The sequence below is a fragment of the Pseudomonas sp. Au-Pse12 genome (assembly GCF_021341665.1).
Classification (GTDB): domain Bacteria; phylum Pseudomonadota; class Gammaproteobacteria; order Pseudomonadales; family Pseudomonadaceae; genus Aquipseudomonas.
This window is the reverse complement of record NZ_JAJTTH010000003.1, coordinates 504,138-709,625: the sequence shown is the minus strand read 5'-3', so window position 1 is coordinate 709,625 and position 205,488 is coordinate 504,138. Positions and strand designations below refer to the sequence as shown.

195 protein-coding genes, 1 tRNA gene and 1 pseudogene (1 of these 197 cut by a window edge) are annotated in these 205,488 nt (G+C 62.4%); 94 read left to right on the top strand and 103 right to left on the bottom strand.

The annotated features are described in order from the left end of the window. Positions 1 to 111: 111 nt before the first annotated feature. The 3 genes from LXM55_RS11695 to LXM55_RS11685 form a co-directional block, all read right to left on the bottom strand. Positions 112 to 2,532, bottom strand: coding sequence for a glucose/quinate/shikimate family membrane-bound PQQ-dependent dehydrogenase (locus LXM55_RS11695; RefSeq protein ID WP_233320499.1), 2,421 nt, complete (start codon positions 2,530 to 2,532; stop codon positions 112 to 114). A gap of 117 nt (positions 2,533 to 2,649) precedes the next feature. Then, positions 2,650 to 4,023: a carbohydrate porin gene (locus LXM55_RS11690; protein WP_233320523.1), complete on the bottom strand. Its 1,374-nt coding sequence runs from the start codon at positions 4,021 to 4,023 to the stop codon at positions 2,650 to 2,652. A 228-nt stretch (positions 4,024 to 4,251) separates the two neighbouring features. After that, entirely contained in the window at positions 4,252 to 5,454 is a 1,203-nt protein-coding gene (locus LXM55_RS11685) for a benzoate/H(+) symporter BenE family transporter (protein ID WP_233320498.1), read from the bottom strand. Positions 5,455 to 5,763: 309 nt separating this feature from the next. Between LXM55_RS11685 and LXM55_RS11680 the strand changes: the two genes are divergently transcribed. Next, positions 5,764 to 7,152, top strand: a complete 1,389-nt coding sequence (locus LXM55_RS11680) for an aminotransferase-like domain-containing protein (protein WP_233320497.1) — start codon at positions 5,764 to 5,766, stop codon at positions 7,150 to 7,152. Between the two features lie 60 nt (positions 7,153 to 7,212). Here LXM55_RS11680 and LXM55_RS11675 read toward each other — a convergent pair whose 3' ends face one another. Then, on the bottom strand, positions 7,213 to 9,252 hold the full coding sequence (locus tag LXM55_RS11675) for a TonB-dependent receptor (RefSeq protein ID WP_233320496.1): 2,040 nt from the start codon (positions 9,250 to 9,252) through the stop codon (positions 7,213 to 7,215). Positions 9,253 to 9,517: 265 nt separating this feature from the next. Between LXM55_RS11675 and LXM55_RS11670 the strand changes: the two genes are divergently transcribed. Next, entirely contained in the window at positions 9,518 to 9,748 is a 231-nt protein-coding gene (locus tag LXM55_RS11670) for a VF530 family DNA-binding protein (protein WP_019093117.1), read from the top strand. A gap of 8 nt (positions 9,749 to 9,756) precedes the next feature. Next, positions 9,757 to 10,425 (top strand): Pr6Pr family membrane protein, encoded by a 669-nt coding sequence (locus tag LXM55_RS11665; protein WP_233320495.1) that lies wholly within the window; start codon positions 9,757 to 9,759, stop codon positions 10,423 to 10,425. Positions 10,426 to 10,431: 6 nt separating this feature from the next. Here LXM55_RS11665 and LXM55_RS11660 read toward each other — a convergent pair whose 3' ends face one another. From LXM55_RS11660 to LXM55_RS11645, 4 genes are all read right to left on the bottom strand, one after another. Beyond that, a complete protein-coding gene (locus LXM55_RS11660; RefSeq protein ID WP_233320494.1) occupies positions 10,432 to 11,217 on the bottom strand; it encodes a siderophore-interacting protein in 786 nt (261 codons plus the stop codon). Further along, positions 11,214 to 11,792 carry a PadR family transcriptional regulator gene (locus LXM55_RS11655; protein ID WP_233320493.1) on the bottom strand — a complete coding sequence of 193 codons (579 nt, stop codon included), beginning with the start codon at positions 11,790 to 11,792 and terminating at the stop codon, positions 11,214 to 11,216. The genes LXM55_RS11660 and LXM55_RS11655 overlap by 4 nt, the downstream gene beginning before the upstream one ends. A gap of 129 nt (positions 11,793 to 11,921) precedes the next feature. Beyond that, positions 11,922 to 15,029: a transglycosylase domain-containing protein gene (locus LXM55_RS11650; protein WP_233320492.1), complete on the bottom strand. Its 3,108-nt coding sequence runs from the start codon at positions 15,027 to 15,029 to the stop codon at positions 11,922 to 11,924. Positions 15,030 to 15,293: 264 nt separating this feature from the next. Next, positions 15,294 to 15,755 (bottom strand): REP-associated tyrosine transposase, encoded by a 462-nt coding sequence (locus LXM55_RS11645; protein WP_233320491.1) that lies wholly within the window; start codon positions 15,753 to 15,755, stop codon positions 15,294 to 15,296. A gap of 601 nt (positions 15,756 to 16,356) precedes the next feature. Between LXM55_RS11645 and LXM55_RS11640 the strand changes: the two genes are divergently transcribed. Continuing rightward, positions 16,357 to 17,778, top strand: coding sequence for an amino acid permease (locus LXM55_RS11640; protein ID WP_233320490.1), 1,422 nt, complete (start codon positions 16,357 to 16,359; stop codon positions 17,776 to 17,778). Between the two features lie 101 nt (positions 17,779 to 17,879). On the opposite strand, the gene LXM55_RS11635 is transcribed toward LXM55_RS11640, so the two are convergent. The 6 genes from LXM55_RS11635 to LXM55_RS11610 all read right to left on the bottom strand — a co-directional run bounded on the left by LXM55_RS11635 (position 17,880) and on the right by LXM55_RS11610 (position 22,595). Continuing rightward, the gene (locus LXM55_RS11635; RefSeq protein WP_233320489.1) at positions 17,880 to 18,479 is read right to left on the bottom strand and encodes a hypothetical protein; all 600 of its coding nucleotides are present in this window, start codon (positions 18,477 to 18,479) and stop codon (positions 17,880 to 17,882) included. 8 nt (positions 18,480 to 18,487) lie between these two features. Further along, positions 18,488 to 19,078 (bottom strand): papain-like cysteine protease family protein, encoded by a 591-nt coding sequence (locus LXM55_RS11630; protein WP_233320488.1) that lies wholly within the window; start codon positions 19,076 to 19,078, stop codon positions 18,488 to 18,490. Positions 19,079 to 19,331: 253 nt separating this feature from the next. Beyond that, entirely contained in the window at positions 19,332 to 20,174 is an 843-nt protein-coding gene (locus LXM55_RS11625) for an alpha/beta fold hydrolase (protein WP_233320487.1), read from the bottom strand. Positions 20,175 to 20,254: 80 nt separating this feature from the next. Next, on the bottom strand, positions 20,255 to 20,551 hold the full coding sequence (locus LXM55_RS11620; protein WP_233320486.1) for a cupin domain-containing protein: 297 nt from the start codon (positions 20,549 to 20,551) through the stop codon (positions 20,255 to 20,257). Between the two features lie 76 nt (positions 20,552 to 20,627). After that, complete coding sequence (locus tag LXM55_RS11615; RefSeq protein WP_233320485.1) at positions 20,628 to 20,912, bottom strand: putative quinol monooxygenase; 285 nt, start codon at positions 20,910 to 20,912, stop codon at positions 20,628 to 20,630. A 63-nt stretch (positions 20,913 to 20,975) separates the two neighbouring features. After that, positions 20,976 to 22,595: an FMN-binding glutamate synthase family protein gene (locus LXM55_RS11610; protein WP_233320484.1), complete on the bottom strand. Its 1,620-nt coding sequence runs from the start codon at positions 22,593 to 22,595 to the stop codon at positions 20,976 to 20,978. A gap of 308 nt (positions 22,596 to 22,903) precedes the next feature. Here LXM55_RS11610 and LXM55_RS11605 point away from each other — a divergent pair, with 308 nt between their 5' ends. The 5 genes from LXM55_RS11605 to LXM55_RS11585 all read left to right on the top strand — a co-directional run bounded on the left by LXM55_RS11605 (position 22,904) and on the right by LXM55_RS11585 (position 26,534). Further along, a complete protein-coding gene (locus LXM55_RS11605) occupies positions 22,904 to 23,173 on the top strand; it encodes a type B 50S ribosomal protein L31 (protein ID WP_233320483.1) in 270 nt (89 codons plus the stop codon). A 195-nt stretch (positions 23,174 to 23,368) separates the two neighbouring features. After that, positions 23,369 to 24,715, top strand: coding sequence for an HD domain-containing phosphohydrolase (locus LXM55_RS11600; RefSeq protein ID WP_233320482.1), 1,347 nt, complete (start codon positions 23,369 to 23,371; stop codon positions 24,713 to 24,715). Positions 24,716 to 24,815: 100 nt separating this feature from the next. Further along, positions 24,816 to 25,250, top strand: coding sequence for an NUDIX hydrolase (locus LXM55_RS11595; RefSeq protein ID WP_233320481.1), 435 nt, complete (start codon positions 24,816 to 24,818; stop codon positions 25,248 to 25,250). 25 nt (positions 25,251 to 25,275) lie between these two features. Continuing rightward, positions 25,276 to 25,914 (top strand): LysE family translocator, encoded by a 639-nt coding sequence (locus LXM55_RS11590; protein ID WP_233320480.1) that lies wholly within the window; start codon positions 25,276 to 25,278, stop codon positions 25,912 to 25,914. 110 nt (positions 25,915 to 26,024) lie between these two features. Next, positions 26,025 to 26,534 carry a GNAT family N-acetyltransferase gene (locus tag LXM55_RS11585; RefSeq protein ID WP_233320522.1) on the top strand — a complete coding sequence of 170 codons (510 nt, stop codon included), beginning with the start codon at positions 26,025 to 26,027 and terminating at the stop codon, positions 26,532 to 26,534. Positions 26,535 to 26,572: 38 nt separating this feature from the next. Here LXM55_RS11585 and metR read toward each other — a convergent pair whose 3' ends face one another. Beyond that, positions 26,573 to 27,490: a transcriptional regulator MetR gene (metR, locus tag LXM55_RS11580; RefSeq protein WP_233320479.1), complete on the bottom strand. Its 918-nt coding sequence runs from the start codon at positions 27,488 to 27,490 to the stop codon at positions 26,573 to 26,575. A 259-nt stretch (positions 27,491 to 27,749) separates the two neighbouring features. Here metR and LXM55_RS11575 point away from each other — a divergent pair, with 259 nt between their 5' ends. Further along, the gene (locus LXM55_RS11575; RefSeq protein ID WP_233320478.1) at positions 27,750 to 28,784 is read left to right on the top strand and encodes an alpha/beta fold hydrolase; all 1,035 of its coding nucleotides are present in this window, start codon (positions 27,750 to 27,752) and stop codon (positions 28,782 to 28,784) included. Positions 28,785 to 28,815: 31 nt separating this feature from the next. Here the strand turns inward: LXM55_RS11575 and LXM55_RS11570 are convergent, their stop codons facing one another. From LXM55_RS11570 to LXM55_RS11545, 6 genes are read right to left on the bottom strand one after another with little or no spacing between them, the layout of a single operon-like run. Beyond that, on the bottom strand, positions 28,816 to 30,213 hold the full coding sequence (locus LXM55_RS11570; RefSeq protein WP_233320477.1) for a sigma-54-dependent transcriptional regulator: 1,398 nt from the start codon (positions 30,211 to 30,213) through the stop codon (positions 28,816 to 28,818). After that, positions 30,203 to 31,984, bottom strand: a complete 1,782-nt coding sequence (locus LXM55_RS11565; RefSeq protein ID WP_233320476.1) for a sensor histidine kinase — start codon at positions 31,982 to 31,984, stop codon at positions 30,203 to 30,205. Before LXM55_RS11565 ends, LXM55_RS11570 begins: the two co-directional genes overlap by 11 nt. Further along, the gene (locus LXM55_RS11560) at positions 31,981 to 33,108 is read right to left on the bottom strand and encodes a GNAT family N-acetyltransferase (RefSeq protein WP_233320475.1); all 1,128 of its coding nucleotides are present in this window, start codon (positions 33,106 to 33,108) and stop codon (positions 31,981 to 31,983) included. Before LXM55_RS11560 ends, LXM55_RS11565 begins: the two co-directional genes overlap by 4 nt. Before the next feature lie 14 nt (positions 33,109 to 33,122). Beyond that, a complete protein-coding gene (locus LXM55_RS11555; RefSeq protein WP_233320474.1) occupies positions 33,123 to 33,989 on the bottom strand; it encodes an alpha/beta hydrolase in 867 nt (288 codons plus the stop codon). Next, entirely contained in the window at positions 33,986 to 35,380 is a 1,395-nt protein-coding gene (locus LXM55_RS11550) for an aspartate aminotransferase family protein (RefSeq protein WP_011063138.1), read from the bottom strand. The genes LXM55_RS11555 and LXM55_RS11550 overlap by 4 nt, the downstream gene beginning before the upstream one ends. Continuing rightward, a complete protein-coding gene (locus LXM55_RS11545; protein ID WP_011063137.1) occupies positions 35,373 to 36,068 on the bottom strand; it encodes an HAD-IB family phosphatase in 696 nt (231 codons plus the stop codon). Before LXM55_RS11545 ends, LXM55_RS11550 begins: the two co-directional genes overlap by 8 nt. Before the next feature lie 229 nt (positions 36,069 to 36,297). Here LXM55_RS11545 and LXM55_RS11540 point away from each other — a divergent pair, with 229 nt between their 5' ends. Together LXM55_RS11540 and LXM55_RS11535 are read left to right on the top strand one after the other, a co-directional pair. Further along, entirely contained in the window at positions 36,298 to 37,068 is a 771-nt protein-coding gene (locus tag LXM55_RS11540) for a MipA/OmpV family protein (protein ID WP_233320473.1), read from the top strand. A gap of 136 nt (positions 37,069 to 37,204) precedes the next feature. Next, positions 37,205 to 38,071, top strand: a complete 867-nt coding sequence (locus tag LXM55_RS11535; protein WP_233320472.1) for a fatty acid desaturase family protein — start codon at positions 37,205 to 37,207, stop codon at positions 38,069 to 38,071. Between the two features lie 89 nt (positions 38,072 to 38,160). On the opposite strand, the gene LXM55_RS11530 is transcribed toward LXM55_RS11535, so the two are convergent. The 14 genes from LXM55_RS11530 to LXM55_RS11465 all read right to left on the bottom strand — a co-directional run bounded on the left by LXM55_RS11530 (position 38,161) and on the right by LXM55_RS11465 (position 52,484). Continuing rightward, a complete protein-coding gene (locus tag LXM55_RS11530; protein WP_233320471.1) occupies positions 38,161 to 38,562 on the bottom strand; it encodes an EamA family transporter in 402 nt (133 codons plus the stop codon). 31 nt (positions 38,563 to 38,593) lie between these two features. Next, positions 38,594 to 38,968, bottom strand: a complete 375-nt coding sequence (locus LXM55_RS11525; RefSeq protein ID WP_060840813.1) for an EamA family transporter — start codon at positions 38,966 to 38,968, stop codon at positions 38,594 to 38,596. Further along, positions 38,965 to 39,885 (bottom strand): arginase, encoded by a 921-nt coding sequence (locus tag LXM55_RS11520; protein ID WP_233320470.1) that lies wholly within the window; start codon positions 39,883 to 39,885, stop codon positions 38,965 to 38,967. The genes LXM55_RS11525 and LXM55_RS11520 overlap by 4 nt, the downstream gene beginning before the upstream one ends. Positions 39,886 to 40,051: 166 nt before the next feature. Then, positions 40,052 to 40,390 carry a GlpM family protein gene (locus tag LXM55_RS11515; RefSeq protein ID WP_233320469.1) on the bottom strand — a complete coding sequence of 113 codons (339 nt, stop codon included), beginning with the start codon at positions 40,388 to 40,390 and terminating at the stop codon, positions 40,052 to 40,054. A gap of 18 nt (positions 40,391 to 40,408) precedes the next feature. Then, positions 40,409 to 41,734 carry a sigma-54-dependent transcriptional regulator gene (locus tag LXM55_RS11510; RefSeq protein WP_267924268.1) on the bottom strand — a complete coding sequence of 442 codons (1,326 nt, stop codon included), beginning with the start codon at positions 41,732 to 41,734 and terminating at the stop codon, positions 40,409 to 40,411. Beyond that, complete coding sequence (locus LXM55_RS11505; RefSeq protein ID WP_233320468.1) at positions 41,731 to 43,632, bottom strand: sensor histidine kinase; 1,902 nt, start codon at positions 43,630 to 43,632, stop codon at positions 41,731 to 41,733. Before LXM55_RS11505 ends, LXM55_RS11510 begins: the two co-directional genes overlap by 4 nt. A 132-nt stretch (positions 43,633 to 43,764) precedes the next feature. Further along, on the bottom strand, positions 43,765 to 44,499 hold the full coding sequence (locus tag LXM55_RS11500) for an amino acid ABC transporter ATP-binding protein (protein ID WP_016964662.1): 735 nt from the start codon (positions 44,497 to 44,499) through the stop codon (positions 43,765 to 43,767). Next, entirely contained in the window at positions 44,496 to 45,167 is a 672-nt protein-coding gene (locus LXM55_RS11495; protein ID WP_011063127.1) for an amino acid ABC transporter permease, read from the bottom strand. Before LXM55_RS11495 ends, LXM55_RS11500 begins: the two co-directional genes overlap by 4 nt. Continuing rightward, entirely contained in the window at positions 45,167 to 45,913 is a 747-nt protein-coding gene (locus LXM55_RS11490) for an amino acid ABC transporter permease (RefSeq protein WP_233320467.1), read from the bottom strand. The genes LXM55_RS11495 and LXM55_RS11490 overlap by 1 nt, the downstream gene beginning before the upstream one ends. Positions 45,914 to 46,104: 191 nt before the next feature. Continuing rightward, complete coding sequence (locus LXM55_RS11485) at positions 46,105 to 47,019, bottom strand: glutamate/aspartate ABC transporter substrate-binding protein (protein ID WP_060840809.1); 915 nt, start codon at positions 47,017 to 47,019, stop codon at positions 46,105 to 46,107. Between the two features lie 362 nt (positions 47,020 to 47,381). Continuing rightward, entirely contained in the window at positions 47,382 to 48,920 is a 1,539-nt protein-coding gene (gene glpD / locus LXM55_RS11480; protein ID WP_233320466.1) for a glycerol-3-phosphate dehydrogenase, read from the bottom strand. 282 nt (positions 48,921 to 49,202) lie between these two features. Then, entirely contained in the window at positions 49,203 to 49,958 is a 756-nt protein-coding gene (locus LXM55_RS11475) for a DeoR/GlpR family transcriptional regulator (RefSeq protein ID WP_233320465.1), read from the bottom strand. Positions 49,959 to 50,053: 95 nt separating this feature from the next. Further along, positions 50,054 to 51,559 (bottom strand): glycerol kinase GlpK, encoded by a 1,506-nt coding sequence (glpK, locus tag LXM55_RS11470; RefSeq protein ID WP_233320464.1) that lies wholly within the window; start codon positions 51,557 to 51,559, stop codon positions 50,054 to 50,056. 76 nt (positions 51,560 to 51,635) lie between these two features. Continuing rightward, the gene (locus LXM55_RS11465) at positions 51,636 to 52,484 is read right to left on the bottom strand and encodes an MIP/aquaporin family protein (protein WP_233320463.1); all 849 of its coding nucleotides are present in this window, start codon (positions 52,482 to 52,484) and stop codon (positions 51,636 to 51,638) included. 371 nt (positions 52,485 to 52,855) lie between these two features. On the opposite strand from LXM55_RS11465, the gene ybaK reads away from it, so the two are divergent. After that, complete coding sequence (ybaK, locus tag LXM55_RS11460) at positions 52,856 to 53,326, top strand: Cys-tRNA(Pro) deacylase (RefSeq protein ID WP_233320462.1); 471 nt, start codon at positions 52,856 to 52,858, stop codon at positions 53,324 to 53,326. Positions 53,327 to 53,443: 117 nt separating this feature from the next. After that, on the top strand, positions 53,444 to 54,223 hold the full coding sequence (locus tag LXM55_RS11455; RefSeq protein ID WP_233320461.1) for a PhzF family phenazine biosynthesis protein: 780 nt from the start codon (positions 53,444 to 53,446) through the stop codon (positions 54,221 to 54,223). Positions 54,224 to 54,287: 64 nt separating this feature from the next. Here LXM55_RS11455 and LXM55_RS11450 read toward each other — a convergent pair whose 3' ends face one another. Both LXM55_RS11450 and argF read right to left on the bottom strand, forming a co-directional pair. Beyond that, on the bottom strand, positions 54,288 to 55,397 hold the full coding sequence (locus LXM55_RS11450; RefSeq protein WP_233320460.1) for an ABC transporter ATP-binding protein: 1,110 nt from the start codon (positions 55,395 to 55,397) through the stop codon (positions 54,288 to 54,290). Then, positions 55,394 to 56,314: an ornithine carbamoyltransferase gene (argF, locus tag LXM55_RS11445; RefSeq protein ID WP_233320459.1), complete on the bottom strand. Its 921-nt coding sequence runs from the start codon at positions 56,312 to 56,314 to the stop codon at positions 55,394 to 55,396. Before argF ends, LXM55_RS11450 begins: the two co-directional genes overlap by 4 nt. A 544-nt stretch (positions 56,315 to 56,858) precedes the next feature. Here argF and LXM55_RS11440 point away from each other — a divergent pair. Together LXM55_RS11440 and grxD are read left to right on the top strand one after the other, a co-directional pair. After that, positions 56,859 to 58,967 (top strand): molybdopterin oxidoreductase family protein, encoded by a 2,109-nt coding sequence (locus LXM55_RS11440; RefSeq protein WP_233320458.1) that lies wholly within the window; start codon positions 56,859 to 56,861, stop codon positions 58,965 to 58,967. 96 nt (positions 58,968 to 59,063) lie between these two features. Further along, a complete protein-coding gene (gene grxD, locus LXM55_RS11435) occupies positions 59,064 to 59,402 on the top strand; it encodes a Grx4 family monothiol glutaredoxin (RefSeq protein WP_007922425.1) in 339 nt (112 codons plus the stop codon). Positions 59,403 to 59,570: 168 nt separating this feature from the next. Here the strand turns inward: grxD and bfr are convergent, their stop codons facing one another. Together bfr and LXM55_RS11425 are read right to left on the bottom strand one after the other, a co-directional pair. After that, positions 59,571 to 60,044 (bottom strand): bacterioferritin, encoded by a 474-nt coding sequence (gene bfr / locus LXM55_RS11430; protein ID WP_025129649.1) that lies wholly within the window; start codon positions 60,042 to 60,044, stop codon positions 59,571 to 59,573. Between the two features lie 212 nt (positions 60,045 to 60,256). Then, positions 60,257 to 60,475: a bacterioferritin-associated ferredoxin gene (locus LXM55_RS11425; protein WP_011063112.1), complete on the bottom strand. Its 219-nt coding sequence runs from the start codon at positions 60,473 to 60,475 to the stop codon at positions 60,257 to 60,259. 323 nt (positions 60,476 to 60,798) lie between these two features. Here LXM55_RS11425 and LXM55_RS11420 point away from each other — a divergent pair, with 323 nt between their 5' ends. After that, positions 60,799 to 61,401 carry a peroxiredoxin gene (locus LXM55_RS11420; RefSeq protein WP_007922432.1) on the top strand — a complete coding sequence of 201 codons (603 nt, stop codon included), beginning with the start codon at positions 60,799 to 60,801 and terminating at the stop codon, positions 61,399 to 61,401. Positions 61,402 to 61,469: 68 nt separating this feature from the next. Here LXM55_RS11420 and rnt read toward each other — a convergent pair whose 3' ends face one another. Together rnt and pyrC are read right to left on the bottom strand one after the other, a co-directional pair. Next, positions 61,470 to 62,141, bottom strand: coding sequence for a ribonuclease T (gene rnt / locus LXM55_RS11415; RefSeq protein WP_011063110.1), 672 nt, complete (start codon positions 62,139 to 62,141; stop codon positions 61,470 to 61,472). Beyond that, positions 62,138 to 63,184 carry a dihydroorotase gene (gene pyrC, locus LXM55_RS11410; protein ID WP_233320457.1) on the bottom strand — a complete coding sequence of 349 codons (1,047 nt, stop codon included), beginning with the start codon at positions 63,182 to 63,184 and terminating at the stop codon, positions 62,138 to 62,140. Before pyrC ends, rnt begins: the two co-directional genes overlap by 4 nt. A 156-nt stretch (positions 63,185 to 63,340) precedes the next feature. Here pyrC and LXM55_RS11405 point away from each other — a divergent pair, with 156 nt between their 5' ends. The 3 genes from LXM55_RS11405 (at position 63,341) to LXM55_RS11395 (ending at position 66,610) form a co-directional block, all read left to right on the top strand. Then, positions 63,341 to 64,255, top strand: a complete 915-nt coding sequence (locus LXM55_RS11405) for a flagellar protein MotY (RefSeq protein WP_233320456.1) — start codon at positions 63,341 to 63,343, stop codon at positions 64,253 to 64,255. Between the two features lie 129 nt (positions 64,256 to 64,384). Then, entirely contained in the window at positions 64,385 to 65,602 is a 1,218-nt protein-coding gene (locus LXM55_RS11400) for an argininosuccinate synthase (RefSeq protein WP_102880745.1), read from the top strand. Positions 65,603 to 65,983: 381 nt separating this feature from the next. Next, a complete protein-coding gene (locus LXM55_RS11395) occupies positions 65,984 to 66,610 on the top strand; it encodes a response regulator transcription factor (protein ID WP_233320455.1) in 627 nt (208 codons plus the stop codon). A gap of 146 nt (positions 66,611 to 66,756) precedes the next feature. Here LXM55_RS11395 and LXM55_RS11390 read toward each other — a convergent pair whose 3' ends face one another. From LXM55_RS11390 to metG, 8 genes are all read right to left on the bottom strand, one after another. Then, positions 66,757 to 66,936 (bottom strand): PA3496 family putative envelope integrity protein, encoded by a 180-nt coding sequence (locus tag LXM55_RS11390; RefSeq protein ID WP_233320454.1) that lies wholly within the window; start codon positions 66,934 to 66,936, stop codon positions 66,757 to 66,759. A 107-nt stretch (positions 66,937 to 67,043) separates the two neighbouring features. After that, positions 67,044 to 67,682 carry an endonuclease III gene (gene nth / locus LXM55_RS11385; RefSeq protein WP_233320453.1) on the bottom strand — a complete coding sequence of 213 codons (639 nt, stop codon included), beginning with the start codon at positions 67,680 to 67,682 and terminating at the stop codon, positions 67,044 to 67,046. 7 nt (positions 67,683 to 67,689) lie between these two features. Then, positions 67,690 to 68,286, bottom strand: coding sequence for an Rnf-Nqr domain containing protein (locus LXM55_RS11380; protein ID WP_233320452.1), 597 nt, complete (start codon positions 68,284 to 68,286; stop codon positions 67,690 to 67,692). Further along, entirely contained in the window at positions 68,279 to 68,890 is a 612-nt protein-coding gene (locus LXM55_RS11375) for an RnfABCDGE type electron transport complex subunit G (RefSeq protein ID WP_233320451.1), read from the bottom strand. The genes LXM55_RS11380 and LXM55_RS11375 overlap by 8 nt, the downstream gene beginning before the upstream one ends. Beyond that, entirely contained in the window at positions 68,887 to 69,879 is a 993-nt protein-coding gene (locus LXM55_RS11370; protein ID WP_233320450.1) for an RnfABCDGE type electron transport complex subunit D, read from the bottom strand. Before LXM55_RS11370 ends, LXM55_RS11375 begins: the two co-directional genes overlap by 4 nt. Beyond that, complete coding sequence (gene rsxB / locus LXM55_RS11365; RefSeq protein WP_233320449.1) at positions 69,866 to 71,071, bottom strand: electron transport complex subunit RsxB; 1,206 nt, start codon at positions 71,069 to 71,071, stop codon at positions 69,866 to 69,868. The genes LXM55_RS11370 and rsxB overlap by 14 nt, the downstream gene beginning before the upstream one ends. Next, positions 71,068 to 71,649 carry an Rnf-Nqr domain containing protein gene (locus LXM55_RS11360; protein ID WP_233320520.1) on the bottom strand — a complete coding sequence of 194 codons (582 nt, stop codon included), beginning with the start codon at positions 71,647 to 71,649 and terminating at the stop codon, positions 71,068 to 71,070. The genes rsxB and LXM55_RS11360 overlap by 4 nt, the downstream gene beginning before the upstream one ends. Before the next feature lie 129 nt (positions 71,650 to 71,778). Continuing rightward, the gene (gene metG / locus LXM55_RS11355) at positions 71,779 to 73,830 is read right to left on the bottom strand and encodes a methionine--tRNA ligase (protein ID WP_233320448.1); all 2,052 of its coding nucleotides are present in this window, start codon (positions 73,828 to 73,830) and stop codon (positions 71,779 to 71,781) included. A gap of 162 nt (positions 73,831 to 73,992) precedes the next feature. Between metG and apbC the strand changes: the two genes are divergently transcribed. After that, positions 73,993 to 75,087 (top strand): iron-sulfur cluster carrier protein ApbC, encoded by a 1,095-nt coding sequence (apbC, locus tag LXM55_RS11350; RefSeq protein WP_233320447.1) that lies wholly within the window; start codon positions 73,993 to 73,995, stop codon positions 75,085 to 75,087. Positions 75,088 to 75,150: 63 nt separating this feature from the next. Here the strand turns inward: apbC and LXM55_RS11345 are convergent, their stop codons facing one another. Beyond that, a complete protein-coding gene (locus tag LXM55_RS11345; RefSeq protein WP_233320446.1) occupies positions 75,151 to 75,909 on the bottom strand; it encodes an SDR family oxidoreductase in 759 nt (252 codons plus the stop codon). A 166-nt stretch (positions 75,910 to 76,075) separates the two neighbouring features. Between LXM55_RS11345 and LXM55_RS11340 the strand changes: the two genes are divergently transcribed. From LXM55_RS11340 to groL, 4 genes are all read left to right on the top strand, one after another. Next, the gene (locus LXM55_RS11340; protein WP_233320445.1) at positions 76,076 to 76,807 is read left to right on the top strand and encodes a HugZ family pyridoxamine 5'-phosphate oxidase; all 732 of its coding nucleotides are present in this window, start codon (positions 76,076 to 76,078) and stop codon (positions 76,805 to 76,807) included. A gap of 66 nt (positions 76,808 to 76,873) precedes the next feature. Continuing rightward, positions 76,874 to 77,350: an FxsA family protein gene (locus LXM55_RS11335; protein WP_233320444.1), complete on the top strand. Its 477-nt coding sequence runs from the start codon at positions 76,874 to 76,876 to the stop codon at positions 77,348 to 77,350. A gap of 251 nt (positions 77,351 to 77,601) precedes the next feature. Further along, positions 77,602 to 77,895, top strand: a complete 294-nt coding sequence (locus tag LXM55_RS11330) for a co-chaperone GroES (protein WP_011063093.1) — start codon at positions 77,602 to 77,604, stop codon at positions 77,893 to 77,895. A 49-nt stretch (positions 77,896 to 77,944) separates the two neighbouring features. Beyond that, complete coding sequence (gene groL, locus LXM55_RS11325; RefSeq protein ID WP_011063092.1) at positions 77,945 to 79,588, top strand: chaperonin GroEL; 1,644 nt, start codon at positions 77,945 to 77,947, stop codon at positions 79,586 to 79,588. A gap of 148 nt (positions 79,589 to 79,736) precedes the next feature. Here the strand turns inward: groL and LXM55_RS11320 are convergent, their stop codons facing one another. Next, positions 79,737 to 81,686: an LTA synthase family protein gene (locus tag LXM55_RS11320; protein ID WP_233320443.1), complete on the bottom strand. Its 1,950-nt coding sequence runs from the start codon at positions 81,684 to 81,686 to the stop codon at positions 79,737 to 79,739. Positions 81,687 to 81,890: 204 nt separating this feature from the next. Between LXM55_RS11320 and colR the strand changes: the two genes are divergently transcribed. The 5 genes from colR (at position 81,891) to LXM55_RS11295 (ending at position 85,668) form a co-directional block, all read left to right on the top strand. Beyond that, positions 81,891 to 82,574, top strand: a complete 684-nt coding sequence (gene colR / locus LXM55_RS11315) for a two-component system response regulator ColR (protein WP_060840784.1) — start codon at positions 81,891 to 81,893, stop codon at positions 82,572 to 82,574. Then, a complete protein-coding gene (locus LXM55_RS11310; protein WP_233320442.1) occupies positions 82,564 to 83,844 on the top strand; it encodes a sensor histidine kinase in 1,281 nt (426 codons plus the stop codon). The genes colR and LXM55_RS11310 overlap by 11 nt, the downstream gene beginning before the upstream one ends. A 198-nt stretch (positions 83,845 to 84,042) precedes the next feature. After that, positions 84,043 to 84,723, top strand: coding sequence for a class I SAM-dependent methyltransferase (locus LXM55_RS11305; protein ID WP_233320441.1), 681 nt, complete (start codon positions 84,043 to 84,045; stop codon positions 84,721 to 84,723). A gap of 4 nt (positions 84,724 to 84,727) precedes the next feature. After that, the gene (locus LXM55_RS11300; protein WP_233320440.1) at positions 84,728 to 85,441 is read left to right on the top strand and encodes a lipopolysaccharide kinase InaA family protein; all 714 of its coding nucleotides are present in this window, start codon (positions 84,728 to 84,730) and stop codon (positions 85,439 to 85,441) included. A 2-nt stretch (positions 85,442 to 85,443) separates the two neighbouring features. Then, a complete protein-coding gene (locus tag LXM55_RS11295) occupies positions 85,444 to 85,668 on the top strand; it encodes a hypothetical protein (protein WP_233320439.1) in 225 nt (74 codons plus the stop codon). A 70-nt stretch (positions 85,669 to 85,738) separates the two neighbouring features. On the opposite strand, the gene LXM55_RS11290 is transcribed toward LXM55_RS11295, so the two are convergent. The 8 genes from LXM55_RS11290 to LXM55_RS11255 form a co-directional block, all read right to left on the bottom strand. Next, the gene (locus LXM55_RS11290; protein WP_233320519.1) at positions 85,739 to 86,836 is read right to left on the bottom strand and encodes a DUF1513 domain-containing protein; all 1,098 of its coding nucleotides are present in this window, start codon (positions 86,834 to 86,836) and stop codon (positions 85,739 to 85,741) included. 2 nt (positions 86,837 to 86,838) lie between these two features. Next, positions 86,839 to 87,903 carry an imelysin family protein gene (locus tag LXM55_RS11285; RefSeq protein WP_233320438.1) on the bottom strand — a complete coding sequence of 355 codons (1,065 nt, stop codon included), beginning with the start codon at positions 87,901 to 87,903 and terminating at the stop codon, positions 86,839 to 86,841. A gap of 43 nt (positions 87,904 to 87,946) precedes the next feature. Then, entirely contained in the window at positions 87,947 to 89,368 is a 1,422-nt protein-coding gene (locus tag LXM55_RS11280; protein WP_233320437.1) for a di-heme oxidoreductase family protein, read from the bottom strand. 200 nt (positions 89,369 to 89,568) lie between these two features. Next, positions 89,569 to 90,909 carry an imelysin family protein gene (locus tag LXM55_RS11275; protein ID WP_233320436.1) on the bottom strand — a complete coding sequence of 447 codons (1,341 nt, stop codon included), beginning with the start codon at positions 90,907 to 90,909 and terminating at the stop codon, positions 89,569 to 89,571. A gap of 162 nt (positions 90,910 to 91,071) precedes the next feature. Beyond that, positions 91,072 to 93,123: a putative bifunctional diguanylate cyclase/phosphodiesterase gene (locus LXM55_RS11270; RefSeq protein ID WP_233320435.1), complete on the bottom strand. Its 2,052-nt coding sequence runs from the start codon at positions 93,121 to 93,123 to the stop codon at positions 91,072 to 91,074. Between the two features lie 303 nt (positions 93,124 to 93,426). Further along, positions 93,427 to 94,023, bottom strand: coding sequence for a superoxide dismutase (locus tag LXM55_RS11265; protein ID WP_011063080.1), 597 nt, complete (start codon positions 94,021 to 94,023; stop codon positions 93,427 to 93,429). 176 nt (positions 94,024 to 94,199) lie between these two features. Beyond that, positions 94,200 to 94,802 (bottom strand): LysE/ArgO family amino acid transporter, encoded by a 603-nt coding sequence (locus LXM55_RS11260; RefSeq protein WP_233320434.1) that lies wholly within the window; start codon positions 94,800 to 94,802, stop codon positions 94,200 to 94,202. 2 nt (positions 94,803 to 94,804) lie between these two features. Next, on the bottom strand, positions 94,805 to 95,209 hold the full coding sequence (locus tag LXM55_RS11255; RefSeq protein WP_233320433.1) for an ACT domain-containing protein: 405 nt from the start codon (positions 95,207 to 95,209) through the stop codon (positions 94,805 to 94,807). Positions 95,210 to 95,319: 110 nt separating this feature from the next. Between LXM55_RS11255 and LXM55_RS11250 the strand changes: the two genes are divergently transcribed. The 4 genes from LXM55_RS11250 to LXM55_RS11235 all read left to right on the top strand — a co-directional run bounded on the left by LXM55_RS11250 (position 95,320) and on the right by LXM55_RS11235 (position 99,223). Continuing rightward, on the top strand, positions 95,320 to 96,219 hold the full coding sequence (locus LXM55_RS11250) for a LysR family transcriptional regulator ArgP (RefSeq protein ID WP_233320432.1): 900 nt from the start codon (positions 95,320 to 95,322) through the stop codon (positions 96,217 to 96,219). A 97-nt stretch (positions 96,220 to 96,316) separates the two neighbouring features. Continuing rightward, positions 96,317 to 97,309: an NAD-dependent epimerase/dehydratase family protein gene (locus LXM55_RS11245; RefSeq protein ID WP_233320431.1), complete on the top strand. Its 993-nt coding sequence runs from the start codon at positions 96,317 to 96,319 to the stop codon at positions 97,307 to 97,309. 106 nt (positions 97,310 to 97,415) lie between these two features. Next, entirely contained in the window at positions 97,416 to 98,255 is an 840-nt protein-coding gene (locus LXM55_RS11240) for an ATPase (protein ID WP_233320430.1), read from the top strand. Positions 98,256 to 98,377: 122 nt separating this feature from the next. Further along, positions 98,378 to 99,223, top strand: a complete 846-nt coding sequence (locus LXM55_RS11235) for a cache domain-containing protein (protein WP_233320429.1) — start codon at positions 98,378 to 98,380, stop codon at positions 99,221 to 99,223. A gap of 99 nt (positions 99,224 to 99,322) precedes the next feature. Here the strand turns inward: LXM55_RS11235 and LXM55_RS11230 are convergent, their stop codons facing one another. After that, positions 99,323 to 100,840 carry an MDR family MFS transporter gene (locus tag LXM55_RS11230; RefSeq protein ID WP_233320428.1) on the bottom strand — a complete coding sequence of 506 codons (1,518 nt, stop codon included), beginning with the start codon at positions 100,838 to 100,840 and terminating at the stop codon, positions 99,323 to 99,325. Positions 100,841 to 101,235: 395 nt separating this feature from the next. Between LXM55_RS11230 and LXM55_RS11225 the strand changes: the two genes are divergently transcribed. Further along, entirely contained in the window at positions 101,236 to 102,150 is a 915-nt protein-coding gene (locus LXM55_RS11225; RefSeq protein WP_233320427.1) for a helix-turn-helix domain-containing protein, read from the top strand. On the opposite strand, the gene LXM55_RS11220 is transcribed toward LXM55_RS11225, so the two are convergent. Both LXM55_RS11220 and LXM55_RS11215 read right to left on the bottom strand, forming a co-directional pair. After that, on the bottom strand, positions 102,143 to 102,319 hold the full coding sequence (locus LXM55_RS11220) for a hypothetical protein (protein WP_233320426.1): 177 nt from the start codon (positions 102,317 to 102,319) through the stop codon (positions 102,143 to 102,145). The two genes, LXM55_RS11225 and LXM55_RS11220, sit on opposite strands and share 8 nt — an antisense overlap. A gap of 151 nt (positions 102,320 to 102,470) precedes the next feature. Continuing rightward, positions 102,471 to 103,376, bottom strand: coding sequence for a LysR family transcriptional regulator (locus LXM55_RS11215; protein WP_233320425.1), 906 nt, complete (start codon positions 103,374 to 103,376; stop codon positions 102,471 to 102,473). Between the two features lie 114 nt (positions 103,377 to 103,490). Between LXM55_RS11215 and LXM55_RS11210 the strand changes: the two genes are divergently transcribed. Together LXM55_RS11210 and LXM55_RS11205 are read left to right on the top strand one after the other, a co-directional pair. Continuing rightward, positions 103,491 to 104,375, top strand: a complete 885-nt coding sequence (locus tag LXM55_RS11210; RefSeq protein WP_233320424.1) for an MBL fold metallo-hydrolase — start codon at positions 103,491 to 103,493, stop codon at positions 104,373 to 104,375. Between the two features lie 69 nt (positions 104,376 to 104,444). Further along, positions 104,445 to 105,059 (top strand): NAD(P)-dependent oxidoreductase, encoded by a 615-nt coding sequence (locus tag LXM55_RS11205; RefSeq protein WP_233320423.1) that lies wholly within the window; start codon positions 104,445 to 104,447, stop codon positions 105,057 to 105,059. A 118-nt stretch (positions 105,060 to 105,177) separates the two neighbouring features. Here the strand turns inward: LXM55_RS11205 and LXM55_RS11200 are convergent, their stop codons facing one another. Continuing rightward, positions 105,178 to 106,059 carry a LysR substrate-binding domain-containing protein gene (locus LXM55_RS11200; protein WP_233320422.1) on the bottom strand — a complete coding sequence of 294 codons (882 nt, stop codon included), beginning with the start codon at positions 106,057 to 106,059 and terminating at the stop codon, positions 105,178 to 105,180. A 144-nt stretch (positions 106,060 to 106,203) separates the two neighbouring features. Between LXM55_RS11200 and LXM55_RS11195 the strand changes: the two genes are divergently transcribed. Beyond that, positions 106,204 to 107,841, top strand: coding sequence for a 5-guanidino-2-oxopentanoate decarboxylase (locus LXM55_RS11195; protein ID WP_233320421.1), 1,638 nt, complete (start codon positions 106,204 to 106,206; stop codon positions 107,839 to 107,841). Next, a complete protein-coding gene (locus LXM55_RS11190) occupies positions 107,838 to 109,286 on the top strand; it encodes an aldehyde dehydrogenase family protein (RefSeq protein WP_233320420.1) in 1,449 nt (482 codons plus the stop codon). Before LXM55_RS11195 ends, LXM55_RS11190 begins: the two co-directional genes overlap by 4 nt. A 27-nt stretch (positions 109,287 to 109,313) precedes the next feature. Here the strand turns inward: LXM55_RS11190 and LXM55_RS11185 are convergent, their stop codons facing one another. Then, positions 109,314 to 110,243 carry an AraC family transcriptional regulator gene (locus tag LXM55_RS11185; protein WP_233320419.1) on the bottom strand — a complete coding sequence of 310 codons (930 nt, stop codon included), beginning with the start codon at positions 110,241 to 110,243 and terminating at the stop codon, positions 109,314 to 109,316. 328 nt (positions 110,244 to 110,571) lie between these two features. Between LXM55_RS11185 and LXM55_RS11180 the strand changes: the two genes are divergently transcribed. Together LXM55_RS11180 and LXM55_RS11175 are read left to right on the top strand one after the other, a co-directional pair. Continuing rightward, complete coding sequence (locus tag LXM55_RS11180; RefSeq protein WP_233320418.1) at positions 110,572 to 110,937, top strand: putative quinol monooxygenase; 366 nt, start codon at positions 110,572 to 110,574, stop codon at positions 110,935 to 110,937. A 9-nt stretch (positions 110,938 to 110,946) separates the two neighbouring features. Continuing rightward, positions 110,947 to 111,219 carry a hypothetical protein gene (locus LXM55_RS11175; protein WP_199010218.1) on the top strand — a complete coding sequence of 91 codons (273 nt, stop codon included), beginning with the start codon at positions 110,947 to 110,949 and terminating at the stop codon, positions 111,217 to 111,219. Positions 111,220 to 111,228: 9 nt separating this feature from the next. On the opposite strand, the gene LXM55_RS11170 is transcribed toward LXM55_RS11175, so the two are convergent. Together LXM55_RS11170 and LXM55_RS11165 are read right to left on the bottom strand one after the other, a co-directional pair. Then, positions 111,229 to 111,858, bottom strand: coding sequence for a flavin reductase family protein (locus tag LXM55_RS11170; RefSeq protein ID WP_233320417.1), 630 nt, complete (start codon positions 111,856 to 111,858; stop codon positions 111,229 to 111,231). Positions 111,859 to 112,022: 164 nt separating this feature from the next. After that, the gene (locus LXM55_RS11165) at positions 112,023 to 112,436 is read right to left on the bottom strand and encodes a heme utilization protein (RefSeq protein WP_233320416.1); all 414 of its coding nucleotides are present in this window, start codon (positions 112,434 to 112,436) and stop codon (positions 112,023 to 112,025) included. A gap of 385 nt (positions 112,437 to 112,821) precedes the next feature. Here LXM55_RS11165 and LXM55_RS11160 point away from each other — a divergent pair, with 385 nt between their 5' ends. Beyond that, positions 112,822 to 113,577, top strand: a complete 756-nt coding sequence (locus LXM55_RS11160) for a COG4705 family protein (RefSeq protein ID WP_233320415.1) — start codon at positions 112,822 to 112,824, stop codon at positions 113,575 to 113,577. Positions 113,578 to 113,671: 94 nt separating this feature from the next. On the opposite strand, the gene LXM55_RS11155 is transcribed toward LXM55_RS11160, so the two are convergent. The 4 genes from LXM55_RS11155 to LXM55_RS11140 form a co-directional block, all read right to left on the bottom strand. Further along, positions 113,672 to 114,994, bottom strand: a complete 1,323-nt coding sequence (locus LXM55_RS11155; protein WP_233320414.1) for an MFS transporter — start codon at positions 114,992 to 114,994, stop codon at positions 113,672 to 113,674. A 268-nt stretch (positions 114,995 to 115,262) separates the two neighbouring features. After that, positions 115,263 to 116,597: a sigma-54-dependent transcriptional regulator gene (locus tag LXM55_RS11150; RefSeq protein ID WP_233320413.1), complete on the bottom strand. Its 1,335-nt coding sequence runs from the start codon at positions 116,595 to 116,597 to the stop codon at positions 115,263 to 115,265. Further along, a complete protein-coding gene (locus tag LXM55_RS11145; protein WP_233320412.1) occupies positions 116,591 to 118,357 on the bottom strand; it encodes an ATP-binding protein in 1,767 nt (588 codons plus the stop codon). The genes LXM55_RS11150 and LXM55_RS11145 overlap by 7 nt, the downstream gene beginning before the upstream one ends. A 153-nt stretch (positions 118,358 to 118,510) precedes the next feature. Continuing rightward, positions 118,511 to 120,034: a fumarate hydratase gene (locus tag LXM55_RS11140; protein ID WP_233320411.1), complete on the bottom strand. Its 1,524-nt coding sequence runs from the start codon at positions 120,032 to 120,034 to the stop codon at positions 118,511 to 118,513. A 337-nt stretch (positions 120,035 to 120,371) separates the two neighbouring features. Here LXM55_RS11140 and LXM55_RS11135 point away from each other — a divergent pair, with 337 nt between their 5' ends. From LXM55_RS11135 to LXM55_RS11125, 3 genes are read left to right on the top strand one after another with little or no spacing between them, the layout of a single operon-like run. Beyond that, positions 120,372 to 121,478 (top strand): GGDEF domain-containing protein, encoded by a 1,107-nt coding sequence (locus LXM55_RS11135; RefSeq protein WP_233320410.1) that lies wholly within the window; start codon positions 120,372 to 120,374, stop codon positions 121,476 to 121,478. Continuing rightward, positions 121,471 to 122,406 carry an iron-sulfur-binding ferredoxin reductase gene (locus LXM55_RS11130; protein ID WP_233320409.1) on the top strand — a complete coding sequence of 312 codons (936 nt, stop codon included), beginning with the start codon at positions 121,471 to 121,473 and terminating at the stop codon, positions 122,404 to 122,406. The genes LXM55_RS11135 and LXM55_RS11130 overlap by 8 nt, the downstream gene beginning before the upstream one ends. Positions 122,407 to 122,434: 28 nt before the next feature. Next, positions 122,435 to 123,184: an enoyl-CoA hydratase-related protein gene (locus LXM55_RS11125; protein ID WP_233320408.1), complete on the top strand. Its 750-nt coding sequence runs from the start codon at positions 122,435 to 122,437 to the stop codon at positions 123,182 to 123,184. An 82-nt stretch (positions 123,185 to 123,266) separates the two neighbouring features. Here the strand turns inward: LXM55_RS11125 and pyk are convergent, their stop codons facing one another. Further along, the gene (pyk, locus tag LXM55_RS11120; protein ID WP_233320407.1) at positions 123,267 to 124,718 is read right to left on the bottom strand and encodes a pyruvate kinase; all 1,452 of its coding nucleotides are present in this window, start codon (positions 124,716 to 124,718) and stop codon (positions 123,267 to 123,269) included. Between the two features lie 157 nt (positions 124,719 to 124,875). Here pyk and LXM55_RS11115 point away from each other — a divergent pair, with 157 nt between their 5' ends. Both LXM55_RS11115 and LXM55_RS11110 read left to right on the top strand, forming a co-directional pair. Next, on the top strand, positions 124,876 to 125,250 hold the full coding sequence (locus LXM55_RS11115) for a tetratricopeptide repeat protein (protein ID WP_233320406.1): 375 nt from the start codon (positions 124,876 to 124,878) through the stop codon (positions 125,248 to 125,250). Between the two features lie 218 nt (positions 125,251 to 125,468). Further along, positions 125,469 to 125,828, top strand: a complete 360-nt coding sequence (locus LXM55_RS11110) for a PilZ domain-containing protein (protein WP_233320405.1) — start codon at positions 125,469 to 125,471, stop codon at positions 125,826 to 125,828. Between the two features lie 15 nt (positions 125,829 to 125,843). Here LXM55_RS11110 and LXM55_RS11105 read toward each other — a convergent pair whose 3' ends face one another. From LXM55_RS11105 to LXM55_RS11080, 6 genes are read right to left on the bottom strand one after another with little or no spacing between them, the layout of a single operon-like run. Next, on the bottom strand, positions 125,844 to 127,175 hold the full coding sequence (locus LXM55_RS11105; protein WP_233320404.1) for a DUF58 domain-containing protein: 1,332 nt from the start codon (positions 127,173 to 127,175) through the stop codon (positions 125,844 to 125,846). Positions 127,176 to 127,188: 13 nt separating this feature from the next. After that, complete coding sequence (locus tag LXM55_RS11100; RefSeq protein WP_233320403.1) at positions 127,189 to 128,214, bottom strand: AAA family ATPase; 1,026 nt, start codon at positions 128,212 to 128,214, stop codon at positions 127,189 to 127,191. Continuing rightward, positions 128,211 to 129,374 carry a DUF4350 domain-containing protein gene (locus LXM55_RS11095; RefSeq protein ID WP_233320402.1) on the bottom strand — a complete coding sequence of 388 codons (1,164 nt, stop codon included), beginning with the start codon at positions 129,372 to 129,374 and terminating at the stop codon, positions 128,211 to 128,213. The genes LXM55_RS11100 and LXM55_RS11095 overlap by 4 nt, the downstream gene beginning before the upstream one ends. Further along, positions 129,371 to 130,921: a DUF4129 domain-containing protein gene (locus LXM55_RS11090; protein ID WP_233320401.1), complete on the bottom strand. Its 1,551-nt coding sequence runs from the start codon at positions 130,919 to 130,921 to the stop codon at positions 129,371 to 129,373. Before LXM55_RS11090 ends, LXM55_RS11095 begins: the two co-directional genes overlap by 4 nt. After that, on the bottom strand, positions 130,908 to 131,888 hold the full coding sequence (locus LXM55_RS11085) for a stage II sporulation protein M (protein WP_233320400.1): 981 nt from the start codon (positions 131,886 to 131,888) through the stop codon (positions 130,908 to 130,910). Before LXM55_RS11085 ends, LXM55_RS11090 begins: the two co-directional genes overlap by 14 nt. Further along, positions 131,885 to 132,610, bottom strand: coding sequence for an RDD family protein (locus LXM55_RS11080; RefSeq protein ID WP_233320399.1), 726 nt, complete (start codon positions 132,608 to 132,610; stop codon positions 131,885 to 131,887). Before LXM55_RS11080 ends, LXM55_RS11085 begins: the two co-directional genes overlap by 4 nt. Before the next feature lie 182 nt (positions 132,611 to 132,792). On the opposite strand from LXM55_RS11080, the gene sbcB reads away from it, so the two are divergent. After that, complete coding sequence (gene sbcB, locus LXM55_RS11075; protein ID WP_233320398.1) at positions 132,793 to 134,220, top strand: exodeoxyribonuclease I; 1,428 nt, start codon at positions 132,793 to 132,795, stop codon at positions 134,218 to 134,220. A gap of 103 nt (positions 134,221 to 134,323) precedes the next feature. Here sbcB and mvaT read toward each other — a convergent pair whose 3' ends face one another. After that, on the bottom strand, positions 134,324 to 134,698 hold the full coding sequence (gene mvaT, locus LXM55_RS11070) for a histone-like nucleoid-structuring protein MvaT (protein ID WP_011063041.1): 375 nt from the start codon (positions 134,696 to 134,698) through the stop codon (positions 134,324 to 134,326). A 346-nt stretch (positions 134,699 to 135,044) separates the two neighbouring features. Between mvaT and purU the strand changes: the two genes are divergently transcribed. Together purU and LXM55_RS11060 are read left to right on the top strand one after the other, a co-directional pair. Further along, the gene (gene purU, locus LXM55_RS11065) at positions 135,045 to 135,893 is read left to right on the top strand and encodes a formyltetrahydrofolate deformylase (RefSeq protein ID WP_011063040.1); all 849 of its coding nucleotides are present in this window, start codon (positions 135,045 to 135,047) and stop codon (positions 135,891 to 135,893) included. 68 nt (positions 135,894 to 135,961) lie between these two features. Beyond that, complete coding sequence (locus LXM55_RS11060) at positions 135,962 to 136,129, top strand: hypothetical protein (RefSeq protein WP_233320397.1); 168 nt, start codon at positions 135,962 to 135,964, stop codon at positions 136,127 to 136,129. A gap of 80 nt (positions 136,130 to 136,209) precedes the next feature. On the opposite strand, the gene LXM55_RS32665 is transcribed toward LXM55_RS11060, so the two are convergent. Beyond that, positions 136,210 to 136,974, bottom strand: coding sequence for a methyl-accepting chemotaxis protein (locus tag LXM55_RS32665; protein WP_442799754.1), 765 nt, complete (start codon positions 136,972 to 136,974; stop codon positions 136,210 to 136,212). A 93-nt stretch (positions 136,975 to 137,067) separates the two neighbouring features. After that, positions 137,068 to 138,099 (bottom strand): annotated as a pseudogene (locus LXM55_RS32660) (HAMP domain-containing protein); the annotation flags it as partial. A gap of 195 nt (positions 138,100 to 138,294) precedes the next feature. On the opposite strand from LXM55_RS32660, the gene LXM55_RS11050 reads away from it, so the two are divergent. Next, positions 138,295 to 139,782, top strand: coding sequence for a helicase HerA-like domain-containing protein (locus LXM55_RS11050; protein ID WP_233320395.1), 1,488 nt, complete (start codon positions 138,295 to 138,297; stop codon positions 139,780 to 139,782). A 14-nt stretch (positions 139,783 to 139,796) separates the two neighbouring features. Here the strand turns inward: LXM55_RS11050 and LXM55_RS11045 are convergent, their stop codons facing one another. Then, the gene (locus tag LXM55_RS11045; protein WP_233320394.1) at positions 139,797 to 140,252 is read right to left on the bottom strand and encodes a DUF721 domain-containing protein; all 456 of its coding nucleotides are present in this window, start codon (positions 140,250 to 140,252) and stop codon (positions 139,797 to 139,799) included. Positions 140,253 to 140,574: 322 nt separating this feature from the next. Between LXM55_RS11045 and secA the strand changes: the two genes are divergently transcribed. The 3 genes from secA (at position 140,575) to LXM55_RS11030 (ending at position 145,715) form a co-directional block, all read left to right on the top strand. Beyond that, positions 140,575 to 143,316 carry a preprotein translocase subunit SecA gene (secA, locus tag LXM55_RS11040; protein ID WP_233320393.1) on the top strand — a complete coding sequence of 914 codons (2,742 nt, stop codon included), beginning with the start codon at positions 140,575 to 140,577 and terminating at the stop codon, positions 143,314 to 143,316. Positions 143,317 to 143,436: 120 nt separating this feature from the next. Then, the gene (gene argJ, locus LXM55_RS11035) at positions 143,437 to 144,654 is read left to right on the top strand and encodes a bifunctional glutamate N-acetyltransferase/amino-acid acetyltransferase ArgJ (protein WP_233320392.1); all 1,218 of its coding nucleotides are present in this window, start codon (positions 143,437 to 143,439) and stop codon (positions 144,652 to 144,654) included. A gap of 116 nt (positions 144,655 to 144,770) precedes the next feature. After that, positions 144,771 to 145,715, top strand: a complete 945-nt coding sequence (locus LXM55_RS11030) for a Nudix family hydrolase (protein WP_233320391.1) — start codon at positions 144,771 to 144,773, stop codon at positions 145,713 to 145,715. Between the two features lie 89 nt (positions 145,716 to 145,804). Here the strand turns inward: LXM55_RS11030 and LXM55_RS11025 are convergent, their stop codons facing one another. The 3 genes from LXM55_RS11025 to LXM55_RS11015 are packed head-to-tail and all read right to left on the bottom strand — an operon-like array spanning position 145,805 to position 149,382. After that, positions 145,805 to 146,380 carry a cob(I)yrinic acid a,c-diamide adenosyltransferase gene (locus tag LXM55_RS11025; protein ID WP_233320390.1) on the bottom strand — a complete coding sequence of 192 codons (576 nt, stop codon included), beginning with the start codon at positions 146,378 to 146,380 and terminating at the stop codon, positions 145,805 to 145,807. Positions 146,381 to 146,382: 2 nt separating this feature from the next. Beyond that, on the bottom strand, positions 146,383 to 148,419 hold the full coding sequence (locus LXM55_RS11020) for a sensor histidine kinase (RefSeq protein WP_233320389.1): 2,037 nt from the start codon (positions 148,417 to 148,419) through the stop codon (positions 146,383 to 146,385). Between the two features lie 45 nt (positions 148,420 to 148,464). Then, a complete protein-coding gene (locus tag LXM55_RS11015) occupies positions 148,465 to 149,382 on the bottom strand; it encodes a putative 2-dehydropantoate 2-reductase (RefSeq protein WP_233320388.1) in 918 nt (305 codons plus the stop codon). A gap of 143 nt (positions 149,383 to 149,525) precedes the next feature. Between LXM55_RS11015 and LXM55_RS11010 the strand changes: the two genes are divergently transcribed. Both LXM55_RS11010 and LXM55_RS11005 read left to right on the top strand, forming a co-directional pair. Continuing rightward, complete coding sequence (locus tag LXM55_RS11010) at positions 149,526 to 150,011, top strand: YajQ family cyclic di-GMP-binding protein (protein WP_023966912.1); 486 nt, start codon at positions 149,526 to 149,528, stop codon at positions 150,009 to 150,011. A gap of 136 nt (positions 150,012 to 150,147) precedes the next feature. Further along, a complete protein-coding gene (locus LXM55_RS11005; protein WP_233320387.1) occupies positions 150,148 to 150,990 on the top strand; it encodes a mechanosensitive ion channel family protein in 843 nt (280 codons plus the stop codon). Between the two features lie 258 nt (positions 150,991 to 151,248). On the opposite strand, the gene LXM55_RS11000 is transcribed toward LXM55_RS11005, so the two are convergent. After that, positions 151,249 to 152,568, bottom strand: coding sequence for an OprD family porin (locus LXM55_RS11000; RefSeq protein WP_233320386.1), 1,320 nt, complete (start codon positions 152,566 to 152,568; stop codon positions 151,249 to 151,251). Positions 152,569 to 153,499: 931 nt separating this feature from the next. On the opposite strand from LXM55_RS11000, the gene LXM55_RS10995 reads away from it, so the two are divergent. Together LXM55_RS10995 and LXM55_RS10990 are read left to right on the top strand one after the other, a co-directional pair. Beyond that, positions 153,500 to 153,925, top strand: a complete 426-nt coding sequence (locus tag LXM55_RS10995) for an HIT domain-containing protein (RefSeq protein WP_233320385.1) — start codon at positions 153,500 to 153,502, stop codon at positions 153,923 to 153,925. 3 nt (positions 153,926 to 153,928) lie between these two features. After that, positions 153,929 to 154,135 (top strand): SlyX family protein, encoded by a 207-nt coding sequence (locus LXM55_RS10990; RefSeq protein ID WP_233320384.1) that lies wholly within the window; start codon positions 153,929 to 153,931, stop codon positions 154,133 to 154,135. Between the two features lie 61 nt (positions 154,136 to 154,196). On the opposite strand, the gene LXM55_RS32515 is transcribed toward LXM55_RS10990, so the two are convergent. After that, positions 154,197 to 154,802, bottom strand: a complete 606-nt coding sequence (locus LXM55_RS32515; protein WP_325169895.1) for a cold-shock protein — start codon at positions 154,800 to 154,802, stop codon at positions 154,197 to 154,199. Positions 154,803 to 155,267: 465 nt separating this feature from the next. Here LXM55_RS32515 and LXM55_RS10980 point away from each other — a divergent pair, with 465 nt between their 5' ends. The 17 genes from LXM55_RS10980 (at position 155,268) to LXM55_RS10900 (ending at position 168,529) form a co-directional block, all read left to right on the top strand. After that, on the top strand, positions 155,268 to 155,741 hold the full coding sequence (locus tag LXM55_RS10980) for a Dps family protein (RefSeq protein WP_233320383.1): 474 nt from the start codon (positions 155,268 to 155,270) through the stop codon (positions 155,739 to 155,741). 250 nt (positions 155,742 to 155,991) lie between these two features. Further along, entirely contained in the window at positions 155,992 to 156,213 is a 222-nt protein-coding gene (locus LXM55_RS10975) for an FmdB family zinc ribbon protein (protein ID WP_010457489.1), read from the top strand. A 95-nt stretch (positions 156,214 to 156,308) separates the two neighbouring features. Next, entirely contained in the window at positions 156,309 to 158,084 is a 1,776-nt protein-coding gene (aspS, locus tag LXM55_RS10970; protein WP_221811101.1) for an aspartate--tRNA ligase, read from the top strand. Between the two features lie 110 nt (positions 158,085 to 158,194). Next, positions 158,195 to 158,941: a YebC/PmpR family DNA-binding transcriptional regulator gene (locus LXM55_RS10965; protein ID WP_233320382.1), complete on the top strand. Its 747-nt coding sequence runs from the start codon at positions 158,195 to 158,197 to the stop codon at positions 158,939 to 158,941. Positions 158,942 to 159,070: 129 nt separating this feature from the next. Then, a complete protein-coding gene (gene ruvC / locus LXM55_RS10960; RefSeq protein WP_016963215.1) occupies positions 159,071 to 159,595 on the top strand; it encodes a crossover junction endodeoxyribonuclease RuvC in 525 nt (174 codons plus the stop codon). A gap of 114 nt (positions 159,596 to 159,709) precedes the next feature. Continuing rightward, a complete protein-coding gene (gene ruvA / locus LXM55_RS10955; RefSeq protein ID WP_123726120.1) occupies positions 159,710 to 160,318 on the top strand; it encodes a Holliday junction branch migration protein RuvA in 609 nt (202 codons plus the stop codon). Beyond that, the gene (ruvB, locus tag LXM55_RS10950) at positions 160,319 to 161,377 is read left to right on the top strand and encodes a Holliday junction branch migration DNA helicase RuvB (RefSeq protein ID WP_011063018.1); all 1,059 of its coding nucleotides are present in this window, start codon (positions 160,319 to 160,321) and stop codon (positions 161,375 to 161,377) included. A gap of 138 nt (positions 161,378 to 161,515) precedes the next feature. Beyond that, a complete protein-coding gene (ybgC, locus tag LXM55_RS10945) occupies positions 161,516 to 161,983 on the top strand; it encodes a tol-pal system-associated acyl-CoA thioesterase (protein WP_233320381.1) in 468 nt (155 codons plus the stop codon). Further along, the gene (gene tolQ / locus LXM55_RS10940) at positions 161,973 to 162,668 is read left to right on the top strand and encodes a protein TolQ (RefSeq protein WP_011063016.1); all 696 of its coding nucleotides are present in this window, start codon (positions 161,973 to 161,975) and stop codon (positions 162,666 to 162,668) included. Before ybgC ends, tolQ begins: the two co-directional genes overlap by 11 nt. A 13-nt stretch (positions 162,669 to 162,681) precedes the next feature. Beyond that, the gene (tolR, locus tag LXM55_RS10935; protein WP_011063015.1) at positions 162,682 to 163,134 is read left to right on the top strand and encodes a protein TolR; all 453 of its coding nucleotides are present in this window, start codon (positions 162,682 to 162,684) and stop codon (positions 163,132 to 163,134) included. Continuing rightward, positions 163,134 to 164,195, top strand: coding sequence for a cell envelope integrity protein TolA (gene tolA, locus LXM55_RS10930; RefSeq protein WP_233320380.1), 1,062 nt, complete (start codon positions 163,134 to 163,136; stop codon positions 164,193 to 164,195). The genes tolR and tolA overlap by 1 nt, the downstream gene beginning before the upstream one ends. Positions 164,196 to 164,212: 17 nt before the next feature. Further along, a complete protein-coding gene (gene tolB, locus LXM55_RS10925; protein ID WP_015636767.1) occupies positions 164,213 to 165,493 on the top strand; it encodes a Tol-Pal system beta propeller repeat protein TolB in 1,281 nt (426 codons plus the stop codon). 53 nt (positions 165,494 to 165,546) lie between these two features. Further along, the gene (gene pal / locus LXM55_RS10920) at positions 165,547 to 166,044 is read left to right on the top strand and encodes a peptidoglycan-associated lipoprotein Pal (protein ID WP_022640504.1); all 498 of its coding nucleotides are present in this window, start codon (positions 165,547 to 165,549) and stop codon (positions 166,042 to 166,044) included. Positions 166,045 to 166,050: 6 nt separating this feature from the next. Then, positions 166,051 to 166,875: a tol-pal system protein YbgF gene (gene ybgF, locus LXM55_RS10915; protein ID WP_233320379.1), complete on the top strand. Its 825-nt coding sequence runs from the start codon at positions 166,051 to 166,053 to the stop codon at positions 166,873 to 166,875. Between the two features lie 165 nt (positions 166,876 to 167,040). Beyond that, positions 167,041 to 167,688 carry a 7-carboxy-7-deazaguanine synthase QueE gene (gene queE, locus LXM55_RS10910; RefSeq protein WP_233320378.1) on the top strand — a complete coding sequence of 216 codons (648 nt, stop codon included), beginning with the start codon at positions 167,041 to 167,043 and terminating at the stop codon, positions 167,686 to 167,688. A gap of 1 nt (position 167,689) precedes the next feature. Further along, entirely contained in the window at positions 167,690 to 168,391 is a 702-nt protein-coding gene (gene queC / locus LXM55_RS10905; RefSeq protein ID WP_233320377.1) for a 7-cyano-7-deazaguanine synthase QueC, read from the top strand. Positions 168,392 to 168,453: 62 nt separating this feature from the next. Further along, positions 168,454 to 168,529, top strand: a tRNA-Lys gene (locus LXM55_RS10900). Positions 168,530 to 168,619: 90 nt separating this feature from the next. Here the strand turns inward: LXM55_RS10900 and LXM55_RS10895 are convergent. After that, positions 168,620 to 169,495 (bottom strand): response regulator transcription factor, encoded by an 876-nt coding sequence (locus LXM55_RS10895; RefSeq protein WP_233320518.1) that lies wholly within the window; start codon positions 169,493 to 169,495, stop codon positions 168,620 to 168,622. A 332-nt stretch (positions 169,496 to 169,827) separates the two neighbouring features. Here LXM55_RS10895 and LXM55_RS10890 point away from each other — a divergent pair, with 332 nt between their 5' ends. From LXM55_RS10890 to LXM55_RS10835, 12 genes are all read left to right on the top strand, one after another. Then, positions 169,828 to 170,019: a Flp family type IVb pilin gene (locus tag LXM55_RS10890; protein ID WP_233320376.1), complete on the top strand. Its 192-nt coding sequence runs from the start codon at positions 169,828 to 169,830 to the stop codon at positions 170,017 to 170,019. A 625-nt stretch (positions 170,020 to 170,644) separates the two neighbouring features. Beyond that, complete coding sequence (locus LXM55_RS10885; protein WP_016967360.1) at positions 170,645 to 170,836, top strand: Flp family type IVb pilin; 192 nt, start codon at positions 170,645 to 170,647, stop codon at positions 170,834 to 170,836. 29 nt (positions 170,837 to 170,865) lie between these two features. Continuing rightward, positions 170,866 to 171,384: an A24 family peptidase gene (locus LXM55_RS10880; RefSeq protein ID WP_233320375.1), complete on the top strand. Its 519-nt coding sequence runs from the start codon at positions 170,866 to 170,868 to the stop codon at positions 171,382 to 171,384. Between the two features lie 14 nt (positions 171,385 to 171,398). Then, positions 171,399 to 172,721, top strand: a complete 1,323-nt coding sequence (locus tag LXM55_RS10875) for an AAA family ATPase (RefSeq protein WP_233320374.1) — start codon at positions 171,399 to 171,401, stop codon at positions 172,719 to 172,721. Positions 172,722 to 172,733: 12 nt separating this feature from the next. After that, positions 172,734 to 173,540 (top strand): Flp pilus assembly protein CpaB, encoded by an 807-nt coding sequence (gene cpaB, locus LXM55_RS10870; RefSeq protein WP_233320373.1) that lies wholly within the window; start codon positions 172,734 to 172,736, stop codon positions 173,538 to 173,540. 47 nt (positions 173,541 to 173,587) lie between these two features. Beyond that, the gene (locus LXM55_RS10865) at positions 173,588 to 174,919 is read left to right on the top strand and encodes a TadE/TadG family type IV pilus assembly protein (RefSeq protein WP_233320372.1); all 1,332 of its coding nucleotides are present in this window, start codon (positions 173,588 to 173,590) and stop codon (positions 174,917 to 174,919) included. Positions 174,920 to 174,928: 9 nt separating this feature from the next. Continuing rightward, positions 174,929 to 175,399, top strand: coding sequence for a TadE/TadG family type IV pilus assembly protein (locus LXM55_RS10860; protein WP_233320371.1), 471 nt, complete (start codon positions 174,929 to 174,931; stop codon positions 175,397 to 175,399). Further along, the gene (locus LXM55_RS10855; protein ID WP_060844439.1) at positions 175,399 to 175,902 is read left to right on the top strand and encodes a TadE/TadG family type IV pilus assembly protein; all 504 of its coding nucleotides are present in this window, start codon (positions 175,399 to 175,401) and stop codon (positions 175,900 to 175,902) included. Before LXM55_RS10860 ends, LXM55_RS10855 begins: the two co-directional genes overlap by 1 nt. Then, positions 175,896 to 177,113, top strand: coding sequence for an AAA family ATPase (locus LXM55_RS10850; RefSeq protein WP_233320370.1), 1,218 nt, complete (start codon positions 175,896 to 175,898; stop codon positions 177,111 to 177,113). Before LXM55_RS10855 ends, LXM55_RS10850 begins: the two co-directional genes overlap by 7 nt. 3 nt (positions 177,114 to 177,116) lie before the next feature. Next, the gene (locus tag LXM55_RS10845) at positions 177,117 to 178,556 is read left to right on the top strand and encodes a CpaF family protein (RefSeq protein ID WP_233320369.1); all 1,440 of its coding nucleotides are present in this window, start codon (positions 177,117 to 177,119) and stop codon (positions 178,554 to 178,556) included. Then, positions 178,553 to 179,539: a type II secretion system F family protein gene (locus tag LXM55_RS10840; RefSeq protein WP_233320368.1), complete on the top strand. Its 987-nt coding sequence runs from the start codon at positions 178,553 to 178,555 to the stop codon at positions 179,537 to 179,539. Before LXM55_RS10845 ends, LXM55_RS10840 begins: the two co-directional genes overlap by 4 nt. A gap of 27 nt (positions 179,540 to 179,566) precedes the next feature. Continuing rightward, complete coding sequence (locus LXM55_RS10835) at positions 179,567 to 180,529, top strand: type II secretion system F family protein (protein WP_233320367.1); 963 nt, start codon at positions 179,567 to 179,569, stop codon at positions 180,527 to 180,529. A gap of 117 nt (positions 180,530 to 180,646) precedes the next feature. Here the strand turns inward: LXM55_RS10835 and LXM55_RS10830 are convergent, their stop codons facing one another. The 3 genes from LXM55_RS10830 to LXM55_RS10820 form a co-directional block, all read right to left on the bottom strand. Continuing rightward, positions 180,647 to 180,904: a DUF3613 domain-containing protein gene (locus LXM55_RS10830; protein WP_233320366.1), complete on the bottom strand. Its 258-nt coding sequence runs from the start codon at positions 180,902 to 180,904 to the stop codon at positions 180,647 to 180,649. A gap of 2 nt (positions 180,905 to 180,906) precedes the next feature. Then, positions 180,907 to 181,632 (bottom strand): tetratricopeptide repeat protein, encoded by a 726-nt coding sequence (locus LXM55_RS10825; RefSeq protein ID WP_233320365.1) that lies wholly within the window; start codon positions 181,630 to 181,632, stop codon positions 180,907 to 180,909. Positions 181,633 to 181,739: 107 nt separating this feature from the next. After that, positions 181,740 to 182,981, bottom strand: a complete 1,242-nt coding sequence (locus tag LXM55_RS10820) for a type II and III secretion system protein family protein (protein ID WP_233320364.1) — start codon at positions 182,979 to 182,981, stop codon at positions 181,740 to 181,742. Between the two features lie 361 nt (positions 182,982 to 183,342). On the opposite strand from LXM55_RS10820, the gene LXM55_RS10815 reads away from it, so the two are divergent. From LXM55_RS10815 to nadA, 5 genes are all read left to right on the top strand, one after another. Beyond that, the gene (locus LXM55_RS10815; protein ID WP_233320363.1) at positions 183,343 to 184,110 is read left to right on the top strand and encodes a COG4705 family protein; all 768 of its coding nucleotides are present in this window, start codon (positions 183,343 to 183,345) and stop codon (positions 184,108 to 184,110) included. Positions 184,111 to 184,139: 29 nt separating this feature from the next. Further along, positions 184,140 to 184,574, top strand: coding sequence for a hypothetical protein (locus LXM55_RS10810; protein WP_233320362.1), 435 nt, complete (start codon positions 184,140 to 184,142; stop codon positions 184,572 to 184,574). Positions 184,575 to 184,699: 125 nt separating this feature from the next. After that, a complete protein-coding gene (locus LXM55_RS10805; protein ID WP_233320361.1) occupies positions 184,700 to 185,365 on the top strand; it encodes a response regulator in 666 nt (221 codons plus the stop codon). Beyond that, on the top strand, positions 185,341 to 186,711 hold the full coding sequence (locus tag LXM55_RS10800) for an ATP-binding protein (RefSeq protein WP_233320360.1): 1,371 nt from the start codon (positions 185,341 to 185,343) through the stop codon (positions 186,709 to 186,711). The genes LXM55_RS10805 and LXM55_RS10800 overlap by 25 nt, the downstream gene beginning before the upstream one ends. 165 nt (positions 186,712 to 186,876) lie before the next feature. Next, positions 186,877 to 187,935, top strand: coding sequence for a quinolinate synthase NadA (gene nadA, locus LXM55_RS10795; protein ID WP_233320359.1), 1,059 nt, complete (start codon positions 186,877 to 186,879; stop codon positions 187,933 to 187,935). Between the two features lie 63 nt (positions 187,936 to 187,998). Here the strand turns inward: nadA and LXM55_RS10790 are convergent, their stop codons facing one another. From LXM55_RS10790 to arcD (LXM55_RS10735), 12 genes are all read right to left on the bottom strand, one after another. Next, on the bottom strand, positions 187,999 to 188,490 hold the full coding sequence (locus LXM55_RS10790; protein WP_233320358.1) for an RDD family protein: 492 nt from the start codon (positions 188,488 to 188,490) through the stop codon (positions 187,999 to 188,001). 96 nt (positions 188,491 to 188,586) lie between these two features. Next, positions 188,587 to 188,799, bottom strand: coding sequence for a cold-shock protein (locus LXM55_RS10785; protein WP_007977299.1), 213 nt, complete (start codon positions 188,797 to 188,799; stop codon positions 188,587 to 188,589). Between the two features lie 392 nt (positions 188,800 to 189,191). Then, a complete protein-coding gene (gcvT, locus tag LXM55_RS10780; RefSeq protein WP_233320357.1) occupies positions 189,192 to 190,316 on the bottom strand; it encodes a glycine cleavage system aminomethyltransferase GcvT in 1,125 nt (374 codons plus the stop codon). Positions 190,317 to 190,355: 39 nt separating this feature from the next. Beyond that, positions 190,356 to 191,732 (bottom strand): L-serine ammonia-lyase, encoded by a 1,377-nt coding sequence (locus LXM55_RS10775; RefSeq protein WP_233320356.1) that lies wholly within the window; start codon positions 191,730 to 191,732, stop codon positions 190,356 to 190,358. Positions 191,733 to 191,874: 142 nt separating this feature from the next. Then, positions 191,875 to 194,724: an aminomethyl-transferring glycine dehydrogenase gene (gcvP, locus tag LXM55_RS10770; protein ID WP_233320355.1), complete on the bottom strand. Its 2,850-nt coding sequence runs from the start codon at positions 194,722 to 194,724 to the stop codon at positions 191,875 to 191,877. A gap of 9 nt (positions 194,725 to 194,733) precedes the next feature. Next, on the bottom strand, positions 194,734 to 195,117 hold the full coding sequence (gene gcvH, locus LXM55_RS10765) for a glycine cleavage system protein GcvH (protein ID WP_233320354.1): 384 nt from the start codon (positions 195,115 to 195,117) through the stop codon (positions 194,734 to 194,736). 427 nt (positions 195,118 to 195,544) lie between these two features. Further along, complete coding sequence (locus LXM55_RS10760; RefSeq protein ID WP_233320353.1) at positions 195,545 to 197,053, bottom strand: sigma-54-dependent transcriptional regulator; 1,509 nt, start codon at positions 197,051 to 197,053, stop codon at positions 195,545 to 195,547. Positions 197,054 to 197,226: 173 nt separating this feature from the next. Continuing rightward, a complete protein-coding gene (locus tag LXM55_RS10755) occupies positions 197,227 to 197,586 on the bottom strand; it encodes a DUF5064 family protein (protein ID WP_233320352.1) in 360 nt (119 codons plus the stop codon). Positions 197,587 to 197,658: 72 nt separating this feature from the next. After that, the gene (gene arcC, locus LXM55_RS10750; RefSeq protein ID WP_233320351.1) at positions 197,659 to 198,588 is read right to left on the bottom strand and encodes a carbamate kinase; all 930 of its coding nucleotides are present in this window, start codon (positions 198,586 to 198,588) and stop codon (positions 197,659 to 197,661) included. A gap of 88 nt (positions 198,589 to 198,676) precedes the next feature. Next, positions 198,677 to 199,687 carry an ornithine carbamoyltransferase gene (locus LXM55_RS10745; protein ID WP_015636749.1) on the bottom strand — a complete coding sequence of 337 codons (1,011 nt, stop codon included), beginning with the start codon at positions 199,685 to 199,687 and terminating at the stop codon, positions 198,677 to 198,679. A 184-nt stretch (positions 199,688 to 199,871) separates the two neighbouring features. Then, on the bottom strand, positions 199,872 to 201,128 hold the full coding sequence (arcA, locus tag LXM55_RS10740; RefSeq protein WP_233320350.1) for an arginine deiminase: 1,257 nt from the start codon (positions 201,126 to 201,128) through the stop codon (positions 199,872 to 199,874). Between the two features lie 52 nt (positions 201,129 to 201,180). Continuing rightward, a complete protein-coding gene (gene arcD / locus LXM55_RS10735) occupies positions 201,181 to 202,608 on the bottom strand; it encodes an arginine-ornithine antiporter (RefSeq protein ID WP_179600150.1) in 1,428 nt (475 codons plus the stop codon). Between the two features lie 457 nt (positions 202,609 to 203,065). Here arcD (LXM55_RS10735) and arcD (LXM55_RS10730) point away from each other — a divergent pair, with 457 nt between their 5' ends. Together arcD (LXM55_RS10730) and LXM55_RS10725 are read left to right on the top strand one after the other, a co-directional pair. Further along, positions 203,066 to 204,493, top strand: a complete 1,428-nt coding sequence (gene arcD / locus LXM55_RS10730) for an arginine-ornithine antiporter (RefSeq protein ID WP_233320349.1) — start codon at positions 203,066 to 203,068, stop codon at positions 204,491 to 204,493. Beyond that, positions 204,490 to 205,359: a DNA-3-methyladenine glycosylase family protein gene (locus LXM55_RS10725; protein WP_233320348.1), complete on the top strand. Its 870-nt coding sequence runs from the start codon at positions 204,490 to 204,492 to the stop codon at positions 205,357 to 205,359. The genes arcD (LXM55_RS10730) and LXM55_RS10725 overlap by 4 nt, the downstream gene beginning before the upstream one ends. A 60-nt stretch (positions 205,360 to 205,419) precedes the next feature. On the opposite strand, the gene LXM55_RS10720 is transcribed toward LXM55_RS10725, so the two are convergent. Next, positions 205,420 to 205,488 carry the final stretch of a CoA transferase gene (locus LXM55_RS10720; RefSeq protein ID WP_233320347.1) on the bottom strand. The gene runs 1,287 nt beyond the window's last position, so the window shows 69 of its 1,356 coding nt (coding positions 1,288-1,356); the start codon falls outside the window, past its right edge — the gene reads right to left on this strand; it ends in the stop codon at positions 205,420 to 205,422.

The following is a 205,488-nucleotide window of genomic DNA, read 5'->3' as shown; positions in this document are numbered from 1 at the left end:
GAGGCTTGAGGCTTGAGGCTTGAGGCTTGAGGCTTGAGGCTTGAGGCTTGCCGATAAAAAAGGGGCGGCTACCCCCAGGTAGCCGCCCCTTTCTAACACTGGCAGTGGTGCTTATTCCGCCAGTTTGTAGGCAATGATGTAGTCGCCCATCTTGGTGCCCAGGGAGCCGTGGCCACCTACGACCACCAGGACATACTGCTTGCCGTCCTTGCCGGTGTAGCTCATCGGCGTGGCCTGGCCGCCCGCTGGCAGGCGGGATTTCCACAGTTCCTTGCCGTTTTTCACGTCATAGGCGCGGATGTACTGGTCCAGGGTGCCGCTGAGGAAGCCCACGCCACCGCCGGTGACCATGGAGCCGCCCATGCTCGGTACGCCCATCGGCAGGCCGATCGGGATTGGCGAGCTGTCGCGGCTGGTGCCGTTCTTGTGCTTCCACACCACTTTGTTGGTGGTCAGGTCGATACCGGCCACGTAGCCCCAGGCCGGTGCCTGGCAGGGTACGCCCAGAGGCGACATGAACGGGTGCATGATCACCGCGTAAGGTGCGCCGGTGTTGGGTTGCACGCCCGAGGTTTCGCTTTCGCGCTTGCTGCCGGCGGCCACTTCGGCACGCGGCACCAGCTTGGAAACGAAGGCCATGTAGTTCGGGCTGGTGAACAGCAGTTGACGGACTGGGTCCAGCGAGACGCTGCCCCAGTTGAACACGCCGACGTTACCCGGGTAGATCAGGCTGCCCTGCACCGATGGCGGGGTGTACTGACCTTCATAGCGCAGTTCCTTGAACTGGATGCGGCACAGCATCTGGTCGAACGGCGTGGCGCCCCACATGGCTTTTTCATCCAGTGGCGGTGGCAGCAGGTTCAGGTCCGAGCGGGCCTGGGTCGGGGCGGTGTGGTCGCCTTCGACCGCGCCGGTCGGGGCCGGGATTTCCTGGATCGGTACGATCGGGGTGCCGTCGCGACGGTCCAGCACGTACAGGCTGCCTTGCTTGGTCGGCTGGATCAGCGCTGGCTTGACGCCGTTCGCGGTCTTCATGTCGAGCAGGGTCGGCTGGCTGCCCACGTCCATGTCCCACAGGTCGTGGTGGGTGAACTGGTAGTTCCAGCGCAGCTTGCCGGTGTCGATGTCCAGGGCCACGGTGCCGGCGCTGAATTTCTCGGCGCCCGCGGTGCGGTTGCCGCCCCACTGGTCAGGCATCTGGTTGCCCAGTGGCAGGTAGACCATGCCCAGCTTCTCGTCGACGCTGGCCAGGGACCACATGTTCGGCGAGTTGCGGGTGTAGGTCTTGCCTTCCGGCAGGGGAGCGGTTTCGTCGGGGTTGCCCGAATCCCAGTTCCACACCAGGTGACCGTCGTGCACGTCGAAGGCGCGGATCACGCCAGAAGGCTCGTTGGTCGATTCGTTGTCGGTGACGTGGCCGCCGATGATCACCAGGTTGCGGGTGATGGCGGCCGGCGAGGTGGAGTAGTAGCCGCCCGGGGTGAACGGGCCGATACCGGCCTTGAGGTCCACGGCGCCCTTGTTGCCGAAGTCTTCACAGACCTTGCCGGTGTCGGCGTTGATGGCGATCAGGCGCGCATCGGCGGTGGGCAGGAACAGGCGACGCGGGCAGCTGGCGGCGATGGCCTGGCCCGCTGGGGACAGGGTCGCCGGCTGGCTGATGGCGTCGGAGTTCTTGTAGTTGGCTTCGTCGTAGTACGACACGCCACGGCAGGTCATGTGCGCCCAGCCACGGAAGTCGTCGCCGTTGGGGCCTTGGATCTGCGGGTCGAAGCGCCAGATTTCCTTGCCGGTGTCCGGGTCCAGTGCCAGCACCTTGCTGTGGGCGGTGCAGGCATAGAGCATGCCGTTGACCTTCAGCGGGGTGTTCTGGTTGGTGATTTCCACCGGGTCCTTGGCGGTCGGCATGTCGCCGGTGCGGATGCGCCAGGCTTCCTGCAGCTTGCCGATATTGCCCGGGGTAATCTGCTTCAGCGGCGAGTAGCGGTCACCGAATTCGGTACGGCCATAAGCCTGCCATTCACCGTCGGGCATGGCCGGGGCGGTGCTGGTCATGTTGGCGCTGTCGCGACCCAGGTCGCCGGAGATTTCACCAGGGTGGGTGAACTGGCTGCCAATGGCGGCGCCACCGGCCAGGACCACGGCCACGCTGAGGGCGGCGGTGCCCACTGGAGCCGGGCCATTGCGCAGCAGCGGACGGCGGAACCAGGGCAGCAGCAGGACCACGCCGAGGGCGAACCACAGCGACAGGCGTGGCACCAGTTGCCACCAGTCCAGGCCGATTTCCCACAGCGACCAGACGGTACTGGCGAACAGCACCAGGGCGTACAGACCCAGCGCCGCGCGTTTGCCGGCCAGCAACAGCAGGCCGGTCAGCGTCAGGCCGATACCGGCCAGGACGTAGTACAGCGAGCCGCCGAGCATGCTCAGCTTGATCCCCCCGGCCAGCAAGGCCAGGCCCATTAGCAGCAGCAAGATCCCGAGCAGGCCTGGCAGCAGGCGGCTCGGACTTGAAGCACCCTCAGTGCTCATAGTGTGGTTCTCCGTGACGTTAAGAGTGGACCCGCGCTTGTTCACTGTAGATGACGATCAGGCGCGGGCTTGGTTCAGCTGAAAACTGTAAATCGACTGTTCTGCTGCCTTGGGGCTTCAGAACGAACTCTGGATCTTGATCCCGCCAATCAGCGCGTCGTCCACCTGGCTCACGCCACCGGGATGACGGATGTACTGCAGGTTGGGGCGCACGGTCAGCCAGTTGGCCAGGTGCACGCCGTAGTACAGCTCGGCGCTGTATTCGGTGTCCTGGGGCGGCAGGTAGCCCGGGTTGTCGTAGTCGTAGACAGCATGGGCCTGGTTGCTGGCCTGGGCGTTCTTGCGGTACGCCGGGTTGACGTGGATCCGCGCCAGGGCAAAGCCGATGTCGTCCTTGGCGCGGGCATCGAACAGGCCCTTGTAGACCAGGCCGGCCTGGACGTAGTTGTCGATGGCGTTGGTCTTCTTGTCGTGGGCGGTGATGTTGGCGAACAGGCTCAGGCCGCGGGAGTGGTCGCTGGCGACGCTGGTGACTTGCTGTTGCGCGCCGAACCACAGGCCGTGCTTGCTTGAGCTGCTGCGATAGGCTTCGCCGCTCAGGGCCGCGCTCTGGCCATTGCTGTCCTTGTACACGTCGCTGGCCTTGGCGCTGCTGTAGTAGTAGCCGGCGCGGTATTCACCGGCCAGTCCGTTGAGCTTGGGCGTCCACACCAGTTCCACCGGCAACAGGGTGCCCTGGGTGCCGCTGCCGCTGAGCTTGAAGCCGTTGTCGCGGTCCAGGTTCGACGGGTTCTGCTCATAGGCGCCGATCTGCGCGTAGACCTCGGGCGTGAGGTGGTATTTGACCCGCAGTGCCCACTGGCTGACCGGCCAGTTGTACCAGACGCTGCCGGCCCAGTTGCCCACCTGGGAACCGCAGAACGCCAGGTTCTGGAAGTCGCAGGGGAAACTGTTGAAGTCTTCGCCCTGGCCGAAGCGGCCGGCCTTGATGTCGAGCTTCTGGTCGAAGAATTTCTGCTGGTACCACATCTGCGTCAGGCGCCAGGTCTGGCCGCGACCCCAGACTTCCTGGGCCGAGGTGAAGCCGCCGACCCGCGGGTCGTTGATCCGGTCGTTGCTGATGTTGTCGCCGTCGCGCTTGGTCACGGTCAGTTGGAATTCGGCGTCGTCCCAGCCGAGGATCTTCTGCAGGTCCAGGTGGCTGCCGAAGGCAAACTGGTCGCTGTAGCGTGCGGTGCGGTCGTGGTCATAGCCGCCGTGCAGGTTCGAACCCATTTCGCCGACGTAGTCGACCTTGAAGTCGTAGCCCTTGTTCGCCAGTTCCGTGCGTGTGCCGTTCCAGTCGCCCAGCATCCAGGGCGAGTCGCTGTCGAAGGCCGGGGCGGCCTGGGCGCAGGCGGCAAACCCCAGGGCGCCGAGCAGGCTCAGGGTCTTGGGCAGGGCAACGGGAGTCAGGACAGCGCTGTCTTTTGAGCGCTGAAAAACGGGCATAGGCATTCGAGTCAGGTCTTTTTTCTAGGAATAGGCAGAAGCAAGGGCGCGGCACGTGGCATCGATACCGGTTGATCGAGGACGGCAGGCCACTGATTTCAAAGGGAAAGATGAAACGGTTCAGCTTTATTAGGGGGCTAAGGATAAAGCGCCCTCTCATCAAGAGAAAGCGCTTTTATCGACATGAACCGTTTCGGATTTGGTAACAGTCGCCAGGCCGGGGCGGGTTCAGCGTGGGGCGGTGGCCCCGGCGAGTTCGGGCTTGTGCCGGGTATAGCTGAGGGCGAAGTGCGCCACCAGGCCGAAGATCAACCCCCAGAACGCCGCGGCCAGGCCGAGGAAGCTCATGCCCGAGGCGGTGACCAGGAAGGTGATCAGCGCGGCTTCACGCTGTTTTTCGTCGGCCATGGCGCCGCTGAGCCCGGCGCTGATGGCGCCGAACAGGGCCAGGCCGGCCAGGGCCGCGATCAGTTCCTTGGGCAGGGCGGCGAACACCGAGGCCAGGGTCGCGCCGAAAATCCCCATGAGGATGTAGAACAGGCCGCAGGCGATCCCGGCGATGTAGCGCTTGTTCGGGTCTTCGTGGGCTTCGCGACCGGTGCAGATGGCGGCGGTGATGGCGGCGAGGTTGATGCCGTGGGAGCCGAAGGGCGCCAGCAGCGCCGACGTGATGGCGGTCCAGGACACGATCGAGCGCGCCGGGGTGGTGTAGCCGGCGCTGCGCATCACGGCCATGCCCGGCACGTATTGCCCGGTCAGGGTCACCAGGGCCAGGGGCAGGCCGATGTTGACGATGGCGTGCCAGTTCCACTCGGGGGCGATGAAGATCGGTTCGGCCAGCGCCAGGGTGATGGAGCCGCCGTTGAACTCGCCAAGGCCCGCGGCCATGGCGCAGCCCACCAGCAGTACCGCGAGAATCGCGTAGCGTGGCGAGCAGCGTTTGCCCAGCAGATAGGCGGCGATCATTGCCAGCACCAAGGCCGGTTGCAGGGTGACCGAAGTGAACAGCCCGGCGCCGAAGCGGAACAGGATGCCCGCCAGCATGGCCGCGGCAATGGCCTTGGGCAGACGGCTCATGAGCTTGTCGAAGGCCCCGGACAGCCCGACCACGGCGATGATCAGCGAGGCCACGACATAGGCGCCGATGGCCTGGGGCAGCGACACCGTGGGCAGCATCGACACCAGCAGCGCCGCGCCCGGAGTGGACCAGGCGGTGATCACCGGCACCTTCAGGCGCCAGCTCAGCAGCAGGCCGGTGAGGCCGCTGCCGATGGAGATGGCCCAGATCCAGGACGACACCTGGTCGCTGGGCAGATGGGCTTCGCGGGCGGCCTGGAACACGATGATCAAGGGGCCGGCGTAGGAAATGATCACGGCGATCAGGCCGGCGATCACGGCGGAGAGGGACAGGTCCTTGCTGAGACTGTGCATGGCATCTCGACTGGGCATGGGGTGGAGGAAGTTGAGTCGATTGAGTTGGCGCGGCTTGAGTGTATTTCAATGAATTGAATCGATTCAATTGTTTCTCAAGAAGGCCTTGCCGTTGTTGGGTTGATTTTATGAATAACATACTGATTTATAAGTATTTATTGTGATTATAAAAAATGCGATGAGCGTCTTTTAGCTGCCTGATTGGCCGGTTAATCGAATCAATACGTCGAATGAGTCGATGTTAAGGGGCGAGGCGTGCCTGTGATATGCTCCGGTCCACCTCAACGCAGCCGATGGTCATCAGCCTCCATGTGGGTTCCCCAGTTAAGCGAGTTCAATCAGCCGGTCTACCTGTCCATTGCCGATGCCCTGGCGCGGGATATCGGCAGCGGTTTGTTGAACGACGGTGATCGCCTGCCGACCTTGCGCGAGCTGGCGGTGACCCTGAACGTTACCCCCGGCACCATCAGCCGCGCCTACAGTGAAGCCCAGCGACGCGGGTTGGTGCAGGGCGAAGTCGGGCGCGGCACTTACGTGCTGGCGCAACCGCCGCTGGCGTTGCCGGAAGGCTCCAGCGCGCCGTCGCTGTCCCTGGGGCAATCCGAAGCCCTGGACCTGTCGATCATCAAGCCTTACAGCGAAACCCTGGAGTACTGGTTGCGCGGCGCGCTGGTGGGCATGGCCCGCAGCAGCGACTTCGGCCGCGCCCTGGACTACGCCCCTGATGGTGGCCACCCGGCCCATCGCGAAGCCGGTGCCCAGTGGTTGCGCCACTCCCTGCCCGAAGCCCATTGGCAACAGGTGGTGCTGACGGCCGGTGCCCAGCACGGCCTGATGGTGGCCATCAGCGCCTTGAGCAACGCCGGTGACCTGCTGCTCTGCGAGTCGTTGACCTACCCCGGCATCATTTCCGTGGCCCATGGCCTGGAACGGCGCCTGCGGGGCGTGGCGATGGATGAGGAGGGGATGCTGCCCGAAGCCCTGCGCGAACAGTGCCTGCGGGAAAAACCGGCGCTGCTGGTGTGTGTCGCCAGTTGCCAGAACCCCACCACGGCGATCATGTCGCCCCAGCGCCGGGCGCAGATTGCGGCGATTGCCGAGGAGTTCGACTTTCTGATCATCGACGACGATATCTACGGCTTTCTTGCCACCGACCCGTCGATCAAGCCGCTTTCCAGCTATGCGCCGCAGCGTTCGGTGTACCTCACCAGCCTGTCCAAGGCGATCATGCCGGCGTTGCGCGTGGGTTACCTCTACAGCCCGCCGAAGCTGCTGTCGCGCCTGAGCTCGATGGTCCGCAGCAGTGTGTGGATGCCGTCGCCCCTGACGGCGCAGTTGGCCAGCAATGTGATTGTCGAAGGCCTGGATCGCAAGCTGGTGCAGACCCAGCGCAGCGAAGCGGCGGCGCGCCAGGCGATTGCCCGGGAGGTGTTTGCCGGCTTGCAGATCCAGACTCAGCCCCACAGCTATCACCTGTGGCTGACCTTGCCGGAACCCTGGAGCGCTGATGAGTTCGCCACCCTGGCCCGGGCCAATGGGGTGCTGGTGATGAGCGGCAGCCAGTTCCAGGTGGAACGCGGCCTCAGCTCCCGTTGTGTGCGGGTGGTGCTGATGTCGCCCACCACCCAGGACGAGTTGCGATTTGCCCTGACTCAGCTGGCCAGCTTGATCGAGACCGATCCGCGCCGTTATCGCTGAGCCCTTCGCCGGCAAGGCTCCTACACGGATCTGTAGGAGCCTTGCCTGCGAACAGGGTCCTTAGAAGGTGGTGCGCAACCCCACTTCCACACTGCGCCCGGCAGCCGGCGCGATGTCCCGCAGGATCGAGCTGGCGTAGCGCACGGTCTGGTTGGTCAGGTTCTCGCCCTTGACGAAGGCCAGCCACTGGCTATGGCCGATGTCGAAGCGATAGCCGGCGCTGGCGCCAAAGGTGGTGTAGCCATCGGTGCTGCTTTCGTGGTCCGGCACCCGGCCCTGGCTGGCGGCATGCTGCACATCCAGGCGCGCCTGCCAGCGGTCCAGTTCCCACAGCAAACCGCTGTTCAGGCGCAGCGGGGCAATGCGCGGCAGGTCCTGGCCGTTATCCAGGTTCTTGGCCCGGGTGTAGTCGCCGGACAGTTCCAGGGCGAACTTGCCGTAGGAGCTTTCCCCCAGGGCCCAGCGATCCTGAGCCTCGATCCCGGCAAAGCGTGCCCGTACTCCGCTGTAGGCGTATTCCGCAATCCCGTCTGCATCTTCTTCGCCTTCATCGTTCAGGGTTCGCCCCGTGCCCAGCAGGCCGATGTAGTTGGAGAAGTGGCTGTAGAACACCCCGACGCTGCCTTTGTGGGTGCCGTTGTCAAAGCGCAGGGCCAGGTCGCTGGACACGGCCTTTTCCTTGGACAGCTGGGCGCTGCCCACTTCATAGGTGCCGGTGGCGACGTGGGCGCCATTGGCATACAGCTCGTAGAAGGTTGGGGCGCGTTCGGTGTAGCCCAGGGTCGCGGCCAGGGACCAGACCGGGGTCAGGGTGTAGACCGCGCCCGAGGACAGGCTGCCGGCGGTGAAGCTGCTGGACTTGTCGGCCTGGGCGAAGCGTGGGTTGCCTTTGCCATCCGGATCTACGGTGGTGTGTTCCAGGCGCCCGCCCAGGCTCAGCCGCAGGCGTTCGGTGGCTTGCAGCTCTTCGAGGATGAACAGCGCGCCGCTGTTGGTATCGGTCTGCGGCACGAAGGCTTCTTCGCCCAGGGCGGAGAACTCGTTGCGATTGACCTGGGCGCCGATCACCCCTTCCAGCGGGCCGAGGGGCTGGTGCCGGGCTTCGACCCGCGCTTCGTAACCCTTGTTCTTGAAGGTGGTGCCGGTTTCGCCGCCCTCGATCTCACGGTGTTGGTAGTCGGTGTAGCCCGCGTTGAACTTGAGCGAGCTGAACGGCCCCTGCAGGTTGCGCAGTTCCGAGGCGAAGGCGTAGTGGTCCTGCTTCATGCGGATGCGCACGTCGTCTTCGGCGGGGGAGCCGTAGTTGGAGTCGTAGTTGCTGTAGGACAGGCCGGCATAACCGTCGTCCCAGGTGTAGGAACCGCCGATGGCGCCGCCGTCCTGGCGCCCGTCGCTGTTGCCCAGGCGACCTTTCTTGCCATCGCCGTCTTCGCTGGCCGGAGCGTGGCGGCTGCGAGCGTAGCCGGGAATCTTCAGGTCATTGAACTGCCGCGAATTGGCGTCCAGGTGCAGGGCGAAAGTGCCGTCGCCAGCTTCCAGCTTGCCAGCGCTGCTGCGGGTGGTGTCGGCGCCGCCGTAGCGCAACTCGCCGGCGCCGTGAATCCCTTCGATGGCTTCGGTGGGAATGCGATTGTCGAAGCTGTTGATCACCCCGCCAATGGCGTTGCCGCCGTACAGCAGGGCCGCTGGGCCGCGGACGATTTCAATGCGCTCGACGTTCACCGGGTCCAGGGGCACCGCGTGGTCGTAGGACAGCGACGAAGCATCCAGGGCGCCGACGCCGTTCTGCAGGATGCGGATGCGGTCGCCGTCCAGGCCGCGAATCACCGGGCGGCTGGCGCCGGGGCCGAAGTAGGACGAAGACACCCCCGGCTGTTTGTTCAGGGTTTCACCGAGGCTGCCTTTCTGTTCCAGGGTCAATTGGTCGCCTTCCAGCACGGTGGTCGGGGCGGCCAGCTCGGTGCTGCCCAGGGGGTTGGCGGTGATGACCTGCTGGGGCAATTCCACGGCATGGGCCTGGGAGGCGAGCAGCAGTGCGGCGGACAGCGGCGACAGGCGCCACAGTAGGGAGCGAGAAGGGCGGGAGGCTGAGCGGGACATCGGTCATTCCTTGGCAAGCAGGGCGCTAGGCGCTTTGAGTCAGAGGACAGGCGGGACACGGGGGTGCCCAGAATGCGGGTGAGTTGTTATTGATTGATACAATATAACATCTCTTTTATCGCGAAAAGCTAGGAACTTTTTGCCCCTCATGCCCGAGCGCCGCACAGGCGGGCGCCGGCTACAGTTATTCAAGCGCTCTGGCGCGGGGGCATGCCCTCGGCTAAGGTGCGCGGCTTTCCCTCTTTTCTTCCCGCAAAGGCCTGGCATGACCGACACCCACACCGACCCGCTGCATGGCGTGACCCTGGAACAGATTCTCAAGGCGCTGGTGGAGCACTACGAGTGGTCGGGGCTGGCCGAGCGCATCGATATCCGCTGCTTCAAGAGCGATCCGAGCATCAAGTCGAGCCTGACCTTCCTGCGCAAGACGCCCTGGGCGCGGGAGAAGGTCGAGAAGCTCTACGTGAAGTTGCAACGCACCAAGCGCCCGCTTTAAGGAACCCCATGGCTGGCTTCTCGCTGCGGGGGCTGTTCACTCGGCGCGGCCTGATTGCCTTGGCGGCGATCCTTGGCTGGTTCGGGCTGACCGTCCAGCTGTACCTGATCCTGCTGCTGCGCTGGGAGGTCGGCGCCAGTCTGTTGGGCGGCCTGGTGAACTTCTTCAGCTTCTTCACCGTGCTCAGCAACACCCTGGTGGCCAGTGTGCTGACCTGCGCCCTGAACCTGCGGATATCCCGGGGGCAGGCATTCATGCTCAGGCCGGCGGTCAGTGGCGCGGTGGCGGCGAGCATTGTCGTGGTGGGCTTGGCCTACAGCCTGCTGTTGCGTCACCTGTGGCACCCCCAGGGCTGGCAATGGCTGGCCGATGAGTTGCTGCACGATGTGATGCCGCTGCTGTTTTTACTCTATTGGTGGTGTTGCGTGCCCAAGGGCGGGCTGCGGCTCAAGCACATCGGTCTGTGGATGCTCTACCCGGTGCTGTATTTCGCCTACCTGCTCTTGCGCGGAAATCTGCTGGGGCTGTACCCCTATCCCTTCATTGCCGTGGACAAGCTGGGGTATCCCCGGGTGTTGCTCAATGCCCTGGGGATATTGGCCGGGTTTGTCCTGGTGTCCCTGCTGTTGCTGGGCTTGGACCGCTGGCTGGGCAGGCACCAATCCCAGCCCCGGTAGGCGGGGTTATTCCGCTTCGCTGCTGTCCAGGCGCCAGTAACCGGCGGCCTTGACGAATTCGTCGTTGAGCCGGTGTTCATCCAGCAGCACCCGACGAAGCTGGCGCGACACTTTGCTCTCGGTGGCCACCCAGGCGTAGAGCGTGCCTTGCGGCATCTGCAACTGACGCACGGTGCTGAGCAGGTCCTGCCCGCCACCGTCACGTTCGACCCAGATCACCTGCACCTCGGCGGCGCTCTCCAGGGGCTGACGTTCGGCGGCGTCCTGCACCTCGATCACCGCCAGCACCCGGCGGCCGGCCGGCAGTTCTTCCAGGCGCCGGGCAATGGCCGGCAAGGCGGTTTCGTCGCCGATCAATAGGTAGCTGTCGAAGATGTCCGGCACGATCATCGAGCCCCGGGGGCCGCCGATGTGCAGGAACTGCCCCGGCCGAGCCTGTTCGGCCCAGGTCGAGGCCGGGCCGTCGCCGTGGAGCACGAAGTCGATGTCCAGTTCGCCCAGCTCCAGGTCGTAGCGACGTGGGGTGTAGTCGCGCATGGCGGGCATCGGGCCGCTGTCCTTGCCCGGGCCCAGCACCAGGGTTTCCAGGGCGGCTTGCTGTTCGGCGTTCTGCGGGAACAGCAGCTTCACATGGTCGTCGCTGCCCAGGCTGATGAAACCGGCCAGCTCGGGCCCGCCGAGGGTGATGCGGCGCATGCGCGGGGTCAGGTCGACGACGCGCAGGACCTCCAGGCGCCGGCGCTTGATCTCGTGCATGACCCGGTGAATGGACAGTTCTGGGCTGGCAGTCATTGGCTTTTCTCCTGGGCAGGGGGGGGGAGGGGGCCATCGACAATGGCCTTGGCGGTGTTGTTCAGCAGGTCGCGCACCCGGAGGATTTCTTCCGGGCTCCAGCGGCCGTGGTGCATCTGCAGGGCGTGGCGCAGGTTGTGCACCGCCTCGTGGATTTCCGCAGGGCGATCATGCCCGCGCAGGGAACGCTTGCTGACTTCGATGCGCATGCGCACGCCGTCCAGGGCGATAGCTTGTTCCTCCAAGGACAGACGTCCGGCGTCGGTCACGCTGTAGCGCTTTTTGCCGCCTTCGGCATCGCCCTGGATCATTTCGCTTTCTTCCAGGAAGGTCAGGGTCGGGTAGATCACCCCGGGGCTGGGGCTGTAGGCGCCGTCGAACATGCTTTCGATCTGGCGGATCAGGTCGTAGCCGTGGCAGGGCTGCTCGGCGATCAGCGCCAACAGCAGCAGTTTCAGGTCGCCGGGGGCGAAGACCCGGGGCCCGCGGCCACCGCGTTCGCGGCCGGGGCGGCGTTCGAAAATCTCATGGCTGTCCCCGTGTTCACGATGGGGGGGATGGTGATGCTCGCTCATTTTCTCTTTCTCCGTTTCGATTTAGACATAACTTAAGATATATCTTAAGAGGGGCGCAAGTTTTTCTGCCCACGGCAAAGCCGCCGTTGGTCGGAGAACGGGAGTCAGGAAAACAGGGAGCGCAGGGCGTCAGCGCTGCGCCACGCCGCCCAGGCACTGGGTGCCGCTGCCCGGTTGCAGATAGGGCATGAGGATCGGCGCCATGCCCTTGAGCACCTGCACCGGCAGTGCCGAGGTGAACTTGAAGGCCTGGGCCGAGGCGCCCGGCACGTAGGCGGTGAGGGTGCCGAAGTGGTGATCGCCGATGTAGAACACGAAGGTCGCGGTGCGGTTGATCGATTTGGAACTCAGCACCCGGCCTCCCGCGCCGATGGCTTCAATGCGGTTATCGCCGGTGCCGGTCTTGCCGCCCATGGCCAGTGGCGTGCCGTCCGCCAGCTTGAAGCTGCCGGAGACACGTTTCGCGGTGCCGGCATCCACCACTTGCGACAAGGCCCCGCGCAGCGCCGTGGCCACCTCCGAGGGCATTACCCGTTTGCCCTTGTCCGGGTCGTTGCGCAGGCGGGTTTCATAGGGCGTGTCGGCGGCGAAGTGCAGGCTGTCGATGCGCAGGGTTGGCAGGCGCACACCGTCGTTGAGAATGGTGCCCACCAGTTCTGCCAGGGCCGCCGGGCGGTCGCCGGAACTGCCGATGGCGGTGGCCAGGGACGGCACCAGGTGGTCGAACGGATAGCCGACGCTCTGCCAGCGCTGGTGGATATCGAGAAAGGCTTCGATCTCCAGCATGGTGCGGATGCGGCTGTCCCGGGCGCTGCGATGCCGGCTCTTGAACAGCCAGCTGTACACCTCCTGCCGCTCGAATTCGCTGGCCTTGACGATCTGGCTGAAGCTCGCGTCGGGGTTGTTCATCAAGTAGCCCAGCAGCCACAGGTCCAGGGGGTGGACCTTGGCGATGTAGCCTTGGTCCGGCAGGTCGTAGGCGCCGGGGCCGTAGCTGGCGTAGAGCTTGTCCAGGCGTTCGTCGGTGAGTTTTTCGCTGACCTTGGCGTCTTTCATGTGGGCCCGGACGAAGCGCTTGAAGCTTTCCTGGCTGGCATCGGGCAGCAGGTAGCGGTGCACGGCGGCGAGGCGGATCGCCGTCGGGTGCATGCTGTCGAGGAAGGTGTCCAGGCGCGATTGGGTGTCCTTGTTGTGGTACTTTTTCCAGAACCGCAGCAGGAAAGAGGTGCCTTCACGGTCGGCAAAGCGTGCCAGGTACTCCTGGCGCCGCGGGTTATCGTCGTCCTTGAGCAGCTCGGCGCTGGCGCTGTCGCCGCCGTAGGTGCTGTAGCGCACCAGGTCGCGCATCAGGCGGATGAATGGCAGGTTGATGGATTCGCGCAGGGCATCGCGCAGGGTCGGGCTGCGGCCGTTGTCCTCATTGCGGAAGTTGTGGAAGTGATGCACCCCGCCGCCGGTGAAGAAGGCCTCGCCGGGGCTGGCGGAGTAGGTGCGGTCCAAGGCGGCGTCGAGCATCTTCGGCAGGCTGCGGTCGCTGTTCTGCATCAGGTAGTCGAGGGCCCAGCGGCTCAGCCGGTCCTGGTCGTTGACCGCAACCTTCTTCAGCTGCGCCGGGGTTTGTCCGGCGTACTTGTCGTGCAGCTCGGCAATGATCTGCAGGTAGGTGGTCAGCACCCGCAGCTTGGCGGTGGAGCCCAGTTCCAGCTTGCTGCCTTCGTTGATATCGAACGGCTGGTCGGTGCTGTCGGTCTGCACCCGCACCCGCGAGCCGTCCGGGGTCAGCTCGAACAGGGTGAAGCTGTAGCGCACCTGGGTGGTGCTGGTGGGCGTCAGCAAGCGCTCGCCGAGCACACCGATCTGCGCCGCGAAGGCCGGGTCGGCGAGGTGCTTGAGGTACTCGGTGGCCTGGCGTTGCAGGTCGCTCTGCAAGGTGCTGGTGGCGGACAGATCGAGGCGGTCCAGGTCATACAGCGGCCGGTTGAGCAGGGTGGCCAGGCGACTGCGGGCGACGCTGATGCCCTTGTTGGTTTCGATCGGCTGGATCGTCGGCTGTTGCTGCCAGTCGCGGTAGCTCACCTTGCTGGCCAGGGCCGCGGCACTGAGCCGCGGGTCGATGACCGTGTTCTGCGCCAGCAGGCGGATATGGCTGTCGGTCAGTTCCGCCAGTTCTGCACGGCCCTTGGCCAAGTAATGAGAGGGACGGCGCTGGGCAATCATCAGCGACAGCACCTGGCGCAGGGCCAGCCCGCGTTCGGCCAGGCTTTTCGAGTCCGTGGCGGTGCCGCTCAGCACCTGGTTGACGTGATCGAAATCCGCTCCGTACCAGACCCGCAGCCCTTCGGCCATGCCATGCACTTCGCCGTGGCCGGGCACCGCCGACAGCGGCACGCTGTTGAGGTAGTCGCGCACGATGCGCTTGCGGGCCTCCAGGGTCTGCGGGCCATCCTGGTAGGCCCGCACGCTGGCGGAAACCATCTGGCGGAGCTTCTCGCCCCCGGACAGGGTCAGGCCGTCCGGTGAATGCCGGTATTTTTCCAGCTGGGTGGCCAGGGTACTGCCGCCGGCGGTTTGCCCGGGCAGGTGCAGGAGCTTGGCCACCTGGGACCAGGCGGCCTTGGCGAAGCGTGGCCAGTCCACCGCCGGGTTGGCCAGGGCCTGCTTGGGGTCGAGCAGATCACGGTTCTCGATGAACAGCAGGCTATGCACCATCAGCGGTGGAATGCTGGCGAAACTTTCATACAGATGTTGCGGGTAATTGAACTGATACAGCGGCGCGGCGCGGCAATCGGTGATGGACAGGCCGGCCTGGATCTTTTCGGTGTAGGGCACGAAAAAGCCGCTTTTGCTGTAGTCCATCAAGGCCGGGGAAAAGCGCGTCTGGGCTTCGATCAGATAACCGCGCTTGAGCAAGCGCGGCAGGAACTCCCCCAGGGCGCTGTAGCCCAGTCGCCGGTCGAACGGCCCGGCACCGGGATACAGCACGGCGTCGCTGGGCCCGGGTTGCAGGGAGTAGCTCAGGTCACTGGCCAGCCGGCTGAATTCCCGGGCCTGGAGTTTCGACGTGCGCATTTCCCGGGTGGCGGCAAAGCCCAGGGCGACCAGGGCAATCAGCAGCAACAGCCAGAACAGACGCCAGGCATAACGGCGATGTTTGCGGGGTTTCGGGAAAGGCGCTTCGTCCTCGCTGTGGCTTGGCACTGCGTTCTTACGCGAATCGGTCTGCCACAAAGCGCCCATAGTCGATTGATCCATTCACGCAGATTGATCGGACTTGTCTGAAGCTTAGTCGGTGGTGGGCGCCGGTGAATAAAATGTGAAAACGACCCTGCCTTGCCCTGCTTCTGTGACGAGGGCGCTTGCTTGTGGCGAGGGAGCTTGCTCCCGTTCGGCTGCACCGCCGCCGCAAAACCTGAGGGCGCGTTCTGTCAGGGCGATCACGCCGGCTGCCTTCAGGGCCGCTGCGCGACCCAGCGGGAGCAAGCTCCCTCGCCACAGGGTGGTCTACTGGAGCCAACAGGCGTCCCACAGCGGGTAGTCGCCAATGCGTTGCACCAAGCCTGCGCGTAAGGGGTTGGCGATGATATAGCGGGCCATGTGTTGAATGTCTTCGCCGTCGCGCAGCGCCCTGTCGTGATAGCCGCTTTGCCACTGTGCGCCCCGCAGCCCCAAGTGTTGATTGAGTTGGCGAGTGCTGCGCGATTTCATCCTTTGCATCACCTGGGGCAGTGTTGCTGCGCGCAGTTGCAGCAGCCAATGCAGGTGGTCCGGCATCAGGACCCAGGCCAGCGAGTCGGCCAACCCCAGGTCCTGGACGTGTTTGAGCTCAGCAACCACCAGTCGCGCCAGGCGCCAGTCGGAGAATAAGGGCCGGCGTTGATGAACCACGGTGGTGATGAGGTAGGCGCGGCCATTCTCGGAGTAGCGCCCGCGGCGCAAGCGATGGGACTTGGGGCGCGATGGCATGCCATTGCCTGCAAGGTCAGTGAGCGAATGCCGGACGCTAGCATTTTTGCCCCTGAACTGAAGCCCGCGATGGTTTACAGGTATTTCAGGCTTGCTCCGAACTGTGGCGAGGGAGCTTGCTCCCGTTCGGCTGCGCAGCAGCCGCAAAACCTGAGGGCGCGTTCTGTCAGGGCGATCACGCCGGCTGGGTCCAGGGCCGCTGCGCGACCCGGCGGGAGCAAGCTCCCTCGCCACAGGGGGGTGGGAGATTGCCGGGTTAGAGCCTTTTCCCAGGTAAATACGCCCTAGGTAGGGGCATGACGATGCACCAGGGCTGTGCAATACTTCGGCCCCTTTCCGAGTGAGGTTTAAGGGCAAAAAGCAGGTAATGCTTCTCCGCGAAAGCGGTATTTGCCGAGATTTCTCTCTGAATTTAGCTGCTTATAGAGTGAAAAGCCCTGTCGGGAGCTTTTTATACTGCGCACCCCGCTGATCTGGCAGGTCTTGTCCTACCAGACGCACCGTCCCACAAGGTCGGTGCGGTTGAGCAAGCTTCGGCTATCCGCCGTCGTTTCACCGGCTCGGTGGTTCATATCCAATAACAAAATGAGGTTGTATCTCTATGTCAGTTGGCAACCAACTGCCCCACGGCGAGACCGCTCAGGGTGGCCCGCTGAAACGCGAACTCGGCGAACGGCATATTCGCTTGATGGCGCTGGGCGCCTGTATCGGCGTCGGCCTGTTCCTGGGCTCGGCCAAGGCCATCGAAATGGCCGGTCCGGCCATCATGCTGTCCTACATCATCGGCGGCCTGGCGATTCTGGTGATCATGCGCGCCCTCGGCGAGATGGCGGTGCATAACCCGGTCGCCGGTTCCTTCAGCCGTTACGCGCAAGACTACCTGGGTCCATTGGCGGGCTTTCTCACCGGCTGGAACTACTGGTTCCTGTGGCTGGTGACCTGCGTCGCGGAAATCACCGCGGTGGCGGTGTACATGGGCATCTGGTTCCCCGATGTGCCGCGCTGGATCTGGGCCCTGGCGGCCCTGGTGAGCATGGGCTCGATCAACCTGATCGCGGTCAAGGCCTTTGGTGAGTTCGAGTTCTGGTTCGCCCTGATCAAGATCGTCACCATCATCGCCATGGTCGTCGGCGGTATCGGCATCATTGCCTTTGGCTTCGGCAACGATGGCGTGGCCCTGGGGATCTCCAACCTGTGGACCCACGGCGGCTTCATGCCCAATGGCGTGACCGGCGTGCTGATGTCGCTGCAGATGGTGATGTTCGCCTACCTGGGCGTAGAGATGATCGGCCTCACCGCCGGTGAAGCGCGCAACCCGCAGAAGACCATTCCCAACGCCATCGGCTCGGTGTTCTGGCGCATCCTGCTGTTCTACGTGGGCGCGCTGTTCGTGATCCTGTCGATCTACCCGTGGAACGAAATCGGCACCCAGGGCAGCCCGTTCGTGATGACCTTCGAGCGCCTGGGCATCAAGACCGCCGCCGGCATCATCAACTTCGTGGTGATCACCGCCGCGCTGTCGTCCTGCAACGGCGGCATCTTCAGCACCGGGCGCATGCTCTACAGCCTGGCGCAGAACGGCCAGGCCCCGGCCGGCTTCGCCAAGACCTCGAACAACGGCGTGCCGCGTCGCGCGCTGCTGCTGTCGATCTTCGCCTTGCTGCTGGGCGTGCTGATGAACTACCTGGTGCCGGAGAAAGTGTTCGTCTGGGTGACCTCGATTGCCACCTTCGGTGCGATCTGGACCTGGGTGATGATCCTTCTGGCCCAGCTCAAGTTCCGCAAGGGCCTGAGCCCGACCGAACGTGCGGCGTTGAAGTACCGCATGTGGCTGTACCCGATCAGTTCCTACCTGGCCCTGGCGTTCCTGGTGCTGGTGGTGGGGCTGATGGCCTACTTCCCGGACACCCGCGTGGCGCTGTACGTCGGCCCGGCGTTCCTGGTGCTGCTGACCGTGCTGTTCTACCTGTTCAAGCTGCAACCGACCAACGTCCAGCAAGGGGCGGTACGCTCGGCGTCCTGAGGGGCGCTCCGGTGATGCGGCTGGCTTGAGCATCACCGGCTGAAAAGCTGAGACACGCAATCCGGCGGCCTGCCAAGGCCGCCGGATTTTTTTTGCCCGGGTCAGCCGCCCAGGGTGCCGCTGCTGTCGGCGTCGAAGATGGCCTTGGCCTGTTGGGCCGGGGCCCTCAGCAGGGCCAGCAACGCTGTCTCGCTGTAGAGCTGCCGGGTGGCCAGGGTTTTCGGCGTGGGTTCGATGGGAATCAGCTGATCTTCGCCGCTGCCGTGCAGCCAGATCGCGGTCACTTGCAGGGCCGGGACGAACAGCAAGCGCAGCTCATAGCTTTTGCCCTGCAGCTGGGGAGCCTGTTCGGCAAGTTCCAGGGCACTGACCGCGGACGCCGCCAGGGCACCGTGGTTCAGCGCCGAGAAGCCGAGCTTGCCGGCCACCTCGCTCAGTTGCGCATCGGCGATCGACACCCCGGCGTCGAACACCAGGTAGTGCCAGTCACCGGCCTTGGCCTCGGCCAGCCCTTTGCCCTGGGCCAGGTCCTCCAGGCCCAGGGTGTAGCCGCGAAAGGCCTGGGACAGGTTCAGGTTGCCGGCGCGGGCCTGGGCAAACCCGTGGTTGATGCCGAAACCCTGGGTCTGCAAGGCCGCCTGGAGTGCCGAACGCAGGTGCTGGACGCCATCGACAGGCGCCTTGGGGTAAGTCAGTTGCATGACGCCTCCTAGTTTTTCCGGGTGAAGTAGGTGTGGGTCCAGTGGCCGCCGCCGTTGTAGGAGGCGGGGAAGCTGTTCAGGGCGCGTGTCGAGTAGCCGTAGATCGAATCCGCCACCAGGATGTAGCCGCCATCGCTGCCGTAGATCGTCAGGAAATGCGCGCCACCGCCGTACCAGGCGCAGCGCAGGCCCACGGGGCGGCCCATGCCCAGCTGGTTGTCGATGGCCGGCATCTGCATTCGGTCTTCACGCATGCCGCCGTAGCAGCGGGTGGTACGCAGGGCCGAGTCCAGGTAGCCGTAGACGTTGCACGGCCCGGGCTGGCTGCAGCAGGAGTGGCGGCCCAGCTCGGCATTGGCCACTGCGCATTGGGTCCAGGACCCGGTGCCGTAATAGTTGCCGACCGAAGCGGACAGGGCTGCCCAGCACCAGTTGCTCTGGGTTTGCGGCTGCACGCTGAAGTTCAGCCGGGCAGCGGCCTGGGGCGCCGCTTCGGCGTGGGGATCGGCTTCGCTCAGTTGCGGGTCCAGCAGCGTACCGGCCAGGCACTGGGGCAGGGCCTGGGGGGGGCTGCTTGGGGTCAAGTTGCTAGTGGGCATGTTCATCCTCCATGAATGAAAACCAGCCTCCGGCTGGGTAGTGGTTGCCTGTTGGGCTACGGCCAGTAGCCGGGCTCGGGAGCCTGTTGCTGCGCTGGGCCAGCCTCGATGGCCTGCGCTGACCGGGCCTGAAAACAACCTTAGAGGCTTTATGCGTCAATGCAATTAATGTTATGCGTTTATGCATATTGGCGCCCGTGGATGTCCCCGCTAAAGGGGGCATCCGTGGCAGTAGCCGAAGGCGAGTGCCGGGCTATTTTTCGTCGAGGAAGTGCTCCAGGGCCGCGTTGAACAGGCCCGGGTCCTGGAGGAAGGCGAAGTGGCTGACGTTCGGCAGAATCAGTAGCCCGGCGCCGGGAATGGTCGCGGCCATGTATTGGGTGTGCTCGCGCTTGATGGCTTCATCGTGGTCACCATCGACGATCAGCACCGGCGCCTTGATCCGCGCGAGGTCAGCGTCGCTCCAGTTCGGTTGGCTGGCCCACATGTGGCCGATCTGCTCGACAAAGGCCGGGTACTCCTTGGGCGTCGGTGACAGCCGGGCGTATTCCTGGCCGGCCCGCTCGATGTAGGCGGCGAAGGTCGGGTTGTTTTCCACGCCTTCCTTGACCCCGGAGGTCTGGGTGTTGGCGGCGTAGGCGAAGACCTTGCCGACCCGCTGCGGGTAGCGCATGGCCAGGTCCAGGCCGAGGATCGCGCCGTCGCTCCAGCCGACGAAGTCGGCACGGGGGATCTGCAACTGGTCCAGCAGGGCGATCACGTCATCGGCCATCAGGTCGTAGCCGTAGGGCCGGGCATCCCGCGTGCTGCGCCCGTGGCCGCGGCTGTCGACGCTGATCACCGTGTGCCGGGCGGCCAGGGCCTTGGCCTGCAGCCCCCAGTAGTCGGCATTGCCCAGGCCACCATGCAGCAGCACCACCGGCGAGCCGTGGCCGAGCGTGCTGTAGTGCAGGCGGATGCCATTGACCTCGGCATCACCGGCTTGCGCCCCGGCCACCGGCGCGGGCGTGGGTGGCAGGGTCTGCCAGCGTTCGCCGGCAAAGGCGCTGTTGAAGGACATCACTAGAGCGATCACTGCAAATAGACGACGAGGCATGGGCTTCTCCGTGCATGGGCCCTCGGGTCGGACCGACCTTGGGGCAGGTGGTTACCGTGATTGAGTCGATGAGGGACAGGCTAGACGTCGATGATCACCAGGGTGCCGTGGCTGCCGGGCAGCACGCTGTGGGGCTGGCCGGCCTCCACCAGGTACATCTGGCCCGCCACGACTTCCACGGTGGCCTGGCCAATGCCCAGGCGCAGGCAGCCCTGGGTCACCAGCAGGCCTTCGTTGTAGTCGTGGGTTTCTTCCGGGTAGGGCTGCTCGTCCATGCGCAGCACCTTGATGCGGGCCGGGCCGACCTGGCCCACCCGCGTGGATTGCCAGGGACTCGGCAGTTGGTGGGACAGGTGTTCGAATGACAGCAGGGGCATGACGGATCTCCGAAAGGTCAGTGAGGCTGGGGGCTGCTTTCGGTGGTCCGGTCAAGCAAGGGCTGGGGTGGGTTTCCTAGCATTCGTCCATCAGCAGCACGCGGCATTCGCGGCGCTGGAAGGCGTTGATCTGCGGCACCAGGCGGGTGAAGTGCTCGGTCTGGCAGTGGGCGTCGAGGGCGGCTTGGTCCGGCCACTGTTCGACGAAGATGAAGTGCCCGGGGTCTTTCTGATCAACGAACAGATCGTAGGCGATGCACAGCGGTTCCTGGCGGGTTTTTTCCACCAGTTCGGCGTACCACGGGCGCACCGTGTCCAGGTGTTCGGGGTGGATGAAGTCTTCAGCGATGACCTTGAGCATTGCAATCTTCCTTGGCTGTCGCCCGGCGCCCCCCGGCAACCGGGCAGCGTCGGGCAATAGGGGTTAAGCCGCGGCTTCGGTGTTGGGCTCGAAGCTGTCGGCCCGGGCCAGTTGCCACATGCGTGAGTAGAACTCGCCATTGACCGCGCCGGTCAGCAGTTCGCCGGGCTTGAGGAACACGTGCAGCTGGGAGAACAGCTTGATCTCGGTGGCCGACATGCGCCGCACCAGGTGCTTGGCTTCCAGTTGCGAAGGGTGTTGCAGGCCGGCGGCGGCGAGCATTTCCGCCAGGGCCTTGAGGGTGTTGCGGTGGAAACTGAACACCCGCTGGGCCTTGTCCGGCACCACCAGGGCGCGCTGGCGCAGGTTGTCCTGGGTGGCCACGCCGGTCGGGCACTTGTTGGTGTGGCAGCTTTGCGACTGGATGCAGCCGATGGCGAACATGAAGCCGCGGGCCGAGTTGGCCCAGTCGGCGCCGATGGCCAGCACGCTGGCGATGTCGAAGGCGCTGACGATCTTGCCGCTGGCGCCGAGCTTGATCTTGTCCCGCAGGTTCAGGCCCACCAGGGTGTTGTGGACGAACAGCAGGCCTTCGCGCATCGGTGCGCCGATGTGGTCGGTGAATTCCACCGGTGCCGCGCCGGTGCCGCCTTCCTTGCCGTCGACCACGATGAAGTCCGGGAGGATGCCGGTTTCCAGCATGGCCTTGGCAATGCCCATGAATTCCCACGGGTGGCCCAGGCAGAACTTGAAGCCCACCGGTTTGCCGCCGGACAGCTCACGCAGTTGCTGGATGAAGTGCATCATTTCGATCGGGGTGGAAAAGGCGCTGTGGCTCGACGGCGAAATGCAGTCCTCACCCATGCGGATGCCGCGGGTGTCGGCAATTTCCTGGGTCACCTTGTGCTTGGGCAGGATGCCGCCGTGGCCGGGCTTGGCGCCCTGGCTCATCTTGATTTCGATCATCCGCACTTGCGGGTTCTGCGCCTGGGCGGCGAAGCGCTCGGGGTCGAAGCGGCCGTCGGCGGTGCGGCAGCCGAAGTAGCCGCTGCCCAGTTCCCAGGTCAGGTCGCCGCCGTGTTCGCGGTGGTAGGGGCTGATGCTGCCTTCACCGGTGTCGTGGGCGAAGTTGCCGAGCTTGGCGCCTTGGTTCAGGGCGCGGATGGCGTTGGCGCTGAGGGAGCCGAAGCTCATCGCCGAGATGTTGAATACCGAGGCCGAATAAGGCTGGGTGCATTGCGGGCCACCGACCGTCACGCGAAAGCTGCTGGGGTCGCTCAGGGGCGCCGGGCGCATGGAGTGGCCGATGAACTCGAAGCCCGACTGGTAGACGTCGATCAGGGTGCCGAAGGGTTTGTCGGCGCTTTCGTTCTTGGCCCGCGAGTACACCAGCGAGCGCTGGGCGCGGGAAAAGGGCAGGGCGTCGCTGTCGGACTCCAGCAGGTACTGGCGGATCTCTGGGCGAATGCCTTCCACCAGGTAACGGATATTGCCCAGGATCGGGTAGTTGCGGCGCACCGCGTGCGGGCTTTGCAGCAAATCGAAGATCCCCAGCAGGCTCAGCAGGCCGGTGACCAGGGTGAATGGCCAGAGCCAGTCGTGTTCGAGAAAGGGCAGGCTGGCGAGGGTGAACATCACACAGGCGGCAAAGAAGGCGTAGCGGCTCAGAAGGGACAGGCTCATACGGTTTCCTTGGTTCGGACTCATCAGGTCAATCAGGCACCGGGTGCCTGGATAACGGGTAATCGACAGCGGCACCGAACGGCGGGGACGGTGGGCTGCACAGGTAGTTCTTATAGGAATTCATGGCTGTGGCAGAGCGTTGCAGCCCAGCATACTGGCCCGCTGAGGCCGTGTGGGCAAGCCTGAATCCGGGTGGCGAGGCTGGAGTTAGACCATTGTTGCAGGTTCTTATTGCGATAAATTCTCGTTTGAATGGGTTTTGTTGTTACTGTATAACATCTTTTTTATCCCATCCGCTGGAGACCCCGATGAAACCCGACATCCACCCCGATTACCGCACCGTGCTTTTTCACGATACCGCTGCCGACGTGTACTTTCTCATCGGCTCCACCGTCGACACCGATCGCACGCACACCTACAGCGACGGCAAGACCTACCCGTACGTGACCCTGGACGTGTCCAGCGCTTCGCACCCGGTGTACACCGGCCAGCAGCGCAAGACCCAGTCCGAAGGCCGCATCGCCGGTTTCAACAAGCGTTTCGCTTCCTTTGGCTCCGGCACCAAAGCCGCCCAATGAAGGCCTTCGCGGCGAGTGCGGCGTGCCCGCAGCGCTCGCCGCCGAAGCCGCTGGAGCACCTGCAGCGGATCGATGGCATTAAAAAGCCATCATCGCAACTGGAAATTCTTCTAGTCTTCAATCAGGCAACACGGAATAGCGTTGCCAGCTCGAACGATCAAGGATGCGTGCATCAACGTTGACCCGAGGTGTCTTATGGGTGAGCTAAACGTTGCCACTGCCACACGCCGACCCGAGATGCTGTTGGTGGATAGCCAGGACGCCATCCTGCAACGCCTGCAGCAATTGCTCAGCCCTCTTCCCTACACACTGCATTTCGCCCGCGACGCTGCCCAGGCCCTGCAGATCCTGGCCCGCCAGGACGTGGACCTGGTGATCAGCGCCGCCCATCTGCCGCAGATGGATGGCCCGAGCCTGCTGGCGCGGGTGCATCAGCAGTACCCGACCACCACGCGCATTCTGCTGACCGGTGACCCGGACCTGAAATTGATCGCCAAGGCCATCAACGAAGGGGAGATCTACCGCTACCTGAGCAAATCCTCGGATGACCAGGAGCTGCTGCTGGCCTTGCGCCAGGCCCTGGAGCATCAGCACTCCGAGCGCGAACGCCTGCGCCTGGAACGCTTGGCCCAGCAGCAGAACGCCGAGCTCAAGGCGCTCAATGTGCAGCTGGAAAAACGCGTCGCCGCGCGCACCGCGGAGCTGCAGCAAACCGCCGACATGCTCGACCTGGCCTATGAGGAGCTCAAGCACAGCTATGCCACTGGCGCCGAGCTGTTTTCCCTGCTGGTCAACCAGCGCCTGCCCGCGGACAAGCAGACCAACCGGCGGGTCATCGAACTGGTGCGCGCCTACTGCAAGGTCCATGGCATCGACGCCAGTGCCCAGCGCGACCTGGCCATGGCCGCGGCGCTGCACAACATCGGCAAGCTGAGCTGGAGCGACAGCATGATGATCAGCCCGGCGGACCTGCTGCATCACCACCAGCGCGAGCGTTATCGGGCCTATCCGGCGCAGAGCGAGTCGCTGCTGATGACCCTGGAGCCGGTGCAGGACGCCGCGCGGCTGATCCGCCATCACCAGGAACACTGGGACGGCAGCGGTTTTCCCGACCACCTCAAGGGCGAGGCGATTCCCCTCGGTTCGCGGCTGCTCAAGCTGGCGGTGGACTTCATCGAGTTGCAGTGCGGGCTGATCCTGGAGCGGCACATGAACAGCGATGAAGCCCTGGTGTTCATCCGCAAGTACGCGGGCCGGCTGTACGATCCGGACCTGGTGGAAGGCTTCATACAGGTGTGTTCGGTGTACCTCAGCGATGTGACCCTGGGCGACCCTGCGGTGAAGGTCCTCACTACCCGGGAGCTGACGGCGGGAATGGTCCTGGCGCGTAACCTGAATGCCGACAACGGCATGCTTTTGCTCAACGCCGGCAAGGTGCTCAACCTGCCCCTGGTGGACAAGCTGATCGCCTTTGAAACCATGGAAGGCGCGCGTTACAGCGTGTTCGTCAAACTGCCCCAGGAGCAGCCGGCGCGGGCCTGACGCGAAGTGCTGGGTGTATCGAAAAGTGCCGGCGGCGGATGACGGCCCACCGCCGGACATGTGATCCTTGCGCCTCCACTCTCAAGGCTCCCGGGTTCCCATGTCGCTGTCTTCTGTTGCTGCACCCTCCATCATTCGTATTGCCGCCGCGCTGTTGATCGGTGCCGACGGCCAGACCCTGCTGGTGCGCAAGCGTGGCACCCAGGCCTTCATGCAGCCAGGCGGCAAGATCGAGGCCGGTGAGCAACCGTTGCACGCCCTGGCCCGCGAGCTGGAAGAAGAACTGGGGCTGCGCATCGATCCGGCCCAGGCGCGCTACCTGCAGCAATTCTCGGCACCGGCGGCCAATGAGCCGGGGCATGTGGTGGAGGCCGAGGTGTTCCTGGTCCACATCGACAGCCCGGTGACTCCCGCGGCGGAAATCGAGGAAGTGCGCTGGATCGATCCGGCCGGTGACGGTGATTTGTACCTGGCACCGTTGACACGCAATCTGATCTTGCCGTTTTATCGCCAGGCTCAAACGAGCTTCGACTGACCCCTTCCGATTGCCAAGGATTGCCATGATTCCACTTCACGACTACCTGATCTTCGCCGCTGCTTCCCTGCTGATGGTGCTGACCCCGGGGCCGAACATGATCTACCTGATTTCCCGTTCGATCTGCCAGGGGCGCAAGGCCGGGGTGACGTCGTTATTGGGGGTCGTGGGGGGATTCTTCGTTCACCTGTTCGCCGCTGCGCTGGGCCTGACCGCGGTGTTCATGGCGGTGCCGATGGCCTATGAAATACTCAAGTGGGCCGGCGCCCTGTACCTGCTGTGGCTGGCCTGGCAGGCCCTCAAGCCCGGCGCGCGCTCGCCCTTCGAAGCCCAGCAGTTGCCGGCGGACTCACCACGCAAACTGGTGACCATGGGGTTTCTGACCAGTGCCCTGAACCCCAAGATCGCGATGTTCTACCTGTCGATCTTTCCGCAGTTCATCAACCCTGAGCACGGTTCGGTGTTCTCCCAGAGCATCATTCTCGGCCTGACCCAGATCAGCGTGAGCTTTTCGGTGAACCTGCTGATTGCCCTGTTTGCCGCAGGCATTGCCTCCTGGTTCGCCAGCAACCCCACCTGGCTCTCGGTGCAGCGCTATGTCATGGGCTTTGTGCTGGCGGGGCTGGCCGTGCGCCTGATGTTCGAACCGCGGCGCGTGAGCTGATCAGCCGCCGACGGCCGTGCACCCCTGGCCACCGTGGCCATTCATGAAGCGCAGGGCCGCAGGATAAAATGCGTTTCATTCATTAGCGGACAGAAGACCCTCGATTGAGCATGCAGATCCAGCGCCTGACCCCTGAGGATGTCGAGCAATACCGGGCCCTGATGCTCGAAGCCTATGAGCGCCATCCCCAGGCCTTCACCTCCAGCGTCAAAGAGCGGGAAAAACTGCCCCTGGCCTGGTGGGCCGCTCGCCTGGACGGCGAGCTCGATGTGTTGCTGGGGGCCTTTTGCCAAGGGCGCTTGCTGGGGATGGTCGGCCTGGCCTTCGAGCTGCGGGAGAAGGCCAGGCACAAGGCGACCCTGTTTGGCCTCTACGTCACCGGCGCGCAGCGCAACAGCGGGCTGGGCTACCGGCTGGTCCAGGGCCTGCTGGCCGAGGCCGCTGAATATGAAGGGTTGCGCCTGATTCAACTGACGGTGACCGCCGGTAATGATGCCGCGCTGTCCCTGTATAAGCGCTGCGGCTTCGTCCAGTTCGGCCTGGAACCTCTGGCGGTGCGCGTGGGCGAGGAGTATTTCGACAAGATCCACATGTGGCGGGCGTTGCCGGCCGAAGGTTGACCCGGGCTGTGCGGCCCGGGTCGCTGGCAAGCCGGTGTTCAGCGTACGGCGCTGACGCCATCCAGGGTCGAGAACGAGGTGTCCTTGGCCGTCAGCAGGAAGTCGCGCATGTAGGGCGCATCCAGCATGTCGGCGCGAATCGCCGCGTACAGGGTGGCGAACAGGCCCTTTTCCCCGAGCCGCTTGGCCTTCACATACCCCCGCGAGCTGTACTCGTGCAAAGCCCAGTGGGGCATGCCGCATACACCGCGGCCGCTGGCCACCAGCTGCATCATCATCACCGTCAACTCCGAGGTGCGCACCTGAGCCGGCTCGATGTCTGCCGGTTCGAGGAAACGGGTGAAAATGTCCAGGCGGTCGCGTTCCACCGGGTAGGTGATCAGGGTTTCGCTCAGCAGGTCTTCCGGGACGATGTACGGCTTGTTCGCCAACGGGTGCTGGTTGGCCACGGCGAGCATGGCCTCATAGGTGAACAGCGGCACGTAGGTGATGCCTGCCAGCTCCAGCGGGTCGGAGGTCACCACCAGGTCCAGGTCGCCGCGGGCCAGGGCGGGCAGCGGGGCGAACGAGAAGCCGGAGGCCAGGTCCAGTTCCACTTCCGGCCAGGCATCGCGGAACTGGTCGATGGTCGGCATCAGCCACTGGAAGCAGCTGTGGCATTCGATGGCCATGTGCAGGCGCCCGGCGGTGCCGCCGGCCAGTCGGGCAATATCGCGTTCGGCGCCGCGCAGCAGGGGCAGGGTCGCATCCGCCAGTTGCAGCAGGCGCAGGCCGGCGCTGGTGAAGCGTACCGGCTTGGTCTTGCGCACGAACAGCGGCATGCCCAGGCGCTCTTCCAGCTCCTTGAACTGATGGGACAGGGCGGACTGGGTCAGGTGCAGGCGTTCAGCGGCTTCAACCAGGCTGTCGGCTTCGCGCAAGGCGTGCAGGGTCTTCAGGTGACGGATTTCGAGCACCAGGGTCTCCATGAGTGAATTTTGTGGATAAATCGAAAGGGTTGAGTTTGTCTCATGTTGTCGGAGCTTGTCGACCATTGCGCGCGGATTGAACCGCAGGCCTATTCCGGCAGAAGAGCCAGCCGCAAACCTCAGCCAGCCCCCCGAGGCATCTACCGCTGGGCAATCTTCATCAAATTGTCACGCAACTGTGGCAGCGCGAATCATCCAGGTTCATCAGACTCGCGCTCTACTGGGGTTCTGCGTTTCGGTGTTTTTCATGCGGGCACGATTGCTTTCGACTTTTCTGCTGTTGGCCGGGCTGTTGCTCGGCCAGCTGTCTTTTGCGGCCGCGCGCTGCGACGTCAATGTACCGACCCAACGGGTCGACCTGCCGCAGGTGAGCCTGGCTTACCAGAGCATCGGCCGCACCTCCGATCCGGCGTTGCTGCTGGTCATGGGCCTGGGGGGGCAACTGATCCACTGGCCGGATGAAGTGGTGGTGGCCCTGTGTCAGCAGGGCTTTCGGGTCATCCGCTATGACAATCGTGATGTCGGCCTGTCCACCTGGCGCCAGGCCCCGGCCAGCGCCAACCTGGCGTTTGAAGTGCTGCGCTACAAGCTCGGTTTGCCAGTGGCGGCGCCCTACACCCTGAGTGACATGGCCGATGACGCACTGGGGTTGATGGACGCCCTGCATATCGAGCAGTTCCATGTGCTGGGGGCGAGCATGGGCGGGATGATTGCCCAGCGCCTGGCGGCCATGGAGCCGCGGCGCGTCGAGAGCCTGACCCTGATCATGACCAGCTCCGGAGCCGAGGGCCTGCCGGCGCCGAACGCGGCCTTGGTGCAGCTGCTCTCACGGCGCAATGCGCCGAGCCGGGAAGCAGCGCTGGAGCAGCAGGCCGACCTGCTGGCGGCCCTGGGCAGCCCCAAGGTCAGCGATGACCGCCAGGTCCTGTTGCAGCAGGCTGCGCAGGCCTATGACCGGGCGTTCAACCCGGAAGGGGTCAAGCGCCAGATCATGGCGATCCTCGCCGAGCCGAGTCGGGTGGCCTTGCTCAAGCAACTGCGGGTGCCGACCCTGGTGGTGCATGGCACCGCCGACCCCCTGCTGCCGGTGATGCACGGGGTGCATCTGGCGGCGCAGATCCAGGGCAGTCAACTGAAACTGATTCCGGGCCTGGCCCACCGCTTCCAGGAAGCCTTCAAGGCGCCGCTGTTGGCGGCGGTGCTGCCGTATCTGCAAACCCACCGGGAAGACACCTCCCACTGGGCGCAGATCGAACCGCTGGAGAGGGGGCGGGTGCTCTAGGCGGCAAGTTTTTCGCTTGCAGCTGACCGCGTCAGCGGACGATCTTGTCCACCTGGATGCCGAGCTTCTTCAGCCGGTACCAGAAACTGCGCTCGGAGATGCCGATCAGCTGCGCGGCGGCTGCCTGCACGCCGTTGCTCTGCTGCAGGGCCGCGAGGATGTAGGCCTTTTCCACTTCCGCCAGGGCCGCTTCCAGGTCGCTGGGCACTTGCGGGCCGACGCTGAAGGCGGCGCTGTTCTCGGCGCCCTGAGCCTGGGTGTCGAACAGATACCCCGGCAGGTCCTTTTCTTCGATGACCTGGCCGGTGGCGACGATGGTGGCTCGTTCCACGCAGTTCTGCAGTTCGCGGATGTTCCCCGGCCAGGTGTAGCTGGCCATGGCCTGCAGGGCCTTGGCGCTGAAGCCGCTGATGCGCTTGCCGGCGGTGGCGCCCAGGCTGTGGGCGAAGTGCCGGGCCAGCGGGGCGATGTCTTCGACCCGTTCGCGCAGCGCCGGCAAGGGGATCGGGAACACATTGAGGCGGTAGTAGAGGTCTTCGCGGAACTCCTTGTTGGCCACCGCTTCCAGCAGGTTCTTGTTGGTCGCGGCAATCACCCGCACATCGACCTTGCGTTCCCGTGGGTCGCCCACCGGCTCGATCACCCGCTCTTGCAGGGCGCGGAGGATCTTGGCCTGCAGGGCCAGGGGCATGTCGCCGACCTCGTCGAGAAACAGGGTGCCCTTGTCGGCCTGCTGGAAGCGCCCGACCCGGTCCGCCACGGCGCCGGTGAAGGCGCCCTTGCGATGGCCGAACATCTCGCTTTCCAGCAAGCCCTCGGGAATCGCCGCGCAATTGACCGCAACAAACGGTTTGTCGGCGCGATTGCCATGCTTGTGGATGGCCCGGGCGACCATTTCCTTGCCGGTGCCGCTTTCCCCGGTCAGAAGAATGGTGGCGTTGCTTTCGCGCACTGAATCCACCGCCTGCAGCACCTGGCGAAAGGCCGGGCTGTCACCCACCAGGCTGTCGATCTGCTGATGCTCTTCGAGCTCGGCGCGCATGCGCTGGTTGTCTTTGAGGATGTCGCGAAACTGCAAGGCCTTGCTGACCGTGATGTCCAGCTCGTCGATGTCGAAGGGCTTGGCGATGTAGTCGTAGGCGCCGTTGCGCATCGACTGCACGGCATTTTTCACCGTGCTGTAGGCGGTCATCACGATCACCGGCAACTGCGGGTAGCGCTGCTTGATTTCCGCCAGCAGTTGCGGCCCGTCCATGCCGGGCATGCGCCAGTCGCTGATCACCAGGTCGATGTCTTCCTGTTCCAGCACCTTGAGGGCGTGCAGGCCGTTACTTGCGGTGAACACCTGGATGCCGTTCTGGCTCAGGGCCGAGGACAGCAAGTCGCAGAGTTTCGGTTCGTCATCCACCACCAGCAGGTTATGCGTCATCACTGTCCTCGTTGTCTTCGTCGTCCTCTTCACCGTTCGCCGGAATGTACAGGCTGAAGGTGGCGCCAGCATCTTTTTCGCTGACGCATTCGATGTGGCCGTCATGGCTTTCCATGATCGAGAAGACTTTAGCCAATCCCAGGCCGGTGCCCGAGGCCTTGGTGGTGACGAACGGGGTGAAGATGCGTTCCAGCATGTCCGGCTCGATGCCCTGGCCGGTGTCGCTGACGCTGATGATGGTTTCGTCGTCCTGCTGGGCAATCCCCAGGGTCAGGCGACCGCCATCGGGCATCGCGTCGATGGCGTTGAGGATCAGGTTCAGGCACGCCTGCTTGAGTTGGCGGGCGTCGGCGTGGATGGTCGCGCCGGGGGCCTGGTCGTCGATGCGTGCATCGATCTTGTGGGTGGCCAGCTCCGGGGTGCAGAAGCCCAGCAGGTCCTCGACCAGCGGGCGCGCCAGCTGGGTGGCGCGAATCGGCGTGCTGGGCTTGGCGAAGTCGAGGAACTCGGTGATCAGGTCGTTGATCCGGCTGACCTCGCTGATCACGTATTCCAGGTGGCGCTTGTCGTTTTCCGGCAGGTTGGCGCGGCGGTGCAGCAGTTGCGTGGCGGTCTTGATGATGCCCAGCGGGTTGCGGATCTCGTGAGCCAGGCCCATGGCGACTTCACCCAGGGCGTGCAGGCGATCGCGGCGGCGCAACTGCGCTTCCAGGTGCTGCAACTCTCCCAGCCGTTCGGTCATGTGGTTGAAGGTGCTGCTCAGTTCCGCCAGCTCGTCGCCACCGATCACCGGTACGCGCTGGCGGTAGTCGCCGGCGATCACCGCCTGTACCCCCTTGGACAACCCGCGCAACGGCCGGGTCAGGCGCTGCGATACCAGCCAGCCGACGCACAGCGAGGCGGCCGAGCTGAGCAGGAAGATCAGGATGAACAGGTTGCTCTGGTTGACTAGGCCGACCAGGCTGCTGTGACGCAGCAGGCCACTGAAAATCACCCCCACCAGTTCGCCGTTGTCGTTGAAGATCGGGCGATACAGGCCGCTGTAGCGGCTGGTGAACTGCTCGGTCGGCTGGCGCGTGGCGCGCAGGATGTCTTCGATCTTGTGCGGCACCTTGAGCGGGTGGTCCTCGAAGCGCTGAGTGGCGAAGATTTCCGAGAAGTCATTGGCCTTGGCCAGGTACAGGCGCAGGTCCAGGGAATGCACGTCGGCGACGCTGGTGAGGAAGCTGGCATCCAGGTAAGTGGCGATCAGCAACTGGTAGTCGACGCCGTCCAGGGTGGTCTGGAAGGTCGAGACCACCGCGCCAGTGGCCACGCCGCCGACCTGGATGGTCTGCAACACGGCATTGGAGGCAGTGCTGATCTGCCCCACCACGTCGTCGGCGGCCGTGGTGAACATCACCTTGTGGTCGCTCTTGCGGATCAGCGCCACCACGTCGATGCCCATGGAGTCGGCGATGTCGGCGGTGAGCTTGTCATGCTTGGCCGCATTGCGGTCCGTGGGCGGGCGCGTGTAGCGCAGGAACAGCTGGGCGATCCGCGCGTTGTCATGGAGAATTTCGGTGATCTCGACCTCGACGATCTTGGTCGATTCCTGCAGCCAGATCCGCACGTTGCTGTCGAAGATCTCCGACAGCGTGGTGGCCGCGAGCTCCGCGGCGATCATGGTGGGAATCACGCTGACCAGCCAGAACGCCAGCACCAGCTTGCGCTGCAGGCTCCAGCGGGAAATGGCGAAGGGGCGAGGAGGGCGACGATCTTTTCTGGTCATGTACTTTCGCTTATTGCAGCAGCCATGGCGGGGTCGGAGCGATCCGGGCGGACAAAGCGTTTTATCAGTTTGAGCAGGGTATTGAGCAAGGGGTTGCGATGCCGGAAAAACAACATGTTACCGGTGAACTGGCAACCCAGGCGCAACTTGCTGGCATAACCGGCCTGACCGCACTCGTACAGGGGAATGCGCTGCTGAATACAGTAGTCGACGTTGGCCAGCCAACTGCGGAAATACAGATTGTGCTCACGGGTGACGTTCAAGTCGTGGGCAAAGAATTTGTCGATCAGCCGATGCTGGTCGATGAGCACCAAGTTGAAGGCCACCAGTTGATCCTGAACCCAGTACAGGACGCAGGCGGCGCGCTGGTCCAGCTGTTCGAGGATGCCGGTGAAATACTCCGCCGGCAGGCGTTCGAACTGCAGGTCGCTGCGGTTCAGGGTGGCTTCGTAGAGGCGCATGATGTCGGGCAGCACGTCGTCGATCTGCCGTCGCCACTCGATGCGCGGCGCCGGCGCGCGAAGCTTGCGCCGCAGGTCCTTGCGGGTGGATTTGCCCAGCGTGCCGAGGTAGGCGTCGATCGAGGCAAAGGGCACCGGCAGCAGCGCGGTGGGCAGGCTCGGCATGGCTTGCAGGCCGGCGGCCAGGCAACTGGCGGCCCATTGCTGGTCGTTGCTCGGCGCATCCTTGACCGCCATCAGGCCAATGCCGAAGCTGTCGGCGTCGCGCCGGGCCAGTTGCAGCAACTGTTCCAGCAGCTCCTGGCGACGTTGCGCGGGCACATGGCTGGCGGTGCCGGCGTTGCACTGTTCGGCCACCGGCGAGCCGATGGCGTACAGGCGCAGCTCCAGGGCACCGGGCCACTGGCGTGCCAGGCGCTCGGTGAAGCGCTTGGCCAGCCCGGAGACCGTGGTATCGAGCCGATACTGGGTGGTGAAGGCTGGCGCCACCGCCACCAGGGTCGAGCCCTCGTACACCGCCAGGTAGCGCCAACGGAAATCGGCGATGGCGGCCTTTTCCACGGCCAGGTAGTAGTCCCAATCCTCCAGGGCCTCTGGAAAACAGTCATTCCAGGCGCTGCGTTCGATGGCCTGTATGGTTGAAAAGGCTTGGGCGGTAATCACGTCTCTTCCTTAAGTCACGCCAGTTGTCGGTAGTCTTCGCGCACTGCTGGCGCCACCACTCGCTGCTGGATGAAGTCTGCGCTCAGCTCGATCACTCGCTGGTACTGCAGGTCCACGGTGATCATGTGATAGCAGTTGTCGAGGAGGATCTTGGTCACCGGACCACCGAGCTTGCGCTCCACGTAGTCGGCGTTCCAGGTGCTGGTGATGTCGTCTTCGCTGGAGTGCAGCACCAGGGCCGGGGTCATGATCGAGGGCATGCGTTTCTTGACCACGGCGTTCATCCGGTGCAGTTCGCGCACCGTCACGCCCTCCATGGTCAGGAGCCCTGCGTCGCTGCTCTGGCCGGCCTTCATCTGCTTCTCGACGATGGCCCGCAGGCGTTCGTTCTTGATCCCGTAGGGCGGCTTCTCTTCGAAGCGACAGATGTGCACGCCAAAGGGAATCTTCATCAGCAACGGCGTCAGGAACGCCAGCTTGTTGATGCTCCAGCCGTCGTACTTGAGGGTGGTGGAGTACATCAGCAGGCCGCTGATGCGGCCCGGATGCTCGGACGCCAGGTACATGGACATCACCGCGCCCATGGACAGGCCGCCGACGAACACTTGCTCGTGGCGCTGCTGCACATCGGCGAAGGTCTTGCGCACGCCTTCGTACCAGTCCTGCCAGCCGGTGGCCTGCAGGTCGCTGTTGTCCCCGCAGTGCCCGGGCAGGGTCGGTACGTACACCGTGCACGTACCGTCCTTGACCAGGCCCTGGGCCACCCGACGGAGTTCCGTCGGGGTGCCGGTCAGGCCGTGGATCAACAAGACCCCGACCGGACCCGTGCCGAGAACGAAGCCTGAGTCGCCTTCGCCCAGATCGATCTCAGCCTGGCTCATCGCTTCATGGCCCGATCCAGCAGGCGGTCCAGCAAGGCGATGCCCAGGTCGATTTCCGCGTAGCTGATTTCCAGCGACGGGGCCAGGGTGATGACGTTCTTGTAGTAGCCGCCCACATCGAGGATCAGGCCCAGACGCTGGCCGTTGATTTCGATGTCGCCCTTCATGCCTTCCTCGACCATGTAGTCCAGGGTCGCCTTGTCCGGGGTGAAACCGTCGGTGGTGCAGATCTCGCAGCGCAGGGCCAGGCCCAGGCCGTCGACGTCGCCGATGATCGGGTAGCGCTTCTGCAGGTCTTGCAGGCCGGCCAGGAAGTACTTGCCCTTCTCCATGACCATCGCGCCGTAGTCGATCTCGCTGGTCATCTTGAACATTTCCAGGCCCACGGCGGTGCCCAGCGGGTTGGAGGCGAAGGTCGAGTGAGTCGAGCCTGGCGGGAACACGCCCGGGTTGATCAGCTCTTCACGGGCCCAGATGCCGCCCAGTGGGTTGAGGCCGTTGGTCAGTGCCTTGCCGAACACGATCACGTCCGGTTTGACGTCAAAGTGCTCGATCGACCACAGCTTGCCGGTGCGGTAGAAGCCCATCTGGATTTCGTCGACCACCATCAGGATGCCGTGCTGGTCCAGCACATGCTTGAGCTCGCTGTAGAAGTTCATTGGCGGGATCACGTAGCCGCCGGTGCCCTGGATCGGCTCGACGTAGAAGGCGGCGTATTCGCTCTGGCCGACTTTCGGGTCCCACACACCGTTGTATTCGGTTTCGAACAGACGGGCGAACTGCTGCACGCAGTGGCTGCCGTACTCTTCCTTGGTCATGCCTTTGGGGCCGCGGAAGTGATACGGGAACGGGATGAACTGCGCGCGCTCGCCAAAGTGGCCGTAGCGGCGACGGTAGCGGTAGCTGGAGGTGATCGACGAGGCGCCCAGGGTGCGACCGTGGTAGCCGCCTTCGAAGGCGAACATCAGGCTCTTGCCGTTGGTGGCGTTACGCACCACTTTCAGCGAGTCCTCGACCGACTGCGAACCGCCGACGTTGAAGTGCACGCGACCGTCGAGGCCGAACTTCTTCTTGGCGTCCACGGCGATCATTTCCGACAGTTCGATCTTGCCTTTGTGCAGGTACTGGCTGGCGATCTGCGGCAGGGTGTCGATCTGTTGCTTGAGGGCGTTGTTCAGGCGTGGGTTGGCGTAGCCGAAGTTCACCGCCGAGTACCACATCTGCAGGTCGAGGTAAGCCTGGTCGCTGGTGTCCCAGACGTAGGAGCCTTCGCAGCGGCTGAAGATGCGCGGGGGTTCGATGTAGTGAACGGTATCGCCGTAGGAGCAGTACTTGGCTTCTTTTTCCAGAAGGATCTGGTCTTCTGCGGTAGCGATGCGGATATCAGACATGGTGGAAGAGTTCCTGGGTTTCAAGAGAGAAATTGGTGGCGTTGGCGGCGTTGTTCGGCAGCTTGGCCAACAGCGCTGGTAGTTCGGCGAAGGAGTCGAACCGCGCATGGGGAATCTTGTTGCGTTCGCAGTAGTCGGCCAGGCGGTCCTTGGCGAACACGAAGTCGGCGGTGGAGGCCACGCACATGTCCGACTGGCCGTCGCCGATCACCAGCACGCGCTTGCCGCGTGGGGTGGACTTGCACTTGCAGTTGCCGGAGGCGGCGCGGCAGGCGTCGCTGGCGTAGGGGAAATCGATGCGCCAGCTGTTGTGGTCGACCTGGCGCAGGCGGTTGGCGAGGATCGGCAGCAGGGTCACGTAGTTGCGTGCCAGGATGCGGGCGATGCCTTGTTCGATGCCGTCGCTGACCACTTCTATGGAGGCGCCCAGGCCGATCACGTGATCGACGAAGTCGGGGAAGTCGGGGTCGATTTCGACGCTGTCGAAGTAGCCCAGCAGTTCGGCGGGCGAAGCCTTGACCAGGGCCAGTTGGCGGCTGAGGCATTCACGGGAGCCGATGTGACCGTCCAGCCATTCCTGCTCGATGCCTTCCCAGCTCGGGTCGGCGAAGCGTTGGAGAACGTTATCGATCACGTCGGCGCGGGAGATGGTCCCGTCGAAGTCACATACGATATGCCAGTGCATCATCTGCTGTTACCTGTTGAATAAGAGCGCTCTTTGCGCTTGCGGCAGGGGTAGAGCAGGGACTGTGCCAAGTGGCGATAAGCCAACGGGGCTGGGGCTTTGGCGAAGGTGGTAGGTGATTTGTAAGGATCTGGCTACAATTTTTGTAGCTTCCTACAAACAACATCAGTGCTTGCGCCCAAGGGCGGCTCTGGTGATTGATGCGCGCCTGTTCAGACAAGGAAACTCATTCATGCCAAGGCTTTCTCCCCCGGTCCTGCTGGCCGGCCTGCTGTCCCTGACCCTCGCCTGTGGCGCCATGGCCGCCCCCGGCATCACCGGTGAACTGGGACTCGGCATTGGCTATCAACCCCACGACCCCACGGGCAGCAGCTACGACACCGTGCCGTTGCCGTACATGGACCTGGATTGGGGCGATGTCAGCCTGAGCGGCGACGATGGCCTGACCTGGGATGCCTTCAAGAGCAATGGTTTGAGCATCGGCCCGTACATCAACTACCTGCAGGGGCGCAATTCCGACGGCGCGCTGCGTGGCCTGCGCGATGTCCGTGACATGGCCGATATCGGCGGTTTCGTCGAATACGCCCCCGACGACTTCTGGCGGGTGTATGCCGCCGTGGGCCAGGCGGTGGGCGGCGCTGGTGGCCAGGGGGGCTTGCTGGGCAAGGTCGGCGGCGAGATCGGCTACCCATTGGGCTTGGGCATCATTGGCAGCAACAACCTGACCCTGCACTTTGCCGATGGCCGCCAGAGCCAGACCTTCTTCGGGGTCGACGCCAAGGAGTCCCTGGCTTCCGGCATCGGCCAGTACAACGCCAGCGGTGGCATGCAGAACTTCACCCTGAGCCAGAACTTCCATTTCCCCCTGGGGGACAACTGGGCGCTGGTGACCAGTGCCAGTTGGACGCGCCTGGTCAATTCCGCCGCGGACAGCACCATCGTCCGGGACAAGGGCGAGGTCAACCAGGGCCAGTTCCAGACCGCCATCAGCTACAAGTTCTAGGTCCCCGCAGCCGCTGCCGCAGGCTGCAACAAGGCCTGCGCTGCCGTACGCGAGCACCTGCCGCAGTGTTCACTCGATAAAGCTGGTCTGGCCTTTGCAATAGCCGCCATGAACTCAATTTCTCAGGAAGTGCTTCATGGCTCGACCCGCCTATCGCTTGCTCGCCTATTCCCTCTGGGACCTGGTCCCGATCACCATGGCCCTGGCGCATTTCGCTTTTGTGCTGTGGCTGGTGCTGGATTTCCATGCGCTGTCCTGGTGGATCATCTTCCCGGCTGCGCTGCTCTATGCGATCAGCCTGTCCTGGAGCATCAACAGCATTTCCCACAATCAGATCCACAACGCCTATTTCACCCCCGGGTGGATGAACCGTGCCTTCGATCTGCTGCTGTCGGTGACCATAGGTTTTTCCCAGACCCTGTACCGTGACATCCACAACCGCCACCACCGGGGCAACTCCGACCTGCCGGACGCCAATGGCAAGACCGTCGACCCGCTGTCGATCTACCTGCATGGCAAGGATGGCCAGCCGGACAACCCCTGGGCCTACACGTTTCTGAGTTTTTTCCGTGACGACCCCAAGGAGATCTACCAGGAAATGCAGCGCAAGCGGCCTGACGATGCCCGCTGGGTGAAGGTGGAGATCGGCGTCACCGTGGCCTTCTACCTGGCGCTGGCGCTGTATGACTGGCACGCGGTACTGGTGCTGCTGCCGTTCTGGTACCTGGGGCAGTCGTTGTCTTCGCTCAATGGCTACTACGAGCATCTGGGGGGCAATCCCGACCTGCCGATTGCCTGGGGCGTGAGTTCCTACAGCCCGCTGTACAACCTGATCTGGATGAACAACGGCTATCACGCCGAGCATCACTACCGGCCGAAGATGCACTGGACCCAGGTCAAGGCCTTCCACCGCGAGATTCGCGAGCAGCAGCGGGCGGCGGGGGTGAAAGTGATTCCCGTGTCCCACGGCCTGGGCTTTCTGGTGTCCCACCGCAAGGCCTGAGCAGGCATGACCTCTGCGGCAAGCCGGCGCCTACAAGGGCACAACGCCTATTTCCAGCGGTAGGAGCGGGCTTGCCAGCGAAGAGGCCTTCAGGCTTCTTCACCCTCCGCCAGGAGGGCAATCCCGCCAATGATCACGAAGACGCCGACCCAGTGCAGCAGGCTGATCTGCTCGCCCAGGCCCAGCCACGACCCCAGCAGCACCACCACGAACACCAGGGAGCTCAAGGGGAAGGCCAGGGACAGGCTGCTGCGACGCAGGATCAGCATCCACACGAAAAACGCGCCGATGTAGCAGGCAATCGCCATCAGTACGCCGGGATTGACCGCCACCGCCGCCAGCCATTGCAGGTTGAAATCCATCTGGCCCAACTGGTCGCCACCGACCTTGGTGGCGATCTGCCCGGCGCTCTCGAAGCCGATCAGCAGGGCCCAGAGCACGACGGTGCCCAGACGCTCGTGCAGCCAGCCGTGGGAGGTATTGGAACTCATGAAACGCTTCCTTCTATTCGTTGAATAAGGCTCAGGTACTGGCCACGCAGACCAGCATCACCCCGGCGGTGATCACCAGGGTGCCCAGCCAGCGACGACGGCTGACGGTCTCGCCCAGCACCACCTTGCCCGCCAGTACCACGCCGCAATAGGCCAGGGCCGCAGCCGGGAACAGCAGGCTCAGGGGGGCCCGGGACAGGGCTTCGAGCCAGACGAAAAACTCGATCGCATAGGCGCCGATGCCACACCACAGCAGGGGTGCGTTGAACACCTGGCCCCAGAACGCGTTCAGGCGAAAACCGCCTTCCAGCTCCGGCAGGCGGTCCAGGCCGAGCTTGAAACAGAGCTGGCCGATCACGTCCAGGAGAATCGAAAAGGCCACCAGCAGAACAACAGTCAGGGTCACGGAAACAGCTCCTCGAACAGCGAAATCAGGGCTTCATTGGTCACTGAGTTGCGCAACAGGTCGTCCTGGCTCCAGCGCTCGGCTGGGGGCTGGTCGGATTTGGCTTCCCAGCGTTTGAAGGCGTTGCTGAAGGCCGGCTTGGCGAATTCGCCGCAGACGTCGATGCCGACGATCCGCTTGCGTGCGGCCAGTGCGCACAGGGCCTGCAGCAGGTGGCTCAGGCGCATGCCGCCCTGGTCCCAATTGGTGGCGGCGTCCTCGCTGGCCAGCACATCCTTGTCGATGGTGATCCACACCGCCTCGGTGGGCAGGCTGTCGATCATTTGTTCGAGGAAGGCCTGCCAGTCCAGCTCCGCCAGGTTGCGCCAGTGCAGGTGGTTTTCCTGTTGCTGGTGCCCGGCGCCATCGCCGACCCGCCCCCAGACCTTGGACGGCGCGTGCTGCCAGGGAAACAGTTGCAGCTTGCCGTGCTTCAGGGCGCTGACATTGCCGCCGCGCAACTGCGGGTTGTGCAGGTCTTCGCTGCACGGGCCGAGGGTGACGATGCGCTGGATGTTCGGCAGCTTCAGCGCCCGGTTGACCCAGGAACCGCAGTGCCGGCGCGGGGCCAGGCGTACCCAGTCCGGGTGGTTGTCGAAGTGAATCAGGCTCACCGGCTCCTTGAGGTCGCCGAGGAAGGCCGGGGTCAGGTGGTGATAGTCACCGGAGCCGACAAAGAAGATTTCCGGCTGCGGGCCGCTGTGCCGGGGACGCTGGCGCAGGCGCTCGGTGAAGTGGCGGTAGGTGCGTTCGGTGGACCACAGGCGCAGCTTGGGGCCCAGGTCCAGCAGGTCGAGACGCCGCGCCTGGCCGCTTTTCAGGCGCCGCATGATCGGCTCCTGGGCGGTCAGGCTGTGGTCGAGATCTAAGATATTCAAGGTGTTCTTTACCCATGGCAGCGCCCTCCAGAAACGGCGTGATAGTGCTTAAACGCAGGCTGGATGGGCTTTGCCGGGTAAATGCAAGGGTCGGGCCAGGGTGGCCGGCGACAGACCGCGGCGCCGGCTTCGCGAGCAAGCTCGCTCCTACAGAAAGGGCAGGGCCTCAGGCGTGGAGGCGCACCCAGACGCTGACCAGGATCGTCGCGGCTATCAGCCAGGCCACGGCGGCCACCGCCAGGGAGGCTTCCAGGCGCAGGCGGTCGACCATCACATAGAGGGTCGCCAGGTAGACGAAGTAGGGAATGATCGACCACATGCCGAACAGGATGGTGGTCTTCAGGTCGTCGAGCGAACGGCCCTTGCCGACGATGTAGTGGGCGATCAGGGCAAAGGTCGGGAACAGCGGCACCAGCCCGGCGATGTAGTAGTTCCGGGTCTTGGCCAGGGCCGCCAGAATCACCACCACCGCCGCGCCCAGGGCGGCCTTCAATACGAGATCCATGGTTGATTGCGCCTTGGGTTAGTGGCTAAGGCCGTACTTCTTGACCTTGTCGAACAGCGTGGTCTTGGCCATGCCCAGCTCCTGGCTGGCCTGGGTCAGGTTGCCGCCGCTGCGCTGCAAGGCATCGTTCAACAGGTTGCGTTCGAAGGCTTCCACGGCCTCGGCAAACCCCAGCCCCTGGGCCGCGCTGCCGCCGGTTTTCTTGAACGCCGGCAAGCCGAGTGCGAAACGTTCGGCGACGTTGCGCAGTTCGCGCACATTGCCCGGCCAGTCGTGGCTCATGAGGGTCGACAGGGTCTGGTTGTCCAACTCCGGTGCCACGCGGTCAAAGCGCAGGGACGATTGCTGCAGGAAGTGTTCGAACAACTGCAGGATGTCTTCGCGGCGTTCGCGCAAGGGCGGCAGTTCCAGGGTCACCACGTTGAGGCGGTAGTACAGGTCGCTGCGAAACGCCTTGGCCCGGCTCATTTCGTCCAGGTCCGACTTGGTGGCGGCAATCACCCGGCAGTCGACGGCCACGCTCTGGTTCGAACCCAGGCGTTCCAGGGTGCGCTCCTGCAGCACTCGCAAGAGTTTGATCTGCAGGTTGATCGGCATGCTTTCCACTTCGTCGAGGAACAGCGTGCCCTGATGGGCGTGTTCGATCTTGCCGATGCGCCGCTTGCCGGCGCCGGTGAAGGCGTTGGCCTCGTGGCCGAAGATTTCGCTCTCGAAGAGGTTTTCCGGCAGGCCGCCGCAGTTCAGGGCAACGAACTGCTGCTGGTGGCGCCGGCTGAAGTCGTGCAGGCAGCGGGCGACCAGTTCCTTGCCGGTGCCGGTCTCGCCTTCGATCAGCACGTTGGCCGACGTATCGGCGACGTTGGCGATCAACTCCCGCAGGTTCTGCATGGCCGGCGAGCGACCGATGATCCGTCCTTCCAGGGAATTGCGCTCGGCCAGCTGCCGGCGCAGCGAGGTCACTTCGCGGGCCAGGCCCCGTTGTTCCAGGGCACGGCGGGCCACGTCCACCAGGCGCTCGGGGGAGAAGGGTTTCTCCATGAAGTCGTAGGCGCCTTTCTGCATGGCGCCGACGGCCATGGAAATGTCGCCGTGGCCGGTGATCAGCACCACCGGCAGGCTGCGGTCGAGGGCCTTGAGGCGGTTCAGCAGTTCCAGGCCGTCGATGCCTGGCAGGCGGATGTCACTGACCACGATGCCGGGAAAGTTTTCACCGACCTGGGCCAGGGCTTCTTCGGCGCTACCCACGCCGATGCAGGGAATGTCTTCCAGGGCCAGGGCCTGTTGGCAACCCAGCAGGACATGGGGGTCGTCTTCGACGATCAGCACGGTCAGCTCGTTGTTCATATCGGCTCGGCTTGAGTGGGGCTTGCCAGGGGCAAGCTGAGGACAAAGGCGGTGCCGCCGCTTGCCGGGTGTTCCACCCCCAGGCTGCCGCCGGTGGCGGCGGCGAGGCTGGCGGACAGGGTCAGGCCGAGGCCCAGGCCCTGCTCGCCGGGTTTGGTGGTGAAGAAGGGTTCGAACAGGTGCTTGCGCGCTTCGGCATCGATGCCGTGGCCGTTGTCGCGGACCCGCAGGCGGTACTTGCCGTCGCTGAACTCGCCCTCCAGCCACAATTGCGGCGCCGGTTGCGCCTGCATGGCGTCCAGGGCGTTGCCGATCAGGTTGACCAGGATCTGCTCCAGGCGGGTCTGGTCGATCTGCAGGGTCTGTTCGATAAAGTCGCGGTGCAGTTGCAGGGGCAGGGGTTCGATGCGCGCGTTGAGGATCTGCAGGGCCGCGTCCACCGCCTTGTCCAGGCTGGCCTGGCCCTGGTCGTCGCCGCGGCGGGCGAAGGAGCGCAGGCTGGCGGTGATGCGGCCCATGCGGTCGATCAGTTCGTTGATGGTCTTGAGGTTGGCGCTGGCGGTGTCCAGGGCGCCGCGTTCGAGGAAGCGCACGGTGTTGCCGGACAAGGTGCGCAGCGCCGCCAGCGGCTGGTTCAACTCGTGGGCGATGCTGGTGGACATCTGGCCGATGGCCGCCAGCTTGCCGGCCTGGACCAGTTCATCCTGGGCCCGGCGCAGGGTTTCCTCGGCCTGGCGGCGCTCGCGGATCTGACCCTTGAGCCGCTCGTTGCTGGCCCGCAGATCGGCGGTGCGTTCGGTGATCCGTCGTTCCAACTGGCTGTTGGCTTCCTGCAGGGCTTCACGGGCGGCCAGGCGGGTGGCGATGACCTTGCGCCGTTCATTCCAGGCGATCAGCAAAAAGGCCACCAGGGCAAAGGCCACGGCCACCAGGATGCCCTGGTTGATGGCTTCGCGGCGCAGGTCCTGCAAGGGCGTGAGCAGGGTGAAATTCCACGGCGTGTCGCTCAGGGGCCGGGTCTGTGACAGGTAGCTGATGGCCTGCTCGTCGGACACCAGTTCGGTGTTGGCGGGGAAGGTCAGCTTCTCCACGCCTTCGGCCAGGCGCTCTCGAGCCAGGGGCTCCAGTTCGTTGAGAGGGAACCAGTAGTACTGCAGGCTGCGGGCCAGGCGCTCCTTGGTGTCGTCGCTCAGCGGGCGAACCGACTTGAGGCGGCGCGCCGGGTCGCTGGAGAGGATGATGATGCCGTTCTCATCGCTGACGAAAGCCTCCAGGCGAGCCCGTTGCCAGCGCTCTTCCAGGGCTTCCAGGCGTACCTTGACCACCGCCACGCCGATGATCTTGCCTTGCTCCTCCAGGCCATGGGCCAAGTAGTAGCCGGGTTCGCCATTGGTGCTGCCGATGCCGTAGAAGCGGCCCGGCTGGCCGCGCACGGCATTCTGGTAATAGGCCCGGAACGACAGGTCTTCGCCGAGGTAACTGTCGACGTCGCGCCAGTTGCTGGTGGCCAGCACGCGGCCGGTGGTGTCCATGACATAGATGGCGCGGCTGCGGCTGCGGCGGTTCAGGCCTTCGAGGTATTGATTGACGGTTTGCCGGTGTTCCGGCGAGGGATCGGCCAGCAGCTCGGAGACACTGGATTCCAGCTCCAGCAGGCTCGGCAGATAGGTGTACTTGCTGATTTCACTTTCTACGGCGCGGGCATGCAGCTCCAGTTGGCGCTGGCCATTTTCACTGAGGGTGCGGATACCGTTGTGTTCGCTGATCCAGAAGCCGACGTAACCCAGGCCGATCATCAGCAGGATGACCAGGGGCGGCAGGAACAGATGGCGGATCAGACGGGGTTTCACGGCAAGTGATGGCGGCGCGGCGCGATAGAGAGTGGGGTCGCATTTCATCACAGATGCCTTGGGTCAACCACTGTGCGGTGTCCATAGGAGCCGGCCGGCCGGCGAAGAGGGCGACCCTGGCGATAGGGGAGCCAGGTGCGTCCCCTTCGCCGGCCAGCCGGCTCCTACAGAAGCACAGGTTTAGTGCTGCAGGATCTTCTCGAGGAAGTGCTGGGCACGTTCGGAGCGGGCGCTGATATCGCCGAAGAACTCTTCTTTCTGGCAGTCCTCGATGATCTGGCCCTTGTCCATGAAGATCACCCGGTTCGCCACTTTGCGGGCAAAGCCCATTTCGTGGGTCACGCACATCATGGTCATGCCTTCCTGGGCCAGTTGCACCATGACGTCCAGCACCTCGTTGACCATTTCCGGGTCCAGGGCCGAGGTCGGTTCATCGAACAGCATGACGATCGGGTCCATGGCCAGGGCGCGGGCGATGGCCACGCGCTGTTGCTGGCCGCCGGACAGCTGGCCCGGGTGCTTGTGGGCATGGGCGGCGAGGCCGACGCGGTCCAGCAGTTGCAGGCCTTTCTTGGTGGCTTCTTCCTTGCTGCGGCCCAGCACCTTGATCTGCGCGATGGTCAGGTTCTCGGTGATGGTCAGGTGCGGGAACAGCTCGAAATGCTGGAACACCATGCCCACGCGGGAGCGCAGTTTCGGCAGGTTGGTCTTGGGGTCGGCGATGGAGGTGCCGTCGACCACGATGTCGCCTTTCTGGAAGGGTTCCAGGGCGTTGACGCACTTGATCAGGGTCGACTTGCCGGAGCCGGATGGCCCGCAGACCACCACCACTTCACCTTTCTTGACCTCGGTGCTGCAATCGGTCAGCACCTGGAAGTCCCCATACCACTTGTTGATGTTCTTGATAGAGATCATACGGCGAACCTTTTTTGCAGACGCTTGACCAGCAGCGAGGCGGCAAAGCTGATTGTGAAATAGACCAGACCAGCGATGATCAGGAATTCATTGGAGCGGCCGATGATGTCGCCGCTGGAACGCGAGGCGTTGAGGAAGTCCACCAGGCCCACGGTGTACACCAGGGAGGTGTCCTGGAACAGGATGATGCTCTGCTGCAGCAGCAGCGGGGTCATCTTGCGAAACGCCTGGGGCAGGATGATCAGGCGCATGGTCTGGCCGTAGCTCATGCCCAGTGCCTGGGCTGCGCCCATCTGGCCCTTGGGAATGGACTGCACGCCGGCACGGACGATTTCGCAGAAGTACGCCGCTTCGAACATCATGAAGGCCACGATGCACGAGGTGAACGCGCCGATCGGGGTGTCTTCGCCAGTGATCCAGCGCAGCACGAAAGGCACCGCCAGGTAGAACCAGGTGATCACCAGCAGCAGCGGGATCGAGCGGAAGTAGTTGACGTAGGCGCCGGCCAGGTTCGACAGCAGCTTGTTGTGGGACAAGCGCATCAAGGCCAGCAAGGTGCCGAGGATGATCCCGCCGACCACGCCCATGACCATCAGCTTGAGGGTCATCAACATGCCGTTCCACAGGCCGGGAATGGCCGGGATGATGCCCGAGAAGTCGAATTCCATTATTTACCTCCCACGGAGATCAGGCCGGGGACCGACACTTTCTTCTCCACCAGGCGCATCAGCAGCATCAGGCTCATGTTCAGGGTGAAGTAGATCAGGGTAGCCAGGGTGAAGGCCTCGAACAGGTTGGCCGAGAACTCGGCGGTCTGCTTGGTCTGGGCCAGCAACTCCATGAGGCCGATCAGGGATGCCACGGAGGAGTTCTTGAAGACGTTGAGAAATTCCGAGGTGAGCGGTGGAATGATGATCCGGTAGGCCTGGGGCAGCAGCACGTTCCAGTAGATCTGCGGCAGCGAGAAGCCCATGGCGCGCGCGGCGGATTCCTGGCCGCGGGGCAGGGCCTGGATGCCGGTACGTACCTGTTCGCAGACCCGCGCGGCGGTGAACAGGCCCAGGCACACGACGACGCTCAGGTAGGCCGAGGTGGTCGGGTTGAGGTCCTGCTTGTACCACTCCTGGAGGTTTTCCGGCAGCAGGTCCGGCACCAGGAAGTACCAGATGAACAGCTGCACCAGCAGCGGCACGTTACGGAAGATCTCCACGTAGACGGTGGCGATGCCCGACACCAGACGGTTCGGCACGGTGCGCATGACGCCGAGGATCGAGCCCAGCAGCAGCGCGATGATCCAGGCCACCACGGCGATGGCGATGGTCCAGCCCAGGCCGGTGATGAACCAGTCGAGATAGGTCTCGCTGCCCACGCCGGTGGACTTGAAGAACACGCCCCAGTCCCAGTTGTAATTCATTAGGGTTACCCCTCAGATCGTTCGATGTACAAGCACCCGCCTGGGGACGTCCGTTCCCGCCTGATCATGACGATCAGGCACACGCGATCGGCTCGACAACCACCGGTTCGAGTGTTTCCAAAAAATGCCAGCAGGTAGTGACAGGCTCCTGAAAGGGCGGCGCCCCTTCAGGAGATAAGGTTAGTCAGGAATCAGGACTTTTTGTCGTCAGCCGCTTTGTCGGTCGGGTTGGCGATCAGGGCCTTGAGCTCGTCGCTCATCGGGAACATCAGGTTCAGGCCTTTTGGCGGGATCGGCGATTGGAACCACTTGTCGTAGATCTTGTTGATTTCGCCCGACTTATAGGTGGCGACGATGGCGTCATCCACGGCTTTCTTGAACGGGGCATCGCCCTTGCGCACCATGCAGCCGTAGATTTCGTACGACTGAGGGGTACCGGTCACGGCCCAGTCGGTCGGCTTCTTGGCCTTGGCCATTTCACCGGCCAGCAGAGCGTCGTCCATCATGAAGGCAACGGCGCGGCCCGATTCCAGCATCTGGAACGACTCACCGTGGTCCTTGGCGGAGATCACGTTCATGCCCATCTGCTTGTCGGCGTTCATCGCCTTGAGGATGCGCTCGGAGGTGGTGCCGGCGGTGGTCACCACGTTCTTGCCTTTCAGGTCAGCGAAATCCTTGTAGGTCGAGTCCTTTTTGGACAGCAGACGGGTACCGATTTCGAAGATGCCGACCGAGAAGTCGACCTGTTGCTGGCGTTCCACGTTGTTGGTGGTGGAGCCGCACTCGACGTCCACGGTGCCGTTCTGCACCAGTGGGATACGGGTCTGGGAGGTGACCAGGTTGTACTTGACCTTGAGGTCGGGCATGTCGAGGTCTTTCTTGATCGCTTCGACGATTTTCAGCTGGATGTCGTGGGAGTAGCCCACTGGCACGCCGGAAGCGTCAGCGATGTAGGAAAACGGGATGGAAGCGTCGCGATGTCCGAGGGTGATGGTGCCGGACTCTTTGATTTTCTTCAGTGTGCCGGTGAGCTCGGCAGCGAAAACTGGAGTGCTAATCAGAGCGGCAGCGATAGCTGCGCCCAACAGATGGGGAACGATGCGCATCAATATTTCCTCGACATTTGTTTTTTTTATGAAGCCAGTTCGACGGCTCTTTTATACAGCGAATGCCTTGACGGCTCCTGGTGTGTTGGCACGACAGGCATTCGTCGCACAGTGTAGAGCATGAGTCGTGCCAGGCCACTTGATCATGATCAAAGCCTTGATTTCAAAGGCTATTAAATATTTATGAGGCGGTGTTTTGCAGTGTTTTATCCGGTTAACCGAATCTTGTGTGCTTCGCCATTCGGAAAACCGAACGCGGCCCGCTCTTGTAGGAACCGGCTTGCCGGCGAAACGTTCAATCCCGGGCCCACAAAAAAGCCCCCGGGCCTTTCGGCGCAGGGGCTTGTGTTTGCCTGTGTGGCTCAGGCGGCCTTGATCTTGCCGCGATTGAGCTCGACCTGCTGCAGATAATCCTGCAAGTGCTGCTGTTGCGCCTCGGTGGTGAACAACCCGAGCTTGCTCCGGCGCCAGAGAATGTCCTGGGCCTTGATCGCCCATTCTTCACTGCACAGGTAATCCACTTCGCGGGTATAGAGGCCGGCACCCAGGTGTTCGCCGAGGTCGTTGAGGCTGTGCACGCCCTCCAGCAGGCGCCAGGTGCGGCTGCCGTAGGTGGTGGCCCAGCGCTGGGCGATCTGGCTGGGTACCCAGTCGAACTTCTTGCGGATGGCTTCTGCCAGGGCCTGTGGCGTACTCATGTTCTCGCCGCCGGGCAGGGTGGCCTGGGCGGTCCAGCTCGGCTTGGCCTGCTTGAAGTAGGGGGCCAGCTGCGCCATGGCCGATTCCGCCAGCTTGCGATAGGTGGTCAGCTTGCCGCCGAACACCGAGAGCAGCGGTGCTTCCTCGCCTGTGCCGGAAAGGGCCAGGGTGTAGTCGCGAGTAACGGCCGAAGGGTTGTCGGATTCGTCGTTGCACAGTGGGCGAACACCGGAATAGCTGTGCAGGATGTCGCTGCGGCTCAGTTGTTTCTTGAAGTGCGCGTTGACCACCTGCAAGAGGTAATCGGTTTCGCCTTCGGTGATCGCCACCTTGGCCGGGTCGCCGGTGTATTCCCGGTCGGTGGTGCCGATCAGGGTGAACTGGTTGAGGTAGGGAATGGTGAAGACGATGCGCTGGTCTTCGTTCTGCAGGATGTGCGCGTGCTCGCCTTCGTACAGCTTGGGCACGATCAGGTGGCTGCCCTGGATCAGGCGGATGCCGTACGGCGACTCCAGTTTCAGGTCGTCCTTGATGAACTTGGCGACCCAGGGGCCGGCCGCGTTCACCAGGGCCTTGGCGGTGATGGAGAACAGGCTGCCGTCGGCGCGTTCCAGCTCCAGTTGCCACAGGCCTTTGCTGCGGCGGGCGCTGATGCAGCGGGTCTGGGTGTGCACGTGGGCACCCTGTTCCCGGGCGGCCATGGCGTTGAGCACCACCAGGCGCGCATCGTCGACCCAGCAATCGGAGTATTCGAAGCCCTTGGTGATCTCGGCCTTCAGCACGCTGTCGGCACCGAACTTCAGGCTGCGCGAGCCGGCGAGTTTTTCCCGCTTGCCCAGGTGGTCATAAAGGAACAGGCCGGCGCGAATCATCCAGGCCGGACGCAGGTGTGGCCGGTGCGGCAGGACAAAGCGCATGGGCTTGACGATATGCGGCGCCTTGGCCAGCAGCACTTCACGTTCGGCCAGGGCCTCGCGCACCAGGCGGAATTCGTAATGTTCGAGGTAGCGCAGGCCGCCGTGGATCAGCTTGCTGCTGGCCGACGAGGTGTGGCTGGCCAGGTCGTCCTTTTCGCAAAGGAACACGGACAGGCCGCGACCTGCCGCATCCGCGGCAATTCCAACACCATTGATCCCACCGCCGATGACGGCGATATCGTAAACCTCGGCAAGAGGGCGCGCGGGCAAGGTAGAAGTGGGCATCGACAGGCCTCGTGTTGCTTTGATATTTGAATTCGAACATTAATGTTCATTTTCGAAAATACTAGCGCATAAAGACCCACGCATCCAGCGCACTTCGATTGAAAAAACTGATCGAAACAGCTTCGGAAGATGGTTTTCGAACATTGTCAGGCGATTGATGCAGCGGTTGCCGCGCGCCTGGAGGTGCTGGCGGTACGAAGCAGGTGCGCGAGGGCGCTATCGAGCCGGCCGTGGGCCGGTGTTCGAATGCGGCCTGCTTCGTCTTGGCGGAGGGAAGAGGGCTCAGACCACTTCGAGGCGGATCTTGTGCTGGTTGAGCAGTTGGGTCAGCGCCGGGACTGGTTGCTGGTCGGTGACCAGGCAATCGATCAGGCTGATGGGCCCCAGGCGGATCATGGCGTTGCGCCCGAACTTGCTGGAGTCGGCGGCCAGGATCACCTGCCGGGCATTGGCGATGATCGCCTGGGAAACCCGCACTTCCTGATAGTCGAAGTCCAGCAGGCTGCCGTCCTCGTCGATGCCGCTGATACCCACCAGGGCAAAGTCCACCTTGAACTGGTTGATGAAGTCGACACTGGCCTGGCCCACCACTCCACCGTCACGGCGCACATTGCCGCCGGTGAGCAGCACGTCGAAATCATCCTTGGCACTGAGCATCGAGGCCACGTGCAGGTTGTTGGTGATGATCTTCAGATGGTTGTGGTTGAGCAGGGCGCGGGCAATGGATTCGGTGGTGGTACCGATATTGATGAACAGCGAGGCGTGATCGGGGATCTGCGCGGCAACGGCTTCACCGATGCGCTGCTTTTCATCGCGCATCTGGTCGGCGCGCATGGCGTAGGCGGTGTTTTCTACGCTGGAGTCATAGGCCGCGCCGCCGTGGTAGCGGCGCAGCAGATTGGCTTCCGCCAGCTGGTTGATATCGCGGCGGATGGTTTGCGGGGTCACAACGAACAGCTGGGCCAATTCCTCGATGCTGACGTAGCCGCGTTCGCGGACCAGGTCGAGGATTTGCTGCTGACGGGGAGGCAGATTCATGGGGCTTCCTTTGGGCTGCCGTGCAAAATTTGCCCATGATGCCGCAGGAATCCCCTCCCGACCAGTTACAAGCGGTTACCTATCCACGGCTTGGCTTATTTGGCCTCGTCGTGCGGTTCCCAGTCGCGGGTGCGGCTGACGGCCTTCTTCCAGCCTGCGTACAGGCCTTCTTTTTCCGCTTCGGCCAGCTGGGGTTCGAACTCGCGCTCGATCACCGCCTTGCCTCGCAGTTCTTCCAGGCTGCCCCAGAAACCGCACGCCAGGCCGGCCAGGTAAGCGGCGCCCAGGGCTGTGGTTTCGCGCATTTGCGGGCGCTCCACCTGAGTGCCGAGGATGTCGGCCTGGAACTGCATGAGGAAGTTGTTGGCCACGGCGCCGCCGTCCACGCGCAGGGCTTTGAGGCGTTCACCGGAATCCTGCTGCATGGCGTCGAGCACGTCGCGGGTCTGGTAGGCGATGGATTCCAGGGCGGCGCGGATGATGTGATCCACGCGTACGCCACGGGTCAGGCCGAACAGCGCGCCACGGGCGTAGGGGTCCCAGTAGGGGGCGCCGAGGCCGGTGAAAGCTGGCACCAGGTACACGCCGTTGCTGTCCTTGACCTTGTTGGCGAAGTATTCGGTGTCGTGGGCGTCGTTGATGATCTTCAGTTCATCACGCAGCCACTGCACGGTGGAGCCACCGTTGAATACCGCACCTTCCAGGGCGTAGGCCACTTCGCCGCGCGGGCCGCAGGCGATGGTGGTGAGCATGCCGTGCTGGGATTTCACCGCCTTGTCGCCGGTGTTCATCAGCAGGAAGCAACCGGTGCCGTAGGTGTTCTTGGCCTGGCCCGGCTCGACGCACATCTGGCCGAACAGCGCCGCTTGCTGGTCGCCGGCGATGCCGCCGATGGCGATACCGCTCTTGGTGCGGCCGTAGATTTCTGACGAGGATTTCACTTCGGGGAGCATTTCCCGTGGGATATCCAGGACTTCCAGCATCTTCGCGTCCCACTCCAGGGTGTGGATGTTGAAGAGCATGGTTCGCGAGGCGTTGGTGTAGTCGGTGACGTGGGTCTTGCCGCCGGTGAATTTCCAGATCAGCCAGCTGTCGATGGTGCCGAACAGCAACTCGCCGCTACGGGCGCGTTCGCGGCTGCCTTCGACGTTATCGAGGATCCACTTGAGCTTGGTGCCGGAGAAGTAGGGGTCGGTGACCAGGCCGGTGGTTTCGCGAATGTAGTCTTCGTGGCCGTCGCGCTTGAGCTGCTGGCAGATTTCGGTGCTGCGGCGGCACTGCCAGACGATCGCGTTGTAGATCGGGCGGCCGGTGGTCTTGTCCCAGACCACGGTGGTTTCACGCTGGTTGGTGATGCCGATGGCGGCCACCTGGTCATGATGCAGGCCGGCTTGCGCCAGGGCCTCGACCATCACCGCGCTCTGGGTGGCGAAGATTTCCATCGGGTCATGTTCGACCCAGCCGGCTTGTGGGTAGTGCTGGGCGAACTCGCGCTGGGCGGTGCAGACCACGTTGGCGTCGCGGTCGAAAATGATCGCGCGGGAACTGGTCGTACCCTGATCGAGGGCAATGATGTAGTTCTTATTCTGAATGTCGGTCATGTCGATTGCCTTGGACGAAATAAGGGAGAGAGAACTGGCGCGCGATCGATTTGGGCAGGATCACGCGCCGCTGGATTCAGGAAGCTTTGACTTTGCCATCGGCGGCCTGTTGGGCCTGCGGGGCTACCGCCGCGTTGGGCAGGTGGCGCGCAATCAGTCCGCGGTAGGCCGCTGCACCGAGGCAGGCACCCAGGATCGGAGCGAAGATGGGCACCAGGAAATACGGAATATCACGGCCGCCGGTGAGGGAGATTTCACCCCAGCCGGTGACGAACGTCATCAGTTTAGGCCCGAAGTCCCGCGCCGGGTTCATCGCGAAGCCGGTCAGTGGGCCCATGGCGCTGCCGATCACGGCAATCAGCAGGCCGATCAGCAACGGTGCCATCGCGCCGCGGGGCAGGCCATTGTTGTCATCGGTCAGGGCCATGATCACGCCCATGAGGATCGCGGTGATCACCACTTCCACCAGGAACGCCTGAGCCGTGGACAGGGCCGGATTGGGGAAGGTGGAGAACACCGAGGCCAGTTCCAGGCTGGCCTGGGAGCCGCGAATCATTTGGTGGGCTTGTTCGAAATCGAAGAAAAGGTTGCTGTACAGCGTGTAAACCAACAGGGCGGCGCAGAAGGCGCCAGCGACCTGGGAGAGCATGTAGAACGGCAGTTTGCGTTTTTCAAAATCGGCGAACAGGCACAGGGCGATGCTCACGGCCGGGTTCAGGTGCGCGCCGGAAACTCCGGCGGTCAGGTAGATCGCCATGCTGACGCCCACCCCCCAGATGATGCTGATTTCCCACAGGCCAAAGCTGGCCCCCGCGACCTTGAGCGCGGCGACGCAGCCGGTGCCGAAGAAGATCAACAGTGCAGTACCCAGAAACTCGGCGATGCATTGACCCGATAGCGACGGTTGTTGCAGAGCAGTTGTCATGTGAACCTCGATTTTTGTTGTTGTCTGGCGCTGCTGCAAAAGGCACGGAGCGCGACTTCCAACGAAGACGGAATCCCCATTCCGGCCTCGTCTTGCTGCTGGGTACAACCTTGGATCTACCGCATGATATTCAGAAACGAAAAAATATAGACAAGAAACACCGCTGTCAAAGGTCGAAAGTGAACGAGCAGTCATTTTATAGATATCAATCAAATGAATGATTCCGGAGCCTGGTGTCGGGAATGACAGGTGTGCTGGCTTCAGCGCTCGCGCGGGGCCGTTATCAAGGCTTGGAATAGAGCCTTTTGCTGATGAATGGCCTAAAATTCCGGCGCTTTGTTTTGCCTTTTCATTCCTCGCCTGGAGCTGCCATGACCCCTGCACTGGACTTGCTGAAAAAAGTTCGCGCCGAACATCGCATCCACAGTTACGAACATGATCCCAAGGCGGCCTCTTACGGCCTGGAGGCGGCGGAGAAGCTCGATCTTGACCCGGCCCAGGTGTTCAAGACATTGCTCGCCAGCAGTGAAAAGGGCGAATTGCTGGTGGCGGTGGTGCCGGTCGTCGGAAGTCTTGACCTCAAGGCCCTGGCCCATGCCGCGGGGGTGAAGAAGGCCGAAATGGCTGACCCGGCTGCTGCTCAGCGCGCCACCGGGTATCTGCTGGGAGGCATCAGCCCGCTGGGGCAGAAGAAGCGCCTGCGGACCTTTATCGACAACAGCGCGCAGCCCTACTCCAGCATCTTTGTCAGCGCCGGGCGCCGCGGCCTGGAAGTCGAGCTGGCGCCGGCGGTGCTGGCCGAGCACACCCAGGCCAAGTTCGCCGATATCGGTCGGGCTTGAGTTGTATCGGCGGCGGAAAAGGCCGCCGCTGTATGCAGGAAAATCCCTTCTTCTGTGTCTGTCGCTCGCGGGCGTTCAGGGCCCATGCTGGCGGCCGACGGTTCAAGGAGAAGGCTTATGCAGCTTGAGTTTCATCAGATCGACGCTTTCAGCGAGCGGCCGTTCGGGGGCAATCCGGCCATGGTTTACCGGCTGGAGTCCTGGCTCGATGACCGGTTGATGCAGCAGATTGCCGCCGAGCACAATCTGGCGGAGAGCGCTTTTGTCGTGCGCGAGGCTCAGGGCTGGCGAATTCGCTGGTTCACCCCGGCAACTGAAGTGCCATTGTGCGGGCACGCCACTTTGGCCAGCGCGCATGTGTTGTTCGAAATTTACGGGGAGGCGGCGCAGCGCATCGACTTTCTCAGCCAATCTGGGCCGTTGAGCGTCACGCGTGAGGAGGGCCTGTTGTGGCTGGATTTCCCTCTGCGCAGCCCCCGTCCTCAAGTCGGGGTGGAGGCGGTGGAGCGGCTGCTGGGGGTCAAGGTCGTCGAACTGTTGGGGGCCAACGAACTATTGGCCGTGCTGGAGTCCGAGCAGGCGGTGCGCGAGTGCCAGCCGGACATGGTGGCGTTGGCGAAGTTGCCCTGGCCCGGGCTGATCGTCACGGCGCGCGGCCGTGAGCACGACTTTGTCTCGCGGTATTTTGCACCGGCGATTGGTATCGACGAGGACCCGGTGACCGGCTCCACTCATTGCTGCCTGACGCCTTACTGGGCACGGCAACTGGACAAGGCGCAATTGAGCGCTTATCAGTGCTCCGCTCGAGGTGGCGCGCTGTTCTGTCGGCTGCAAGGCGAGCGGGTGAAGATTGGCGGGCATGCCCGGCTGATTGCCAGTGGGCATTTGCATCTGTGATGACGACGGTGTGACTCGCCGGCAAGCCGGCTCCTGTGGGAGCTGGCTTGCTGGCGAAGGCGGCTCAATGTGTGCTGCTGTAGCGGCGCACTCCTGAATCGCTGTGCGGGATCTGCGCTGCGGTGCTGCCCGAAGCCTGGAACAGCACCAGGTGTTCTGCCGCGACCCGGATGCCCACATCGGCACCCACCTGATGGTCGGCGTGGCTCGGGAAGATCGACTCCAGCTGGCTACCGGTTGGCAGTTGCAGGCGATACAGGGTCGAGGCGCCGAGGAAGGTTTTGCCGACGACCCGGGCTTTCAAGTCGCTGTCCGGCGCGTGGACGATGTCGTCCGGGCGCAGCAGCACGTCCACCGCGCCGCCTGTCGGCCAGGTATAGGCCCGGTTGCCCTGGAGCACACCCAGTTCGGTCTGCACCGATTCCGGCGTGTTCAGCTGGCCGCGAATGAAGTAGCCCTGGCCAATGAAGCTGGCGACGAAGGGGGTTTGCGGTTCGTGATAGAGGTTGTAGGGGGTGTCCCACTGTTCCAGGCGACCTTCCTTGAATACCCCGACCTGATCGCTCACGGCAAAGGCTTCTTCCTGATCGTGGGTCACCAGGATCGCGCTGGTGCCTCGGGCCTTGAGGATGTCGCGCACCTCGTGGCTGAGCTTGCGTCGCAGTTCGCCGTCGAGGTTGGAGAACGGTTCGTCAAGCAGCAGCAGTTGTGGCTCGGGAGCCAGGGCGCGGGCCAGGGCCACTCGCTGTTGCTGGCCGCCGGAGAGTTCGTGGGGGAAACGCTGGCCAAGGCTCTTCAGGTTGACCAGTTCCAGCAGCTCGGCCACCACCCGCTCTTTCTGCGGATGCTTGCGGATACCGAAGGCAATGTTGTCGGCCACGCTCAGGTGCGGGAACAGTGCGTAGTCCTGGAACACCATGCCGATCCGGCGCTTCTCTGGCGCCAGCGTGAAGCCGGCGCTGGAAATGGTCTCGCCGGCCAGATGGATTTCCCCTTCATGCACCGGCTCGAAACCGGCGATGGCGCGCAGGGTGGTGGTCTTGCCGCAGCCGGATGAGCCCAGCAGGCAGCCGATGTCCCCGGCGTTGAGGTGCAGGTTGAGGTTCTGCACCACACGTTGGTCCTGGTAGCCGCAGGCGAGATTACGCAGGTTCAGCAGTAATGGCTGGCTCATGCGTGGTGGTACGCCGGCTCGACGAGGAACTCGAGCAGGGCCTTCTGTGCATGGAGGCGGTTTTCCGCCTGGTCCCAAGCTACCGAGCGTGGATCGTCCAGCAGGTCGAGGCTAATTTCTTCGCCGCGGTGGGCAGGCAGGCAATGCATGAAGAGTACGTCCTCGGCCGCGAGGTCAAGCAACGCGCGGCTGACCTGGAACGGCGCGAACAGTTGCAGGCGCTTGGCGGTTTCCTCTTCCTGGCCCATGGAGGTCCAGACATCGGTGCTCACCAAATGGGCACCGGCCACGGCTTCGCGAGGGTCGCGGACGATGGTCACGCGATCGCCGGCCTTGGCGACAAATTCTGCGTTGGGCTCGTAGCCCTCGGGGCAGGCGATGCGCAGCTGGAAGTCGAACTGGATGGCCGCTTCTATATAGCTGTTGCACATGTTGTTGCCGTCGCCGATCCAGGCCACGGTCTTGCCCTGGATCGAGCCGCGATGCTCAAGGAAGGTTTGCATGTCGGCCAGCAGTTGGCACGGGTGCAGGTCATCGGACAGGCCATTGATCACCGGTACGCGGGAATTGGCCGCAAACTCGGTCAGGGTGCTGTGGGCAAAGGTACGGATCATCACCGCGTCAAGCATGCGCGACATGACGATGGCGCAGTCGCCGATGGGCTCGCCGCGTCCCAGTTGGGTGTCTCGTGGCGAAAGGAAGATGGCCTGGCCGCCCAGCTGGATCATGCCGGCTTCGAAAGACAGTCGGGTTCGGGTCGACGACTTCTCGAAAATCATGCCAAGCACACGATTTTTCAAAGGCTCGAAGAGTACGCCGCGGTTACGCAGGTCCTTCAGCTCGATGCCTCGACGAATCACACTGACCAGCTCTTCGGGCGTGCAATCCATCAGGGAGAGAAAGTGCCTTGCGCTCATCATTAACTACCTTTTTGCAACAGACCGCAGATTCTCAAAGCCTTGTTTTGTCGAACAACGGGCTGGACCTGCGGCGAAAGCCGCACGGGGCGACGAAATAGGGGAAGGCGCGATCTTATAATTAAATGTCGCGTCTTACCAATAGTAGTGCTACGGCGATCAGGGGCATGAGAGGCCAGGACGCGAATGCGCTGGCACTTTTGCGACCAGTTTCCAAACAGCAGCCGGGCATTTGTACACTGCCCTGGCGCGGCTTGGCAATCGAGCGGGGCGTTGCCAGCAGCCCCATGGTCGTTTTCTGACTGCTGGGCCGGCTGTCCTGGCCCGGCCCATCCGTGGGCCTTCAGCCTGAAACATTTCCTAATGCAAAGTGCTGGGGTGATAAAGGCGAATGCGCCTGCCTTCAACTGAGGGGCGATCATGGCCGGGGCTGATGGCCGTGAATTCATGGGACGAACGTCACTGGTGTCATGGCGGGGCTGCGGCCATAGTTTTTGCTCCCAGCGGCCGAAAACGGTGCGCGCTCAAACAATAGAGACTGGCCATGACCAAGACTCTCCATCACCGTGCCTGCCACCTGTGTGAAGCCATCTGCGGCCTGACCCTGGAAATCACCGAAGAAGCCGGCAGCGCTCCACGTATCAGCTCGATCAAGGGCGATCCTCAGGACCCTTTCAGTCGTGGCCACATCTGCCCCAAGGCGGTGGCCCTGCAGGATATCCAGAATGATCCTGACCGCCTGCGCCACCCCGTGCGCCGGGTTGGCAATGAGTGGCAACCGATCGAATGGGACGAGGCCTTTGCTCTGGTGGCGGAGCGCCTGGCGAGCATCCAGCAGCGCCATGGCAGCAACGCGGTGGCGACGTATCAGGGCAATCCCAGCGTTCACAACTACGGGCTGATGACCCACAGCAACTACTTTCTCGGCCAGCTCAAGACTCGCAATCGTTTCTCGGCCACCTCGGTCGATCAGTTGCCGCAGCACCTGACCAGCTACCTGATGTATGGCCATGGTCTGTTATTGCCGATTCCGGATATCGATCACACCGATTTCATGCTGATTCTCGGCGGCAATCCCCTGGCGTCCAACGGCAGCATCATGACCGTGCCGGATGTGGAGAAGCGCCTGAAGGCGATCCAGGCCCGTGGTGGCAAGGTGGTTGTGGTCGATCCCCGGCGCAGCGAAACCGCGGCAATGGCTGACCAGCATCTGTTTGTCCGCCCGGGAGGTGATGTCGCGTTGCTGTTTGGTCTGCTCAATAGCATTTTCGAGGAGGGGCCGACCCGCGACAGTCATTTGCAGGTGGATGGGCTGGCCGAGGTGCGCCAGGCCATTTCCCGCTTCACGGCGGAAGCCATGAGCCCCCTGTGCGCCATTCCGGCGCCGCAGATCCGCCAACTGGCCAGGGATTTCGCCTCGGCCGACAGGGCGGTCTGCTACGGGCGCATGGGGGTCTCGACCCAGGCCTTCGGCACGCTGTGCCATTGGTTGCTGCAACTGCTCAATCTGGTCACTGGCAACCTCGATCGTGTGGGCGGCGCGCTGTGCACCAGCCCGGCGCTGGACCTGGTGGCGGCGACTTCGGGCGGGCACTTCAATGCCTGGCAGAGCCGGGTTTCCGGGCTTCCGGAATATGGCGGCGAGCTGCCGGTGTCGGCCCTGGCCGAAGAGATGCTTACCGAAGGGGAGGGGCAGGTGCGGGCGCTGATCACGGTGGCGGGCAATCCGGTGCTGTCCACGCCCAATGGCCGGCAGTTGGAGCAGGCATTGGATGGTTTGGAGTTCATGGTCAGCATCGACCTGTACATCAATGAGACCACTCGCTATGCCGACCTGATCCTGCCTTCCACCTCGGCCCTGGAGAATGATCACTACGACACCACGTTCAATCTGTTCGCGGTGCGCAATGTCAGTCGCTTCAACCGGGCGATCCTGCCCAAGCCCGAAGGTGCGCTGCATGACTGGGAGATTTTTGTCGGCCTGGCCAAGGCGTTCTGCGCGCGAACCGAGCGCTCGCTCAAACCGACGGTTGCCCCAGCGCAGATGATCGACATGGGGCTGCGTACCGGGTCCTATGGCGATGCCTCGCCGTTCAAGCTGTCATTGGCGACTCTGGCCGAGCACCCCCATGGCATTGATCTGGGGCCGTTGCAGCCGAATCTGGCCGGGCGCCTGAAGACCGAGAATCGGCGGGTCCAGGCTGCGCCGGCGGTGATCATGGCCGACCTGGAGCGCTTTGCTGCCCTGAAGGCGCCCCAGGAGGATGAGCTGCTGTTGATCGGTCGTCGGCACGTACGCAGCAATAATTCCTGGATGCACAACTATCATCGGCTGGTGAAGGGCAAGCCCCGTCATCAGTTGCTGATGCATCCGCAAGATCTGGCTCGCCGTGGGTTGCATGATGGTCAACGGGTGCGCATCAGTTCTCGGGTCGGCGCGGTCGAGGTCGAAGTGCTGGCCAGCGCCGAGATGATGCCGGGGGTGGTGAGCCTGCCCCATGGCTGGGGGCATGGACGACCGGGGGTGCAGATGAGCATTGCCACCGAGCAGCCAGGCTGTAGCGCCAATGATCTGACCGATGAACGCCAGCTCGATGCGCTGTCGGGGAATGCGGCGTTGAATGGGGTGCCGGTCACTGTGCAAGCGGCGTGAGATGTCTGTCGGAGAGGCCGAGCAGGGCGCTCAGGATTCCGTTACAATGCGCCACCGTGCCGACAACAGAGTCGGAAAGTTCAGCCGAGGTGTTCCATGGATATCATCGAAACTATTAAAGAGCAGATTGCCAACAACACCATTCTGCTTTACATGAAAGGCTCGCCGAATGCCCCGCAGTGCGGCTTCTCTGCGAAAGCCGCTCAGGCCGTAATGGGCTGTGGTGAGAAGTTCGCTTACGTGGACATCCTGCAGAACCCGGAAATTCGCGCCAACTTGCCCAAGTATGCCAACTGGCCAACCTTCCCCCAGTTGTGGGTGGCCGGTGAGCTGGTCGGCGGCAGCGACATCATGGCTGAAATGTTCGCCAACGGTGAGTTGCAGACCTTGATCAAGGCTGCTGCCGAAAAAGCTGCTGCCAAGACCGAAGCGTAAGAGCGAGCGTGCTCGCAAGGACTTCCCGAGAGTCGACATGATCTTTGTGTGATTCTTGGGATGTTCCCTTTGCTTCTGATCATTACGCGAATATATCCGCGTAATAAAAAAGCCCCGCTTCTCTTGTGAGAGCGGGGCTTTTTTATGGTTCGGGTTCTACGCGTTAAGTTACTCGTCACCCATTTGCGATTGCAGGTAGTTTTCGATACCCACTTTATCGATCAGGCCCAATTGGGTTTCCAGCCAGTCGATATGTTCTTCTTCGGATTCAAGAATATCTTCCAGCAGTTCACGGCTGCCAAAGTCACTGACCGATTCGCAATGAGCGATCGCGGCTTTGAGGTCGGCGTGGCCGGTGCGTTCGATACGCAGGTCGCACTCGAGCATTTCCTTGGTGTGTTCGCCGATGTGCAGTTTGCCCAGGTCCTGGACGTTGGGCAGGCCTTCGAGGAAGAGGATGCGCTTGATCAGTTTGTCCGCATGCTTCATCTCGTCGATAGACTCGTGGTACTCGTGCTTGCCCAGCTTGTTCAGGCCCCAATCTTCATACATGCGTGCATGCAGGAAGTACTGATTGATCGCGACCAGTTCATTGGCAAGGATTTTATTGAGATGCTGGATGACTGTAATGTCGCCTTTCATGATGGGGTCCTGCCCTTTAATTAGTGAAATAAGGGCAGAGTCTGAGCCGCGTACACATTACTGTCAAACCTAAGTTATTGAATAATATATGAAAATTAATCGGAATAAGAATGTTTGTGTTCCGCGTTTTGCCCCTAAGCGATTGAATTACAGGCATAAAAAAACCGGACTCTAGGTCCGGTTGTTTGAAACACAGCTATTTATTCGGCACATCAAGCAACATTAAATTCCACGGGGTAGGGAATGGCTGCTTGGCTGCTCTGCAATTCGGTCAGGGTTTCACGAACCACTTGCTTGGCCAGGCAGGCACATTTGCCGCATTGGCTGGCAACGCCGGTGGCCTGGCGCACTTCGCGGTAGCTACAGCAACCTTCGTAGATCGCTTCGCGAATTTGTCCGTCGGTGACGCCGGTGCAGAGGCAGACATACATAAGATGAGAACCGTCGCTGGTTAGGGCTCAATTGCGTTGGATCTTAATGTTAACGAGAATGATTGTCAAAGTTGTTTCGGCGACCTTTGTTGCGGATTCTTACCGGAGTGACGAACGGCTTTTCTTTGCATTCAATGACAGATGATTGGCATTTTTCGCTTTGAAGGCCGGCCTGAGGAAAAACCACTAAGGACAGCTCAAAAACGCCGTGTATGATGGTCGGTCCTTGCGAAGCGGGGTCGCGTCATGGAGCTGTCGCATCAGCGTGGCAGACTCAAGGCCATCCCCTTCTTCATTACTACGTCCACACCAGGAGATATCCAATGAGCGTACTCGTAGGCAAACAAGCCCCTGACTTCACCGTTCCGGCCGTTCTCGGCAATGGCGAAATCGTCGACAGCTTCACCCTGTCCTCGGCCATCAAAGGCAAATACGGCCTGGTGTTCTTCTACCCACTGGACTTCACCTTCGTTTGCCCGTCCGAGCTGATTGCTCTGGACCACCGCATGGCTGACTTCAAGGCACGCAACGTTGAAGTGATCGCTGTTTCCATCGACTCGCACTTCACTCACAACGCCTGGCGCAACACCCCGATCAATGCCGGCGGCATCGGTCAGGTTCAATACATCATGGCCGCTGACATGAAGCACGACATCGCCAAGGCCTATGACGTTGAGTCCGAAGGCGGCGTGGCTTTCCGTGGCGCGTTCCTGATCGACGACAAAGGCGTTGTCCGTTCGCAGATCGTCAATGACCTGCCGCTGGGTCGTAACATGGAAGAGCTGATCCGTCTGGTCGACGCTCTGCAATTCCACGAAGAGCACGGCGAAGTTTGCCCTGCCAACTGGAAGAAAGGCGACAAAGGCATGACCGCTTCGCCAGAAGGCGTTGCTGCTTACCTGAGCGAGAACGCCGGCAAGCTGTAAGGCTTGGCGTTACGCAAAAAAAACCGGCCTCAGGGCCGGTTTTTTTATGGGGCTGTGATGTTCGACATTCAGTCGTCGAAATCCTGCCAGCCGCCCATTTGTTTCCAGCGGTTGACGATGCCGCAGAACAGTTCGGCGGTCTTCTCGGTGTCGTAGCGGGCCGAGTGGGCCTCACGACCGTCGAAGTCGATATCCGCGCTCTGACAGGCTTTGGCCAGAACGGTCTGGCCATACGCCAGGCCCGCCAGGGTGGCGGTGTCGAAGCTGGAGAACGGGTGGAACGGGTTGCGCTTCATGTCCAGGCGCGCCACGGCGGCGTTGAGGAAGCCCAGGTCGAAGCTGCTGTTATGGCCTACCAGGATCGCGCGTTTGCAGCCATTGGCTTTCAATGCCTTGCGCACGCCGCGGAAAATATCGGTGAGGGCGGTTTCTTCGCTGACGGCCATGCGCAGCGGATGGTCGAGCTTGATCCCGGTGAACTCCAGGGCCGCCGCTTCAATGTTCGCGCCTTCAAAGGGCTCGACCCGGAAGAAGTACGTGTGCTCGGGGAACACAAAGCCCTTTTCGTCCATGCCAATGGTCGTGGCGGCAATTTCCAGCAAGGCGTCGGTGGCCGAGTTGAAGCCACCGGTTTCAACGTCGACGACTACCGGCAGGTAACCGCGAAAGCGCGCCGCCATCGGGTGGCGAGGGCCGCCGCTGCTACCTTCTTGTTCGTCGTCGAAATGGTCGTCACTCACGAGTGATCCTCCAGCAGGCGCCAGCGCAGTTTTTCACCGGCGCGCAGCGGAATGACAGTCAGCTCGCCGAACGGCAGGCTGGCGGGGGCGGTCCATTCTTCACGGACCAGGGTGATGCTATCGGTGTTGGCCGGCAGGCCGTAGAAGCGCGGGCCGTTGAGGCTGGCAAAGGCCTCCAGCTTGTCCAGGGCATTGCGCTGTTCGAACGCTTCGGCGTACAGCTCGATCGCGGCGTAGGCGCTGTAGCAGCCGGCACAACCGCAAGCGGCTTCCTTGGCATGCTGGGCGTGGGGTGCGGAGTCGGTGCCGAGGAAGAACTTCGCGTTGCCGCTGGTGGCCGCATCCAGCAGGGCTTCCTGGTGGGTGTTGCGCTTGAGGATCGGCAGGCAATAGAAGTGCGGGCGAATACCGCCCACCAGCATGTGATTGCGGTTGTACAGCAGGTGGTGCGCGGTAATGGTGGCGCCAACGTTGGCCGAGGCCTCCTTGACGAACTGCACGGCTTCACCGGTGGTGATGTGTTCGAACACCACTTTCAGGCTGGGGAAGCGTTCAACCACACGACGCATGTGCTCGTCGATGAAGATTTTCTCGCGGTCGAAGACGTCGACGTCGCCGCGGGTCACCTCACCGTGGATCAGCAGCGGCAGGCCGACTTCAGCCATGGCTTCGAGCACCGGGAAGATCTTGTCGATGCTGGTCACGCCCGAGTCCGAGTTGGTGGTCGCGCCGGCCGGGTACAGTTTGGCAGCGTGCACAAAGCCACAGGCCTTGGCCGCGCGGATTTCATCCGGCTGGGTGCGGTCGGTCAGGTAGAGCACCATCAGCGGCTCGAAGCGGCTGCCGGCCGGACGCGCAGCTAGAATACGCTGGCGATAGGCATCGGCTTCCGCGGCGTTGCGCACCGGAGGTACCAGGTTGGGCATGATGATGGCGCGGCCAAAGGTGCGCGCGACATCCGCGACTGTATTGGGCAACACGGCACCATCGCGAAGATGAATATGCCAGTCGTCGGGACGCAGCAGGGTCAGGCGGTCGGACATGGGAGGTTCCAGGCGGGTAAAACTCGGGGGAATGCTACCGGAAAAGACTCTTCCAGGCACTCGCTATCAAGTTTTGCGACGAGCAACCGATATCCCGAAGGTATGGCGTATTAACGCCTGTCGATTTTTCTGTTGTACACGTCAGTGGAGCCTCCCGTGCGCCAGCGTTATCTAGCCTTGCTCAGTGTGTTTGCCAGCCTGCCCGCGATGGCTCTCACTTTCCAGACCCGTCTGGAGAGCATTGAGTGGACGGTCGAAGGTGACAAATTCGAGTGCCGCTTGATCCAACCGGTTACCGATTTCGGTTCCGGCGAGTTCGTTCGCCGCGCGGGTGAACAGGCAATTTTCCGTCTCAAGAGCTTCAACCCGATGCAGGCCGGAGGCTCGGCGACCTTGCTCGCGGCCGCTGCTCCCTGGCAGCCGGGGCGTGGCGACATCAATCTCGGGGCGGTCAAGGCCGGCACCGATGGCGTGCTGTTCAACAGCAACCAGATGCAGGCCGGACGCTTGATCATTGGCTTGCTGGAAGGGCGCAGCCCGGTAGTCCGGCATTTCTCCCGCGAGGGCGGAGTGTCCGAGGTGCGCCTGTTGCCCGTGAAGTTCAGCAAGGCTTATGGCGACTACCAAAGCTGCATGGCCAAGCTGCTGCCGATGAACTACGAACAGGTCAAGCAGGCCGAGATCGGTTTCCCCGGTGGCGGTATCGACCTGGATGCCCGGGCCAAGGCCAAGCTGCAAGTGATGGTCGATTTCATCAAGGCCGACCCGACGGTCAATCACGTCGAGCTCGATGGCCATTCGGATAACAGCGGCAACCGCCTGACCAACCGCGATCTGTCGCGTCGTCGAGCCCTGGCGGTGATGGAGTTCTTCAAGGCCAACGGCCTGACAGAAAACCAGATCGTGGTGCGCTTCCACGGTGAGCGTTATCCCCTGGCGCCCAATACCAATGCTGCCAACCGGGCGAAGAACCGCCGGGTCAATGTGCATCTGGAGCGGGTTGCCCCCACCGAGAAACCGGCGCCGGCGCCTCAGGCGGCTTCCGGAAGCAGTGCTGCGGCGACTTCCTGATACGGCTGTCGTCGTCGCTCGCTCGACATAATCTGTCGCTTGGTCGTCATAAGCTGTCGCGCCTCTGTAAATTATCCGCGTGGATCGGTAGACTTGGCGCCTTTCCGTACAACCCCGTGGAGTGATGGCATGGCGGACGTTAACAAGGTCGTTCTGGCGTATTCGGGCGGCCTGGACACTTCGGTGATCCTCAAGTGGCTGCAGGATACTTACAACTGTGAAGTAGTGACTTTCACTGCTGACCTGGGTCAAGGCGAAGAGGTCGAGCCGGCCCGCGCCAAGGCACAAGCCATGGGCGTCAAAGAGATCTACATCGACGATTTGCGCGAAGAATTCGTGCGTGATTTCGTCTTCCCGATGTTCCGCGCCAACACCGTCTACGAAGGCGAGTACCTGCTGGGTACTTCCATCGCTCGTCCGTTGATCGCCAAGCGCTTGATCGAAATCGCCAACGAAACCGGCGCTGACGCCATTTCCCATGGCGCCACCGGCAAGGGCAACGACCAGGTGCGTTTCGAACTGGGCGCCTATGCCCTCAAGCCAGGCGTGAAAGTGATTGCACCTTGGCGTGAGTGGGACCTGCTGTCCCGCGAGAAGCTGATGGACTACGCCGAGAAGCACGGTATTCCAATCGAGCGTCACGGCAAGAAGAAGTCGCCGTACTCGATGGACGCCAACCTGCTGCACATCTCCTATGAAGGCGGCGTGCTGGAAGACACCTGGACCGAGCACGAAGAAGACATGTGGCGCTGGACCGTCTCCCCGGAGAAGGCTCCTGATACCCCGCAGTACCTGGAACTGACCTACCGCAACGGTGACATCGTCGCCATCGACGGCGTGGAAATGACCCCGGCTACCGTGCTGGCGACCCTGAACCGCATCGGTGGCGAGCACGGTATCGGTCGTCTGGACATCGTCGAGAACCGCTATGTGGGCATGAAGTCCCGTGGCTGCTACGAGACCCCGGGCGGCACCATCATGCTGCGTGCCCACCGCGCCATCGAGTCCATCACCCTGGACCGCGAAGTGGCTCACCTCAAAGATGAGTTGATGCCCAAGTACGCCAGCCTGATCTACACCGGCTACTGGTGGAGCCCTGAGCGTCTGATGCTGCAACAGATGATCGACGCTTCCCAGGCCCACGTGAACGGCGTTGTGCGCCTGAAACTGTACAAGGGCAACGTGATCGTGACCGGTCGCAAGTCCGATGAGTCGCTGTTTGACGCCAACATCGCCACCTTCGAAGAAGACGGCGGTGCTTACAACCAGGCGGACGCAGCAGGCTTCATCAAGCTCAATGCCCTGCGCATGCGCATTGCTGCGAACAAGGGTCGGACTCTGGTCTGATCTTTGAGTGGTTGAAAAAGCCCCGCGATAAGCGGGGTTTTTTTTGCCTTGGATAATTGTGCCGGGTGTTTTTCCCAGGTTCATAGTGAACATGCCTGAGGGATGAGAGGCGGTATGTTTTCGTTTGCTCCAATATCGGGAACTGTTAATGGAGGGCTTGTAAGTGGCCAGTTATTTAGTACGAAAAGTAGCTGGTTTAGCGATTGATCCGATGGCTTTTGAATATTGAACCACTTTTAAATAGATTATTTTGTAAGGCGATTCGGTATTGTTTGTAAGGATCTTCCTCGTAAGCATATGGCCCTCCATAGCATGGTGTCAGAGCCAAATCTCTGGGGTATTGTGCGTGCTCTAAAAAACTCTAAGGACTTGGATAGACCTATGAAAAGAGTATTGATCGTGGATGATCACCCTGTTGTCCGTTTGGCTGTGCGTATGTTGATGGAACGTCATGGCCTTGAAGTAGTGGCGGAGGCAGATAACGGCACGGACGCCTTGAAGTTAGCTCTTGAGCATGTTCCCGATATCTTGATTCTGGATATTGGAATCCCGCAACTTGATGGGCTTGAAGTTATAAGTCGAGTGATGTCCAGAGGTATACCGATCAAGATTCTGGTGTTGACCCTGCAAGTTCCAGGGCCTTTTTCCATGCGCTGCATGCAGGCCGGCGCCTCCGGCTATGTGTGCAAGCAACAGGACATTACTGAGCTGATCGGTGCCGTGCGGGCAGTGCTGGCGGGATACAGCTACTTCCCCAACGAGGCATTGCACACGTTTCGTTCAAGCCAGAGTGTCGGCAGTGAAGCACAGATGATCGAACTTCTTTCAGGGCGCGAGCTGATCGTATTGAAGCAACTCACCAATGGCATGAGTAACAAGGAAATTGCCGAAGGGTTGTGCTTGAGCAACAAGACCGTCAGTACATACAAGCGTCGGCTGTTAGCCAAACTCAATGCTCGCTCATTGGTCGACCTTATCGAGTTTGCGCAGCGACATAAGTTGATATGAAACATTGAGGCGTCTGCATGCACGGGCGCGTTGCAGTAGGGGCTCGTCTGAGTAGCGCTGCAGCCGGTCAGCCATGGTGGCTGGCCGGCCCGGTTTTCGGGGGAGCCGAGGCACAAAAAAACCTCCGGCTGGAGGTTCTTTTGTGACTAGAGGTCAAAGTCGTAATCGGCCAGCTGCTTTTGCAGGCGCCGCTCTTCCAGAAGGTTGTCGATGGTTCGACGCTTGCTCAGATTGGTTTTCGCTACTTCGACCACCGGTTCTGCATCATCTGTTTCAGCCGCGACGAAATCGTCTTCTACGTCCAGTTGTTCTTTGTCAGTACTCATAAGGTCGACTCCAGGCTAGGACTGCCGTTGGCGCTCCTTATATCGATATTCTCCTGGCGGGTAAAAAAGATTTTTTCAATCGACTCATTGGCAAAATCAATGCTCGCTCAATCGTCAGAAGTCTTTTGCTTGTATTCGCACAGGTCTTCGATTCGACAGCTGCCACAGCGTGGCTTGCGCGCCAGGCACACGTAGCGGCCATGCAGGATCAGCCAGTGATGAGAGTCCAGCAAGAACTCCTTGGGCACGAACTTCATGAGCTTCTTTTCCACTTCCACCACGTTCTTGCCCGGGGCCAGCCCGGTGCGGTTGCTGACGCGGAAGATGTGGGTATCCACAGCCATGGTCAGCTGCCGGAAAGCGGTATTGAGGACCACGTTGGCGGTTTTGCGGCCGACGCCGGGCAAGGCTTCCAGCGCTTCGCGGGTCTGTGGCACCTCGCTGTCGTGGCGCTCCACCAGCAGGCGGCAGGTCTCGATGACGTTCTTGGCCTTGCTGTTGTACAGGCCGATGGTCTTGATGTACTCGGACAGGCCTTCGACACCCAGGGCGTAGATCGCCGCCGGGGTATTGGCCACCGGGAAGAGTTTGGCGGTCGCCTTGTTGACGCTGACGTCGGTCGATTGCGCCGAGAGAATCACCGCGATCAGCAGTTCGAACGGCGAGGAGTAGGCCAGCTCGGTTTTCGGCTCGGGGTTGTCTTCGTGTAGCCGGCGGAAGATTTCCAGGCGTTTGGCAGCATTCATGGGTGGTTCATTTCCTCGAAGGCGGTCGGTTGAAGGTCGAAGAGCCGGCCCAGGCCTGTTTGGCGGCCACCAGCAAACCCAGCAGGATAAAACCGCCAGGGGCGAGAGTCAGCAGCCGCAGCCCGCCGTGCGGCAGGACGACCCAGCCGTTGCCGCTATCTGGCAAGCCGACGAGCCAGCCCAGATGGCTGCCCAGCGTGCCGCTGCCCAGCAGCTCACGCAGCGCGCCCAGGCCAATCAGGGCACCACAGAAAGCGCCGGCCAGGCCTAGCTGGTGGCGGTGCTGGAAAAAGCCTGCATGTTCCAGGACCGCGCATTGCAAGGCCAGCAAACCCAGGTACAGGCTCAACTGCTGGTGCAGTTCATAGCTCCAGGCTTGCAGCGCCAGCCACAGGCAACTGCCGAGGCTGGCACTGAGCAGCAGGCTGGCCAGCCATTGGCGTTGGCCGTCGATATGTCGACGCAGCACGTGCATGCCGGCGCTGTAGAAGCTGATCAGCAGCACCCACGCCAGGGCCATGCCGATACCTTTGACCGAAGAGTCCGTGGCTCCGATCAGTGGCGCGAGCATCAGCAGTCCGGGCAATGACAGTGGCTTATTCATGAGGGGCTCTCGGGAGCAGTTGCTCGTGGTGCTCGTCGAAGTAGCGCAAGGCATCGTGCAGGGCGCTGATCACTGCGCGTGAAGTGATGGTGGCACCGGCGATCTGATCGAATTGCCCATGGTCTTTCTTCAAGGCCCAGGCGGCATCACCCGGGTCATGGCGGGACTTGCCGGAAAAAACCTGCAACCAGGCATTGGGCCATTCTGCGATGCGCGCTCCCAGCCCCGGGGTTTCGTCCTGTCTGAGGGGCTTGCTCCCCAGCAGGCGGCCCTGGCTGTCGATGGCGATCAGTAGCTCGATGGGGCCGGCGTAACCGCTGACCTGGCTGCGCAACAGCACGGCACTGGGCTGGCCATTGCGGGTGGCCAGGTAACCGTCCAGCAGGCGGCTGTTGCTCAGTTGTACATCGCCCAGCGGCAATCGCTGGTCCAGGGGATGGTTGTCGTAGCTGCCGGCGGGCAGTACGTCCAGCAGCCTGCGTGCCTGCAGGGCGCGTTGCTCGGCTGCAATGCGCGGTGTGGCGGCGTGCTGCAGCCACAGGGTGGCGCCAATGCCCAAGAGGCCGAGCAGCGCCAGCAGCACCAGGCTGCGAGTTGTCTTCATGATGGGCGCTCCTGCCGTTCCCCGGTGCTCAGTCGCTCCAGGCTGGGGACTGCCAGGTTCATCAGCAGCACGGCGAACGCCAGCCCATCGGGGTAGCCGCCCCAGGTGCGGATCAGGTAGGTCAGCAGGCCGACGCCGATGCCAAACAGCAGGCGGGCCTTGGCCGCCTTGGGGCCGGATACTGGTTCGGTGACGATAAAGAACGCACCCAGCATGCTGGCGCCGCTGAGCAGGTGGAACAGCGGCGAACCATGGGAATCGGAACCGCTGCCGTTCCAGCACAGCAGGCTGATCAACAGCAGGCTGCCCAGCATGCCCACCGGGGCCTGCCAGCTGATGACCCGCTGTTGCAGCAGGAACAGGCCGCCAAGCAGAAACCCCAGGTTGACCCATTCCGCACCACGGCCGCCGAAGTGCCCGAAGGCCGGGTTACCGGCAAAGAGTTCGTCGACGGTCAGGCTCTTGTTGATCCGCAGGCTGTCCAACGCCGTGGCCTGGGCCCAGGCGTCCGGCCGCAGGCTGTCTCCCAGGCCGAAAACCTGTTGCAGCCCGCCGAGCAGATCCAGGGCGTGGGGCGCGGGCCAGTGGGTCATCGATTGTGGAAAGCACAGCAAGGCCAGGGCGTAGCCCAGCATGGCCGGGTTGAATGGGTTCTGGCCGACTCCACCGTACAGTTGCTTGGCGAAGAGCATGGCACTGGCCGCAGCGCTCAGCGGCAGCCACCAGGGGCAATAGGGGGGCAGGGCCAGGGCCAGCAGCGTGGCACTGACCAGCGCACTGCCATCGCCGAGGGCGGGTGGCAGGGGGCGCCGGCGCAGTAACAGCACCAGCGCTTCCATGGCCAGGGCTCCAGTGGCCGCCAGCAGTAGGTTTAGCAACGGCCCCCAGGAATACAGCCACAGCAGCACCAACAGCCCCGGCAGCGTGGCCAGCAGCACCCGCTGCATGGCTTGGCGCAGGCGCGGGTCGATGGCTTCAGGGCGCGTCATGGGCGCTGACCTGGCGTTCGGCTTCACTCAGGCGAGCCTGCGCCTGGGCCAGTTGTTCGGCGCTGCCGTTGCCCTGACGCTGGAGTTTGTTCAGCTCGGCGCGGGCGTAGGCCAGCTCGGTTTTCAACTGGCGCAAGTGCGCATCGATCGGGCGCTTCTCGATCCGTGCCAATACGGGAGCCGGTTTTGCGCAGGCTTCTTCGGCGGCATGCAAGGCTTGTTCGGCAGCTGCCAGAGCGGCGGCCAAGGCTTGCAGTTCTGGCTCCGGGGCTCCTGCGGCCTGGGCCTTTTTCAGTTCGGCGCGGCGCGTTGCCAGCTGTATCTTGGCCCGCTTGAGGTCGGCGTCCTTGGCCACTGGCGCCGCCGCGGGAGGCGCCTCGGCTTCCAGTTGGGCCAATGCCTGCTCGGCGGCTTCGAACTGACGCTGCAGGACGACCAACTGCGATTGTTGTTCGAAGGTCGGTGGATGACCGAAGGCCTTGAGTGATTTGTGCAACTGGGCACGGCTCATGGCCAGCTCGATCTTGGCTTTTTTCAAGGCCGCATCGGCGGCTGCGGCTTTTTGCGCGCGAACGCGTTCGATTGCTGCCTGAACCGGGCTCTGGCTGGGGTCGCTGGCGTGGGCGGCGCGCTGGGCACGGGCCTGGCGTTCGGCCACGCGCCGGGCTTCTTCGCGTTGCAGTCGCTCATTGCGCTGCTCGAAACGGCGCCGGGCGTGATCGCGTTTGGCGGCGCGTGCCTCCAGCTGTTCGAGGCTGCTGGCCAGGCCACCGACAATCGGCAGCACCTGGGCCATGGGCAGCGGCAGCATGTCGATGCAGTCCACCGGGCAGGGGGCTACGCAGAGGTCGCAGCCGGTGCATTCATCGATCAGTACGCTGTGCATCAGCTTCGCCGCGCCGACGATGGCATCCACCGGGCAGGCCTGGATGCACTTGGTGCAGCCGATGCATTCGGCTTCGCGGATATGGGCGATCTGCGCCGGCGCCTGGCCGCGGCTGTGGTCCAGTTCCAGCACGGGCAGCTTGAGCAGTTGCGCCAGGCCGGCAATGGTTTCCTGGCCTCCGGGCGGGCACTTGTTGATGGCCTCGCCATTGGCGATGCCCTGGGCGTAGGGCTTGCATCCGGGATGGCCGCACTTGCCGCACTGGGTCTGGGGCAGGAGGGCATCGATGCGTTGAATCAGACTCATGTTTTGATCAGTCCGTTGAAGCCGAAAAACGCCACTGCCATCAGGCCGGCACTGATCAGGTCGATCGGCAGGCCGCGCCAGGGCAGGGGAATATCGTTGGTGGAAATACGCTGGCGCAGGTCACTGAACAGGCTCAGTACCAGCCAGAAACCCAGCCCCGCGCCCAGGCTCATGGCGCTGAGGGTTACGAGCCCGAGGTTTTCCCCGGTAGCAATCAGCAGCACGCCGAGCACGCCGGCATTGCCCAGCAGCAAGGGCCAGAGGCCGTCGAACGGAACACTGGGCAAGGCCCGGGACAGCTGCTGCAACAGCGGTTTGATCAGCAGCACGCTCAGGGGCAGCCAGACAAACAACTGCAGGGATTCCAGCCCCAAAGGCAGCAGCACGCCACGATAGAGGACATGGCCAAGCACACCGCTGACCAGCATCAAGACCGTGGTGGCCAGGCCCAGCGCGTGGACCCGCTGCCGAGTACTGCCGATCGGAGCCTGCAGCAGTGGATCGACACCCAGCGGCCACTGCAACACGAAGTTGTTGATCAGGGCGGTGCTGACAAGGGCGAGGAAGAAGTGGGTCATGGTCGGGCCGATACGGGCAGGCTGTTCCTCAAGAGTAGGCAAACTCCGGCGCGGGCGCAGGTCCGCCAGATATGCAAATCCCCCCGTTGCGCGGGGGCGCAACGGGGGGATGGGGTCCAGCCAGCAGCCTTACTTGATCCGCTGGCCCGGCTTGGCGCCGCTGTCCGGGCTCAGCAGGTAGATTTCTTCACCGCCTGGGCCGGCGGCCATCACCATGCCTTCGGAGATGCCGAACTTCATTTTCCGCGGCTTGAGGTTGGCGATCATCATGGTCAGGCGACCATCGAGCTTGGACGGGTCCGGGTAGGCGCTCTTGATCCCGGAGAACACGTTGCGTTGTTCATCACCGATGTCCAGGGTCAGGCGCAGCAGCTTGTCGGCACCTTCCACGGCCTCGGCCTTGACGATCAGGGCGACGCGCAGGTCGATGGCGGCGAAGGCGTCGAAGTCGATTTCCGGCGACAGCGGATCCTTGGCCAGTTCGCCGTTGCCTGCTGGCGCGGCTTCGCCGGTGTCGGTCTGGCTGGCGGTCAGGTCTTCTTTCGAGGCGTCGGTCATGGCTTGGACTTTTACCGGGTCGATCCGCGTCATCAGCGGCTTGAATTCGTTGAGCTGATGGTTGGCCAGCAGGTGCTGGTGGTCGTTCCAGGTCAGCGGCGCCACGTTGAGGAACGCCTCGGCGTCGGCGGCCAGCAGCGGCAACACCGGCTTGAGGAAGATCACCAGTTGGCGGAACAGGTTGATACCGGTGGCGCAGATGGCCTGGACTTCAGCCTGCTTGCCTTCCTGCTTGTTCAACGACCATGGGGCCTTGTCGGCGATCCAGGCGTTGGCGCGGTCGGCCAGGGCCATGATCTCGCGCATGGCACGGGCAAAATCGCGCGCTTCATAGGCGTCGGCGATGCTTGGCGCGGCGGCCAGGAAGGCCTCGGTCAGCTCGGGGGCGGCATTGCTGTCGACCATCAGCCCGGCGTTGCCTTTGTGGATGAAACCGGCGCAACGGCTGGCGATGTTGACCACCTTGCCCACCAGGTCGGAGTTGACCTTCTGCACGAAGTCTTCGAGGTTCAGGTCCAGGTCGTCGACACCACGGCCCAGCTTGGAGGCGTAGTAGTAGCGCAGGTATTCCGGCGACAGGTGCTCCAGGTAGGTGCGGGCCTTGATGAAGGTGCCACGGGACTTGGACATCTTCTGGCCATTGACCGTCAGGTAGCCGTGGACGTTGATGCCGCTCGGCTTGCGGTAGCCGGCGCCTTCAAGCATGGCGGGCCAGAACAGGGCGTGGAAGTTGACGATGTCCTTGCCGATGAAGTGGTACAGCTCGGCGCTGGAATCCTTGCCCCAGAACGCGTCGAAGTCCAGTTCCGGACGACGTGCGCAGAGGTTCTTGAAACTGGCCATGTAGCCGATCGGCGCGTCCAGCCACACGTAGAAATACTTGCCCGGCTCGTCCGGGATCTCGAAGCCGAAGTACGGCGCGTCGCGGGAGATGTCCCACTGCTGCAGGCCGGCATCCAGCCACTCGGCGATCTTGTTGGCCACGGCGTCCTGCAGGGTGCCGCTGCGGGTCCAGCCTTGCAGCATCTGCTGGAAGTCCGGCAGCTTGAAGAAGAAGTGCTGGGAATCCTTGAGCACCGGGGTGGCGCCGGAGATTGCCGACTTCGGATCCTTCAGATCGGTCGGGGCATAGGTGGCGCCGCATTTTTCGCAGTTGTCGCCGTACTGGTCCTCAGTGCCGCATTTCGGACAGGTGCCCTTGATGAAGCGGTCGGCCAGGAACATTTTCTTTTCCGGGTCGAAATACTGGGTGATGGAGCGCGTGGCGATGTGCCCGGCGTCGCGCAGCTTGAGGTAGATCTGACTCGACAGCTCACGGTTTTCTTCGGCGTGGGTCGAGTGGAAGTTGTCGAAGTCCACCAGGAAATCGGCAAAGTCGGCGCTGTGTTCAGCCTGGACGTTGGCGATCAGTTGCTCCGGGGTGATGCCTTCCTTTTCCGCGCGCAGCATGATCGCCGAGCCGTGTGCGTCGTCGGCGCAGACATAGATGCATTGGTTGCCGCGATGCTTCTGGAAGCGCACCCACATGTCGGTCTGGATGTACTCAAGCATGTGGCCAAGGTGGATGGAACCATTGGCATAGGGCAGGGCGCTGGTGACGAGGATCTTGCGTGGCTCGGACATGGGGCTCGGCTACTTGATGAAACGGAGGTCGGCCACTATAAAGCGCCAGCGCGGATTTTTCACCCTTCCAGGTGCATTGTGCGCAGCAAGCTTTCTCGCCACGAAGGAGTCGGCGGCGTAGGATAGCCGGCTGATTTTCCTGTCTTGATATCGGAGTTGCCCATGAGCGCCGTCAATCGCGCAGCGGTGGAAGCCGTCCTTCGCCAATACACCGACCCTTACCTGAACCAGGACCCGGTCAGCGCCGGCTGCGTGCGGGACATCGACGTCCAGGGCGACCGGGTCACGGTCCGCCTGGAACTGGGTTATGCCGCCGGCCTGTTCAAGAGCGGCTGGGCGCAGATGCTGCAACTGGCCATCGAAGGCCTGGACGGTGTCGACTCGGCCAAGGTCGAAATCACCAGCGTGATCGCCGCGCACAAGGCCCAGGCGCAGATCCCGGGCCTGGCCAACGTTAAGAACGTGGTGGCGGTGGCGTCCGGCAAGGGCGGCGTGGGCAAGTCCACCACCGCGGCCAACCTGGCCCTGGCCCTGGCCCGCGAAGGCGCCAAGGTGGGGATTCTCGATGCCGATATCTATGGCCCGAGCCAGGGCATCATGTTCGGCATCGCCGAAGGCACCCGGCCGAAGATCAAGGATCAGAAGTGGTTCGTGCCAATCGAGTCCCACGGGGTCGAGGTCATGTCGATGGCCTTTCTGACCGATGACAACACGCCGATGGTGTGGCGCGGTCCGATGGTCTCCGGTGCCTTGCTGCAACTGGTGACCCAGACCGACTGGGGCAACCTCGACTATCTGGTGATCGACATGCCGCCAGGCACCGGCGACATCCAGCTGACCCTGGCGCAGAAAGTCCCGGTGGCCGGCGCGGTGATCGTCACCACACCTCAGGACCTGGCGCTGCTGGATGCGCGCAAGGGCGTGGAGATGTTCCGCAAGGTCAACATCCCGGTGCTGGGCGTGGTGGAGAACATGGCGGTGCACATCTGCTCCAACTGCGGCCATGCCGAGCATCTGTTTGGTGAAGGCGGTGGCGAGAAGCTGGCCAACCAGTACGACGTCGAGTTGCTGGCCTCGCTGCCGCTGTCGATGCTGATCCGCGAGCAGGCCGACGGTGGCAAGCCGACGGTGATCGCCGAGCCGGAAAGCCAGATCGCCATGGTCTACCAGGAACTGGCGCGGCACGTGGGGGCGCGCATTGTGCTGCAGGAAGCCGCCGCCCCGGCGATGCCCAACATCACCATCAGCGACGACTGAAACCCCAGACGCGTGCGTCAGGTAGGAGTCGGCAAGCCGGCTCCTACCGTTGCGATTGCAGGATCAGATACGCAGGCCGCCGTCCATTTCCAGGATGCGCCCGGTGTAGTAGTCGTTCTCGAAGATATAGGCCGCCGAGTGGGCGATCTCTTGCGGCTTGCCCATGCGCTTGAGCGGAATCCCGGAGGTCATCTTCTCCAGGGCCTCGGGCTTCATCCCTAAGGTCATCTCGGTCTCGATAAAGCCCGGGGCAATACCGGCCACGCGGATGCCATAGCGCGCCAGTTCCTTGGCCCAGGTCACGGTGGCCGCCGCGACCCCGGCCTTGGCCGCGGAATAGTTGGTCTGGCCGACATTGCCGGCCCGGGAAATCGAAGAAATATTGATGATCGCGCCGCTGTTGTTCAACTCGATCATTTTCGCCGCCACCTCACGGGTGCAGAGGAACACCCCGGTCAGGTTGACGTCGATCACCGCTTGCCACTGGGCCAGGCTCATCTTGGTCATCTCGCCGTCCTTGACCTTGACCAGCAGGCCGTCACGCAGGATCCCGGCATTGTTGATCAGGCCGTGGATGGCGCCGAAGTCCTCGGCCACCTGGGCCACCATGTGGCTCACCTGTTCTTCATTGGCGACGTTGCACAGATAGGCACGGGCCTCGACGCCGAGGGCCTTGCAGGCCGCGACCGCCTGGTCGAGTTTTTCCTGGTTGAGGTCGACCAAGGCCAGCCGCGCGCCCCTGGCCGCGAAATACTCGGCCATGGAACGGCCCAGACCTTGGCAACCGCCGGTGATAATGATTACTTTGTCAGTGAGTTGCATTCGCATGTCCCGCTAGCAGGTCTTGAGGGGGTGTCCTTTGTAGGGGAACCTCGGCCGACTGCCGGATCTGGCCTGGCTGCAGATGAGAATTGCCCCGTCGGCGTAGCTGGAACAATGCTCCAGGCGCCCGTCCGTTTTCGACGGATTTTACATGAGGAGTCATAAAGTGAGCGTTGAAGCTGCCAAGAATGCACGAGAACTGCTGCTCAAGGAATATCGCGGGGTGCTGTCGACTCACTCCAAGGCCATGCCCGGGTTTCCCTTCGGTTCCGTGGTGCCATATTGCCTGGACGCCGAGGGAAGGCCTCTGATCCTGATCAGCCGCATCGCCCAGCACACCCATAATTTGCAAAAGGATCCCAAGTGTTCGCTGCTGGTGGGCGAGCGTGACGCCGACGACGTGCAGGCGGTCGGGCGCCTGACCTACCTGGCCGAAGCCGAGAAGCTTCTGGACGATGCGGCCATCGAGGCTGCGGCCGAGCGCTACTACCGCTACTTCCCCGAATCGCAGAACTACCACAAGGCCCACGATTTTGACTTCTGGGTGCTCAAGCCGGTTCGCCATCGCTACATCGGCGGCTTCGGGGCTATCCACTGGGTTGATCAACTGACCCTGGCCAACCCTTTCGCCGGCAAGGCCGAAGTGAGCATGGTGGAACACATGAACAGCGATCACGCCAAGGCCATTGCCCATTACGTCGAGCTGACGGGCCTGCCGAACAGCGTGCCGGCGCAACTGGCCGGAATCGACACCGAAGGCATGCACCTGCGCATTGGCCAGGCGCTGTACTGGCTGCCCTTCCAGGCGCCTTGCAATACGCCGACACAAGTACGCGAAGCCCTGGTTTTCCTGGCCCACGCCGATCAATGGCCGAAAAATCCAGTCGCGGGTGCTTGAATTCACGAATTGGCGACGTCATTTACGATCTACTGGAAGGCATTCTTCCGTAGAGGAAACCATTTGATGCGCCCTTATCTGTTGCTCTTTTTACTGTTCCCGGTGCTGGAGCTGTTCGTCTTCGTCAAGGTCAGCGCGGCCATCGGGTTTTTCCCGGCGCTGCTGCTGATCATTCTTGGTTCGATGCTCGGAGTGCTGGTGTTGCGCGTGGCCGGTCTGGCCACGGCACTGCGTGCCCGTGAAAGTCTCAATCGCGGCGAGTTGCCGGCCCAGCAGATGCTCGAAGGGCTGATGCTGGCCCTGGGTGGCGGCCTGTTGATCCTGCCGGGTTTCATCAGCGATGTGTTCGGCCTGCTGATGCTGCTGCCGATCAGTCGTCGCCTGCTGGCCAACAAAATGCGCCAGCGTGCCGAGGAGCAGGCCCTGCACCAACGGGCCTTCGCCGACGACATGCGTGCGGCCCGTGGTGGCCCTGCACCACAACAACCGTTGGGCCGCGAGCCGAATGTCATCGAAGGCGAGTTCGAGCACCGCGACTCATGAGTTTCTAGCGTCAACGCACGGCACCTTCGGGTGCCGTGTTCGTTTTGGCCCAGGCGATGTAAAAAAATTCATCGCTCAGCCCTTGTAATAACCTTATGCGCCCTTATGTAACGGTCACCGCAAGGTTTCTGGTGCTGACACCAGACAGACTTCCGCGGCTCGCTTGTCGAGCCGCAACCGGCCTCGCCGGATTTGTTAACCCGCCGGTATCGACACCGGCCGCTGAAAACCACAATTAGGAGAGATCGACAATGAAGCTTCGTCCTCTGCATGACCGCGTCGTCATCCGTCGCAGCGAAGAAGAATCGAAAACTGCCGGCGGTATCGTTCTGCCTGGTTCGGCCGCTGAAAAACCTAACCGTGGCGAAATCGTCGCTGTAGGCACCGGCCGCGTGCTGGACAACGGTGAAGTACGTGCGCTGGCCGTGAAAGTGGGTGACAAAGTGGTGTTTGGCCCGTACTCCGGCAGCAACACCGTGAAAGTCGATGGCGAAGATCTGCTGGTAATGGCCGAGAACGAGATTCTCGCTGTTATCGAAGGCTGATTTCCCGCGTATTTTCCCGCTACTACACAGTATTTAAGGAATATCGATCATGGCTGCTAAAGAAGTTAAATTCGGCGATTCCGCCCGCAAGAAAATGCTCACCGGTGTCAACGTCCTGGCTGACGCAGTAAAAGCGACCCTGGGCCCGAAAGGCCGTAACGTGATCATCGAGAAGAGCTTCGGCGCTCCGACCATCACCAAGGACGGCGTTTCCGTAGCCAAAGAAATCGAGCTGAAAGATCGCTTCGAAAACATGGGCGCGCAGCTGGTCAAAGACGTTGCCTCCCGTGCCAACGATGACGCTGGCGACGGCACCACCACCGCCACCGTTCTGGCTCAGTCGATCGTCAACGAAGGCCTGAAAGCCGTCGCTGCCGGCATGAACCCGATGGACCTCAAGCGCGGTATCGACAAGGCCACCATCGCCATCGTCAAAGAGTTGAAAGGTCTGTCCAAGCCATGTGCTGACTCCAAAGCCATCGCTCAGGTCGGCACCATCTCCGCCAACTCCGACAACTCCATCGGCGACATCATTGCCGAAGCCATGGAAAAAGTCGGTAAAGAAGGCGTGATCACCGTTGAAGAAGGCTCGGGCCTGGAAAACGAACTGTCTGTCGTAGAAGGCATGCAATTCGACCGTGGCTACCTGTCCCCTTACTTCATCAACAAGCCGGACACCATGGTCGCCGAACTCGACGGCCCGCTGATCCTGCTGGTGGACAAGAAGATCTCCAACATCCGCGAAATGCTGCCAGTGCTGGAAGCCGTTGCCAAAGCCGGCCGCCCACTGCTGATCGTGGCTGAAGACGTTGAAGGCGAAGCCCTGGCGACTCTGGTTGTGAACAACATGCGTGGCATCGTCAAAGTCGCTGCCGTCAAGGCACCAGGCTTCGGCGACCGTCGCAAGGCCATGCTGCAGGACATCGCCGTTCTGACCGGCGGCACCGTGATCTCCGAAGAGATTGGCCTGAGCCTGGAAAGCACCACCCTGGAGCACCTGGGTAACGCCAAGCGCGTGATCCTGTCCAAAGAAAACACCACCATCATCGACGGTGCTGGCGTTGAAGCGGACATCCAGGCTCGTGTGACCCAGATCCGTCAACAAGTGGCCGACACTTCGTCCGACTACGACCGTGAAAAACTGCAAGAGCGCCTGGCCAAGCTGTCCGGCGGCGTTGCAGTGATCAAGGTTGGCGCTGGTTCCGAAGTTGAAATGAAAGAGAAGAAAGCCCGCGTTGAAGACGCCCTGCACGCTACCCGTGCAGCCGTTGAAGAAGGCGTGGTACCTGGCGGTGGCGTAGCCCTGATCCGTGCCCTGCAAGGCATCAACGACCTGAAGGGCGACAACGCCGATCAGGACGTGGGTATCGCTGTACTGCGTCGCGCTATCGAAGCTCCACTGCGCCAGATCGTTGCCAACTCCGGCGACGAGCCAAGCGTGGTGGTGGACAAGGTCAAGCAGGGTGCCGGCAACTTCGGTTACAACGCTGCTACCAGCGAATACGGCGACATGATCGAAATGGGCATCCTGGACCCAACCAAGGTTACCCGTTCCGCGCTGCAAGCAGCTTCGTCCATCGGCGGTCTGATCCTGACCACCGAAGCCGCTGTTGCTGAAATCGTGGAAGACAAGCCTGCAGCTGGCGGCATGCCAGACATGGGCGGCATGGGTGGCATGGGCGGCATGATGTAAGCCAGCCTTACCCCTGTACTGAAAAAGCCCCGCCGGTGAACACCGGCGGGGCTTTTTTATGCCTGGGATATGGCGGTTGCATCTTCGCGGGCACGTCCGTTCCTGCAAACGCAGCTCAATGCAGGAGCGGGCTTGCCCGCGAAAAGACCTAGCGCTGGCTCAGTTCCACCGCCGGTGCGTGAGGTGCCTTCCAGCCCAGCAACTGCTGCTTGAAGCCATAACTGGCGCTCTGGTAGTAACTGATCCCGCGCTGGATCAGCGGGTCGCTGTCCGGCACGCGGGATTCCTGGCTGGCGCCCAGCGCCTGGTCATGGCGGCGCAGGCCCTGGCGCGGGCTGAGAATCGCCAGGTCCTGTCCGTCGAACAGGCCCAGGTGCTGGTAGTTGCCCACCAGCACGCGAGGCGGCAGCGGGTTGTCCAGCAGCAGGTTGCGGCCGAAAAAGGTCGACTCGTAGTCCAGGTTCAACAGCCCCAGCAGGGTCGGCGCCAGGTCGATCTGGCTCGCCAGCTGTGCGCTTTCCCGCGCGGGAATCAGCTTGGGCGAATAGATGAACAGTGGAATCTGATAGTTGCTGATGGGCAGGTCTTCCTTGCCCGCGCTGCCCGCCGTGTGGTCGGCGACGAACACGAAGATCGTGTTGTCGAACCAGGGCTTTTGCCGCGCGGCCTTGAGGAACTCGCCGATGGCGTAGTCGGTGTATTTCACCGCGCCGTCACGGCCGTTGCCGGACTTGATGTCAATCCGGCCATCGGGGTAGGTGTACGGCCGATGGTTGGAGGTGGTCATCAGTTGCAGCAGGAAGGGCCGCTGTTGGGCGTAGTCGGCATCGGCCAGCTTCAGGGTCTGGCTATAGAGGTCTTCGTCGGCCATGCCCCAGGCGTTCTTGAAGTGGATGTCGGATTCCTCGACGCTACTCTGGTCCACCACGCGGTAGCCGTTGCCGCTGAAGAAGGCGTTCATGTTGTCGAAGTAACCGCGCCCGCCATAGACGAACACGCTGTCGTAGCCCACGGCATGCAGCTGCTGGCCAAGGCTGGCGAAGCCGCTTTCGCGACCGATGCGCTTGACGATGGAGCGTCCTGGCGTTGGCGGGATCGCCAGGGTGATGGCTTCCAGGCCGCGGTCGGTGCGGGTGCCGGTGGCGTAGAAGTTATTGAAGTACAGGCTCTGCGCGCGCAACGCATCCAGGTTCGGGGTCAGGTTGCGGTCGTCGCCGTTGCTGCCCATGTACTTGGCGCTGAAGCTCTCCAGGGTCACCAGGACGATATTGGGCGTGCGCGGGGTGCCCGGGTTGTCGATGGCGCGGCGGATATCCAGCGGGTCCTTGCCGATGAAGCGGGCATTGGGTTCGTTCAGCTCGGCGCGCATCTGGCGGGCCACCACGTCGACGGGCAGGCTGCGGTAGAACTGTTGGTAGTCCAGCTCGTTGTTGCGAAAGGCGGCAAAGAACTGATACGGACCATTGCTTGCCAGCTCATTCTGATAGGCGTTGCCGCCTTGGGCGCGTGGACTGTCCTGGCTGAGCAGTTGCAGGCTGGCGCCGGCGACCAGCAGCAGCCCCAGGCCGCTGAGCAGGCGGCCGCGCAGAGACGGCAAGGGCGCATCCAGGGCTGCCTTCAGCGGCTTGCGCAGCGCCAGGCTCAGGACGACTGTTGCCAGGGCCAGCAGGCCCATGAACAGGCCGATTGGGTAGGATTCGAGAATATTGTTGAGGACTTCGTCGGAGTACACCAGGTAGTCGACGGCGATGAAGTTGAAACGCACACCGAACTCATCCCAGAACAACCATTCCGCCACGGCGGTGAACAGCATGGCGAACAGGCTCAGGCTGAACAGGCCCTGCAACAGCCAGAGGTATCCGCGTCGGCGCCACAGGGCGGGAGGGCAGAGCAGCAGGCAGAGGCCCAGGGGGAGGGCGGCATAGGCCAGGAAACCCAGGTCATAGAGCAGCCCGACCCCGAACAGGGGGAGCCAGCCGCTACCGGCTTCATTGAGGTGGGTGAGCAGCAAGATGCCGCGGGTCAGAAGGAAAATCGCCAGCCAGGTGCTGGTCAACAGCAGCACGAAGCGCGCTGGAGCGGTCTTGAGAAGGTCCATCAGGGGGTGTTCCTTGGAGGCAAACGGTCGGCAGTCTGAGGTTGTCCCTGTAGTCAGCTTGTGAAGCTGTAGTGAAAATATTGTTAAGCCCCACCACTTGGGAAAAGTCATCCAGACGCCGCCCGACAAGGCTGGCGGCGAGCCGGACTTGGCCTTAAGCTGCGCGAGCCAAGATGGCCGTAACTGTGTACGGAGAGAGTGCCGATGCGAATTCTACTGGTTGAAGACAACCGCGATATTCTCGCCAACCTGGCTGATTACCTGGGGCTCAAGGGCTATACCGTGGATTGTGCCCAGGACGGTCTGTCCGGGTTGCACCTGGCGGCTACCGAGCATTACGACCTGATCGTGCTCGACATCATGCTGCCGGGGATCGACGGCTACACCCTGTGCAAGCGCTTGCGCGAAGATGCCCGGCGCGACACCCCGGTGATCATGCTCACCGCCCGTGATCAGCTCGACGACCGCCTCCAGGGCTTCAAGTCCGGGGCCGATGACTACCTGCTCAAGCCCTTCGCGCTATCGGAGCTGGCGGCACGCATCGAGGCGGTGATGCGCCGTACCCAGGGCGGAGGCCGTCGGGCATTGCAGGTCGGCGACCTGAACTATGACCTGGATACCCTGGAAGTCACCCGTGAAGGCCGCCTGCTCAAGCTCAACCCGGTGGGGCTCAAGCTGTTGGCGGTGCTGATGCAGAAGAGCCCCCATGTGCTGCGCCGGGAGATCCTCGAAGAAGCCCTGTGGGGCGATGATTGCCCCGACAGCGACAGCCTGCGCAGCCATGTCCACCAACTGCGCCAAGTGATCGACAAGCCATTCGCCAAGCCGTTGCTGCACACCGTGCACGGTGTCGGTTATCGCCTGGCCGAGGGCCGTGATGGAGTTTAAGCAGAGCCTTGCCCAGCGCATCATCATCGCCTTTGCCTTGATGAGCGCATTGGTGGCGGGGGCGTTCGCCATGGGCATCGTGGCGACGGTGCACCTGGTGGAGGAGAAACTCATCTCCGCCGGCCTGGGTGGCGATCTGCAACGCCTGTTGCTGATGGATGACGTCAACGATTGGCGGCATCGTCCCGAGCCCGACCAGTTGTTCTACTACAGCGGTGGGCGCGGCGACTTCGAGTTGCCCAAGGACCTGCGCCATCTGGACCCGGGCTTCCATGAAGTGTTCCGTGAACAGCTGTCGTATCACGCGATGGTCGAGGTGGTGGACGGTCGGCGCTACGTGTTGCTGCAGGACCAGAGCGATTTCGAAGAGCGTGAGCGGGTGCTGTTCGCCGTGGTGCTGGTGGGCTTTGTCCTGAGCCTGGCGCTGGCGGTGTTTCTTGGCTGGGTCCTGGCGCGTCGGGTGATGGCACCGGTGGTCCGGCTGGCCCGCCAGGTGCGCCACCGGGACCAGCTGCTGGGCCTGGCGCCGCCCTTGGCGCCGGATTATGCCGCGGACGAGGTCGGTGAACTGGCCATCGCCTTTGACGCAACCCTGGGGCGCTTGCGCCAGGCCTTGAGCCGCGAGCGGCTGTTCACCAGTGACGTCAGCCATGAGCTGCGCACACCATTGATGGTTCTGGCCACCTCCTGCGAACTGCTGCTGGAAAACCCTGGCCTGGACCACCGTGGTCGGGCCCAGGTCGAACGCATTGCCCGCGCCTGTGAAGAAATGCGCGAACTGGTTCAGACGTTCCTGATGCTGGCGCGGGCCCAGCGTGAAGACGCCAGCATGTCGCCGCAGTTGACCCTGAGCCAGGCGGCCAGCGACTTGATCGGGATCTGGAGCGAAGCCATCGAGGCCAAGGGCATCGAGCTGATCTTCGAGCCGGGAACCCCGGGGGACAATCGTTACAACGCGACCTTCCTGCATGCGGTGATGGGCAACCTGTTGCGCAACGCCTTGCATTACACCGAGCAGGGGTTTATCCGCTTGAGCCTGCTGCCGGGCGGCTTCGTGGTGGAGGACAGCGGCGTGGGCATTCCCGAGGAAAAGCGCGAGGCGATGTTCCAGCCGTTTGTTCGTGGCGATGAAAAGCGCGGCGAGGGGCTGGGGCTGGGCTTGTCCCTGGTTCAGCGAATCTGCGAGAACCAGGGGTGGAGCGTCAGCCTCAGCACCATGACGCCCAATGGCTGTCGTTTTTACGTTCAGCTGGATTCGGCCAAACCTTGATTGTTCCTTTCCGGCCCTGTTCGGCAGGGCCGGTCACTTGTCGTTTTTTCTTCTTAAGTGGCCCCAGGCCATTGTCTTCAGGCTGTAAAACCCTGAAATATTTCCTCGCTGGACGGTATGAAGTTTTCACAAAGGGATGACCTGTCGCTGACATGCCACGACCTAAGGTGGCGCCATCAGTTGCAGGAGACTTTGATGATGTCGACACCGATCAAGCTGGAATTTTCCGATAAGTACGATGCCCAACACGCCCAGGAATACCTGCTCAAGCATCAGGATGGCCTGGCGCGGCGGTTATCCCACCGGCGCGATGAGCAACTGGCGCGTGCCGCGCTGGATTTGGTCGGAGAGCCAGGCCTGGTGCTGGATTTGCCCTGCGGCGTCGGCCGTTTCTGGCCCCTGCTGGCGGAAAAGGCCAATCGAGTGATCATTGGTGCGGACAATTCTGCGGCTATGCTGAGCACCGCCAAGGTGGCGCAACCGGCTGATGTGGTAAAACGGGTGCGCCCCTTGCAGACCTCGGCGTTTGCCATCGACTTGCCGGACAACGCCGTGGACTGCATTTTCTCCATGCGCTTGTTGCACCACATCGGCCAGGCCGAGCACCGCATGACCCTGTTGCGGGAGTTTCAGCGGGTGACCCGCGATAGCGTGATCGTTTCGCTGTGGGTCGATGGCAACTTCAAGGCCTGGAAACGCAAGCGCATGGAGCGCAAGCGCCAGGCAGAAGTTGGGCAGGAGGGGTACCAGAATCGATTTGTATTACCGGCGGCCGTGGTTGAAGAAGAATTCAGGCAAGCCGGCTTTCATGTCCAGGAGCATTTGGACTTCTTTCCGCTCTACGCCATGTGGCGGGTCTACGTATTACGCAAGAGGTAAAAGGATGGCTGTTGAATGTGCTTCGGAACTGGATGCCGCGCCCACAGATCGCTTCGAATACTTCTGGAACAAACAAGGTGAATGGGTCGAGGACCCCAATCAGCGACGCGGTGGCCAGAGTGGCGTCCAGCGCATTCTCAGCAGCAGCGGTCGCCTGCTCTATGCGAAGCGGCAGATCGGCCACATTCATCGCACTTGGTTGCAGCCGTTTGGCCGCCCGACAGTGCTGCGCGAGCGCGATGCCATGCAAGGCTTGCGTCTGCTGGACGTAGAGGTCCCGGAATTGGTCTTTTGCGGGGCCCGGCGTGGTCCAGGGCATCAATGGCAGGCGTTGCTGGTCACTGCGGCGCTGGACGGTTTTGTCGAGATCGACAACTGGTATGCCGCGGGCGAACGCGAGCGGCACGGTGAAGGGCTTCACGATCGCCTGTTGCAGGCTGTGGCCACGACCCTGGTGCGCATGCACAAGGGGCGCTGGCAGCATGGCTGCCTGTACGCCAAGCATGTTTTCGTGCGGGTGGATGGGGAAGGTGAGCAGGCCCAGGTGCGGGTCGCGCTGCTGGATTTCGAGAAATGCCGGCAACGCTTGAGCAGTCAGCGAGCCGCCGCCCATGACCTCAAGCAGCTGCGTCGCCATTCGTCGTGGAATGACGCGGACTGGCAAAAGCTCTACTACTTTTACAAAACGGTGTTTGGCAGCCCCATCAAAGGTTTATAGCGATGAAGCTCGAAATTGCACGAGGTTTGTTCCTGGCAGGAGCCTTGGCAGTTGCTTCCTTGGCCGTAGCTGCCTGGGAGCAGCCGCGAACGCAGGTTCTAAGCGCCCAGGGAGATGCGCATTGCCGGTTGCCGCGGGTGGCGAAAGCGTCTGTGGCGGTCAAGCCTGATCATGACCTGTTGCTGTTCATGTTTGGCATGACCCAAGGATTGAAACCCCAGAGCTGAAGGTTGTTCAACCCACAGAAAAAGGCCTCGCCATGCGAGGCCTTTTGTTTGTCCGGCTGTTCAATACCCATCAGATCAGATGCAGATGGTTGTCCCAGAGGCCGGCGGGAAGGTCCAGGGGCTTGGCCGCGATCTGTGCCTGGCGGCAGTCGTAGAAACGACAGCGGCCTTGTCCCGACGTCACCACGAAACCATCGGCCACGGCCCCGACACCGGCGCAGTCGGGCAGCGGCGCATCGACTCGCACGGCGCCGCTGTCCAGGTCCCAGATAAAGAAGCGGTTGCCCCGGGGGGCCGTCAGGGCCACCAGCCGCAGGTCGCTGTGCACTGCCACGCTGGCGGTGTAGTGCCCCATGGCCTGCAATTGTTCCTGGGCGACCGGGAAGGGCGCAAAGGGCTGGCCGGGGCGCTTGATCGCCAACAGTTCAGAGGACTCGTGGGCGGCGCCCATGAACTGCTGGCCGGTGACGATGGTGCCGTCGCCGGCGATGCCCATGTGGCGCACGCTGTTCATCTGCTGGGCCAGGGTTTCCTTGCTCAGCAGGGTGCCATCACGCTGCATCAGCACCAGGCTCGGCTCCATGGCGTCGAGGTTCATCTCCACCCGGCTCTCGGCTTCGGTGCGGATACCGCCGTTGGCCACCACCAGGGTTTCGCCGTCGGGCATCCACGACACCTGGTGCGGGCCGATGCCGTGGGTGGACAGCTCGCCGCTGTGCACCAGGCGCTCGCCTTCAAAGCGATAGACCCCCAGCAGGCCACGACCCGGTTCCCGGGTATCGTTCTCGGTGGCGTACAGCCATTCGCCGTCCTTGTGGATCACCGCATGCCCGTAGAAGTGCCGGTCCGCTTGCGAGGCCAGGGTCTGCAGCAGCGCGCCATTGCGCAGGTCGATCAGGTAGCTCTCGGTGCCTGGGCGTCGGGCCACGAACAGCGCGATGGGTAACTGCGGGTGATTGATGATGTCATGGCAACGCTGGCCGACCTGGGTGGCAAACACCTGTTTACCGTCCAGTTGATAACCGACGGCGTAATGCTTGCCGTCACCATCGTCCCTGGCCGAAAGCAGCAAGGGCTGCTTGCCCTTTTGCTTGAACAGCGTCCAGCCGCCCAAGGTCACCGCACTGAGCAGCAGGCTGCCCAGTACCAAAGCCTGACGTCGCAGCATCATCAGTCACCGTCGTTGGCGTTGAAGCCCAGTTGGATCCCCAGCGCCTTGGCCAGTTCGCCTTCGTGCAGGCGATGGACCACGTTGAGGCTGTCATACAGGTCGTTGAGTTGCTGGCGGCCGGCGTCGTCATTGAGCATTTCAGTGAGCGAGCGTTGAGTGCTGGCAAAGAGTTTCAGCGAGGCGGCGTAGGCGGCGTCGATCTTGTCGGCCAACGGCTTCTGGTCGGCGGGCAGCAGACCACGCAGGCCCTTGTTGTCGACCCCGGCCCAGACCGTCTGGGCGGCGCTGAGGCTGGCTTCCAGGCCCTGCAGGGACGACTGGCTGCGCCAGGCGTCGGCCTGGAACGGCTGGGGGATGCCCTTGGTCTGGCGGCCCATCGGGGTGCCGAGTTTCTTCTTCAGGGTATCCAGGGCGGTGACCTGGACCCGCAGCAGGTCGGCGATCGCCTCGTGGGAGTCGGCGTAGCGCTGGTTGGGGAACTTGCTCATCTGCGCGAGCATGCCGTCGTTGGTGTTCCAGCTCGACAGGATCTCTTCGGCCAGTTGCTTCTGGCGTTCACCGATGGCGGTCAGCAACGGGCAGTAGCGGGCTTTCTGCGCGCTGTCGGCCATGTCGATCTTGCTGTCGAAGAGAATGTATTCATAGGCCGACAGGCCCTGGACCACGACGCTCGACTTGGCCAGGGCGCCGGCATCGATCTGCGGGTTGGCGCTGACCAGTTGCTCGACCTGGCGACCCACCAGGTTTTTCTTGTCCGGCCAGAACTGTACCTGCCAGGAGCGGTTGCCTTCGGCCAGCGGACCGATCAGCAGCGGCTGGAGCTCGGCCCAGGCCTTTTGCGCGTGAAGGAAGTCGGCGCGGGCGGTGTCCAGGCTTTCCTTGCCTTCACAGAACGCCAGGGCACTGATGGCCAGTTGGCGATCGGCTTCGACCCAGCGGCTGTAGGTCGGCAGAATCACCTGCTTGGCGATGGCCGCCGAGGTCACGGCTTGTGGGTCTTGAGGCGAGCAGGCGCCCAGGGCGAGTGCGGCAAGGCTGGTGAACAGCAGTTTGGGGCGGAACATGTTCGGGCTCCCTTTATTGTGGAGAAACGTGTGAGTCGAGCGTTTATAGAGAATTCAGGAATGCCAGCAACGCGGCGCGTTGTTCGGCATTGAAGGTCAAGACCTGTTGCTTCGCGTTTTCGGCTTCGCCACCGTGCCAGAGCACCGCTTCCATCAGGTTGCGGGCGCGGCCGTCATGCAGGAACTGGGTGTGGCCGCTGACGGTTTCCGTGAGGCCGATGCCCCACAGCGGCGCGGTGCGCCAGTCGCGGCCGCTGGCCTTGAACTCGCTGCGCTGATCCGCCAGGCCTTCGCCCATGTCGTGCAGCAGCAGGTCGCTGTAGGGGCGTATCACCTGGTTGGCCAACTCGGGCTCGGCGGCGTTGGCCGCGGTGGTGAAACGGGGGGTGTGACAGGACTGGCAACCGGCCTGGAAGAACAGATTCTTGCCGGCCAGGACCTGGGGCGAGTCGACGTCGCGTCGTGCCGGCACCGCCAGGTTGCGGGTATAGAACAGCACCAGGCGCAGGATATTGTCACTGACCTCCGGCTCGCCCTCCGGCCCGTTGCCGTTGGGGGCCTGCTTGCAGGCGGTTTGCGCCGCGGTGCAGTCATCGAAGGGACGCAGGCTTGTGGTCAGGCCCATATCACCCGAAAACGCGTGAACATTCTGCTGATTGAGGTTCGGTTGCCCGGCTTTCCAGCCAAAGCGCCCGAGCACGGTCTGTTGCCGGGCGTCGTCCCAGACCCAGTTGGGCCGACCGGCGATGGCGTTTTTGTTCGCCGGCCTGGCGTTGGCCAGGATCGCCTCGTCGGGAATCGCCTCAAGCAACCCAAGGCCGATCATCGGTGGCGCGACCCGGGCGGAAAACCGCGTATCCGGGTGCATCGGCCCGTAGCCCAGGTCAGTGATCTGCAGCTTGGGCTTGCGCAACTCCACCAGGGTGCCGTCGTGGAAACGTACCGGCAGGGGCTCGTAATCCACTCGCACGCGGCCCTCCGGGGCCACCCCGGGAATCGCCATGTCCTGCAACTGGCCGCCATACACCGGCTCTGGAACGATACCGACCTGTTCGATGAGTTGGGCGAAGGCCGGGTCGTCGGGGATCGACAGGCGCACCAGCATCGACACCGCGTTCAGCGCACCCGGCGCAGGCGGATGGCCGCGCCCGTCCTTGACGTGGCAATTCTGGCAGGCGTTGGTATTGAACAACGGGCCCAGGCCGTCACGGGCGGTGGTGGTCGAGGGGGCTATGACCCAGGGGCTGCGAAAGAAACTGTTGCCGACGCTGAAGTCCAGGCGCCGCGTCGGTGGCAGGTTGGCCGACGGCAGAGAGAAGGCATTGCGATCGCTCTTGTTGACCGTAGTCGCGCCGCCGGCTCGGGCTTCCCCGGGTTCTGCCTGGGTAAAGCGCGGCGCGTCATCGCAGGCACTCAGGCACAGGGCCATGAACAGCGCGGACCAGCGAAGCGGCAACGAGGGCATTGGACATCCTGCAAGACGAGCAAAACAAGGGCGCAAAGTCTAACAGGGCGGCCAGGATTGAATAAGAGGAATTATCGTTTGGTTTGACTCAGGACAAGCTTGCCGAGGTGTTGCTGCCGGCGTCGCAGGTTTCGCATGCGACGTTGGCGGGCAGAAAAAAGGCGACCCGAAGGTCGCCTTTTCGCCTGGCGTCTTGCTGATCAGAATTCGTGATCGGCATTGTCCGGGTTCAGGTCGCTGATGCCCAGCTTGCCGGCGGCCTGTTCGATCGAACCGGTCTGCTTGACCAGGGCAGCGATGGCGTCGCGCACGATCTGGTTGCCGGACTCGTTGCCCGCAGCGATCAGTTGGTCGTAGTGCTCACCCTTGTTGGCGTGGTCGACCATGACCTGGATCTTGGCTTCGGTGGCCGCCAGGTCGGCCTTCAAGGCCGCGTCGGCTGCCGGGTCGGCCTTGGCCACCAGGGACGACAGGCTGGCGCCGGTCATCTTGCTGCCGTCGACACGGGTGTATTCGCCCAGGTAGACGTTGCGGATGCCCTTGGCGTCGTAGAAGTGCGAGTTGTGGGTGTTGTCGCTGAAGCAGTCCTGCTCGTCTTCAGGAGAGTTGGCTTCCAGGGACACCTTCATCCGCTCGCCCGCCAGTTCGCCCAGAGACAGGCTGCCCATGCCGAACAGCATCTTGCGCAGGCCGGTCTCGGCCGGTTCGGCTTCGAGGGTGGCGCGGTAGTTGTCGGCGACGTCCGGCTTCCAGTTGCCGACCATTTCTTCCAGGTCGTTGACCAGCAGTTGGGTCACGGCCTTCAGGTAGGCGCGGCGGCGATCGTTGTGGCCGCCGGTGGCGCCGGTACCTTCCAGGTAGTCGGAAGCCGGGCGGGCGCCGGCACCCGGGCCGGTGCCGTTGAGGTCCTGGCCCCAGAGCAGGAATTCGATGGCGTGGTAGCCGGTGGCGACGTTGGCCTCGGCACCGCCCAGCTCGTTCAGGCTGGCGAGTTTTTCCGGGGTGATGTCTTTCACGTCGACCTTGTCTTCGCCGATCTGGATCTCGGTATTGGCGATGATGTTGGCGGTGGCGCCCGGGTTGCCCAGTGCGTGTTCATAGCTCTTGTCGACGTAGTCGATCAGGCCTTCGTCCAGTGGCCAGGCGTTCACCTGACCTTCCCAGTCATCGATGATGGTGTTGCCGAAGCGGAACACTTCGCTCTGCAGGTAAGGCACGCGAGCGGCGACCCAGGCGGCCTTGGCGGCTTTCAGGGTTTCGTCGTTGGGTTTGGCGAGGAACGCATCGACAGCGGTTTGCAGGGTTTTCGCGGTGGATTCGGCATCGCTGTAGACCGCGAACACCATGTCGGCGTAGTGGGCGACGACAGCCTTGGCGGCTGCTTCGTCGACCTTGCCGGCAGCATCGGCCGCTGGGGTGGCAGTGCTGGTGGCCGGGGTCGGTGCTTGGGCGGCAGCCTTGTCGTTTTTGCCTTCGCCACAGCCGGCGAGGGAAATAGCGATGGCCAACAGACTGGCGGTAGCCAGAGGCATACGAATCATGGCGAACATCCTGCTTCGAGAGGGGGGTGGACGGCGCGAGGGCGCGCAAAAACTGCGACATAATGCGAAAGATTTGCATTATGTGTAAAGGGCTGCGCTTGTAAATATTTCTTATTCAGCAGGGGATTGCGCTGGGTCAAGCTTGCCAGCGCGATGCCTTGCTCAGAGGATGGCCGCGTTGCTGCGCTGGGCCTGTTTCAGGTAGGCCCCCAGCTCCCGTGCGGGCAGGGGTTTGCTGTAGTAGTAGCCCTGACCTTCATGGCAGCCTTCGGCAATGATGTAGGTCTCTTGCTCGGCGGTTTCCACGCCTTCGGCAATCACCTGCATGCCCAGGCTCTTACCCAGCTGGATGATCGCCCGCACGATGGTGGCATCGTCGTCGTCATCCAGCAGGTCCTGGACGAAGCTCTTGTCGATCTTGATCTTGTCCAGGGGCAGGCTTTTCAGGTAGCTCAGTGACGAATAGCCGGTGCCGAAGTCGTCGATGGCAATCAGCGCGCCGGAGCGACGCAGGCTCAGCAGGTGCTGGGCGGCGGTGCTGATGTCTTCCATCAGGCCGGTTTCAGTGACTTCCAGTTCCAGGCTGCGCGGCGGCAGGCGGTAGATCTGCAACAGGTTGTTGACCACCCGTGGCAGTTCCGCGTGGTGCAGTTGCACCGTGGACAGGTTGACGGCCATGCGCAGCTCGCTGAAGCCCATGTCATGCCATTCGCGCAGTTGGCGGCAGGCCTGGTCCAGCACCCACTCGCCGATGGCGATGATGGTGCCGTTCTGCTCCGCCAGGGGAATGAACAGGTCCGGCGGCACCAGGCCGTGCTCGGGGTGCTGCCAGCGGATCAGGGCCTCGACCCCCACCACCCGATGATCGCGATAGCTGATCTGCGGTTGATAGACGAGGAAGAACTGCTCCCGGGCCAGGGCTTCACGCAGGTCCTTTTCCAGCTCCCGGCGCCGGCGCATCTCGCTGTCGACGCTGGCGATGTAGAACTGATAGCGGTTGCGTGACCGGCTCTTGGCCAGGGTCATGGTCTGTTCGGCTTTCTGCAGGAGCTTTTCCGTGCTGTCGCCGTCTTCCGGGAACAGGGTGATGCCGATGGTGGCGCGCAGGCGGATTTCCTGGTGATCGAGGGCGAAGGTGGCTTCCAGGTCATCGAGAATGCTCTGGGCCAGCTCCGCTGCTTCATAAGGCTGTTCGATATCGGCCTGGACCAGGGCGAACTGATCGCCCCCAAGGCGTGCCAGCGCACCCAGCCTGCCGCTGTGGCCGCGCAGGCGATCGGCCAGGGCCAGCAGCAGCTGGTCGCCGGTCTGGTAGCTGAACTGTTCGTTGATGCCCTTGAAATCATCCAGCCCGACACACAGCACCGCGACCCGGCGTTGCAGGCGCCCGGCGTCCACCAGGATCTTGTCCAGTTGCTGCTGCAACTGCTGGCGGTTGGGCAGGCCGGTGAGAAAGTCGTACTGGGCCATGCGCAACAGACTGTTTTCCGCTTCATGGCGCAAATGGGTATTGCGCTCGATAGACGCGAGCAACTGATTGGCGGTGTTGATCCAGATCCCCAGCTCATTCTTTTCGTGGCCCTTGAGCAGGGGCAGCTGGTGTTCGCTGGGGCGGTCGGGATTGATGTTGGTCAGGTGCTCGATGATGCGCGACAGCGGCTTGGTCAGCAGCCAGTGATAGACCAGGTACAGCACCAGGCCCATGGCCAGGGCCCGCAGGACTCCGGAAATGAAGATGATCACCGAACTGACAATGAAGCCCTGGCCGTAGGTCGCGGTGTCGAGGGTGATGCTCAGGTCGCCGTAGTATTCGCTGTAGGGGCCGCGGCCCACCAGTTGCGTGGTAAAGGTGCGTTCCTGGCCCAGGATCAGGTCGGTCAGCCAGCGGCTGGAGGACTTCTGCAGGTCGCGGGATTTTTCCGCCAGCATGGTCTCGTTCGGGTGGCCGATGGAGGCCATGCGCACGGCGTCATCCTGGAACAGGCCTTCAATCACTTGCATGCCCATTTCCCGATCCAGGCTGTAGACCGCCTGTGTCGATGGGTCGCGAAACATGTCGAGAATGCGCTGGGCATCGTTAGCTACCGCCTGCCGAGTCTTGTAGGCATCGAAGACGATCTGGGCGCAGCTCAGGACTACGCCCACTATGAGTGCCGACAGCAGCACAACCCGGAGCAACTTCACCGACAAGCTGTTTTTGAGTTCCAGCTTCAAAGGGCTATTCCTTGTTCCGTGCGTGTAGCGTCAAGTTGCCATGAGTATTGGCAATCCCGTGATGGCAGTCAAAGCGACATTAATGCCGAGTACAGGACGTCTGCGGGCCAGGCCCGGGTGATCAGAATCAGGATTGCTCGTGCTGTGGATAGTGTGTCGGTAGCGACGCCGTGCAACTTGAGGGGTGGCGTTGTTTTTTACATCAGATGAATCTTAGCGCCTCGGTGGGGCGGGACAAGATGCCAGCTTTGTCCGAGGCAAAAAAAACCCGGCCAGGCCGGGTTTTTTGCACTGCAAACGGACTTAAGCGACGAAGTTCTTGCCTTCGAACTGCTCAGCCACGAATTTCCAGTTGACCAGGTTCCAGAACGCTTCGACGTACTTAGGACGAACGTTGCGGTAGTCGATGTAGTAGGCGTGTTCCCAGACGTCGCAGGTCAGCAGCGGAGTGTCGCCGCTGGTCAGCGGGTTGCCGGCGCCGATGGTGCTGGCCAGGGCCAGGGAACCGTCAGCCTTTTTCACCAGCCAGCCCCAGCCGGAACCGAAGGTGCCAACCGAAGTCTTGGTGAATTCTTCTTTGAACTTGTCGAACGAACCGAACGCAGCGTTGATGGCTTCAGCCAGGGCGCCGGTAGGTTGGCCGCCGGCGTTTGGCGCCAGGCAGTTCCAGTAGAAAGTGTGGTTCCAGACCTGGGCTGCGTTGTTGAAGATGCCGCCCGAAGAGGTTTTGACGATCTCTTCCAGAGTCTTGCCTTCGAACTCGGTGCCTGGCACCAGGTTGTTCAGGTTCACGACATAGGTGTTGTGGTGCTTGTCGTGGTGGTATTCCAGGGTTTCCTTGGAAATGTGCGGCTGCAGGGCGTCGTGTGCATAAGGCAGCGGCGGCAATTCGAAAGCCATGATGATTCTCCTAATCAGGTCAGTTGCGGTGAGCGCAAGGCCGATCACGGGCGGCCAGACAAGCGCCGGGGAGTTTGTACTCTTTGCGGCGCAGGGTTCGGATCATAGCACCGGGGGTGCGGCTTAACCACGCAACAACTGTGTGGGATAGAGGTTCCAGAGCCTTTTGGAATAAGTCACGCAGCGCTGATCAGCTGGAACGCCACGCTGAACATCATCAGTGCCACCAGCAGGTCGAGAATCCTCCAGGTGCTCGGTCGGGCGAGCCACGGAGCCAGCCAGGCGGCGCCCAGGGCCAGGGTGAAGAACCACAGCAGCGAAGCGCTCGCAGCGCCGACCACATAGGCACCCGGTTCAGTCTGCTGGGCCCCCAGCGAGCCGATCAGCAGCACGGTGTCCAGGTACACATGGGGGTTGAGCAGGGTCACCGCCAGGGCGCTGAGCATGACCGCGCGCAGCGAGCGCACGGTCTGTCCTTCGCCTTGTTGCAGGCTCTGTTTCGAGCAGGCCCGGAGCAAGGCCTGGGCGCCGTACCAGATCAGGAATGCCGCGCCGCCCCAGCGTGCTACCGCCAGCAGCATCGGGCTCTGGGTGAGCACAGTGGCCAGGCCGAACACGCCCGCCGCCACCAGCAGCGCATCGCAGGTCACGCACAGCGCCGCCACCGGCAGGTGGTGTTCGCGACGCAGGCTCTGCGCCAGGACGAAAGCGTTCTGAGTGCCAATGGCCATGATCAGGCCGGCGGCCACCAACAGGCCGTTTACATAGCTTTGCCACATGATTACTGCTCCTCGCCAGCGGCCAGTCGTTGCAGCACCTGCATGGCCCGCCCGGCATCCGCCTGGCCGACAAACAGGTGGTCGTGGTAGTAGCCGGCGATCACGTTGCAACTGATCCCGGCCTGGCCCAGGGCGCCGGCGAAGGCGGCGGTCAGGCCTACGGCGTGCAGCGCCGAATGCACGTTGAGGGTGATCCAGGCGGCGACATAGTCGAAGTCCAGGCCCAGGCGCTCGGCCTGTTGGCGGGTGATGATCACGGTCAGGCCTTCGCGTTCGTGAAAGCTGCCCAGCACTTCGCAGTCCTGCAGCTGGCCGCGGTCCTTGATAGAGCAGAAGACGTACTCGCCGTCGTTGAGCTGCGGGCTCATGCTGCGCAGCAGGGTAGCGAGGGAGGTTTCACCGGCCATGAATAGAATCCTTGAGCGAAGAGGCGTTGCAGAGGCTTTACGCTGGCTATTTTCCGGTTCCAGGCTGTATAAGAAAAACCAATAGTGCTGATCACTCATTAGGGAAACTGATGTTCGACTACAAATTGCTTTCGGCGCTGGCCGCGGTGATCGAACAGGCAGGGTTCGAACGTGCGGCCCAGGTGTTGGGTTTGTCGCAGTCGGCGATTTCCCAGCGCATCAAACTGCTGGAGGCCCGGATCGGCCAGCCCGTCCTGGTGCGGGTGACGCCACCGGCGCCCACGGAAATCGGCCGGCGCCTGCTCAACCATGTGCAGCAAGTGCGCCTGCTGGAGCGTGACTTGCAAAGCCTGGTGCCGGCGCTGGACGAGGAAGGCCTGCCGGAGCGTTTGCGCATCGCCCTCAACGCCGACAGCCTGGCCACCTGGTGGGCCGAGGCGGTGGGCGACTTTTGTGCCGAGCACCATTTGCTTCTGGACCTGGTGGTGGAAGACCAGACCGTCGGCCTCAAGCGCATGCGCGCCGGGGAAGTGGCCGCGTGCGTCTGCGCCAGCGAGCGCCCGGTGGCCGGTGCGCGCAGCCTGTTGCTGGGGGCCATGCGTTATCGGGCCCTGGCCAGCCCGGCGTTCATCGCCCGGCATTTCCCCCAGGGTGTGCGTGCCGAACAGTTGCCGCGCACGCCGGCGCTGGTCTTCGGCCCCGACGATTTCCTGCAGCATCGCTACCTGGCGTCCCTGGGCGTCGACGGTGCTTTCGAGCATCATCTGTGCCCGTCTTCGGAAGGTTTCATCCGCCTGACTGAAGCCGGCTTGGGATGGGGGCTGGTGCCCGAGTTGCAGGTTCGCGAGCAAATGCAGCGTGGCGTGCTGCGGGAGCTTTTGCCGGATAAACCCATCGATGTACCGCTGTACTGGCATCATTGGCGCAATGGTGGGCAATTGCTGGGCATGCTGACCGAGCACCTGGCCCGTTTATCGGCACAATGGCTGGTGCCCTGGGAGCAGCCATAAGCGTCAAGCGACAAGCTGCAAGTCGACAGCTTGCGCACTGATTTTTAACTTGCAGCTTGTAGCGCGTAGCTCGTCACTGCTTTCTTAGGAATATTTCATGAAGATTCTGGTTACCGGCGCAAGCGGCTTCATCGGCGGGCGCTTCGCCCGCTTTGCCCTTGAGCAGGGCCTGGATGTGCGGGTCAATGGCCGTCGCGCGCAAGCCGTGGAGCATCTGGTGCGCCGTGGCGCCGAGTTCATCCAGGGCGACCTGAGCGATGCCGACCTGGTGCGCGAGCTGTGCCGCGATGTCGATACCGTGGTGCATTGCGCCGGGGCCGTGGGGTTGTGGGGGCGCTATCAGGATTTCCATCAGGGCAATGTGCTGGTCACCGAAAATGTGGTCGAAGCCTGCCTCAAGCAACGGGTTCAACGCCTGGTGCATCTGTCCTCGCCGTCGATCTATTTCGATGGCCGCGATCACCTGGGGCTGACCGAGGAACAGGTGCCCAAGCGCTTCAAGCACCCGTATGCGGCCACCAAGTACCTGGCCGAACAGAAGGTCTTCGGCGCCCAGGAATTCGGCCTTGAAGTGATTGCCCTGCGTCCGCGTTTCGTCACCGGCGCCGGCGACATGAGCATCTTCCCGCGGCTGCTGAAGATGCAACGCAAGGGACGCCTGGCGATTGTCGGCAACGGCTTGAACAAGGTCGACTTCACCAGTGTGCACAACCTCAACGACGCCCTGTTCAGCAGCTTGCACGCCAGCGGTTCGGCCCTGGGCAAGGTCTACAACATCAGCAACGGGGCGCCGGTGCCGCTGTGGGACGTGGTCAATTACGTGATGCGCCAGATGCAGGTGCCGCAAGTCACCCGTTACCGCTCCTTTGGCCTGGCCTACAGCGTCGCGGCACTCAACGAGGGCTTCTGCAAACTCTGGCCCGGGCGCCCGGAGCCGACCCTTTCGCGCCTGGGAATGCAGGTCATGAACAAGAACTTCACCCTGGATATCAGCCGCGCCCGGCATTATCTGGGTTATGAGCCCAAGGTCAGCCTGTGGGCTGCCCTGGATGAGTTCTGCGCCTGGTGGAAAGCCCAGGACATAAGCTGAAACCAAAGACGGAACCGAGTTTGCCCGGCCCGGTCCATTGGCCGGGCGAATTAGCGGTTTATACTCGCCGCACTCAGCCACCACTGCGGTTCACAAAGGTTGCCCCATGCGTAACGATGCAAACGATGATTTCGATGACGTTCCCAGTCTGCGCGCCGATCCTCTGGACAACGATGTCTTCCCTACCACCAGCGCCGCCCGCGAGCGTACCTCCGTGCATTCGCGCAGTACGCCGGTGGTCAAGGTCAAGGGCCCGAGCACCGGTCCGCTCTGGGCACTGGTGGGCGCGCTGTTCTTTGCCTTCATTGGCCTGGCCTGGTGGAGCTTTCAGCAGATCTCGCTGATGGAGCAGCAATTGGTGGCGACCCAGGAAAGCTTCGCCAGGATCAGCGAGGAAGCCGCCGGGCGCTTGCAGGACATCTCCGGCAAGGTGGTGGCCAGCCAGACCAATGTCACCACCGACAGCGAAGCGCTGAAGTTGCAGATCAAGCAGTTGGAGAGCCGCCTGCAGGACCAGAGCCGGCAGCAGCAGGGCGTGGCGGGGCAAGCCACCGACCTGGACAAGCGCCTGGCGCAGATGAGCGCGCAGACCGCCGAGCAGCAAGCGGCCAACAGCCAGTTGCAGGCTCAGGTGAAAGCCCTGAGTGGTGAACTGGCGAGCCTGAAAGGCGCCCAGGCCGATGGCGGCAAGGTCGATGCTCAGCTCAAGAGCCTGAGTGCCGACCTGGCGGCGTTGAAGAAACAGGGCAATCCGAGCGCTGCCATCGAACGTCTGGAGCAGGACCTGATCGTGCTCAAGAGCCAGCAGGACAACCGGCCCGCCGCGGCGCAGAACGGTGCCAGCACTGCCGAGTTCGATGCGTTTCGTGGTCAGGTGACCCGCAACATCAATACCCTGCAAAGCCAGATCCAGAACCTGCAACAGCAGATCAACACTCGCCCCTGATGGGCGCCGCCTTCCCATGCCAGGCGTGGGAAGGCGCCGGGTAACCCCCGTTCGCTGAATGTTTCCGCATATCCCGCAGCCGTCTACGCTCTTCGAACGCCAACACGAGCGAGGAGCGGGTGATGAGACTGTGGCTTGGAAGAACCTGGTTGAGCGGGTTGCTGCTGTTGTGTTTCAGCCCACTGCAGGCCGCGCCGGCGGTGGATGACGGCGCCGCGGCCCGAGCGTTGTTGGAAAAGGCCTTGAGCTATTACCACGATCAGGGTGACAAGGCGTTCGCCGCCTTCAGCCGCCAGGGCGAGTTCGTCGACCAGGACCGCTATGTGTTCGTGGTGGATACCCGCGGTGTGATGCTGGCCAGTGGCGGGCCCTCGTCGGCGTTGATCGGCCGCGATGTATCGCAGGTACTGGGGCCGGATCTGCGCAAGGCGTTCAAGGAGGCTTTGCAGACCCCCGAGGCCAATGGCATCCAGCAGGCCGAGTACCGCTGGCAGAACTGGGCCGACGGCAAGATCGAGCGCAAGCATGTGTATTTCCAGCGTGTCGGCGAGCGCATTCTGGCGGTGGGCTACTATCAGCCCCGGGCCTCGGCCGAGCAGGCCAAGGCGTTGCTGGAGCGGGCGGCCAGCGCCTTGGGCACGGACCGCGCGGGCACGCTCAAGGCGATCAACCAGTTGCAGGGTGGTTTTCTAGAGGACGACCTGTACGTGTTCGTGGTGGACCTCGACAGCCGGCGTTACCTGGCTCATGGCACCAACTTGCGCTTGCTCAACACCGATTTTGCCAAGGTCAGGGACCCCGAGGGCAAGCCAGTGGGCGAGCCGATGCTGGCGCTGCTGGCCCGGCAGGATCAGGGGGAATACCAGTACCGCTGGAAGAACCCGGTGACGGGCAAGGTCGAGGACAAGCATGCCTATCTGCGCAAAGTGGGGAACCTGCTGGTTGCCGTGGGGTATTACAGCCCCTGATCGCTGAGCCTGTAGCCGCAGGCGGCGATCGGCCGCGCGCCCGTCGTGGCTGAAGGTTTAGCGTGCGCCAACGGCTTCATCGGTGAGCGCTCGGCCGAGTCAGCGCGCCTTGTCTTCACGACCGCGCAGCAGGCGATTGGGCATGGCGATCGCCGCTGCCAGCCCCAGCAGGGAAACCCCGGCGCTGACCAACAGCAGATGCTGGAAGGTCAGCAGCAACTCGGCCCGCAGGGCATCTCGCGCCGGGCCGGGGGCTGCATTCAGGCCGTCGAGCAAGGCATTGCCAGAGGTTCCTTCCCCCATCAGCCCAGCGCCACTCAAATGCGCCAGGCTGGAGTCTTGCAGCAGGGCCAGCAGCAACGCCGACATCAGCGCCACGCCCACCGCGCCGCCAAGCGCGCGGAACAGGTTGGTGGTGCTGGTGGCGACCCCGATATCCCGTTGTTCCACCGAGTTCTGCGTGCCCACGAGGGAGGTCGGGAACTGCATGCCGCCGGCGATCCCGCAGAGCAGCATGAACAGGCTGCTCTGCACCACCGACTGCGGCGGGACCAGGGCCATGCCGAGGATCGACAGCGGCATCAGCAGCGCGCCACTGAGGATCATCGGCTTGTAGCGCCCGGTCACCGAAGTCAGGCGTCCGGCGCAGTAGGCGCCCATCGGCAAGCCCATGGCCAATGGCAGCAGATGCAGGGCGGCGCTGTCGGCCCCGGCGCCGGTGATGCTCTGGAAGCGCAGCGGCATCAGCACGATCAGTGAAATGGCCTGGAAGCTGGTGAAGAAGATCGTGCACCAGCACAGCAGCGCGTTGCGGTTGGTGAACAGGTGCATCGGCAGCAGAGGCTCCCGGGCCCGGCGTTCATGCCAGGCGAACAGCGCCAGGACGATGACGGCGATGGCCAGCAGATCGAGCACTTCGGCGCTGCGCCAGGAGTACCCCTGGCCCACCTGGGTGATGCCCAGCAGCAGGGCGCTCAGGCCGATGATCATCAGCACCGTGCCGAGGTAGTCGATGACCGGCTTGCGCTGTGGCACCGGCAAGCCGATCAGGGTGCGGTGCGCCACCCACCAGGCGCCCAGGCCCAGGGGCAGGTTGATCAGGAACACCCAGCGCCAGGAGAGGAATTCGGTCATGTAGCCGCCGAGCACCGGGCCGGCGACGCTGGCCACCGCGTACATGCTGCTGAAGTAGCCCTGGTAGCGGCCGCGCTCCCGGGGCGGGACGATGTCGCCGATGATCGCCTGGCTCACCGAGATCATGCCGCCGGCGCCGATTCCCTGGAAAATCCGCGCCAGTACCAGTTGCTCCATGTTTTGCGCCAGGCCGCAGAACAGCGATGCCAGCGTGAACAGCCCCATGCCGAACAGCATCAAGCGGCGGCGTCCGTAGAGGTCGCCAAGCTTGCCGTAGATGGGGACTGCCACGGTCATTGCCACCATGTAGCCGGAGATCACCCAGGCCAGCAGGCCGACGTCCTTGAACTGAGCGGAAATGGCCGGCATGGAGACCGCGACGATGGTCTGGTCCAGGGCGCCGAGAAAGATCGCCAGCATCAGGGCGATCAGCACACTGCGAATGGCCGGTTTGGGCGGGCCAGGCTGTTGAGGGTGGGGCACGGAAGAACCTGCGGGCAGAGAATGACCCGGCGGAACAGGGTCGGTGGAGATGGGCGTCAGTGTACTGGATAGGAGCCTACTAGATAGCCATACAAGGAAGTCGCCAGGGATATTTCATCTGGGCTTTACTGGGGGAATCGCTGCTGCGCGAAGATTTGGGGCGCCGCGCGAGTGCATCTTTTGTTACGTGTGATTCGCTGGTAATGGGACGCATTCTGTATAGTGTCCAGCCGCTGGCGGTGCTTCGAACGCTGGCCGGATCAATGTTTTCTTGTGTTGCCGGTGCTTGCATTTGTCCCGGGTGCGCCCGTTTATTGAAGGGCACTCGCGGCGTCTGCAGATTGATCGCTCATCGGTGCCCACATCCCCCGTCACTTGAGGCCTGGACCGTAGTGATGAACAAGCCTGCCCTTGCGTCGATTCCGGTGTTCAAACTCTATGGCGAGAGCCAGGACTGGCCCACTCCGGACCTGCTTCACTGCGAACCCATCAACCAGCGCAGCCGCGAGCACCAGTGGGAAATCAAGCCGCATCGGCATGCCGACCTGTGCCAGCTGCTGTTTGTGCGCCGTGGCCAGGCCGAGCTGGAAGTCGAGGGCCAGCGGACGCTGCTGGGCGAATCGATGGTCCAGGTCCTGCCGCCGCTATCGGTGCATGGCTTTCGTTTTTCTGAAGACATCGAAGGCTACATCGTGACGCTGGCCGTGCCTCTGGTCGCCCATCTGCAAGCCCAATGGGGGCAGGCGCAAAGCACCCTGGCGAAGTCCGCGGGGTATCCGGCAGGAGCGGATGAGGAATACCTGAACGGCTTGTTCGCTGCCCTGCAGCATGAGTATCAGGGCCAGCAACCTGCTCGGGAAATGCTCATGCATGCGCTGGTCAGCAGCATCGTGGTCTGGGTCGGGCGCCAGGCATTGCAGCTCAGCAGTGCCAGCCGTCGCCCGCATCGCGCCCGGGAGTATTTCAATGGCTTCATCCAATTGGTGGAGGCCCATTACCGCGAGCATATGAAGGTCGAGGAGCTGGCCCACAAGCTGGGGATTTCCGTGTCGCACCTCAACGGCACCTGCCGTGAACTGGCCGGGCAGCCGGCGCTGCAGATCATGCACGAGCGCCAGTTGCTGGAAGCCAAGCGCCTGCTGACCTACACCGGGATGACCATCTACGAGATTTCCGCTGACCTGGGCTTTTCCGACCCCACCAACTTCACCCGGCTGTTCCGGCGCCGGGTGGGGATCTCGCCCAAGGTCTTCAGGGACCGCCTGAAAGCCGATCAGACCGGCGATGGCGATTCGTTGTCGCTCACCTGAGGGCGTTCAAGGTGGCGTTGTGGGGCATGCAGCGTTCCAGGTTGCAACTGGCGTAGTTGCGCGGTTGCATGCGGGCCTGCTCCACGCGATAAGCGGCAGTACCGTACAGCGCCAGGGTCACCGAGCAGGTCATGAAGATGGCCAGGTACCTTCTTGTCTTGACGTTCATGGCAACGACCTCTGAACCAATACCCCCTTGGTTTAAGGGGGTACTGTTATCAGCATAGGTCAGTTGTGGGGGCTTGCCAGACCCGCGCCCCGCCTGGTTGGCAAGGTATTCAGCAGTTGGATCGAGCGGCCGACCAGCGGCGTGCGACGCCCTACAAACCTTCGTCCCAGCGCGGTTCCTGGGGAAACCTGAGGACCAGGAAATCCAGCATGCTGCGCAAGGTTGCCGGCATGTGCTTGCGCGAGGCATAGACCGCGTACATGTTCATCGTGCGTGGTTCGGCGTGGGCCAGCAGGCGCACCAGTTCACCACGCTTGATGTACTCGCCCGCCTGGTAGCTGGGCAGCATGGCGATCCCGGCGCCGGCCATGGTGGTGCGCAGCAGGGTACTGGCCTCGTTGGCGCTGATGTTGCCCTGTACCGGCACCGATACCTGTTCACCGTCCTGTTCGAAGTGCCACAGGCTCTTGCCGAAGTAGGAGTGAGTCAGGCAGTTGTGCCGGCTCAATTCTTCGACCCGCTGGGGCGCCGGATGCTCCAGCAGGTAGGCCGGCGAAGCGCAGATCACCGAGCGGCACACCGTCAGGCGCCGGGCGATCAGGTTCGGGTCCAGGTCGTTGCTGGTGCGGATCGCCAGGTCGATGCGCTCATCCACCAGGTTTACCGTGCGATCGAGCATCTGCAGGTCGATGCTGACCCCCGGGTACCGCTTGACGTAGTCGGCCACGGCGTCCGCCAGTTGTGACTGGCCGAACGAGGTGCTGACGCTGATGCGCAGCAGGCCGCGAGGCGCGTCGTCCGGTTCGCCGACCGCGGCCTGCATGTCGTTGGACAGCTCCAGCATCTGCCGGCAGCGGGGCAGGATCTCGCCGCCGGCGGCAGTCAGGCTGAGCTTGCGCGTGGTGCGGTGCATCAGCCGGGCGCCAACCCAGTCTTCCAGTTCCGCCAGATACCGTGAAACCACGGGACGCGACAGGTCCAGGTGGTCGGCGGCAGCCGACTGGCTGCCCAGGTCGACGACGGTAACGAAGACCCGCATTGCTTGGAGACGATCCATAATTTGCCCGCTTTCAGAAACAAACTATGTTCAAGCATCGCATTTTTTGTAACGAGTCTGGCAACTAAGCTTTGTCCACTTCCCACCCAGTCAACAGACGCCGGAGCTGCCCCCATGATCGGATTCACTTCACTCAAACGCTTGCTGCTGGCCACCGCCACTCTGGGGTTTGCCGCCCATGCCGCGGCCGCCGAGCCCAGCCTGCAGCTGGATGTCTACAACCCGGGCGCCAATGCCATCTTCCCGGTGACGTCGGTGCTGGTCAGCGGCAAGAAGGACGCGATCCTGGTGGACGCGCAGTTCGGCAAGTCCCAGGCCCAGCAACTGGTGGACAAGATCCGCGCCAGTGGCAAGCACCTGACCACCATCTACATCAGCCACGGTGACCCGGACTACTACTTCGGCCTCGACACCCTGACCGCCGCCTTCCCCGACGCCCAGGTCGTGGCCTCGCAGCCGACCGTGGATCACATCAAGGCCACGGTGGACGGCAAGCTGGTGTTCTGGGGCCCGAAAATGGGCGCTGACGTGCCGGCCAAGACCATCGTGCCCGGCGTGCTCAAGGGCCACAGCCTGACCCTGGAAGGGCAGAAGCTCGAAGTCATCGGCCTGGACGGCAAGCAGCCGGACCGCAGTTTTGTCTGGATCCCGTCGATCAAGGCGGTGGTCGGTGGCGTGGTGGTCGCGGAAAACATCCACGTGTGGATGGCCGATACCCAGACGCCACAGTCCCATACGGACTGGCTGAGCACCCTGAAGACCATCGATGGCCTGAAACCCAAGACCGTGATTCCCGGGCATTTCCTGGGTGACAGCGCCCGTACCCTGGCCCCGGTGCACTTCACCGCGGACTACATCAAGGCCTTCGACGAAGAGACGGCCAAGGCCAAGGATTCTGCCGCACTGATCGCGGCCATGAAGAAGCGTTACCCGGACCTGGGCGAAGACAGTTCCCTGGAGCTGAGCGCCAAGGTTGCCAAGGGCGAAATGAAGTGGTGAAACCGGTTTGACCCGCTCCCTTGTGGGAGCGGATGCCTCTGTACTCTCTTAGCCAACTGGAGACACATCATGAGCAACATCGCAATCATTGGCGCCACCGGCCGTGCCGGTAGCCAACTGCTGGAAGAAGCCCTGCGTCGCGGTCACAGCGTCACCGCCATCGCCCGTAGCACAGCGAAGATCGGCCAGCGTGCCGGCGTGGTCACCCGCGAAGTGGATGTGGCCGACAGTGCTGCGCTGCAGGCGGCAGTGGCCGGTCACGACGTGGTGATCAGTGCCGCGCATTTTTCCAGCATCCCGGCCAATGCCATCATCGACCCGGTGAAGAAGGCCGGGGTCAAGCGTCTGCTGGTGGTGGGCGGGGCCGGTTCGCTGCTGCTGCCGGGCGGCAGCAAGGTCATCGACAGCCCGGGCTTCCCGGAGGAATACAAGGCCGAGGCCAGCGCCGGTGGCGTGTACCTGGACACCTTGCGCAAGGAGCAGGATCTGGACTGGACCTTCCTCTCGCCGTCGGCGGAGTTCGTCGAGGCAGAGCGTACCGGGCACTTCCGCCTGGGCCAGGACGATCTGCTGGTCAGTGCCGAAGGCCGCAGCTGGATCAGCTTTGCCGACTACGCCATCGCCATGCTCGATGAAGTGGAAAAACCGGCTCATCGCCGCCAGCGTTTCACCGTTGGTTACTGATTAGCGGCCAATTGCCCCGGTAGTCGCCTGATCTAGTCGGCTACCGGGGTGTTGCACTCAGTGTCGAAGGCCCCACGCGGGCCTTTTCGCTGTCTGCCGGTATCAGGTTTTTTCTCATTCAGCGCTGTCGGGCCTGCTCCACCAGCCAGTCCAGCAGTTCCTGCAGGGCCGCCGAAGGCCCTGGGCGCTCCGGGTACACCAGGTAATACGCCTGCCCCGTGGGCACCTTCAATTCAAAAGGCATGACCAGCCGCCCGGCACTCAGGTCATCGCCAATCAACGCCCAGTCGCCAATCGCCACGCCCGTGCCCTGGGACGCCACGGACATCGCCAGGTCCAGGGTTTCGAAGTGCTGGCCCTTGCCCAGAGTGTTCAGTGGTGTGCCTGCGGCCTTGAGCCAGGTCTGCCAGTCCCGTTGATCGTGGGACGGGTGCAACAGCAGGTGTTGTTGCAAGTCGGTGGGGCTTTTGAGTGGCACCGTGCCTTCCAGCAGCGGCCGGGAGCAGACCGGGGTCAGTTGTTCATTGAACAGGTGCCGCGAGCCGAGGGTCGGGGCCGGCGGCGCGCCATACATCACTGCCGCGTCAAACGGCTCGCGGCCGAAATCCACCCCGTGGGCAATGGTCGTGGTCAGTTGCACCGGCACCTCGGGGCGCTCCTTCTGCCACTGCAGCAAGCGGGGCAGCAGCCAGCGCATCACACAGGTCGGCGCCTTGAGCCGCAGGTGGCGCTGCTGACCGCCGATCTCGTCCACCGCGCCATTGATCAACTCGAACACCTGCTGTACCCGTGGCAGCCATTCCCAGCCTTCGGCCGTGAGGCTCAGGCCGCGGGCCTGGCGCTGGAACAACGGATAGCCCAGATGGCTTTCCAGCCCGGCGATCTGTCGGCTCACGGCGCCTTGCGTGATGTGCAACTGCTCGGCGGCGCGGGTGAAGTTGCAGCACTGGGCGGTGACCAGAAAAGTGTGCAGCGCGGGCAAGGGGGGAAGGCGTTTCATGGATAGCCAAGGCATGACGTGGGGACATGGCTAGTATGACTTTTTATCCATTGTTGCGGCTACCGGCGCGCCGTTCCAATAGCCCTCTCCCGGCGCCCGGCAGTAGCGCCCGCCGGGTATCCAATCAATAAAAAGGGCGATGAAATGGCGACGTGCGGCGAAGTGCTGGTCAAGTTACTTGAGGGTTATGGCGTCGAGCAGGTGTTCGGCATTCCGGGGGTGCATACGGTCGAGCTGTACCGCGGCCTGGCCCGCTCGTCGATCAATCACGTCACCCCGCGCCATGAACAGGGGGCCGGTTTCATGGCCGATGGCTACGCCCGCACCAGCGGTAAGCCCGGCGTGTGCTTCATCATTACCGGCCCCGGCATGACCAACATCACCACCGCCATGGGCCAGGCCTACGCCGACTCGATCCCCATGCTGGTGATCTCCAGCGTGCAGGCCCGCAGCCAGCTGGGCGGCGGGCGCGGCAAGCTGCACGAGTTGCCCAACCAGAGTGCGCTGGTCAGTGGCGTGGCGGCGTTTTCCCACACCCTGATGAGCGCCGACGAGCTGCCGGCAGTGCTGGCCCGGGCCTTTGCCCTGTTCCAGGCCGGGCGGCCGCGGCCGGTGCATATCGAGATTCCCCTCGATGTGCTGGTCCAGGAAGCCGACCACTTGCTGGCTTGCGAGCCGGTGCAGATCGCCCGTGCCGGCGCCGCCCCGGCGGCCATCGCGCAGATGAGCCAGCTGTTGGCCAACGCCAAGCGGCCGTTGATTCTGGCCGGTGGTGGCGCCATTGACGCCGCAGAGGCCCTGACCCACCTGGCGGAACGGCTGCAGGCACCGGTGGCCCTGACCATCAACGCCAAGGGCCTGCTGCCGTCGGCGCATCCGCTGCTGATCGGCTCCACCCAGTCGCTGGTGGCGACCCGGGCCCTGGTGGCGGAGGCCGACGTGGTGCTGGCCATCGGCACCGAACTGGCGGAAACCGACTATGACGTGACCTTCGCCGGCGGTTTTGAAATTCCCGGCACCTTGCTGCGCATCGATATCGACGCCGACCAGACCGTGCGCAACTATCCACCGAAAGTGGCGCTGGTGGCCGACGCACAGATCGCGGCTCAAGCGCTGCTGGCGCAATTGTCCGCGCAGCCACTGACGGAGCGCCGCAGCGATTGGGGCCAGGCCCGCGCAGCGACCCTGCGCAGTGAGTTGGCCCAGCTCTGGGATCGGGCGACCCGGGCCCAGACCCTGTTCCTGGAAACCGTGGTCGAGGAACTGCCGGAGATCGTCCTGGTGGGGGACTCGACCCAGCCGGTGTACAGCGGCAACCTGACCTTCAACCCCGAGCAGCCACGGCGCTGGTTCAACTCATCCACCGGCTACGGCACCTTGGGTTATGCCTTGCCAGCAGCGATTGGCGCCTGGCTCGGTGGCGGCGCGCAGCCCAGCCAGCGCCGGCCGGTGGCCTGCCTGATCGGCGACGGCGGCTTGCAGTTCACGCTCGCGGAACTGGCCTGTGCAGTGGAGGCGCAGACCCCGGTCATCGTCCTGCTGTGGAACAACCAGGGCTACGAAGAGATCAAGAAATACATGGTCAACCGCGCCATCGAGCCGGTGGGCGTCGACATCTACACCCCGGATTTCATCGCCGTGGCCAAGGGCCTGGGGTGCGCGGCCGAGCGCATCGACACCGCCGAGCAACTGCGTGCGGCGTTGCGCACGGCGGTGGATCGCCAGGGCCCGACCCTGATCGAGATCGACCAGAACCGCTGGACCCAGGGAGTCACGGCATGAGCGCGCAACCTCTCTTGAACGGGCTGTACATCGACGGCCAATGGTCGGCGGGCGGCGAGCTGTTACAGGTCCTCAGCCCCGTCACCGAGGCCCCGCTGGCGCAGGTAGCGGGGGCCGGTGCCGAGGCGGTGGAACAAGCGTTACAGGCCGCCACCCGGAGTTTTGTGCGCTGGTCGCAAAGCAGCGGGGCCGAGCGTGCCGCGGTGCTGCGCAGGATTGCCCGCGGTGTGGCCGAGCGCCGTGAGCGCCTGATGCACTTGCAGTCGAGCAACAACGGCAAGCCGCGGTTCGAAGCCGCGATGGACGTGGACGACGTGATCGCCACCTTCGATTACTACGCCGGGCTGGCAGAAAGCCTGGACCGGGCCCAGGACGCCGAGGTGGCGCTGCCCAGCGCCGACTTCAGCGCCCGCTTGCGACGCGAGCCCTGTGGCGTGGTCGGGCTGATCGTGCCGTGGAACTTTCCCATGGTCACCACAGCCTGGAAGCTCGCGCCCGCTCTGGCGGCGGGCTGTTGCGTGGTGCTCAAGCCTTCGGAAGTGACCCCGCTGGCGGAGCTTGAGCTGGCGGCGATCATTGCCGAGAGCGGCTTGCCCGATGGTGTGTTCAACCTGGTGTGCGGCACCGGCCTGGCGGTGGGCGCGCCGTTGGCGGCGGACCCGCGCGTGGCGAAGATTTCCTTCACCGGCAGCAATGCGGTGGGGGTCCAGGTCATGCAGCGGGCGGCGGAAACCGTCAAGGGCGTGAGCCTGGAACTGGGCGGCAAGTCATCCTTGCTGGTGCTGGCGGATGCCGACCTGGACCTGGCGGTGGAGCTGGCCTGTGGCGGCGGTTTCTTCAATGCCGGGCAGATGTGCTCGGCCACCAGCCGGGTGCTGGTGGCGCAAGAATTGGCTGATGAGTTTCTCTTGCGGCTCAAGGCCCGGGCCGAGGTTATTCGGGTTGGCGACCCGTGCGACCCGGAGGTGACCATGGGCGCCCTGGTCAACCAGGCGCAGTACCGGCGAGTCCTGGCGCACATCGAGCGTGGCTTGAATGTCGGCGCCAGGCTGGTGTGTGGCGGCGGCCGTCCGGCCGGATTGATCCAGGGCTTTTTCATCCAGCCCACGGTGTTCGCCGAAGTGCCGCTGGACAGCGCCTTGTGGCGCGAAGAGATCTTTGGCCCGGTGCTTTGCGTGCGCAGCTTCAGCAGCGAACAGGAGGCGATCGCGCTGGCCAATGACAGCGAGTTCGGCCTGGTGGCCAGTGTGGTGGGGGCGGACGTGGACAATGCCGAACGGGTCGCCAATGCCTTGCAGGCCGGCCTGGTGTGGATCAACGCGCCCCAGGTGATCTTTCCCCAGACTGCGTGGGGCGGTTACAAGCAGAGCAGCATCGGCCGCGAACTGGGCCCCTGGGGCCTGCAGGCGTTCCAGGAACTCAAGCACGTCATCCGCGCCCTGTAGGCGCCGGCGTGTTCTGGCGAACCCGAGCTACCCGCCAACCCGCAGGCGCGCCATGTCCCGCAACGGCGGCGCGCCGAACAGCCGACTGTACTCGCGGCTGAACTGTGACGGGCTTTCATAGCCGACCCGGTAACCCGCCGCCGAAGCTTCCAGCCCTTCGGCCAGCATCAAACGCCGTGCTTCCTGCAGGCGCAGCTGTTTCTGGTACTGCAGCGGGCTCATGGCGGTCATGGCCTTGAAACGGTGGTGCAGGGTCGACACGCTCAGGTTGACTTCCCGGGCCAGGTCATCGATGCGCAACGGGTGCACGAAGTTGCCGTTGAGCCACTTGATGGCCTGGTTGACCCGGTGGCCCTGGCTGTTGGCGGTGGCGATTTCATACAAGCGGTGGCCCTGGGGGCTGCGCAGCAGGCGATAGAGAATTTCCCGGCGCACCAGGGGCGCGAGCATGGCGATGTCTTTCGGGGTGTCCAGCAGGCGGGTCAGGCGCAGCACCGCGTCGAGCATTGCCGGGTCCAGGCGCTCCACGTACAGGCCGCGCCCGGTGGGTCGGGTGGGTACGCCCAGGGGGCCGGCATCGGCGATCAGCGCATTGATTTCGCCGGGGTCGATGTCCAGGCGCAGGGCCAGGATCGGCTCCTGCGGCGACACGATCGCCACCTTGCCGCTCAGCGGTACGGAAACCGAGACCACCAGGTAATTCAGCGGGTCGTAGTTGTAGCTTTCATCGGCCAGGCGCACTTCCTTGCGGCCCTGGGCCATGATGCACAGCGCCGGTTGCGCCAGCACTGAGCCGAAGTGATGGGACGTGCTGTGGCGCGAGACGAACAGTGAGTCGATGGCGGTGGCATAGCTGCCGTCTTCGGTGGTGTTGCGCGCAATGATCGCGGCCAGTTCCACGCGCTGGCGTTCCATCTCCGGAGCCAGGGGAGGCGGCAGGGTATCCAGTGATGACATGGGGCGCCTCGGGGTGTTTGCAGTCGGCACAGCTTAAGTTTGTGCAAGAGTCGCGGGTAGGCGAATCCTGCGTAAAACTTGCCTGATCCTGCTGCTTGCGCGCGCGATAAGCAAGATGCGCCGACGCTCGGGCGCTTCACTTGCTTGAAACACCGCTGTAACGCTTTTGCCCCATGCCGCCGCCCTAGCGATGTAGGAAGCGGCTTGTCGCAGGATTGGGCAAATCAACGGCAGAAATCGACTAACGCGCGAAAGGGCACGCCCCGTATCGTTGATCCTGTCGCAGCCCGTCCCCGGCTGCCTCGACAACACCCTGGGAGGGTCGCACATGTCCACGCATATTCCGGTCAGTCACATGGCCTTTGTCCGAGCCCGGGCCGGGCGTTCCAAGGAACTGGGTGCGCGCTTGAGCAGCCTGATCGAACCGTCGCGCCAGGCCAGCGGTTGCCTGCACTTCGCCCTGCAGCATTCGCAGTGCGATGCCGACCTGTGGCTGGTGTCCGGTTTCTGGAGCAGCCAGCAGGCGATGACCGCCTATTTCAGCTCGCCGGCCATGGCGATCTTTGCCGAACTGGTGCAGGACCTGGTGGTCAACAGCCTGGATTTTCATACCTTCAGCACGGTGTCCGCGCTGCAAGCCCATGGCGAATACGCGCAACTGCAGCGCGCGCCACTGCACAAGCTGGCGAGTTGAAGGTTTAGAATGGCCGACTTTTCATTGGCCAGGACTTGCAACATGGCACGCAAAGAGTTTGCACACTACGAAGCCGTTTCCGCGGTGGTTCCGGGGGAGGGCGGATACAGCGCCGCCATCGCCGTCAAAGCCCTCGGAGCATCGGGCGCCCCGCGTTTTCACAAAGTCCTGGATGAGCAGAAGTTCAAGACCGCTCATGACGCCGACCAGGCTGCTGCACAACAACTCGAACAGCTGGCCGACGTCGATCAGGACGGCGAATTGAGCTGGAAAGCCGACTGATTCGCAGCGCTACTTGACCGCCCCCGGGCGGTGCATCTTGAACAATGCCTCCGGCCCCAGCTGGAAGTAATCCGCCGGTCCGCCGCCGCGCAGAATCGGTTCTGCCGCGGCGGTGTCGTAGATCCCATCCTTGAGCAGCCATTTGGCGATATGTACGGCGACCACCTCGCCGAGGATCAGCCAGCTCGGCACCAGCTCTTTGTCCGCCCGCTGCAATTGAATGATCTGGGTGACCTTGCACTCGAAGGACACCGGGCTCTCGGCGACCCGCGGCACACTGATGACCTTCGACGCCACGGGCGTCAGGCCGGCCAGGGCGAACTCGTCGACCTCCGGCGGGACCGCGGCGCAACTCTGGTTCATCTGCTCGGCCAGCGGCCGGGTGGCCAGGTTCCAGGCGAACTCACCGGTGGCCTCGATGTTGTTCAGGCTGTCTTTGCGCCCGACGCTGGAGAACCCGATGATCGGCGGAATGTAGTTGAAGGCATTGAAGAAGCTGTAAGGCGCCAGGTTCAGGCGGCCTTGTGCATCCTGGGAAGAGATCCAGCCGATGGGGCGCGGGCCGACGATGGCATTGAACGGGTCATGGGGCAGACCATGGCCCAGGGCGGGTTGGTAGAAGTGGATATCGTCGGACATGGCTCAAGGTTCCTGCTGTGGGGCGAGTGAAGGGCGCCATAGTGCAGTGCGCACTGCTCGAATTCCAGCACTCCAAACCCGCTTGAGGCCGCTGGCGGAGGAGGTTTGCGGAGCACAAAAGACTAAGCCCGGCCGAAGCCGGGCTGTGATGTCAGGTGAATCGATCAACTGATGGTGGCGGAACCGGTGCGGTCGTAGCCATCGGCGGCGAAGGTGGCGGAACCGGTACGGTCGTAGCCATCGGCGGCGAAGGTGGCGGAACCGGTACGGTCGTAGCCGTCTTCAGCGAAGGTGGCGGAACCAGTGCGGTCGTAGCCATCGGCGGCGAAGGTGGCGGAACCGGTGCGGTCATAGCCGTCTTCAGCGAAGGTGGCGGAACCGGTGCGGTCATAGCCATCGGCAGCGAAGGTGGCGGAACCGGTGCGGTCGTAGCCATCGGCAGCGAAGGTGGCGGAACCGGTGCGGTCGTAGCCATCGGCAGCGAGGGTGGCGGAACCGGTGCGGTCGTAACCGTCGGCAGCGAAGGTGTTGGCAGCCAGTACCGACAGGGTCAGGGCGAGGATCAGTTTGGTTTTCATGGCGGTGTCTCCGGGTTCGTTGAGGTGTTTGCGTTGGGCTTGATGTGAATCCTACTCCGATAAAGTTGATTAAAAAGCGCAAATAAATGCTTATTAAAATCGAATTTATCGATGTGTATGAAGGCGTCACCCACCGCCGATCAGCGCATTCAGGCCTCACTACAGATACGGACCAAGTCGTAACTTGGATTCAGTAGCAGGCTAAGGAATCGGCATTAACGGATCGTTAATTGCCCAGTCCACGGGCAGGAAAGGATTTAAAAAACCATCAACGGTTTTTTCATTCGGCCCCGACCTATTTTTCACTCCCGAGCGTTCAGCCTTCGCGCAGGCCTGCAACCCACGACAGGCCATTTCGAATGCGACCCTTGGAGTTCCTTGATCAATGAACAAACTTCCCCAGATCACCCTGGCCTTCTGGGTCATGAAAATCTGCGCGACAACCTTGGGGGAAACCGCCGGTGATCTGCTGTCGATGACCCTCAATGTCGGTTACGCCATCAGCTCGATGATCCTGATCAGCGTGTTCCTGCTGACCCTGGTCACCCAGCTGTGGTCCAAGACCTACAACCCGGTGCTGTACTGGATCGTGATTCTCTCCACCAGTACCGCCGGCACCACCATGTCGGACTTCATGGACCGCACCCTGGGCCTGGGCTATGCCAGTGGCTCGTTGATCCTGATCGGGATTCTGCTGGCGATCTTCGCCGCCTGGCGCCTGAGTGGCGACTCGCTGAACGTCAACAAGATCCAGACCTTTCGCGGCGAGCTGTTCTATTGGATGGCGATCCTGTTTTCCAACACCCTGGGCACCGCTCTGGGCGATTACCTGGCGGACGATTCGGGGCTGGGCTTTGCCGGCGGGGCGTTGCTGATCGGCTCGACCATTGCCGTGGTGGTCCTGCTCAAGTACCTCACCAGGCTCTCGTCGGTGCTGCTGTTCTGGGTGGCCTTCGTGCTGACTCGACCATTTGGCGCCACCCTGGGCGACTTCCTCACCAAGCCCCATGAAAAGGGCGGGCTGGATTTCGGCACCATCGGCTCGTCGGCGGTACTGGCGGGAATTCTGCTGGTGATGATCGTTGGCGCTTCCTGGGCGCAGAACCGCTACGCGCGCCAAGGCGCTGCCGAACTGTCCTGACCTGCCCACCCTCTGTAGGCGCCGGCTTGCCGGCGAACGCCTCCCCACAGATCGCGAAAAAGCGCCCGGGCCTTGCACCCGGGCGCTGTCGTTTTCAGTCGGTCTCGATCCGCGAATGCTTGCGGGTGTCCTTCATGGTCGCGTAGACCAGCAGCGAACAGGCGATGCAGGCGGTGACGTACCAGTAGTAGCCGGTTTCCATGCCGATGCTCTTGAACCACAGGGCGATGTATTCGGCGGTGCCGCCGAAGATCGACACGGTCAGTGCATAGGGCAGGCCCACACCCAGGGCGCGGATTTCCGTGGGGAACAGCTCGGCCTTGACCACCGCGTTGATCGAGGTGTAGCCGCTGACGATGATCAGCGCCGCCATGATCAGGAAGAACGCGCCCCACCAGGTCTGGATGGTGTGCAGGGTGGTGAGGATCGGCACGGTGAACAGGGTGCCGAGGATGCCGAAGGCAATCAGGATCGGCCGCCGGCCCACTTTGTCCGAGAGCGCACCGATCACCGGCTGCAGGCACATGAACAGGAACAGCGTGGCGGCGGAAATGGTGGTGGAGTCGGAAATGCTCATGCCGACGGTGTTCACCAGGTATTTCTGCATGTAGGTGGTGTAGGTGTAGAAGGCCAGGGTGCCGCCCATGGTCAGGCCGACCACGGTCAGCAGTTCCTTGGGATGACGCATCAGGGTGCGCATCAGGCTTTCTTTCGGCTTTTCCTTCTTCTTGGTGAAGGACTCGGTTTCTTCCATGCCACGACGCAGGTACAGCGCCACCACGGCACACAGGGCGCCGATGCCGAACGGAATCCGCCAGCCCCAGGATTGCAGCTCTTCGGTGGTCAGAATGTTCTGCAGCACGATCAGCACCGCCAGGGCGATGAGCTGGCCGGAGATCAGGGTCACGTACTGGAAGCTGGAGAAGAAGCCACGACGCTCCTTGGTTGCCATTTCGCTGAGGTAGGTGGCCGAGGTGCCGTATTCACCGCCTACCGACAGGCCCTGCATCAGGCGCGCCAGCACCAGCAGGATGGGGGCGCCGACGCCGATGGTTTCATAGCCCGGAGTCAGGGCGATGATCAGCGAGCCAAAGCACATCAGCAGCACCGAGGCCATCAAGGCGGCCTTGCGCCCTTTGCGGTCGGCATACAGGCCCATCAGCCAGCCACCGATCGGGCGCATCAGGAAGCCCACGGCAAAGATCGCGGCGGTGTTCAGCAGCTGCGCGGTGGTGTCGCCCTTGGGGAAGAAGACCTTGGCGAAGTACAGCGAGAAGGCGGCGTAGACGTACCAGTCGTACCACTCGACCATGTTGCCCACGGAACCACTGAAGATCGACTTCAGACGGCTGGCGGTGGTCTTTTCGGTGGCGGGCGCAGCCGCCGACCCAGCAGGCAGGGTATTAGAGATATCCATGACGGATCCTTCTATTCATTGTTTTTGTGGAGTGCGCGCAAGCGCAGCCTGCAGGGGCTATAGCAGGACCTGTGCCAAGGGCGAAAAGCCCGGGCTAGAGGGGGTTGGCGAAAATGATGAGCGGAAATCCGCCGATTGGCGGCGATGTCATGAGCGGAAATCTGCCAGAGGGGGCAGTGGCAAGCTTTAAGCGGCAAGCCGCAAGCTTGGCGTTTGGCTTGCCGCTTGCCGCTTGCCGCTTGCCGCTTCTGCTTCTGCTTCTGCTGCTTCAGCTGTCCTTGAGGAACAGTTCCCGGGTCAGGCCGTGACGCTGCATTTTTTCATTCAGGGTGCGGCGTGGCAGTTGCAGTTCGTTGAGCACGGCCTTGATCTCGCCCTTGTGGCGGGTCAGGGCGGCGCGCAGGCACTGGGCTTCGAAGGCTTCCTGCTGCGCCGCCAGGGACTGGCCGGGTTCGATCGCATCGAGCTCCGCTTCGCCCAGGCCCAGCACTTGGCGTTCGGCGGCGTTGGCCAGCTCACGCACGTTGCCCGGCCAGTCATGGCTGAGCAGGCGGCTCAACTGAGCGCCGCTCAAGGGCGTGCTGCTGCGGCCCAGGCGCTCGGCGGCGGCCTCGGCGAAGTGTTCGTAGAGTTGTGGAATGTCTTCGCGGCGCTCGCGCAGGGGCGGCAGGCGCAGTTCGGCCACGGTCAGGCGGTAGGCCAGGTCTTCACGGAAGCGCCCGGCCCGAGCCTCCTCCAGCAGGTCGGGCTTGGTGGCGGCGATGATCCGCAGGTCGACCTTGATGCTCTGGTTGGAGCCCAGGCGCTCGAGTTTCTGCTCCTGCAACACCCGCAGCAACTTGACCTGCTGAGCCAGGGGCATGCTTTCGATCTCGTCGAGAAACAGCGTGCCGCCATCGGCGTATTCCAGCTTGCCGATGCGCTTGCCCTGGGCGCCGGTGAAGGCGCCGCTTTCATGGCCGAACAGTTCGGCCTCGAACAGTTGCTCGGGGATTGCCGCGCAGTTCAGGGCGACGAAGGGCTTGCCGGCCCGTGGGCCGAAGTCGTGCAGGCAGCGGGCAACCAGCTCCTTGCCGCTGCCGGTTTCGCCGCGGATCAGCACATTGACCGGCAGGGCCGCCAGTTCCAGCACCTGGCGGCGTAGGGTCTGCAAGGCTTTGGAAACCCCAAGCAAGGTGGTGTCGAGCTTGGCCCGGCTGTCGGCCTGCTGGTGCAGGTGGCGGTTTTCCAGGACCAGTCGGCGCTTGTCCAGGGCCCGGCGCAGGCTGCTGAGCAGGGTATCGGGGCTGAAGGGCTTTTCCAGGAAGTCGTAGGCGCCGTCGCGCATGGCTTCCACCGCCATGGGCACGTCGCCGTGGCCGGTGAGGAGGATGATCGGCAGGTCCGGGTCCAGGCGTTGGAGCTGGGCCAGCAGCTCCAGGCCACTGAGGCCGGGCATGCGCACGTCGCTGAGGATCACTCCGGGGAAGTTCTTCGGCAGTTGCGCCAGGCAGTCCTCGGCGCGGCTGAACAGCCGGACCTCGAACCCCGAGAGGCTCAGCCATTGTTCGACGGCGGTACGGATACTGGCTTCGTCATCCACCACGATCACCGAGTTCAGCATTGGATATGCGCCTCCAGGTCGATGGGCAGGCTCAGGGTGAACACCGCGCCTTGCTCCTGGTTGGCCGCGCTCAGGCGGCCCCCCAGTTCGTGGACGATGGCATAGGACACCGCCAGCCCCAGCCCCAGGCCATCGCCCACCGGCTTGGTGGTGAAGAACGGGTCGAAGACGCTCAACAAGTGTTCCTCGGCAATGCCGCCGCCGTTGTCGGCCACCCGCAGTTGCCAGAGCTGGTCCTCGGCTTCAAGGCTGATCGCCAGGCGCTTATGCGCTTTGTCGTGCATGGCGTCGAGGGCGTTGCGCAGCAGGTTGATCAGCACCTGCTCCAGGCGGATGGCGTCGCCGCGGACCCAGGCCGGCCGGGTCAGTTGCAGCACCACCTCGACGTTTTCAGCGCGCAACCTGGCTTCCAGCAGGTGCAATGACTGATCCACCACCGCTGTCAGGTCCAGGCGTTCGCGCAGGCCGCTGGGGCTCTTGCGGGCGAAGGTCTTGAGGTGGCTGGTGAGGGCGGCCATGCGGGTCAGCATGTCGTCCAGCGGGCGCAGGGCCTTGTAGGCCTCTTCCACCCGGCCGTGATCCAGCAGCAGCCTGAGCGTTGCCAGCTGCATGCGCTGGGTGGTCAGCGGCTGGTTGATTTCATGGGCCAGGGCGGCGGACATCTGCCCCAGGGCGGCCAGTTTGGCCGACTGCACCAGGCCTTCCTGGGCGGTGCGCAGGTCACGGGTACGTTCTTCCACCAGTTGCTCCAGCTCCTGGCGGTTGCGCTGGCGGATTTTCCCCAGGCGCCAGCGCTGGCTGAGGAACAGCAGCAGGAACACCAGGGTCAGCCAGGCACCGGCCGCCGCGAGCCCGGCGTCGCGGGTTTCCTCGAAGGCATTCGGTGGTTTGCGCAGCAGGTGCAGGGTCCAGCCTTCGGCGCTCAGCGGCAGGGATTCCCAGAGGTAGCTGGCGCTGCCTTCGGGGCCTTCAACCCGGGCCAGGCTGCTGTTGTCGTCGAAACGTTGCAGCGTCTGGTGCTGCAGTGGGGTCAGCGGCTGCTTGTCGTACTGCCGGCTGAGCTTGATTTCTTCCAGGTCATTGGCCGACAGCGGCTGCAAGTGCCGGTAGCGCCAGCCGGGCTGGTTGGCGATGAACACGATGCCCCGGGCGTCGCTGACCAGCAGGGTGTCGTTGCCCTGGCTCCATTCATGCTCCAGCTCGGGGAACTCCAGCTTGACCACCATGGCCCCGAGGAAGTCCTCGTTGTCGGCCTTGACCGCGCTGGCCAGAAAATAGCCCGGGATGCCGCTGGTCACGCCCACCGCGTAGAAACGCCCGCTGCCCTGGCTGCGGGTCTGCTTGAAGTAGGGGCGGAAACCATAGTTGTGGCCAACGTAGCTGCTGGGCAGGCGCCAGTTGCTGGCGGCCACGGCCAGGCCTTCATGGTTCAGCAGTTCCAGGGTCGAGGAGCGGGCGGCGCCATTGATCTTTTCCAGCTTGCGGTTCAACGCGTCCTGGGTCTCGGTGGTCACCGGCCCCTGGAGCGCCGAGCGCAGTTCCGGGTCCAGCGCCAGCACCGCCGGCAGGGCGCGATAGCGTTCGATCAGGGTATGCAGCGAGTTGGCGTACAGGCCCAGTTGCTCATTGGCCCGGGCGGCTTCTTCCACCAGCGTCTGGCGTTCTGCGTGGCGCATGGCCAGGCCGGCGCTGAGCGCAGTGCCAGCGAGAATAACCAGGATATAGAACGTCAAGCGTAGGGGGCGAGAGATCTGGGCCATGGGTCGGGGCAGGCTGCAATGGGGGCGCGAACGATAGCATGAGCGCCGGGTATAACGTTGATCGCGGACAGTGTCGAGAAAGGGCGGCGGATAAAAAAAGCGGCGGGCCGTTCAATGAACAGCGCCGCCGCCTTGGCCAAGCAGAGGAAGGGCTTACTGCACTTCTACCGCCAGGCTGTCACTGATCTTCTTCTGCCAGATGGCGGGACCGGTGATGTGCACCGATTCGCCCTTGCTGTCGACCGCGACGGTCACCGGCATGTCCTTGACTTCGAACTCGTAGATCGCCTCCATGCCCAGTTCGGCGAACGCCAGGACCTTGGACTTCTTGATCGCCTGGGCCACCAGGTAGGCAGCGCCGCCGACGGCCATCAGGTACACGGCCTTGCTGTCCTTGATCGCCTCGATGGCGGTCGGGCCGCGTTCGGACTTGCCGATCATGCCCAGCAGGCCGGTCTGCTCGAGGATCTGCCGGGTGAACTTGTCCATCCGCGTAGCCGTGGTCGGGCCGGCCGGGCCCACCACTTCGTCGCCCACTGGATCAACCGGGCCAACGTAGTAGATGAAACGACCCTTGAGGTCCACCGGCAGGGTTTCGCCCTTGTTCAGCATCTCGACCATGCGTTTGTGCGCGGCGTCGCGACCGGTGAGCATCTTGCCGTTGAGCAGCACGGTTTCGCCCGGTTTCCAGCTCTGCACGTCTTCCGGGGTCAGGGTGTCGAGGTTGACCCGACGCGCCGACGGACCGGCTTCCCAGACGATTTCCGGGTAGGCGTCCAGAGGTGGCGCTTCCAGTGCGGCCGGGCCCGAACCGTCGAGCACGAAGTGCGCGTGGCGGGTGGCGGCGCAGTTGGGGATCATGCACACCGGCAGGGACGCGGCGTGGGTCGGGTAGTCCATGATCTTCACGTCGAGCACGGTGGTCAGACCGCCCAGGCCCTGGGCGCCGATGCCCAGCTGGTTGACCTTCTCGAACAGCTCCAGGCGCATTTCTTCAATGCGGTTGGACGGGCCACGAGCCTTGAGCTCGTGGATGTCGATGGACTCCATCAACACTTCCTTGGCCATCACCGCGGCTTTCTCGGCGGTGCCGCCGATGCCGATGCCCAGCATGCCCGGTGGACACCAGCCGGCGCCCATGGTCGGCACGGTTTTCAGGACCCAGTCGACGATCGAGTCGGACGGGTTGAGCATGGCCATCTTCGACTTGTTCTCGGAACCGCCGCCCTTGGCCGCCACGTCCACTTCCACGGTGTTGCCGGGAACGATGGAGTAGTGGATCACCGCCGGGGTGTTGTCCTTGGTGTTCTTCCGTGCGCCTGCCGGGTCGGCCAGGATGGATGCGCGCAGGACGTTTTCCGGCAGGTTGTAGGCGCGACGCACGCCTTCGTTGATCATGTCGTCCAGGCTCATGGTGGCGCCGTCCCAGCGCACGTCCATGCCCACGCGAACAAATACCGTGACGATGCCGGTGTCCTGGCAGATCGGCCGGTGGCCGGTGGCGCACATGCGCGAGTTGATCAGGATCTGTGCCATGGAGTCACGGGCAGCCGGCGATTCTTCGCGCAGGTAGGCCTCGTGCATCGCCTGGATGAAGTCCACGGGGTGGTAGTAGGAAATGAACTGCAGGGCGTCGGCAACGCTCTGAATCAGGTCGTCTTGCTTGATCACGGTCATGAGTCGCGCTCCTCTAAAAGACGGGAACATTTAATAAGGTGCCGGCACTTGGGTGGATCGGTCGGATGCCGGCACCTTCTAAGGCACGCCGGACAGACAACTGGCGCGACGCTAAAAAGGCGCGGCAGTATACCGCGCCTGGGGGTTGGGTACACCCGCCAGCCGGGTCAACGAAAGTCGCCCATCGGATGGGCACTGTTCTTGCCTGGATCGGTGCCGAAAGCGCGCGACAGCGCCTAAAATTTGAATAGTCATTTGCCGGGCGCAGCACTAAAGTGGCAAGTGGCCTGCAGGGTAGGAAACTCTTTAAGCCTCCTTTCTCACGGTGAGTCAACGATTGACCCATAAAGCCATCCAGAGCTTGTTGCTCAAGCGCTTCGCCATTGCCGCGGGTACGTACGCACTGATCCTGCTGCTGTTCTGGCTGGCCGTCGCCACCGGGCATTACCGTGCTTCGACCGTCAGTGCGCTGTGGGCCACAGGGCTGGTGCTGGCCAGCCAGGGGCTGCTGTGCTGGGTGTTTGTCAGCGGCCGCAACCTGCGATTCGCCGACCCCAGCCTGACCGAGCTCCAGGTGGTGCTGGGCATTGCCTGGCAAACCTGGCTGATAGCCCATCTGGACCAGGCCCGCGGGGCGTTCCTGGTGTTCTATATCCTGCCCCTGCTGTTTGGCCTGTTTCATTTGTCCCGCCGGGCCTATCTGCGCAGCGCGGCGCTGATCTTCTTCTGTTTTGCCGGGGTCAACCTGTGGGACGGCTATCGCCTGCTGCTCGGGGATCCGCAACTGGCTGCGCTGCAAGTCTGCGTGCTGCTGGTGATGCTGGTATGGATGTGCCTGTATGCCGCCTACGTCCAGGCCTCGCGCTCGCGCATGCGCCAGCGGCGCTTTGCCTTGCAGGCCCATCAGGACACCCTGCGGGGCATGATGCGACAGCTGGAGGACCTGGTGGCCACCGACGAGTTGACCGGCCTGTTCAACCGCCGGCATTTCCTGCGCATTGCCAGTCGCGAGCTGCAAGCCATGGACCAGGAGCAGGTGCATGGGCTGGCGCTGATCGACCTGGATCATTTCAAGCGAATCAACGATGTCCACGGTCATGCGGCCGGCGACCAGGTGCTGCAGGCTTTCGCCGCGGTCGCCACGGCCTGTCTGCGCGATGGCGATGTATTGGCCCGTTATGGCGGTGAAGAATTCGTGGTGCTGTTGCCCGAGTGCGACGCCGAGCGCCTCACCTCCTGCTGCGAGCGCTTGCGCCTGGCCTTCATGGAGGTGCAACTGGTGGGCCTGAATGTTCGTGACCTGAGCCTGTCGGCGGGGATGACCCTGCTGCGGGCTGGTGAAGATCTGGATACGGCCCTGCAACGCGCCGATCAGGCGCTGTATCGGGCCAAGCGCGACGGCCGCAATCGTTGTTCGGCCGCCTGGGAAAACCTCGATGCCTGAATTGATCGTTGGCACCCGGCGCTGGTCGGTAGCCCCAGCCAGCAACCTGCTGGATGCCTTGAACCAGGCCGGCATAGCGGTGCCCTACAGTTGTCGTGCCGGCAGCTGCCATGCCTGCCTGGTGCACTGCGTCCAGGGGGTGCCCAGCGACAGTCGGCCGGATGCCCTGAGCGATGAGCAGCGCCGGCGCGGCTGGCGCCTGGCCTGCCAGTGCCAGGTGGTGGAGGACTTGCAGGTCGAGACCTTCGACCCGGTGCGCGATGGCCTGCCCGCCACGGTGATCGGCCTGGACTGGCTGTCGAGCACGGTGCTGCGTCTGCGCCTGCAACCGGAGCGGCCATTGCGCTACCGCGCCGGCCAGCACCTGGTGCTGTGGACTGCCCAGATCGCCCGGCCATATTCTCTGGCCAGCCTGCCGGAAGACGATCGCTTCCTGGAATTTCACCTGGATTGCCGGCACCCGGGGCAGTTCAGCGATGCGGCCCGCCAGCTGCAGCTTGGCGATCCGATCCGCCTGGGGGAACTGCGCGGCGGCGCTCTGCACTACGACCCGGACTGGCAGCAACGCCCGCTCTGGCTACTGGCTTCGGGAACCGGTTTGGCGCCTTTGTTCGGCGTGTTGCGCGAGGCGCTGCGCCAGGATCACCAGGGGCCCATCCGCATCATTCACCTGGCGCATGACAGCAGTGAGCATTACCTGGCCAAACCCCTGGCGGCCCTGGCGGCGAACCGTGCCCAGCTGTCCGTCGAGCTGTGGACCGGGGCCGAGCTGACAGCGGCTTTGGCGCAACTGCGGCTTGTTTCCCGGCAAACCCAGGCCTTACTCTGCGGTCACCCTGACAGTGTCGAAGCCTTCGCCCGGCGCCTGTACCTGGCGGGGTTGCCGCGCAATCAACTGCTGGCCGATGTGTTCCTGCCCCGTGGTTGAGCGCTGATTCTTCCAGAGCGAGATCCTCATGACCGATGCCATCGAGCTGCAACGCGAGGGCGGGCTGCTGACCCTGCGCCTGAACCGTCCCGACAAGAAAAATGCCCTGACCCGTGCCATGTACAGCCGTCTGGCCGAGGCCCTGAGCGAGGCGGACGCCGACCCCGAGATCAACGCGGTGCTGATCTGCGGCAGCAGCGAATGCTTTACCGCCGGCAATGACATCGCCGACTTTCTCCAGCAACCGCCCCGGGATCTGGACAGCCCGGTGTTTCGCTTCATGCGCAGCCTTCTGGAGTGTCGCAAGCCGGTGGTGGCCGCGGTGGCCGGCCCGGCGGTGGGCATTGGCACGACCCTGCTGCTGCACTGCGACCTGGTCTATGTCAGCCGCGATGCGCGCCTGCGCATGCCGTTCGTTAACCTCGGGCTGTGTCCGGAGTTTGGTTCGAGCCTGATCCTGCCGCGCTTGCTCGGGCAGGCCAAGGCGGCGGAGTTGCTGCTGCTCGGCGACGGTTTCAGTGGTGAGCAGGCGGCCGCCTGGGGGATTGCCACGGCCGCCCTGGGGGATGGCGCGGCAACCTTGGCCAAGGCCCGCGAAGCGGCCTTGCGTTTCAGCCAGTTGGCACCAGAAGCGGTGCAGGTGAGCAAGCGCCTGATGAAGGCCCCGATCCGCGAGCAATTGCGCCAGGTCATTGAACAGGAGGGGGTGGAATTCACCCGTCGCCTGCAGTCGCCGGAAGCGATTGCCGCGCTGTCCGGGTTTCTCGCCAAGGGTTGAACGCTTCGACATCTGTTTCGTGCGGGCATGAAAAAGCCCCGGCGTTTCTGGCGCCGGGGCTTTTTGTTCAGCGGGCCTGGGTTCAGACCATCGGGTCGCCGACGTGCAGGATCTTCATGCCGTTGGTGCCGCCGGTGGTGTGGTAGCTGTCGCCCTTGGTGAGGATCACCCAGTCACCTTTCTCCACGACGCCGCGCTTGAGCAGCTCATCGATCGCGGCCTGGCTGACCTGCTCGGGCGGCAGGGAGGCAGGGTCGAACGGGATGGTGTAGACGCCACGGAACATCGCCGCGCGCGCCTGGGTTTCGCGGTGCGGGGAGTAGGCGTAGATCGGCACCGAGGAACGGATGCGCGACATGATCAGCGGGGTGTAGCCACTTTCGGTCAGGGCGATGATCGCCTTGACGCCGGGGAAGTGGTTGGCGGTGTACATGGCGGCCAGGGCGATGCTCTGGTCGCAGCTTTCGAACACCTTGCCCATGCGGTGGCTGGAGGTCTTGCTGGTCGGGTGCTTTTCCGCACCGACGCAGATCCGCGCCATGGCTTGTACCGCTTCCAGCGGGTAGGCACCGGCGGCGCTTTCCGCCGAGAGCATCACGGCGTCGGTGTAGTCGAGCACGGCGTTGGCCACATCGGACACTTCGGCACGGGTCGGCATCGGGTTCTGGATCATCGACTCCATCATCTGGGTCGCTACGATCACCGCCTTGTTGTGGCGACGAGCGTGCAGAATGATTTTCTTCTGGATGCCCACCAGCTCGGCGTCGCCGATTTCCACGCCCAGGTCGCCACGGGCTACCATCACTGCGTCACTGGCGTTGATCAGGCCGTCGAGGGTTTCGTCGTCGGCCACGGCTTCGGCGCGTTCGATCTTCGCCACCAGCCAGGCGGTGCCGCCGGATTCATCACGCAGCTTGCGCGCGTATTCCATGTCGGCGGCGTCACGCGGAAAGGAGACAGCCAGGTAGTCGACTTGCATTTCGGCCGCGAGCTTGATGTCGGCCTTGTCTTTTTCGGTCAGGGCCGGGGCGGTCAGGCCGCCGCCACGACGGTTGATGCCTTTGTGGTCGGACAGCGGGCCGCCGACGGTCACTACGCAGTGCAGCTCGGTGGCGGTGGCGGTTTCCACGCGCATGACCACACGGCCGTCGTCCAGCAGCAGTTCGTCATCGACGCCGCAATCCTTGACCAGGTCCGGGTAGTCGATGCCGACGATGTCCTGGGTGCCTTCGGTCAGCGGGTGGACCGTGGAGAAGGTGAACTTGTCACCGATCTTCAGTTCGATACGCTTGTTGGCGAATTTGGCGATACGGATCTTCGGGCCTTGCAGGTCACCGAGGATGGCCACGAAGCGGCCGTGCTTGGCTGCCAGGTCGCGGACCAGTTTGGCGCGAGCCTTGTGCTCGTCCGGAGTGCCGTGGGAGAAGTTCAGGCGGGCAACATCCAGGCCCGCGAGAATCAACTGTTCGAGAACTTCCGGCGAGTTACTGGCCGGGCCAAGGGTGGCAACGATTTTGGTACGACGAACGGACATGCACGGACTCCTGAGTTCAAGCGCAACGAGAGGCTACTATGCTCCGAAGTTGTAGTCATTGTTCGTTTGCACTACTTATTGCTTTGTTTGTTTACCGCAACAACCTTGAAGATTTTTGCCGATGAGTCGATACACTGCACAAGACAGGAGATACCTCATGCGATTCGTACTCATTGCTGCCCTGGCCGTCAGTGTTGTCGGCTGCACCCGCTGGTCCATGGATTACCATTTGAACAATGCCTACCGGGCCTATGACCGTGGCAACTGCGAGAGCGTGATGCTCGAGCTGAGCCAGGTCGACCGTGACAGCCGCGCCCGTCGTTACATCCAGCCGGAAGTCTCGATGCTGCGCGGGCAATGCCTGGAGCGTCAGAAGTTGTTCGTCGATGCCGTGCAGACTTACCAGTACATCATTACCCAGTACCCCAGCAGCGAGTACGCATTCCGTGCCCGCGCCCGGCTGGATACGCTGCAGCAGTTGGGACACTACCCGGCAAACGGCGCCGCTCAAGTTCGTCGCACTGCGTTGTAATGGAGTTTCACCAGGGGCGGTGTAATCGCCCCGTGAGCTTGAGCTAACATCTGCACAGGCTGTTCGAAAACTGTCCCGGCCTGGCTGGCGGCAGTGGCGTTGGAATCCTTCTGGCAATCTTCCTCGCGTATCGAATCCAGGAGAGCGGGCCGATCTCAGGGCCTGTTCCGAAGCACTAGTGCGGTCATGCTTAATGGCCTTTCATAGCGATACCCAGCATGTTCATGGAACCTCGGATCGAGCGGCACCAACTGCCGTCCTTTTTAAAAGTATTCAACCGTTTCACCGACAAGCCGGTCGGCTTCCTTGGCAATCTGTCGGCCGACGGGCTGATGCTGATCAGCCACTTGCCGATGCTGATCGGTGCGGATTTCGAATTACGGGTGAAAGCCGCTGGCGGTGACGGTCAGGTGCAGTTCATCGACTTCAGCGCTCACTGCCTGTGGTGCCATGAAGACCTCACGCCGCACCATTACGACAGCGGTTTCAGCCTGTTGCGGGCGGGTGCGGAGTGGGCCGAACTGGAGCAGACGTTGCGCCATTACTTCAGCTTTCATCCGTTGCAGACTTCGGCCTGACGGACAGGGCAGCCGCTACAGGCTGCCGGCTTTCTTCCAGCTCAGATAGCGACCGACCAACTCGGCCCCCAACTCTCCCGGACGGGCATCGAGCAGGGCGACGCCGTGGGCGCTCAGCCGCTCGTGCAGTTCGGCGCGACTGTTCAGGTAGTTCACCGTCGCACTGTAGGCCAGCGCCTCGGGCAGGGTCTGCACCGGGCTCTGGCGCAACTGGTCGAGCACTTCTTCGCGCAGGCTGGCCACCAGCACCCGATGCTGGCGGCCGATGCGCTTGACCGCGGTCAGCAGTTCCTCGTCGTCCTCGTCCCGCAGGTTGGTGACCAGCACCACCAGCGCCCGACGCTTCTGCCTGGCCAGCAGTTCGCTGGCGGCGGCCTGGTAGTCGGCAGGTCGCTGGCTGGTGTCCAGGTCGTAGACGCCATTGAGCAGCACGTTCAACTGAGCCGAGCCCTTGACCGGCGCCAGGTAGCGCGAGCGCTCCCCGGCAAAACTGTACAGGCCCACGGCATCGCCCTGGCGCAAGGCGACATAACTGAGCAGCAGGCAGGCATTGAGGGCGTGGTCGAAGTGCGCCAGTTCGCCGTCCTGGCTGCGCATGCGACGGCCGCAGTCGAGCATGAAGATGATCTGCTGGTCGCGTTCGTCCTGGTACTCGCGAACGATGGGCGTGCGCTGGCGGGCGGTGGCCTTCCAGTCGATCTGCCGCAGGCTGTCGCCCTCGCGAAACTCGCGCAGTTGATTGAACTCCAGGCCCAGGCCACGGCGTTGTCGCTGCCGCACGCCGAGTTGGCTGAGCCAGTTGTCCACCGCCAGCAATTGCGCGCCGTAGAGGCGGGCGAAGTCCGGGTAGACCCGGGTGCTGTCGTGCACCTTGATCAGGCGGCGGGCGCTCCACAGCCCCAAGGGGCTGGGCAGGTTGATTTCGCACTGGTCGAAAGTGAAGTGGCCACGCTGCAGCGGGCGCAGGTTGTAGCCGATCCGGCTGACCTGGCCCGGCTCCAGGCGAGTGGATTGCGGCAGGTGCTCGAAGCCCAGGCCCTGGGGCGGGTGGTCGAACAGTTGCACGTCCAGTGCTTGTCGGTAGCTGTGCTGGATCTGAAGTTGCACTTCGCTCCAGCGGCCCAGGGGCAGGCTGCCGGGGAGCTGGCGCTGGATGTGTGGCGAAGCCAGGCGGCGCAGGCGCAAGGCGTCCAGCAGCGCCAGCAGCAGTAACGCCAGCAGCAGGCCCCAGGCAATTGAATCCAGGCGCGGCAAGGCCTCGCTACCCAGGGCGCGGGCGGCACCGAGCAAGGTATAGAGGGCGGTCAGGGTGCCGAGCCAGATCAGCAGCAGACGGGTCGGTTTCATCGGCGTGGGCGGCTCACAGGCGCGGTGCCGGAACCTGCTCGAGCATCTGCTTGAGCACCTGTTCCACTGACAGGCCTTCGATATCCAGCTCCGGAGCAACCCGCACCCGGTGCCGCAGCACGGCCATCGCGCAGCCCTTGATGTCATCCGGAATCACGAATTCGCCGCCGCGCAGCAAGGCCCGGGCGCGCGCCCCACGCACCAGGGCAATCGACGCACGAGGGCCGGCGCCCAGGGTCAGGCCTGGCCAACTGCGGGTGGCCCGGGCCAGGCGCACGGCATAGTCGAGCACCTGTTCGTCCAGCGGCAATTCGCTGGCGATGCGCTGCAGGGCCAGCACGTCCTTGGCCTGCAGTACGGTGCGCAGGGGCTGCACGTCGAGCATGTCGGCGCGGGTCGAGCGTGCCACCTGGCGGACCATGTTCAGCTCTTCCTCGGCGTCCGGGTAATCCATGCGCAACTTGAGCATGAAGCGGTCCAGCTCGGCCTCGGGCAGTGGGTAGGTGCCTTCCTGTTCAATCGGGTTCTGGGTGGCCAGGACCATGAACGGCTGGGCGATCGGCAGTGCCCGACCCTCCAGGGTCACCTGGCGTTCCTGCATGGCTTCCAGCAGGGCGGCCTGGGTCTTGGCCGGGGCGCGGTTGATCTCGTCCGCCAGCAACAGGTTGGTGAACAGCGGGCCCTTGCGCAGCTTGAACTGCTCGGTCTGCAGGTCGTACACCGCGTGCCCGGTGACGTCGCTGGGCATCAGGTCCGGGGTGAACTGGATACGCGCGAACTCGCCGCCAAAGCAACGGGCCAGCGCCCGCACCAGCAGGGTCTTGCCCAGCCCGGGGACGCCTTCGAGCAGCACATGGCCGCCCGCGATCAGGGCGGTCAGCACATCATCGATGACCGCTTCCTGGCCGATCACCACCTTCTGCAGCTCCTGGCGCACCGCCTGGGCCAACTGGCTGGCCCGCTGGCGCTGTTGGGCGGCATGCACCTGAGGTTGCAGAGCCTCGGAAGATTCAATGGGTTCGACGGGTTGTTCGCTCATAGGGCATTCCTGAGAGTTTGCAGGTGGGCGACCTGGTGGCTGAAATCAACGCTGGAAAGGCGCTGCCCGGACAAGGGTTGCAGGGCCTGTCGAACCGCGCTGACAGGTTGTTGGCTGAGCAGGGCCAGCACTTCCCACTGGGCTTCGGTCGGCAATTGCTCGAAGCCCGGATGGCGGCGGCGCGCCCGGCGCCGGATGTCCAGTTGCAAGGCCTGCAGCAGCGGGCCCTGGCCGGCATGGCGCAACAGGAAGTCGGCGCTGGCCCGCAGGTGTTCACGCAACTGGCGCCGGGCCTTGGGCGCCGGTGCCTGCAGCGGCCCGTGGCGCACGCTGGCTTGCCATAACCACAGGGCGAGCAGCAGGGCCAGGGCCACCAGGGCCTGGGGGAAATGCCGCCAGAGCAATTGCCAGAGGTCAGGGTGGTCGGTATTGAACAGCAGGGTCACGGCGGTATCGGTATTCAGGTACCACAGCAGCCAGGCATTGTCGTACAGGCCGATGGCCGGGGCTTTCCAGATATCGGCGTCGGTGAGCACGATGACCGTGCCCTTGCCATATTCAAGCTGGATCATGTGGGTGGCGACGCCGCTGTCGGCCCAGGACTGCGCCAGGCTCTGCGGGTCGTCCAGGTGGAAGTCCGTGTCGAAGCCGATGTAGGCCGGGGCCTGTTCGCCATCCAGGTAGACCTTGGTCAGCTTCGGATACGCGTCATCGGCTTCCGGCTCCGGTGGCTCCTCCAGGTCCTGGCTGAGCTGCTGGTGGATCTGCACCCGGTCCAGCAACAGGTCGCCACTCTTCTGGCTGTCTTCGTCCCACAGGGCCTCGGCGACGAAAAGCAGGCGGCCGCCGGCGCGGGCCCAGTCCAGGACCTGCTCGACCTGGGGCGGGCTCATGTTCGAGCGTTCCCCCAGCAGCAACAGGCTGTTGCCGGCCGGGGGCAGGCTCGCCAGTACGTCCAGGCCATTGGCGTGCTGCACCTTGAGGCCGCGCTCACGCAGGAACATCTCGGCCGCCAGGTAGGGGTTGGCCTGGGCTTCGGGGGAGGGGCCGTGGTCGACCACTTCCTGGTAGGGCGTGGCCTGGGTATACAGGTAGTAGCCGCTGGCCCCGAGTACCAGGGCCAGGAGCAGGATCAGGCTGCCCCACAGATAGCGCTTCATGCTGCTGCTCCCGGGCCGAACAGGCGACGCCAGGCGTCGCATAGCAGGGGTTGCAGCTCGCTGCCGGGGACCTGGTGACCGTACGCCATGTTCTGCCAGTGGTGGGTCAGGTCAATGCTGAAGGCCTCCAGTTGTGGCTGCTGCAGGTCCTTGATCCGCTCCAGTACCTGGCCTTCGGTATCGGCCACGCTCAGGGGCAGGTGGAAGTCTTCCAGCAAGCGGCTGAGCAGCGCCCGGTACAGCAGCCCCAGGGCTTCCCGGGGCTGGCTGGCCCAGAGTTCGGCGGCGCGGGCGGCGACATCGGCGGGCAGGGTTTCGCTGCTGACTTGCAGCCCGAACAACTGCTGGGGCATGGCTGCGGGGCGTTTCTTGCGCGGCCGCGGACGGCGGCTGACGAAGGCCTGCAGCCAATCGCGGTAACGCCAGATCAGCCAGCCCAGGCCCGCCAGCAGCAGGCCCCAGAGAAGAATCTCCAGGCCCTTGGCCACACCGCCAAAACTGTTCTTGCCCAAGCTTTCCAGCAGGTTCTTGAGCCAGCCTGGCGGCTTGCCCTTGGCGTCCTTTTTCGGGGGCTGTTCATCGCCGAAGCGATAGCGGGTGACCGACTCCTGATTCTTGAACGGCGGCTTGTCGAGGATGCCCTGGATGCTATCGCGGGAGGCTTTGCTGGTCAGCGGTTGGTGCAGCAGGCGCGGCGTCTCCGGGCCGGCTGCGGAGCTGCTCGGCGGGGCCGCCCAGAGCGATTGGGGGGCAGTCAGAAACAGCAGGCCGGCCAGCAGGAGCAGGGCGCTGACACTGCTCAGGCGCTGACGCAGGCGGCGGAACACCAGTTCGATGTCCCAGGCTTCCAGCTCGGTGCGCCGGTTCAGGTACAGGCTGAAGCCGCAGGCCACGTAGATCGGTTCCCAGAGCACCAGGACCAGGGCGTAGAAGGTGTTGGTCAGGTGCTCCAGCCACAGCCAGTCCTGCTGGGCGGCGATCACCAGGCTCTGCCAGTTCCAGTCCATTTCTACCTGCTGTGGCAGCAGCAGGTAGAACAGCACCATCAGGCCGATCCACAAGGCGCCTTCCAGGTGCATGCCGATCAGGGTCAGCCAGCGCGCGGCGCCGGCATTTTTCTGCAGCAGCACCGCCAGGCGTTGTTGCCGGGCATCGCCGCTCAGGCCTTCGAGTTGCACCACCGGCAGGATGAAGCTGCGGCTCAGGCTGAAGCGACGCCAGGTCAGGCTGGCCAACAACTGTGGCTTGAGCAGGCGTGGCCATTGTTTCAGGGCCTGCCCGAGGCTGGGGGTCTCGCCGAACAGGGCCTTGGAGAGGATGAACAGCGGCAGGCGTTCGAAGGCCGGTTTCAGCCACCAGAACAGCAGCACCGCGAGTGACGGCGACTCCCAGAGCAGCAGGCTCAACAGGGCGAATATCGGCAAACTGACAATCGCCCAGCTGGTCATCAACAGGCGTCGATGGCGCTGGCTCAGGAGCACGCCCAGGTCCATGGCTTCCCAGGCTGTGCGGGGGCGGATCACCACGCTGGCGTCACTCAGGCGCATGGGGTTCTCGTCCGGCCAGGGTCAGGTAGGCCGCCACCAGGCCCCAGAGGGCAGTGCCGACGCTGTATTTGACCCAGGGGGCGGGCCAGGTCATGGAGGACCAGTAGGCTTCGACAAAAGCCGCGATCAGCAAGAACATGATCACCCCGTAGATCAGTTGCACGCTGACCTTCGCGGCCTGCAACAGTGCCTCGCCGCGGGTCAGGCGCCCAGGAGCGATCAGCGCCCAGCCAAGCTTCAGCCCGGCGGCGCCGGACAGGGCGATGGCGCTGAGTTCAAAGGCGCCGTGGCCGATCACGAAGGGCCAGAAGGTCTGGCCGAAACCGATCTGGGTCAGGTGGCCGGCGATGGCGCCGATCATCAAGCCGTTGAACAACAGGAAGAACACACTGCCCAGGCCGAACAGCAGGCCGCTGGCAAAGGTCTGAAAGGCGATCCCGATGTTGTGCATGATGTAGTAGCCGAACATCACCCAGTCTTCGCTCGAGGCCCGTTCGGCGGCTCGTCCAAGACGCCCGGCGGTCGGGTCGTACATGCCTTGCATTTCGCTGACTTGCTGCTGGCTGACCAGGCTGTAGATCAGGTTGGGGAACAGGTACACCAGCACCCCGATCGCCAGCAGGCTGCCGAAGAACAGCAAGCTGGCCAGCAGCACCAGGCGCCATTCCTGGCGCACCAGACGCGGGAAACCGGCCAGCACGAAACTCAGGACATTGGCCCCGAAGGCGCTGCGTTGGCGGTACAGCTGCTGGTGGCCACGCAAGGCCAGCTGTTGCAGCGGGTCGACCAGGTAGCTGCTGTAGCCACGTTCCTCGGCCAAGGCCAGGTGCTGGCACAGGCGCCGGTAGTCCTGGACGAAACTCTGGCATTCCTCGGCTTTGGCCCGGCCATGCTCCAGGCGTTCGAGCAGTTGCTCGAACTGCTGCCATTGCGCCTGGTGGCGGTTCTCGAAATGGATTTGTTTCATGTCGTTCCCAGAAAACCGCGGGCAATGCCATTGAGTTCGGCCGTAGCCTGGGCGCTGGGTACATGCAGTGGCTGCGCAAGAATGGCCGCCAGTTCCCGGGTGCGCTCGGCCGACAGCTGGCCCTGGCGTTCGGCAAAGCCAAGGATTGCCCGTTGTTCATTCAGGCTCAGGGCGAAGGGCGCGGTGCGTGGCACTGCTGGCGGCAGCTCGGGGCGCTTGATTGCCTGCTCGCGGTATATCACCAGGGTGCCGGCCGCTAGGTCGCCTAGGCGTTTGAAGGTCGGGTGCTGCAGGCAACTGATGGCGCCCAGGAAATAGCCGAAGGGCAGCATGTCGACGAAACGCAGCAGGTTGCGGGTCAGGGAGGCGCTCCAGCCAATCGGGGTGCCGTCGTCCTGGACCACGCGCAACCCCATCAGGTGCTTGCCGGGGGAGCGGCCCTGGTTCAACACCTCGAACAGCACCATGTACCACCAGCTGACGAGAAACAGCAGGATGGAGCCGAGGCCGACGCCGACCTCGTCGAAAAAGCCCAGGATGATGAACAGCAGGCCCAGTACCAGCCCGCGGATGCCCAGGTCGAGGCTGAACGCCAGGGTGCGTACCAGTAACCCCGCAGGCCGCAGTGGCAAGTCGATGCCCTCGGGGGTTTCGACCTGGTAGCGCGTGTCCAGTGGCGGGTGCAGCGATGCATTCCTTGGCGTGGCTGTCGTCTCAAGCATGGGTAACTTGTCGGCTTGCTCTGGTAAAAAATCCAGCGCCGATGCTAGCAGTGTCTGAGGGTGAAACGACATCATTAACTACGAATTCAGCATGGCCAATGACCGCGCCCAGGTTCGTGCGGCTGGCCCTGACGGCGCTTGAGCGCCTAGACTGCGGCGGTCTTTCAGTTCAGGAACAGGCCGTGACTTCCCTCTTTTGGTACGACTACGAAACCACCGGCATCAATCCGCGTTGTGATCGCCCGTTGCAAGTGGCCGGTATTCGCACCGACCTGGCACTCAACGAGATCGACGCGCCGGTCAACCTCTACTGCCAGCCCAGCGACGATATCCTGCCGCACCCGGCGGCTTGCATGATCACAGGCATCACCCCCGGCCGCCTGGCCGAGCAAGGCCTGAGCGAGGCGGAGTTCATGACCCGGGTGCACGGGCAACTGGCACGTCCGGGGACCTGTGGGGTCGGTTACAACACCTTGCGTTTCGATGATGAGATGACCCGCTACAGCCTCTATCGCAACTTCTTTGATCCCTATGCCCGAGAGTGGCAGGGCGGCAACAGCCGCTGGGACCTGATCGATGTGGTGCGCACGGCCTATGCGCTGCGCCCACAGGGCATCGTCTGGCCTGAAGAGCAGGGGCAGGTGACCCTCAAGCTGGAGCGGCTGACCGCGGCCAACGGCATTGATCATGGCCAGGCTCACGATGCGCTGTCCGACGTCCGCGCGACCATCGCGCTGGCGCGGTTGATCCGCGACCGGCAGCCCAAGCTGTATGACTGGTTGTTCCAGCTGCGCAGCAAGCAGCGAGTGATGGACCAGATCCGCCTGTTGCAACCGATGGTGCACATCTCCGGACGTTTTTCCGCGGCGCGTCACTACGTCGGTGTGGTCTTGCCCCTGGCCTGGCATCCGCGCAATCGCAATGCCCTGATTGTCTGCGATTTGCACCTGGACCCCCAGGGACTACTGGACCTGGACGCGCAAAGTTTGCGTCAGCGGTTGTACACCCGCCGGGAAGATTTGCACGAAGACGAGTTGCCGGTGCCGTTGAAACTCATCCATATCAATCGCTGCCCGGTAGTGGCGCCATTGACTGTTCTGCGCAGCGAAGATCAACAGCGGCTGCACTTGGATATGCCGCTATATCAGCAGCGGGCGTTGGCTTTGAGCGAGGCTCAGGAAGTTTGGCGGGATAAACTTTCGCTGATTTATGGCCCGGATGAATTCGCCGCGAGCGATGATCCGGAGCAGCAGTTGTACGACGGCTTTATTGGTGACCGTGATCGGCGTTTGTGTGAGCAAGTGCGTGAGGCTGATCCATTGCACTTGGCGCAGCAACAATGGCCATTCGATGATGAGCGCTTGCCCGAATTACTCTTTCGCTACCGCGCTCGCAACTTTCCGGAAACATTGAACAGCACCGAGCAAGAGCGTTGGCTGGGTTTTTGTCAGCAGCGTTTGCTTGATCCGCAACTCGGCGCGCCCAATACCCTGGAAAGTTTCCGCCAAGGGCTGGAGCAGTCCTTGTTAAATGCCGACCCGATGCAGCGTCAGGTTCTGCATCAATGGCAGGAATATGTGCAGGCCCTGACTCGCCGTCTGGCTCTGTGAGCCTCGCCCCTGGTCCTTGAGCAGGTTGCCAGGGCATAAAAAAACGCCAGCATGCTGGCGTTTTTTCTACTGGGCGGCAAAGCCCGGGCGCTCAACGGGGGTATTAGCCCAGCAGGGTTGCCCAGCCTTCAACTACATCGCCGCCCCACTTGGCTTTCCACTCTTTCAGAGTTTTGTGGTTGCCACCTTTGGTTTCGATGACTTCGCCGTTGTGCGGGTTCTTGTACTGTTTAACTTTACGGGCGCGCTTGGTGCCGGTGGTTTTAACCGCGGCGCGAGGTGCTTTAACTTTCGAGTCCGGATCCAGCAGCGCGATGATGTCGCGCAGGGACTTGGAGTACTCGCCCATCAGGCTGCGCAGTTTGCCTTCGAACTCCAGCTCGGCTTTCAGTTTGTCGTCTTGGGACAGGTTCTTCAAACGCGCTTGCAGTTCTTTGATGGCTTCTTCAGTGGCACGGTATTCGTTGATCAGGGACATGAGGACTACCTTATTGAGCGCTGAGTGGCTGGGTGACAGTGTCGCAATAATAGTCAGGGAGTTTGAGCAAGTAAACATAATAACGCTGCTTTATTCGTCTCTCTTAGTGTGTTTAGGCGTAAAAGTCATTTCGCTATTTAATAGGCTGATGCATTCCGGCGGGTTATTCGCAAACTAGTTAAGCGCTATTTGCAAATGTCGTTGCGGGGCCGGGAGTAGCACTCGATAAGCCGGGCGCAAGGGGCTCTTGGCGATCTAATCAAGGCGCGGGATGCAATGAATACTGCAGTTTTGTCGCGCAATGGCTAGAATGGCGACCTTTGCGAAGTTCTGGAGTTTCCCCCTCATGCGCACCTTTCGGTTGGTGATTTCTTGCCCTGACCGCGTTGGCATCGTTGCCAAAGTCAGTAACTTTCTAGCCTCCCACAATGGTTGGATCACCGAAGCGAGCCACCACTCGGACAACCTCAGTGGCTGGTTTTTCATGCGCCACGAGATTCGTGCCGATTCGCTGCCCTTTGGTCTGGAGGCCTTTCGCGAGGCGTTTGCGCCGATTGCCGAAGAGTTCTCGATGGATTGGCGTATCACCGACACCGCCGAGAAAAAGCGCGTGGTGCTGATGGCCAGCCGTGAATCCCATTGTCTGGCGGACCTGCTGCACCGCTGGCACAGCGATGAGCTGGATTGCCAGATCGCCTGCGTGATTTCCAACCATGACGACCTGCGCAGCATGGTCGAGTGGCACGGCATTCCTTATTACCACGTGCCGGTCAACCCGCAGGACAAGGAACCGGCCTTTGCCGAGGTGTCGCGTCTGGTCAAGCAGCACGACGCAGAAGTGGTGGTGCTGGCGCGTTACATGCAGATCTTGCCGCCGGAGCTGTGCAGCGAGTACGCGCACAAGGTGATCAACATCCACCACAGCTTCCTGCCGTCCTTCGTCGGTGCCAAGCCTTACCACCAGGCCTCGCTGCGCGGTGTGAAGCTGATCGGCGCGACTTGCCACTACGTCACCGAGGAGCTGGACGCGGGTCCGATCATCGAGCAGGACGTGGTCCGGGTCAGCCACAGCGACAGCATCGAGGACATGGTGCGGTTTGGCCGTGACGTGGAAAAAATGGTGCTGGCCCGTGGCTTGCGCTACCACCTGGAAGACCGCGTGCTGGTGCACGGCAACAAGACCGTGGTGTTCTGATTGAAAGAAAACCAGGAGCGCAGGTTCAATGCCCCGGTCCTGGTTTTGCCCATCATGAGGTCAGCCCGATGACCGATCCGCTGGATAAAGCCACTTCCAAGGCCCCCGCCACGCTCGGCGAAGGTTGCTTGAGCCGCTACGACCCCGATGAGCTGGATGCCGAACACGGCACCGAGTTTCCCGGTGCCGAGCAATTGTGGGAGCAGTTGCAGCAGGAGCCGCCGCAACCGCAGTGAGTGGTGCGCCGGCAATGGTTGGCAATCGGCTCCCTGGGCGGGAGCCGGTTCACCGGCGAAAGGGCCTTGAGGGCCCCTCATCAAATCCTGAAACTGCCCACCAGGTGCTTCAAGCGCGCTGCCTGTTGCTCCAGATCGGAGCAGGCGCGCAGGGTTGCCTGGAGGTTTTCTACGCCTTCCTGGTTCAGCGTATTGATCTCGGTAATGTCCATGTTGATGGACTCCACCACCGAGGTCTGTTCCTCGGTCGCGGTGGCCACCGACTGGTTCATGCCATCGATCTCGCCAATGCGCTGGGTCACGCTGTTCAGCCGTTCTCCGGCCTGGTTGGCGATCTCAACACTGTCCTGGCTATGGCGCTGGCTGTTGCTCATGGTGCTCACCGATTCGCGAGCGCCCACTTGCAACTCCTCGATCATGCCCTGCACCTGCTGCGCCGACTCTTGGGTACGGTGCGCCAGGTTGCGGACTTCATCGGCAACCACGGCAAAACCGCGTCCTGCCTCACCGGCCCGGGCGGCTTCGATGGCCGCGTTGAGGGCCAGCAGGTTGGTCTGCTGGGAAATGCTGGTGATGACTTCGAGAATCTGCCCGATGTTCACGGTCTTGCTGTTGAGGGTCTCGATGTTGCTGCTGGAGGCGCTGATCATGTCCGACAGCTGGTTCATCGCCTGGATGCTGCGATCCACCACTTGCTGGCCGTCTTCGGCGAGGTTGCGTGCGTCGCTGGCTTGCTGCGAGGCCTGGGCGGCATTGCGGGCGATTTCCTGGGCGGCGGCCCCCAGCTGATTGATCGCTGCGGCCACGCTGTTGGTGCGGCTGGCCTGTTCGTCGGAGTTGAGCATCGACGAGTTGGAGGCGCTGACTACCCGCAGGGCAACCTCGTTGACGTGCTCGGTGGCCGATGACACTTCGCGGATCGAACCGTGGATGCGCTCGACGAAGCGGTTGAAGGCGGTGCCGAGGATGCCGAATTCATCCTGGTTATGAATGTTCAGGCGTCGGGTCAGGTCGCCCTCGCCATCGGCGATGTCCTGCATGGCCCGGGTCATCACGTGCAGCGGCTGCATCAGCAGGCGGATCAGCAGGCCGAGCAGGGCGATGGTCAGGGCCACGGCGGTCAGGGTGGCGATGAACGCCGAGGTGCGGAATTCGCTGAGCATGGCGAAGGCCTTGTCCTTGTCCACCGACAGGCCGATGTACCAGTTCACCGAGGACAAGCCCTTGATCTGGGTGAAGGTGACGATGCGCGGTTTGCCATCGACGCTGATTTCGCTGAGCTCACTGCTGATCTTCGGCGTGTCCTGGGGGTAGACGTCCTTGAGGTTCTTCATCACCAGGTTCTTGTCCGGGTGCACCAGGATCTTGCCGTCGGCACTGATCAGGAAGGCGTAGCCCATGCCGTCGAAGTCCAGGGCATTGATGCTGTCGGTGATCACTTGCAGGCTCAGGTCGCCACCGACCACGCCGATCCGCTGGCCGGCCTTGACCACGCTGTCGACGATGGAAATCACCAACTGGCCGGAGGCCAGGTCGATATAGGGTTCGGTCAGGGCCGAGCCGTTGGTGCTTTCGGCGCTCTTGTACCAAGGGCGCGCGCGCGGGTCATAGCCATCCGGCATCTTGCTGTCGGGGCGGATGATGAAGCTGCCGTCCTTGTTGCCCAGGTAAGCGCCCATGAAGGTTGAGCTGACGGATTTCTGTTCCAGCAGGTTGCTGACATTGCTCGGGTCGGGATTGAGGGCCACCGACTGGGAGATGTTTTCGATCAGCAGGGCGCGACCGGCAAGCCAGGTCTGAATATTTTTTGCCGTGACATCGCCCATTTCCTGAAGATAGTTGTCCAGATCATTACGAATGGCGGTGCGTTGCAGGTAATCGTTGTAGAGCGTGAATAGTGCAAAGGCAGCTATGACGATCAGCGAGGCGGCAAGCAGGATCTTGTGGCTGAAGCGCAGATTTTTGTTCATGGCTTGGGGGTGTCCGCTAAGGTCTTTGAGTCCAGGGCATTGGCTTGGAAAAGCGCGCGAAAAGGGCGGTGTTATAAGTAAGCTGATATCTCCATCTGTCCCTAAGGAATTACCTGACCTTTATTTCAGATACTTCTGATCCATCATTTCTTCATATCGACCGTGTAAGGCCAAAGATTAACCCGGGGTGACAAAATGCCTGACTCATCGCAACTCATCATTGGCGCCGACCTTGATGGCCAGCCGATCGCCCAGGCCATGCGCCTGGCCAACCGCCACGGCCTGGTGGCCGGTGCCACCGGCACGGGCAAGACCGTCACTCTGCAGCGTTTGGCGGAGGCCTTCAGTGATGCCGGGGTGGCGGTGTTCGCCGCGGACATCAAGGGCGACCTGTGCGGGCTGGGGGCTGCGGGCAGCCCACAGGGCAAGGTCGCCGAGCGGATCGCCGGCATGCCCTGGCTCGAGCATCAGCCTCAGGCCTATCCGGTGACCTTGTGGGATATCCACGGGCAAAGCGGTCATCCTCTGCGCACTACGCTGAGTGAAATGGGCCCCTTGCTGCTGGGTAGCTTGCTGGAGCTTACCGACAGCCAGCAGTCGGCGTTGTATGCCGCATTCAAGGTGGCAGACCGCGAAGGCCTGTTGCTGCTGGACCTGAAGGACCTCAAGGCGCTGCTCAATCACCTCAAGGACCATCCTCAGTTGCTGGGGGATGACGCGGCGTTGATGACCACCGGCTCCAGCCAGGCGCTGTTGCGGCGCCTGGCGACCCTGGAGCAGCAAGGCGCAGAGGCGCTGTTCGGCGAGCCGGCCCTGCAACTGGAGGACATCCTGCAGCCGGCGGCCGATGGTCGCGGGCGGATCCATCTGCTGGATGCCAGCCGCCTGGTGCACGAGGCGCCGAAAGTCTACGCGACCTTCCTTTTATGGCTGCTGGCCGAACTGTTCGAGCAGTTGCCGGAGCGCGGCGATGCAGACAAGCCGCTGCTGGCGCTGTTTTTCGATGAGGCGCACCTGTTGTTCGCCGGCACTCCCAAGGCCTTGCAGGACCGATTGGAACAGGTGGTGCGATTGATTCGTTCGAAGGGCGTTGGGGTGTATTTCGTCACCCAGTCGCCGGGAGACCTGCCGGACGATGTGCTGGCCCAGTTGGGGTTGCGCATTCAGCATGGCTTGCGCGCCTTCACCGCCAAGGAGCAGAAATCCTTGCGCGCGGTGGCGGATGGTTTCCGTCCCAACCCGGCCTTTGATGCGCTGTCAGTGCTGACCGAGTTGGGCATCGGTGAGGCGCTGGTGGGCACCTTGCAGGACAAGGGCACGCCAGAGACGGTCCGGCGGGTGTTGGTGGCGCCGCCGCAATCACGCATCGGGCCGCTCAGCGAGGCCGAGCGCAAGGCGTTGATCGCCCGTTCGCCGTTGCTCGGGCGTTATGACAAACCGATCGACCGTGAGTCAGCCTATGAGGTGTTGATGGGGCGCAAGGAGCTGGCCCCGCAGGATCAGCCGGCCTCTGGCAAGCCGGTGGCCGAAGAACCCAGCCTGGCCGACCGCGCTGGAGAGTTTCTTGGCACGGCGGCCGGGCAGGCGCTGAAGTCGGCGATGCGCCAGGCGGCCTATCAGTTGGGCCGGCAACTGGTACGGGGCTTGATGGGGTCGTTGCTTGGGGGCAGCAAGCGTCGGTGAAACGCAGGCCTGAGTCAGCCCCGCGGTTTGGCGTGGCTGGCCAGGCGCTCCAGGGCGGCGCGCAGGTTGGGATCGCTGATGCCTTCGGCCGTGGCCTGGATGGTTTCGGCAGCGTTGTTCGAAAGATCCATGGTGTGCCCCACGGCGCCTTGCTGGACAGTGGGCGGCTGGACCTTGAACAGGATGCGCGTCAGGTGGGTGAACTCGTTGAAGGCCTGCAATTGACGTTGCAGGCGCTTTTGCTGATAGCGCAGGCGAGTCGCCCAGTGGCCGTCGGTAACGATCAGCAACAGGCTGCCTTCGCGCCAGGAGGCAACGTGGCAATGTTCGCGGGCGGCCGGCTGCAACTGGCTCTCCAGCAGGCGCTGCAGATGCGCCAGGCGCTGGGCATGGCCGAGTATGGCTTTCAGAGGCTTGGCTTCGCGAAGAAGAACGGCGGGTGCGCGTGCCGTAAGGGGGCGAAATGCCATGATCAGAAACCTGAAGTTACAGAGGCGCCATGGTAGCAGAAAGCGCCGACTCCGCCGGACCCATCGCTTTTTCGGACTTGGACGAATTTCTGCTTCTTTGCTGATCGTAATCATTAACTTCTGTGGTCAATGGGCTTGAAGTTCGGCAAAAAGCCCTTATTTTAAGTGAGCCCCGTCACAGCGCTGTGCCAGCATCGTGGAATAACGCCACTTTCCTCACCATCGTTTCCGGGTAGAATGCTCGTTCGCATGCGGCCATGAGGGCTGCTCGGGCGACTCACGGGGCCGCCCTCCAACCCTATGTGTGGAAGATCCTGCCGATATGTTTGCGCCTTTGTTAAAGAAACTTTTTGGAAGCAAGAACGAGCGTGAAGTCAAGCGCATGCTCAAGACGGTACAGATCGTCAATGCCTTCGAAGAGCAAATGGTGGCCCTTTCGGACGATCAATTGCGTGCCAAGACCGCCGAGTTCAAGGCCCGTATCGCCAAGGGTGAAACCCTCGACAAACTGCTTCCCGAAGCCTTCGCGGTTGCCCGTGAAGCCGGCAAGCGCATCATGGGGATGCGTCACTTCGACGTGCAGCTGATCGGTGGCATGACCTTGCATGAAGGCAAGATCGCCGAAATGCGCACCGGTGAAGGCAAGACCCTGGTAGCCACCCTGGGTGTGTACCTCAACGCACTGTCCGGCAAGGGCGTGCACGTGGTGACGGTGAACGACTACCTGGCCCGTCGCGACGCCAACTGGATGCGCCCGCTGTACGAATTCCTCGGCTTGAGCGTCGGCGTGGTCACGCCGTTCCAGCCGCCTGAAGAGAAGCGTGCCGCCTACGCCGCCGACATCACCTACGGCACCAACAACGAATTCGGTTTCGACTACCTGCGCGACAACATGGCTTTCAGCATGGAAGACAAGTTCCAGCGCGAGCTCAATTTTGCCGTGATCGACGAAGTCGACTCGATCCTCATCGACGAAGCCCGTACTCCGTTGATCATTTCCGGTCAGGCTGAAGACAGTTCGCGCCTGTACACCGAAATCAACAAGCTGATCCCGCGCCTTGAGCAGCACATCGAGGAAGTGGAAGGCCAGGTCACCAAGGCCGGTCACTTCACCGTCGACGAGAAGACCCGTCAGGTCGAACTCAACGAAGCCGGCCACCAGTTCATCGAAGAGATGCTGACTCAGGTCGGCCTGCTGGCTGAAGGCGAAAGCCTGTATTCGGCGCACAACCTGGGCCTGTTGACCCACGTCTATGCCGGCCTGCGCGCGCACAAGCTGTTCAACCGTAACGTCGAATACATCGTCCAGGATGGCCAAGTGGTCCTGGTGGACGAGCACACCGGCCGTACCATGCCGGGTCGTCGCCTGTCCGAAGGCCTGCACCAGGCCATCGAAGCCAAGGAAAACCTCAACATCCAGGCCGAGAGCCAGACCCTGGCCTCGACCACTTTCCAGAACTACTTCCGTCTGTACACCAAGCTGTCCGGCATGACCGGTACCGCCGACACCGAAGCCTTCGAGTTCCATCAGATCTACGGCCTGCAGGTGATGGTGATTCCGCCGAACAAGCCGCTGGCGCGCAAGGACTACAACGACCTGGTGTTCCTGACCGCGGACGAGAAATACGCCGCGATCATCAACGACATCAAGGAATGCATGACCCAGGGCCGCCCGGTGCTGGTAGGTACCGCGACCATCGAAACATCCGAGCACATGTCCAACCTGCTCAACAAGGAAGGCATCGAGCACAAGGTCCTGAACGCCAAGTTCCACGAAAAAGAAGCGGAAATCATTGCCCAGGCCGGTCGCCCAGGTGCGCTGACCATCGCCACCAACATGGCCGGTCGTGGTACCGACATCCTGTTGGGCGGTAACTGGGAAGTGGAAGTTGCTTCTCTGGAAAACCCGACACCTGAGCAGATCGCCCAGATCAAGGCCGACTGGCAGAAGCGTCACCAGCAAGTACTGGAGTCCGGCGGCTTGCAGGTGATTGCTTCCGAGCGTCACGAATCGCGTCGTATCGACAACCAGCTGCGTGGTCGTGCCGGTCGCCAGGGTGACGCCGGTTCCAGCCGCTTCTACCTGTCCCTGGAAGACAGCCTGATGCGTATCTTCGCCTCTGACCGGGTGAAGAACTTCATGAAGGCCCTGGGCATGCAGTCCGGTGAAGCGATCGAGCACCGCATGGTGACCAACGCCATCGAGAAGGCCCAGCGTAAGGTGGAAGGCCGCAACTTCGACATCCGCAAGCAATTGCTGGAGTTCGACGACGTCAACAACGAGCAGCGTAAAGTGATCTATCACATGCGCAACACCTTGTTGGCGGCGGACAACATTGGCGAAACCATCGCCGATTTCCGCCAGGACGTGCTCAACGCCACCGTCAGCGCACACATTCCGCCGCAATCGCTGCCTGAGCAATGGGACGTGGCGGGCCTGGAAGAAGCCATCCAGAACGGCTTCGGTGTCAGTCTGCCGATCCAGCAATGGCTCGACGAAGACGATCACCTGTACGAAGAAACCCTGCGCGAGAAGCTGCTCAATGAACTGATCGCCGCGTACAACGAGAAGGAAGACCAGGCCGGCGCCGAAGCGCTGCGTACCTTCGAGAAGCAGATCGTGCTGCGGGTACTGGACGACCTGTGGAAAGACCACCTGTCGACCATGGACCACCTGCGCCACGGGATTCACCTGCGTGGCTACGCGCAGAAGAACCCGAAGCAGGAGTACAAGCGCGAGTCCTTCACCCTGTTCTCCGAGTTGCTGGATTCCATCAAGCGCGACTCGATCCGCGTGCTGTCTCACGTCCAGGTGCGTCGCGAAGACCCGGCCGAAGAAGAGGCGCGCCTGCGCCAGGAAGCCGAGGCGCTGGCCCAGCGCATGCAGTTCGAACACGCCGAGGCGCCGGGTCTGGATCAGCCGGAAGCCCTGGAAGAAGGGGTTGATGTCGATGTCGCCCTGGCCTCCGCGCCAGTGCGCAACGAACAGAAGCTGGGTCGCAACGAGCTGTGCTACTGCGGCTCGGGCAAGAAGTTCAAACACTGTCACGGCCAGATCAACTAAGATCCTCGCCAGACACTGAAACACCCACGCCGTGACGGCATCAGCCGTCGCGGCGTTTTTCCATTTGCGACACCGTCTTTTGAGACGACGGTGCAGACACCAGATAAGAGGAGCGCATTCATGGCTGTTGGTCTTGGTCCTTTGCCTACGTTGCACCCGGTTGCCGGTTTCGAACTCGGTATCGCTTCGGCCGGCATCAAGCGCCCTGGGCGCAAGGATGTGGTGGTCATGCGCTGTGCCGAAGGCTCCACGGTGGCGGGTGTGTTCACCCTCAATGCGTTCTGCGCCGCGCCGGTGATCCTGGCCAAGCAGCGGGTACAAGGCCCGGTGCGTTATCTGCTGACCAATACTGGTAATGCCAACGCCGGTACCGGTGAGCCAGGCCTGGCCGCCGCGACGCGCACCTGCGCCAAGCTGGCCGAACTGGCCGGAGTCGATGCCAGTGCCGTGCTGCCTTATTCCACCGGGGTGATTGGCGAGCCTTTGCCCGTGGAGAAAATCGAAGGCGCCCTGCAAGCCGCGCTGGATGACCTGTCCGTGGACAACTGGGCCGCCGCGGCCACTGGCATCATGACCACCGATACCCTGCCCAAGGGCGCCAGCCGCCAGTTCCAGCACGATGGCGTGACTGTCACCGTGACCGGCATCAGCAAAGGCGCAGGGATGATTCGTCCGAACATGGCCACCATGCTTGGCTACATCGCCACCGACGCCAAAGTTTCCCGCGAAGTGCTGCAGAACCTGCTGCTGGACGGTGCCAACAAGTCCTTCAACCGCATCACCATCGACGGTGACACCTCCACCAACGACTGCTGCATGCTGATCGCCACCGGGCAGGCCAAGCTGCCGGAAATCACCCAGGCCGAGGGCCCGCTGTTCGCTGCCCTGAAGCAGGCGGTGTTCGAGGTGTGCATGGAAGTGGCCCAGGCCATCGTCCGTGACGGCGAAGGCGCGACCAAGTTCGTCACCGTTGAAGTCAACGGCGGCGCCACTCATCAGGAATGCCTGGACGTGGGTTACACCGTGGCTCACTCGCCATTGATCAAGACCGCGCTGTTCGCCTCCGACCCGAACTGGGGCCGCATCCTCGCGGCCGTGGGCCGTGCCGGCGTACCGGACCTGGATGTCAGCAAGATCGATGTGTTCCTCGGCGAGGTCTGCATTGCCAGCCGCGGCGCGCGTGCTGCCAGCTATACCGAGGCCCAGGGCGCCGCAGTGATGCAGCAGGAAGAAATCACCATCCGTATCGAACTGGGCCGTGGCGCTTGCAGCGAAACCATCTGGACCACCGACCTGTCTCACGAATACGTGAAGATCAACGCGGAATACCGCACTTGAGAACCTGGCCGGCTACGCCGCTCCCGCCCTGTAGGAGCCGGCTTGCCGGCCAAGCGCAGATCTAACGGCCGGCCCGCAAGGGCCCGGCCCCATGCCGGATTAGAGGAAACAGTGCGGTGAAACGAGTCCATGTGGCTGCGGCCGTTATCCGGGATGCCCACGGCAAAATCCTGATTGCCCGGCGTGCCGATACTCAACATCAAGGTGGCCTGTGGGAATTCCCCGGCGGCAAGGTCGAGGCCGAGGAAACGGTCGAAGCGGCGCTGACCCGCGAGCTGCAGGAAGAGCTGGGGATTGCCGTGACAGCGGCGCGCCCACTGATCAAAGTGCAGCACGATTACCCGGACAAACAGGTGTTACTGGATGTCTGGGAGGTTTCGGCGTTCAGCGGCGAACCCCATGGTGCAGAAGGACAGCCCCTGGCTTGGGTCACGGCGCGTGAACTGGCCGACTATGAATTTCCCGCGGCCAATCAGCCGATTGTCGCTGCCGCGCGCCTGCCGGCCGAATACCTGATTACCCCTGAAGGCCTGGAAACCCCGACCCTGCTGCGCGGCATGCAAAAGGCCATTGCCCAGGGCTGCAAGCTGATTCAGTTGCGCGCCCCGGGTGGCTACGATCCGCAATACCGCGACCTGGCGGTGGACGCGGTGGGCCTGTGTGCTGGCAAGGCGCAGTTGATGCTCAAGGGGCCATTCGAATGGCTGGGGGATTTCCCCTCTGCGGGCTGGCACATCACAGCGGCGCAATTGCGCAAGTACGCCAGCGCCGGACGGCCATTTGGCAGGGACCGCTGGTTGGCGGCGTCCTGTCATAACGCTGAGGAGCTGTCCCTGGCTCAGCAGATGGATGTGGACTTCGTGACCCTGTCCCCGGTGCAGCCGACCCAGACCCACCCTGATGCACAGCCTCTGGGCTGGCAACAGGCGCAGCAGTTGATCAGCGGCTTCAACAAGCCTGTGTATCTGCTGGGTGGCGTGGGGCCTGCCGAGTCTCGGCAAGCCTGGGAAGCCGGAGCTCAAGGTGTCGCCGGTATCCGCGCCTTCTGGCCACAGGGCTGAAGATATCCCCCGTGCTTTATACGGGGGCTGGCTTGCCAGCGAAGGGGCGCCCAGATGTTTGCGGGCCCTTTCGCCGGCCAGCCGTGTGATCAGGGTTTGTCGGCAGCTTGCCAGAGGATTTCCGCGATGCCCTGGCGTTTGGCTATCAGTCGTGCCGCGACAAACAGCAGGTCCGACAGGCGATTGATGTAGGCCAGCCCGACGCCTTGCAAGGGTTCCACGGCATTCAGGTGCTGGCAGCGACGTTCAGCGCTGCGGGCCAGGCTGCGGCAAACATGGGCCTGGGCGATCAGCGCCGAGCCGCCGGGCAGGATGAAGTTCTCCAGGGGCCCCAATTCCTCGTTCCACCCATCGATGGCCGCCTCCAGACGCTGCACTTCGGCCTCGTTGAGCGCCTGATAGACCGGCATCGCCAGTTCGCCGCCAAGGTCGAACAACCGATGCTGGCAGGGCGTCAGCACGGTAATCACTTCCTCCAGCCCCGGACAGGCGCCGCTCTGTTCGCTCAGGCCCGCCAGGAGCAAGCCCAGCTGGCTGTTCAGGGTATCGACCTCGCCAATGGCTTCGACCCGAGGGTGATCCTTGGGCACCCGGCGGCCATCGCCCAAGCCGGTTTCGCCTTTGTCGCCGGTGCGGGTGTAAATCTTCGACAAGCGAAAACCCATGTTCAGTTCTCCAGTGGTAGCGGTTCTTGGACCGGGGGCTGGCTGCTGGCCAGGGGCAGGCGCAAGGTGAAGCAGGTGCCCTGGCCGCGGGTGGACTGCACTTCCATTTGCCCCTTGTGGTTGTTGGTGATGATGAAATACGACACAGACAGGCCGAGCCCGGTGCCCTGACCGATTTCCTTGGTGGTGAAGAAGGGTTCGAAGGTGCGTTTGCGCACGCTCTCGCTCATGCCGATGCCGTTGTCTTCCACCTGGATTTCCGCCCAGGGGGGATTTAGCCGGGTGCGCAGGATGATGCGGCCCGGTTCGCTATCGTCTTCACGTTGGTGGATGGCCTGGGCGGCGTTCTTCAACAGGTTGAGCAGCACTTGCTCCAGCTCGTTGGCGGTGCCGGGAACCGGGCCCAGGTTCGGGTCGAACTGGCGAACGATCGCCTGCCCCTTGAAGTCGAAGCCGATGGCCAGGTCGAAGTCGTTACTGGCGATCTCCAGCGCCTGGTCGATCAGCGCCGGCAGGTCGCAAGGGGCCATTTGCCGGTTGCTGCGGCGGCTGAAGCTGAGCATGTGGGTGACGATCTTCGCCGCCCGCGCGCCGGCCTGTTGAATGCCATCGAGCAACTGCGGCACTTCGCGGCTTTCCAGGTAGCGGTTGACGGTGTGCAGTTCGACGCCGATCTGTTGTGCGTGTTCGAGGTTCTTCGGCAGCTCGGGAGACAGCCGTCGGCGAATGTTCTGCACGTTGTGCAGGATCGCCCCCAGCGGGTTGTTGATCTCATGGGCCATGCCGGCTGCAAGGCCGCCGACCGAGAGCATCTTCTCCGATTGCACCATCATTTCTTCCAGTGACAGGCGCTGGGTGATGTCGTCGATACGAATGACCACCCCGCGACCGGCACCGCCCATCAGTGGGTAGAAGGTCAGGGCGTAGTGCTTGGGTTCGTCATCCTTGAACCAGGTAACCCGCTCGACCTTGGTCACCGTGTGCTGCTCGACGGTTTCCTTGAGTTGCGGCAGGAACGGCTTGAGCGGTTCGAAGGCGAGGAAAATCGGCTGGTTCAGGGCTTCGTCGAGACGTGTGCCGGACAGGGCGCTGGCTTCCTGATTCCACTGGGTGACGTACAGCTGTTCATCCAGGGCGATCAGTGCCGAGGGCATCGAGTCGATGATGCTGTTGAGGTAGTTCTGGAAGCCGGTGAGTTTTTTCTCGATCTTGCTGCGCACCTGGACTTCCAGTTCGAGCTTGCGGTTGGTGTGACGGGTTTCCTCCGCCAGCCCCTGGGCTTGATCGTAGGCTGCCTGGGAGTCGTCCCGGGCGCGTTTGAGCTGCTGCTCGCGGGCTTCGATACGCGACAGCATGGTGTTGAAGGCTTCCGCCAGGCTGCCGATTTCATCGTGGTTGCCGCGGGCAGCGCGCAGGGCGTAGTTCTCTTCGCGCGTCACCTGGCGCGACAGCTCTTCGAGCTGATGGATCGGTTGGGTGATCAGGCGCTTGATCTGCCGGGCGATGACCAGCCACAGCAATACGCTGAAGATCAGGATTCCCAGGCTCGCGGTGAGGGTCCCGGTATAGAAGGCCATCGGCAGTTCGCTGGTGGCCACCAGCAGCAGGTGCCCCGAAGCCTGGCCCGGACGGGGCAGGGCGATCACCTGATTGCTGCGGAACTCGGTCATTTGCCAGGCTTCGATGTGCCGGTAGCGCTCAGGCAGCTTGAGGTGTTCGCCGTGTTGCAACTGGGCCAGGCGCTGCCCCTTGCCGTCATACAGGGCGGCAGCCCGCAGCGGGCTGTAGCTGTCGAGTTCGTCGAGCAGCTTCTGCGCCTCTTCCGGGGAGTTCAGTGCCTGTGTGGCCAGGGCCGGGTTGGACACCAGCCGGCCGATGGTCTGCAGCGCCTGGGGTGCCATGCTTTCCTGGGAGATCCAGTAGGCGGCACTGATAAAGGTCAGGTTGGCGACCAGCAGTACGGTGGTCAGCAGGACAAGCAGGGCGGCCAGGAGCTTCTGGCCCACCGGCAGGTTTTCGAGGCGCTGGCGCAATGGCATCGGCTATATCGCTGGAAATGAGCAAGTGGGCAGCGTAGCCGCTGCTCAGGCGCTGGGCAATCCGCGTCGTTGCAGCTGGTTCACCAGGCGCTGCTGCAGTTGTTGCAGGTGGGGCAACTGCAGGCGATGCCGGGCCGCGGCCTCACAGGCGTAGCCCAGCAGGTAGCTGATCTCGGTCCGCCGCCCGTTGCTCACGTCCTGATGCATGGAGGAATAGTTGGCGGCGGTGGCCAGGATCACCCGTTCCACTTCCTGTTGCAGGTCCTGCGCCGCGGCAGGTTGCCCGCAGCATTGCAGCAGCTCGCTCAGTTCGGCGCACAACGTGGCGACTTCGCAATGGTGTTGCTGCAAGCCACCGTTGCGGCAGTCGTGCAATACCGTCAATGGGTTGATCGCACAGTTGAGCGCCAGCTTGCGCCAGAGCCGGGTGAGGATTTGCGTGCTCCATTCATGGGGAATCCCGCTGGCCGTCAGTTCGTCGAGCCAGATCGGCGGGGTCGGGTGGCCCGAGTCGCCCAGCCAGGTGTAGCCGTGGCCGGCGAAGACCACGCGCCAGTCACCATCGCGAAACGCCCCTTCGGTGCTGGAGGCGGCGATGCAGCGTGCCTGGGGCACTTTGGCGGCCACGGCGTCCTGGCTGCCGAGACCGTTCTGCAGCAGGATCAGTTCGGCGCCCGGGGCCAGGCGCGTAGCAATGCTGGCCACTGCCGACTCGGCGTCATAGGCCTTGCAGGCCAGTAGCAGGCGGCTGATGGGCGTGCTGCTGCTGCCGGTTTCCCCGGGAATTGCCAGCAGGCTGCTCTGGCCCTGTTCCACCAGGGTCAGGCCGCCGGCCGCCTGATAGGCCTGCAAACGGGCCTGATCACGCAGGATCAGGCGTACCGGCAAGCCGGCGCGGGCGAGGCGGGTGGCCCAGAGGGTGCCGAGGCTACCGGCGCCGAGAACATGCCAGGTGGTGGACATCAGCTTTTCGCTCTGTTTGGCCGCTCAGGGGAGGGCACGCGGTGAAGGAGGGGAAAGACCCGTTATAATGAGCGCGGATTTTAACCGCAAGCCGGGCGTGTTCGATGTTTTGAACAGGCCCCTTTTTATTTTGGAGAGATTACATGCCGTCGTTTGACGTGGTATCCGAACTGGACAAGCACGAAGTCACCAACGCGGTGGAAAACGCCGTCAAGGAACTGGACCGCCGCTACGACCTGAAGGGCAAGGGCAGCTTCGAGTTCAAGGAAAAGGAACTGACGGTCAACCTGACCGCCGAGGCCGAGTTCCAGCTGGAAGCGATGATCGAGATCCTCAAGCTGGCCCTGGTCAAGCGCAAGATCGACGTGCAGTGCCTGGAGGTCAAGGACGCCTATGCCTCGGGCAAGGTGATGAAGCAGGAAGCGGTCCTCAAGGAAGGTATCGATAAGGAGCTGGCGAAGAAAATCGTCGCTCATATCAAGGATGCCAAGCTGAAAGTGCAGGCCGCCATTCAGGGCGAGCAGGTACGGGTTACCGGCAAGAAGCGCGACGACCTGCAAGAGGCTATCGCGGCCCTGCGTGCCAAAGAGTTCGGCATGCCGCTGCAATTCAACAACTTCCGCGATTGATCGGCGTCTCCGGGAACCTCTAGAGCTTATTGGCGTCCGAGGCCGGAGTAATGGCAGAAACGATTGAGCTGCCGCGGAGTCGATCGTTCTGCCCGTCAGTCATGTACGCCGCAACCCCGGGCATCTGGAGAAATAGATGGATTTGAACGCTGAAGTAGACAACCTGGTCCGGGCCTCCCAAGCCTGGATTCCCATGATCATGGAATACGGCAGCCGGGTGCTGCTGGCCGTCATCACCCTGGCCATCGGCTGGTGGTTGATCAACAAGCTGACCCATAAAGTGGGCAAGTTGCTGGCCCTGCGCAATGCCGACCTGGCGCTGCAAGGCTTTATCAGCAGCCTGGCCAACATCATTCTCAAGGTGCTGCTGATCGTCAGCGTGGCTTCGATGATCGGTGTCGAAACCACCTCCTTTGTGGCTGCAATCGGTGCTGCCGGCCTGGCCATTGGCCTGGCTCTGCAAGGCAGCCTGGCGAACTTTGCCGGCGGGGTGTTGATCCTGTTGTTCCGCCCGTTCCGCATTGGTGACTTCATTGAAGCCCAAGGCATCAGCGGCAGCGTGGACAGCATTCAGATCTTCCACACGGTGCTGCGTACCGGTGACAACAAGACGGTGATCGTGCCCAACGGCAACCTGTCCAACGGCATCATCACCAACTACAACCGTCAGCCGACCCGCAAGGTGGTGTTTGACGTGGGTGTGGATTATGACGCGGACCTGCAGAAGGCCCGTGAAGTGTTGCTGGAGCTGGCCAAGGATGAGCGTGTACTGGCTGACCCGGCGCCGGTAGCGGTGGTTTCCACTCTGGGCGACAGCTCGATTACCCTGTCATTGCGGGTGTGGGTCAAGACGGCGGATTACTGGGATGTGATGTTCCGGTTCAATGAGTTGTCCCGTGATCGCTTGAAGGCGGCGGGAATTGATATTCCCTTTCCACAGCGGGTCATTCGCGTGGTTCAGGAAACAGCAACGCAATAAGTCAGTTTTATGACTTGGCCATTCGGTCAACTAGTGTTGTTCAAGACAAGGGGCTATCAGCCCCTTGTTTGTTTTCGGGCGCTCGCCAATGACAATTAGTGGGGCGAGTAACTATCGTTGATTACCCTATTAGTTAGCTTGCTATTTAATTGGCTGCTTTGCCTGATGCTTTTCATTGGCAAAAAAAACCGCCGCCCTGATTAGGGGCGGCGGCTTTTATTAGTATTGCGCGTTAACGCAATCAGCTGGGCAGCGATATTACAAGATGCTCAGCGGGTACTCTACGATCAGACGCAGGTCGTTCAGGTTGTCGTAGTTGGTTGCACGGTAATCGGCGTTGCTGCCACGGTAGATGGCATTACGCAGGCGGAAGGACAGGTCTTTAGCTGGGCCTTCTTGCAGCACGTACTTGGCTTCCACGTCCCACTCGTGCTCTTTGCCATCGCTGGAGTCGGCAACGGTAACGTTGGTGCCGCGAATGTAACGAGTCATGAAGCTCAGGCCAGGTACGCCAAAGGAGGCCATGTTCAGGTCGTAGCGAGCCTGCCAGGACTTCTCGTCTTCGCCAACGAAGTCGGAGATCTGCACGGAGTTGGCTACGTAAACGGTACCGCCACCGTCGACGCCATACTTGTAGCCGGTTTTACCACTGGATTGCTGGTACGCCACGGTGAACTTATGGGCGTCGATGCTATAGGCGGTTGCCAGGCTCCATACGCGGTTGTCCAGGTCGCCAGCCAGCTTTTTACCGTCATCTTTGCTGCGGTAGCCGTTGAAGTCGACGTTCAGCGACTGGTTGTTAGCAATCGGGAAGGTGTAGTTCAGGTTGATGTACTGCTTCTTGAAGAAGTCATCGACCTTGGACGCAGCGATGCCGCCGACAAAGTTCTCGGTGAACTGGTAGGTTGCGCCTGCGAAGTCGGCAGAGCTCAGACCTGGATTTTTCAGGCCGGTTTCGCTGTTACGACCGTTGATGCTGTCGTTGTACTGACCGGTCTGCGAGCGCAGGGCGGTGAAGTGACCCGCATTCAGCTCCAGGCCTTTGATTTCTTTGCTGGTGATCAAGGTACCGGTGGCGACTTCAGGCAGCAGACGGCCGTCGTCGGTGGTGAACACCGGGCTGGCAACCATCTGATTACCGTATTTCAGCACGGTGTCGGAGAGGCGGAACTTGATTGCGCCACCTACAGCGGACGAGTCTTTTTCTGGTTCGCCGCGGCTATTATTAGCGGCCATACCGTTACCAGAACGACCGGCGCCACCGTCCAGCTTGACCACGCCCATGGCGAAAGCGTCAACACCTACGCCGATAGTGCCTTGGGTGAACCCCGAGTTGTACTGCAGCAGCTCGCTCAGGCCGCTATCTTGGCGATAACCGCTTTTGTAAGTGCCATCGTCACGCTGGTGGTTGCCTACACCGCTCTTGTAGTCACGGTTCATGTACATCGCACGGGTTTTCGCAGTCAGGGTGCTATCTTCGATAAAGCCCTTTGCATCGTCCTGAGAGGACGCGATTGCGAACTGCGAGGTGCCTGCTGATACAGCCAGGGCGATCATGCTCCACTTCATCACGCGCATCGTGATTTGCTCCTTTGGTTTTTAGAAGAGTACTGCCGTCCCACCTGTTTTATTATCTGGGCGGCTCTTTCTTTTTGTGTCGGCGCAAACTTATATCACGCTGACAATGTTGGCGATACTTGCCTATCTATCCTTTCAGCTTCTTTACGACCCTGTCGCAATTTGCTCGATGGGTGTCGCAAATCTGCAGTCAGCCTGGATCCAGACTGGCAACTAAAACAGAGCTTTTCGATGGGGAACAATGAAGGAAAAAAGCCCCCATGCACACACTCTAAAAAGCACCGCGGGGCAACCCTGCCACTATTATTATGAGCCTGTAACGTTCCAGAACTGATGGTGCGTTGCAGGCGATGCCGAGTTGGATGCAAAAAGCGTGCACAAACTGTATTTACCTGGCCATTTTTCTTCGATAAGGCATGGCTAGCTGTAAAAACCGCATAAAACCGCCGTTTCAAGGGTCGTTTTGTTTGGCTTGACTCTGTGGTTTTCCTGGTGCAGGGCTGTGCATTAAGTTGCACAGCAGGACAAAACGTTACCGCTGCACACTGCAAAGTGAGTAAACGGCGGATGCTTGAGGTAGTGAGCGTAGACCGCTTGTTCGGTTTTGGTGCAAAACTTTTGTAATGCTGTGCAGGATTCATACAGTCAGGCCCTGATAGGGCTGAGGGCGTTGCGGGTGCTCGGAGTCATTTTTCGAATGCACCGCGGGTTCTGTGCGCAAATGGTGCGGAGTGCGAAGAAATGTCCTGCGGTGGGGCGCATCGATTGCATCGAGATCGGTTCCTTGCCGTGCCTGAAGGGGCGCTGTCCGGGCTCCGGCTCATTGGTCATGAAGAGCAGGGCGTTCGCAGGTATGCTGCGTGTCTGTCGCCTGGCGCGTGTCAGTCATACTGGGCGCTGGGCTGAAACAAGTTGAGCAGGAGTAAACGCGGTGTTCACTTTAGATTCACGGCTGCAACAAGACACATTGCCCATCGGGGATTTCCCTCTCTGCCGGTTGCTGCTGTCCAATGACGCGAACTATCCCTGGTTCATCCTGGTTCCGCGCCGCGAGGATATCAGCGAGTTGTTTCAACTGGATGTCACCGATCAGCAGCAGTTGTGGCAGGAAACCACAGCGTTGGCCGAGTTGCTCAAGGACTCGTTCGATGCTGACAAGTTGAATGTGGCAACTCTGGGCAACGTCGTGAGCCAATTGCACATGCACGTGATCGTGCGCAAGCGTGACGATGCTGCATGGCCAGCGCCGGTATGGGGCAAGCACCCGGCCAAGCCCTACAGCGCTGAGCAGGTGGCGGCCATTCGTGATCGGTTGCGAGTGGTGCTGGACGATGATTTCCAGTTTCTGGAGGGTTGAGTCATGAGTCTGGAAGAGCGGGTAACCGATCTGGAAAGTCGCTTGGCGTTTCAGGACGACACCATTCAGGCCTTGAACGATGTGCTGGTGGCGCAGCAGAAGGCTGTGGAGCGCCTGCAACTGCAGATGGCTGCGCTGCTCAAGCGCCAGGAAGAAATGGTCGGGCAGTTCGAGTCGTTCGAGGAAGAGGCGCCGCCGCCTCATTACTGAGAGGCTCAATCGTTGGGCACAAAAAAACCGCGCCAGGGCGCGGTTTTTTTATGGAGGGCGATCAGCGGCGCGGCAGCGCGGCAATCACGTCTTCAGCTTGCAGGCCCTTGTCACGGTTCATTACCGAAAACTCCACGCGCTGGCCTTCTACCAGGACACGGTGGCCTTCTCCGCGAATGGCGCGAAAGTGCACGAAAATATCATCGCCGGAGTCCCGCGAGATAAAGCCGAAGCCCTTGGAGGTGTTGAACCACTTCACGGTGCCGGTATCGCGGTTGCTCATGTCGTAGCTTGGCGCTGCGGAAGTGGAGGGTGAGGATTTGTAGAAGCTGATGGCCAGGTGCAGGACTACGGCGATCAGCGCGGTCAGCAAGCTGACCAGCACCGCCGGTTGGCCACCAATGACAGGCATGGGAGCCAGCAGCGTGAGGGTTTGCAGGACAACGACCAGGACCAGCAGGGCGCTGACCAGATTTTGCAGGTGATGACGAGAGCCTTTGTTCCAGTAGGGAATAACTGGCGCCAGGATCAGGTTGAGCAGGCCGAAGAGGGCCAGGTAAAGAGCATCGGGTTGTTGCAGGTAGGGAACCGCGTCAGATCTCAGACTCGGAATCAAGGACAGCAGCAAAGCTGCAATGCCTGTCAGCAGGTGGACGATTTTCAACATTTTGATTAACTCACGTTAAGAAGGAAGCACAAGGAAGAGCTGATCACGCACGGTTCGCTTCTGAACAAATAGGTGAGGCGGTGGTTACGTACGCGGTGTCAGCCTATGCGCGCTGGCCGAAGAAATAGGCAACAGCGACACGGGCTCTATTTAACAGCAAAGCCCAGGCCTTCTCAAATCAGCGCCGCCGCCCAGCCTGGGCGCACGAATGTCCGGTACTTGCAGCTGGATTCGCACAATCGGGCAAACGCCTGTTCTAGACAGATGGCAGTGAGTTTTCCAAGGAGCGCCGGCTTTTCCCTGTGGTCTGAGCTGACTCGACGTCGGCGCGGCCTGTCCCGGATCGGACCGCGGGACAATCCACCGCAGGGCTGATTGACGATCCTGGGCGGCAGGGGCGTGGCTCTCTTGCTAGAGTGGTCCGGCAGCTGACTAGGTGAATCCATCCCGTTAACGGAGAGAAACATGGCAATTGATATCGGTATCAGCGAAGAAGATCGTAAATCCATCGTCGACGGTCTATCCCGTCTGCTTTCGGACACCTACGTGTTGTACCTGAAAACCCATAACTTCCATTGGAACGTCACCGGTCCGCAATTTCGTACCCTGCATTTGATGTTTGAAGAGCAGTACAACGAGCTGGCCCTGGCGGTGGACTTGATTGCCGAGCGTATTCGTGCCCTCGGCTTCCCGGCGCCAGGCGCTTATTCCATCTATGCGCGACTGTCCTCGATCAAGGAAGAGGAAGGGGTGCCGGTTGCAGAGGAAATGATCAAGCAACTGGTCGCCGGCCAGGAAGCGGTGACTCGCACCGCGCGGGGCATTTTCCCGTTGTTGGACAAGGTCAGCGATGAGCCGACTGCGGATCTGCTGACCCAGCGCATGCAAGTGCATGAAAAGACCGCGTGGATGCTGCGTTCCCTGCTGGAAAATCGTTAAGCCCGCTATTGCGAATGGCGCCCCGTGCGCCGTTCGCACTCTCGACCGGCATATATCTGCAGTGCTCTGAAGAATGGCTTGCCGCGTCTCCAGGCCGATGGCTGGCAGTCGGCAACGATTGCCTTAGGGTCATACGGCTGCACAGGGTCGATTTAATGGATATAATCCCGCTCTTTGCTAGGTAGCCCGAGCTTTGGCGTGGGCTCTGGCTGTAGTTCAAGCAGTAATCTGGATTGCCGAGACGCCCCCCATGCCCATGTACGATTATCAATGCGCTTCCTGTGGTCATCAGTTGGAAGCCATTCAAAAGATCAGCGCCGCGCCGCTGGTCGACTGCCCTGCCTGCCAGGCGCCCGAGCTGAAAAAAATGCTGTCCATGCCAGGTTTCCGCCTCAGCGGTACGGGCTGGTATGAAACCGACTTCAAGACCGGCTCCAAGAAGAACCTGGCCGGTGGCGACAAAGCTGACTAAGTTGAACGACACGCGCGAGTTCTTGCAGTATCCGGCATCTTGAGGTGCGCAAGGCCTCCATCGAATTTCGAATTACGAGAAGTGAAACCACTACCATGATGCGCAGCCATTATTGCGGCCAACTGAACGAAAGCCTGGAAGGTCAGGAAGTAACCCTTTGCGGATGGGTCCACCGTCGTCGTGACCACGGCGGGGTGATTTTCCTCGATATCCGAGATCGTGAAGGCCTGGCCCAGGTGGTGTTCGACCCGGACCGCGCTGAAACCTTCGCCGCTGCAGACCGCGTGCGCAGCGAATACGTGGTCAAGATCACCGGTAAGGTGCGTCTGCGTCCGGCCGGTGCCGGCAACGCCAACATGGCTTCGGGCATGATCGAAGTCCTGGGCTACGAGCTGGAAGTGCTGAACGAAGCGGAAACTCCGCCGTTCCCGCTCAACGAATACTCCGACGTGGGTGAAGAAACCCGTCTGCGCTATCGCTTCATCGACCTGCGCCGTCCTGAAATGGCCGAAAAGCTGCGCCTGCGTTCGCGCATGACCACCAGCATCCGTCGCTTCCTCGACGAAAACGGTTTCCTCGACGTGGAAACCCCGATCCTGACCCGCGCGACTCCGGAAGGTGCTCGCGACTACCTGGTGCCGAGCCGTACCCACGCCGGCAGCTTCTTCGCCCTGCCGCAATCGCCACAGCTGTTCAAGCAGCTGCTGATGGTGGCCGGCTTCGACCGCTACTACCAGATCGCCAAGTGCTTCCGTGACGAAGACCTGCGTGCCGACCGTCAGCCTGAGTTCACTCAGATCGACATCGAGACCAGCTTCCTCGACGAAAAAGACATCATGGGCCTGACCGAAGGCATGATCCGCAACCTGTTCAAGGAAGTGCTGGGTCTGGAATTCGGCGAATTCCCGCACATGACCTTTGAAGAGGCCATGCGCCGCTACGGTTCCGACAAGCCGGACCTGCGCAACCCGCTGGAACTGGTGGACGTTGCCGACCAGCTCAAGGAAGTGGAATTCAAGGTGTTCAGCGGCCCGGCCAACGATCCGAAATGCCGTATCGCCGCCTTGCGCGTTCCTGGCGGCGCGAGCATGCCGCGCAAGCAGATCGACGATTACACCAAGTTCGTCGGCATCTACGGTGCCAAGGGCCTGGCGTACATCAAGGTCAACGAGCGCGCCAAGGGCGTTGAAGGCCTGCAGTCGCCGATCGTCAAGAACATCCCGGAAGCCAACCTGAACGTGATCCTCGATCGCGTGGGTGCGGTCGACGGCGACATCGTGTTCTTCGGGGCCGACAAGGCCAAGATCGTCAGCGAGGCGCTGGGCGCACTGCGCATCAAGCTCGGTCACGACCTGAACCTGCTGACCTGCGAATGGGCACCGATGTGGGTGGTCGACTTCCCGATGTTCGAAGAGAACGACGACGGCAGCTTCACCGCCCTGCATCACCCGTTCACCGCGCCGAAGTGCTCGCCTGAAGAGCTGGAAGCCAATCCGGCTACCGCTCTGTCGCGCGCCTACGACATGGTCCTGAACGGCACCGAACTGGGTGGCGGTTCGATCCGTATCCACCGCAAGGAAATGCAGCAAGCGGTATTCCGCCTGCTGGGCATCAGCGAAGCGGAACAGGAAGAGAAGTTCGGCTTCCTGCTGGACGCCCTCAAGTACGGCGCACCGCCGCACGGTGGCCTGGCCTTCGGCCTGGATCGCCTGGTGATGCTGATGACTGGCGCCCAGTCGATCCGTGAAGTGATCGCCTTCCCGAAAACCCAGAGCGCGGCCTGCGTCATGACTCAGGCACCGGGTCTGGTGGATGCCAAGGCTCTGCGTGAGCTGCACATCCGCCTGCGCGAACAGCCCAAGGCTGAATAAGCCGGCCCGATAAGGCGCACCTTCGGGTGCGCTTTTTCTATGGGTCGAGTTTTGTTGCCCCGCCCGCCAAGCGGCGTGGGCAATGTTTCAAAGAGAATTTGGAGCAAGTTATGGCAGGTCATTCCAAGTGGGCGAACATCAAGCACCGCAAAGAGCGTCAGGATGCCAAGAGAGGCAAGATTTTCACCAAGTGGATTCGTGAGCTGACCGTTGCTGCCCGTCAGGGCGGTGGCGATCCGAACTCCAACCCACGTCTGCGCCTGGCCCTGGACAAGGCCCTGGGCGCCAACATGAGCCGCGACATCATCGATCGAGCCATCGCCCGTGGCACCGGTGCTGCCGGCAGTGACGACGTGGTCGAGTTGACCTATGAAGGCTACGGCCCGAATGGCGTGGCAGTGATGGTCGAATGCATGACCGACAACCGCAACCGCACCGCGGCGGCTGTTCGCCATGCCTTCAGCAAGTGCGGTGGCAACCTGGGTACCGACGGGTCGGTGGCTTACCTGTTCGAGCGCAAGGGGCAGATCACCTTCGCCGCGGGTGTCGACGAAGATGCGTTGATCGAAGCGGCGATGGAAGCCGATGCTGACGACGTGGTCAGCAACGAAGACGGCTCGATCGACGTGTTCACTTCGTTCGCCGGTTTCTACGGGGTGCGTAATGCCCTGGAGGCGGCGGGTTTCAGCGCGGCGGATGCAGAGATCGTCATGTTGCCGACCACCAGTGCCGAACTGGACCTGGAAGGCGCGGAGAAGGTGCTCAAGCTGATCGACATGCTGGAAGACCTGGATGATGTGCAGAACGTCTATTCCAACGCGGATATTCCGGAGTCGGTGGCCGAGCAGCTCGGCTGATTCCACTGCACTAACCTTGAGGCCGGAGGTGCGAAGCCGCGAGCGTTACGCGGCAGGGTGCTTCCGGCTTCTGTCTTTTCGCTGTTCCGGTCATGGCCGGCAAGCCTCTTTATTCAAGCAGCAGGCGTTATGACTCTTATTCTTGGCATCGACCCCGGTTCGCGCATTACCGGTTATGGCGTGGTTCGAGACACGGGGCGCGGCTGTGTGTACGTCGCCTCGGGCTGCATCCGTACCGGGGCCGGTGAGCTGCCCGAGCGGCTGCAGATTGTCTATCGCGGTGTGCGCGAGGTGATCCAGACCTACGGTCCGGTGACCATGGGGATTGAGAAGGTGTTCATGGCGCGCAATGCCGACTCGGCGCTGAAGCTCGGCCAGGCCCGGGGCGCGGCAATTGTTGCCGGCGCCGAAGAGGGCCTGGAAATTGCCGAGTACACCGCGACACAGGTCAAGCAGGCTGTGGCCGGCACCGGCGGCGCCAACAAGGAGCAGGTGCAGATGATGGTCATGCATTTGCTCAAATTGACCACCAAGCCGCAGATCGATGCCTCGGACGCCCTGGCCATCGCCATCTGTCACGCTCACACCCGTTCCAGCCTGCTGCCCCATGGCCTGGGAACGGCACGCAGTCGTGGCGGTCGCCTGCGTCTCTGATAGCATCAGCGCAGTCATTTTAGGGGCTGAGCATTGTGTGCCTGGGTAGCCGGCGCAAATGCTCGCTCAACGAGTCGCCAGCTGCGGGCTGGCCATCGCCTAAGGATCTGAAACGTGATTGGACGCTTGCGCGGCACCCTGGCTGAGAAACAGCCGCCGCACCTGATTCTTGATGTCAACGGGTTGGGGTATGAGGTCGAAGTACCGATGACCACCTTGTATCGACTGCCGTCGGTCGGCGAACCCCTGACCTTGCACACCCATTTGGTCGTCCGCGAGGATGCGCAGTTACTCTACGGCTTCGCCAGCAAGCGCGAGCGAGACTTTTTCCGCGAGTTGATCCGTCTCAACGGTGTGGGACCGAAGCTGGCCCTGGCCCTGATGTCCAGCCTTGAGGTGGATGAGCTGGTGCGTTGCGTGCAGGCCCAGGACACCTCGGCCCTGACCAAGGTGCCCGGGGTCGGCAAGAAGACCGCCGAGCGCTTGCTGGTGGAACTCAAGGACCGCTTCAAAGCCTGGGAAGCCGTACCGAGCATGTTTGCCCTGGTGCCGAACCAGCCGGATGCACCGGTGCCGGTGGCCAGTGCCGAGTCGGATGCGGTCAGCGCGCTGATCTCCCTGGGCTACAAGCCGCAGGAAGCCAGCAAGGCGGTATCCGCGATCAAAGACAAAGGCTTGAGCAGCGAAGACATGATCCGCCGAGCCCTGAAGGGAATGATTTAAGTGATTGAAGCTGACCGTCTGATCGCCGCCACGGGCCCCCGTGAGCGCGAGGAAATCCAGGACCGGGCGATTCGTCCGGTCAGCCTGGCCGATTACATTGGCCAGCCGAGCGTGCGCGAGCAGATGGAACTGTTCATCCAGGCCGCCCGCGGGCGCAATGAATCTTTGGATCACACCCTGATCTTCGGCCCTCCAGGGCTGGGCAAGACCACCCTGGCCAATATCATCGCCGAGGAAATGGGGGTGTCGATCAAGAGCACTTCCGGCCCGGTGCTGGAGCGCCCCGGTGATCTGGCCGCCTTGCTGACCAACCTTGAACCTCACGACGTGCTGTTCATCGACGAGATTCACCGCTTGTCGCCGATTGTCGAAGAGGTGCTGTACCCGGCCATGGAGGACTTCCAGCTCGACATCATGATCGGCGAAGGTCCGGCGGCGCGTTCGATCAAGCTCGATCTGCCGCCGTTTACCCTGGTGGGCGCCACCACGCGCGCGGGGATGCTGACCAACCCGCTGCGGGACCGCTTCGGCATCGTCCAGCGCCTGGAGTTCTACAGCACTGCGGACCTGGCGACCATTGTCAGCCGTTCCGCCGGGATCCTCGGTTTGCCACTGGATCCTGAAGGCGCCTTCGAGGTCGCGCGTCGGGCCCGTGGTACTCCGCGGATCGCCAACCGCTTGCTGCGCCGGGTGCGGGATTTCGCCGAAGTCCGGGCCAAGGGGCATATCACCAAACCGATCGCCGACCTGGCGCTGAACCTGCTGGATGTCGATGAACGTGGCTTCGACCACCAGGACCGACGTCTATTGCTGACCATGATCGAGAAGTTCGACGGTGGGCCGGTCGGCGTCGACAGCCTGGCGGCGGCCATCAGCGAGGAGCGTCATACCATCGAGGATGTGCTGGAGCCGTACCTGATTCAGCAGGGCTATATCATGCGCACCCCGCGTGGTCGTGTGGTGACCCGGCATGCCTACCTGCACTTCGGTCTTAACATTCCGTCACGAATGGGGGACATGCCCGTGGTAGACGAATTCCTCGATGCCGTGGACGATTGATAACCTGCTTTTTGTCGATTTATTCGGGGTTTGTGCTGTCCTAGGGACTGGCCTTGTTAAAACTTCACGAAAAGTCGTTCAAGAATGAAAAAACAGTTGCCTGGCCGGATTGGCAACATGAGGAGTAAGCACTAGAGTATGCGCGCGCAAAACGGGCTTGAGCCGTTCGCACATCGTTGTCGCGTTTATTACGAGGACACCGATGCCGGCGGCATCGTGTATTACGTTAATTACCTTAAGTTTATGGAGCGGGCTCGAACCGAGCGGCTACGACACCTGGGCTTCGCCCAATCGCAGCTGGCAGGAGAGAACCTGTTATTTGTCGTGCATTCCAGCGAAGCGCGTTATCACGCGCCGGCGCGACTGGACGACGAACTTCTGGTCAGTGCCCAAGTTACCGAATTGAACCGGGTTAGCCTGCGCTTCACTCAGCAGGTCAGGCGAGCCAAAGACAATGCGCTGCTCTGCGAGGGGCAGTTTCTGGTGGCCTGTGTGCGCGCCGACAATTTCAAACCCCGCGCCATTCCAGACGCTCTGCGTACGGCCTTTGCCGACGAGAGCAGCGCGGGTACACACTCAGAGCAGGAGATAAAGCGTGGAAGCTAACGTCGTCGACCATTCCTCCATGTGGAGCCTGGTCAGCAATGCCAGCGTTGTAGTGCAGTTGGTAATGCTGACCCTGGTTGCCGCATCGGTGACTTCATGGATCATGATCTTTCAGCGCAGCAACCTGCTGCGTGCCGGTCGACGTGCCCTGGAGAGCTTCGAGGAGCGCTTCTGGTCCGGTATCGACCTGTCCAAGCTGTACCGTCAGGCGGGCAGCAACCCGGACCCGGACTCTGGCGTCGAGCAGATCTTCCGTGCCGGCTTCAAGGAGTTCTCCCGTCTGCGCCAGCAACCGGGCGTCGATCCTGAAGCCGTCATGGAAGGCGTCGCCCGCGCCATGCGCGTAGCGATTTCCCGCGAAGAAGAAAAGCTCGAGCAGAGCCTGCCGTTCCTCGCCACCGTCGGTTCGGTCAGCCCGTACATCGGTCTGTTCGGTACCGTCTGGGGGATCATGAACTCCTTCCGCGGCCTGGCTCAGGCCCAGCAAGCGACCCTGGCCACTGTGGCCCCGGGTATCGCCGAAGCGCTGATCGCCACGGCGATCGGCCTGTTCGCAGCCATCCCGGCGGTGATCGCCTACAACCGTTTCGCCGCTCGTGGCGAGACGCTGATCAGCCGTTACTACACCTTCGCCGACGAGTTCCAGGCGATCCTGCACCGTAAAGTGCACACCAGCGAAGAGTGAGCAGGTAGACCCCATGGCCCGAGTTCGCCACAAACGCAAGCCGGTTGCCGAGATGAACGTGGTGCCCTACATCGACGTGATGTTGGTACTGCTGGTTATCTTCATGGTGACCGCGCCGATGCTCAACCAGGGCGTGAAAGTTGACCTGCCCAAGGTTTCCAGCGAAGCCTTGCCCCAGGACAACAACACCCAGGTGCTGACCATTTCGATCAAGGCTGACAAGACCTACTACTGGAACCTTGGCAGTGAAGTCGACACCGAAAAGCAACAGGACAAGGCGATGACCTTGCCGCAGATGACCGACGCGGTGACCAAGATCATCCGTGCCGGCAACGAAGGCGGCAAACACACCCAGGTGTTCATTCGCGGTGACAAATCCGTCGACTACGGCGCCGTGATGGGTGCCATGGGCGGCCTGCAGAAAGCCGGAGTCGGTAACGTTGGCCTGATTACCGAGGCGCCCTGATGCACCAACAGCGAGAGCCGTCCGCCTCGGAAAGCTACTTCTGGCCTAGCGTCTGGGCAATTGCCCTGCACGTGCTGGTGTTTGGCATGCTGTTTGTCAGCTTTGCCATGACTCCGGAACTGCCCCCGGCCAAGCCGATCGTTCAGGCGACCCTGTATCAGCTGAAATCCAAGAGTCCGGCAACCACCCAGACCAATCACAAGATTGCGGGTGAGGCGAAGAAATCCGCCGCGCGCCAGACCGAAGCCGAACAGCTGGAGCAGAAGAAGGTCGAGCAGGAAGAGATCAAGGCTGCGGAACAAAAGAAAGAAGAGGCTGCCCAAAAAGCCGCGGAAGCGAAAAAGGCCGACGAGGCCAAGAAAGCCGATGAGGCGAAGAAGGCGGATGACGCCAAGAAAGCCGCAGAAGCGAAAAAGGCCGAAGAGAAGCAATTGGCTGATGTAGCCAAGAAGAAAGCCGAAGAAGAAGCCAAGAAAGCCGCTGAAGAAGAGGCCAAGAAAAAGGCCGCTGAAGAAGCGAAGAAGAAAATCGTCGAAGACGCGAAAAAGAAAGCCGCGGAAGACGCGAAGAAGAAAGCTGAAGCTGACGAGGCGAAGAAAAAGATCGCCGAGGATGCGAAGAAGAAAGCTGCCGCCGACGCCGCGAAGAAAAAGGCGCAGGAAGCAGCACGCAAATCTGCTGAAGAGAAAAAGGCCCAGGCCCTGGCGGACTTGCTGTCCGACAAGCCGGAGCGTGAGGCCACGAAGTCGGATGAAGTGGGTGACAGTGTCGCGGGCAGTTTCGATGACCTGATTCGCATTCGTGCGGCGGAAGGCTGGGCTCGTCCTCCTTCGGCACGCAAGGGCATGACGGTGGAGCTGCGGATTGGCATGTTGCCTGATGGCACGGTGACCACGGTCAGCGTGATCAAGTCCAGTGGTGACGGCCCGTTCGACGCTTCGGCGGTGGCGGCAGTCAAGAACATTGGGCGTTTGACAGAAATGCAGGGTTTGAGTCCGAAGGATTTCGCTCCCTATCGTTCATTCAAGATGACATTCACACCTGAGGATTTAGCCTTGTGAGAAACCTTCTTCGAGGAATGCTTGTCGTTATTTGCTGTATGGCAGGGATAGCGGCAGCGGATGAAAAAAACATTCTGGTCACCAGCGGCAGTGATCGGGCAACACCGATCGCGGTAGTGCCGTTCGGCTGGCAGGGCGGTAGCGTGCTGCCGGACGACATGGCACAGATCATCGGTGACGACCTGCGCAACTCGGGTTACTACGCACCTATCCCCAAGCAGAACATGATCAGCTTGCCGACCCAGGCCAGCGAAGTCATTTTCCGCGACTGGAAAGCCCTGGGCGCCCAGTACGTGATGGTCGGCAGCATTGTTCCGGCGGGCGGTCGCCTGCAGGTGCAGTACGCGTTGTTCAACGTCGCCACCGAGCAGCAAGTGCTGACCGGCAGCGTGTCGGGCAGTGTCGATCAGCTGCGGGACATGTCGCACTACATTTCCGACCAGTCCTTTGAAAAGCTCACCGGTATCAAGGGCGCGTTCTCGACGCGCCTGCTGTATGTGACGGCTGAACGCTTTTCGGTGAACAACACCCGTTACACCTTGCAGCGTTCGGACTACGACGGTGCTCGGGCAGTCACTCTGTTGCAATCTCGCGAGCCAATCCTGTCGCCGCGTTTTGCACCCGATGGCAAGCGCATTGCGTATGTGTCGTTCGAACAGAAGCGTCCACGCATCTTCGTCCAGCACATCGACACCGGGCGTCGTGAGCAGATCACCAACTTCGAAGGCCTGAACGGCGCTCCAGCCTGGTCGCCGGATGGCACCCGCCTGGCGTTCGTGCTGTCCAAGGACGGCAACCCGGATATCTATGTGATGAACATGGCGTCCCGGCAGATCAGCCGCGTTACCAGTGGCCCGGGCATCAACACCGAGCCGTTCTGGGGCAAGGATGGTTCCACCATCTATTTCACTTCCGACCGTGGCGGCAAGCCGCAGGTCTATAAAAGCAACATCAATGGCGGTGGCGCTGAGCGTGTGACCTTTATTGGTAACTACAACGCCAACCCGAAACTTTCGGCTGACGAAAAAACCCTGGTAATGATTCACCGCCAGGATGGTTTCACCAACTTCCGGGTGGCGGCTCAGGATTTGCAGCGCGGTAGCGTAAAAATCCTTACAGACACCAACCTTGATGAGTCAGCTACTGTTGCGCCCAACGGCACCATGGTAATCTACGCCACCCGCCAGCAGGGCCGGGGAGTCTTGATGCTCGTGTCCATTAATGGACGTGTGAGGCTCCCGCTTCCTACCGCTCAAGGCGAAGTCAGAGAACCGTCCTGGTCCCCTTACCTGAACTGACGCGGCGCTACAATGTTTCACTTAACACACTGGGGTTCATTAGGAGTTTCACGATGGAAATGTTGAAGTTTGGTAAGTTTGCTGCGCTGGCTCTGGCCATGGCTGTGGCTGTAGGTTGCTCCTCCAAAGGTGGCGACAACGCCGGTGAAGGCGCTGTTGATCCAAACGCTGGTTACGGCGCTAACACCGGTGCTGTTGATGGCTCCCTGAGCGAAGAAGCTGCTCTGCGCGCAATCACCACCTTCTACTTCGAATACGACAGCTCGGACCTGAAGCCAGAAGCCATGCGCGCTCTGGACGTTCACGCCAAAGACCTGAAAGGCAACGGCGCTCGCGTCGTTCTGGAAGGCAACACCGACGAACGTGGTACTCGTGAGTACAACATGGCTCTGGGCGAGCGTCGTGCGAAAGCCGTTCAGCGCTACCTGGTTCTGCAGGGCGTTTCCCCTGCACAGCTGGAGCTGGTTTCCTACGGTAAAGAGCGTCCAGTTGCTACTGGCCACGACGAGCAGTCCTGGGCTCAAAACCGTCGCGTCGAACTGCGTAAGTAATTCGTCATGCGAACGTGCCGTCGTGCTGTAACTATTTTGGCTCTCAGTCTCACGCCGCTTGCGGCGTGGTCTGCGGTTCCTGTGGTCGATAACAACTCTGGCTATAACAATAGCGGGAGCAGTTATCCGCCAGCGGGTTATGGCACGAACGGCGCCTATGCCGGGGGAGGGGTTTCGACCCCTGTCTCGGCACAGGGCGAGCTGTTCCAGCAACTGCAGCAAATGCAGGAGCAGATTGCGCGCCAACAGGGTGTGATCGAAGTTCTGCAAAATGATGTAGCGCGGATGAAGCAAGAAAGCCTGGAACGTTACCAGGATCTTGATCGACGCATAGGAAGCGGTGTTGCACCTGCCGCAAGTCCTGAGAATTCTTCAGCCGGTGGCGATAACAGCGCCGCCGGTGCCGCCGCCGGGGCTGCTGCTCAAGCACCAGCCGCCAGCAGCGAACCGGGTGATCCGGCCAAGGAAAAGCTCTATTACGATGCTGCCTTCGACCTGATCAAGGCCAAGGATTTCGACAAGGCCAGCCAGGCTTTCTCGGCATTCCTGCGCAAGTACCCCAACAGCCAGTACGCCGGCAATGCCCAGTACTGGTTGGGTGAAGTGAACCTGGCCAAAGGCGACCTGCAAGGTGCCGGCCAGGCGTTTGCCAAGGTTTCCCAGCTGTATCCCAAGCACGCCAAAGTGCCGGATTCGCTGTACAAGCTGGCTGACGTAGAGCGCCGTCTCGGTCACACCGACCGGGTCAAGGGCATTCTGCAGCAGGTGGTGGCCCAATATCCGGGTACTTCCGCCGCTCAGCTGGCCCAGCGGGATCTGCAGCGCATGTAAGTGCGTGTGGCCCGTTACAAGAAACCCGCGCTTGTCGCGGGTTTTTTCGTTAGAATCCATGCCCTTTTTCTGAAACACGCTTCCTGGGATTTGCGCGATGGCGGGGTTCCTTGAAGTGCCTGACGGAGGCGGACAGCCTGTTTAGCTGTTACGCCCGTGGCGACTATGCAAGACACATTGAGAATTACCGAAGTTTTCTACTCGTTGCAGGGGGAAACTCGGACTGCCGGGCTGCCCACGGTTTTCGTGCGCCTGACCGGATGCCCGTTGCGTTGCCAATACTGCGACAGTGCCTACGCCTTCAGCGGTGGCACCCTGCGTACCCTCGACAGCCTGCTGGAGCAGGTTGCCGGTTTCCGCCCGCGTTATGTCTGCGTCACCGGCGGTGAGCCGCTGGCCCAGCCCAATGCCATCCCCTTGCTCAAGCACTTGTGCGACGCCGGATACGAGGTATCGCTGGAAACCAGCGGTGCCCTGGATATCTCTGCGGTGGACCCGCGCGTCAGCCGGGTCCTTGACCTCAAGACTCCAGGTTCCGAGGAAGCGCATCGCAACCGCTACGAGAACATCGAGCTGTTGACCGCCAACGACCAGGTCAAGTTTGTCATTTGTTCGCGTGAGGACTACGACTGGGCGGTGTCCAAGCTGATCCAGTACGGTCTTGAGCGACGTGCCGGCGAAGTCCTGTTTTCGCCGAGCCATCACGACCTGAACGCACGGGACCTGGCGGACTGGATCGTCGCCGACAACCTGCCGGTGCGCCTGCAATTGCAGCTGCACAAATACCTTTGGAATGATGAGCCGGGGCGCTGACATGACTGAACAAGCACAGAACCAATCTTCGGGCGAAAAACGTGCAGTGATCCTGCTGTCTGGCGGCCTCGACTCGGCCACCGTGGTGGCCATGGCCCGCGCCGAAGGCTACAGCTGCTACACCATGAGCTTCGATTATGGCCAGCGGCATCGTGCCGAACTGCATGCCGCCGAGCGCGTGGCCCGCGACCTGGGCGTGGTCGAACACAAGGTCATTGGCCTGAACCTCAATGGCATTGGCGGTTCGGCACTGACCGACAGCTCCATCGATGTGCCGGAGGCGCCAGGTGAGGGGATTCCGGTCACTTACGTGCCGGCACGCAACACCGTGTTCCTGTCCCTGGCCCTGGGCTGGGCGGAAGTCCTGCAGGCACGGGATATCTTCATTGGCGTCAACGCAGTGGATTACTCCGGCTACCCGGATTGCCGCCCCGAGTTCGTCGAAGCTTTCGAGCGCATGGCCAACCTGGCGACCAAGGCCGGCGTCGAAGGGCAGGGTTTCCGCATCCAGGCGCCCCTGCAGAACCTCAGCAAGGCCCAGATCATTCAGGCGGGTGTGGGTCTGGGAGTGAATTACGGGCTGACGGTTTCTTGCTATCAGGCGGACGACAGAGGCCACGCGTGCGGCAAATGTGACAGCTGCCGCCTGCGCGCGGAAGGCTTCAAGGCGGCCGGAATCAGCGACCCAACACCTTATTTTTGATTTTTTCATATAGGGTGTTGAATTCCCGTTAGAAATCAGTATTATACGCGCCACCACACAGCGGGTCGTTAGCTCAGTTGGTAGAGCAGTTGGCTTTTAACCAATTGGTCGTAGGTTCGAATCCCACACGACCCACCATATTTGGCGGTTTAGAAAATCCGGAAGGCCCACGAAAGTGAGGGTTTCCGGGTTTTTTTTTGCCTGCAATAAAGCCGGGCGTGCAGGGCATCAAGGCTCGACACTCTCTGGAAGGCTATCAATGACTTGCGATAGCTGCTCATCTACCCTTGGTTCGTCCTGCGGGGCCTCTGTACGGCGTGCCTGGCGGTATTCGCTGGGGGTGCAACCGGTGAACTGCTTGAAGGCCCGGGCGAAGTAGGAAGGGTCCTTGAAGCCGACCTCATAGCCGATGCTGGTGACGGGCATCTGGCTGTTGTCCAGCAAATCCTTGGCGCAATCCATGCGCTTGCTGAGGATGTAGTCCATGAAGCCCAGGCCATTCACCTCCTTGAACAGGCGGCTGAAGCGGAATGTCGTCATGCCACAGCGTTTGGCCAGCTCCTTTTGATCGATGCTGTCGCGAAAGTGCTGGTCGATGTACAGCAGCACGTTGCTCAATGCCTGATGTTTCTGGTGCTCGGCCGTCAGGCGGATGCTGTCCGGCAAGGACGGGCCGTGCTCGATCAGCAATGTCTTGTTGCTCGCACCGGAGTGACGACGCAGCTCGCAGAGCTGCTTCAGGGCGTGCATGAAGCGTTCGGTTTCCGCGCCGGAAAGGGGCAGCACCATGTATTCCCAGACACGCGAGCGCATCGCCCAGATGGCGAGCTCTTCGGAGTGCTGCACGGTGAACATGGCGATGGGAATGGAGGGGGCCTTGCGTTTGATCTCCAGCAGCAGGTTGAGGCCCGGCATGTCAGGGCGGTCATAGTGCATGCAGATCATGTCTGGCGCCGGCTGTGCATCCCTTTCGGAAAAGGTGGTGCCCTTCGCCAGCCGGCAGTCACAGGCTGAGCGAAAATGCCCGATCAGCTCTTCGGCCGATCGGTTACGAGTGAGATCAAACCATAGTAGGCATGGTTTTTTGATCGCCTCAGGTTTCATTGCCTTATTCCTTTCAGCTGCCACGCTGCCTCTTTCCGAGGCGCAGGCATCGCGCGCTTCTATGAATGTCGGGGATAGTCTTTGCGCACCACTCGACGATGACTGAGGCGAGCCTCCTGGGACTGAAGATTAATGCTGTTCATTGTTGCTCCTTAGTCTTCCGGTTCGCGGCCTAGGGGTGTGCATGCGCTAAGTTTCCTGGCTAACAATCGCAAAAAAATCCTAGTTATCGACAATAAACTCCTAACCCTTACTGTTGCCCCTGACTAGGATTCCTTCAGGCGGTGGAACAACTAACCGCTTGAAGTACATTCCTTAAATGAGGTGGCAAGATGAATCTGAAATCGATCGAAACCTCGGTTATGGCATTCATCAGGGATGAGGATGGTTTGACCATTGTGGAATATGCCGTGGCAGGCGGTTTGATAACCCTCGGGGCCGTTGCTGCGTTTGTGACCTTGGGCGGCAACGTGAGTACCGCCATTACCAGTTTGGGATGCGCGATACAGGGCAAGACCTGTTGACCCAAGTGGTTGTGCTGGGGTCTCAGTCCTGGGCTGGAGCGGTTGAATGTCTCGGTGCCGCCAGCGCAGTGAGGCAAGACGCCGGTGAGCGCTCTCCATCAGGCTGAGGTCCTGCATGTTGTAAGGATCAGTATGCATGTGCAGTGTGCCTGGTTCCTGGCTGTGATCCTGCTCGATTCCGAGTGACTGCGCAGCGTAGTACGCGCGCTGCCCGAGTCAGACCCGGCCCGCAGTTTTTCTTCCCTGCCCAGCAGTATCGCTGCTGTGCCGCCTGCCTGAAGATCTAATCCTGATATACACACCCCAGCTTAGTTCGTTCTGCTCCATGTGCCATTCGGCGCGGGGCTGGCGAGCGTTTTTCTCGTTCTATCGTGCAGCTCCGGGATTGGTTTCTGGATGACTGAGAATGCGTGGCCCTATTGTTTGTGAATTATTCCCTACTCATGATTTGACTGGATGATCAGGCAGTTGGCGGTGTGTTTAATTGTTTTTGTTTTAGTTGCAATAAAGTCCTAGCGATCAGCAAAAAACTCCTAACCCCCTCATTCTCCTAATGACTAAGGTTTGCCCAGGTAGTGCGAAAAGCGCTGCTCTTAAAGTCAATCACTTGAGTGAGGCAAACAAAATGAAACTGCAATCGATCAAGACCTCGGTGTTGAAGTTCATCAAAGACGAAGACGGCCTGACCATTGTGGAATATGCGGTGGCGGGCGGGTTGATCACGCTGGGGGCTGTCGCCGCGTTCATCACCCTGGGCACCAACGTGAAAACAGCCATCACCAGCCTGGGCTGCGCCGTCCAAGGCAAGACCTGCTAGTAGCGCCAACTCCACAGAGGATTGCGGTCATGGACAACGAGCCGTTTGTTGCTGTGGCGCTGCTGGTGGGGCTGTTGAGTGTGGCGGTGGTGGGCGATCTGCGCCGCCACCGCATTCCCAACGTGCTGATCTTGCTCGGAGTCTGCCTGGGGCTGGTTGGCCAGGCTTACACCGCGGGTTTAACTGGGTTGGGAAACGGATTGCTGGGCCTGCTGATCGGTTTCGCGGTTTTTCTCCCGATGTATGTCTTTGGGGGGATGGCCGCCGGAGACGTCAAGCTGATGGCCATGGTCGGTACTTTTCTGACTCCGCAGGGTGCCTTGTGGGCTGCGTTCTTCAGCCTGATTGCCGGTGGCTTGTGTGGCGTATTGATAGTGCTGGTACGTGGCCAGGCCCAGCAGACCGTCGGGCGTTACTGGCTGATGCTCCGAGCCAGGGCTTACTTCGCGCCTGCAGCCGATGAAGTGGCAGGCAAGCCATTTCCTTACTCGATTGCAGTACTGCTCGGCACATTGATCAGCATTTTCTGGTTGCCATTCAGTCACTAGTTCAGGAGAGCACTATGTACGCCATGAGTAATAGCCGTGTGTCCTCCTCTGAACGGGAAGCGGTGCAGCGGCTGGCCCCACAGCCATGCACGATTCTTGAAACCGGGCTGGCGGACAACTTTCTCGGCGATCTGGTGTGCAAACATCTTTACGATGCCGGTGTACTGGACATGTCGCGGCTGGTGGAACGCCTGGCGCTGACCGGAGCTGTACTGGAAGAGGTGCTCACCTTCCTGCGCAAGGATCAGCGTGTCGAGATACTCGGCCAGGCACCTGGCCAGGCTTTGCGCTACGGGCTGACGGAGCGTGGTCGTGCTGCCGCGCGTGACGCCCTGGCACGCAGTGGCTACATCGGCGCCGCGCCTTTTCCGGTGAGTGCCTACCGCTCCCTGCTCAAGGTCCAGACCATTCACCATGGTCGTGTCAGCGCACATGACATGCATCGCTCCTTTGGCGCGATGGTGCTGGCTCAGGACATGCTCGACCAACTGGGTGTCGCCTTGAACTCCGGGCGCGCCATCATGATTTACGGGCCTGCGGGCACCGGCAAGACCTATGTCAGCAGCCGGCTGATCCGTCTGTTCTCCGAATCCATCTGGGTGCCTCACGCCATTGCGATCAACGAGGCGGTGATCGAGATCTTCGATCCCCAGGTGCATCGGCGCTTGAATGACGATGAACAGCAGAACAGCTTGTTGCTCAACGAAGGGATCGACCGCCGGCTGCTGCACTGCGAGCGCCCGCTGATCATCACGGGCGGCGAGTTGACCATGGAGCAGCTGGACGTTCGCTATGACCCCTTCACCCGCCAGTACCAGGCGCCCTTGCAGCTCAAGGCCAGCAACGGCTTGTTCATCATCGACGACATGGGGCGCCAGCGCATGGCCCCGGCGGAATTGTTGAACCGCTGGATCGTGCCGATGGAAGAGAAACGCGACTTCCTCAATCTGGGCGGTGGCCGGCATTGTGAATTGCCCTTCGACCTGATCCTGGTGTTTTCCACCAACATCAACCCTCTGGAGCTGGCGGACGAAGCGTTTCTGCGGCGCATTGGCTACAAGCTGCAGTTCGGTTATCTGAAGCCCGAGGAGTACCGGCGCATCTGGATTCAAGAGACGGAGCGGCTGGGCGTTCCTTACGACCCTCAGGTGCTTGCCTACGTGCTCAAGGAGCTCTATGGCGCAGAGAACATGCCTTTGGTGCCTTGTCACCCACGGGACCTCTTGAACATGGCACTCGACCGCCAGCGTTATCTGGGCGGCTCCGGCCCACTATCGACCCGGGAGCTGGAGTGGGCGTGGCGCAACTATTTCGTCCAGCTCGACTTTCTTGGATAAGGAGACACCCCCATGAGTTCTCGTACGCTCACCCTCATTGCCTTGTCCCTGATCCTGGGGTTGGGCGCGGCATGGATGGCCAACAACTGGCTCAATGCACGGCTCAATGTCGGTCCTGACGATAACCAGCGCAACGTGGTGGTGGCCACCGTCGAGATAGCCTTCGGGCAGATGGTCGAAGCCCAGCAGGTGGGGGTGGTGCGCATGCCCAAGGATACGGTTCCGGACGATGCCTTCGATTCCACCGACAAGGTGGTGGGCAAGATCGCCACCTTCTCCATGTTGCGCGGCGACATCCTGCGCGGTGCGCGCCTGGCCGAGCACCTGGGCGGCAGCACCCTGGCATCGCTGATCGAGCCGGACAAACGTGCCATATCGGTCCGGGTGGATGACGTGGTCGGCGTCGGCGGGTTCCTGCTCCCGGGCAACCGGGTCGATGTCCTGGCTACTCGCCAGACCGGCAACGATGGCAATGCCGAATCCAAGACCATTCTGGAAGACCTGCGGGTACTGGCCGTGGACCAGACAGCCAGCACCGACAAGACCCAGCCGGTGGTGGTGCGTGCGGTGACCCTGGAGATGACGCCGCTTCAGGCGGAAGTGCTGGTCAAGGGCATGACGGCAGGCAAGCTGCAATTGGCCCTGCGCAATCCGCTGGATAACAACAAGCGGCCCTTGCCTGTCGAGCCGGTGGCCATGGCTCAGGAAGCGCCGGCACCCGTAGTGAGTAAGCCGGTCGTGCATCGGCACGCGACTCCTGAGGCCGCGGGTATCACGGTAATCCGCGGTGTCGAGGTCAATGTCATCAAGGCTCTGTAGGCGGTTCGAGCTGGACTGGGGCAGAGCGAGAAGGGGAGGGCTTGAAGATGAAATCGTGTATTCGGCAGCCGCTCACCGCGTTTCCGTCCCGTCAGCGCGGGGCGATGATCATCCTGGTGGTGATCGCCATGGCCTCGCTCCTGTTGATGGGGGCCCTGGCACTGGATGGCAGCCATATGCTGCTGAACAAGACGCGGCTGCAAAATGCGGTGGATGCGGCGGCGTTGAGTGGCGCCAAGACCCTGAGCATGGTGCCGGGCGTGACCGGTGCCGCGAGCCTGACCCAGACCGCCGCGTTGGCCACCTTGACGCTCAATGCCAATGCCTCCGGCAACCAGGAGCTGGCTAACGCCGTTGGCGGCAACGCCTCGGGGTTCGCCAAGGTAGAACTGGCCTCCAGCGTGTATGGACCTTTCTCTTTCCCCGGGCCGGCCAATGCCAGCTATGTCCGGGTCACGGTAGCCAACTATCCCCTGAGCAGTTTTTTCTGGGGCGTGTTTCAGGCCTTGGGCAATGGTGGGAGCAAGTCGGTGGCGGCCGTGGCTACCGCGGGCCCGAGCCCGACCAGCCCGTGCGACCTGACGCCGTTGATGGTGTGCGGCGACCCCAGCAAGAACAATCCGGCCACCGGCATGTTCTGGGGGTTCAAGTTCGGCGATTTGCAGGTACTGAAAACAGCGGCCAACAACAACTCGGCAATCGGCCCCGGGAATTTTCAACTGCTGGACTTCGGCTCCGGGGGCAATACGGTCAGGCAGGGGCTGGCGGGTGGAATCAATCAGTGCAACAGCGTGGGTTCCACCGTCCTGACCAAGCCGGGCAACACCGTGGGGCCATCCGCCCAGGGGCTCAATACCCGCTTCAACCAATACAGCGGCGGCCTCAGCGCGTCGGACTATCCACCAGACCTGGTGGTTGCCGTCAACGCCAAGTCGCTGACCTACACCGGCTCTCCGGCGCAGATCCAGTACAACGGGCAAGCGGTCACTTCGAGCAACGGCAATCTGTCCACGCCCAGTGGCGCTTTGTATGGCTACAACAACTGGGTCCAGGCCTCGGCAGGCTGTGTTGCCGGCACCGGCGGCGGTTGCCAGAGCAACGGTGTGTTCGAGCGGCGGATCCTGAAGATCGTGATCGGTGACTGCTCGGGCAAGAATGACGGTGCCTCGACAATCCCGGTGCTCGGTTTCGGTTGCTACTTCGTGCTGCAGCCCGAGGCGCAACAGGGCAATTCGGCGCAGATCTTCGGTCAGTTCGTCAGTCAATGCGAAGGCGACAACGTGCCGGGCCCCAACCCCGCGAACACTTCCGGGCCGCAGATCATCCAGTTGTACAAGACCTACATCGACAACAACCAGACGCCGAGTACCGACTCGTAGGAGATGGTTATGGGACGCAGTGGATACAGACTGCCGACTGCCCAACGCGGCATGGCGATGGTGGAGCTGGCGATTACCCTGCCGCTGCTGGCGTTGCTGATGCTGACCTTCGGCGAGTTCGGGCGCATGTTGTTCCAGTACAACAGCCTGATGCAGGCCAGCCGTGATGCCGGGCGCTTTGCTGCCGCTCAGGCCTGGAACTCCACCCTTGGCACGGTCAGCCTGAGTTCCTCGCTGATCTCCCAGACCCAGAACGTTGCCGTTTACGGTGTTCCCGCCAATCCCAATGGCTACCCCCCCGTGGTCCCCGGCCTGAGCACCGGCAATGTGCAGGTCAGCACGGTCGGGACCGACCATGTCCAGGTCAGCATCAGCTACACCTTCGTGCCGGTGATCGGCAGCTCGCTGCCTGCTCTGTACGGCAGCAGCGTGCCGCTGGGCCTGGCGTTGACCTCGACTATCGTGATGAGGGCCTTGTGATGAACGTCCGGCACATGCGTGGGGTGTATATCGTCGAGTTTGCCATTGCCAGCCTGGTGCTGTTCACCCTGCTGTTCGGTGCCTTGGAAGTCGGCCGGCTGTACTTCACCGTCAACACCCTGAATGAAACGGTACGCCGCGGCGCGCGCCTGGCGGCGGTGTGCGACATCAAGGACCCGGTCATTCTGCGTCGCGCGATGTTCAACTCGGCGACCAATAGCGGAGCCAGCAGCCTGATCGCCAGCCTCACCAGCGCCAATCTGAATCTGGTCTACCTGGATGCAAATGGCGCGGTGGTCGCCAACCCCAACGACCTCACCAGCAGCAATGGATTTCTTGCCATCCGCTATGTCCGGCTGGAGGTGTCGAATTTCAGTTTCAACCTGCTGATCCCCGGCTTTGGCGGGGCGTTCATTTTGCCGATGTTCAAGTCCACCGTGCCGCGCGAAAGTCTGGGTCGACAGCCTGATGCGACGGTCAACCCGGAGATCACTCCATGCTAAGTACCCGAGCAGCCCCTGTTACCCCCGCGGCTGAGAGATCCGGCATGCGCCTGCTGATCAGTGGGCGGGATGCGGCGGCCCTGAGTCATCTGAAAAACCTGAGTTCGAAACTGCCCGGCCTGCAGGTCAGCACGCGTCTGGTGAGCAACGGTCATACCGATCCGTTGTATGGATTGGAGCAGATGCCGGACTTCCTGTTGTTGAGGGTCAGCCACCTGTGGCGCGAGGAACTGGCGGCGCTGTTGTTGCATCCGGTGAAGGAGCGTCCGCCACTTCTGGTCTGTGGCCCGCTGGACGAGCGTGAAGGCATGCGGCTGGCGATGCAGGCCGGTGCCCGTGACTTTCTGCCGGAGCCGGTCGCCGCCGAAGAGTTGCAGGCGGCCCTGGGCCGTATGGTGATGGAGGCCCATGCGGAGCAGGGGGCAGGGGGCAAGTTGATTGCGGTGATGAATGCCAAGGGCGGATCGGGCGCTTCCATGCTGGCCTGCAATCTGGCCCATCAGCTCAGCGTTCGGGGTGGCCGAACCCTGCTGCTGGACCTGGACCTGCAGTTTGGCAGCGTGACCCACTGTTTCGATGTCGTGCCGACACACAGTCATGTGGAGGTGCTGCAACAGGTCGAGACCCTGGACGGCATTGCCTTGCGCGGTTACTGCAGCCATTTCAGCCCCACCCTGCATGTGCTGGGTGGGCGTACCGGGGAGCTGTTCCTGGCGCAGGACATCCGCATTGAACAGCTCGAAAGCTTGTTGCGCCTGGCGCGCAGCACCTATGACTGGGTGGTGGTGGACCTGCCGAGGCAGATCGACCATCTCACCGGCATCACCCTGGAGCATGCGGACCACATCTTCATCGTGCTGCAGCAGAGCCTCAGCCACCTGAAGGACGGCACCCACCTGCTGCGCATTCTGCGCGACGACCTGGGGGTGCAGAACAACCGCCTGCAGGTGGTGGTCAATCGCTACGACAAGTCCTCGGCCGTCAGCCTCAAGGACATTGGCGAAGCATTGCGCTGCACCGATCTGCACAAACTGCCCAACGACTATGCGGTGGTTGGCGAAAGCCAGAACACCGGCGTGCCGCTGGAGTTGCACGCGCCGCGTGCCGGCATCACCACGTCCCTGCGTGAGTTGAGTCAGCGCCTGATCGGTATCCAGGCCGAGGAGCAGGGGCTGCTCAAACGTACTTTCAGCCGTCTGTTCGGAGGGTAAGCCATGCTCAGCGACTTCCGTAATCGCTTGCGTCAGCAATCCAGCAAGCCAGCCCCGGCAGATGGGCCAGCCGCAGCCATCAGCAGCGAGGACTGTGTCAGCGTGCTCATGGCCTGGGAAGCCAGCGTGCCCGATGTGCTCTACGAGACCCGGACCAAGCTCAGTTCGATGGAGACCGAGTGGCGGGAGAAGATCTACCAGCAGTTGCTCAAGGTCATGGACCTGTCCTTGTTGGATACGCTGGAACCGGCCGACGCCGGGCGGCAGATTCGCGAGCTCAGCCTGCGGCTGCTCGACGAACATTCGGCGCCGGTCAGTGCCAGCAGCCGTCAGCTGATCATCAAGCAGATCACCGATGAGGTGCTGGGGCTTGGGCCATTGGAGCCACTGCTGGCCGACCATACGGTGTCCGACATCCTGGTCAACGGCCATGCCTCGGTGTATGTGGAGCGCTTCGGCAAGTTGCAGAGGACCGATGTGCACTTTCGTGACGATCATCATCTGCTGAACATCATCGACCGCATCGTTTCCAGCCTGGGGCGGCGCATTGACGAGTCTTCGCCATTGGTGGACGCGCGCCTGAAGGACGGTTCGCGGGTCAACGCGATCATTCCGCCGCTGGCCATCGACGGGCCGAGCCTGTCGATCCGCCGCTTTGCCGTGGACCTGCTCAATACCGAGAGCCTGGTGCAGATGGGCACCCTGACGCCGGCCATCGCCCTGATGCTCAAGGCCATCGTCCGTGGACGGCTCAACGTGCTGATTTCCGGCGGGACCGGCAGTGGCAAGACCACCATGCTCAACGTGCTGTCCAGCTTCATTCCGCATAACGAGCGGATCGTCACCATCGAGGACTCGGCCGAGCTGCAATTGCAGCAGCCCCATGTGGTGCGCCTGGAGACCCGTCCTTCGAACATCGAAGGCCGTGGTGAGGTGAGTCAGCGTGAACTGGTGCGCAACAGCCTGCGGATGCGCCCGGACCGCATCGTGATCGGCGAAGTGCGGGGCGCCGAGGCGCTGGACATGTTGACCGCCATGAACACCGGGCACGATGGTTCTCTGACCACCATTCACGCCAACACCGCGCGTGATGCCCTGGGGCGGATCGAGAACATGGTATCGATGACGGGCGCCACCTTTCCGATCAAGGCCATGCGCCAGCAGATCGCCTCGGCCATTGGCGTGGTGATCCAGCTGGAGCGCCAGGAAGACGGTACGCGGCGCCTGGTCAGCGTGCAGGAGATCAACGGCATGGAGGGTGAAATCATCACCATGACCGAGATCTTCAGCTTTGTACGCAGTGGCATCGGTGAGAAGGGCGAGGTCGTCGGCGAGTTCCGCCCCACCGGCATGGTACCGGCGTTTCGCAACGTGCTCGCCAAGCGTGGCATTGAATTGCCGCTGAGCCTGTTCCGGCCCGAATGGATGGAGGACCCGTCATGAGTCAGATCCCCAGCGAATTTATCCTGGCGTTCCTCGGCATGGTGTTTACCGCCATGTTTCTTCTCAGCCAGGGCTTGGTCATACCGGTGTTCGGTGAGGCCAGCAAGGTGCGCAAGCGTATTCGCGGCCGGCTCAATCTGCTGGAGCGCGCGAGCAACCTGCCGAACATGCAGTCGATACTGCGGCAGAAATACTTACGCCGCCTGTCACCGCTGGAGGCTCGTCTGGAGCAGCTGCCCGCGATGGAAAGCCTGGCACAGATGATCGAGCAGTCCGGGCATGAGTACCGTGCCTACCGGGTGCTGTTGCTGGGGTTGGTGCTGGGGAGCGCGGTGGGTTTGCTGTTGTGGGCGTTTCTGCAAATCTGGTGGGTGGCGCTGCCAGCGGCGGTGGCGGTGTTCTGGCTGCCGGTGCTGAAGATTTCCCGCGACCGCGGTAAGCGTTTTGCCGAATTCGAAGAGGGCTTGCCGGATGCGCTGGATGCCGTGTGCCGGGCGCTGCGGGCCGGACACCCGTTCAATGAAACCCTGCAACTGGTCGCCGATGAACACAAGGGCCCGGTCGCTCATGAATTCGGCCTGACGTTTTCCGACATCAACTACGGCAATGACGTGCGCCGGGCGATGCTTGGCCTGCTCGAACGCATGCCGAGCATGACGGTGATGATGCTGGTGACCACCGTGCTGATCCACCGTGAAACGGGGGGCAACCTGACGGAGGTGCTGGAGCGCCTGAGCAGCCTGATCCGCGGGCGCTTTCGCTTTCAGCGCAAGGTTCGGACGCTCTCGGCCGAAGGGCGCATGTCGGGCTGGATACTGGTTTCGATGCCCTTCGTACTGGCAGCGGCGATTGTCTTTTCGAGCCCGACTTATCTGCCTCTGCTGTTCCAGGAGCCGCTGGGCCAGAAGCTGGTCATCGGGGCGTTTGTCGCGATGCTGATCGGTATTTTCTGGATACGCAAAATCATCCGGATCCAGGTTTGAACACCGGCGTTCTCAGGGGGTGAGGTCATGGATTATCTATTGAGTCTGATCAACCGCGTGGTGGGCAACGAAGCGCTCGCGCGCCTGCTGTTCTCCGCGGCCATCGGCTTGAGCGTGGTGTTCGCGGTGGCGACCCTCGTACTGCTGGTGATGGGGCTGCAAGACCCGGTGCAGCGTCGCCTGCTGCTGATCAAGCGTGGCCACGGCGCAGTGACCCGGGAGGCGCCGAGCAACCTGCAGTTGATGCTTGAGCAGGTAGGCCAGCGTTTTGTTGCACAAGAGCAGGACCAGGTCTCCGCAACCCGGACCCTGCTGATACACGCCGGGTATCGCTCGCCTGCGGCGGTGCAGATGTACTGGGCCCTGCGCTTGCTGTCGCCGTTGCTCATGCTGGGCCTGGTGGTCCTGATGCTGCCGCTGATTCCGAAGCTGTCGCTGCTCCTGGGGATCTTCCTGCTGGTTCTGGCGGCCGGTATCGGCTGGCTGGCTCCGGCGATCTATGTCAGTGCGCGGCGGCAGGCGCGCACGACCCGCTTGCTGGTGGCCTTTCCGGATGCGCTTGATTTGATGGTGGTCTGTGTCGAGTCCGGCCTGGCCTTGCCCCAGGCCATCGAGCGGGTGTCCGAGGAAATGGCCGTCAGCCAACCGGACCTGGCCCTGGAGCTGGCGCTGGTCAACTCTGAAATCCGTGCCGGTATTCCCAGCACCGAAGCGCTCAAGCGCCTGGCGGATCGGACCGGGCTGGAGGACATTCGGGGCCTGGTGAGCCTGCTGGCGCAGAGCATCCGCTTTGGTACCAGCGTGGGGACTACCTTGCGCATTTATGCCGAGGAGTTTCGCGACCGGCGTACTCAGCTGGCGGAGGAAAAGGCCGCAAAAGTGGGGACCAAGTTGATATTTCCACTGATTTTCTGCCTGTGGCCAAGCTTTTTCCTGGTGGCCATCGGTCCGGCAATCATTGGTGTATTCAAAGTCTTCGGGAAGTTGTGAAAGACGCAAGTCGCGGAAGATGCCTGCCGACCAGCCCCATCCTTGGATGGGGCTGCTGCAGGATGGCGGGTTGAACGTTGGCCGCCGAGCTTCAGGCGCGCCGCTGACAGTAACGGTTTATTTCCCCTTGCCCGAGTATTCCTTGTAGTACTCGGGGATCGCGTGTTTGTAGCTCTCCATCCAGCGTTGCAGGCTCAACTCCCGTTCACCGGGGGTCGCCGGCTGCGGGGTGCGCGACGCGACCTGATTGCGGTTCTGCAACTGCAACCAGGTTTCGGTCACCTGCTGTTGTGGGGAGGATGGACCGGGTTCGATGGCCTGAGCCGCGAGGGGAAGCAGCACGAGGCCCAGGCAACTGAGCATGTTGTGTTTCATCACTACCTCTGCGTTGTCGAGGGGGTGGCTTTGGGTTGCGCCTGATCGACGGCGGTCGCGACCCGATCATTGGGCGCCGTGGTCCTGAGTTTTTCCGCGCGGGCCTTGGCTTCGGTGACTTGCCCCGGACTTAGGCCGACACGGCTGACCACTTCCGAGGCTTGTTTCCAGTTCCCTTGATAGATCAGCAAGGTCACCAGATTGAGGGCCGCCAATTGATCCGACTGCTTGAGCTCCATGGCGGTGATGAACTCGAAACGGGCTTCTTTCAGGCGTCGTTGCTTGAGGTAGACCACGCCCAGATCGTTGCGGATTTTCTCGTCGGTAGGAGAAAGCCGGGCTGCACGTTGCAGGTGCACCAGGGCCTGTTCGTTGTCGTTGCGCCCCGCGGCCAGTTGCCCCAGGCCATGTTCGCCTTCGGCGGCCAGGCAACCACTGAGCAGGCTGCGGTACAGGGGCTCGGCCTCGCGTTGTCCCAGCATGCGGTAGATCTTGGCCTTGCGCAGACGCACTGCCGGAAGGTCATCCGGCAGGCGTTGCAGGTTGGCCAGGCCAGCATGCAGTTTGCCGCTGTTGATCAGTTCGTCCGCCAGGCTGAGTGACAGTTCCTGGTCGGAGTCGATCTTGGCGCAGCTTTCCGGGGCCGTTACCGACGACCAGGACGCGCCTCCAGATGATGCGCAGCCACTGAGCATCGCCAGCCCTATCGCCACTATCAGGGTTTTCATTTTCAGCTCCCGAAAAGCGCGTAATGCTCGGGTCATGACCTCAGGGCAAGGCCTGTCGAAGTCCGGATGGTTGAACCTCATCCCCCGCGAGGGTTCAAGGTGCTGGTTCATTGCGATAGCCCACTGCGTCGATCAAAGTCGCCGTCTTCCAGGAAGTACATGCGGAACCAGTTCGGGTCGTAATTGCGCATCTGCTCACCGGGTAGCGAAGGCAACTGGGCATTGACGGCCAGCGGTTGCACCAGATGCGGGGTGACGATCATCAGCAGTTCCTTCTCTTCACGCTTGATCGTGGAGTCGCGAAAGAACGCGCCGATGATGGGAATGTTGCCCAGGCCCGGCAGCTTGCTCACGTTGGAGCTGTTGTTGGTGCTGATCAGGCCGCTGATCACGAAGCTCTCGCCATCCGCCAGGGAAATGCTGGTGTCGGTCCGCCGGACAATCAGGGCCGGAACCCTGGTGCTGGAGATTACCACTCCGTTGTTGTAATCGAGTTCGCTGACTTCCGGCGCCACTTTCAGGGCGATACGGTTGCTGCCGATGACGGTGGGGGTCAGGGTCAGGCGGATACCGAACTCCTTGTATTCGATGGAAATGTTGTCGCTGCCAGAGCTCGGCACCGGGATCGGCACCTCGCCACCGGCCAGGAAGCTCGCACTCTGCCCGCTCAGGGCCACCAGGCTGGGACGTGCCAGGGTGTAGGCGAAACCACTGCCTTCAAGCGCATTGATCATCCCCAGCACATTGCCGCCACCGAAGCCGATGTTGAAACTGCCATTATCCAGCGGGATGCGGGGGGCCAGACTGCCGATCTGTCCGGGCGTGACCGTGACGCCGGGAACCGAGCCGGGCGAGCCAAACAGAAAGTTGCCGCTCTTGCCGAAGATCGAGGTGCTGGCTTCCTTCAGCTTGGTACGGCTGACTTCGACAAAGCGGATGTCGGTCTGCACCTGGCTGGGCAGCAGGGGACTTTCAGAGGGGGGGAGCTGCGAGCCCACCAGCGACTGGGCGGCTTTGCCCTGGACGAAGACCATGCTTTGCCGTGGCGAGCTGGAACAGGCGCTCCAGACCATCAGGCTGGTGGCGCCGGGCGCAATGCCGGTCAGCAGGTAGGAATCATTGCCATTGAGGTGTACGTCGACGATTTTCGGATCACCCACCGCCAGCCGGGTGATGGCCACGGGAGAGCGTATGGCGGCCTGCATGCCCTCGCTGACCTCGAGCACTGCCGGTAGTGGTTCCAGCCCAGCACAATTGTTCGCCGCCGCCAGGGTCACTCCTGTGGGTAAAGCCGTGAAAATGAGTGTCCATGTCACTCGCCTGAGTACCTGCAAGCAATCACTGTTCATTTACTGCTTCCTTGATTGGCTGGGAGAGTCAGCCGGGACAGTCAGGCGCCGAGAATCATTCGTCAGAGCATTCTGAAATAGGCTTGTCCTTGCTGATCCCAGATAACTGTTTCGTTATCTGACGTTAGCGTAGAAAGCTCAAAATGCTATTAATTGTAAAAAAAAACTCTCTATGCCTTGAGCGCCCAGCGAGCGGCGCCCGCATCGGCATGGCTGCAGCCTGCGAAACGCTTGGGAATGCCGCTGGACGGGCATTTCACGAGGCATGGCTGACGCGTCAGAGCCCGCTCAGTTTCAGCTAAGTTTTCCCTCGTAACCTCTGCCTCGCGCCAATTCAGGCGAAGTTAGGGAGAGGTACTAGATGAAGCCATTGAGCCAGGCCAATTGGCTGAACAAGGTGCCCGAAGTGACGCTGTCCTTCTGGGTCATCAAGATCATGTCCACCACTGTCGGGGAAACCTGTGCCGATTATCTGGCTGTCGACGCCGGCCTGGGGCAGGGGGTGACCAGCATCGGCATGGCGCTGCTATTGGTGCTGGCATTGTTCGCTCAGTTGCGTACCCGGGCCTACACACCCTGGCTCTACTGGTTGAGCGTGGTGCTGGTGAGCATTGTCGGCACTCAGGTCACCGACGTGCTGACCGATCAGCTGGGCGTCAGTCTGTATGTCAGCACGGCGCTGTTTGCACTGCTGTTGGCGATCAACCTGGCTATCTGGTACGGCGTTGAACGCAGTCTTTCGATCCGACAGATCGTTACCCCTCGGCGTGAGTTGTTCTACTGGGCAACAGTGCTTTGCACCTTTGCCCTGGGTACCGCCGCCGGTGATCTGGCCACCGAGGCGCTGGGGTTGGGGTTCACCCTGGGGGTGGTGATCTTTGCCGTGCTGATCTTCGTGGCCCTTGCCGCCTGGCAATTGGGCGCCAACGCGGTACTGACCTTCTGGATCGCTTACATCCTCACGCGTCCTTTCGGCGCCTCCCTGGGCGATCTTCTGACCCAGGCCAAGATGTACGGCGGCTTTGGCCTGGGGGCGACCTGGACCAGTGGAATCTTCCTCTGCGTGATTTTCCTGCTGGTGATTGCTGCGCAGATCAGCGTGGGGAGTCGCCAGCGTGTTACCGAGTGATTCGCTCATTTTCAATCAAGGAATCAATGATGGCTCATTTCCATTCTGTTACTCGTAAGCTCGTGACCCTCTGCGCTATCGTCCTGCTGGGAGGCGCCGCAGGATGTTCCAAGACGGGCGATGAACAAAGGGCTCCAGGGCCTGCTCAGGTTGTGGCCGGCCAGGGTGTGGTGTCGAAGTTGGGCGATCTTTCTGCCTTCCAAGGCATCAGTGCCGAGGTGGCGGCCCTGGTGGACAAGAATGACCTGAGCGCAGCCAAGAGCCGGATCAAGGATCTGGAGCTCTCCTGGGATAGCGCCGAAGCGGGATTGAAACCCCGTGCAGCCGCAGACTGGCATGTGCTGGACAAGGGGATCGACCGCGCACTCGATGCGTTGCGTGCCGGCAACCCACAACAAGCCGACTGCAAACTGGCCATGGATGAGCTGCTCAAGACCTTCAACTCATTGCAGGGCAAGCAATGAAGCCATCTTCCACGGGGCCAGGGCGCCACGGTGTGTAATAGGCTGCGTGATTGCCGATCAAGGTGATTTACGCTGGGCGCGGTGTCCCTCTAGGGAGGCCGCGCTTCATTCATTGTGGAGGTGCTATGCGGATCCTGCTGGTGGAAGACGATGTCATGATCGGCGAGGCAATAACGGGCGCCCTCAAGGATGCAGGCTACGCCGCCGATTGGGTCCGCCATGGGGGCAGCGCTCTCGCCGCCCTGGACACCCAGCATTATGACCAGGTGCTGCTGGATCTCGGGTTGCCGGGCAAGGACGGGCTGCAAGTGCTCGATACCCTGCGGCGGGGTGGTAACCCGGTGCCGCTATTGATCATCACTGCCCGCGATAGCCTGGATGAGCGTTTGCGCGGTCTCGACGGCGGCGCGGATGACTATCTGTCGAAGCCCTTTGCCATGGCCGAGCTATTGGCGCGCATGCGTGCGGTCATGCGTCGCAAGGGCGGAAGTGCGGCGCCGCTGTTGAGCAATGGCGTGGTGTCGCTGGACCCGGTTTCGAAGCAGGCGAGCAGCGCGCAGCAGGCCGACGTGCAGCTGTCGAACCGGGAGTTTGCCCTGTTGCAGGCCCTGTTGATCCGGCCTGGGGCGATTCTTTCGCGAAGTGAACTCGAGGACCGCATCTACGGTTGGGGTGACGAAGTGGAAAGCAACGCCGTGGAGTTTCTGATCCATGCCTTGCGTCGCAAGCTGGGAAGCCAGGTGATCAAGAACGTCAGGGGTATGGGATGGATGGTTTCAAAAAGCGTCTGAGCGAGTCGGTCCAGCTCCGCCTGTCCATTGTGCTGTCGACGGCGATCCTGGTGGTTGCCCTGCTGGCGGCGGTCTTCGCCTTTGTTTCGGCATTTGACGAGGCTCGGGAAATGCAGGACAACACCCTGCGCCAGGTCGCGGCCTTGTTCGAGCGGCAGCAGATGACCCTGAGTTACTCCGCGCACGAGCAACCGATTGAAGGCGACAACGAGGAGTCCAGGGTGGTCATCCAGTACCTGGCCGATGGCGCCAGGGCGACCGGGGATGACGACAGCAGCTCGCCTTTGCCCCTGCCGACCACGCTTGCCGATGGGTGGTCGACGCAGAAGGTGGGGGACGAGCCGTTCCGGGTACTGGTCAAGACCACCGCTCAGGGGCAGCGCATCGCCGTGGCTCAGGAAATGGGCGCCCGGGACAAAGAGGCGCGCGAGAGTGCCGCGCGCAGCCTGCTTCCGTTCTTGTTTCTGTTCCCTGTGCTGTTGCTGGTGCTGGCCAACCTGGTGCGCACGTTGTTTCGTCCGATCGAGGTCTTGGCTGCGGAGATTGATCAGCGAGGCGAGCAGGAGTTGCATCCGATCGATGAAGGGCATTTGCCGACGGAAGTCCGTCCCTTTGTGCTGGCGATCAATCGACTGCTGGCTCGGGTGACTCGTTCCATGGAGGTGCAGCGACGTTTTGTTGCGGACGCGGCCCACGAGTTGCGTTCGCCGATGACGGCCCTGTCCCTGCAAGCCGAGCGGCTGGCCACTGTGGACATGTCGAGCCAGGCTCGGGAGCGTCTGATGCTGCTGCGGCGGGGCATCGAGCGCAGCAAGAAACTGATCGATCAACTGTTGAGCCTGGCGTTTGCGCAGTCCGGCGCCACGGCCGGTGTGGCCTTGGTTTCAGTGCATGGGGTCTATCGGCAGGTACTGGAGGACCTGCTGCCGCTGGCGGAAGAAAAGGCGATTGATATCGGCGTGGAGGGCGGGCAGGACGGCCAGGTGCGTATCGGCGAGGTGGACTTGCAGGTTCTGGTGAAGAACCTGGTGGATAACGCCATTCGCTATACCCCGCCGGGTGGCAAGGTCGATTTGTCGGTGAGCCTGGAGCATGGCGCGGTAGGGCTGAAGGTCTGCGACACGGGCCCGGGTATTGCGCCAGAGGAGCATGATCGAGTGTTCGACCCTTTCTATCGCTGCCTGGGGAGCGAGGAACTGGGTTCGGGGCTGGGGCTTTCCATCGTCAAGGTCATCGCTGAGCGCTACGGCGCCCAGATCCGTTTCGCCTACGCCGATGAGCAGGCCAGGAGCGGGTTGTGCGTTTGGGTCGTGTTTGCGCGGGTCGAGCCGGGTCGCGAGGAGTAGGCGCCGGGCAGAATAGGCTTTTGAATACCCTGGATATTCTGTAGCCTTGCGCGGCTCCAATGCTGTCCGTACCTGATGAACTCACTCTCCCGGCGGGGCCCTAAGCGGTCCGGAGCCGGTGGTATACTCGACTTTCGCGCCCAAGCGCCTGCAGGTCTTGCGAACATGACGCAAATTTCTGAACGCCTTCTGGTTCAAGCCCACCTCGACGCCAAACAGCCCAAACCGTTGAGCGCTGAGCAAGAGGCCCATTTTCGTGCCGCCATCGCTGCTGAGCTCAAGGCTCAGGACGCCGTGCTGGTTGCGCATTTCTATTGTGATCCGGTGATTCAGGCCCTGGCCGAAGAAACCGGTGGCTGTGTTTCCGACTCCCTGGAAATGGCCCGTTTCGGCAACGCTCATCCGGCCAAGACCGTGGTGGTCGCCGGGGTGCGCTTCATGGGCGAGACGGCGAAGATTCTCAACCCTGAAAAACGCGTGCTGATGCCGACCCTGGAAGCCACCTGCTCCCTCGACCTGGGCTGCCCGGTGGAAGAGTTCTCGGCCTTTTGCGACCAGCATCCCGAGCGCACCGTGGTGGTTTATGCCAACACCTCGGCGGCGGTCAAAGCCCGTGCCGACTGGGTGGTGACCTCCAGCTGCGCGTTGGAAATCGTCGAAAGCCTGATGGATAACGGCGAGAAGATCATCTGGGGCCCGGACAAGCACCTGGGCACCTACATCCAGCGCCAGACCGGTGCCGACATGCTGCTCTGGGACGGTGCCTGCATCGTTCACGAAGAGTTCAAGTCCAAGCAACTGGAAGACATGAAGGCGCTGTATCCGGACGCCGCCATCCTGGTGCACCCGGAGTCCCCCAGCTCGGTGATCGAACTGGCGGATGCGGTCGGCTCCACCAGCCAGTTGATCGCTGCCGCGCAGCGCCTGCCGAACCAGACCTTCATCGTTGCCACTGACCGCGGCATCTTCTACAAGATGCAGCAGCTGTGCCCGGACAAGGTGTTCATCGAGGCACCGACCGCCGGCAACGGTGCGGCGTGCCGCAGTTGTGCCCATTGCCCATGGATGGCCATGAACACCCTGGAGCGCACCCTGCAGTGCTTGAAGGATGGCAGCAACGAGATCAGTGTCGACCCAGCCTTGATCCCCAATGCGCTTCGTCCTCTGAAGCGCATGCTGGACTTCACCCAGGCGGCGCGGATGAAACTGGCGGGCAACGCCTGATCGGTTGAGTTGCGTCCAAGCAAAAACGCCCCGATCAATCGGGGCGTTTTGGTTTGTGGCGTATTACTTTTTCTTCTGCTTGGGAATGCGCACCAGCTGGGTGTTGGAATAGATGTCGTGCCAGCTGCGTTTCTGCTTGTCTACCAGTACCCAGAAGAACCCCAGGCCGGCACACAGCCAGGACGCGATCGACACCATGAAACGCAGTAGCGCCTGCCACAGGCTGATACGGCTGCCGTCGGCGTTCTGTACGCGGATGCCCCAGACCTGCATGCCCAGGGTCTGGCCGGAGTGGGTCCAGAACTTGGCGAAGAAACCGAACAGCACGAACAGCAGGACGGTGGAGTACAAGGGGTCACCATCCAGGGCGCCGGACTCGGTCAGGGCACGCATCCGCGCTTCGCCGATGATCTGCATCTGGATCAGCTTGTAGATGCCGCCTGTGACGATCAGCAGGGCGACGCAGAGTAGAAAATCATAGAACATCGCTGCCAGGCGACGACCGAGGCCGACGGCGGGGAAATCGCCTTGGGGGCTTAGCAGATGTTTCGACATGACAGGCTCTCGACTGAAAAAAGAAGCCATTTTACGGAATTGCGCGCACAAAAAAGCCCCTGATGTCAGCATCAGGGGCTTTTTCGTTACAGACGATTAAGCTTCTGCTTGTACTTCGTCAGCCTGCATGCCTTTTTGGCCCTGCACAGCGATGAAGGTCACTTTTTGGCCTTCTTTCAGGCTCTTGAAGCCGTTGCCCTGAATAGCGCGGAAGTGTACGAACAGATCCGGACCGCTTTCTGGAGTGATAAAACCAAAACCTTTCTCGTCGTTAAACCACTTGACGGTACCGCTCTGACGTTGGGACATTTCTTATTTCCTTTGACGCTAAAAAATTAATGACAGTCTCTTCCTCATGAAAGAGTACTGGGCTGGGTTGCAGGAAAGTAAGAGACGTCGAACGGGTTGTAGCAAACTTGTTAGCTACTGCCCAGGTCACGATTCCAAGCGACCCATGCAAACACAGTGGGGAAACTCTACGCCAACTATGGGAGAAAAAACAAGCCCCGCGAAGCCCCGGTTTTACTCAGCTTGCCGAGGTTTGGCGGAACTAGCGTGCAGGGCTTATTCGATAGAGTTGTTCAATTGTTTTCGGGCGTTATAAGTGAAATTCAGTATCGAACATATGCACTGTTTTATGGCGGTTGCGTTACAGATTAGTGCAGTTTTAACGCAACCGCGTTACTTATAGAAACAGTCCCTCAGCCACGGTAGTAGCGTTGTGGTACGAATGGCATTTTGCTTACAAGCATTGGCACCTTTTTCCCACGAACTATTGCTGCAACTGGCGTATCGAGTGCGCAGTGCTCGATATCCAGGTAACCCATGGCCAACGGTCCGCCCAGGGTCGGGCCAAAACCGCCGCTGCACACGCTGCCGATTACCTTGCCTTGGGCATCGACAATCTCCGCGCCCTCACGGACCGGTGTGCGTTCCTGGGGCAGCAGGCCAACGCGTTTACGACTGACGCCGCCCTGCTGCTGGGCAAAGATCACCTCGGCCCCGGGGAAGCCGCCGGCACGCGCACCATCAGCGCGACGGGCCTTGGAGATGGCCCACAGCAGGCTGGCCTGAATGGGCGTGGAGTCGCTGTTCATGTCATGGCCGTACAGGCACAGGCCGGCTTCCAGGCGCAGGGAGTCGCGGGCGCCGAGGCCGATGGCCGCCACTTCCGGTTCGGCCAGCAAGGCACGGGCGAGCTTTTCCGCCTGGACCGCCGGTACCGAGATTTCGAAACCGTCTTCGCCGGTGTAACCCGAGCGGCTGACAAAGCAATCCACGCCCAGCAAGGTCACCGGCTTGAACTGCATGAAGGTCATCTTCGCCACTTCCGGCGCCAGGCGTGCCAGTACCGTGACCGCCGCCGGGCCTTGCAGGGCCAGCAGGGCCCGTTCCTCGAACAGCGGCTGAATGTCGCACTGCTCGCCGAGGTGGCGGCGCAGGTGAGCCAGGTCCTGCTCCTTGCAGGCGGCGTTGACCACCAGGAACAGCTGGTCGTCGCCCAGGTTGGCAACCATCAGGTCGTCGAGGATACCGCCCTGTTCATTGGTGAACATGGCATAGCGCTGCATGCCCACCGGCAGGTCGATGATGTCCACCGGCACCAGGGTTTCCAGGGCCTGGGCGGCATTGGCGCCACGCAGGAGAATCTGCCCCATGTGGGACACATCGAACAGCCCGGCCAGCTCACGGGTGTGCTGGTGTTCCTTCATGACCCCCAGCGGGTACTGCACCGGCATGTCGTAACCGGCGAATGGCACCATGCGGGCGCCGAGTTCCAGGTGCAGGCTGTGCAGTGGGGTTTTCAACAGTGTTTCGGTGGACATGGGCAACTCCTGATAAAACGTGCGGATACGGGCGGCGTATCAGCACTCGATAATGTTCACGGCCAGACCGCCACGGGCGGTCTCCTTGTATTTGCTTTTCATGTCGGCGCCGGTCTGGCGCATGGTGCGGATGACCTTGTCGAGGGAGACGAAATGTTGCCCGTCGCCGCGCAGGGCCATGCGCACCGCATTGATGGCCTTCACCGAACCCATGGCGTTGCGCTCGATGCAGGGCACCTGCACCAGGCCGCCAATCGGGTCGCAGGTCAGCCCGAGGTTGTGTTCCATGCCGATTTCCGCGGCGTTCTCCACCTGCTGCACGCTGCCACCGAGGACTTCGCACAAGGCCCCGGCGGCCATCGAGCAGGCCACGCCCACTTCGCCCTGGCAGCCGACTTCGGCGCCGGAGATCGAGGCGTTCTCCTTGTACAGGATGCCGATGGCCGCAGCCGTGAGGAGAAAACGCACCACCCCGTCTTCGTTGGCCCCGGGAATGAAGCGCATGTAGTAGTGCAGGACTGCCGGGATGATCCCGGCCGCACCATTGGTGGGCGCAGTGACCACGCGTCCGCCGTTGGCGTTCTCCTCGTTGACCGCCAGCGCATAGAGATTGACCCAGTCCAGCACCGACAAGGCATCACGCAGCGCGGCCTCCGGGTGCTGGCACAATTGGCGGTGCAGGGCGGCAGCGCGACGCTTGACCTTGAGCCCGCCCGGCAGAATGCCCTCGTTGCGGCAGCCAGCAGCCACGCAGTCCTGCATCACTTGCCAGATCTTCAGCAGCCCGGCGCGGGTTTCCGCTTCCGGGCGCCAGGCGCTCTCGTTGCTCAGCATCACCTGGCTGATGGACAGGCCATAGGTGCTGCAATGTTGCAGCAGCTCCTTGGCGGTCTTGAAGGGGAAGGTCAGGCGAGTGGTGTCTTCGACGATACGGTCGGCGCCGGCGGCGTCTTCGTCGACCACGAAACCGCCGCCAACGGAGTAGTACTCACGGCTGCGGATCTGCAGGCCGGCGCTATCGAAGGCACGGAAAATCATGCCGTTGGGGTGATAGGCCAGGGGTTTGCGGATCATTGCCAGGTGTTCTTTCTCGTTGAACGCAATGCTGTGTTCGCCGAGCAGGTTGATGCGCCCGCTGCTGCGTATGGCCTGCAGCCGAGCGGCGATGTTTTCGGTATTCACGGTGTCCGGTTGTTCGCCTTCCAGGCCCAGCAATACCGCCTTGTCGCTGCCGTGGCCCTTGCCGGTGGCGCCCAGCGAGCCGTACAACTCGACCTTGACGCAGGCGGTTGCCGCCAGCAGGTCATCGCGACGCAGGCCTTCGACAAAGCGCGCGGCCGCGCGCATCGGGCCAACGGTATGGGAGCTGGAGGGGCCGATGCCAATCTTGAACAGGTCGAACACGCTCAGGGACATGTTGGTTCTCCGGTTTCTTGTTATAGAGGCAGCGGCAAGCGGCAAGCGGCAAGCGGCAAGCGGCAAGCGGCAAGCGGCAAGCTGCAAGTCAGAGGCCGACCGGCTCTTTCCTACAGCTTGAGGCTACTAGCTTGTGGCTGCCTTAGGCGTAGCTTTCGATCGACGGGCAGGCGCATACCAGGTTGCGGTCACCGAACACGTTGTCGACCCGGCCAACCGGCGGCCAGTACTTGCCTTCGATCAGCGAGGCCACCGGATACACCGCCTGCTCGCGGCTGTACGGATGGGACCACTCGCCCACCAGTTCGGCCGCGGTGTGCGGAGCGTTCTTCAGTGGGTTGTCGTCCTTGTCCAGGGTGCCGTTTTCCACCGCGCGGATTTCTTCGCGGATGCGGATCATGGCGTCGCAGAAACGGTCCAGTTCTTCCTTGGATTCGCTTTCGGTCGGCTCGATCATCAGGGTGCCGGCCACTGGGAAGGACATGGTCGGGGCGTGGAAGCCGAAATCGATCAGGCGCTTGGCCACGTCATCGACGCTGATGCCGCTGCTGTCTTTTAGCGGACGCAGGTCGAGGATGCATTCGTGGGCCACCAGGCCGTTGCTGCCGGTGTAGAGCACGGGGTAGTGCTCTTCCAGGCGCCGCGAAATGTAGTTGGCATTGAGGATCGCCAGTTGCGACGCGCGCTTGAGGCCGGCGCCGCCCATCATGCGGATGTACATCCAGGTGATCGGCAGGATGCTGGCGCTGCCGAACGGTGCGGCACACACCGCGCCTTTCTTGTTTTCCAGCGCGGCGTGGCCGGGCAGGAAGGGCGCCAGGTGCGACTTGACGCCGATCGGGCCAACGCCCGGACCGCCACCGCCGTGGGGAATGCAGAAGGTCTTGTGCAGGTTCAGGTGGGACACGTCGCCGCCGAACTTGCCCGGCGCGCAGAGGCCGACCATGGCGTTCATGTTGGCGCCGTCGATGTACACCTGGCCGCCGTTGTCATGAATGATGCCGCAGATTTCGCGGATGCCTTCCTCGAACACGCCGTGGGTCGACGGGTAGGTGATCATCAGCGCGGCGAGGTGTTCGCGGTGCTCGATGGCCTTGGCCCGCAGGTCTTCGATATCCACGTTGCCGCGGGCGTCGCAGGCGGTGACCACCACGCGCATGCCGGCCATGTTGGCGGTGGCCGGGTTGGTGCCGTGGGCCGACGATGGAATCAGGCAGATGTCGCGACGTTCGTCGCCACGGCTCTGGTGATAGGCACGAATGGCCAGCAGGCCGGCGTATTCACCCTGGGAACCGGCGTTGGGCTGCAGGGAGACGGCGTCGTAGCCGGTCGCGGCGCAGAGCATCGCCTCCAGTTCGGTGGTCAATTGCTGGTAGCCGGCGCTTTGCTCGGCCGGGGCGAAGGGGTGCAGTGCACCGAATTCGGCCCAGGTGATCGGAATCATCTCGCTGGCGGCGTTGAGTTTCATGGTGCAGGAGCCCAGCGGGATCATGGTGCGATCCAGCGCCAGGTCCTTGTCCGCCAGCTTGCGCAGGTAGCGCATCAGCTCGGTTTCCGAGTGATAGCGGTTGAACACCGGGTGGCTGAGGATCGCCGACTGGCGTACCAGGGCCGCGGGGATGCTGCTGGTGACCGCAGTTGCCAGTGCGGCGAAGTCCGGCGCGGCCTGGCCGTCGCCCAATAGGCGCCACAGGCCTTCAACGTCGGCCTGGGTGGTGGTTTCGTCCAGGGACAGGCCGAGGCGCTCGGCGTCGATCACCCGCAGGTTGATGCCCTGGGCGCGTGCCTTGTCGTGCAGCGCGGCGGTGCTGGCACCGGTGTGCAGGCTCAGGGTGTCGAAGAAGTTGTCCTGCTCCACGGCCAGCCCCAGAGCCTTCAGGCCCTTGGCCAGGATCGCGGTCAGCTGGTGGATGCGCTGGGCAATCTGGATCAGGCCTTTGGGGCCGTGGTAGACGGCATACATGCTGGCGATGTTGGCCAGCAGGACCTGGGCGGTGCAGATGTTGCTGGTGGCCTTTTCGCGACGGATATGCTGTTCGCGGGTCTGCATGGCCAGGCGCAGGGCCGGCTTGCCGAAACGGTCTACGGAGACGCCGACCAGGCGGCCCGGCATGTCGCGCTTGAAGGCATCGCGGGTGGAGAAATAGGCCGCATGCGGGCCACCGAAGCCCAGCGGTACACCGAAGCGCTGGGCGCTGCCGATGGCCACGTCGGCACCGAATTCGCCCGGCGGGGTCAGCAGGGTCAGGGCCAGCAGGTCGGCGGCCACGGCCACCAGGGCGTTGGCGGCGTGGAAGCGTTCAGTCAGTTCGCGGTAGTCGAACAAATCGCCGTTGCTCGCCGGGTATTGCAGCAGGGCACCGAAGAACGGGCTGACGTCGGTCAGCTTGCGCTCATCGCCCACCACCACGTTGATCCCCAGGGGTTCGGCGCGGGTGCGCAGCACGTCGAGGGTTTGCGGGTGGCAATGCACCGAGGCGAAGAAGGCGTGGCTGCCCTTGTTCTTGCTCAGGCGCTTGCAGAAGGTCATGGCTTCAGCGGCGGCGGTGCCTTCGTCGAGCAGCGAGGCGTTGGCGATCGGCAGGCCGCTCAGGTCGCTGATCAGGGTCTGGAAGTTCAGCAGGGCTTCCAGGCGGCCCTGGGAGATTTCCGGCTGGTAGGGGGTGTAGGCGGTGTACCAGGCCGGGTTTTCCAGGAGGTTGCGCAGGATCGGCGAGGGGGTGTGGCAGCTGTAGTAGCCCTGGCCGATGTAGGTCTTGAACAGCTGGTTCTTGGCGGCGATGGCCTTGATCGAGGCCAGGGCCTGGGCTTCGCTCTGGCCTTGGCCCAGCTCCAGCACGCTGGTGCCCTTGATGCTCTCGGGGATCACGCTGGCGCTCAGGGCTTCCAGGGAGTCGAAGCCCAGGCTGTTGAGCATGGCTTGCTCATCGCCCTGACGCGGGCCGATGTGGCGCGCGATGAATTCGTTGGCGGTAGTCAGGTTGACGGTCATGGCGGCTCCTCAGGCTTCGGCGCTGGCTTTGATCAGGCGGTCATAGGCGTCCTGATCCAGCAGTTGGCCAACGGCGGCGGCATCGGCGGGAATGAAGCGGAAGAACCAGCCTTCGCCCAGCGGGTCTTCGTTGACCAGTTCCGGGCTGTCTTCCAGGGCCGGGTTGGTGGCGACCACTTCACCGTTCAGCGGCATGTACACGCCGCTGGCGGCCTTTACCGACTCCACGGTGGCGGCTTCGGCGCCCTTTTCGTAGCTCTGCAGCTCCGGCAGTTGCACAAACACCACATCACCCAGGGCGTTCTGAGCGAAAGCCGTAATGCCGACGGTGACACTGCCATCCGCTTCGCTACGCAGCCATTCGTGATCTTCAGTAAAACGCAACTCGCTCATGGAAACTCCTCAGGGGCCAGACTCGTCTGGTGGACGCGATTGAATGCTCGGACAGCGCCGAGCCGAATGGCAATGTCCATAGCAAGAACACGGCCAATACTTATTTAATCCTTTAAAATCAGTGGCTTGAGTATTTGTGTGGTGCGTCGTTACTGTTCATGTGTAGCGAAATCGCTACAGCTGACAGCGTAGAAAAAAGGCTTTGAGGATCAAAGCCTTGCACGGCAGCGATTACAAGGCGATGTAGCGAAATCGTTCCGCTGTAGCGCTTTCAGTACAGTTGCAGGTCGCTTCCAGAACGCCAGGCGTGGCGGGGCGTTCAGGCTTGCGTGCAGCAACTGGCTTGCCCGCGAAGGCGTCTTTATGAGCGAAACAGGGCTTGAGGGCCTCTTCGACGGCCAGCCAGCTCCCGCGCAAAAGGGGCCGGTCAGGTCTTGTTGGGAATGCCGTACTTGCGCAGGCGGTGGGCAATGGCGGTGTGGGAGGTCTGCAGGCGGTTGGCCAGTTGCCGGGTCGAGGGGTAGTTGACGTAGAGGGTTTCCAGCAGCTCTTTCTCGAAGGCTTCCACGGCCTGCTCCAGGCTTTCGACTTCGGCGTCGTTTTGCCGTGCCACCGAGGTGCCGGCGATGTCCAGGTCGCCGATGTCCACCAGGTTGCTTTCGCAAATGGCCGCCGCGCGGAAAATCACGTTCTGCAACTGCCGCACGTTGCCCGGCCAGCGGTTGCCCAGCAGCGCTGGGTAGGTGCCCGGGGTCAGGCGGCACACAGGGCGCTGGATCTGCGCGCAGGCCTGCTGCATGAAGTAGCGGGCCAGCAGCAGGATGTCCTGGCCGCGCTCGCGCAGCGGCGGCACTTCCACGTTCAGGACATTGAGGCGATAGAACAGGTCTTCGCGGAAGCTGCCTTCGCCGACCATTTTCTCCAGGTCGCGGTGGGTGGCGCTGAGGATGCGCACATTGACCTTGATCTCGCGATCGCCGCCCACTCGGCGAAAGCTGCCGTCATTGAGAAAACGCAGCAGCTTGGCTTGCAGATAGGGCGACATCTCGCCGATTTCATCGAGAAACACCGTGCCCTGGTTGGCCAGTTCCATCAGCCCCGGCTTGCCGCCGCGCTGGGCGCCGGTAAAGGCGCCGGGGGCATAGCCGAACAGTTCGCTCTCGGCCAGGTTTTCCGGGAGTGCCGCGCAGTTCAGGGCCAGGAACGGCGCGCTGTGGCGGGCGCTGATGGCGTGGCAGGCGCGGGCCACCAGTTCCTTGCCGGTACCGGTTTCGCCCTGGATCAGCAGCGGTGCATCCAGCGCCGCCACCCGTTGCGCCCGGGCCTTGAGGGTGCGGATCGCCGGTGATTCGCCGAGCAGGGCATCGAAGCCCTCGGCGTGATCGTGGTGCAGGGCCGACAGCCGTTCGCCGATGCGGTTGGGCTGGTACAGGGTCAGCAGCGCACCGGCATCGGTGATGGGGGTGGCGTCCAGCAGCAGGGTCTGGCCATTGACGATGATTTCCCGCAGCGGCAGGCGAAAGCCGTTTTCCAGCAGGGCCTCCAGCAGCGCGGGATCGGCAAACAGTTCGGCGACGCTTTCCCCGGCCGGCTCGCGGCCATACAGGGCGATCAGCGCCGGGTTGGCCAGCAGCACTTTACCGGCGCTGTCCAGGGCCAGCACCGGGTCGGTCATGGCCGCCAGCAAGGCGTCCAATTGCAGGTGTCGGCGTTGCCCGGGAAGGATGTCGACCACGGTCACCGCCTGCACGCCGCGCACGTTGAACAGCGCGTCGCGCAATTCTTCCAGGACCTGGGGGCTCAGGGTCGGGGCGTCGATATAGACGTTGGGTGGCACCATTTCCACCGCATCCAGGTTGAGGTTGCGCCCGCCCAGCAGGGCCAGGACTTCCTGGGTGATGCCGACGCGGTCGATGAAACTGACGTGGATACGCATGGGGTGACAGAGGATTCTGGGACACTGAAGGGCGCCAGTATGCCTTGGGCGAGAGCCTTAGTCGAAATCGGTGGGGCTGTCGTAGGAGCCGGCTGGCCGGCGCAGGCGCACCGCAAGCCGATGCAGGGCGCTGGTCATTTCGCCGGCCAGCCGGCTCCTACTGAAGGGGGTGGTTACGCCAGGTGTTCGGGTTTCACTGGGTCGCCGGGCTTGACGTCCAGCTGCTTGCGCACGTCCTCGAACATCTCGTCGTAGTACTTGTGCATGGAGGCAATGCTCGCGCTCTTCGGCAAACCGTACTGCTGGGCAATGCGGGTGGCGTGGCGGGCGAAATCGAAGGCCAGGTCCTTGGCCAGGAAAAACTGCTCCTTGAAGGACTTGTCTTCAATCGTCCCGTGCAGGGTGAACTGCATGCCCTTGCCCTCTTTGGGGTCCTGGGCCACTTCGTAGTCGATGCACAGGTTGTAGCTGAAGTCGTCCTTGTTCAGCGCATGGCGCTCGATATGCAGGTGACCCGGCTCAAACATGGCCATAGGCTTCTCTCCTCCAGGGCTTTGAAATAAGGGCAGGCACCGGGCCTGCCCCGAGTTTTCACTGCAAGCGTCTTACAGGTAGCTGATGCCGGGTTTGGCGGTACTGATGCGGGTGCCGGCCTTGCCCTGGACGATCGCTTCGATGTCCGAGAGTGAACCGATCACCGCGACTTTGCCAGTGTGCCGGGCAAATTCGCAGGCGGCCTGGACCTTGGGCCCCATGGAGCCGGCGGCAAAGCCGAGCTTCTCCATTTCATCCGGGTGGGCCTGGGCGATGGCCTTCTGGGTCGGCTTGCCGAAGTCGATGAACGCTGCGTTGACGTCGGTCGCGATCACCAGCAGGTCAGCCTCCAGTTGCTCGGCCAGCAGCGCCGAACACAGGTCCTTGTCGATCACCGCCTCGATGCCCTGGAGCTTGCCGTCCTCGCCGTACATGGTCGGAATGCCGCCACCGCCGGCGCAGATCACGATGCTGCTCTTTTCCAGCAGCCACTTGATCGGGCGGATCTCGAAGATGCGCTTGGGTTTCGGGCTGGCCACCACTCGGCGGTACTTGTCGCCGTCCGGGGCGATCGCCCAGCCTTTTTCCTTGGCCAGCTTCTCGGCTTCTTCACGGCTGTAGACCGGGCCGATGGGCTTGGTCGGGTTCTTGAAGGCCGGGTCCTTGGCGTCCACTTCCACCTGGGTCAGCAAGGTGGCGAAGGGCACCTCGAAGTCCAGCAGGTTGCCCAGTTCCTGTTCGATGATGTAGCCGATCATGCCTTCGGTCTCGGCGCCGAGCACGTCCAGCGGGTAAGGCGAAACCTGGGTATAGGCCGCCGCCTGCAGCGACAGCAGGCCGACCTGCGGGCCATTGCCGTGGGCAATCACCAGTTGGTTGCCAGGGTGGATCTTGGCGATCTGTTCGGTGGCGATGCGGATGTTGGCGCGTTGGTTGTCCGCGGTCATGGGTTCACCACGGCGGAGCAGGGCGTTACCGCCCAGTGCAACGACGATACGCATAATGCAGTCCTTCTAGAGGCGCTGTAGGAGCCGGCTTGCCAACGAACAGCGGTTGGCTGGCAAGCCGGCCCCGGCAGGGGGAGGCAGGTTAGAGGTCGGCCAGGGTCGAAACCAGGATCGCCTTGATGGTGTGCATGCGGTTTTCCGCTTGCTCGAAGGCGATGCAGGCTGGCGATTCGAACACGTCGTCGGTGACTTCAATGCCGTTGGCCAGGTGCGGATACTGCTCGGCGATCTGCTTGCCGACCTTGGTATCGCTGTTGTGGAAAGCCGGCAGGCAGTGCATGAACTTGGTCCGTGGGTTGCCGGTGGCTTTCATCAACTGGGCGTTGACCTGGTACGGCAGCAGTTGCTCGATGCGTTCGGCCCAGGCTTCCACCGGCTCGCCCATGGAGACCCAGACGTCGGTGTGGATGAAGTCCACGCCCTTGACCGCGGCTTTCGGGTCTTCGGTGAGGGTGATGCGGGCACCGCTTTCCTCGGCGTATTGCTTGCAGCGTTGCACCAGGTCGTCATGGGGCCACAGCGCCTTGGGCGCGCAGATGCGCACGTCCATGCCGAGCTTGGCGCCCACCAGCAGCAGCGAGTTGCCCATGTTGTTGCGGGCGTCACCCAGGTAGGCGTAGCTGATTTCATGGATCGGCTTGTCGGCGTGCTCACGCATGGTCAGCACGTCGGCGATCATCTGGGTCGGGTGGTATTCATCGGTCAGGCCGTTGAACACCGGAACCCCGGCAAATTTCGCCAGCTCTTCGACGATTTCCTGCTTGAAGCCACGGTACTCGATGGCGTCATACATGCGCCCGAGTACGCGGGCGGTGTCCTTCATGCTTTCCTTGTGGCCGATCTGCGACGAGTTGGGGTCGATGTAGGTGACGTTGGCACCCTGGTCATAGGCCGCCACTTCGAAGGCGCAACGGGTACGGGTCGAGGTCTTTTCGAAGATCAGGGCGATGTTGTTGCCCTTGAGGTGCTGCTGCTCGGTGCCGGTGTACTTGGCGCGTTTCAGGTCGCGGGACAGGTCCAGCAGGTAGCGCAGTTCGCGTGGAGTGTGGTGTTCCAGGCTCAGCAGGTTACGGTTGTGGATATTGAAAGCCATGATGGATCTCCTCGCCGACACTGTGAAAGCTACTGCGCTTGGAAATACTGCGTTAAAAACAGGCTCGGAATGCTCATTTACAGCCAGTAGACTCCGCTTCCTCGCCTGTTTTTGCCTTGTCTTTCCTGCGCTCGCTACGCTTTCACAGCGTCGGTTTGTGTTAGGTCAAATTAAGTGGAATTGCTTAGTAGTCGATCGGGTCGCGGATGATCGGGCAGGTCATGCAGTGGCCGCCGCCACGGCCACGGCCCAGTTCGCCGGCGCTGATGGTGATGACTTCGACCCCGGCCTTGCGCAGCAGGGTGTTGGTGTAGGTGTTGCGGTCGTAGCCGATGACCACGCCCGGTTCCACGGCCACCACGTTGTTGCCGTCGTCCCATTGCTCGCGCTCGGCGGCGAAGCTGTTGCCACCGGTTTCCACCACGCGCAGGGCCTTGAGGTTGAGGGCCTTGGCCACGGTGTCGAGGAAGCTGGTTTCCTCGCGGCGCACGTCGATGCCGCCTGGCTTGCTTTCGTCAGGGCGCAGGCTGAAGGCGACGATCTGGCTCACCACTTCCGGGAAGACCGTGACCAGGTCGCGGTCGCAGAAGCTGAACACGGTGTCCAGGTGCATGGCCGCGCGGGATTTTGGCAGGCCGGCGACGATGACGCGTTCCACCGCTTTGTGCTTGAACAGGTTCAGCGCCAGTTGGCCGATGGCCTGGCGCGAGGAGCGCTCGCCCATGCCGATCAGGACCACGCCATTGCCGATGGGCATCACGTCGCCGCCTTCCAGGGTGGCGTTGCCGTGTTCCTGGTCCGGGTCGCCGTACCAGATCTGGAAGTCGGCGTTGGTGAACTCGGGGTGGAACTTGTAGATGGCGGTGGTCAGCAGGGTTTCCTGACGTCGCGCCGGCCAGTACATCGGGTTCAGGGTCACGCCGCCGTAGATCCAGCAGGTGGTGTCGCGGGTGAACTGGGTGTTGGGCAGCGGCGGCAGGATGAAGCTGGAGTGGCCGAGGAAGTCGCGGAACATCTCGATGGTCTTGCCACCGAAGCTGGTGGGCAGGTCATCGGCGGATACGCCGCCGATCAGGAACTCGGCGACCTTGCGCGGTTCCAGGCTGCGCAGCCACGAACCGACTTCATTGACCAGGCCCAGGCCGACCTGGTTGGCGGTGATCTTGCGCTCCAGAATCCAGTCCAGGGCTTCGGGCATGGCGACGATGTCGGTCAGCAGGTTGTGCATTTCCAGCACATCAATATCCCGCTCGCGCATCTTGGTGACGAAGTCGAAGTGATCGCGCTTGGCCTGGGCCACCCACAGCACATCATCGAACAGCAGTTCATCGCAGTTGTTCGGGGTCAGCCGCTGATGGGCCAGGCCTGGGGAGCAAACCATGACTTTGCGCAGTTTGCCGGCTTCGGAATGGACGCCGTACTTAACTTTTTCCGTGGTCATTACTGTGATCCTCCAGAGACAAAACAATCGGGGTGTTGCTTGAAAGGCAGTGCTACAGGGTCAGGAAGCCGTCGTAGAGTCCGTAGGCCGCCACCAGGGCGCCTATGACCACCGCGGCAAAAATCAGCTTCTCGACGTTGGTGAAAATCGGTTTGTGCAGTTCCATCTTGGCCTTGGCGAACAGCACCACGCCGGGGGCGTAGAGCAGGGCCGAGAGCAGCAGGTACTTGACCCCGCCGGCGTACAGCAGCCAGATCGCGTAGAGCAGGGCGATGCCGCCGATGATCAGGTCCTTCTTGCGTTCGGCCAGGGCCTGTTCGTAGCTTTCGCCACGCACCGCCAGCAGCACCGCGTAGGCCGCCGACCACAGGTAGGGCACCAGGATCATCGAGGTGGCGAGGTAGATCAGCGACAGGTAGGTGCTGGCCGAGAACAGGGTGATGATCAGGAAGATCTGCACCATGGCGTTGGTCAGCCACAGGGCGTTGGCCGGTACGTGGTTGGCGTTCTCGCGGCGCAGGAACTCCGGCATGGTGTGGTCCTTGGCGGCGGCGAACATGATCTCCGCGCACAGCAGCACCCATGACAGCAGCGCCCCCAGCAGCGAGATGATCAGGCCGACGCTGATCAGCACCGCGCCCCAGTGGCCCACCACATGTTCCAGTACCGCGGCCATGGACGGGTTCTGCAGCTTGGCCAGTTCCGGCTGGGTCATGATCCCCAGGGACAGCACGTTCACCAGCACCAGGAACAGCAGCACGGTGATGAAGCCGATGACGGTGGCCTTACCGACGTCCGAGCGTTTTTCCGCACGGGAGGAGAAGATGCTCGCGCCTTCGATGCCGATGAACACCCAGACGGTGACCAGCATCATGTTGCGCACCTGGTTCATCACGCTGCCCAGGTCCGGGTTTTTCACGCCCCAGATGTCAGCGGTGAAGATGTCCAGCTTGAACGCGAACAGGGCGATCAGCACGAACAGCAGCAGTGGTACGACCTTGGCGACCGTGGTCACCAGGTTGATGAAGGCGGCTTCCTTGATGCCGCGCAGTACCAAAAAATGCACGGCCCAGAGCAAGACCGAAGCGCCGATCACCGCCGCTGGGGTGTTGCCCTCACCGAAGATCGGGAAGAAATAGCCCAGGGTGCTGAACAGCAGCACGAAGTAGCCGACGTTGCCCAACCAGGCACTGATCCAGTACCCCCAGGCGGATGAAAAACCCATGTAGTCGCCGAATCCGGCCTTGGCGTAGGCGTAGACCCCACCGTCCAGATCAGGTTTGCGATTAGCCAGGGTTTGGAAGACGAATGCCAAGGTCAACATGCCGACAGCGGTAATCGCCCAACCAATAAGAACTGCACCAACATCGGCGCTGGCTGCCATGTTTTGCGGTAAGGAGAAGATCCCGCCGCCAATCATGGAACCCACTACCAAGGCGACTAAGGCGCCCAGTCTTAGTTTTCCGGGAGATTCAGACATTGCATGACTCCAATGCAGGAGAAGAGAGACGTCAGAGTAAATCTGCTTGCAATCCGAACAGCTGACTTAGATCAGTTCATTGCGATATTCCGTTGTGAATGAATGACTTAAGATTTGTTGCGGGAGGTAGAATGTTGCCCTGAAAGGGCCATTCCAGAGGCTTTGGGCTCTCCTTGTTAATAGCGGCTCCGGTGGCCGACGAGGTTTGAAACTAGACCGTTTTGAAGAATGTGCAAATCTTTCAGCGCTACTGATTAATCACTTTTGAGTGATGGCACTTAGTACCTGCGGATAACAAAATAGTCGGTTATTCAGTGCCTTCTGCCGGGTGTCTAAAGGCTGGGTGCATAAAGGATGAATAATTGACTGTTACTGTTAGACGTAAATTTGTAGAAGTTATTTAATTGCGTGTAGCTTTAATTAATTGCCAGATCGACTCACTGAAGTAGAGGTAGGGATGTCACAACCGGCGCAGAAGCTGCAACTCGGTGCATTGATCGCCCTGGTGGTGGGCTCGATGATTGGTGGCGGGATCTTCTCGCTGCCGCAGAATATGGCGGCCCGGGCCGATGCCGGCGCGGTGCTGATCGGCTGGGCCATCACCGCAGTGGGGATGCTGACCCTGGCCTTCGTTTTCCAGACCCTGGCCAACCGCAAGCCGGAGCTCGACTCCGGGGTCTATGCGTACGCCAAGGCCGGGTTCGGCGACTACATGGGTTTCTCTTCCGCCTGGGGTTACTGGATCAGCGCCTGGCTGGGCAATGTCGGCTACTTCGTGCTGCTGTTCAGCACCCTGGGCTATTTCTTTCCCGTGTTCGGCGAAGGCAATACCCCGGTGGCCATCGGCTGTGCTTCGGTCTTGCTGTGGGCCGTGCATTTTTTGGTACTGCGCGGCATCAAGGAAGCCGCCTTCATCAACCAACTGACCACGGTGGCGAAGATCGTGCCGCTGGTGATGTTCATCGTCATCGCCGCTGTGGCGTTCAAGGCCGATGTCTTCACCCGGGATATCTGGGGGCAAAGCAACCCCAACTTCGGCGGGGTGATGGACCAGGTGCGCAACATGATGCTGGTCACGGTATTCGTGTTCATCGGCATCGAGGGCGCCAGCGTCTATTCGGCCCGGGCACAGAAGCGCGCGGATGTCGGGCGGGCCACGGTGATCGGATTTCTCGGGGTGCTGGCGCTGCTGGTGCTGGTCAACGTGCTGTCGCTGGGGATCATGAGCCAGCCGGAACTGGCCAAGTTGCAGAACCCGTCCCTGGCGGCGGTGCTGGAGCATATCGTCGGCCCCTGGGGGGCCTTGCTGATCAGCATCGGCCTGGCGGTTTCGCTGCTGGGCGCCTTGTTGTCCTGGGCCTTGCTGTGCGCGGAAATTCTCTACGCCACCGCCCGGGACCGGACCATGCCGGCTTTCCTGAAAAAGGAAAATGCCAACCATGTGCCGGTCAATGCCCTGTGGCTGACCAACGTCATGATCCAGATTTTCCTGCTGATCACCCTGTTCTCTGCCGGCACCTACACCAACCTGATCTACCTGGCCTCGTCGATGATCCTGGTGCCCTACCTGTGGTCGGCGGCCTATGCGGTGCTGCTCAGCGGTCGCGGCGAAACCTATGAGCAGGCGTTCCGGGAGCGGCTGAAGGATCTGTTCATCGCCATCGTGGCCCTGAGTTACGCGATCTGGCTGTTGTACGCCGGCGGCCTGAAGTACCTGCTGCTGTCGGCCCTGTTGTATGCGCCCGGGGTGATTCTGTTCGCTCAGGCCAAGCGCGAGCAGGGCGAACCGCTGTTCACCCACCTGGAGAAGCTGATCTTCAGCGCGGTGGTCACCGGTGCCTCGCTGGCGGCTTATGGCTTGTACAGCGGCCTGCTGGCGCTGTGATCGAATACCTGCCCTACCAGGGCGCCTACGACTGGCCAGCGATGCTGGCTTTTCTCAGGGCGCGGGCCATCGACGGGCTGGAAGTGGTGCAAGGCGCTACCTATGCCCGGACCTTTGCGCTGGACGATTGCCAGGGCACCTTGAGCGTGTGCCCGGGGCCGGCGGGCCATTTGCAGGTGCAACTGCAACTGACCGAGCAGGCCCGGGTGCCCCAGGTGCTGGCACGTTTGCGCCGGCAATTTGACCTGGATGCCGATTTGCCCCCGATCCACCGTCACCTGGCCCGTGACCCGCTGCTCGCGCCGTTGCTCGCGGCCCGGCCGGGTCTGCGGGTGCCTGGGGCCTGGGACGGTTTCGAACTGGCGATTCGCGCCGTGCTGGGCCAGCAGATTACCGTGCAGGGCGCGATTCGCCTGGCCGGCAAGCTGCTGGCGCTGCATGGCCGGCCGCTGGCCTGCCCCGACCCGCAATGGCCCGGCCTGACCCACGTATTTGCCACGCCCGAAGTGTTGGCCGAAGCCGATCTTGCCCGTCTGGGGATGCCCGGTAGTCGCGCACGTACCCTGTCTGCGGTGGCCCGGGCGCTGCTTGATGACCCGCAGCTGTTCGAACCCAAGGCCAACCTGCGGCAGGGCCTGGAGCGTCTGTTGCAGTTACCGGGAATTGGCGACTGGACGGCGCACTACATCGCCCTGCGCCTGTGGCGTGAGCGCGATGCCTTTCCGGCGGCGGACGTGGGTTTGTTCAACGCCGTGGCGCGCCTGGAAGGCGTACGTCCCACGGCCCGCCAACTGCTGGCCCGGGCGGAGGCCTGGCGGCCGTGGCGCGGTCATGCGGCGCAGCATTTGTGGACGGCCTTGGGGTGAGGTTGCTGGCCGGGCGCCTCGCCGGTCATCCGGTAGGCGCCGGCTTGCCGGCGAAGGCGCTCACCACCATCTTGGGCGATGGGCACCCAGGGCGCTGGCGGGGCAATCCCACTGCACGGGTGTTCCATT

Coding starts and splice junctions, on each gene's coding strand:
- LXM55_RS11635 (WP_233320489.1), bottom strand. CDS start 18,479: ATGCAACTGACTTACCCCAAGGCGCCTGTCGATGGCGTCCAGCACCTG.
- glpD (WP_233320466.1), bottom strand. CDS start 48,920: ATGCCCACTTCTACCTTGCCCGCGCGCCCTCTTGCCGAGGTTTACGAT.
- grxD (WP_007922425.1), top strand. CDS start 59,064: ATGGATATCATCGAAACTATTAAAGAGCAGATTGCCAACAACACCATT.
- mvaT (WP_011063041.1), bottom strand. CDS start 134,698: ATGTCCCTGATCAACGAATACCGTGCCACTGAAGAAGCCATCAAAGAA.
- tolA (WP_233320380.1), top strand. CDS start 163,134: ATGCACCAACAGCGAGAGCCGTCCGCCTCGGAAAGCTACTTCTGGCCT.
- tolR (WP_011063015.1), top strand. CDS start 162,682: ATGGCCCGAGTTCGCCACAAACGCAAGCCGGTTGCCGAGATGAACGTG.
- LXM55_RS10820 (WP_233320364.1), bottom strand. CDS start 182,981: ATGAACAGTGATTGCTTGCAGGTACTCAGGCGAGTGACATGGACACTC.
- LXM55_RS11220 (WP_233320426.1), bottom strand. CDS start 102,319: ATGAACGTCAAGACAAGAAGGTACCTGGCCATCTTCATGACCTGCTCG.
- LXM55_RS10980 (WP_233320383.1), top strand. CDS start 155,268: ATGGCAATTGATATCGGTATCAGCGAAGAAGATCGTAAATCCATCGTC.
- secA (WP_233320393.1), top strand. CDS start 140,575: ATGTTTGCGCCTTTGTTAAAGAAACTTTTTGGAAGCAAGAACGAGCGT.
- cpaB (WP_233320373.1), top strand. CDS start 172,734: ATGAGTTCTCGTACGCTCACCCTCATTGCCTTGTCCCTGATCCTGGGG.
- pal (WP_022640504.1), top strand. CDS start 165,547: ATGGAAATGTTGAAGTTTGGTAAGTTTGCTGCGCTGGCTCTGGCCATG.
- LXM55_RS10990 (WP_233320384.1), top strand. CDS start 153,929: ATGAGTCTGGAAGAGCGGGTAACCGATCTGGAAAGTCGCTTGGCGTTT.
- LXM55_RS11425 (WP_011063112.1), bottom strand. CDS start 60,475: ATGTATGTCTGCCTCTGCACCGGCGTCACCGACGGACAAATTCGCGAA.
- LXM55_RS11225 (WP_233320427.1), top strand. CDS start 101,236: ATGAACAAGCCTGCCCTTGCGTCGATTCCGGTGTTCAAACTCTATGGC.
- LXM55_RS11650 (WP_233320492.1), bottom strand. CDS start 15,029: ATGGGCGCTTTGTGGCAGACCGATTCGCGTAAGAACGCAGTGCCAAGC.
- LXM55_RS10850 (WP_233320370.1), top strand. CDS start 175,896: ATGCTAAGTACCCGAGCAGCCCCTGTTACCCCCGCGGCTGAGAGATCC.
- metG (WP_233320448.1), bottom strand. CDS start 73,830: ATGTCCGAGCCACGCAAGATCCTCGTCACCAGCGCCCTGCCCTATGCC.
- LXM55_RS11680 (WP_233320497.1), top strand. CDS start 5,764: ATGTGGGTTCCCCAGTTAAGCGAGTTCAATCAGCCGGTCTACCTGTCC.
- LXM55_RS11595 (WP_233320481.1), top strand. CDS start 24,816: ATGTCGCTGTCTTCTGTTGCTGCACCCTCCATCATTCGTATTGCCGCC.
- LXM55_RS10810 (WP_233320362.1), top strand. CDS start 184,140: ATGGCTCATTTCCATTCTGTTACTCGTAAGCTCGTGACCCTCTGCGCT.
- LXM55_RS11115 (WP_233320406.1), top strand. CDS start 124,876: ATGCGATTCGTACTCATTGCTGCCCTGGCCGTCAGTGTTGTCGGCTGC.
- arcC (WP_233320351.1), bottom strand. CDS start 198,588: ATGCGTATCGTCGTTGCACTGGGCGGTAACGCCCTGCTCCGCCGTGGT.
- LXM55_RS11110 (WP_233320405.1), top strand. CDS start 125,469: ATGTTCATGGAACCTCGGATCGAGCGGCACCAACTGCCGTCCTTTTTA.
- LXM55_RS11485 (WP_060840809.1), bottom strand. CDS start 47,019: ATGCGCATCGTTCCCCATCTGTTGGGCGCAGCTATCGCTGCCGCTCTG.
- LXM55_RS11060 (WP_233320397.1), top strand. CDS start 135,962: ATGACCGATCCGCTGGATAAAGCCACTTCCAAGGCCCCCGCCACGCTC.
- LXM55_RS11570 (WP_233320477.1), bottom strand. CDS start 30,213: ATGACGCATAACCTGCTGGTGGTGGATGACGAACCGAAACTCTGCGAC.
- LXM55_RS11235 (WP_233320429.1), top strand. CDS start 98,378: ATGAGACTGTGGCTTGGAAGAACCTGGTTGAGCGGGTTGCTGCTGTTG.
- LXM55_RS10875 (WP_233320374.1), top strand. CDS start 171,399: ATGTACGCCATGAGTAATAGCCGTGTGTCCTCCTCTGAACGGGAAGCG.
- LXM55_RS10975 (WP_010457489.1), top strand. CDS start 155,992: ATGCCCATGTACGATTATCAATGCGCTTCCTGTGGTCATCAGTTGGAA.
- LXM55_RS11050 (WP_233320395.1), top strand. CDS start 138,295: ATGCCTGACTCATCGCAACTCATCATTGGCGCCGACCTTGATGGCCAG.
- LXM55_RS11605 (WP_233320483.1), top strand. CDS start 22,904: ATGAAACCCGACATCCACCCCGATTACCGCACCGTGCTTTTTCACGAT.
- LXM55_RS11515 (WP_233320469.1), bottom strand. CDS start 40,390: ATGGATCTCGTATTGAAGGCCGCCCTGGGCGCGGCGGTGGTGGTGATT.
- LXM55_RS11450 (WP_233320460.1), bottom strand. CDS start 55,397: ATGAGCCAGCCATTACTGCTGAACCTGCGTAATCTCGCCTGCGGCTAC.
- LXM55_RS11020 (WP_233320389.1), bottom strand. CDS start 148,419: ATGCCATTGCGCCAGCGCCTCGAAAACCTGCCGGTGGGCCAGAAGCTC.
- LXM55_RS11475 (WP_233320465.1), bottom strand. CDS start 49,958: ATGAATCTGCCTCCCCGTCAGCAGCAAATCCTCGACCTGGTCCGCGAA.
- LXM55_RS11630 (WP_233320488.1), bottom strand. CDS start 19,078: ATGCCCACTAGCAACTTGACCCCAAGCAGCCCCCCCCAGGCCCTGCCC.
- LXM55_RS11000 (WP_233320386.1), bottom strand. CDS start 152,568: ATGCGCGTGATGAAGTGGAGCATGATCGCCCTGGCTGTATCAGCAGGC.
- LXM55_RS11290 (WP_233320519.1), bottom strand. CDS start 86,836: ATGCTGCGACGTCAGGCTTTGGTACTGGGCAGCCTGCTGCTCAGTGCG.
- LXM55_RS11010 (WP_023966912.1), top strand. CDS start 149,526: ATGCCGTCGTTTGACGTGGTATCCGAACTGGACAAGCACGAAGTCACC.
- LXM55_RS11390 (WP_233320454.1), bottom strand. CDS start 66,936: ATGAGTACTGACAAAGAACAACTGGACGTAGAAGACGATTTCGTCGCG.
- LXM55_RS11285 (WP_233320438.1), bottom strand. CDS start 87,903: ATGTTCCGCCCCAAACTGCTGTTCACCAGCCTTGCCGCACTCGCCCTG.
- ybgC (WP_233320381.1), top strand. CDS start 161,516: ATGCGCGCGCAAAACGGGCTTGAGCCGTTCGCACATCGTTGTCGCGTT.
- LXM55_RS11455 (WP_233320461.1), top strand. CDS start 53,444: ATGCAGCTTGAGTTTCATCAGATCGACGCTTTCAGCGAGCGGCCGTTC.
- bfr (WP_025129649.1), bottom strand. CDS start 60,044: ATGAAAGGCGACATTACAGTCATCCAGCATCTCAATAAAATCCTTGCC.
- LXM55_RS11210 (WP_233320424.1), top strand. CDS start 103,491: ATGATCGGATTCACTTCACTCAAACGCTTGCTGCTGGCCACCGCCACT.
- aspS (WP_221811101.1), top strand. CDS start 156,309: ATGATGCGCAGCCATTATTGCGGCCAACTGAACGAAAGCCTGGAAGGT.
- LXM55_RS11395 (WP_233320455.1), top strand. CDS start 65,984: ATGAAAAGAGTATTGATCGTGGATGATCACCCTGTTGTCCGTTTGGCT.
- LXM55_RS11420 (WP_007922432.1), top strand. CDS start 60,799: ATGAGCGTACTCGTAGGCAAACAAGCCCCTGACTTCACCGTTCCGGCC.
- LXM55_RS11565 (WP_233320476.1), bottom strand. CDS start 31,984: ATGACCAGAAAAGATCGTCGCCCTCCTCGCCCCTTCGCCATTTCCCGC.
- arcA (WP_233320350.1), bottom strand. CDS start 201,128: ATGACCACGGAAAAAGTTAAGTACGGCGTCCATTCCGAAGCCGGCAAA.
- glpK (WP_233320464.1), bottom strand. CDS start 51,559: ATGACCGACATTCAGAATAAGAACTACATCATTGCCCTCGATCAGGGT.
- LXM55_RS11495 (WP_011063127.1), bottom strand. CDS start 45,167: ATGGAATTCGACTTCTCGGGCATCATCCCGGCCATTCCCGGCCTGTGG.
- LXM55_RS10805 (WP_233320361.1), top strand. CDS start 184,700: ATGCGGATCCTGCTGGTGGAAGACGATGTCATGATCGGCGAGGCAATA.
- LXM55_RS11025 (WP_233320390.1), bottom strand. CDS start 146,380: ATGGGTTTTCGCTTGTCGAAGATTTACACCCGCACCGGCGACAAAGGC.
- LXM55_RS11330 (WP_011063093.1), top strand. CDS start 77,602: ATGAAGCTTCGTCCTCTGCATGACCGCGTCGTCATCCGTCGCAGCGAA.
- LXM55_RS11575 (WP_233320478.1), top strand. CDS start 27,750: ATGCGGGCACGATTGCTTTCGACTTTTCTGCTGTTGGCCGGGCTGTTG.
- LXM55_RS11155 (WP_233320414.1), bottom strand. CDS start 114,994: ATGGATATCTCTAATACCCTGCCTGCTGGGTCGGCGGCTGCGCCCGCC.
- LXM55_RS11240 (WP_233320430.1), top strand. CDS start 97,416: ATGCGTAACGATGCAAACGATGATTTCGATGACGTTCCCAGTCTGCGC.
- LXM55_RS11360 (WP_233320520.1), bottom strand. CDS start 71,649: ATGACCCACTTCTTCCTCGCCCTTGTCAGCACCGCCCTGATCAACAAC.
- LXM55_RS11085 (WP_233320400.1), bottom strand. CDS start 131,888: ATGAAACAAATCCATTTCGAGAACCGCCACCAGGCGCAATGGCAGCAG.
- LXM55_RS10790 (WP_233320358.1), bottom strand. CDS start 188,490: ATGTCGAAACATCTGCTAAGCCCCCAAGGCGATTTCCCCGCCGTCGGC.
- LXM55_RS11530 (WP_233320471.1), bottom strand. CDS start 38,562: ATGAGTTCCAATACCTCCCACGGCTGGCTGCACGAGCGTCTGGGCACC.
- LXM55_RS11615 (WP_233320485.1), bottom strand. CDS start 20,912: ATGCTCAAGGTCATCGCTGAAGACTTCATCCACCCCGAACACCTGGAC.
- LXM55_RS11300 (WP_233320440.1), top strand. CDS start 84,728: ATGGCTGTTGAATGTGCTTCGGAACTGGATGCCGCGCCCACAGATCGC.
- LXM55_RS10840 (WP_233320368.1), top strand. CDS start 178,553: ATGAGTCAGATCCCCAGCGAATTTATCCTGGCGTTCCTCGGCATGGTG.
- LXM55_RS10845 (WP_233320369.1), top strand. CDS start 177,117: ATGCTCAGCGACTTCCGTAATCGCTTGCGTCAGCAATCCAGCAAGCCA.
- LXM55_RS11500 (WP_016964662.1), bottom strand. CDS start 44,499: ATGATCTCTATCAAGAACATCAACAAGTGGTATGGGGACTTCCAGGTG.
- LXM55_RS11505 (WP_233320468.1), bottom strand. CDS start 43,632: ATGAAATGCGACCCCACTCTCTATCGCGCCGCGCCGCCATCACTTGCC.
- LXM55_RS11130 (WP_233320409.1), top strand. CDS start 121,471: ATGCCTGAATTGATCGTTGGCACCCGGCGCTGGTCGGTAGCCCCAGCC.
- LXM55_RS11545 (WP_011063137.1), bottom strand. CDS start 36,068: ATGATGCACTGGCATATCGTATGTGACTTCGACGGGACCATCTCCCGC.
- nth (WP_233320453.1), bottom strand. CDS start 67,682: ATGAATGCTGCCAAACGCCTGGAAATCTTCCGCCGGCTACACGAAGAC.
- LXM55_RS10760 (WP_233320353.1), bottom strand. CDS start 197,053: ATGCGTATCCACGTCAGTTTCATCGACCGCGTCGGCATCACCCAGGAA.
- LXM55_RS11095 (WP_233320402.1), bottom strand. CDS start 129,374: ATGAAGCGCTATCTGTGGGGCAGCCTGATCCTGCTCCTGGCCCTGGTA.
- LXM55_RS10855 (WP_060844439.1), top strand. CDS start 175,399: ATGAACGTCCGGCACATGCGTGGGGTGTATATCGTCGAGTTTGCCATT.
- LXM55_RS11510 (WP_267924268.1), bottom strand. CDS start 41,734: ATGAACAACGAGCTGACCGTGCTGATCGTCGAAGACGACCCCCATGTC.
- LXM55_RS11550 (WP_011063138.1), bottom strand. CDS start 35,380: ATGTCTGATATCCGCATCGCTACCGCAGAAGACCAGATCCTTCTGGAA.
- LXM55_RS11310 (WP_233320442.1), top strand. CDS start 82,564: ATGGAGTTTAAGCAGAGCCTTGCCCAGCGCATCATCATCGCCTTTGCC.
- LXM55_RS11195 (WP_233320421.1), top strand. CDS start 106,204: ATGGCGACGTGCGGCGAAGTGCTGGTCAAGTTACTTGAGGGTTATGGC.
- argJ (WP_233320392.1), top strand. CDS start 143,437: ATGGCTGTTGGTCTTGGTCCTTTGCCTACGTTGCACCCGGTTGCCGGT.
- gcvP (WP_233320355.1), bottom strand. CDS start 194,724: ATGACCGTCAACCTGACTACCGCCAACGAATTCATCGCGCGCCACATC.
- LXM55_RS11125 (WP_233320408.1), top strand. CDS start 122,435: ATGACCGATGCCATCGAGCTGCAACGCGAGGGCGGGCTGCTGACCCTG.
- LXM55_RS11690 (WP_233320523.1), bottom strand. CDS start 4,023: ATGCCCGTTTTTCAGCGCTCAAAAGACAGCGCTGTCCTGACTCCCGTT.
- groL (WP_011063092.1), top strand. CDS start 77,945: ATGGCTGCTAAAGAAGTTAAATTCGGCGATTCCGCCCGCAAGAAAATG.
- LXM55_RS10885 (WP_016967360.1), top strand. CDS start 170,645: ATGAAACTGCAATCGATCAAGACCTCGGTGTTGAAGTTCATCAAAGAC.
- ybaK (WP_233320462.1), top strand. CDS start 52,856: ATGACCCCTGCACTGGACTTGCTGAAAAAAGTTCGCGCCGAACATCGC.
- LXM55_RS10800 (WP_233320360.1), top strand. CDS start 185,341: ATGGATGGTTTCAAAAAGCGTCTGAGCGAGTCGGTCCAGCTCCGCCTG.
- LXM55_RS11465 (WP_233320463.1), bottom strand. CDS start 52,484: ATGACAACTGCTCTGCAACAACCGTCGCTATCGGGTCAATGCATCGCC.
- LXM55_RS11590 (WP_233320480.1), top strand. CDS start 25,276: ATGATTCCACTTCACGACTACCTGATCTTCGCCGCTGCTTCCCTGCTG.
- LXM55_RS11490 (WP_233320467.1), bottom strand. CDS start 45,913: ATGAATTACAACTGGGACTGGGGCGTGTTCTTCAAGTCCACCGGCGTG.
- arcD (WP_233320349.1), top strand. CDS start 203,066: ATGTCACAACCGGCGCAGAAGCTGCAACTCGGTGCATTGATCGCCCTG.
- LXM55_RS11380 (WP_233320452.1), bottom strand. CDS start 68,286: ATGAATAAGCCACTGTCATTGCCCGGACTGCTGATGCTCGCGCCACTG.
- LXM55_RS11080 (WP_233320399.1), bottom strand. CDS start 132,610: ATGCTTGAGACGACAGCCACGCCAAGGAATGCATCGCTGCACCCGCCA.
- tolB (WP_015636767.1), top strand. CDS start 164,213: ATGCTTGTCGTTATTTGCTGTATGGCAGGGATAGCGGCAGCGGATGAA.
- LXM55_RS11165 (WP_233320416.1), bottom strand. CDS start 112,436: ATGAAAACCAAACTGATCCTCGCCCTGACCCTGTCGGTACTGGCTGCC.
- LXM55_RS11280 (WP_233320437.1), bottom strand. CDS start 89,368: ATGCCCTCGTTGCCGCTTCGCTGGTCCGCGCTGTTCATGGCCCTGTGC.
- LXM55_RS10880 (WP_233320375.1), top strand. CDS start 170,866: ATGGACAACGAGCCGTTTGTTGCTGTGGCGCTGCTGGTGGGGCTGTTG.
- LXM55_RS11685 (WP_233320498.1), bottom strand. CDS start 5,454: ATGCACAGTCTCAGCAAGGACCTGTCCCTCTCCGCCGTGATCGCCGGC.
- LXM55_RS11675 (WP_233320496.1), bottom strand. CDS start 9,252: ATGTCCCGCTCAGCCTCCCGCCCTTCTCGCTCCCTACTGTGGCGCCTG.
- LXM55_RS11205 (WP_233320423.1), top strand. CDS start 104,445: ATGAGCAACATCGCAATCATTGGCGCCACCGGCCGTGCCGGTAGCCAA.
- LXM55_RS10860 (WP_233320371.1), top strand. CDS start 174,929: ATGGGACGCAGTGGATACAGACTGCCGACTGCCCAACGCGGCATGGCG.
- LXM55_RS11295 (WP_233320439.1), top strand. CDS start 85,444: ATGAAGCTCGAAATTGCACGAGGTTTGTTCCTGGCAGGAGCCTTGGCA.
- LXM55_RS11190 (WP_233320420.1), top strand. CDS start 107,838: ATGAGCGCGCAACCTCTCTTGAACGGGCTGTACATCGACGGCCAATGG.
- LXM55_RS11140 (WP_233320411.1), bottom strand. CDS start 120,034: ATGACCGTGATCAAGCAAGACGACCTGATTCAGAGCGTTGCCGACGCC.
- LXM55_RS11645 (WP_233320491.1), bottom strand. CDS start 15,755: ATGCCATCGCGCCCCAAGTCCCATCGCTTGCGCCGCGGGCGCTACTCC.
- LXM55_RS10835 (WP_233320367.1), top strand. CDS start 179,567: ATGGATTATCTATTGAGTCTGATCAACCGCGTGGTGGGCAACGAAGCG.
- LXM55_RS11275 (WP_233320436.1), bottom strand. CDS start 90,909: ATGATTCGTATGCCTCTGGCTACCGCCAGTCTGTTGGCCATCGCTATT.
- LXM55_RS11585 (WP_233320522.1), top strand. CDS start 26,025: ATGCAGATCCAGCGCCTGACCCCTGAGGATGTCGAGCAATACCGGGCC.
- LXM55_RS11540 (WP_233320473.1), top strand. CDS start 36,298: ATGCCAAGGCTTTCTCCCCCGGTCCTGCTGGCCGGCCTGCTGTCCCTG.
- LXM55_RS11370 (WP_233320450.1), bottom strand. CDS start 69,879: ATGACGCGCCCTGAAGCCATCGACCCGCGCCTGCGCCAAGCCATGCAG.
- LXM55_RS11625 (WP_233320487.1), bottom strand. CDS start 20,174: ATGCCTCGTCGTCTATTTGCAGTGATCGCTCTAGTGATGTCCTTCAAC.
- LXM55_RS10745 (WP_015636749.1), bottom strand. CDS start 199,687: ATGGCTTTCAATATCCACAACCGTAACCTGCTGAGCCTGGAACACCAC.
- LXM55_RS11145 (WP_233320412.1), bottom strand. CDS start 118,357: ATGGCCCAGATCTCTCGCCCCCTACGCTTGACGTTCTATATCCTGGTT.
- LXM55_RS11180 (WP_233320418.1), top strand. CDS start 110,572: ATGTCCACGCATATTCCGGTCAGTCACATGGCCTTTGTCCGAGCCCGG.
- pyk (WP_233320407.1), bottom strand. CDS start 124,718: ATGTCCGTTCGTCGTACCAAAATCGTTGCCACCCTTGGCCCGGCCAGT.
- ruvC (WP_016963215.1), top strand. CDS start 159,071: ATGACTCTTATTCTTGGCATCGACCCCGGTTCGCGCATTACCGGTTAT.
- LXM55_RS11535 (WP_233320472.1), top strand. CDS start 37,205: ATGGCTCGACCCGCCTATCGCTTGCTCGCCTATTCCCTCTGGGACCTG.
- LXM55_RS11005 (WP_233320387.1), top strand. CDS start 150,148: ATGGATTTGAACGCTGAAGTAGACAACCTGGTCCGGGCCTCCCAAGCC.
- LXM55_RS11620 (WP_233320486.1), bottom strand. CDS start 20,551: ATGCCCCTGCTGTCATTCGAACACCTGTCCCACCAACTGCCGAGTCCC.
- LXM55_RS11150 (WP_233320413.1), bottom strand. CDS start 116,597: ATGCTGAACTCGGTGATCGTGGTGGATGACGAAGCCAGTATCCGTACC.
- apbC (WP_233320447.1), top strand. CDS start 73,993: ATGAGCGCCGTCAATCGCGCAGCGGTGGAAGCCGTCCTTCGCCAATAC.
- LXM55_RS11090 (WP_233320401.1), bottom strand. CDS start 130,921: ATGCGCCTGAGTGACGCCAGCGTGGTGATCCGCCCCCGCACAGCCTGG.
- LXM55_RS11345 (WP_233320446.1), bottom strand. CDS start 75,909: ATGCAACTCACTGACAAAGTAATCATTATCACCGGCGGTTGCCAAGGT.
- LXM55_RS11670 (WP_019093117.1), top strand. CDS start 9,518: ATGACCGACACCCACACCGACCCGCTGCATGGCGTGACCCTGGAACAG.
- LXM55_RS11335 (WP_233320444.1), top strand. CDS start 76,874: ATGCGCCCTTATCTGTTGCTCTTTTTACTGTTCCCGGTGCTGGAGCTG.
- LXM55_RS11265 (WP_011063080.1), bottom strand. CDS start 94,023: ATGGCTTTCGAATTGCCGCCGCTGCCTTATGCACACGACGCCCTGCAG.
- pyrC (WP_233320457.1), bottom strand. CDS start 63,184: ATGTCCGACCGCCTGACCCTGCTGCGTCCCGACGACTGGCATATTCAT.
- LXM55_RS11015 (WP_233320388.1), bottom strand. CDS start 149,382: ATGTCCACCACCTGGCATGTTCTCGGCGCCGGTAGCCTCGGCACCCTC.
- LXM55_RS10830 (WP_233320366.1), bottom strand. CDS start 180,904: ATGAAACACAACATGCTCAGTTGCCTGGGCCTCGTGCTGCTTCCCCTC.
- LXM55_RS11665 (WP_233320495.1), top strand. CDS start 9,757: ATGGCTGGCTTCTCGCTGCGGGGGCTGTTCACTCGGCGCGGCCTGATT.
- LXM55_RS10755 (WP_233320352.1), bottom strand. CDS start 197,586: ATGGCCATGTTTGAGCCGGGTCACCTGCATATCGAGCGCCATGCGCTG.
- nadA (WP_233320359.1), top strand. CDS start 186,877: ATGACGCAAATTTCTGAACGCCTTCTGGTTCAAGCCCACCTCGACGCC.
- LXM55_RS11640 (WP_233320490.1), top strand. CDS start 16,357: ATGTCAGTTGGCAACCAACTGCCCCACGGCGAGACCGCTCAGGGTGGC.
- gcvH (WP_233320354.1), bottom strand. CDS start 195,117: ATGAGCGAGTTGCGTTTTACTGAAGATCACGAATGGCTGCGTAGCGAA.
- LXM55_RS11045 (WP_233320394.1), bottom strand. CDS start 140,252: ATGGCATTTCGCCCCCTTACGGCACGCGCACCCGCCGTTCTTCTTCGC.
- LXM55_RS11440 (WP_233320458.1), top strand. CDS start 56,859: ATGACCAAGACTCTCCATCACCGTGCCTGCCACCTGTGTGAAGCCATC.
- rsxB (WP_233320449.1), bottom strand. CDS start 71,071: ATGAGTCTGATTCAACGCATCGATGCCCTCCTGCCCCAGACCCAGTGC.
- LXM55_RS10825 (WP_233320365.1), bottom strand. CDS start 181,632: ATGAAAACCCTGATAGTGGCGATAGGGCTGGCGATGCTCAGTGGCTGC.
- arcD (WP_179600150.1), bottom strand. CDS start 202,608: ATGTCTGAATCTCCCGGAAAACTAAGACTGGGCGCCTTAGTCGCCTTG.
- ybgF (WP_233320379.1), top strand. CDS start 166,051: ATGCGAACGTGCCGTCGTGCTGTAACTATTTTGGCTCTCAGTCTCACG.
- LXM55_RS11320 (WP_233320443.1), bottom strand. CDS start 81,686: ATGGACCTTCTCAAGACCGCTCCAGCGCGCTTCGTGCTGCTGTTGACC.
- LXM55_RS11215 (WP_233320425.1), bottom strand. CDS start 103,376: ATGGATCGTCTCCAAGCAATGCGGGTCTTCGTTACCGTCGTCGACCTG.
- LXM55_RS32515 (WP_325169895.1), bottom strand. CDS start 154,802: ATGTTGAAAATCGTCCACCTGCTGACAGGCATTGCAGCTTTGCTGCTG.
- LXM55_RS11260 (WP_233320434.1), bottom strand. CDS start 94,802: ATGTGGCAAAGCTATGTAAACGGCCTGTTGGTGGCCGCCGGCCTGATC.
- LXM55_RS11400 (WP_102880745.1), top strand. CDS start 64,385: ATGGCGGACGTTAACAAGGTCGTTCTGGCGTATTCGGGCGGCCTGGAC.
- LXM55_RS10815 (WP_233320363.1), top strand. CDS start 183,343: ATGAAGCCATTGAGCCAGGCCAATTGGCTGAACAAGGTGCCCGAAGTG.
- LXM55_RS11175 (WP_199010218.1), top strand. CDS start 110,947: ATGGCCGACTTTTCATTGGCCAGGACTTGCAACATGGCACGCAAAGAG.
- LXM55_RS11555 (WP_233320474.1), bottom strand. CDS start 33,989: ATGAGCCAGGCTGAGATCGATCTGGGCGAAGGCGACTCAGGCTTCGTT.
- LXM55_RS11695 (WP_233320499.1), bottom strand. CDS start 2,532: ATGAGCACTGAGGGTGCTTCAAGTCCGAGCCGCCTGCTGCCAGGCCTG.
- gcvT (WP_233320357.1), bottom strand. CDS start 190,316: ATGTCCACCGAAACACTGTTGAAAACCCCACTGCACAGCCTGCACCTG.
- LXM55_RS11160 (WP_233320415.1), top strand. CDS start 112,822: ATGAACAAACTTCCCCAGATCACCCTGGCCTTCTGGGTCATGAAAATC.
- LXM55_RS11170 (WP_233320417.1), bottom strand. CDS start 111,858: ATGTCCGACGATATCCACTTCTACCAACCCGCCCTGGGCCATGGTCTG.
- queE (WP_233320378.1), top strand. CDS start 167,041: ATGCAAGACACATTGAGAATTACCGAAGTTTTCTACTCGTTGCAGGGG.
- LXM55_RS10895 (WP_233320518.1), bottom strand. CDS start 169,495: ATGAAACCTGAGGCGATCAAAAAACCATGCCTACTATGGTTTGATCTC.
- LXM55_RS11600 (WP_233320482.1), top strand. CDS start 23,369: ATGGGTGAGCTAAACGTTGCCACTGCCACACGCCGACCCGAGATGCTG.
- LXM55_RS32665 (WP_442799754.1), bottom strand. CDS start 136,974: ATGCTCAACTCCGACGAACAGGCCAGCCGCACCAACAGCGTGGCCGCA.
- LXM55_RS11100 (WP_233320403.1), bottom strand. CDS start 128,214: ATGAGCGAACAACCCGTCGAACCCATTGAATCTTCCGAGGCTCTGCAA.
- LXM55_RS11255 (WP_233320433.1), bottom strand. CDS start 95,209: ATGGCCGGTGAAACCTCCCTCGCTACCCTGCTGCGCAGCATGAGCCCG.
- LXM55_RS11245 (WP_233320431.1), top strand. CDS start 96,317: ATGAAGATTCTGGTTACCGGCGCAAGCGGCTTCATCGGCGGGCGCTTC.
- colR (WP_060840784.1), top strand. CDS start 81,891: ATGCGAATTCTACTGGTTGAAGACAACCGCGATATTCTCGCCAACCTG.
- purU (WP_011063040.1), top strand. CDS start 135,045: ATGCGCACCTTTCGGTTGGTGATTTCTTGCCCTGACCGCGTTGGCATC.
- LXM55_RS11610 (WP_233320484.1), bottom strand. CDS start 22,595: ATGAGCCTGTCCCTTCTGAGCCGCTACGCCTTCTTTGCCGCCTGTGTG.
- LXM55_RS10965 (WP_233320382.1), top strand. CDS start 158,195: ATGGCAGGTCATTCCAAGTGGGCGAACATCAAGCACCGCAAAGAGCGT.
- LXM55_RS11185 (WP_233320419.1), bottom strand. CDS start 110,243: ATGTCATCACTGGATACCCTGCCGCCTCCCCTGGCTCCGGAGATGGAA.
- LXM55_RS10785 (WP_007977299.1), bottom strand. CDS start 188,799: ATGTCCCAACGTCAGAGCGGTACCGTCAAGTGGTTTAACGACGAGAAA.
- LXM55_RS11250 (WP_233320432.1), top strand. CDS start 95,320: ATGTTCGACTACAAATTGCTTTCGGCGCTGGCCGCGGTGATCGAACAG.
- LXM55_RS11305 (WP_233320441.1), top strand. CDS start 84,043: ATGTCGACACCGATCAAGCTGGAATTTTCCGATAAGTACGATGCCCAA.
- queC (WP_233320377.1), top strand. CDS start 167,690: ATGACTGAACAAGCACAGAACCAATCTTCGGGCGAAAAACGTGCAGTG.
- LXM55_RS11105 (WP_233320404.1), bottom strand. CDS start 127,175: ATGAAACCGACCCGTCTGCTGCTGATCTGGCTCGGCACCCTGACCGCC.
- LXM55_RS10865 (WP_233320372.1), top strand. CDS start 173,588: ATGAAATCGTGTATTCGGCAGCCGCTCACCGCGTTTCCGTCCCGTCAG.
- LXM55_RS11375 (WP_233320451.1), bottom strand. CDS start 68,890: ATGAAGACAACTCGCAGCCTGGTGCTGCTGGCGCTGCTCGGCCTCTTG.
- LXM55_RS10890 (WP_233320376.1), top strand. CDS start 169,828: ATGAATCTGAAATCGATCGAAACCTCGGTTATGGCATTCATCAGGGAT.
- argF (WP_233320459.1), bottom strand. CDS start 56,314: ATGAGCGCAAGGCACTTTCTCTCCCTGATGGATTGCACGCCCGAAGAG.
- LXM55_RS10775 (WP_233320356.1), bottom strand. CDS start 191,732: ATGTCCCTGAGCGTGTTCGACCTGTTCAAGATTGGCATCGGCCCCTCC.
- LXM55_RS11200 (WP_233320422.1), bottom strand. CDS start 106,059: ATGAAACGCCTTCCCCCCTTGCCCGCGCTGCACACTTTTCTGGTCACC.
- LXM55_RS11655 (WP_233320493.1), bottom strand. CDS start 11,792: ATGAGCGAGCATCACCATCCCCCCCATCGTGAACACGGGGACAGCCAT.
- LXM55_RS11660 (WP_233320494.1), bottom strand. CDS start 11,217: ATGACTGCCAGCCCAGAACTGTCCATTCACCGGGTCATGCACGAGATC.